Origin of the sequence: Pseudonocardia sp. UM4_GMWB1, assembly GCF_017312155.1 — a bacterium.
GTDB classification, from domain to species: Bacteria; Actinomycetota; Actinomycetes; order Mycobacteriales; family Pseudonocardiaceae; genus Pseudonocardia; species Pseudonocardia alni.
On sequence record NZ_QJPN01000001.1, the window covers coordinates 2489411 to 2717974 of the forward strand.

Here is a 228564-nt window from a genome sequence, read left to right on the forward strand (position 1 = left end):
CGCTGGCTGCGCGGATCCGGGCCGAGCAGCCGTCGCACGCCCTGTTCGGTCACGTGCACCAGCCGCTGCACCGTCGCGCGCGGATCGGCCGCACCGAGTGCGTCAACGCCGGACACTTCCGCGCGCACGGCACGCCCTACGTGCTCCGGTTCTGACCACCGGATAGCCTCCCGCCATGGCCGACGCGACCTCGTCCTCGATCCACATCGACGCCCCGCCGGAGCGGGTCATGGCGGTGGTCGCGGACTTCGCGTCCTACCCCGAGTGGACCGACCAGATCACCAGCGTCGAGATCCTCGACGCCGGTGCCGACGGTCGCGCCCGCCAGGTCCGCTTCGCGATGGACGCCGGGGCCATCAAGGACACCTACACCCTCGACTACGACTGGGCCGCCGACGACCGCTCGGTGTCCTGGACGCTGGTCAAGGGCGGCATCCAGCGCGCCCAGGACGGCGCGTACCGGCTGGTCGGCGACGCCGGCGGCACCACCGTCACCTACGAGCTCAGCGTCGAGGTCAACTTCCCGATGATCGGGATGCTCCGTCGCAAGGCGGAGAAAGTGATCATCGACGCCGCGTTGAAGGGCCTCAAGCGCCGCGTCGAGAAGGGCTGAGCCGGTCGGCGGCGACCCGGACGCGATCGTTAGGCTCCGCGCTGTGCGCGTCGTGCTCTTCACCGGCAAGGGCGGGGTCGGCAAGACGACCCTGGCCGCCGCGACGGCCGCGCACGTGGCCGGGACCGGCCGGTCCGCGCTGGTCGTGTCCACCGACCCGGCGCACTCCCTCGGCGACGCGCTGGACGCCGAGCTGGGCGCCGAGCCCGCCGAGGTCACCGAGAACCTGTGGGGCGCCCACATCGAGGCCCGGCACCTGCTCGAGGGCGCCTGGGGCGACCTGCAGGGGCACCTGCGCACGATGCTCGCCGGGGCCGGTGTGGACGAGCTCGTCGCCGACGAGCTGACCGTGCTGCCCGGCGTCGAGGACCTCCTCGCGCTGGTCGAGGTGCAGCGCTACGCCGACTCGGGCCGCTTCGACGTCGTCGTCGTCGACTGCGGGCCGACCGCGGAGACGCTGCGGCTGCTCACCCTGCCCGAGGCGCTGTCGGGCTACCTGGAGCGGCTGTTCCCCGCGCACCGCCGCGCCGTGCGCGGCCTGGTCGCCGGGCTCGCCGGGGCCAAGGCCGACGGCGCGGGCTGGGACCGCACGATCGACGCGCTCGGCGTGCTGGCCGAGCAGCTGCGCGGGCTGCGCGGCCTGCTCGCCGACCGCTCCCGCACCTCGATCCGGCTGGTGCTGACCCCGGAGCGGGTCGTCGCGGCCGAGACCCGCCGGACGCTGACCGCGCTCGCCCTGCACGAGCTGCGGGTCGACGGGCTGCTGGCGAACCGGGTGATGCCCGGCCCGCCGCCGTCGCTGCGCGGGCCCGCGGCGCGCTGGCTGCGCGAACGCGCCACCGAGCAGCAGTCCGTGCTCGCCGAGCTGGGCGAGCTCGGCGCGGACGTACCCGTGACCGCGGTCCGCTACACCGCCGCCGAGCCGACCGGCGTCGGTGCGCTGCGCGAGCTGGCCCTGTCGGTCTACGGCGACGACGACCCCGCGGGCACCGCCGACGGCGCCCCGCCACGGCCGCTGATGGAGCTGCGCCGCACCGCGGGCCACGGCGTCTCCGCCGACACCGAGTTCGAGCTCGACGTGGCGCTGCCCGGCGCCCAGGACGCCCCGCTGGACCTCGCCCGGGTCGGCGACGACATGGTCGTCGGTATCGGGTTCTCCCGGCGCGTGGTCTCGCTGCCGTCGGTCCTGCGCCGCTGCGAGGCCACCGGTGCCCGGCTGGAGGGCCGCGGCTCCGACGCCCGCCTGGTGATCTCCTTCGTGCCCGACCCGGGCACCTGGATGACCTCGTGAGCGGCCGTGACACGCGGTGCGGCACCCACTGCGGCGATCACAGCGGCATCCCGGAGGACCTCCGGGTCACCGCGATGGCGCTGCTCGACCGGCTGCGCGCGGCCACCGAGACGATGTCGGACTCGCTGCGGGCCGCCGGGAGCGACCCCGGCCCCGGCGACGCGGGCTCCTGCACCGCCTGCCCGGTGTGCGCGCTGATCGCCGTCGTGCGGGGGGAGCGGTCGGAGCTGGTCACCCGGCTCGCCGACCACGCCGGCGGGCTGCTCGCCGTGCTCGTCGCGGTGCTGGAGGAGGCCGCCCCGCCCGCGCGCCAGGAGCCCCGCCGCCCACACGGCGGCGGACGCTCCGTGCAGCGGATCGTGGTGCACCGGACATGAGCCCCCGGATGTCCGACGTCCGCACCATCGGGGTGGACGTCGGGGGCACCAGCGTGCGCGCGGGTGTCGTCGATGCCGAGGGCGGGATCCTCGACACCGCCTCCGCGCCGACCCCGCGCACCGACGACGCGTTGGAGGCAGCCATCGCCGGTGCGGTCGACGAGCTGCGACGCCGGCACACCGTCGCCGCCGTCGGGCTCGCGCTCGCCGGGTTCGTCGACGCCCCCCGCGGGCTGGTCCGCTACGCGCCGCACCTGTCCTGGCGCGACGCCCCGGTCGCCGAGCGGATCGGCGCCCGGCTCGGCGGGATCCCGGTCGTCGTGGAGCACGATGCGAACTCCGCCGCGCTCGCCGAGCGGCGCCACGGCGCCGCGGCCGGTGCCTCGGTGGCACTGGTGATCGCGCTGGGCACCGGGATCGGCGGTGCCCTGCTGCTCGACGGCGAGCTGTTCCGCGGCGCGCACGGCGTCGCACCCGAGCTGGGGCACCTGCGGGTCGTCCCGGACGGGCGGGCCTGCCCGTGCGGCAAGCGCGGCTGCTGGGAGCGCTACTGCAGCGGGACCGCACTCGGTGCCACCGCGCTGGAGATGCTCTCGGGCGGCGCCGTGCCGGGCCCGTCCGGGCTGGCCCGTGAGGCCGCCGTCGACCCGGGGCGGGTCACCGGCAAGCGGGTCGCCGCGGCCGCCCGTGAGGGGGACCCGGTCGCCCGCGCCGCCGTCGACGACATGGGGCGCTGGCTGGGGGAGGGGCTCTCGCTCGTCGCGGACGTCTTCGACCCGGACCTCGTGGTGATCGCGGGCGGGGTGTCGGCGTCGGCTCCGCTGTTCCTCGACGCCGCCCGCGAGCACTACGCCCGCATCCTCACCGGGGCGGGCAACCGGCCGCTGGCCCGGATCCGGACCGCGCAGCTCGGCGCGGCCGCCGCCGTCGTGGGCGCGGCGACGCTGGCCCGCGAGAGCCTGCGGACCGGCGCCCGGCGCTGAGCGCGCTACAGCCGCGAGCCGTCGTCCCAGGGGTCGGGGCCCTCGTCAGAGTCGGGGCTCCACAGGCGCAGCAGCAGCCAGCCCAGGCCGGCCGCGATGAGCACCAGTCCCAGCGGCAGCGGCCAGGTCCCGCCGACGCCGATCAGGCCCGGCGCGATGCACAGCAGCAGCCCCACCCCGATCAGCCCGCCACCCACGACGGCCGGTGGTCCCGGCCGTGGCAGCGGCGGCGGCTCCGGCGGGTGGTAGTGGTCGTCCGGGTCGGCACCCGTGCCGGTGCCCGGGTGCGGGGCGGCCGGGCCCGGCCGGTGCGCGGGCCGGTCGGCGCCGCCCGCCGCGCCCGCGACGTCACCGGCGTCGCCGCGGTCCGTACGGTCGGTGCGCTCCACGGGCTCGGCGGGCCAGTCCGGGACCGAGCCCTCGTCGCGCCAGGCGGCGACGATCGCGTCGAAGTCGTCGGGCCGGTCCTCGCGGTCGCGCGAGGGGTCTGCGGAGCTCATACCGGTCCGTCCCTCCCCGCTCGCGGCGGCTCCATCCTGTCACGGCCCGTGTCCCGGCCGACACCGCCCACGGGCCCGCGCGGGGACCGCCCGACCCCGGTGACCACCGCCCCGTTGTGAGGAGGTGTCGACGCTCCGTAGGCTGTCGCCGAAGTCGGTAGGGAGGCAGCGCAGGGTGCTGTACTGGTGGTCCAAGTTCGTGCTGCTCGGCCCGTTGATGAGGCTGTTCTGCCGGCCGGAGGTGCGTGGTGCCGAGAACGTGCCCGGTGGTGCCGGCGCGATCCTCGCCAGCAACCACCTCGCGGTGGCCGACTCCTTCTTCCTGCCGTTGATGCTGCCGCGCCGGGTGACCTTCCTCGCCAAGCGCGAGTACTTCACCGAGCCCGGGATCCGCGGCTGGTTCAAGAAGCAGTTCTTCACCGGCGTCGGGCAGGTCCCGGTGGACCGTTCCGGTGGGTCCGCGGCGCGCGCCGCGATGGACACCGCGGTCCGGCTGCTGAACGAGGGCAAGCTGCTCGGGATCTATCCGGAGGGCACCCGCTCGCCCGACGGGCGGCTCTACAAGGGCAAGACCGGCGTCGCCCGGATGGCCCTGGAGGCCGGGGTGCCGGTCATCCCGGTCGCCATGGTGGGCACCGACAAGGTCAACCCCATCGGCTCCAAGATGTGGCGCCCGCGCAAGGTGAAGATCGTGATCGGCGAGCCGCTGGACTTCTCCCGCTACGAGGGCATGGCCGGGGACCGGTTCATCGAGCGCTCCATGACCGACGAGATCATGTACTCGCTGATGGAGCTGTCCGGGCAGACCTACGTCGACCTCTACGCGGCGTCGGTCAAGGAGAAGGCCGCGGCCGGTGCGCCACCGCCCGCGCCGTCGCGTCCCGCCCCGCAGCGGCCGGACGCGAACGTGCCCGACTCCCGCGCCTCCTGACCGACACCGGAAGTGCATCTCGGCGATGTGACCCACCGATGTGGAGCTGGGCGAAGGCTCCTCTGCCGATGAGGGCGCGTGGTGGACCGACCTGTCGCCCGGCAGAATTCGGCGGTCGGTGACCTCCCGGGAGGCGAAGCAGGCGACCGGGCCGGCCGGAACCGGACGGCGGCCCGCTCACCTGTCCGGGCAGTGGAGTTTGCGGCTTGCGACAAGGGCGTCGAGCATGCTCGTTTCGATCCGGTAGGTGGACGACCTCCTCTACGATCGAAGGTCGTCGAGCCGTGGGGGAGCTGAGTGGCGGACGAGCATGCAGCGGACGTCGTGGAGTTCTGGCGTTCGGTGGAGTTGTTCACTTTCCAGCGTGCCCCGCGTGCGGCCCGGGTCGGCCCGGGGCAACCGCCGACCACCTTCGACATCGCGGGGTCCGGCCCCTTGCCGTGGCAGGAAGGCCACGAGGCTGCTCGGCGTGACGCCGGCCCGGACAGGGAGTGGCGTTACGTCGTCCATGCCGGTCTGTTCGATGCCGTCCGCGTCCAGCGTGAGATCGTCCGGGTGTTCGGAGCAGACCGGGCGGGGCCCGAACGACGCTCCGGGCAGGGCGCGCTGTTCGCCTTCGCGATCGGGGCGGACGGCTACCTCGTCGAGAACTCCGCTGCGCTGTCGTCGTGCGCGTGGGCCGTCGGGCGGCTCCGGGCACCAGGACCGCGCGCGAGGAATTGGCTCGACGGGTTCGAGCAGGAGGGCGAGGCGTTCGCAGCGGCGTTGAACAGGCTGTCTGCTCCGTCGACCGCCGCCTCCGATGCCACGAGTTCGCCCGGTCCGCATGGTTCAGAGGAGGCCTCGGGTGCCCGGCGGGTCGCCCGCGCGGTCGGACGACACGTCAGCGGTGCCGCGACTGACGCGCTCAACGAAGGGGCGAAGACGCTCGGCGGTCTCGTCACCGGTGCCGCCTCGGTGGCGATCACCGGGGTGGCCGGACCGCTGGTCGGCGGCTACGCGGGCTCCGCCGCCGGCACGTTCGCCGAGAAGCTGCTGACGATCACGCGACCCGACGGGAATGGAACGCACGCCGGGCCGACACCTCAGGAAAGCAGGCCACCCCGTCCACCGGCCACGACGATGACCGCCGGTTATCTGGCGACATTCGTGGCGGAGTTGGCGCGACTCCTGCATATCGACCGCAGCCTGGAGCCCACCGGTATCCGCGTCGTGCTCCAGTCGGTTCCGACATCGCGACGGTACGACGACGACACGTCACCGATGCTGAACAGTTTCATCGGAACCGACCTGTCCCGGATCGCTGCCGCGCTGCGCAGCGGTGACGCCGGAGATGCGCTCCGGCGCTACCTCGCCCCGGACCGCGGCATCGATCCGGGTCGGCGGATCGACACGTTCGCGGACGGTGCATCCGTCCTGCCACACGTCGAGCCGTCGATGCGTCCGCCTGGTCGCTGGCCGGTCGGCCGACAGAACCCGCTGGCGACCGGTCAGCAGCTGGCGGTCAACCGGATCGTGGGTGAGCTGGCAGACGGCACGGGAGTGACGACCGTCAACGGACCTCCCGGGACGGGTAAGACCACGTTGCTCCGTGACGTCGTCGCCGCAGTGGTGGTTCGTCGTGCCGAGATCCTCTCCGCCCTCCCGTCGCTGGACGCGGCCTTCGTCGGGGAGGTCTTCTACGTCGAGAACGGAGTACGCCGGCCCGTGCCGACCCTGCGTCCGGACCTGACCGGGTGGGAAGTCGTGTTGGCCACGAACTCCAATGCCGCGGCCGAGAACGTCACCCACGAGCTGCCGACCGCACCGGAGGACGAGATCGACCGGCTCCGGACCGTCGGGCACTTCCCGGACCTCGCGTCCCGGTTCCTGGCCAAGCCGGCCTGGGCACTCGTGGCTGCGGCCCTGGGCAATCGGAAGAACCGACGTCGCTTCGCCGACGTCGTCTGGTGGCCCGGGGACACCGAACGGGTGCCGGGTATGCGGGCTCGACTCCGCGCAGCAGCCGACGATCCGGCGTCCTGCCAGCGCGAATGGGCGGTGGCCGTCGAGGCGTACCAGCAGGTTCGCGACCGCGTCGAACGGCTGACGTCACACCGCCAGACTGCTGCCGACGCGCTGCGTCGACACACCGGCTACCCGGAGAGACGGAGGGCGCTGGCCGCCGACGCGCTGCAGGCGGAAGCGATCTCGGTCGCCGCGGAGCGACGGCAGGAGCAGGGCGTTCGGGAACAGAACGCCTGTGAGCTCCGTAATGCTCAGGTGGACAGCGAGATCGCGTCGCACCTGGTGGAGGAGCCCGGGTGGTGGGCGCGGGTATGGACTCTCGGGGCGGCTCACCGATCCTGGCGGCGCGGACACGCCGAGCTCCTCCGGCGACGCGTCGAGACCCTGACGTCGGCGAACGCCGCTGCGCTGCAGCTCGAGCACGTGAGAAGAGAGGCCGACCTCGCCCGCACCGAGCTGGACGCCGTACAGCAGGCGTTGCAGGCAGCGGACCAGGTTGCGGAGCAGGATGCCGAGATCGTTGCCGAGGCCCGTTCGCGCTGGCCGCAGCACGTTCCCGCCGGAGACCCGGATGACCCGGGGTTCCAGCGTCACGCCCCCTGGGCGGACGCGGAGATCGAAGCTGCGCGCGCCGACCTGTTCGAGTCGGCCCTACGGCTGCACCGTGCGTTCATCCTCGCCACTGCACGCCGCATCCGCCCTGCCCTGATCGCTGCCAACAAGATCATTGGTGGCGACCTCTCCCCGGATCGTCCGGTCGCTCGCGCCGCATGGCAGGCGTTCTTCCTGATGGTTCCGGTGGTGTCGACGACCTTCGCCTCGTTACCCCGCTTGTTCGAGCACCTCGGGCGGGAGGACCTCGGGTGGCTTCTGGTCGACGAGGCGGGCCAGGCCACGGCGCAATCGGTGGTCGGCGGGCTGTGGCGGGCGCAGCGGGCTGTGCTGGTCGGCGATCCGATGCAGCTCGAACCGATCGTCCCGCTCCCCGTGCCCGCCCAGACCGCGCTCGCGGACCACCATGGGGTCGACCACCAGTGGCTGCCGGAGCGGCGTTCGGCCCAGCTCGCGGCCGACCGGCTCAACCGGTTCGGAACGACCGTGGGGTCCCCTGACGGGGAGGAGATCTGGGTGGGTGCACCACTCCGGGTTCACCGGCGGTGTGATCGACCGATGTTCGACATCGCCAACACGGTCGCCTACGCGTCCTCGCCGATGGTCTTCGCGACTCCGGCGCGGGAGCCACGCCCGTGGCGGCCGAGCCAGTGGATCGATGTGCGGGGCCCGGTCACGGACAACGTCGTCCGCCCGGAGATCGAACGGTTGGCGACCCTCGTCGCTGAGCTGACGGCCGGTGGATGCACCCGTGAGGAGATACTGGTGATCGCACCGTTCCGCACCGTCGTCGTTGCTGTGAGGAAGCAGTTGTCGGGGCTACTGGAGGACGATCGGATGGGGACCGTTCATACAGTGCAGGGCAAGGAGTCGCCGGTCGTGATCCTGGTTCTCGGTGGATCTGCCGGCGCCCGTGCGTGGGTGGCTGAGAAGCCGAACCTGTTGAACGTCGCGGTGTCCCGGGCGCAGGAGAGGTTCTACGTCATCGGTGATCGCGCAGACTGGGGCCGTCGGCGGTTCTTCAGCTCGGCGGCGGAGTGGCTGCCGGTGTCGTCCGACGGATGAGCTCGATGCCCGGGCTCGGCCGGTCCCGATATCGCGCGAGCGCAGTACGATCGCCGCACCGTTTCGTATGGGAGGCGCGATGACTGCCGGAACCCACCAGGCCGTCACGCTGGCCGACGTGAGTGCACGTCGGGACTACATCGTGGACGTCGGGCGCCGTCATGGTGTCTACAACATCCGTGTCTTCGGTTCCGTCGCGCGTGGCGAATCAACCCCCACCAGCGATCTCGACCTGCTGGTCGACCTGGAACCCGGCCACGGTTATGTCGACCTGGTTTCCTTCGCGCTCGCGGTCGAGGACTCACTTGGGGTTCTCACACAGGTCGCCACGGTGAACGGTCTCAAACGACGTGTCCGTGATCAGGTTCTCGCCGAGGCGGTGGCAGTGTGACTGTCTTCTCGAAGATCGCTCGTGATGAAGGGATCCCTGTTGGTCCGACGTGACCGGGAGCGGATCGCGGACATGTTGGAAGCCGCTGAGAAGATCCGGGTCCGGGTTGCGCGCGGCCGCGCGCGGTTTGATGCCGACGAGGACCTGCAGATCGTCTTGACGCATCTGATCCAGGTGCTCGGTGAGGCTGCTGCACGCGTGAGCCCCGGGCTGACTGCTGCTCATCCGCACCTGCCGTGGCGGGCACTGGCGGGCATGCGTAATCGTGTCGTGCACGAGTACTTCGAGATCGATCTCGAGATCCTCTGGTCTGCTGCGTCCCAGGAAGTCCCGGCGCTGGCGATCCAGCTGCGTGCGGTTCAGGCAACGGAGGACACCTGATCCGGAGCGGTCCCGATCACGGCAGCAGAGGCACGTACGCTCGTCAGGCGGCACAGCTCCACGACCGAACCCGAGCCCAGGACGGCAATGCGCTTCTTCTACGACACCGAGTTCATCGAGGACGGCACGACGATCGACCTGGTGTCGATCGGGATCGTCGGCGAGGACGGCCGCGAGTTCTATGCCGTGTCCACCGAGTTCGACCCGGACCGGGCCGGCAAGTGGGTGCGGGCCAATGTGCTGCCCAAGCTGCCCTCGCCCAGCGACCGGGCCTGGATGTCGCGGGCCCGGATGCGCGAGGAGATCCTCGACTTCTGCACCGGCGCCCCCGGCGACGTCGAGCTGTGGGCCTGGATCGCCGCCTACGACCACGTGGCGCTGTGCCAGCTGTGGGGTGCGATGCCCGCGCTGCCGCGGCCGATCCCGCGCTTCACCCGCGAGCTGCGCCAGCGGTGGGAGGACGCGGGCCGCCCGGCGCTGCCCCCGCCGCCCGCCGAGGCGCACGACGCGCTCGCCGACGCCCGGCACAACCTGCGGCGCTGGGAAGTGATCGCCGAGACCCTCGCGACGGGGGCCGCGCCCCGGTAGGGATCGGCCCCGGCCTAGGCTGGGCCGCGTGAACTGGTCCGTCGACGCGCCGATCGACGTCCTCCCGGAGCTGCCGCCGCTGCCCGCGGACCTGCGCTCCGCCCTGGACGACGCGCTCTCCCGCCCTGCCGCCCAGCAGCCCGAGTGGCCCGACCCGTCGCAGGTGGGCGACGTGCGGAAGGTCCTCGAGTCCGTCCCGCCGGTGGTGCTGCCGCCGGAGGTCGACCGGCTGCAGTCGCGGCTCGCCGACGTCGCGAACGGTGAGGCGTTCCTGCTCCAGGGCGGCGACTGCGCCGAGACCTTCGTCGACAACACCGAGCCGCACATCCGGGCGACGATCCGCACGCTGCTGCAGATGGCCGTCGTCCTGACCTACGGCGCCTCGATGCCGGTGGTCAAGGTCGGCCGGATCGCCGGGCAGTACGCCAAGCCGCGCAGCTCGCCGACCGACGCGAGCGGGCTGCCGTCCTACCGCGGGGACATCGTCAACGGGCTCGCCCCGGACGCGCAGGGCCGGATCCCGGACCCGTCGCGGATGGTCCGCGCCTACGCGAACGCCTCGGCGGCGATGAACCTGGTCCGCGGCCTGACCGCGACCGGGCTGGCCGACCTGTCCAAGGTGCACGACTGGAACAAGGACTTCGTCCGCACCTCCGCCGCGGGCGTGCGCTACGAGGCCGTCGCCGCCGAGATCGACCGTGCGGTCCGCTTCATGGACGCCTGCGGGGTGCGCGACCACAACCTGCACCAGGTCGAGTTCTACGCCAGCCACGAGGCGCTGCTGCTCGACTACGAGCGCGCCATGCTGCGCCTGGACCTGGAGCGCGACCCCACCGGCGGGGAGTCGCCGAAGCTCTACGACCTGTCCACGCACTTCCTCTGGATCGGGGAGCGGACCCGTCAGCTCGACGGCGCGCACGTCGCGTTCGCGGAGCTGCTGGCCAACCCGATCGGCATGAAGATCGGCCCGACGACGACGCCCGACCAGGCCGTCGAGTACGTCGAGCGGCTCGACCCGCACAACCGCCCGGGCCGGCTGTCGCTGATCTCCCGGATGGGCAACGACAAGGTCCGCGACGTGCTCCCGGCGATCGTCGAGAAGGTGACCGCCTCCGGGCACAAGGTCATCTGGCAGTGCGACCCGATGCACGGCAACACCCACGAGGCCTCGACCGGCTACAAGACCCGGCACTTCGACCGGATCGTCGACGAGGTGCAGGGCTTCTTCGAGGTGCACCGCTCGCTCGGCACGCACCCCGGCGGCATCCACGTCGAGGTCACCGGCGAGGACGTCACCGAGTGCCTCGGCGGTGCGCAGCGGATCTCCGACACCGACCTCGCCGGCCGGTACGAGACCGCCTGCGACCCGCGGCTGAACACCCAGCAGAGCCTGGAGCTGGCGTTCCTCGTCGCGGAGATGCTGCGCGGCTGACCCGTCCGTCCCGGGGCGGCTCCACCCGGAGCCGCCCCGGTGGTGTGTCTCAGGCCCCGGTGCTGGCCCGGGCCGCCAGCCGTGAGGGCAGCAGGGGAGCGGCGGCGCCGTCGCCGTCCCCGGCGAGCACGGCGGCCAGCCGCTGGGCCGCGGCCCGGCCGAGCTCCTCCGCCGGCAGCGCCACACTCGTCAGCGACGGCGCCGTCACCTGTGAGTACGGCAGGTCGTCGAACCCGGCGACGGCGATGTCCCCCGGCACGGCCAGCCCCAGCCGGTGCGCCGCGGCCAGCACGCCGTAGGCCATCGTGTCCGCCGCCGCGACGACCGCGGTGGCCCCGGCCGCCCGCCAGCGCGGCAGCGCCTCGGTGCTGACGTCGGCGGCGGCGTCGAGGGTCAGCCCGGCCCGGGTGCCGTCGTCGAGGACCCGCAGGCCGTGCTCGGCGGCGACCCGGGCGAGCAGCTCACGGCGCACGGTGAAGGTGGCCGAGGGCGTCGAGCCCTCCAGGTAGGCGAGCACCGTGTGCCCGGCCTCGGCGAGGTGCGCGACCAGCGCGCGCACGCCCGGCTCCAGGTCGAAGGTCACCGTGGCCGCGCGGCCCTCGAAGCCGGGGGCGTCCATCAGCACCAGCGGCGGACCGCCCGGCTCGAGGTCGTCGAGGAACGTCGGCGACGGCGCGTGCACCAGCAGCCCGGCCGGGCGGAACGCCGCGACCCGGCGGACGTCGTCGGCGCCGGGCTGTTCGCCGCCCTCGATCACCGACAGCATCAGCTGGTGCCTGCTGCCCAGCGCCTCCCGGATCCCGGTGGTGACCCGCCCGAAGTAGGGGTTGGGGAGGTCGGGGGCGAGCAGCACGACGAGGTCGGTGGTCCCGCGGGCGAGCGAGCTCGCCGCGTGGTCGACCACGTAGCCCAGCTCCTCGACCGCGGCGCGAACCCGCTCGGTGATCACCGCGGACACCCGTCCGCGCGACTTGCCGTTCACCACCAGCGACACGGTGGACACGCTCGTCCCCGCCCGCCGGGCCACCATCGCCGCGGTCACCCGCCGGCCCACCGGTCCTGCCATCCGGCGAGCCTACCCGGACGCGCCAAACATCAAGCGCTTGACGTCATGCGCTTGACAGGTCACAGTCGACACGTCCGGAGCGCCCCGGACGACCACGACGACGAGGTGGGACACCGGAGATGACCGAGAAGATCGTCCTGGACTGCGATCCGGGCCACGACGACGCGATCGCGCTGCTGCTCGCCCACGGCGACCCGCGGATCGAGCTGCTCGCCGTCACCACGGTCGTCGGGAACCAGACGCTGGACAAGGTGACCCGCAACGCGCTCTCGGTCGCGACCCTGGCCGGGATCACCGGCGTGCCGTTCGCGGCCGGTGCCGACCGCCCGCTGCTGCGGGAGATCGCCGTCGCCGCCGACATCCACGGCGAGACCGGCCTGGACGGCCCGGAGCTGCCCGCGCCGGCGTTCGCCGCGGTGGACACCCACGCCGTGGACCTCATCGTGGAGACCGTGCTGGCCCACGAGCCGGGCACCATCACCCTCGTCCCCACCGGCGGGCTGACCAACATCGCGCTCGCCGCCCGGCGCGCCCCCGAGATCGTCGGCCGGGTCAAGCGGGTGGTGCTGATGGGCGGCGGCGTCGCCGTCGGCAACCGGACCCCGGTGGCCGAGTTCAACATCGCCATCGACCCCGAGGCCGCCGCGATCGTGTTCGAGGCGGGCTGGGAGGTGGTCATGGTCGGGCTCGACCTGACCCACCAGGCGCTGGCCGGTCCCGAGGTGCGCCGCGCGATCCGCGCCGTCGGGACCGGCCCGGCGCGCTTCGTCGACGAGCTGCTGGACTTCTTCGCCGCCACCTATCGCGACGTCCAGGGCTTCGACGCCCCGCCGGTGCACGACCCGTGCGCCGTCGCCCACGTCATCGACCCGACGATCGTGCGGGCGTTCCCGATGCCGATCGTCGTCGAGACCGCGGGCCGGCACACCACCGGGATGACGGTCGCCGACCGGCGCGGCCCGGCCCCGCAGGGATGCCGCACGCACGCCGCGCTGGAGCTCGACCACACCCGGTTCTGGGAGCTCGTCGTGGACGCGCTGCGCACCATCGGCGACCCCGCCACCCCGGCCGCGACCGTCCCCGCCGACGCCGCCGCCCTCGCTGCAACGGAGCAGATCGCATGACCACCCCCGACCGCCGCCCGGTCGTCACGCTCGTCGTGGCGGTGCTGGCCGCCTGCGTGGCGTTCCAGCTCAACGCCTCGATGCTCAGCCCCGCACTGGTCACCATGGCCCGCGAGCTGGGCACCGACGACGCCACCGTCGGCCTGTCCCAGACGATGTTCTTCACCCTCGCGGCGATGTTCTCGCTGTTCCTGCCGCGGCTGTCCGACATCGCGGGGCGCCGGCGGGTGCTGCTGGTGATGCTCGCGGTCATGCTGGTCGGCAGCGTCGTCGCCGCCCTCGCCGTCAGCGTGCCGATGCTGTTCGCCGGCCGGGCCCTGCAGGGCATCACCGGGCCGGTCGTCCCGGTCTGCCTGCTCATGCTGCGCAGCGAGATCGCCGACCCGCGCCGCTACGGGATCGTGCTCGGCCTGATCACCGCCGTGAACGGCGGCGTGGCCGGTCTCGACGCGCTGCTCGGCGGCTGGCTGGCCACCCACCACGGCTTCCGCTCGATCTTCTGGGTCATCGCCGCGGTCACCGTCGTCGCGCTGGTGCTCGTCGCCGTGTGGGGCGTGGAGTCCCGCCCCTCGCAGGGCGCCCGGATGGACTGGCGCGGGGTCGTCCCGCTCGTCGCCGCGGTCGGCGCGCTGCTGCTGGCCTTCGACGAGGCCGCCGCGCTGTCCGACGCGCGCTGGGGCCGGGTCGCCGGGTACGCGCTGCTCGCCGTCGTCGCCGCGGTGGTGTTCTGGCGGCTGCAGGGCCGCACCGCGCAGCCGCTCGTCGCGCCCGAGGACCTGCGCCGGCGCGCCACCTGGGCCACGCTCGGCACCACGCTGCTGACCATGACCGGCGTGTTCGCCGTGGTCAACGGTCTGGTCGCCTCGATCGCGCAGAACCCGGCGGCCGGGTTCGGGCTCGGTGCGGACCTCACCGCGCTCGCGCTGCTCGCCCCCTACGCGCTGATCGGCTGGCTGGTCGGGCCGTTCGCCGGTCGCCTGGCCCCGGTGCTCGGCTACCGCACCGTGCTGCGGGTCGGGCTGGCCGGCAGCGTCGTCGCCACCGCGCTGCTGGCGGTCGTGGGCGTGCACTCGTTCGCGGTGCTGGTCGTCGCGACGCTGTTGCTCGGCGTCACCTACGCCGGCATCGCCAACATCATGCTCAACGGCCTGGGCGTGCTGCTCTCGCCCGCCGACCGGCCCGGCATGCTGCCCGGACTCAACGCCGGCGCGTTCAACCTCGGCGCCGGGATCAGCTTCGTGGTGCTGCCCGCGGTGCAGGTCGCCGTCGGCGGGGCCGGGCAGACCGGGGTCGGCGGCTACACCGCGGGCATGCTGGTCGGGGCCGCGTGCACCGCGGGAGCGTTCGCGCTGTCGCTGCTCATCCCGCGCCCGGCCGCCGCCGAGACCGGCGCCGCGCACGACGTGGTGGACGCCCGATGAGCCGGGTGCTGGTCGTCGGCTCGCTCAACGCCGACCTGGTGGTGCGCACCGAGCGCCTCCCGGGGCCGGGGGAGACCGTGGCCGGGTCGGACCTGACCGTGGGCCCCGGCGGCAAGGGTGCCAACCAGGCCGTCGCCGCCGCCCGGCTCGGGGCCGCCGCGGGGGTCGGCGTGGGCATGGTCGGCGCGGTCGGCGACGACGACCACGGCCGGACCGTCCGCGACGCCGTCGCCGCCGCCGGTGCCGACGTCGACCGGGTCGTGGTGCGGACCGGCGCGGCCACCGGCACCGCGGTCATCACCGTCGACGCCGCGGGCGACAACACGATCGTCGTCTCGCCCGGTGCCAACGCCGCCCTGGAGCCGGGGGACCTGCCCGCCTTCGACGACGTCGCGGTGCTGACCCTGTGCCTGGAGATCGGTGTCCCGACGGTGCTGGCCGCCGCCCGGGCCGCCCGAGCCGCCGGGACCACGGTGGTGCTGAACCTCTCGCCCTACGCCCCGGTGCCCGCCGAGCTGCTCGCCGCCACCGACGTGCTCGTGGTCAACGAGCACGAGGCCGCGCTGCTGGGCGGGCACCCGGTGCCCCGGTCGGTCGTGACACGCGGGGCCGCGGGCTGCGAGGTGCACGACGCGGGAACGGCTACTGTGTCCACAGTGGATGCGATGCGGGCCGATGTGGTGGACACCACCGGGTCGGGCGACGCGTTCCTGGCGGCCGTCGCCGTGCGGCTCGCCGCGGGGGACGACCTGCCGGACGCCGCGCGTTACGCCGTGCGCGCCGGTGCCCTCGCGGTCACCGTCGCCGGGGCGCAGCTGCCCGCGATCGGCGACGCCGAGCGCACCCGTTTCGGGCTGTAGGCCCCTCGAACGCCGGTGTCCCGGCCGGACCGCCATCCGGCCGGGGCGCCGGCTCCGACCCGCGGCGCGGGCTCAGAGCACGGTCAGGGTGATCGTGTCGCCGGGCTCGGCGTCGCCGCCCGCCCCCGGGTCCTGACCGACGACGCGGCCGTCGCGGCGACCGAAGGGGAAGCTGCGCTCGATGTCGACCTCGAAGCCGTCCTGACGCAGCAGCGCCTCCGCCTCGTCGGCCCGCATGCCGATCACGAACGGCACGGAGGTGGGCGCCGCGGGCTCGGCGGTCGGTGCCGGGGGCGGCGGTGCCGGCTCGGCGCCCCGGCTGGTCACCAGGGTGACCGCGGCACCACCGGCGAGCCGGGTCCCGGCGGGCGGGTCGGTGCGGATCACCGCACCGGCGGGGACCTCGGTGCTGAACTCCTCGGCGCTCGTCGAGCGCACCGGGGTCAGCCCGGCGCGGCGCACGGCGTCCTCCGCGGTGTCCACGGCGCTGCCCGCGGGCACGTCGGGCACCGCGGGACGGCCGGTGGACACCACCAGGGTGACCGTGGTCCCGCGCAGCACCCGGGTCTCCGGGGCCGGGTCCACCTGCGCGACGAGGTCGGGCGCCACGTCGTCGTCGGCCCGTTCGGTGACCGTGGGCGTCAGGTCGGACTCGGCGACGAGTGCGGTCGCCCGCTCGCGGTCCAGGCCGGTGACCGCGGGCATCGTGGTCCAGCGGCCCGACCCGAGCCACCAGGCGCCCGTCCCGGCCAGCGCGGCCAGCAGCAGGAGCAGCACCATCCACAGCGCGAACACCCGGCGGCCGCGACGGCGGCGCCCGGCCAGCTCCTCGCGGGTCATCGGCTCCGGCTGCCCGGCGGGGGTGACGGCGGTGCCGTGCGCGCCGCGGGCCCGCGACTGCACCCGGGTGCCGCCGGGGCCCGGCGCGGCGGCGTCGAGCGGCCGGTGGCGCAGGGGGCCCGCGGGGAGGGTGGCGCCGTCGTCGGGCGGGGGCGGGCCGGGCGGGCGCGGCGTCGCGGTCCGGGGCAGGCCCAGCCGGTCGGCCGTGTCCAGCAGCTCGCGGCGGAAGTGCTCCGCGTCGACCGGGCGCTGCTCGGGGTCCCGCGAGGTTGCCCGGGCGACGAGGGCGTCCACGGCCGGCGGCAGCCCCGGGACCAGCGCCGACGGCGGCGGCACGTCCTCGTTCACGTGGCGGTAGGCCACCGACAGCGGGTTGTCGGCGGTGTAGGGCGGCTGCCCGGTCAGCATCTCGTAGAGCACGACCCCGGCGGCGTAGACGTCGCTGCGGCCGTCGGCGCGGCCGGACACGACCTGCTCGGGGGAGAGGTAGGCCATCGTCCCGAGGATCATCCCGGCGTGGCTGACCCCGGCCTCGGCGGCCGCGGTGAGCAGGCCGAAGTCGGCCACCTTCACCTCGCCGCCGGAGGAGATCAGTACGTTCTCCGGCTTCACGTCGCGGTGCACCATGCCGAGCCGGTGCGCGCGGGCCAGACCGGCGAGGACCGGTTCGAGCACCCGCACCGCGGCCGGGAGCCCGAGCGCCCCGCGGGCGCGCAGCACGTCGCGCAGGGTGCCGCCGTCGACCAGCTCCATGACGACGAACAGGCTGGCCTCGCCCAGCGGGCCCGCGGGGACGGTGCCCCGGTCGTAGACGGCGACGACGCACGGGTGGTCGATCCGGGCGGCCAGCCGCGCCTCCCGGTCGAACCGGGTACGGAAGGCGTGGTCCCCGGCCATCCGCGGGTCCATCACCTTGATCGCGACGGCGCGTTCGAGACGGGTGTCGGTGCCGTGGTGCACCGTCGACATTCCGCCGCGGGCCAGCACCGGGCCGACCCGGTAACGGCCGTCGAGCAGCACCTCGCCGGGGCCGTCGGCGGCGAGCCGCCCGGCCCCACCCGGGATGCCGGGGTCGGCCGGACCGGACGGTGAGCTCATCGCGGGTGAGGCTACCGGGGGCGATCCCGGCGGTCGCGCAGGTGGTCGGCGTCGGGGCCGCGGGCGGGCCGGTCCGGTGGGCGTCGGCGCCGTCCGGGACGGTGTGGGACAGTGTCCGGCTGTGAACGAGTCCCTCCCCGCCGCGGTCACCGAGGAGACGCTGAGCGTCGCCGAGGTGGCCGACCGCCTGTCGATCCCCGTCTCCCGGGTCCACCAGCTCGTCCGCGACGGTCAGCTCCTGTCGTTCAAGAACGGGCACGACGTCGTCGTCCCGACCGCGCTGCTCGACGACGACGGTGTCGTGCGCGGGTTGCCGGGCACGATCGTCGTCCTCCGCGACGGCGGCTACGACGACGACGCCATCCTGAGCTGGCTGTTCACCGAGGAGGAGTCGCTCTCCGGTGCTCCGATCACCGCGCTGCGCGCGGGCCGGCACAAGGAGATCAAGCGCCGCGCCCAGGCCATGGCCTTCTGAGGGTTCCGCCGGCTCACCCGCGGGACGGACGCCCGGCGCGTTCGCGCGCCAGCTCGGTCCCGCGGGCGGCCAGCGCCCGGCCGAGCCGGGGCAGCGCGACGGCGGCCCGGCGCCGGTTCGGCACCGCGACCCGGTGGGTCAGCACGTCGTAGCCGGCGTCGGCGATCTCGTCGAGGATCTCCGCGTACAGCACCCGGGCGGCGCCGACGCAGGCCCGCGACACCGGCTCCAGCATCGGGATCCCGGGGTCGGCCCGCCGGTAGGTGGCCCGGGTCCGGGCGACCAGGTGGGCCAGGGCGCGGCGGATCCGCGGGTCCGGGCGCCCGGTGCGCCGGCTCCAGGCCAGCAGCTCCCGGTCGACGCCGAACGCGGCGAGCTCGTCGGCGGGCAGGTACACCCGGCCGCGGTCGAGGTCCTCGCCGACGTCGCGCAGGAAGTTCGTGATCTGGAACGCCACGCCCAGCAGCGCGGCGTGCGGCTCGGCCTCCGCCCGCGGGACGACCGTCCCGAGCACCGGCAGCGTCTGCAGCCCGATCACGGCGGCCGAGCCGTGCACGTAGACGGCCAGCTCGTCGTCGGTGGCGTAGTCGGTGACGGTCAGGTCCATCCGCATCGAGACCATGAAGTCCCGGAACAGCGACGCGTCGAGGTCGTGGCGGCGCGCGGTCTCGGCGACGGCGAGCACCTCGGGCCTGCTGCCGGGCAGCGGGGCGCCCGCCAGTGCGGCCGCCAGCTCGGCGTCGAGCGCGTCGAGCCGGGTGTGCGGATCCCCGCCGCCCGCGCCGTCGGGGTCGTCGACGATCTCGTCGGCGAAGCGGGCGAAGCCGTAGAGGGCGTGGATGTCGACCCGTCGCGCCGGGGGCAGCAGCCGGGTCGCCAGGAAGTAGGTGCGCCCGTGCTCGGCGTGCAGCGCGCGGCAGGCCGCGTAGGCGGCCCGTAGCTGCGGGTCGGTCAGGCCGGCGGCGTCGAGCTCGACGCGCCCGGCCCGCTCAGCCGCGGACGCCCGCATCGGTGGTGGGCGCGGTCGACGGTGCCTCCGGGGCGCCCCGGCGCAGCCCCAGCGGGTCCGGGCGGAGCAGCGACACCGCAGCCAGGACACCGGCCAGGGCACCCGCCAGCAGGTAGTGCGGCACATAGAGGGCGGTCTCGCCGTCGGGGAAGTACACGATCATCAGCCAGATCGAGCCGGCGACCACCCACTGCAGTCCGCGCGCGCTCCACGGGGTCATCGCGAGCAGGCAGAACCCCCAGCTCAGGTACCACGGCAGGGTGGTGGGGGAGAGCACGGCGGCCAGCGCGAGGGCGATCGCGGCATTGCGCACCGCGGCCCGCGGGTCGTCGCGGCCGCGCCACCACAGCAGGGCGATCAGCAGGCCCATCACCAGCGCGCCGATGAACCGGAACGTGTCCACGAACGCCTGGGTGTTCACCTCGCCGGCGAACATCCCGGCCACGCTCGCCGTCGCCTGACCGACGGCGGTCGGCACCGACAGCCAGTTCACGATCATCGACGGGGCGCTGAGCGCGGGCAGCCAGCCCAGCCCGAGACCGGTGAGCCAGGTGGCCCCGCCGAACACGACGCCGAACACGGCCACCGACGGCACCCCGGCCCGGACCAGCCGCGACCAGAACCCGCCGGACAGCGTCGCGGCCCACACCAGCACCAGGAACGGCAGCACGATCCCGGCCGAGGCCTTCACCGCCATGGCCAGCGACGCGACGACGATCGCCCACACGAACCGCTGCCGCAGCGCCAGCAGCGCCGCGAGCGGCAGCAGGCCGACGACCAGCAGGTCGTTGTGCACCCCGCCGACCATGTGCACGACCATCACCGGGTTCGCCACGGCCAGCCACAGCGCGACCGCGGGACGCCCGCCGAGGTGCCGGGTCAGCGCGGGCAGCACCGCCACGAGCAGCAGCAGCCCGGTGACCAGGGTCAGCCGCATCAGCACGACGCCGAGCAGCACGTTCTGGCCGACCAGCAGGACCACGCCCTGCGCGAGCAGGATGAACAGCGGGCCGTAGGGGGCGGGGGTGTCCTGCCAGAAGAAGTGGACGTTGTCGGTGAAGATCCCGCCCATGGTGTCCGGCCCGACGACGTACGGGTCGTACCCGGCCAGGGGCAGCGCGCCCTGGGCGAGGTAGCTGTAGGGGTCGCGGGTGAACAACGGCGCCGTGACGAGCATCGGCAGCATCCACACCGCCGCCGTCGTCAGCACCGCGCGGCCACCGGCGCGCCGGGCGAGCACGGCGCGGCCCAGCCGCACCCACGCCCACACCATCAGCACCAGGCCGACGTAGATCACGATCGTCGCGAGCATCGCGCCGTGGCCGTAGCGCCAGAACGACAGCGCCGAGTTGCCGATCACCGGGTCCCGCATCGGGATCCCGCCGCCGCCGAACGAGCCGAGGAACATCAGCACGGTCCCGGCCAGCCCCAGCAGCAGGACACCCCGCGGCGGCGAGCCGAGCCGCTCGACCAGACCGGGGCCCGCGGGCTCCGGTGCGGCCGGCGGGGGCACGACCGCGCCCGCGCCGGGGTCCGGCGTCACCGTCTCGGGTGCCGCCGGGCGGGGGAGCGGGGGCGAGGGCTGAGCCGTCATCGTGTCCGTGTGTGCTGGTCGGGCATCGTCGGGAGCATGATTCCACGCCCCCCGGCACCCGCCCTCAGTGCCCCGTGTCAGTGCCCCGTGCGCGCGGCGGCCCCGCGCCCGGCGTGCTCGGCCGGGCGCGGACCGGTGATCCGCTCGGCCGCCAGCCGCCCGGAGATCAGGACCGGGGGGATCCCGACGCCCGGGGTCGTGCCGCACCCGGCGAGCACCGCGTTCGCCGTACCGCGGACCAGGTTGCGCGGCCGGAACGGGCCGGTCTGGGCCAGCGTGTGCGACGCCGAGAACGGCGTGCCCGCGGCCATCCCGGCGGCCGCCCAGTCCTGCGGGGTCCACATCCGGGTCCAGCTCGGCCGCGCGGAGGGGTCCACCAGCCCGCGGTCGGCGAGCACACCGAACAGCTCCTCGGCGTACGCCGGGCCGACCCGGTCCCAGTCGATGCCGGGCGCCACCGCGGTGTTCGGACACGGGGCGAGCACGCTCATGACCTCGCGCCCGCCGGGCTGCAGCGACGGGTCGGTCAGCCCGGGCCGGGTGACCAGCAGCGACGGGTCGGACATCAGCCGTCCCTCGTCGATGATCTCGCGGAAGGTGCCCGCCCAGGAGCCGCCGAAGGAGATCGTGTGGTGGTGCTGCGCGGTGCCGGGGGCGGGCGTGGGCATCCCGGCGTGCACGACGACGGCGCTGGGCGACCAGCGCAGCCCGATCGGACGCCGCGGTGCGCCGCCGAGCAGGGCGTAGGCCGCGGGCAGCTCCGGGGTGAGCACGACCGCGTCGCACGGGGTCAGCGACTCGTCGGCGCCGTCGGGACCGGTGTGCCGGACCGCGGTGACCCGGTCCCCGGAGCGGTCCAGGCCGGTGACGGTGCGGCCGTAGTGGATCTCGGCTCCCGCGTCGGCGGCGGCGCCGGCCAGTGCGGTGCCCATCATCCGCATGCCGCCGCGCGGGAAGTAGACGCCCGCGACGGTGTCCATGTAGGCGATCACGCCGTAGGCGCCGAGCGCGTCGCGCGGGGAGACACCGGCGTAGAGCGCCTGGAAGGAGAACACCCGGCGCAGCCGCTCGTCGGGCAGGAAGCGGTCGATCCGCTTCCCGAGCCGCCCGAAGCCGCCGAGGGCGGCGAGCCGGGCCAGGTCGGGGCCGAGCAGCGACAGCGGCGAGTCCATGTTCGCGCCGATGAAGTTGTCCATCTCGGCGCGGTAGAGGTCGGTGAGCCAGTGGCGCAGCCGCCGGTACCCGGCCGCGGAGTCCGGGCCGCACTGCTCGCGGATCTCGTGCTCCATCGCGGCGGCGTCGGTGTGTACCGCGATCGCCGAGCCGTCGGCGAACTCGGCCCGGTAGGCCGGGTCGAGGCGGACCAGGTCGAGCCGGTCCGCGGTCGTCTCGCCGACGGCGGCGAACGCGGAGTCCAGCAGCTCCGGCATGGTCAGCACGGTGGGGCCGGTGTCCAGGGCGTAGGTGCCGTGGTCGTCGGTCACGTCGAGCCGCCCGGCGCGCCCGCCGGGGAAGCTCTCCCGCTCGACGATCGTGACGCGGCGGCCCGCGCCGAGCAGGTGCAGTGCTGTCGACAGCCCGGCCAGCCCCGCCCCCACGACGACGACGTGGTCGGTGTGCCCCTCGATCCGCCGCACCCCGCTCACCAGGCCCGCCGGGTCGCGCGCTCGGCCAGCTCGAACAGGTGCGAGCGGCCCGGTTCGGCGACCGGTGCGGAGTCGAGCGCGTCGAGCGCGGCGCCGGTGAGCGCGGCGATCCGCTGCTCCACCGACTGGACCGCGCCCAGCTCCGACAGCGCGGAGCGGGCCCGTTCCAGGCTCGCGGCGTCCAGGTCGGGGTCGCCGAGCGCGGAGAGGACGACGTCGGCCGCGGCCCGGTCCCCGCGCTGCTCGGCGCGCTGCAGGGCCGCGGCGACCAGTAGGGTCCGCTTGCCCTCACGCAGGTCGTCCCCGGCGGGCTTGCCGGTGACCCGCGGGTCGCCGAACACGCCCAGCAGGTCGTCGCGCAGCTGGAAGGCGACGCCGATGTCGGCGCCGTAGCGCCGGTAGGCCGCGACGACCCGCGGGTCGGCCCCGGCGATCGCCGCGCCCAGGTGCAGCGGCCGCTCCACGGTGTAGGCGGCGGTCTTGAACCGGTCGATGGTCAGTGCGGTCGACTCGGCGGTGTCCCCGGAGGCCTGGGCCAGCACGTCGAGGTACTGGCCGGACAGCACCTCGGTGCGCATCGCCCGCCACGGCTCGGCGGCGCGGGTGTGGGCGCCCTCGGGGAGCGCGGCGGCGTGGAACATGTCGTCGGCCCACACCTGGGCCAGGTCCCCGACGAGGATCGCGACGGCGGCGCCGAACCGCGCCGGCGGTCCGGACCAGCCGTTCGCCGCGTGCATCCGGGCGAACTCCACGTGCACCGTGGGCCGGCCGCGGCGGGTGGAGGAGGCGTCCATCAGGTCGTCGTGGACCAGGGCGCATGCCTGGATCAGCTCCAGCGCGGCGATCGCGCTCAGCACGCCCTGGGCGTGCGGGTCGGCCGGGTCGCCGCCCGCGCCACGCCAGCCCCACCAGGCGAAGGTGGGCCGCAGCCGTTTGCCGCCGCGCAGCACGAACCCGGCCAGCGCGTCGGCGGCCGCCGCGACGACCGGGTCGATGCCCAGCACCTCGGTGCGGCGGCGGTCCAGGTACCCGGCCAGCACCCGTTCCACGTGCTGGGGCAGCGCGTCGTCGAGCGGAGCCGGACCTGCGGTGGACAGGCCCGGGGATCCGGACGGACCGGACGGTGCGGACACGGGGGAGACGGGGTCGGCCACGACGACCAGGCTATCGGTGCACCCGGGACCCGGCCCGCCGATGCCGTCGTGGTGCACGTCATGGCGGTGCGCAGACGGTGCACGCCGGTCGGTGGACGACCGAACGGCGGTGCGCACCGTAAGGTCGTCGGGGTGACGACGACCTTCGCATCCACGGTGACCGAACGGATCAACGTCGACCGCCCCTTCTTCGCGGTGGAGTTCTTTCCCCCCAAGGACGATCGGGGCGAGGCGGAACTGTGGCGCGCCATCCGCCGCCTGGAGGTGCTCGACCCGGCCTACGTGTCGGTGACCTACGGCGCGGGCGGCTCCAGCCGCGACCGCACCGTCCGCACGGTGGAGCGGATCGCCACCGACACGACGCTGTGCTCGATGGCGCACCTGACCGCCGTCTCGCACTCGACCGACGAGCTGCGCCACGTGATCGGGTCGCTGGCCGCCGCGGGCGTCCGCAACATCATGGCGCTGCGCGGGGACCCGCCCGGCGACCCGCTCGGCGAGTGGGTCGCCCACCCCGACGGGCTCGAGTACGCCGACCAGCTCGTCGCGCTGATCAAGCGGTCCGGCCCGTTCTGCGTGGGCGTCGCCGCGTTCCCCTACGGCCACCCGCGCTCGGCCGAGCTCGAGACCGACACCGAGCGGCTCGTCGGGAAGTTCCGGGCGGGCGCGGAGTTCGCCGTGACCCAGCTGTTCCTGGAGCCCGACGGTTTCCTGCGGCTGCGCGACCGGGTCGCCGCCGCCGGGTTCGACCAGCCGATCATCCCCGGCATCATGCCGCTGACCTCGGAGAAGACCTTCCACAAGGGGCCCGAGCTGTCGGGCTCGCCGCTGCCGGCGGCGCTCGTCGAGCGGCTCGCGCCCTACTCCGGTGACACGGCGGCGTTCCGCGCCGCGGGCATGGAGGTCACCGGCGAGCTGTGCGAGCGGCTGCTCGCCGAGGGTGTCCCCGGGATCCACTTCTACTGTCTCAACCGGTCGACGGCGACGACCGAGCTGGTCGAGCGTCTCGGGCTGGCGCCGCGCCACGAGGGCACCCGGCTCTCCACGCCGGCCTGACCGTCCGCGGCGGGGCCCGCATCGGCCCGTCGCGGTGAGCCCACCCCGGTGAACCGGGTCCGGCCACCCGGTCCCCGGCCGGGACCGCCCGCCCCGGCCCGGTGGCTCCGGCCCGCCGGACGGGCGGGTGGTCAGGAGGCCGGGCGCACCAGGTGCAGGTCCGGGGCCGGGCGGGCGCCGACCGGCCCGACGTCGGCCCAGGTCGTCTTGCCGCCGTGGTGCCGGCGCACCCCCCAGCGCTGCGAGAGCCGGCCGACGATCTGCAGCCCGCGTCCGCGGGTCGCGGTGGGGTCGTAGGGCTGCTCGCGTCCGCGCACGACCGAACCGTCGCGCACGCGCAGTCGTACCGCGCCGTCGCGCACCCGTGCGGTCACCAGCATCGGGGTGTGCGCGTGGTCGACACCGTTCGCCACCAGTTCGTGCAGCACCAGCGTCGCGTCGCCGACGGTCACGTCGTCCACCAACGGGGTCAGGAACCGCGTCAGCTCGTGCCGGGCCGTGCGGCACGCGGCCGCGTCGGGCTCCACCCTGAGGATCCAGGACTGTGCGGTCACGGGCCCGCCCCCTCCCCGTCCTGCCGGGCCGGCCCGCCCGACGCGACCCGGTTACCCGATGTGCCCGCCTCGCACACCCCCGCGGTCGCCCACCCGGGGGCGGACCGGAGCGGGTACGGTCACGGGTCCGACGCGTAGAGCCAACTGCGCGTGCCCGCAGCCGCGAGCACGACGTGGAGGCTCCGCTTGCGCATCGCCGTCATCCGTACCCCCGAGGTCCCGCGAACGTGCGGCGCGGGGATCACCGCCGCCTCGCTGGCCGCCGCCGGTCACACGGTCCGGGTGTTCACCGACGTCCCCGACGACCCCGACCTGACCGCCCCGGCCGACGGCGGCACGCTGCGCGTGCAGCCGTGGGAACCCGGGCAGGACACCGCACTGGCCGCGGCGTGGTCCGACGACCCGCCCCAGGTGGTGCACGCCATCGGACCGCGCGCCGGGGCCGCCGCCGTCGCGACCGGGGTGCCGGTCGTGCAGGTCTATCCGGCCGACTGCCAGGGCCCGGCCACGATCCCCGCGGCCCGTACCGGGTCGTCGCAGGGGGCCGCCCGCGTGCTGGCCTCCAGCGAGGAGCAGCACACCGCCCTGCTGCGCCGTGGGGTGCCGCGGGCGGTGCTGCGGACGGTGCCCGCCGCCGTCGACACCGACGCGTTCGCCCCCGACGGGCCGGCGCTGCGCCGGGACGACCGGCCGCGGCTGCTCGCGGTCGGCTCGCTGGCCGACGGCGCCGGGATGGACACGGTGATCCGGGCGATGTCCCGGATCCGCACCGCCGAGCTGCTCGTCGCCGGCGGCGCGGCGGACCCGGACCCCGACCGCGCGCGCCTGTTCGCCATCGCCCGCGAGGCCGGCGTCGCCGGGCGCGTCCGGTTCCTCGGGCCGGTCGAGGGCGGCCTGATGCCGCGGCTGCTGCGCTCGGCCGACGTCGTGGTCGCCGCACCGGAGCGCGACGTCGGGGTCGGGCCGGTCCTGCAGGCGATGGCCTGCGCGCGGGCGGTCGTGGCGACGAGCGTGGGCGGGCTGCGCGACGTCGTCGTCGAGGGGGTGACCGGGGTGCTGGTCCGCCCGGCCCGGCCCGCCGAGCTGGCGGTCGCGCTGCGCGGCGTGCTCGGCGACGACGCCCTGCGCGCCGGGTTCGGGATCGCGGGCCGGGACCGTGCGGTGTCGCGGTTCGACCGGGCGCGGATCGCCGAGGCCCTGACCGTCGTCTACGGCGAGCTGGTCGGTGCGCCGGCCGCCGAGCCCGCCGAGGAGGACGACCCCGAGGACCGCACGCCGGTCGGCGCCGCGGGCTGACCCGGTGGCCACGCCAGGTCGCGGAGGTCCCGGACCGCGCGCGGTGCGGCCTCGACGGCCGCATGCCGGTGCGGCCCGGGTACCCCGGGCCGGCGGATGACCGGGAAGTGCCCGGTGCGGCGGACCCGCCGGGACAGCGCGACGCGGTGCCGGGGCGGGGCGACCAGGCGGCGGTACACCCGCTGCAGCCCGGCCCCGCCCGCGAGCGCGACCGGCAGCGCCACGACCACGTGCCACCACGACGTCGCCCAGAAGTGCACGGTCGCGACGAACAGTGCGGTCCAGCCGAGCGCGGCGGTCCGGAGCAGCGTCAGCCGCAGGCGCAGTGGCCGGTCGCGGCAGCCGCGTCGCAGCACCGAGGCGGTGCGCGTGAGCACCCACAGCCAGTGCAGCGCGAGCAGGGTGTGCGCGAGGTAGCCGGTGACCCGGCGGAGGTCCATGTGGCCCCCCTCGCCGCCGATCCACGCGGTGTTACGGCTCACACACGCAGGGTCGGTATGGGACCCGGTGTCCGGTACCGCCTGCGCCGTGCGAGTGATCATCCGCGTGACTGATGAGCAACGCTAACCGTCTGCTCCTAGCGTGATCGTCATGCGCACAGCCGACGATCAGTGGGACATCACCAGCAGCGTGGGCGCCACCGCCCTGGCCGTCGCCGCGGGGCGGGCGCTGGAGACCCGCCGCGCCGACCGGCTGGTCGACGACCCGTACGCCCAGCGGTTCGTCGACGCGGCCGGGACGCTGTCGGCGGTGCCGCGGGACCCGGGCGACGCCGCCGACCCGTGGGTCGTGCAGGCCGGCTACCAGGGCGTGCGCTCCCGGTTCTTCGACGAGGCCCTGACCGGCGCAGGGACGACCCAGGTCGTGCTGCTCGCCGCGGGCCTCGACGCGCGGGCCCTGCGCCTGCCGTGGCCCGCCGGGACCACGGTGTTCGAGATCGACCAGCAGAAGGTGCTGGACTTCAAGGACGGGGTCGTCGCCGAAGCGGGGATCACGCCGACCGCGCGCCGGGTCACCGTGCCGGTCGACCTGCGCCACGACTGGCCCGCCGCGCTCACCGCAGCCGGCTTCGCCCCGGACCGGCCGACCGCCTGGCTGGCCGAAGGCCTGCTGCCCTACCTGCCCGCCGACGCCGAGCAACTCCTCTTCGAGCGGGTGCACGCGCTGTCGGTGCCGGGCAGCCGGATCGCCGTCGAGCACTTCGGCGACCAGGTGGAGCGGATCGCGGACGATCCGTCGTTCCGCGAGGCGGCCCAGGAGATGCTGCACACCACCGACGTCCGCGAGCTGTTCTTCGCCGAGCCCCGGGCCGAGTCCTGCGACGACTGGCTGCGCCGCCACGGCTGGACGGTCACCGCCCGCCCGGTCCGCGAGGTCGCCGCGGGCTACGGGCGGCCGCTGCACGACACGGTCACCGACACCCTCGGCTCGGCGACGCTGCTGTGGGCCGACCGGCCCTGAACGGCGGGCTCAGCGGGCGGCACGGGCGTCGACCAGCAGGGCCATGTGCAGCGCGGTCCGCACCTCGGGGTCGGTGAGGTCGAGGCCCAGCAGGCCGGAGAGGCGGCGCAGCCGGGCGTAGGCGGCGGGGCGGCCCACCCCGAGCCTGCGGGCGACGTCGGCGACGACCCCGCCCGCCCCGACCAGGGCCCACAGCGTGTCCCGGGCGTCGGCGCGTCCGGCGGCGGGCAGCGCCGTCACCGGGCCGAGCACGTCCGCCGCGAAGCCGAGCAGGGCCGGGTCGTCGCCGAGGCGGTGCACCAGCCCGCGCAGCGCGGGCACCCGGACGGGGCCGCGGCCGCCGGTCGCGGCGTGCGCGGCCGCGTCCTCGCGGGCCCGGCGCAGCAGGTCCGCCACGGCGGCGAACGGGCCGGGCCCGGCCGTCGCCGCGGCCACCGTGGCGGGCAGCGCGGCGAGCAGCGGGCGGCCGTCGCCGGGCACGAGCACGACCAGCTCCCCGGGTGCGGGCGAGACCACCGTCGCCCCCGGTGCGACGACGGCGAGCGCCGCGTCCACGGCCTGCTCCGGGTCGACGGCCCGCCCGGGGTCGTCGTCTCCGGCCGGGCGCAGCGCCACCACCGACAGCGGACCCGCGGTGTCCAGCCCGGCGGCGCGGGCCCGCACCGCCAGCCGTCCGGCGTCGGACGGCACCGCGACGGCCAGGTCGGCCACCAGCGCGTCGCGGGCGGACCGCAGCAGGCCCTCGGGCGACGGGTCGAGCAGCGACACCGCGTCCGCGGCGGCGTCGAGCAGTGCGCGCACCCGCTCGGCGGTGCCCGGCGTCGGCCGCGACGGCACCGTCAGCCGCCCCCACCGCGCGCCGGGCCGCCCGACCGGAGCGGTCGCCCAGCCCTCCGGCCCGGCGGGCCCGGCCAGCCGCGAGCGCGCCGCCCAGTCCCGCAGGTCCGGACCGCCCGCGGTGAGCAGCACCCGGTGCGCGAGGTCCTCGCACACCACGGGCGCGTCGATCCGGCGGGCCAGCTCGCCGACCACGCGCCCCGGCGGCACCCGGTGCAGGGCGAGCGTCCGGAACGCGGCCTCGACGCCCGGCGGCCCCGGGTCGTCGTCGCGGCGGGCGACCTGCCCCAGCACACCGGCGACGATCTCGGCGAAGCGCACCGTGCGCCGCAGCTCCACCAGCGGGAACCCGGCCGCCCGGGCGGCCTGCACCAGACCGGCGGGCAGCGACGGCAGCTGCCGGCCGATCTCCACGACCAGCCCGACCGCCCCGGCGGCCCGCAGCGCGTCGACGTAGCGGGCGGGGACGGTGGTGGGGTCGGCCACCGGCACCCCGACCGAGAGCACCAGCACCCCCGGCGGCAGCGTCCCGGCCGGGTCGGCGACCTCGCTGACGTGCACCCAGCGCACCGGGGTGCCCAGCGCCGCCCGCCCGGCCCGGACGGCGGGTGCCCCGGCCCGGACCTCCGGACGGGCCAGCACGTCGGCGATGGTCGGGTGCATAGGGATCCACTCCGTCCGCCGCGCGGTCGAGGACGATACGGATCGTATCCCTGACCGGGGCCGCCGCGGCGCCGACGATCGGAGGCGTACCGCGCCGCTACCGAGGGAGCCCCACGTGACCGCCGTCGAGAACACGACCCGGACCGAGGCCGGAGCCACCCCGGACGCGCCCGCCCTCTCGCCGCACGCCGACGCCGCCGGGCGGCATCTCTGGATGCACTTCGCCCGGATGCACGGCCGGGACGGCGCCGCCCCGATCCCCGTCATCACCCGCGGCGACGGCGTGCACCTGTGGGACGACCGCGGCCGCCGCATCCTCGACGGCCTCGCCGGCCTGTTCGTCGTGCAGGCCGGGCACGGGCGGCGCGAGCTGGCCGAGGTCGCCGCGAAGCAGGCGTCGGAGCTGGCGTTCTTCCCGGTCTGGGGCTACACGACCCCGCCCGCGGCCGAGCTCGCCGAGCGCCTGGCCCATCTCGCCCCCGGCGACCTGAACCGGGTCTTCTTCACCTCCGGCGGCGGCGAGGCCGTCGAGAGCGCCTGGAAGGTGGCCAAGCAGTACTTCAAGCTCCGCGGCCGCCCGCTCAAGCACAAGGTGATCTCCCGGGCGACGGCGTACCACGGCACCACCCACGGGGCGATGGCCGTGACCGGGCTGCCCGCGATGAAGAAGGACTTCGAGCCGCTGGCGCCCGGCGGGTTCCGCGTACCCAACACCAACCTCTACCGCCACCCCGAGTTCGACGGCGACGCCGAGGCCCTGGGCCGCTGGGCCGCCGACCGGATCGAGGAGGCCATCGCGTTCGAGGGCGCGGACACCGTCGCCGCGGTCGTGCTCGAGCCGGTGCAGAACTCCGGCGGCTGCCTGACCGCGCCGCCGTCGTACTTCGCCCGGGTCCGCGAGATCTGCGACCGGCACGACGTGCTGCTCGTCGCCGACGAGGTGATCACCGGCTTCGGCCGCCACGGCGTCCCGTTCGCCAGCGCGAAGTTCGGGTTCACCCCGGACATCATCACCTGCGCGAAGGGCATGACCTCGGGCTACGGGCCGCTGGGCGCGATGATCGCCTCGGAGAAGGTGATCGAGCCGTTCCTCGCCCCCGGCGTCACGTTCCCGCACGGCTACACCTGGGGCGGGCACCCGGTCTCGGCCGCCGTCGCGCTCGCGAACCTCGACCTCATGGAGCGCGAGGACCTCTACGGCAACGTCCTGTCCCACGCCGACGCGTTCGGCGCGACCCTCGACCGGCTCCGTGACCTGCCGATCGTCGGCGACGTCCGCGGCGACGGCTACTTCTGGGCGATCGAGCTCGTGCGGGACCGCGACACCAGGGAGACCTTCGGTCCGCAGGAGCGGGAGCGGCTGGTGCGCGGGTTCCTCCCCGGGGCGCTGTTCGAGGCGGGCCTGTACTGCCGCCCCGACGACCGCGGCGACGTCGTGATCCAGCTGGCGCCGCCGCTGATCGCGGGACAGCGCGAGTTCGACGAGATGGAGCAGATCCTGCGGGGGGTGCTCGCCGAGGCGGACAAGATCGTGTGAGTTGGCGGGCGACCGCCGCGTCGGGTTGTTGCCCAACCGGCGGGTAACTAGGTTGACCCCCGCAGGCGCCGCACCGCGGCGGGGCATGCCGACGGGGGGCTCCATGACGACCGACGACCTCACCGGCGGCGGACGCGAGGTCGTGGTGACCCAGGCCCGGTCGCACACCGAACGCGGCATCCTGCGGCGCTGGGCCGAGGAGCAGCACCCGGGCTCGGCGGTCGTCGGGATCGGGCCGAACGGCGAGGTCCCGTCCGCACTGGGGGAGGCCCTGCACGGCGACGACACGGTGATCGTCCCGGCCCGCGTGGCCTGGGTGACCCCCGAGCCCGAGGACGGCGGCCCGGTCCGCAAGCTCACCGGGCTCGCGACGTCGGCGGTGATGCGGATGGCGTGGTCGCCGCTGCACCCGTCGATGGCCCGGCACCGCCCGGATGCGGCGCGCGTCGTGGCGGGGGAGCCGGCGACCGTCGCCGACCTGGTGTCGCGGTTCGTCGCCCAGGAGAGCGGGCGGCCGGGCAGTAACGGCTTCACCCGGTTCGTCGCCCGCCAGGCCGTGCTGGCCTGCGACCGCGCGGAGCGGCGCATCCTCGGCGACCGCTACAAGGTGCCGCGCCGGATGGTCGAGCAGATCACCTCCTCGGCCCGGTTCCCGGCCCTGGTCGAGCGGCTCGCGCACCAGACCGGCAGCCCCGCCACCGAGGTCGAGCAGCGTCTGGAGTCCTGTCTGCACGAGATGGCCGCCGTGCAGAGCCCGCCCGCCATCGACCTCTTCCGGGCGATGATGGGGCCGATGCACGCCAAGGCCTGGGACGTGCAGGTCGACGAGTCCGGGCTGGAACGGCTGCGCGAGCTGAACAAGGAGCACGCGCTGGTGTTCCTGCCCAGCCACCGCTCCTACGCCGACCCCCTGCTGTTCGCCGAGGTGCTGCACGACCGCAACTTCCCGCGCAACCACGTCCTGGGCGGCAACAACCTGTCGTTCTGGCCGATGGGGTCGCTCGGACGCCGCGCCGGGATCGTGTTCATCCGCCGCACCTTCGGCGGGGACACCGTCTACAAGGCCGCGATCCAGGAGTACCTGGGGCATCTGCTCGCCAAGCGCTTCAACCTGGAGTGGTACATCGAGGGCGGCCGCAGCCGCACCGGCAAGCTGCGCAAGCCCCGCATCGGGCTGCTGCGCTACCTGGTGTCCGCGCTGGAGGAACGCCCCGAGCTCGACGCGGTGCTCGTCCCGGTGTCCATCGTCTACGACCAGCTGCACGAGGTCGGCGCGATGGCCGCCGAGCAGCGCGGCGGGCAGAAGAAGGCCGAGGGACTGGGCTGGCTCTACGGCTACTTCCGCGACCAGCGCCGCCACATCGGCACCGCCCGGGTGCGCTTCGCCGAGCCGTTCGCGCTGCGCCGTGCGCTCGACGACGCCGGCCCCGGCCGGGCCCAGCTGGAGAAGGTCGCCTTCCGGGTGTGTGCGGGCATCAACCGCGTCACCCCGGCGACGGCGACCTCGCTCGCGACGTTCGCGCTGCTCTGGGCGCAGGACCGGGCGCTGACCCTGCAGCAGGTCCGGGAGGTCGTCGCGCCGCTGGCGGACTACCTGGAGGCCCGCGGCATCCCGGTGCCGATCGCCGAGCTGCGGACCCGGCACGGCCTGCGGATGACCCTCGACCGGCTCGCCGAGGCCGGGGTCGTCACCGTCTACGACGGCGGCACCGAGCCGGTCTTCGCCGTCAGCACCGGCCGCCACCACGTCGCCGCGTTCTACCGCAACGGCGCGCTGCACCACCTGCTCAACCGGGCCATGCTGGAGATCGCGCTGCTGCGCGTCGGCGACGCCGCCCCCGACGAGGACATCGTCGAGGTCGCGTGGCGCGAGCTGGCCCGGCTGCGGGACCTGCTCAAGTTCGAGTTCTTCTTCTCCACCCGCCGTGAGTTCCGCGCCGAGATCATCGGCGAGCTGGACCTGGTCGACCCGGAGTGGCGGACCCGGGCGGCCGACCCGGCCGACGTGCGCGGTGTGCTCCGCCAGGCTCCGCTGCTGGTCGCGCCGGGCGTGCTGCGGTCGTTCCTCGACGCCCAGCTCGTCGTCGCCGACCGGCTGGTCGCGCTGGGCGAGGAGCCGATGGCCGAGGAGAAGGAGTTCCTGGAGGACTGCCTCGGCGTCGGCCGTCAGATGCTGCTGCAGCAGCGGCTCGACCGCGCCGACTCGGTGTCGCGCGAGCTGTACGCCACCGCCGTGCGCCAGGCCGGCAACCGCGACCTGCTCGGCGAGCCGGAGTCCGGCGCGGCCGGAGCGTCACTGGGGGAGCGGCGCGCCGCCTGGCTGACGGAGGTCACCGCGGTGATCCAGGATCTGGGACGGCTGGGCGAGTTGCAGCGCGCCCGCCTCGAGGTGGTCCTCGGCTCCGGCGGGACGACGGCGCCCGAGGCGGCCCCGGCGTCGCCGGTGGTCCCGCCCTCCGGGGCGAAACAGCGTGCGGAAGGGGATACGGGTGTCGCCAGCTGACGGGACGCCGGCCGGGGACACCCGGGACCGGCTCCGGGCCATCCGGGAGGCGGAGCCGGGACCGGGGACGGTCGCGTACTTCGACTACGACGGCACCGTCATCGACGGCTACTCCGCGGGGGCCTTCTACCGCAAACGGCTGCGCGAGTTCGACGTCGGGCCGGTCGAGATGGTGCGCACCGTGCTGTCGGGCATGCGCGGGATCCGCACCGACGACGACTTCAAGGAGTTCCTCTCCATCACGCTCGCGACCTGGAAGGGCCGCAGCGAGGACGAGCTCCACGCCCTCGGGCGGACGCTGTTCCGTGACGAGATCGCGGGCTCGCTGCACCCGGAGGTGTGGGAGCTGGTCGCCGCCCACCAGGAGCAGGGCCACCAGGTCGTGATGGCGTCCTCGGCGACGCGGTTCCAGGTGCAGCCGATGGCCGACGAGCTCGGCGCGGACCGGGTGCTGTGCACCGAGCTGGAGGTGCACGACGGCGTGCTCACCGGCCGGGTCGCGGGCACCTCGCTGTGGGGCACCGGCAAGGCCGAGGCGGTCCGCGCCGACGCCGCCGCGCACGGTGTCGACCTGGCGGGCTGCTTCGGCTACGCCAACGGCACCGAGGACGCGGAGTTCCTGTCCGCCGTCGGCCACGCGGTCGCGGTGTCACCGACCGACTCGCTGCGCGCGCTCGCCGGCGAGCGGGGATGGCCGGTGCTCGACTGCGCACCCCGCGGCGGGCTGTTCCCCAGCGTCACCGACGTCGCCCGCACGGCTGTCTTCTACGGCGGCATGGCCGGCGGGCTGGCCGCCGCGGCCGGGGCCGGGCTGCTGCACGGCTCGCGCCGCCGGTTCGTCGACATGGCCGGCTCGGTCGGCGCCGACGTCGCCTTCGGGCTCGCCGGGATCGACGTCGAGGTGACCGGCGCGGAGTACCTGCACTCCGCGCGGCCGTGCGTGTTCGTGTTCAACCACCAGTCCAAGTTCGACGTGCCGGTGCTGATGAAGCTGCTGCGCGAGAGCTTCACCGGCGTCGCGAAGAAGGAGGCCGCGCAGATCCCCGTGTGGGGGCAGCTGTTCTGGGCCGCCGACGTCGCGTTCATCGACCGCTCCAACTCCCGCGCCGCCCGCGCGGCGCTGCAGCCGGCCGTCGACAAGCTGCGCGACGAGGGGATCTCCCTCGCGATGGCGCCGGAGGGCACGCGCTCGCCGACGCCCCGGCTCGGCCCGTTCAAGAAGGGCGCGTTCCACATCGCGATGCAGGCCGGGGTGCCGATCGTGCCCGTGGTCATCCGCAACGCCGGGGAGATCATGTGGCGCGGCGCCCAGACGTTGCGCGGCGGGACCGTGCAGGTCGCCGTCCTGCCTCCGGTGGACACCTCGTCCTGGGTCCCCGAGGACGCCGGGAAGTACGCCGAGGAGGTCCGCGGCCGGTTCCTCGACACGCTCGCCGCGTGGCCGGAGCGCCGCATCGCCCAGCAGTACGACCGCAGCGACCACAGCCAGGAGGACCCGGCATGAGCGACTCCCCGGCGGGCTGGGGTTCGGCCCGCGAGATGTCGCCGTTCGAGGTCATGATGTGGCGGGCCGAGGGCGACGACCCCCGTTTCCGGTCCCCGGTCCTGGCCGTCGAGCTGCTCGACGCCAAGCCCGACTGGGACCGGCTCGTCGCCGCCGTGGACTGGGCGACGCGGATGGTCCCGCGCTTCCGCGAGCGCATCCGGGAGCCGCTGGGCGGGCTCGGTACGCCGTACTGGATCCACGACCTCGAGTTCGACCTCCACTACCACCTGCGCCGGGTGCGGATCCCCGGCGCCGGACCGGGCTTCTGGGCGGAGCTGTCCCCGATCGCCGAGCAGTTCATGATGACCCCGTTCGACCGGGAGCGTCCGCCGTGGGAGGCCATGCTCGTCGAGGGGCTGCCCGGCGGGCGTGCGGCGTTCCTGCTGAAGCTGCACCACGTGCTCACCGACGGCATGGGCGTGGTCCAGCTCCTGTCGCAGCTGCACAGCCGCAAGCGCGAGCACGACGACACCAAGCCGCAGCCCGTCGCGCCCGAGCCGACCTCGCCCGACCCGCTCGCCGAGGTCGACCGGCTGGTCCGCCGCGAGGCCGGGATCGTCCCGGCGGCCGCCCGTGCCGCCCGCGACGTCGTCGGCGCGCTCACCCACCCGCTGTCGGCGGCCCGCGACACCGCCCGCTACCTCGACTCGGCGCTGCGGGTGCTGTCCCCGCCGCCCGGCGGTGCCTCGGAGCTGCTGCGACCGCGGGGGATGTCCTGGCGGTTCGTGGCGCTCGACGTCGACTTCGCCGACCTGCGGGCGGCGGGCAAGTCGGTGGGCGGCTCGTTCAACGACGCCTTCGTCGCGTCCCTACTGGGCGCCTTCCGGCTCTACCACGAGGCGATGGGACACCCGGTCACCGGCGACGCGACCCTGCGCACCTCGGTGCCGGTGTCGGTGCGCAGGGAGGGCGACGCCGCAGGCGGCAACCGCTGGGCACCGGCCCGGCTCGCCGCGCCGATGGGCGTCGCCGACCCGGCCCGGCGGATCCGGGAGGTGTCCGAACAGATGCGTGCCGCCCGTTCCGAGCCCGCGCTGGAGAGCCCCGACGTCGTCGCGCCGCTGCTGGCCCGGCTGCCCGGCCCGCTGCTGACCCTGGTCGCGGGCGGCTCGACCCAGGGCAACGACCTGCAGGCGTCGAACGTGCCGGGACTGCGGTCCGAGGCGTTCCTGTGCGGCGCCCGGATCGACCGCGTCTACCCGTTCGCGCCGCTGCCCGGCTGCGCGGCGATGATCTCGGTGGTCACCCACGGGGACCTGTGCTGCGTCGGGGCGAACATCGACGCGGCCGCGATCACCGACCGCGAGGAGTTCGCCCGCTGCCTGGCCGGAGGGTTCGCGGAGGTCCTCGCGCTGCAGCCCGGGGCCGCCGAGCCCATGATCGTCGGATGAGCGCACACCACGTCGGCGGCTCGGGGGAGCCGCTGCTGCTGCTCCACGGGATGACCTCCTCCTGGCGGGCCTGGAAGCCGCTGCTGCCCATGCTGGAGGAGCACCACGAGGTCTGGGCGGTCACGATGCCCGGGCACCTCGACGGCCCGTCGATGCCCGAGGGCGAGTTCAGCATGGACCTGATGGTCGACGCCCTGGTCGAGGAGCTCGACGCGCTGGGTGTGCCGGAACGGCCGCACGTGGTCGGCAACTCCCTGGGCGGCTGGGCCGCGCTGGAGCTCGCCCGCCGCGGCCGGGCCCGCTCGGTCGTCGGGCTGTCCCCGGCCGGGGCCTGGTCGGTGCCCTCGGACCTGTACCGGCTGCTCGTGGTGTTCCGGCTCGGGGCACTGCTCGCCGGGTGGGCGCCGATGCGCACGCTGGCCTCGTGCGGGGCGATCCGCAGGCTGCTCCTGCTCACCGTGGCCGAGCACGCCGACCGCTACACCGCCGACGAGGTGGCCGAGCTGTTCGACGACCTCGCCGGCTGCACCATCCTGGAGCCGCTGCTGTCCGCGGCGCGGATGGACACCGCCATCACACCGTTCGAGCAGCTGCCCTGCCCGGTGCGGGTCGCCTGGGCCGGCTCCGACCGCACGATCCCCTACGGCCGCTACGGCCGCCCGCTGATGGACGCCGTCCCCGGCGCCGAGCTGGTCGTGCTCCCCGGCGTGGGCCACGTGCCGATGGTGGACAACCCGGCGCTGGTGGCCTGGACGATCCTGCAGCACACCCGCTACCAGGTCGCGTCGTGACCGGCCCCGGCAACGCCCCCGCCGACCTCTCCGCCGCCCTCGACGGCTGGGCCCCCGGACCGCTCGTCGGCACCGACACCGTCACCCCGTGGTCGGTCGCCGCGTTCTCCGGGCTGCTCGACCTCGACCCGGTCGCCGCCGACGGGGACCCGCTCCCGCCGCTGTGGCACTGGCTCGCCTTCCTCGACACCCCGCCGATGTCCGCGCTCGGCGACGACGGCCACCCCCGCGAGGGCCACTTCCTGCCGCCGGTCCCGGACCGGCGCCGCATGTTCGCCGGCGGACGCCTGACCTGGCACGCCCCGTGGCGGGTCGGCGAACCGGTGACCCGCCGCCAGGAGCTCGGCCCGGTCCGGGTCAAGCAGGGCCGCAGCGGCGAGATGGCGTTCGTGACGACGCGGGCGGAGTTCCGCCGCGGCGACACGCTGCTCTGCGTCGAGGAGCAGGACATCGTCTACCGCTCGCAGCCGGCCGGCACCGTCCGGGGCACGGTCGCGCCGGACCCGGCGCCGCGCCCGGAGCACGAGTGGGCCTTCACCGTGCCGACCGGCCCGGAGCTGCTGTTCCGGATGTCGGCGTTGACCTACAACACCCACCGCATCCACTACGACCTGCCCTACGTCACCGGCGTCGAGGGCTACCCCGGCCTGGTCGTGCACGGCCCGCTGTTCGCCCTGCTCGGCCTGGAGATCGCGCGCCGCCACCGCCCGACGGCGTTCGTGCGCGGCTTCGAGTACCGCCTCACCGCACCGGCTTTCGCCGGCGCCGACGTCTGGGTCGGCGGGACCCCGGACGGGGACCGCATCGACGTCGCGGCCGGGTCCGACGGGGCACCGGAGTCGGTGCGGGGGAGCATCGAGCTCGCGACCTGAGCCTGCCCGGCTCCTGCCCCGGTGCACCACGGCTCCGTCCTCAGCTCTCCCCGGCCCCGGTCGTTGCCCCGCCCCCGGTCATCGCGGCGATCGCCTCGGTGACGGCCTGCTCCACCCGCTCACCGTCGACGCCCGACCGGGTCAGGACACCGTCGCCGTCCTCCTGCTCCAGCAGGGCGAGCAGGACGTGCTCGGTCCCGACGTAGTTGTGCCCCATCCGCAGTGCGTGCCGGAAGGTCAGCTCCAGGGCCTTCCTCGCGGCCGGGTCGAACGGGATCAGGGCGGGCACCGTCGTCGCCCGTTCCGGGAGCGCGGCGACGGCGGTCTCGCGCAGTGCCGCGGTGTCGGTCCCCAGCCCGGTCAGCAGCGCGACGGCCAGCCCCTGCGGCTCGGCGAGCAGCCCGAGGACCAGGTGCGCCGGGGTGATCCGGTCGCTCTCGGCCGTACGGGCCTCGTTCTGCGCGGAGACCACGACGTTGCGGGCCCGCGGGGTGAACCGCTCGAAGCCCTGCGCCATGTTCTCCGGGGCGTCCGGACGGGTGACGAACCGCTTCTGCGCGGCCTGCTTGGAGACCCCCATGCTGCGGCCGATGTCGGTCCACGACGCCCCGGCCCGGCGGGCCCGGTCCACGAAGTGGCCGATCAGGTGGTCGGCGACCTCGCCGAGGTGGTCCCCGGCGAGCACGGCGTCGGAGAGCTGCTCCAGCGGGTCCTGGTGGACCGAGGTGATGGCGTGGATGAGGTCGTCGAGGCGGACGGTGCCCCCCAGGGGTGTCGGTGACGTCATGCGTCAACCGTAAGTTGACGACGGTTGTTCGTCAACCGCGGGTTGACGATCACTCGTGTTCGGGCAGCAGGGGCACCTGCAGTCCCTCGTCGTGGCCGAGGCGGCTGGCGCGGCCGACCGAGGCCGAGCCGAACCGGCTCCGGACGGCGTCGAGCGCGGTGTCCAGGGCCGGACCGGTGTGGGCGTCGAGGGGAAGCTCCAGCTGCAGGGCGTCGTCGCGGTCCAGGTTGGTCAGCGACAGGCCGAGCAGGGTGATGCCGCGGGCGTGGATCTCGGGAAGGGCGTCGCTCAGCAGCCGGCGGGCGGCGGAGAGGATCGTCGGCGTGTGCGCGGTCGCGACCGGCAGCGTGTGCGACCGCGTGATCCGTGCGTAGTCGCCGAACCGCACCCGCAGCACGACGGTGCGGCAGACCCGGCCGCCCGTCGCGGCCCCACCCGCGTCGCGCGGTACGGACGGGCCGTCGATGTCGACGGTCTCGTCCGGCTCGTCGCGGTCGGACCCGCGGGGGGCGCGCAGGCGCCGGGCCAGCCGGTCGACGGTCGAGGCCAGGATGCCGTCGAGCTCGGTGTCGGTGCGCGGGTGGCGACCCAGGGCCCGCTGCGACCCGATCGAGCGGCGTGTCCGGTGCGTGTCCACCGGGCGGGAGTCCCGCAGGTGCGCGAGCGCGTGCAGGTGCCGTCCCGCGGCCGGCCCCAGGTAGGACACGAGCGCGGCCTCGCCGAGCGCGGCGACGTCGGCGACGGTCCGCACGCCCACCTCGTGCAGTCGCCCCGCCGTCACCGCCCCGACGCCCCACAGGCTGCGCACCGGCAGCGGGTGCAGGAACTCCCGCTCCCGCGCCGGGTCGACGACGAGCAGCCCGTCCGGTTTCGACGCCCCACTGGCCACCTTGGCGAGGAACTTGGTGCGGGCCACGCCGACGCTGATCGGCAGCCCCGCCTCCCGGGCCACCCGCTCGCGCAGCCGCGCGGCGATCTCCCGGGGCGTGCCCGCGATCCTCGCCAGCCCGCCGACCTCCAGGAACGCCTCGTCGATCGACAGCCCCTCGACCTCCGGGGTCGTGTCGCGGAACAGCGCGAACACCCGGCGGCTCGCCTCGGAGTAGGCCGCCATCCGCGGCGGGACGACGATCGCCTGCGGGCACAGCGCCCGCGCCTGGGGGCCGTTCATGGCGGTCCGCACGCCGTGCGCCTTGGCCTCGTAGCTCGCGGCCAGCACGACACTGCCGCCCACGACCACCGGCCGCCCCCGCAGGCGCGGGTCGTCGCGCTGCTCGACCGACGCGTAGAACGAGTCCAGGTCGGCATGCAGGATGGTGGCCAGGCCGCGCACGAACACATGTTCGCATGCGGCGGGGTCCGCGGCGAGCGGCTGCGCCCGACGGCTCAGGCGCCCCCGGTCCGGCTGCGCCAGCGTTCCCGGGCCCGGCGTGCGGCCTTGGCCACCGCGGCGTCCGGGTGGTGCTCGCCGAGCGCGGCCAGCACCTCGCCGACCCGCGGGTGGTCCAGCTGCCACACGGCGTCGAACACCTCGAGGGTCTCGGGCGGGAACTCGGCGGCGAACGCGTCCGGCCAGTCCTCGGCGTCGACGGTGTCCAGCGCGACGGCCAGCACGTCGATCGAGGCGGTGAGAAGCAGCTCCGGCTCGACGGCGTCGACGTCGAGCTCTCCGCGCGCGACCAGCCGGCGCGCCACCATGCCGCGGTGCGGGCCGTCGAGGTGGTCGTGCAGCAGGGTGTCGACGGCCTCGGCGCCGAAGCGGTCCGCGGCCACGCCGGTCGCGGTGAGGGCGACGAGCAGGGGCTGGCCCGGCGCGAGCGCCGCCGCCACGAACTCGGCCACCGCCCGCGCCGGATCGGGCTGCGCGGCGTGCCAGGCGTCGATGTCGCGGCGCCATTCGTCGGGCGGGACCTCCCCGGCCAGCTCGACGATCTCCGCGGCCGAGGCGACCGCCGGGTCCGGCCGGGTCGGGTAGTGCAGGTCCTCCGCGGCGAGCAGCAGCAGCGCGCACGCGACCCCGCCCGGGGTGAGCTGCACGATGCCGCCGACCCGGACCTCCTCCGCCCCGTCGGGCTCGTGGCTCGACCCGGTCCAGGCGACCATCCCGAGCCGCTCCAGCTGCTCCAGCAGCGTCGCGGTCCGGAGCGAGGCGACGTCGGCGTCCCCGTCGGCGTCCTCGGTCCAGTCGAGCAGCACGTCCAGGGCGTGGCGCAGGTCGTCGTGGTCGACGCCGTCGTCGACGTGGCGCAGCAGGAACAGCAGGGCCGGGGTCGCGTCCTCCGACGGCGGACCCTCCTCGGCGCGCAGCAGCGCCTCGATCGCCTCGTCGTCGATCTCACCGGTGAACACCACGTCCGCGTCGGGTGCGGTGTCGTCGACCGGGGTCGGCGCGGCCTCCCGGACGGGCAGGTCCGGGTCCACGGTGTCCTCGGCGGCGACGTGCGGCCAGCCCGTCGACAGCGCGCCCACCTCGCGGGCGGCGAGCACCAGGTCCTCGTGGGCGGAGGTGTCGTCCAGCCCGGCGAAGCGCGGCACCGCCACCAGCCGCCCCGACTCCCGCCGGACCGCGCCGGCGCGCACGCTCGTCTCCAGCACCCAGGTCAGGGTCCGCAGCCGGGTCGAACGGTCGAGGCGGACGACACGGTCCGGCTCGTCGCCGGTGCCGAGCAGACCGACCAGCTCGCGGGCGTCGGCCAGGCGCAGGTTGCCCGTCGCGGTCAGGGACCGGCCGCGCGGGCCGCACCAGCCGGCCAGCGCCCGCGCGTCGTGCAGGATCCGGGCCTGCGCCGCGGACGCCGCCCGGTCGGCGGGCGAGGGGATCCGCACCGGGTCCGGGTCGTCACCCAGCTCGGTGAGCAGCGGCGACCCGGCCCCGGCCTCCAGCTCGTCGTACTCCTCGACGTACTCGCCGCACAGTCGCCGCACCTGCGACGGCCGCGGCGAGCCCGGGGCGAGCAGCCCGCGCTCGTCGAGGAACTCCACGAACGCGGCGACGCTGGCGGGCACCAGCCGCACCGGCAGCCGGTGCTCCAGCACGATGTGCGGGCACCAGCCGTCGAGGAAGGTCTCGACGTGCTCCAGCGGCCAGTCGGCGAGATCGCCGTCGCCGGCGAGCCACTTGTACTGCAGCAGCAGCTCCGCCGACATCGGTTCGGCGACCACCTCGTTCTCGGTCAGCCACGCCGCGAACCCGTCGAGGAGTTCCTGGGCGGCCGCGTGGAACTCGTCGTCGGAGTCCGGGCCGAACCGCATGCGCATGGGCCGAGTGTGCACGCCCGGCACCGGCCACACACCCACGGGCGCCGATCGGCGTGTCCGGAGCAGGTCGTGCCGCGGGCGGGCAGGATGGGCCCGGACATGACCACACTGTTCGCCCTGCTGATCGCCGCGACGGCGATGGTCGGCAACACCGTCGCCGCCCTCTGGGAGGCCCGCGGCAGCCGGCTGGCGAAGTACGGGCGCCCGGTGTGGCTCCAGCCGTGGTTCCTGGCCGGGCTGCTCGCCGACGTCGTGGCCTGGGTGCTCACCGTCGTCGCGCTGCGGTACCTGCCGGTCTTCGCGGTGCAGTCGATCCTGGCGGGCGCGATCGCGCTGACCACACTGGCCGACCACGACTGGAACCCGTGGAACCTGATCCGGCGCGACCGGTGGGCGGTCGTCGCGGTGCTGGCCGGGCTGGTCGTGGTGGCCGCGAGCGCCGCGCCGGACCGCCCGGACGCGCTGCCCCCCGTGGCCACCCCGGTCCTGCTGGTGTCGTTCGTGGTGATCCTGGCCGCCGCCCCGTTCGTGTGGCGGGCCGGACGGCCGATGCTGCTGGCGCTGCTGGCCGGGCTGGGCTTCGGCGGGACCGCGCTGGCCGTCCGCGCGATCCACCCCGGCCCGCTCCGATGGGAGACCGCGGGCAACCTGCTGCTCGACCCGCTGGTGTACGGCGTCGTCGCGATGGGGGTGCTCGGGGTGCTGGCCTTCGCCCGCGCCCTGCAGGACGGCGCCGTCGGCCCGGCGACGGCGGTGCTGTCGGTGACCGAGGTGGTCGTGCCCGGTCTCGTCGGGATCGCGCTGCTCGGCGACCGGATCCGGCCCGGCTGGGAGGGGGCGGCGCTGGCCGGGGTCCTCGTCGCGCTCGGCGGGGTGGTCGCGCTGACCCGCCCGGACCCGGAGTCGGTCCGCCGCCGCGTGCACTGAGCCGCGGCCCCGGGGGAACACCTCCGCCCGGCTGTGGTGTTGCCCCCACATGACGAGCACCCTCACCGCCCACGACGCGTGGCGCACCGCGCGCGAGCAGACCCTCCGCGAGCCGCACGGCTGGTTGTCCCTGACCGCGCTGCACTGGCTCGACGACGGTGACGGTGCCGTCCCCGGGCTGCCCGGGACCTGGCGCGCCGCGGGTCCCGACGAGGTCGCGGTCACCGCCGTCGCGGACGACGGGATCGTGCTGCCCGGCGCGACCGGCCCGCTCGACGGCACCGCGCACGTCCGGCCCGTCGACGGCGCCCCCGGCGTGATGGTCACCGTGGGGGAGCGGGTGGTCGAGATCGCGCGGCGCACCGACGCGTGGGCGCTGCGCGTGCGCGACCCGCAGGCCCGCACCCGGACCGCGTTCACCGGGGTACCCGCCTGGCCCTACGACCCGGCCGCCGTCGTCGACGCCGTGTTCACGCCCTACGACGCGCCGCGGACGGTGACGGTCGACGCCGTCGTCGCCGGGGTGCAGCACTTCCCGACCGCGGTCGGCGAGGTCGCGTTCACCTGGGCCGGTGCTCCGCAGCGGCTCGTGGCGCTGGCCGGGAAGGACGGCGGCCTGTCGCTGCACTTCCGCGACGCCACCTCCGGGGACACCACCTACGGCGGCGGCCGCATCCTGCGAACCGACGACCCGGCGCCGGACGGGACGCTGGAGGTGGACCTGAACCGGGTGGTGAACCTGCCGTGCGCGTTCACCGCCCACGCCACCTGCCCGCTGCCGCCCGCCGGAAACACCCTGGACGTGGCCGTCGAGGCGGGGGAGAAGAGCCCGCTGCGGCCCGACCTCGCCTGAGGCCCCCGGTCCTGCCGCGGTGAGGGGGAGTTGCAACCTCCCCGCAACCGGTGTCGTGGATCACGCGGGTGGTGTTCACTCACCTCCGTTGCCCCGACGACCGCGGCAGGACGGCGAGCGCCGCCCCGGTCGTGGCGAACCGCTCGCAGGAGGTGCCCGTGACCACGACGCAGGAGAAGTCCGCCGCACGCACGACCGCGGAGGGTTGGCTCACCGCCTTCGCCGACGCCCTGTCCGCCCGCGACATCGACCGCGCCGTCGCGCTGTTCGCCGACGAGAGCTACTGGCGCGACCTGGTCGCGTTCACCTGGAACCTGAAGACCGTCGAGCACCACGACGGCGTCCGCGACCTGCTCGAGAACACCCTCGACGGGACCGACCCGTCGCACTGGGAGATCTCTGCGGAGCCGACCGAGGCCGGCGGTGTCACCGACGTGTGGTTCACCTTCGAGACCGCCGTCGGGCGCGGCTCCGGGCACGCCCGCCTCGTCGACGGGAAGGCCTGGACGTTCCTCACCACCCTCGACGAGTTGAAGGGGCACGAGGAGCCCCGCGGCGAGAACCGGCCGTTCGGCACCGAACACGGCGCCAACCCGGACCGGGTCACCTGGAAGGAGCGCCGCGAGGCCGAGCTGGCCGAGCTGGGGCGCACCCGCGACCCCGAGGTCGTGATCATCGGCGGCGGCCAGGGCGGTATCGCGCTGGGCGCCCGGCTGCGCCAGCTCGGCGTCGACACGATCATCGTCGAGCGCAACGAGCGGCCCGGCGACTCGTGGCGCAAGCGCTACAAGAGCCTCGCCCTGCACGACCCGGTCTGGTACGACCACCTGCCGTACCTGAAGTTCCCGGACAACTGGCCGGTGTTCGCGCCGAAGGACAAGATCGGCGACTGGCTGGAGTTCTACACGCGGATCATGGAGCTGAACTACTGGGGCTCCACCACCGCGCGCAGCGCCGAGTTCGACGAGGCGTCCGGCCGATGGAGCGTCGTCGTCGACAAGGCGGGCGAGCAGATCACCCTGCGCCCGCGCCAGCTCGTGATCGCGCTCGGCGTCTCCGGCAAGCCGAACATCCCCGACTTCCCGGGCCGGGAGCAGTTCCGGGGCGAGGTGCAGCACTCGTCGCAGCACCCCGGCCCGGACGCCTACCGGGGCAAGAAGGTCGTGGTCATCGGGTCGAACAACTCCGCGTTCGACATCTGCGGTTCGCTGTGGGAGGTCGGCGCCGACGTCACCATGGTGCAGCGCTCGTCCACCCACATCATCAAGTCCGACACGCTGATGGAGTACGGCCTCGGGGACCTCTACTCCGAGCGCGCGGTCAAGGCGGGCGTCGACACCCACACCGCCGACATGATCTTCGCGTCGCTGCCGTACCGGATCATGCACACGTTCCAGAAGCCCGCCTACGACAAGGCCCGCGAGGTCGACGCGGACTACTACCGGCGGCTGGAGGAGGCCGGGTTCGAGCTGGACTTCGGCGACGACGACTCCGGCCTGTTCATGAAGTACCTGCGCCGTGGCTCGGGCTACTACATCGACGTCGGTGCCGCCGAGCTCGTCGCCGACGGCAAGGTGAAGCTGGTCCGCGGGCAGATGCAGGAGTTCACCGAGAAGGGGGTGCGGCTCGCCGACGGCACCGAGCTCGACGCCGACCTCGTCGTGTTCGCGACCGGCTACCGGTCGATGAACGGCCTCGCCGCCGACATCGTCGGCCAGGACGTCGCGGACAAGGTGGGCAAGGTGTGGGGCCTGGGCTCGGACACGACCAAGGACCCCGGTCCCTGGGAGGGCGAGCAGCGCAACATGTGGAAGCCCACCCAGCAGCAGAACCTGTGGTTCCACGGCGGCAACCTGCACCAGAGCCGGTTCTACTCGCTGTACCTGGCGTTGCAGCTCAAGGCGCGTGAGGCGGGCATCGACACCCCCGTCTACGCGCTGCAGGAGCGCCACCACCTCTCCTGACCGCCGAGCGGGAGAGACCTGTCGGGGACGGTCACCGCCGCACTACGGTGCGGTGGTGACCGTCCCCGACATCGCGGTGCAGGCCGCGCGGGCGCTGTGGGCCGAGCTCGAACCGGTCCACGACGTCGTGTACTTCGCCCCCGAGGCGCGGGCGGCCGCCGAGGCGGCCGGGTTCCGCGGGTTCTGGCGCGGCTACTTCGCGATGCGCGCCGCCCCGCTGGGGCCGGTGGGCGCGGCTCCGGTGACGGCCGCGTTCCACGGCTTCCACCCGTCGATGGTCGCCCGTGCGCTGCCCGGGGTCTGGTCGCCGGGGTCCCCCGACGGGGCGCTCGCGGCCCGGCTCGCCGGTTCCGCCGCCGCGCTGCGCCGGTCCGGGCTCGACGGCGCCGGCCCGGCCGCCGACCCGGCCGCGCTGCACCGGGCCGCGGAGCTCGCCTGGGCCGCCGCCGGGGAGGTCGACGTCGACGGCCGCGTCCTCGCCGCTGCGAACGCCGCGCTGCCCCGCCCCGACGGCGACCTCGAGACCCTCTGGCAGGCGACGACGACGCTGCGCGAGCACCGCGGGGACGGTCACGTCGCGGTCCTGGTCGCGCGGGGTGTCGGCCCGGTCGCCGCGCACCACCTCAAGATCGCCGCCGGGGAGACCGACGGCGAGTGGCTGCGCACCGCCCGCGGCGTCGACCCGGACGCCTGGGCGGCCGGCGCGGAGGACCTGCGGGCCCGCGGCTGGGTCGACGCCACCGGCGCGCTCACCGCCGCCGGCGCCGACGAGCACGACGAGATCGAACGGCTCACCGACCGGGCCGCCGCCCGCCCGTGGGGCGCACTCGGCCCGGAACGGACCGCCGAGCTCGCCGCGCTGCTGGCGCCGATGGCGACGGCGGTGCTAGCCGCCGGGGACGTGCCCGTACACGGCCCGGTCGGGCTCGTCCGGGACGGCCGGTGAGGACCGCCACGACGGTCGAGGCCTCCGGCGGTGACTGGCGCGAGACCGTCGAGTTCGTCGTCGAGGCCGAGAAGCTGGGCCTCGACGACTGCTGGGTCGCCGAGGCGTGGGGGTCCGACGCGCCGTCCGCGCTGGGCTACCTCGCCGCCCGCACCGGACGCATCCGGCTCGGTTCCGGGGTGATCCAGGTCGGCACCCGCTCGCCGGTCGCGATCGCCCAGGCCGCGCTGACCCTGCACGACATGTCGCAGGGACGGTTCCTGCTCGGGCTCGGCCCGTCCGGCCCCCAGGTCATCGAGGGCCTGCACGGGGTGCCGTTCGCCCGCCCGCTCACCCGGCTGCGCGAGACGATCGAGGTGGTCCGGGCCGCCTGCGCGGGGGAGCGCATCGCCTACGACGGCGAGACCGTCGCGATCCCGCTGCCCGGCGGACAGGGCCGCCCGATGCGGCTGTCGACCACGCCGGTGCCGGACCTGCCGGTGTTCGTCGCCGCGCTGTCCCCGCGGATGCTGGAGCTCACCGGGCGGGTCGCCGACGGCTGGCTGGGCACGAGCTTCGTCCCCGAGGGTGCCGACGCCTACCTCGCCCACCTCGACACCGGTCTGCGCGCCGCCGGGCGGGACCGGTCCGCGATCGAGGTCTGCCAGGGCGCCGAGGTCGCCTTCGCCACCGACGAGGCCGACCAGGCGGCGATGGTCGACGCCCGCCGCCCCGGCATCGCGTTCAGCCTCGGCGGGATGGGCACCGCGGAGCGGAACTTCTACTTCGACGCCTACCGCCGCCAGGGCTGGGGCGAGCGGGCCGACGCCGTCCGCGCCGCCTGGCAGGGCGGGGACCGGGCGGGCGCCGCGGCCCTGGTGACCGACGAGATGGTGCTGGGGACGACGCTGGTCGGCACCGAGGAACGGGTCGCCGCGCGGTTGCGGGACTGGGCCGCCGCCGGCGTCGGCACCGTCCGGCTCTACCCGGCGGGGGAGACCCTCGACGAGCGCCTCACCACCCTGGCGCGGGCCGTGGAGCTGGCCCGCGCCGCGGGGTGATCACACGTCGGCGGCGCGCTTCTCGGCGATTCGGCGCCACGCCGTCCAGACCAGGCCGGCCAGCAGCAGCAGGTACAGCACCACGGTGATCGGGCTCGACACCAGCACCGCCGGGTCGTTGTCGGAGTTGCCCATCGCGTCGCGCAGCGAGTACTCCGCCAGCGGCCCGAGGATCACCGCGATCAGCACCGGCGCGACGGGGATGTCGTAGAGCCGCATCGCCAGCCCGAGCACACCCACCACCAGCATGATCACCAGGTCGACCTGGCTCGCCCCGGAGGCGTACACGCCGAACGCGGCGAACACCGCGATGCCCGCGTACAGGTAGGACTTCGGGACCCGCAGCAGCTGCGCCCACAGCGGCGCGAACGGCAGGTTGAGGATCAGCAGCACGATCATCGCCAGGAAGAACCCGGCGAGCAGTGCCCACACGATGTCCCCGGAGCGCTCCAGCAGCAACGGGCCCGGCTGCAGGCCGTACTGCTGGAACGCGGCGAGCAGGATCGCCGCCGTCGCGGAGGTGGGCAGGCCGAGCGCGAGCAGCGCGCCCATCGCGGTGCCCGCGGTGGCGTTGCCCGCGGCCTCCGGCGCCGCGACGCCCTCGATGGCGCCCTTCCCGAAGGTCGGCTCGGCCTTGCGCCGGTCGAGCCTGCGCTCGGTCCCGTAGGCCAGGAACGTCGGCACCTCGGCGCCACCGGCCGGGATGACACCGAACGGGACGCCGATCGCGGTGCCGCGCAGCCACGCGGGCAGCGCCTGGCGGAACTCGGCCTTCGACAGCCACCATCGGCCGGTCGGCATGACGGCGCTGGTCTCCTCGGCCCGGCCGACCTTCGCGGCCTGGCTGAACACCTCGCCCAGCGCCAGCAGCGACACCGTGATCACGACGATCGAGACGCCGTCGAGCAGCGGGGAGAAGCCGAAGGAGAACCGGGGTGTGCCGGTCGGCTGGTCGATCCCGACCAGGGCGAGGGTCAGGCCGATCGCGAGCGCGGCGACGCCGCGGATCGCGGAGTCGGCGACGACGGCGGAGATCGCGACGAAGGCGAACACGGCGAGTGCGAGGAACTCGGCGGGGCCGAACCCGGTGGCGAGCCGGGCGAGGGTCGGGGCGAAGAACACCACCAGCGCCGAGGCGACCATGCCGCCGATGAACGCGCCGATCGCGCCGGTGGCCAGCGCCTGGGCGGCCCTGCCGCGCAGCGCCATCCGATGCCCCTCGAAGGTGCTTGCGATGGCGGTCGAGTTGCCGGGGGTGTTCATGAGGAACCCGGCGATGGAGTCACCGAACAGGCCACCGAAGTAGATGCCGGTGAACATGATCAGCGCACTGGTCGGCTCGAGGACGAAGGTGAGGGGGAGCAGCAGCGCCACGGCCATCGCCGAGCCCAGCCCCGGCAGGACCCCGACCGCGGTGCCCATCAGCGCACCGAGGAACACGAACAGCAGCGCGGAGGGGCTGAGGACGTCGGCGAAGCCGCCGAGCAGGTTGGTCAGTTGTTCCACGGGTCAGAACCCTCCGACGAAGCCGGCGGGCAGCGAGATCCCGAGCAGCATGCTGAACACGACCTGGACCGCCGAGGACACGGCGAGCCCGCCGAGCGCCATCGCGGGCCAGCGCCGGTTGCCCAGGGCGGCGGCGACGGTGACGAACAGCCCGGTCGCGGACAGGATCCACCCCAGGTAGGGCAGGACGACGATGAACGCGGCCACGCCGCCGACCGCGGTCAGCACGGCCGGGGCGTTCACCCCGGTGTCGGCCGGCGCGTCCCCGCCGGCGGCGCCCTCGACGTCGCCGTCACCGGTGGCCGCCGGGACCGGGGCCGGGGCGTCGAACTCCGGCCGTGGCCGCAGGATGTCGAACGCCAGCAGCGCCGCGACCACGTAGCACAGGATCGCGACGATCCACGGCATGGTGGTCGGACCGAACAGGCCGCCGTCGCCGACGACCCGCATGGTCAGCGTGCCGTAGGTCAGAAAGACCCCCAGCGCGGCGAGGATCGCGGGCACGACGAGCGCGCCCCGGGACAGGTGTGCAGGACGGCCGCTCATGCCAGCCCCAGCTCCTTCAGAAGGTCGTCGATGCGGGACTGCTCGGAGACCAGGTAGCGGTCGTAGTCCTCGCCGTAGGTCTCGCTGCGCACCCAGCGGTTGCGGGTCACGGCCTCGCCCCAGGACTCGGTCCCAACCATCTCGCGGGCGATCTGCTCCAGCTCCGCGCGGGCCTCGGGGGTGATCCCGGCGGGGGCGACGAGCCCGCGCCAGTTGACGAGGTCGACCTCGGGCATGCCCAGCTCGTCCATGGTCGGGGCGTCGACGCCCTGCAGGCGTTCGGGCGCGACGACGGCCAGCACCCGCAGCTGCCCGGACTCCACCAGGTCGCGGAAGTCGTTGTAGCCGGAGATCCCGACGCCGACGGTGCCGGCCGCGGTCGACAGCAGGCTCAGCGTGAGTTCGCCGCCGCCGGGGTGCGGGGTGTAGACCATCCGCTCGACGGGGATGTCGCGGGCCTGCGCGAGCTGGGCGGCGACCATGTGGTCGATACCGCCCGCCGAGCCGCCGCCGATCGGTAGCGCGGCCGGGTTCGCGGCCCAGGCGGTGAGCATGTCGTCGAGCGTGCGGAACGGTGACTCGGCCGGGACCGCGACGACCTCGAAGTCCTCCGCGAGCCGGGCGATCGGCGTCGTGTCCTGCAGGCTGAGCGCGCTGCCGGACTGGCTGATCCCGCCGAGCATGACGGTGCCGGTGACCATCATGGTGGTCTCCTCGCCGGCGAGACCGGCGAGCTGGTTGAGGCCGATGGTCCCGGCGGCACCGGGGATGTTGACCACCTGCACGGTGTTCACGATGTTCCCGGTGCGCATGGCCTGCTGCGCCTCGCGGGCGACCAGGTCCCAGCCGCCACCGGCGGCCGCGGGGGCGATGAGGGTGAGGTTGGAGCGCGCCGCCTGTCCCTCCCCGGACCGGGCGGCGTCGGCGAAGGCGGTCACCGCGAGTGCGGCGACGAGGACGATTCCCAGGGCTGCGATGACCTGCCGTCGTGGCATGGGGGCAGACGTTGGCACACGTCCGCTCCGTCCTCCATGGTCCGGATCGGAAACTCTACGATCTCTGTGACCACAACGAACTTTTCTCCGGTATGTCCGTTCGGCGTGGTTAGTCTCCGTCCCGTCCGCGAACGCCTGATGGGGAGCGACATGACGATCTGTGTGGCCTACGGCCCGACGCCCGAGGGCGACGCCGCCCTGGACCTGGCGGTCCGCGAGTCCCGGCTGCGGGGCGCCCCGCTGACGGTGCTGGCCACCGGCCGCCAGGAGCTGTTCGACGCCGACGGCACCGGGACCCACGACCACGCCTCGCTCGAGGTGACCATCGGGTCGCGGCTCGCCGGGCTGCGCGCCGAGGGCGACCCGACCACCGCGGTGCGCGTCGTCGACGACGGCGGCGACCCCGCCGAGGCGATCCTCGACCTGGCCGCGCAGGAGGACGCGCAGCTGCTCGTGGTCGGGGTGAGGCGGCGCAGCCCGGTCGGCAAGCTGCTCACCGGCAGCACCGCGCAGCGGATCATCCTGGACTCCCCGATCCCGGTCCTCGTGACCCACGCGGCGCGCTCGTAGGCTCGGCTTTCCCCAGGTCAGGCGCGCCTCACCGGGTGTCGGACGGATCACGAACGGGTGTGGGCGTCCCGAGGGCGGGGCACTCCCGGTACGTCCCGAACCGACATCGGAAGGAGCGGTGGGCACCATGGCCACCCCGATCACCAGCCCGCTCGACAGCGGCGCCACCGACATCACCGGCGGCGTGCTGCAGGAGACCCTCGTCGACCTCGTCGACCTGTCCCTGGTCGCGAAGCAGGCGCACTGGAACCTCGTCGGCAGGCAGTTCCGCGACATCCACCTGCACCTCGACGAGCTCGTCGACCTGGCCCGCGAGCACGGAGACTCGGTCGCCGAGCGGGCCGCCGCGATCGGCGTCGCCCCCGACGGTCGCGCGAAGACCGTCGGCCGCGACACCGGGCTGCCCGAGTACCCGGCGGGCTACGTGTCCGACTCCGACACCGTGCTCACCATCTCGGCGACCGTCGACGCCGCCGTCGACCGGCTGCGTCCGCGCATCGAGCAGGCCGGCAAGGCCGACCCGCTCACCGAGGACCTGCTCATCGAGCTGGGCCGCGCGCTGGAGGAGGCCCGCTGGATGTGGCAGGCGCAGGCCGCCGGCTACCGCGGCGAGGTCTGAGCAGCACCCGCACGACCACCGGCCCCGGGCGTCCCCACCACGACGTCCGGGGCCGTCGTGTGTCCGGGGGCGTGGTGTCCGGGGCCGGCTCAGCGCACCGCCGTCGCGGCCGCGGTGACCGTGGCCCGCCAGATCGCCATCGCCGCCCAGAGCACGAACACCCCGACCGGCAGGGGCAGGGCGTCGGGGAGGTCCGCACCGTAGGACGGCCGTAGCCCGCCGGTCCGCCACACCCGCCCGGCCTCGTTGACCGCGTCGGCCGTGGTGAGCAGGGCGAAGCGGCGCCCGATCCCCGAACCGGTGAGCCGGTAGGTCAGGTCGCCGAGCTCGACGGTCCACCGCGGGCGGGAGAGCGGCCCGTCCGGGTGGTCGACCGATCGCTGGATGTGCGCCCGGATGTCGCCCTCCAGCGCGAACCGGGCGATCCCCTCCGACCGCAGCGCGTAGGGGTGTCCGTCGATGACGAGGTCCCGGTGGGAGTGCCAGGCCCGCGCGCTCCACCCGGTGACGGCCCGGCCGTCGGCGGTGACCTCGTAGCGCACACGGAGCAGGCCCGCCGGGGTGGAGGTCGCACGCAGCTGCACCCGCCCAGCGTGCCACCGGCGCCGCCGCCGCGGGAGGACCACGCGGTGAACCGTGCGGTGGTCCCCGCATTGCTGGCCGCGTGCGCCGGGGTGGCGGACGTCTGGGCCGTGGTCGCACTGGGCGGCGCGTTCGCCGGTGTCGTCACCGGCAACCTCGTGACGGCCGGGCACGCCCTCGCCGTCGCCGAGCCGGCCCGGCTGCTGCCGCCTGCGGTCGCGGTGGCCGGGTTCGTCGTCGGCGTCGCGCTGTGGTCGCTGCTGCGCCGCCGGTGGCCGACGGCGGTGTCGGTCCCGCTCGTCGCCGAGCTGGTGGTGCTCGTCGTGCTCGCGGTGGCCTGGCCGCTCGCCCCGGGCGCGACGCTCCCGCTGCTCGCCGGTGCCGCACTGGCGATGGGCGGGCAGAGCAGCGTCGCGCAGCTGCTCGGACAGTCCACGACCTACATGACCGGCACGCTGACCGGCGCCGTGTCCGACCTGGCCACCGGCGACGGGCGGCGGTGGCCGGCGCTGCGCCAGCTCGCGGCGATCGTGCTCGGCGCCGTCGCCGGCGGGCTGGCGCTGGCGCACCTGCCGGCCGTCGTCCCGGCGCTGGCGGCACTGCTCGCCGCGGCCGCGGTCGTGGTCCGTGCCGTCGGGGACCGGCGGGTGCAGGATGATCCGGTGGGGCCCTCCGCCCCGCAGGACGACGACGTCGAAGGAGCACGACCGTGCCGCTGCACCCGCAGGTGGAAGCCCTCCTGAACCTCATGGCCGAACAGGGCGGGGCGCCGCCGGAGACCATGACCGTCGCGCAGAACCGCGCGATGATCCGGGAGATGGCCGCGGTGTCCGGTCCGCCCGAGCCGGTCGCGGCGGTCCGCGACGACCGCGCCGGCGACGTACCGGTGCGCATCTACACGCCCGAGGGCACCGGCCCGTTCCCGGTCCTGGTCTTCTACCACGGCGGCGGCTGGGTGATCGGCGACCTCGACAGCCACGACCCGGTCTGCCGGTCGCTGGCCAACCGGTCCGGCGCCGTCGTCGTCGCGGTCGACTACCGGCTCGCCCCCGAGCACCGGTTCCCGGCCGCCGTCGACGACGCCGTCGCCGCCCTGGAGTGGGTGCACGCCCACGCCGCGGAGTTCGACGGCGACCCGTCCCGCATCGCCGTCGGTGGCGACTCCGCGGGCGGGAACCTGTCGGCCGTCGTCGCCCAGCACGCCCGCGACCACGGCCCCGCCCTGCGGTTCCAGCTGCTGGTCTACCCGGCCGTCGACGCCGCCGACCAGAGCCCGTCGATGACCGAGAACGCCCAGGGCCCGCTCCTGACCGTCGCCTGGATGGAGTGGTTCATGGGCCACTACCTCACCGGCGAGCAGGACGCCCTGGACCCGCGCATGTCCCCGGCCCGCACCACCGACCTGTCCGGGCTGCCGCCCGCGCTGGTCGTCACCGCCGAGTTCGACCCGCTCCGTGACCAGGGCGCCGCCTACGCCGCGGCGCTGAACGCCGCGGGCGTGAAGACGGAGCTGCGCGAGTCGCCGGGCATGATCCACGGGTTCCTGCAGTTCGGTGCCGCGGTCGACGACAGCCGCGCCCTGCTCGACGAGGCGGGAGCAGCCCTGCGCGCCGCCCTGGCCTGACCCGGTGCGCCCTCACCCCGGGGTTGCCCCCAGGGGCACTTTCGTGGCTTAGAGGGCTACGAGGGTGACCCTGGGAGCAGCCCGGGCGGGGTGGGGGTGGCCGGCCACGCAGCGGCGTGGGAATGCGGGCCCCGGGCCGGTCGTTGCCGATGCTCAGTAGGCCGTCCGACCCGAGGAGCACCGTGCCCCGCCTGTCCCCGCCGGTGGCGTTCGCCGTCGTCGCAGCGACGTTCGTCTGGTTCCTCGCCGCGTCGTCCGCGCCGTCCCCGCTCTACGTCGTCTACCAGGAGCGGTTCGCGTTCACCGAGTTCACGCTGACCACGGTGTTCGCGGTCTACGTCCTCGCGCTGATCGCCGCCCTGCTCGTGGCCGGGTCGCTGTCCGACCACATCGGACGCAAGCCGGTGCTGCTCGGTGCGATCGCGCTGGAGGTCGTGTCCCTGGTGCTGTTCCTGCTGGCCGACGGCGTCGGCTGGCTGCTCGTCGCGCGCGTCGTCCAGGGCGTCGCGACCGGTGCGGCGACGGCGACGCTGCCCGCGACGCTGGTCGACCTCGCCGCCCGCGGTGACCGGCCGGACCGGGCGGGTGCGATCAACGGGACCGCTCCGCTCGCCGGGCTGGCGCTCGGTGCGCTCGGCTGCGGCCTGCTCGTCGAGTACGCGCCCGCCCCGACCCGCCTGGTCTGGGCGCTGCTGGTCGCCGGCCTGGTCCTGGCCGCCGTGCTGGTCGCGCTGATCCCGGAGACGATCGACCGTCGGCCCGGGGCGCTCGGGTCGCTGCGGCCGCGGGTCGGGGTGCCGCCACGGGTGCGGGCCGGCTTCGTCGCGATCGTGCCGATCCTGCTGGCCAGCTGGGCGCTCGGCGGGCTCTACCTGTCGCTCGGGGGCTCGGTCGTCGCGCAGGTGTTCGGGGTGCACGACCACCTGGTCGGCGGGCTCACCGTCGTCGCGCTCGTCGGGACCGGCGCGGTGACGGCGTTCGCGCTGCGCGGGCGGGTGCCGTCGGCGCTGCTCGTCCCGGCGGCCGGGCTGCTGGCCGCCGGCACCGTCGTCACCCTGGCCGGGGTGTCGACCGGGCTGCTCGCGCTCGCCGCCGTCGGTGCGGTCGTCGCCGGGCTCGGATTCGGTGCGGCCGCCTACGCCACGTTCGGGACGATGTCCACGCTCGCGGCCCCGCACGAGCGTGGCGAGCTGTTCGCCGCCCTCTACACACTGGCCTACCTGGCGTTCTCGGTGCCGGCGATGGTCGCGGGCGTCGCCGCGACGCTGGGGGAGCTGCGCCCCACGGCGCTGGTGTACGGCGGCGTCGTCGCGCTGCTGGCCGTCGTCGCGGCCGTGCTGGGCCGCCGTGTGCCGGTTCCCGCGACCGGAGAACCGGTCCCCGCGCCGACCTGCGGAGCCTGATCGGCGGACGGCGCGAGCGGTATGCGTTACCCCATCCGTCGGTGAACGCGGGCAGGCGACCACTCGTCGCGTACTCCGCGGTGGGCGGGTGTCACGGGTTGTGACCGATGGTCTCGGCGTGGTTACGGTGTCGGCCGCTCCGGGTCCTCCCCGCACTCCGGCCCGGGCGGTACCTGCTCCCCGAGGTAGAGGAACGACCATGGCTGGACGACACCGCAAACCCACCGAGACCGGCCGCCAGGTCGCCCGGATCAGCGCGTTCGCCGCGATGGCGGCCGCCCCGCTGGGCGTCGCCGGGACCGCCTCGGCGGCCGAGTCGACCTCGTCGGCCCCGTCCGTCGAGCGCTCGGCCACCTGGGAGAAGCTCGCGCACTGCGAGAGCACCGGCAACTGGGACGCCGACACCGGCAACGGCTTCAAGGGCGGCCTGCAGTTCACGCCGTCGACCTGGAAGGAGTTCGGCGGCCGCCAGTACGCGCCGAGCGCGGAGCAGGCCACCAAGGCCCAGCAGATCGAGATCGCGAAGAAGGTGCAGGACGAGCAGGGCTGGAAGGCCTGGCCGGCCTGCACCAAGAAGCTCGGCTGGCGCTGACCCGCCACACTGGCCGCATGGATCTGGACGCGGTACGGCGGATCGTCGCCGAGGACTCCGGGCTGTGCACCGTGGCGGTCGTACGCGCCGACGGCCGCCCGCACACCTCGCTGGTCAACGCCGGTGTGCTCGACCACCCCGTGACCGGCGCCCCGGTGGCCGCCTACGTCACCTACGGCCCCGTCAAGCTGACGGCGTTGCGTGCGCGACCCGCGACGTCGCTGCACTGGCGGGCCGGGTGGCGCTGGGTGGCCGTCGAGGGCAGCTCCGAGATCTTCGGGCCGGACGACCCGCGGGACGGCGTCGACGTACCGCAGCTCCTCCGGGACGTGTTCGTCGCGTGCGGTGGGACCCACGACGACTGGGCCGAGTACGACCGGGTGATGGCCGAGCAGCGGCGGGCCGCGGTGCTCGTCGTGCCGGAGCGGGTGGTCGGGAACCACTGACCGGACGGCCCACTGCCTGATTTCCACTTGCCTGTCCGGTACGTCACGCGGTGCGATGGTCCGCGTGAGGATGTCGTGACGGCCGGGCAACCTGGCCCGCAGCCGGTCGGCCCGCTCGGGACGGCGGAGCGCGCACCGGCGCCGGACCTCGCCCGCGGGGCGATGCTGTTACTCATCGCGCTCGCGAACACACCGTTCTACCTGTACGGACGGGCCCACTCCGAGGCCGGTTTCCACCCGGTCGACGGTTCGCCCGTCGACCGGGTCGTGCAGGCCGCGCTGATCATCGGCGTGGACATGCGGGTGTACCCGATGTTCGCGTTCCTGTTCGGGTACGGCCTCGCGGTGATCCGTCGGCGGCAGGCCGAGGCCGGGGTGCCGGACGCCCGGGCCTTCGCGGTGCTCCGCCGCCGCAACCTGTGGCTGATCGCGTTCGGTCTCGTGCACGCCCTGCTGCTGTGGGGTGGCGACGTCCTGGGCGCGTACGGCCTGTGCGGGCTGGTGCTGACCTGGCTGTTCCTGCGACGTTCCGACCGGACCCTGCTGGTGTGGTCGGCGCTGGGCACCGTCGTCCTCACGGCGTTCGCCGCGTTCTCGCTCTACGGTGCCTGGGCGGTCGTCGTCGAGGGAGTGCCGGTGCAGGGCGGAGGGCTCCCCGCCTTCGTGACCGCGAGCGCCTCGGCCACCGACCCGCTCACGGCGGCGCTGGACCGGATGCTGCTGTGGCCGTTCATCGTGCTCGGCCAGGGACTGTTCGGGATCGCGGTACCGGTTGCGATGCTCCTCGGGGTCTGGGCCGCCCGGCGCAGGGTGCTGGAACGGCCGGCCGAGCACCGGCGGCTGCTGTGGCCGGCGGCCGTCGTGGGGGTCGCGGTCGGCTGGCTCGGCGGGCTGCCGCACGCGCTCGCCCACGTCGGCGTGCTGCCGGAGCTCGGCACGGTCGTCTGGGCGTTCACCGCCGTACAGATGGTCACCGGGTTGGTGTGCGGGATCGGTTACGTCGCGGTGTTCGGTCTGCTCGCCGCCCGGCTCGAGGGGCGGCCACCGGGGCGGGTCGCGTCGGCGGTGACCGCGCTCGGCAGGCGGTCGATGACCGGCTATCTGGGACAGTCCGTGCTGTGCGCGCCGGTCCTCGCGGCCTGGGGGCTCGGGGTGGGTGGGCTGCTGGGTAGCGCCGGGATGGCCGTCTACGCGGTCGGGGTGTGGACGGTGACCGTCGCTGTCGCCGTCGCACTCGAACGGGCCGGTCGTACGGGCCCGGCCGAGCAACTGCTGCGACGGCTGGCGTACCGGCCGGGGCGGTGACCCGGCGGTCGGGCGCGGCCATCGGTACCCGGCCGCGGACCCGGCGGAACCGCCGCGGCCCGGGCCTCGTCCAAGCCGCATGACCACCTACGCCCACGACCCGGTCGCCTCGACGATCGTCGCCTGCTGGCCCACCGGCGACGGCGCCGTCGCCTGCCGGGCCGCCCGCGTCCCGAAGGCCCTCGACCACTCCCTGGCCCGCCGCACCGCGAAGGCGCTGAGCGCCCTGTCGACGCACCTGTGGGCCACCTACGCCGACCAGGCCGCCCACGAGCTCGACCCGGCGGCGCTCGCCGCGGCCGTGCGGCACCCGAACCAGCCGGTGGGGGACCTCCTGCGCGTCATGGAGGACGGCTGTGCCGAGACCGCGCACCTGCTGGGCCGGATCGTGGCGCGGGCACCGGGGCGGGCGTTCCGCGACGCCGTCGTCGCCGACGTCCGCGCCGAGACCGACGCCGTCCTCGTCGCCGACGACGGCGTCCTCACCGGACGCTCCGCCCAGGCCGTCGTCCACCCCCGGAGCGACGCCCCGGCCGAGCAGCTCCTCGTCGCGCACGCGCTGCTGCACGACGACCCGCTCGGCCCGCCCGCGATCGTGACGTCGGTCGAGCCGAACGCGGCCGCCGTCGCGACCCTGCGCTGGCTGCGGGCCTCGGCCGTGCTCGTCGCGGAGCGGGTCGGGCACACGGTGCCCGACGTCGTCGCGCTCGCCGAGGCGATCGGGCACGAGGACCTCCCGGTGGCCCGGCACGTGCTGTGCACCCTGGCCGGGGTCGGTGAAGAGGTGGTGGTCCTCGACCTGCTCCAGGAGGCCGTCCTGGCCCGCCAGGGCTGGTTCATCGTGTGCCCGGAGCAGCCACCGCATCCCGAGGAGGGCCACCGGGCGGTCTCGACCGTGCTGGACCCGCTCGACCCGGCGTCGTGCCTGCTCGATGGCCTGGTCCGCGGGCTGCACGGCTGTTTCCGGGTGTGGCTCGACGACGTCGTGGCCCGGGAGACCCCCGGCACCGACCCGCGGCTGGTCGGGACCGCCCGGACCGCGGCGCTGCGCCTGCGCTACACCGACGAGGTACGGCGCTCGGTCCGGGCGGGCCGCTGAGCGGCTCGGCCGGCGACGACCGGCCCGGCGACCACCGGCCGTCACCGGGGCGCGGCTGGAGGATCACGCCGTTCCGGACCGGCGCCCCGCGAGCATCTGTACCGCGGTCCCGGCGACGGGCAGCACCAGCAGCAGCGCGAGTGCCGCGCTCAGCCCGACGACGGCGGCGAACCCGCCGATCACCGCCGCCCCGATCCCGGCGCCGGTGAGGAAGCACAGCGTCGCCACCCCGATCGCGCCGCTGCGCCGGTCCTGCGGCACCGCCGTGCCGACGGCGGCGATCATCGCGGGCTGCCCGGTGCCGAACGCCAGCGTCACCAGCATCGGCGCGAGCGCCAGCACCCACGGCAGGTGGCTCGCCACCCCGGCCACGGCCACGACCAGCCCGACGACGGTCGTCGCGCAGGCGCACGTCAGGGTCTGCCGCGGCCCGATCCGGGCCTGCAGGAACGCCGACGCCGCCGGGCACGCCAACGCCACCACCGCCGACGGCACCAGCACCAGCCCGGTGGCCAGTGGGCTCCAGCCGCGCTCGGCGAGCTCCAGCGGGATGCCCAGCAGCAGGGCGAACCAGCTGGCCGGCACCGCCGAGGCGCACAGCGAGCTGCGCACCACCGTCGCGTTGCCGACCACCCCGCGCGGCAGGAACCCGTCGGGCCGGGCCCGCACCCACAGCGCCGTCACCGGGACGCCGACCGCGAGCAGCACCCCACCGGCGACGGCCGCGACCGCACCCGCGCTGGGCGACTGCACCAGCAGCACCAGTCCGGACACCGCCGTCGCGACGATCGCCGCACCCACCAGGTCCACCCGGGCGCCGTCGCCGCGGACCACCGAGTGCCGCCACAGGTAGGGGACCGCGAGCAGCGCCAGTACCGGCAGCGCGACCGCGGCCCGCCAGCCGCCCACCGTCGTCAGCGCCCCGCCGATCAGCGGGCCGAGCGCGGACAGCGCGGCCGAGATCCCGGCCAGCCGCCCGAGCACGCCGCCGCGTCGTTCCGGCGGGGTCCTGGCGGACAGCAGCGCCGAGGCGAGCACCGGGACCGAGGCCGCGCCCAGCCCCTGCACGATCCGGGCCGCCATCAGCAGGCCGAAGCTCGGCGCGGCCGCCGCGGCGAGCGCTCCCAGCCCGAGCAGGCCCACCCCGACACACAGCGGCACCCGGATGCCGACGGCGTCGGCGAGCCGTCCGTGCACCGGCGTCGCGACGGCCAGCGCGACCGCGTACCCGCTCACCATCCAGGTCGCGACCGCGGTGTCGACGCCGAGCCCGTCGGCGAGCAACGGCAACGCGACCGTCACCCCCGACGTCGAGGTGCCGGCGAGGCCGAAGAGGAGTCCGAGCACGATCGACAGGAGCACGCGATGATCCTCACCCGCCCGGGCGACCGGTGCACCGTGATTCGCTGTGAACCGTGCCGAACCGACCTGTCATCCGCCCGGCGACCGCCGAGGACGCCGACGCCTGCGCCGCCGTCTACGCCCCCTACGTCCGGGACACCGCGATCAGCTTCGAGGCCGAGCCGCCGGGCCCGGTGGAGATGGCCGAGCGGATCGCCGCCGCCCGCGAACGCCACGCCTGGCTGGTCGCCGTCGGCCCCGGCGGTGAGGTGCTCGGCTACGCCTACGGCGGGCCGTGGAAGTCCCGCGAGGCCTACGCGTGGACCTGCGAGGTCTCGGTCTACCTGGCCCCGTCGGCGCAGGGGCGGGGGCTGGGCCGGGCGCTGTACGAGGCGCTGTTCGCCGAACTCGTCGCGCGCGGCATGGTCGTCGCCGTGGCCGGGATGACCGTGCCGAACGAGGCGAGCGCCGCGCTGCACCGTGCCCTGGGGTTCAGCGAGGTCGGGACGTTCCGCGGTGTCGGCTGGAAGCACGGGGCGTGGCGCGACGTGACCTGGTTCCGGCGGGCGCTGGTCGGGGCGCCGCCGGACGGCCCCCGGGACTGACACCGCCGGGCGCGTGCGAGGATCACCGCCCGTTGCGCCCCGCACCGTTCCGGCCCACCGGCCGGGATCGGCGCCGGCGCGCCCCGCCCGTGACCCGGGCCGGGGGAGCGGTACCGCACGGGGAGCACCATGGACGGCCTGCGCCGTGAACTCGACGGACGCCAGATCGGCATGATCGCCGTGGGCGGCGCGATCGGCACCGGGCTGTTCCTCGGCTCCGGGCTCGCCATCTCCATCGCCGGGCCGGCGGTGATCGTCGCCTACGTCGTCGCCGCCGTCGTCGCGCTGGTCCTGGCCTACGCGTTGGCCGAGATGGTGGTGCGCCACCCCGAGGCCGGGGGATTCGGGCCCATCACCCAGCGCTACCTCGGGCACGGTGCCGGGTTCGTGCAGCGCTGGATGTACTGGGCGGCGCAGGTCGTGAACATCGGCAGCGAGGTCGTCGCGGCCGGGCTCTACCTGACGTTCTGGTATCCCGACCTGCCGCTGTGGATCCCGGTCGTCGGGTTCTCGGTGGTGATGCTCGCGGTCAACGCGGGCGCGGTCCGCTTCTTCGGCGAGACCGAGTACTGGTTCGCGATGATCAAGGTCGTGACGATCGTGGCGTTCATCGTCGTCGGCCTCGTCGCGATCGTGTTCGGTCTGCCCGGGCAGCAGCCCGTGGGCCTCGGCGCGCTCACCGCGCACGGCGGGTTCGCCCCGAACGGCCTCGGCGCGATCTGGCTCGCCCTGACCGTGGTGACGTTCTCGTTCCTCGGCACCGAGGCCGTCGCCGTCACCGCGGCCGAGTCCTCGGACCCGGTCCGCGACATCCCGCGCGCGGCCCGGCGCACCGTGGTGCGCCTCGCGGTCTTCTACGTCGGGGCGATGCTGGTGGTGGTGACCCTGCTGCCGTGGAACACCGTGACGACCGGCGACGACGTCACCGAGTCGCCGTTCGTCCGCCTGTTCGCCCTGGCCGGGGTGCCCGCGGCGGCCGCGGTGATGAACGTCGTGGTGCTGACCGCGGCGCTGTCGGCGATGAACACGAACCTCTACGTGACCGCGCGCATGACCTACTCGCTGGCCCGCGACGGCTACGCGCCCCGTTCGCTCGCCCGGGTCAACCGGCACGGCGCCCCGCAGCGGGCCCTGGCGCTGTCCGCGGTCGGGCTGGCGCTGGCCTGCCTGGTCTCGGTGTTCGCCGAGGCCACGGCGTTCCCGCTGCTCGTCGGGCTGGCCCTGTTCGGGGCGCTGGTGACCTGGCTGCTGATCTTCGCCGCGCACCTGGCGTTCCGCCGGTCCGGCGCGGGGCAGGAGTCCCCGGTACGGCTGTGGGGCGCCCCGTACACGACCGTCGCGGCGATGCTGTTCGTCGCCGCGGTGCTGGCGACGACGCCGTTCACCACCGAGTTCGCGACGGCGGCACAGGCGGGCGTGCCCTTCCTAGCCCTGCTCGTCGTGGTCTACCTGGTGGTGCGGCGCCGCCGCCGGCGGGTCACGCCTTCTTCAGTTCCGAGTGGAGCTTGAGGACGGTCTGGCCGTCCTCCTGCTCGAGCACGTAGGCCGGGTTGTCCTCGGTCCCGTTGCGGGACTGCTTCGACCCGTCGATGGTCTTCTCGATGCGGTCGGTGGAGTGGTCCACGACCTTGCCGGTCGGGGTGCCGTTGCCCCAGTTCCACGCGACCCACGTGCCCTTGGCGAACTTCTGCGTCATGGGACCGGATACCCCCGCACCGGCCGGTCAACCCGGCGCGGGGGAACGCCTCACCAGATCCGGACGCGCCGGTCCGGGTCGGTGTAGAGCCCGTCGTCCTCGGTCACCCCGAACGCCTCGTGGAACGTGTCGAGGTTCGTGACGACCGCGTTGCACCGCAGGTCCGGCGGCGAGTGCGGGTCGGTGGTGAGCCGACGGATCGCCTCGGCGTCGCGGGTCACCGCCCGCCACACCTGCGCCCAGCCGAACAGCACCCGCTGCTCGCCGGTCAGGCCGTCGATCACCGGCGGCTCGGAGCCCTCGTGCGCGATCCCGTAGGCCTTCAGCGAGATCGTCAGACCACCCAGGTCGCCGATGTTCTCGCCGACCGTCAGTGAGCCGTTGACCTTGTGGTCGGGCAGGCCGGCCGGGGACAGGCCGTCGTACTGGTCGATCAGCATCTTCGCGCGGGACTCGAACTCGGTCCGGTCGGCGGCCTCCCACCAGTCGGTGAGGTTGCCGTCGCCGTCGTAGCGGGAACCCTGGTCGTCGAAGCCGTGGCCGATCTCGTGGCCGATGACTGCGCCGATGCCGCCGTAGTTGGCGGCGTCGTCGGCGTCGGGGTCGAAGAACGGCGGCTGCAGGATCGCGGCCGGGAACACGATCTCGTTGAGCCGCGGGTGGTAGTAGGCGTTGACCGTCTGCGGGGTCATCAGCCACTCGTCGTGGTCGACGGGGCCGCCGAGCTTGGCGTACTCGAAGTCGTGGCGCCACTCCGCGGCCCGGCCCGCGTTTCCGAGCAGGTCGGCCGGGTCGATCTGCAGGTCGGAGTAGTCCTTCCACTTCTCCGGGTAGCCGACCTTCGGGGTGAACTTGCCGAGCTTGTCCTGCGCCCGCTCCCGGGTTGCCGGGCTCATCCAGTCCAGGGTGGAGATCGACCGGCGGTAGGCCTCGACGATGTTGTCGACCAGCTCGGTGATGCGCTCCTTGGCGTGCGGCGGGAAGTGCCGCTCGACGTAGATCTTCGCGACGGCCTCGCCGAGCGCGCCCTCCACCAGTGACACCCCGCGCTTCCACCGCTCGCGCAGCTCCGGGGTGCCGGACAGGGTGCGGCCGAAGAAGTCGAAGTCGGCCTCGACCAGGTCGGCGGACAGGAACTCCGCGCACGACCCGGCGACGGTCAGCGCCAGCCACGCCTGCCACTGCTCCAGCGGGCGCCCGGCCCACAGCTCACCGGCCGCGGTGACGAAGCTCGGCTGGCGGACGATGACCTCGTCGTAGGCGTGCGCGGGCACCCCCAGCGCGGACTCCCACTCGGTCCAGTCGAAGCCCGGGGCGGCGGCGCGGAGCTCGTCGCGGGTCATCAGGGTGTAGGTCTTCTCGGCGTCCCGGTTGAGGACCCGGTCCCACGACGCGTCGGCGAGCGCGGTCTCCAGGTCCATGACCTGCTCGGCGACGCGCTCCGGCTCGGCCAGCCCGACCAGCTCGGCGAGACGCTGGAGGTGTTCGACGTACTTCGTGCGGATCTCCGGGTCGCCCTCGTCGCCGTAGTACGACTCGTCGGGCAGTCCCAGCCCGGCCTGGTTGAGGTTCACCAGGTAGCGGGAGGAGTCCTTGAGGTCGGTCGCGATGAACTCGCCGAACAGCGCGGCACGGCCCTCGCGCTGGCGTCGGCCGAGCACGCCGGCCAGCGCCGCCCGGTCGGTCGCGGCGTAGATCTCGTCGAGCAGCGGGCGCAGTGGCGCGGTCCCGAGCTCCTCGGCCCGCTCGACGTCCATGAAGGAGCGGTACAGGTCGCCGACCTTGCGGGCCTCGGTGCCGGGCTCCGCCGAGGACGCGCACTCCTCGACGATCTCGTGGACCTGGTCCTCGGCCCGGTCGCGCAGGACGCGGAACGCGCCGTCCTGCGAGCGGTCATCGGGGATCTCGTGGGTCGCCAGCCACCGGCCGTTCACGTGGGCGAACAGGTCGTCCTGGGGGCGGACGTCCGGGTCGACCCAGTTGAGGTCGAGACCGGACGGTCGCGAGGTCGGGGCGGACTCGGTGGTCGTCATGGGGCCATCCTGCCTGTCGGAACCGACGGTTTCGAGCAGCCGACGCCGACACGCCCGCGCCGCCCGGTCCGCCGCGGAAGTGGGAGTGCTGCGCCGGTGGTACCCCGTGGCCGCCGGACCAACCGCGGCACGCGTGTAGAACCGGCGGTGATGACCGACATGTGGGACGACCTCTTCGAAGCCCCCGACGCCGCCGAGGTCCTCGGGGACCTCCACGAGCTCGCGACGAGCGTCTTCGACCTCTGCTACGACGGCTCCGAGCCGGAGTGGGCGGCCTGGGCCTGGTCGATCCTCACCCGCGCCGGCCTGGCCGCCGCCGGCACCGAGTACGAGCGTGGCGAGCTGGTCCTGCGGCTGCTCGCGCTGAACATGTTCCACCGCGAGTTCTGCGCCCGCGCCCTCGACCTGGGCGTGCCGGGGGAGTGGGACGTCGACCCCGACCGCGTGCTGGGCGACCACCCGCGCCTGCACCCGGTCCTGCTCGGGATCATCGCGGAGCGGCGAAGCCTGGACCTCGCCGACTCCACCGACCCGGGGGACCTGGACTTCGACGTGTCGGTCGCCGCGACCGCGCTCGACGCGCTGGTGCGTTCGGAGTACCGGCGGGTGGTGCCGCTGCTGGTGAAGATGGCCGGCCCGGCGGATCTGGCCGCGTCGGTGTGGGCGTCCACCCGGGAGGGGGCGCGGTTCCCGCTGTCCGACACCGCGGTACGGGAGCTGACCGTCGCCCTCACCCCGGCCGGGCACGCCGCGCTCGAGTGGGTCCGGGGCGGCGCACGCCGGAGTTGACCGGACAGGACTCCGCCGGGTGGACCCCGGCTTGTCGGCCACCGGAGCCGGCGCGCACCATCGCGGTGTGACGATCAACTTCGACGCGCCGGTCACCCGGCCCCGCACCACTCCCGCCATCGACCTGCTGGAGGGCGAGCGCCTGCTCGCCCGTCTGCCGGGCGACGGGCCGGACCGGAGCGGCGCGCGGTACGAGGCGTTCACCGTCACCCCGCTCGGGCGCACCCTGGGCGCCGAGATCACCGGGATCGACCTGCGGGAGCAGGTCGACGAGCAGCTGCGCGCCGAGCTGCACCGGGCACTGCTGGAATGGAAGGTGCTGTTCTTCCCCGGCCAGCACCTGACCAGCGAGCGGCAACGCGAGCTCGCCCTGCTCTGGGGCGACCTGGAGACCAACCCGATGCTCGACACCGGTGACTCCGCCGACGTCGTCCGCTTCGGCACCGGGAAGCGCACCTACGAGAACATCTGGCACGCCGACACCACGTTCCGCACCGCTCCGGCGATGGGCGCCATGCTGCGGATGGTGCAGACGCCGCCGTTCGGCGGGGACACGATGTGGGCCGACATGGCCGTCGCCTACGACAACCTCACCGACGAGGTGAAGGCCCGCATCGACGACGCCGTCGCCGTGCACGACATGGTGCCCGGCTTCGCCCGCTTCCTGGACCCGGACAGGCTGGCCCGGGTGCAGGACCTGTTCCCGCCGGTGACCCACCCCGTCGTCCGGACCCACCCCGAGACCGGGCGGCGGACGCTGTACGTGAACGCGTCGTTCACCACGGCGATCGTCGGGCTGCCCCGCGAGGAGTCCGACGCGCTGCTGCGGCACCTGTTCGCGCAGGCCCACGTGCCCGAGTTCCAGGTCCGTTACCGCTGGTCCGAGGGCACCCTCGCGTTCTGGGACAACCGGGCCACCCAGCACTACGCCGTCGGCGACTACCACCCGCACACGCGGGTCGCCGAGCGTGTCGCGATCGCGGGTGACCGACCCTTCTGAGGGCCGGCCACCCGAGTTCGAGTTGCCGAACACGGGGGCCCCTCGATACTGGGAGGAGGCGGTCCACCAGAGCGGCCGCCACCGCGAACCGGTCGGTCCCGGCGTGTCCACACGCAGCAGGATCGGCGCCTCCCACGAGCGTCCGTACGCGCATCCCGCCCCGCCGCCACCACCCGCGGCGGGGCGTGCGCCGGCATGCTCCGACCGCGAAGGAGCACCCCCGTGCCCGCGATCCTGTTCGGCTCCATCTCCACCCTCGTCGACACCTCCGAGCTGCAGCGCGAGGCGTTCAACGAGGCCTTCTCCCGGCACGGCCTCGACTGGCACTGGGACCGCGACGACTACCTCGCCATGCTGGAGTCCAACGGCGGCGCCCAGCGCATCGCCGAGCACGCCGCGTCCACCGGTGAGACCGTCGACGCCGACGCCGTGCACGCCACCAAGTCCGAGGTCTTCCGGGAGAAGCTGCGGGAGTCCGGCGGGACCCCGCGCCCCGGCGTCCGCGAGACCATCAAGGCCGCGCACGGCCGCGGGGTCACCGTCGGGCTGGTCACGACGACCTCCCGCGACAACGTCGACGCCGTCCTCGACGCGCTCGGACCGGACGTGACGCGCACGGACTTCGCGCTGCTCATCGACCGCGCGGTCGTGTCCGCGCCCAAGCCCGACCCCGCGGCGTACACGCACGCGATCGCCGCGCTCGGCGAGACCGCCGACAGCGTCGTCGCCATCGAGGACAACGTCGGTGGCGTCGCCTCGGCGAACGGTGCGGGTGTGCGCGTCGTCGCCTTCCCGAACGCCAACACCGCGGGTCACGACTTCTCCCAGGCCACCGAGCGCGTCGAGTCGCTCGACGACGGTGCGCTGCTGGCCGGCGTCACCCGCTGACGCCCGGCGGCGTCACCCCGCTCCACCCTCCGCACGGCCCGACGGGCCCGGTCGCACCGACCGGGCCCGGCACGGGCGTGCCCACGAGTCCCATGCCCCGCCCCGGATCGACCTGATCGGAGACCAGAGGACATGAGCAATCCCCAGGCAGCGCAGACCCTGCCGCCGAGCCCGACGCTGACCACGACCGACACCGCGTTCCGGGTCGAGAGCTGGGAGCGGATCGAGTTCACCCTCTCCTACGTCGACGGCGCCTTCGCGCCGGAGAACACGCATGTCGCGGACCTGTACCGGGACCGGGGCCGCTGCCTGATGGTCGTCGACGAGACGGTGCACGAGCTCTACGGCGACCGCATCCGCGCCTACTTCGACCACCACGGCATCGCGCTGACCACCGTCCCGCTGACGATCGCGGAGACCGCGAAGAGCCTGCGGACGCTGGAGAGGATCGTCGACGCGTTCGCCGAGTTCGGGCTGAACCGCACCGAGCCGCCGCTCGTCGTCGGGGGTGGGCTGACCACCGACGTCGCCGGGTTCGCCTGCGCGTCCTACAAGCGGGGCACCCCCTACATCCGCATCCCCACCACGCTGATCGGCCTGATCGACGCCAGCGTCGCGATGAAGGTCGCGGTCAACCACGGCAAGCACAAGAACCGGCTCGGCGCGTTCCACGCCTCGCACGACGTGCTGCTGGACTTCTCGTTCCTGGCGACGCTGCCCGAGGCGCAGGTCCGCAACGGCGTCGCCGAGATGATCAAGATCGCGACGGTGGCGAACGCCGACCTGTTCGACCTGTTGGAGAAGTACGGCGAGGACCTGCTGGCCACCGGGTTCGGGCACCGGGACGGCACGCCGGAGCTGCGCGAGATCTCCCACCGCGCCACCTACGACGCCGTCCGCACCATGCTCGAGCTGGAGCACCGCAACCTGCACGAGCTCGACCTCGACCGGGTCATCGCCTTCGGCCACACCTGGAGCCCCACCCTGGAGCTGGCGCCGGAGACGCCGATGCTGCACGGGCACGCGATCAGTGTCGACATGGCGTTCTCCGCGACCCTCGCCGAGCGGCGCGGCTACATCTCGACCGGCGAGCGGGACCGCGTCCACCGGCTGTTCAGTGGGCTCGGGCTCACCGTCGACAGCCCGTACCTCACCCCGGAGCTGCTGACCGAGGCCACCGAGTCGATCACCCAGACCCGGGCCGGGCTGCTGCGCGCGGCGGTGCCGAAGCCCATCGGCACCTGCCACTTCGTCAACGACGCCACCCCCGCGGAGCTGACCGCGGCCCTGGCCGCGCACAAGGAGGTCGTCGCCGACCTGCCGACGGCGGCGGGCGGGGTGGACATGTGGTCGCTGAAGTGACCGGCGCACCGACCCGGCCCGCCCGCCCGGTCACACCGACGACGATCCTCGCCGAGCTGCTCGACGACCTCGTCACCCGCGCCGGGCCGGGCGCCGACGCCGACCTCGTCCGGGCCCGGGACCTGGCCGCTGGCCTGGACCCCTACCTCGACGAGCACACCTCGCCGGCGTCGTCGGCACTGGTCGAGCTGGAGGCGCGCACCCGGTCCGCGGCGTGGACCGGGACCCTGGAGCAGGAGATGCTGTCCGGTCACGTCGAGGGCCGGTTCCTGGCGTTCCTCGTCGGGATGACCGGCGCCCGGCGGGTCCTCGAGGTCGGCATGTTCACCGGCTACTCGGCGCTCGCGATGGCCGAGGCCCTGCCCGAGGACGGCGAGCTGGTCGCCTGCGAGCTCGACGCCGACGTGGCGGCGTTCGCGCGGGACTGCTTCGCCGCGTCCCCGGCGGGACGCCGGATCCGGGTCGAGGTCGGCCCGGCCGCCGACGCCCTGGAACGGCTGCGGGGCACCGCGTTCGACCTGGTGTTCGTCGACGCCGACAAGGCCGGTTACGCCGGGTACCTCGACACCGTCCTCGACGGCGGTCTGCTCGCCCCGGGCGGGGTGGTCTGCGTCGACAACACCCTGATGCAGGGCCTGCCCTGGACCGGGGACCGGACGGCGAACGGCGACGCCATCGCCGCGTTCAACCGCCGGATCACCGACGACCCCCGCGTGGAACAGGTGCTGGTGCCGCTGCGCGACGGGCTGACCCTGATCCGACGGTCCGCATGAGCCGCACCACCGCCCTGAGGGGCCGGGCCCGTTCGTCGGGCCCGGCCCCGGCGCGGCTCGCCTCGGGCGTCGTCGCGCTCGCCGCCGCCGGGCTCGCCGGGCGTGCGCTGGGCACCGGCCGCGACGGCGCCCCGCGCGAGGGCACGGCGGCGACCCGGGTCCGTACCGCGGGCACCCTCGCCCTGCTCACCGCCGCCCTGCCCGCCGACCTGGCGATCACCGGCGTCGCTGCGCTGGCCGGGCTCCTGCGCCGACGTGAGCGGGCCCGGCCGCACCGGCCGCTGACCGTGCTGCTCAGCGGCGGGAAGATGACCAAGGCGCTGGAGCTGGCACGGGCCTTCCACCGTGCCGGCCACCGGGTCGTGCTCGTCGAGCAGGCCCGCTACCGCTTCACCGGGCACCGGTTCTCCCGGGCGGTCGACGCGTTCCACGTCGTCCCCGCCCCGGACGCACCGGGTTACGCCCACGCGCTCGCCGACATCGCCCGCCGGGAGGGGGCCGACGTGTACGTGCCGGTGTGCAGCCCCGTCGCGAGCTGGTACGACGCCGACGCCAAGCGGCTGCTCGAACCGTTCTGCGCGGTCGTGCACCCCGACGCCGACGTCGTCGCGATGCTCGACGACAAGCACCGGTTCACCGCGACCGCCGCCGGGTTCGGCCTGCCGGTGCCCGCGGCGCGGCGCATCACCGACCCGGCGCAGGTCGTCGACCACGACTTCGCCGCCACCCCGGGGCGCACCTGGATCCTCAAGTCGCTGCGCTACGACCCGGTGCGCCGCCGCGACCTGACCCGGCTGCCGCGCCCGACCCGCGCCGAGACCGCGGCGTTCGTGGCGACCCTGCCGATCTCACCGGACAACCCCTGGATCCTGCAGGAGTTCGTCGAGGGCACCGAGTACTGCACCCACGCCACCGTCCGCGACGGCGAGGTCCGCCTGTACTGCTGCTGTCCGTCGTCGAGCTTCCTCCTCAACTACGACCACGTCGACCACCCGGCGATCGAGGACTGGGTGCGGCGGTTCTGCGGCGAGCTGGGGGTGACCGGGCAGCTGTCGTTCGACTTCATCGAGGCACCCGACGGCCGGGTCCTGGCCATCGAGTGCAACCCGCGCACCCACTCCGCGATCACCCTGTTCCACGACCACCCGGGTGTCGCCGCGGCCTACCTCGACGCCGGTGCCGGCACACTCGTGCCGGCACCGGCGACCCGGCCGACCTACTGGCTGCACCACGAGCTGGGCCGGCTCCTCGGCGACCCCGGGTCGTGGCGGGAACGGTTGCGGATCGTGCGCGACGGACGGGAGGCGCTGCTCGACGTGCACGACCCGTTGCCGTTCCTGCTGGTCCCGCACCTGCAGATCGCCTCGCTGCTGCTGGGCAACCTGCTGCGCGGACGGCCGTGGGTGACCGTCGACGTGAACATCGGCAAGCTCGTCGAACCGGCGGGGGACTGAACCGTGCTGCGTGTCCTGCACCTCGTCGGCTCGGGCGTCGACGAGTTCTTCTGCGACCTGTCCCGGCTCTACGCCGCGGACTGCCTCGCCGCGACCGCCGACCCGGCGCGCTACGAGTTCGTCGTCGCGTACGTGACGCCGCAGGGCTGGCGGTTCCCGGCCGGGCTCGACCCGGAGCAGATCGCTGCCGCGCCACTGCGGACCCTCCCCGAGGCGGTCGCCGAGATCGCCCGGGCGGAGGTGGACGTGATGGTGCCGCAGATGTTCTGCCGGCCCGGGATGACCCACCACCGGGCGCTGTTCGAGCTCCTCGGGATCGGCTATGTCGGCAACACCCCGGAGGTCATGGCGCTGGGCGCGGACAAGGCCCTGGCCCGCGCGGTCGTCGCGGAGGGCGGGGTCGCCGTCCCGGCGGGGGAGACGGTGCGCGCCGGGCAGGCGCCGACGGTCCGGCCGCCCGCCGTCGTCAAGCCGGCGGACACCGACAACTCGGTCGGCGTCAGCCTCGTCCACGACCCGGACGGGTTCGAGGTGGCGGTGAAGGCCGCCCTGGTCCACGGCGACCGCGCCCTGGTCGAGGAGTTCGTGCCGCTGGGCCGCGAGGTCCGGTGCGCGGTGGTGGAGCGCGACGGCGACCTGGTCGGCCTGCCGCTGGAGGAGTACCGGATGGACGCGGTCGACAAGCCGGTCCGCCTCGCCGACGACAAGCTCGCCCGCACCGGCGACGGCGACCTGCGCCTGGTCGCGAAGGACGCCCGGTCCTGGATCGTCGACGCAGGCGACCCGGTCACCCGGCCGGTGCAGGACGCCGCCCGCGCGGCGTTCCGCGCCCTGGGCTGCCGCGACTACGGGCTGTTCGACTTCCGCATCGACCCCGACGGCCGGCCCTGGTTCCTGGAGGCCGGGCTGTACTGCTCGTTCGCCCGCACCTCGGTGGTCGTCACGATGGCCGAGGCCGCGGGGATCGGCGTCGCCGACCTGTTCGCCGACGCCGTCACCCGCGCCGCCGCCCGCACCACCGCCCCACCGGGCTCCGACCGCTGATCCGGCTCCCGCCGCCGGTGGGTCGCGCCGTCGCACCCCGCAGGTGGCCCGCGCACCCTCCGCGGCGGGTGCGGCGACCGCGTCCGGGGTGCGCGACGGGAACTCAGCGGGCGGCGCGGGGCCGGACGTGCTCGCGCACCATGCCGCGGTGCATGACCCGGTCCCCGACGACGCCCGCGTGATCGGCGCGGTGCAGCACGCAGGCGTTGTCCCAGATCACGACGTCGCCCGGTGCCCACCGGTGGTCCAGCACGTTGTCCGGCCGCGTCGAGTGCTCGATCAGCTCCCGCACGGTCGCCGCGGACTCCTCGGTGTCCATCCCGCCGACCTCGGCGCAGCGGGCCGCGGTCGACAGGTAGAGCGCGGTCCGGCCGGTGCGCGGGTGCGGGCGGAACACCGGGTGCCAGGCCTCGGTCTCGGTACCGGCGTCGTCGGGGGACAGCCCGGTGACGACGTGGCGGATGCTGCGGCCGTCGAGCCGGGTCCGCAGCGGCTCCGGGAGCGTCTCGTAGGCGCGGTACTGGTTGGAGAACTGCGTCGCGCCGCCCCGGGCGGGGACGGTCACCGCCCGCAGCGCGGTGTAGGCGGGCGGGGCCGCGACGTAGCTGGTGTCGACGTGGAACGAGCTGCGCGGCGGGGTGTCGCGGCCGACGTTGGAGATCACGTTGAGGTCCGGGTGGGTCTCCAGCGGCGTCTCACCGGTGGTGAACGCCAGCGGGCCGAGACCGCGGAGGAAGGCGAGGAAGCCGTCGTCGCCGACGTCGTCCTGACCGGGCAGGACGAGGACGCCGTGCTCGGCGAGCAGCGCCCCGAGCGCGTCCGGGTCGAGGTCGGGCAGGGACGTCCCGGTGACGCGGGCGCCGACCGGGTGCAGGGCCTCGATGTCCATCACCCGAGTGTGCGGGCGCCCGCGGTCACCCGCGCGCCGGGCGCGGGGCCTGCCCCGGGGGCGGACACGGGCCCGACGCCGGGGTCAGGACGCCGTGCGGCCCCACCGGCGGCGACGCGGGCGGTCGGCGGGCTCGTCCTCCATCGGGGCGGCGATCGCGAGCCGCCCGACCTGCTCGTTGAGGACCTTGAGGTGTACCCGGACGTCGTCGTGGGTCGGGTCCAGCACCGCCTGCTCGGCGATCTCCGCGGCCTGGTCGACCGACTGCTTCAGCGACGCCTTGGCCTTGTTCAACCGGGCGGCGATCCGCTTCGCCGGCGGCTCGGTGAGCCGGAACCGTGCCGGCTCGATCGAGTCGCCGACGGCGGCCAGGCGCTGCACCGCCTCCAGCTCGGAGTCCAGCCGCTTGCCGATCTCGGTGAGCCACGTCCGCACCTGCATAGCCGAGATCACCGTGGTGATCCGGTGGAAGCGCTGCACCTGCTCGGTGCACTCGGCCACGTAGGTCCGCCAGTACCGCGAGAGCGGTGCGGGTGACGGCTCGGATCCGGGTCGCAGGAGTGACACGTGCGCAGGCTACCGGTGATCACGACGAGGTCGCCGTGGGTCACGGGATGCGCCCGTCCGTCGCCAGCACCGGCGCGTCGGCGGTCACGGTGTCGGGGTAGATCAGGCCGCTGCCGGTGTTCAGCACGACGACCGTCTCCGACCCGTCGAGCCACCCCGACTCCCGCAGCCGGCCCGCCGCGGCGACGCAGGCCGCGCCCTCCGGGCAGATCCAGGTGCCCTCGTCGCGGGCGAGGGCGTGCTCGGCGGCGAGCAGCTCGTCGTCGGAGACGGCGACGGCGGTCCCGCCGGTGTCGTACACGGCGTCGAGGACGAGGAAGTCGCCCAGCGCCCTGGGCACGGTGATCCCGAACGCGACCGTGTGCGGGTCGGCCGGGGCGGTCGACTCGCGCAGCCCGGCCTCGAACGCGTCGACGATCGGCGCGCAGCCGGTGGCCTGCACCGCGACGAGCCGGGGCAGGGGGCCGGAGATCCAGCCGAGCTCCCGCATCTCCGCCAGGGCCTTGTGGATCGCGATGATCCCGACGCCGCCGCCGGTGGGGTAGAGGATGACGTCCGGGCAGCGCCAGCCGAGCTGCTCGACGATCTCGTAGCCCATCGTCTTCTTGCCCTCGATGCGGTAGGGCTCGCGCAGCGTCGAGGTGTCCTGGTACCCCGCCCCGGCGGAGTTGCGGCGGGCGACGGCGTCGGCGACGAGCTTCCCTGCGTCGCCGATCAGGCCGTCGACCAGGTACAGCTCCCCGCCGGAGACGACGACCTCGCGCCGGGTGATCTCCGGGGCGTCGACCGGCATCGCGATCAGCGCACCGAGCCCGGCGCGCGCGGCGTAACAGGCCCAGGCGGCACCGGCGTTGCCGTTGGTGGGCATCGCGACCGCCCGGACTCCGAGCTCGGCGGCCCGGGACACCCCGACGGCGGCGCCGCGCGCCTTGAACGCCCCGGTCGGGACCAGCCCCTCGTCCTTCATCCGCAGGCCGGGCACCCCGAGGCGGGCACCGGCACGGGGGAGCGGGAGCAGCGGGGTCATGCCCTCGCCCATCGTCACCACGTGCGCGGGGTCCCGCACGGGCAGTACCTCGTGGTAGCGCCACAGGTCCGGCGGGCGGGCGGCGATGTCGGCCGGGGTCACCAGCGTCCGGGCCCGGTCGAGGTCGTAGCGGGCGAGCAGCGGGGCACCGGAGGCCGAGGTGCCCTGCACCGTGTCGGCGTCGAGGACCTCGCCGGTACGGGAGCACTCCAGGTGGGACAGCGTCGAGAACTCGGGCACGGGTCCAGCTGATCTCCCGCCGTGCCGCGGCGCAACCGGAGGGGTGACGGCGGCGCGGGCAGGAGCAGGTCGCCACGACTACGCCGTTGCGACGATCCTGTTAGCCTCGGGAACGCAAGCGTGAAAGTTCAACAACTGAGAGGAACCCATGCGACCGCTCCCCGCGCCGCTCTCCGACACCGCACTCCTGCTCGTCCGGCTGCTCGTCGGCGTCGTCCTCGTCGCCCACGGCCTGCAGAAGCTCTCGGGTGGTGTCGGCGGGGTCGCGTCGAGCTTCGCCGGCATGGGCATCCCGCTGCCCACGGTCTCCGCGCTGTTCGTCATCGCGGCCGAGCTCGGGGGCGGTCTGCTGCTGATCGCCGGTGCCGCGACGACCGTGGCGGGGCTTGCCGTCGTCGTCGCGATGGCGGGGGCCTACCTCTTCGCGCACGTGGGCCTGAACCCGTTCGTCGACTCGGGCGGCTGGGAGCTGGTCGGCGTGATCGCCGCCGGTGGACTCGCGCTGGCCGCGACCGGACCGGGCCGGTTCTCCGTCGACGCGCTCGTCGCCGGACGCGGTCGCACGCCCGCCCGGCACGCGGTGGGTGTGTCCGCGGGGGAGTAGTACCCGCCCGCACGGGGGATCCCTCCGCATGCCCGAGGGACACACCGTGCACCGGCTCGCGCGGCTGCAGCGCCGCCGCTACGCCGGACGGCCGGTGGCCGTCTCCAGCCCGCAGCGCCGGTTCACCACCGGCGCCGAGATCGTCGACGGGCGGGTGCTGGTCGACGTGCAGGCCCACGGCAAGCACCTGTTCCAGCACTACGGGCCGGACACCACCGTGCACGTCCACCTCGGACTGTGGGGCCGGTTCCCGAACCGGACGCTCCCCCAGGAGCCGCCCCGCGGCCAGGTCAGGATGCGGATGGTCGGCGAGACGCACTACGCCGACCTGCGCGGCCCGGCCGCCTGCGAACTGCTGGACGACGTGGGCGTGAAGGAGCTGCGGGCCCGCCTCGGCGAGGACCCGTTGCGCGACGACGCGGACCCGGCGCGTGTCCGGGAGCGGTTCGCCCGCTCCCGTGTCCCGCTGGCCGCCCTGCTCATGGACCAGTCGGTGATCGCGGGCATCGGCAACGTCTTCCGCGCCGAGACGCTGTTCCGCACCGGACTGGATCCGATGACCCCGGCCCGCGACCTCGACGACCGGTCCTTCGCCCTGCTCTGGGACGACCTGACCGAGATGCTCCGCGACGGCGAGCGGCGCGGCCGGATCGAGACGCTGCGCCCCGAGCACGACCCGGCCCAGCTGGCGCCCCCCGACCGCGGCGCGGTCTGCGCCAGCGTCGTCTACGCCTACCGCCGCACCGGACAGCCCTGCCTGGTCTGCGGCGCCCCGATCGCGCACGCCGAGGTCCGCACGCGGAACCTGTTCTGGTGCCCCGGTTGCCAGGCCGGAGGCAGCGCCCGGCCGCTCACCGAACGGTGACGATGGATGTCCGATCTGTCCTGTACCGGGCGGTAGCGGTACCGTTGACGTCATGCTGTCGACCGGTCCCGCTCGTCCGGAAGCGGGGCGTCGGCCGATCATCCGCTGGGACGCCGCGCTGTCCGGGGCCGCGCTGGCCGCGACCGGGATGCTCGTCGCACTGGGCGTGTTCGGCGCCGTCTTCCTCGTCGCGTTCCTCGACTACTGCCCGCCGCGGACGTGCAGCTCCTCGGCGGTGCTCGTCTCGGTCGGCGGGTCGCTGGTGATCGCGGCCGCCGCCGGTGTCGCCGGGCTCGCCATGACCGTCCTGCGCATCGTCGAACGGCGCCCTGCCTGGCCCTTCGCGGTGGTCACCCTCGCCGTGACCGGTTCCGCCGTCGCCTTCGGCGCGGTCCACTACGCGAGCGCGATCGGATACTGAACCATTCAGGGTTCGATTCCCAGAATGCGTGCCCCGAGCCGGGTCTCGCGGCCGGAGCCGTTGCACGCACCGCAGTTCCGCCAGGACTTCGTGGCGAGTGCGCCGTAGTGTCGCGGGCTGCCCTTGCAGCGCCCGCACCGGGTGAGGGGATGCAGGTAGAGCGACCCGATATAGAGGACGAGGGCCACCGCGCCGAGGATCACCAGAATGGTCGTCCCACTCGCCCCGTCCTGTTCCTCGGCCGCAGACAGCAGGAATTGCGTCATTCTCGTCGCCCCCGATGAATGGAGCGCGCGACCCCCTGTCGCCGCCCCGGCCACCGAGACTACGTCGCCGTTTCCGGAATCCTTGACCGGTTCATCACTGTTGATGATCGCCGGCCCGGTCGGCTGCATCGGCCGCCGGAACCCGTTGCGCCGTCCGGCGGAAGCCGAGCACGATCGCGGCGGACATCAGCATCATCACCGCGACCACCCACATCCCGGCGCGGGAGTCGCCGGTCAGGTCCTTCAGCCACCCCGCGACGAACGGCCCGGCGAACCCGGACAGGTTGCCGAAGGAGTTGATCAACCCGATCCCGGCGGCCGCCCCGGCACCGGTGAGGAACGCGTTCGGCAGCGCCCAGAACGGCGGGATGGCGGCGAAGACCCCGATCGCGCAGACGGTCACGCACGCCATGACCAGCAGCGGTGAGTCCATGTACAGCGCGCCCGCGATCGCGACCGCCCCGACGACGGCCGGGACGGCCACGTGCAGCCCCCGCTCGCCGCTGCGGTCGGAGTGCCGGGCCCACAGCACCATCGTCACCGACGCGATCGCGTACGGCACCGCGGTGATCAGACCGACCTCGACCAGCGAGTAGTCGGCGCCGAACTGCTGCTCGAACCCGGCGACGATCTGGGGCAGGAAGAACGCCAGCACGTAGAGCCCGAACACGATCCCGAAGTAGACCACCGAGAGGGCCACCACCCGGCCGTCGCGCAGGGCGGCGGCGACGCCGCGGTCCTGCCCGGCCGCCGCCGCGTCCTCGGCGGCGATCCGCTCCTCCAGCGCGACCGCCTGGTCGGCGGGCAGCCACCGGGCCCGGGTCGGGCGGTCCGGCAGCAGCCACAGCACCGCGATCCCCAGCAGCACCGCCGGGATGCCCTCGACGAAGAACATGAAGCGCCAGCCGGCGTCGAAGCCCAGGGCACCGTCGCCGACCGAGATCAGCCACGTCGACAGCGGCCCGCCGACCACCGAGGACAGCGGCACGGCCAGGAAGAACAGCGCGACGATCCGTGCCCGCTCGACCCTCGGGAACCAGTAGGTCAGGTACAGGATGATGCCGGGGAAGAAGCCGGCCTCGGCGATGCCGAGCAGCACCCGCACGACGTAGAAGCCGATCTCGCCCTGGATGAACGCCGTCGACGACGCGACGATGCCCCAGGTCACCATGATCCGGGCGATCCAGATCCGGGCGCCGACCCGGTCCAGGATCACGTTGGACGGGACCTCGAAGAAGAAGTACCCGATGAAGAACAGCCCGGCGCCCAGGCCGTAGGCGGCCGCGGACAGGCCCAGGTCGGCGTTCATCGTCAGCGACGCGAACCCGACGTTGACCCGGTCGATGTAGTTCAGCAGATAGGCCAGGGCGAGCAGCGGGATGAGCCGCTTCGTCGCCGTCCGTACGGCCGTCGAGGCCAGCACGCCTTCCCCCTCCGTTGCGGTGCGCACGCCCGCGCAGTCTCTCCGCCGGAAGGTCAGTCCTTCAACCAGGCGTAGGCGGTGTGCCGGGAGACACCGAGCGCCGCCGCCATCGCGCTGACCTCGCAGCCGGCCTCGCGCCCGGCGCGCAGCAGCGCGCGGCGGCGTTCGCGCGGCGCGTCCGCCGCCGCCCGCAGCTCCTCCAGCACGGCCGCGGACTCGGCGGATCCCCGGCGGCGGCCCACCCCGGGCCGGGAGAACGCGCGGACGGCGTCGGCGTCCCAGACCTTGCGGCCGCCCGGGCCGGGGTCGGGCAGCGGGGCCGGCGCCTGGCCGCGGGAGACGTAGGAGTTCCAGGTGCCCACCTGCACGCCCCAGTGGGCGGCGCACTCGTCGCTGGTCCAGGTCGTCACGACAGGAGGGTGCCACGGCGCCGCCGGACGGGAGCGTCCAACGGCGCCGCATCGTGGATCAACAGGGCTTCCAGGTCTTTCCGCCCGGGGCATAGCACCGCGGGCCGGTGTATCCGGCGGGCCCGGAGCCACCTCCGGTCCCGCCACCCGCTTCGGGCTTCGGCTTGGGTTTCGGTGCAGGCTTCGGCTTCGGTGCGGGCGCCGAGTTCCTCGCCGGGCTCGGGGCCGCCCCACCTCCGCCCGAGGTCGGCCGCGGCGCCGGTCCGCCGGTGCCGCCACCGTCGGCCGGGGGAGTCGGCGGTGGCGGCGGTGTCCGCAGGACGCGGGCACGGTGCGTGGCCGCATCGACCTCCGTCCGGGCGCTCGATGCGATCGTCCTGACCGTGGCCGACCACTGCCGCCGGTCGGAGAGCAGACGAGCCGCCCGCCAGATCATCGCCTCGCCCGGGACGGCGCTGTCCAGCCGGGACTGCAGGGCGAGCGCGGTGGCGACGACAGCGGCCGCTCCGGCCGCTGCCGAGTCCGCTTCCGCGGGGGTGGCCGCGGTCGCTCCCGACGTGAGCGTTGCCGACGCGGTCTCGACGGCGTCGACCTGGCCGGGAACGGTACACGCGACGGCCGGGTCGAACAGGCCGCGCCGGGCTGCGACGGCCTCGGCGTGGGCCTGCTCGACCTGCGGCAGGAAACGGTCGTTGCCCCCGATCTGCATCGGTAGCGCGAGACCGGCGCGGGCGACCTCCGCGTTCGCGAGCCGGCCGTCGCCCAGCTGCACGCCGGCGAGTACGCGGCCCCAGCCGTCGACCTTCTCCTCGTCGGTCATGACCTCGATCTCGGTGCCGGGTGGGAGCAACGAGGCGAGGTAGGCCGACGCCTCCGGGCCCAGGCACTCGACATCGGCGTTCGGGTCCTTCGTCTCGGGAGTGTCGATGTTCAGCAGGCGAATCCGCTGCTCCCGCCCGTCGACCACGGCGTCGATCGTGTCCCCGTCGACCACCCGGGACACCGTCGCGCGGGCGCTGTCGCAGCCCGTGACCAGTCCCGTCATCACCGAGGCGGTCAGCACCATCGCCGCCGCCCGTGTCCCTCGTCGCACGTCGCCCCCCCCAGCAGGAGCCCTCGGCACCGTGCCGAGCCGCTCCGTCGGACGGCTTCTCGATCTTCGTCCGGTTCGTCGTTATCGACCGGGGATCAGGATCATCACAAGTGATGATCCTGTCGGCGCCGCAGCTCCACGTACGCGAGCAGACGCACGGGCAGGTCCCGGGCGAGAACGTGGAGCAACACCACGGCAACGGCGGCGAGCCGGCGCAGAACCTCCGCAGCGGCCAGGAACCGGTCCAGACCGGAGCGCACGATCCGCCGCGGTCTCACGGCCGCAGCGCGGCGACCACCCAGCGCAGCGACGTCCGGTCGGTACAGGTGGCGAGCAGCTCGGCCTGCTCGGTGCTCCCGGCGTCGCGGCGACGGGCGTCGAACAGGTCCTCGACCAGGCCGGGCACGTCGCGGTGCTCCCCGGGCAGCGGCTCGTCGCCACCGGGCAGTCCGAGGCGGGCGACGACCAGGCGCAGCGTGCGGTGCCCGATCAGTCGCATACCCGGGGACAGCAGCGCGGAGTTCCGCGGAGGAGTGGTGCCGGCGGCGGTCTCCTGCCCGGGCAGCGGCACCGCACCGGGCGGCGTGCCGGGCAGGCTCACCGCGGACACGGCGATCACACCGCCGTCGAGCATGGCCCAGGCGTCGATCGCGGGACGGTGCGTCTCGCGCCCCGACGCGGTGGCCAGCCCCTGGTCGGCCAGCCACCGGCGTAGTCGCGGCCGCAGGTCCCAGCGCACGTCGAACACGCCCTCGGCCAGGTCGGACGGGGTGAACACCTCGTCCCACCGCGGGCCGCCGGACGCCCCGTTCCCGACACCCGTCTCGGGCTGGATCGCCATCTTCGTCCCCCGACCCGGGGCACGCGCGTTCCCGGGAGATCAGGATAGGACGGTCCGGACGGGCGCACAGGCTGGTGCACGCGGCCGTACCCACAGGTGTGATGACACGACCGACGCGGCGGTGAACGGCGTCGCCGACACGCCGATCTGCACGCGATGTCACAGTGTGTGAGCGGATATGCCGGTGTCTGCGTGACAGATGACACGATCGAGCGAGCCCGCCGCAGGCGGTAACGAGGCAGGATGAGTCGAGCGATCCACAAGTGACGGCGACGTGGAGGCGACATGGACGGGCAGTTCGACAGGGTTCCGGCGGTGCACCCGGGGATGATCCCCGCGGCACGGCGCTCGGTGGAGAACCTGCCGTCCGGACGAGGTGTGGTCGACGGCGAGCGGGGCCGCGTGCTGGCCCGCTACGCGCGGCTGATGCGGTCCGGCCGGCCGGAGGTCTGCCTCCCCGGGCGGCGCGAGATCTCCGAGCGCGAGCGGTTCGGCGCCTCCGCGACCGGCAGCGACGGCAAGGTCATCTACCCGGACCGGGACGCGGCCGAGAGCGCCGCCCGTGAGCTGGAGGCCCTCGGCGGGCGCCCGCAGCGGGCCTACCTGTGCCGGCGGTCCCGCCGCGGGCACTACCACCTGACCACCGACGCCGTCGCCCAGCGCCGTCGCGGCCCGGCGGAGCTCATCCCGCAGCCGCGCCGCGGCGACTGACCCGACCCGACATCCGACGACCCCCGGTGCCGCGGCACCGGGGGTCGTCGCGCGTCCGAGGCCGGTTCCCCACGGATGTCACACCGATGTGATGCGCGGCACACGCTGATCGTCTAGCGTGGGATGTGTCGGCGGTCACGTCACGGTCGAGCCGACGTTCCCACCACCACGCATCGGAGGGCCCCGTGAACCCGCACCTGCTGGAGGAGCGCGTCGCCACCGTCAACGGCGGCCGCGATCTCGCCGACCCCGCCCGTGCCCGGCTGCGCGCCCACAAGGCCACCGCGGACGCCTGCCGTCGGCGCGCCGCCGAGCGCCGCGCCGAGCTGGAGCGCGTCCTCTCCGGAGGCACCACCGGTGACGCCCTGGACCTCATGTTGGAGCTCGACGCCCTCGAGCGGGTGCAGGACCGCATCGACAACCGGCTCTCCGAGCTGTGCGACGCGCTCACCGAGCCGCGCACCCCGCGCTACGGCGACGCCCAGCCCGTGTAGCCCGCGCCCCGCGGCCCGTGTGGATCACCCGCGCCCGTGGTTCGATGACCGGCGGACACCGCCGTCGGACCACGAGGGAGAGCACACGTGCGTGCAGTGCAGGTCAGCGAGCTGGACGGGCCGTCCGCGGTCCGTGTCGCGGAGGTCGAGCCGCCGGTCCGCGGTGACGGCGAGGTTCTGATCGACGTCGCCGCGGCCGGGGTGAACTTCCCGGACGTCCTGCTGACCAAGGGGATGTACCAGTACAAGCCGGAGCCGCCGTTCACCCTCGGCTCCGAGTGCGCCGGCACGGTGCGCGAGGCGGGCCCGGACAGCCGGTTCACCGCCGGGGACCGGGTCGTCGCGTTCACCATGTCCGGGGTGTTCGCCGAGACCGTCTCCGCTCCCGAGCAGCACGTCTTCCCGCTGCCCGACGAGGTGGAGTTCGCGGCGGGCGCCTGCCTGCCGATGAACTACCTGACCGCGCACTTCACCCTCGACACCCGCGGTGGCCTGCGGGCGGGGGAGACGGTGCTCGTCCAGGGCGCGGCCGGGGGCATCGGGACCGCGGTGATCCAGCTGGCCGCCGCGATGGGGGCCACCGTCATCGGCGTCACCTCCACCGAGGCCAAGGCCGAGGTCGCCCGGCGCGCGGGTGCTGCCCACACCGTCGGCGTCGACGGGTTCAAGGACGCGGTCAAGGGCCTGACCGGCGGTGCGGGAGTCGACATGGTCGTCGACCCGGTCGGCGGGGACCGCTTCACCGACTCGGTGCGCTGCCTCGGCCCGCTCGGCCGTCTCATGGTCGTCGGATTCACCGCGGGGGACATCCCGACGGTGAAGGTGAACCGGCTGCTGCTGAACAACGTCGACGTCCGCGGGGTCGGCTGGGGTGCCTACGCGCTGGGACGCCCGGACTTCATCCGCTCGGAGTGGGACGCCCTGCTCCCGCACCTGCGTTCCGGCGCGCTCGACCCGCTGATCAGCGAGCGCTTCGGTCTCGACGACGCCGCGACCGCCCTGTCGCGCATCGACGACCGCACCGTCACGGGCAAGGTCGTGCTCCTGACCTGAGCCGGGTCAGCCTGCCGGCTCGAGGTTGTGCCGGACCGCGGTGCGCGGCAGCGGCGCCGTGGTCTCGGTGGCCGCCGCCGCGGTCCGCGGCGCCGGGGTGGGGCCGACGTGGCGGTGCGGCGCCGGCACCACCACGGGCTCGGCGACGTGCAACCGGTGGCGGGCGGCGACCGCCCGCCCGGCCGGGCCGGTCGCGGTCAGCGCGTGCAGCGCGAGGGCCCGGTGCGCCGGGACCTCGCAGCGGCGCAGGAAGCGGTCCAGCTCGCGCACGGCGTCCCCGGGGTGGCGGGCGAGCGCCCACGCGGCGAGCTCGGCCTCGGCGACGTCGGCCCGCACCCCGCTCATCCGCACGCACACGTACTCGACGTCCTCGTCGGCCAGCTCCCCCGGCGCGGGCAGGTGCATGCCCTGCTCGGTCAGGTACTCGTGCACCGCCCACAGCCCCATCGGGGTCAGCGCGACGACCGTGGGGTCCGGGTCGTCGCGGTGCGCGACCCGGGACAGCTCGTCCAGCTCGTCGGCATCGAGGGTCTCGGTCAGCTCGATCGCCCCGAGCAGCTCGCAGGCGTCCAGCAGGGCCGTGACGTCGCGGCGCCACAGCCGCTGTTCGACGTCGCCTGCGAGGTCGTCGACCACGCAGCCGGCCTCGTCGTTGACGGCGTCGCGGACCTGGCGGTGGAAGTGCTCGAGCGGGACCTGCCCGCCGCCGGTGGCGTAGAGGCCGACCCACAGCATCGGGAACGCCTGGGACATCGACATCCCGAACAGCGACGGTGCGCCGAACACGTCGGTCCCGCCCAGGCTGTCGCCGAGACGTCCGACCGACTCGAACACCCGGCGCCACAGCTCGATCGGCCGGTTCAGCAGCGGGCCCGCGCTCTTGACCGGCAGCAGCCGCCCACGCACCACGCGGACCAGGCGCGCCGAGCGGGCCCAGCGCAGCAGCAGCGACACCTCGGGCAGGTCGTCGCTGGTACGGGCGGTCTCGCGGTAGATGTGGTCGAGCTGCAGGTGCGCGGCGAGGTCGAGCGCGTCGGTGCGGTCGAGGCGGCCGTCGGAGGTGAGCCGGCGCCCCGCCCGCACCCACAGGGTCAGCTTGCGGAGCAGCTCGAGGGCCTCGGAGCGCTCCGCGGCGTCGACGAGCGCCGCGGCGCCGGGCATCGGTACCGGCGGCAGCTCGGGGTTCCACTCGGCGCGGGTGGGACGCTGCGCCTCGCGCCGCATGATCTCGGCGAGCGCGTGCCGGTCGACGTCGGTCTGCCCGGCGCCGGCGCGGTCGAGGAACCGCTGCACCGCGGCCGGGTCCGCGGGGTCGACGCCGTGGCGGTGCAGCTGCACGCCCCAGAACTTGCCGAGGTCGTAGTTGCGCTCGTCGGCGAGACCGTCGTGCAGGGCGGGTGTGGAGTCGAGGACCTGACGGTGCAGCGCGTCCGCCGGGTGCGACTGCGGGTCGAACCAGTCGTGCTCGTCGACGAAGTCGATGAGTGCATGGAAGGCGGGGGCGACGTCGTCGGGCTCGAGCACGGTCACCTTGCGCGGGAACCACATGCCCAGCGCGTCGGCGATGTGCGAGCGCGTCCAGCGGCCCAGCCTGCGGTCGCGCGCGTACTTGTAGTCCAGCACGGCGGCGACGAGCGCGGTGTCCACCTCGACGCGACGGCGGCGGGCCCAGAGGGAGAACTGCTCCAGCAGGCGGCTGCGGGCCTCGGCGTACCCCTGGTCGTCCCCCGGGGTGAAGACGAGACGCATCCGGCCCACTGTGTCAGGTCCCTCCCATCCGCTCCGGCTGCGGCGCAGCACTTTCCGATGATCGTCGGTGCGCGCGGGGGCCGTGCACCGGGTGGTCGCAGGAGGTCCAACGAGCGCGGTCGGCCCGGGTCACTCCCGACCGCTCACCGTCGGTGGGCGGTCGCTCACGGGTCGTCCGATCGTCCGGCCGTCCCCGCGACCGTGAGCCCTCGACCCTGCCACGGACGACGGCGGCCGGACACCCCGGGGAGGGTGTCCGGCCGCCGTCGTGTGCGACGAGAGGTGGTCAGTCGCCGCCGACCGGGCTGTCGCGCCGTTCGGCGGTCGCCCGGGTCGACTCGTCGCCGGTCCGCCCCTCCGGCTCGTCGGCCCCGGCCGCGACGGGACCGTTGCCGGAGCTGTCGTTGCCGTCGGCGGGTGCGTTCCCGTCGGTCGTGTCGAACGCACCGACCTTGACGTAGAAGTTCTCGCCGTGGTTGTCGGTGGCCCAGTCGACCGCCTGCTCCAGCACCTGCGCGCCCTTCTCGTCCCGCAGCACGACCTTGTCGCGACGCAGGTCCTTGAACAGTGCGAAGCACAGCAGCACCATGATCACGACGAACGGCGCCGCGACCAGGATGGTCAGGTTCTGGATGCCGTCCAGGGCGTTCTCCCCGCCGGTGACGAGCATCAGCACGGCGACCGCACCCATGACCGAGCCCCAGAAGACCACGACCCACTTGCTGGGCTCGATGGTGCCGCGCTGGGACAGTGTGCCCATGACGATCGACGCGGCGTCCGCGCCGGACACGAAGAAGATCGCGACCAGGAGCATGACCAGCAGGCCGGTGAAGGTCGCCCACGGGTAGGCGCCGAGCATCTGGAAGAGCTGGACGTTGGAGTCGTCGGAGAACTGCGTGCCCTGCTGGGCCTGGGTGATGGCGGTGCCGCCGAAGATGCAGAACCAGACCAGCGAGACCAGGCTCGGCGCGAGGATGACGCCGCCGACGAACTCACGGATCGTGCGCCCGCGCGAGATCCGCGCCAGGAACATGCCGACGAACGGCGTCCACGAGATCCACCACGCCCAGTAGAAGACGGTCCAGCCGGACAGCCACTCGAGCATCGGGGCGCCGCCGACGGCCTCGGTGCGCCCGACCATCTCGAAGAACTGGGAGAAGTACGCGCCGATCGACGTCGGGATCAGGTCGAGGATGATCACCGTCGGTCCGACGACGAACACGAAGAACGCCAGCACCGCCGCCAGCACCATGTTGGTGTTGGACAGCCACTGGATGCCCTTCTCGACGCCGGAGACGGCGGAGAGGATGAACGCGGCGGTCAGCACGATGATGATCGCGGCGAGTACCCAGGGGCTCACCTGGCCGTCGACCCAGCCGACGGTCTGCATGCCGCCGCCGATCTGGAACGCGCCCAGGCCCAGCGAGGCCGCGGAGCCGAACAGCGTCGCGAAGATCGCGAGGATGTCGATGCCCCGGCCGATGGAGCCCTCGGCGGCCTTGCGGCCGATCAGCGGGACGAAGGCCTGGCTGATGAGCTGACGGCGGCCCTTGCGGAAGGTGGAGTAGGCGATGGCGAGGCCGACGACGGCGTAGATCGCCCACGGGTGCAGCGTCCAGTGGAACAGTGAGGTCGCCATCGAGGTCTGCAGCGCGTCGATGGTGCCGGGCTCGGCCGCGCCGGGCGGCGGCGACTGGAAGAAGGTCAGCGGCTCGTTCACGCCGAAGAACATCAGCCCGATGCCCATGCCGGCGGAGAACATCATCGCGATCCAGGAGACCGTGCGGAACTCGGGCTCCTCGTCGTCGGCGCCGAGCTTGATGCGCCCGAACCGGCTGAAGGCCAGGAACAGCGCGAAGGCCACGAAGGCGGTCGCGGCGAGGATGAAGCCCCAGCCGCCGCCGCGCATCAGCCCGCCGAGCATCGCCTCGGCGGTGGCGCCGAGGGTGTCGGCGCTGAGCAGCCCCCACAGCACGAACAGCAGCGCGAGCGCGGCGCCGACGCCGAACACGATCCAGTCGGTGCGGGGCCGGTCGTCCCCGGTCGTGTCCGGACGGCCGTCCGGTGGTGATTGGGCCTGTGTCATACGTGGTCACGCCCGCATGTCGGGCGCATCCCCCCTCCGCTCTCGTTCGTGCAGAAATTGTGCACAAGTCGTTTGTGTGCCGAAAGTGTAGGTACTGGACCGTCCCGTGTCGCTGTGCAGGCCGAACCGTGATGTCAGGAGGTGGTCCAGCCCTCGTCGGAGACGCCGCCGGGGACCGGTGCGGCCGGGTCGTAGGGGGTGCGGGTGAACACGAACGTGGCCAGCCACAGGTGGTCGCGGGCGATCCGCAGGGTCTCCCCGGCGAAGTAGCCGTCCAGGCCGATCCAGGTGCCGTCCGGGCCGGGCCGGAACCGCGACGCGCGTCCGGGGCGCCCGAGGCCGCCGAGGTGCAGCAGCCCGCCGCCGACCGAGCGCAGCGCGTAGGGGGAGGGACCCCAGAACCACGGTCCGAGCAGCTCGGGGTCGACCGGGCAGGGCTGCGGGTCCCACGGCGCGACGATGCGGGGCTCGGCGACCCGCAGGTCGTTCAGCAGCCCGGCGGTCAGCCCGCTGTCCATCCCGGAGGTGGTGTTGCCCATCGCCAGGGCGCCGGCGCCCTCCTCGCGGTCCACCCAGAGCCCGGCGAGGAAGCCGGGCATGGATCCGCCGTGCCCGACCAGCGTCGTCGTGCCGCCGCCCTCGGGCCGCTCGAACCGCAGGACCTGCACGCCCAGGCCGTAGCCGGCCCAGACCGGCGACGTCGGGTCGACGCCCGCGGGCAGCGTCATCTCCTCGACCGTCGCCGGGGAGAGCACGTCGCCGGTGTCGCCGAGCAGCAGGGCGCCGAGCCGGGCCAAGTCCGCCGCGGTGCACCACAGCTGCCCGGCGGCGGCCATCACCCCGGCGTCGTGTTCGGGCTCGGCCAGCACGAGGTCGGCCCACGGGTGCACGGCCCGTCCCGCCGCGGCGGGCTGCTGCGGGCGGGTGGAGGTACGGGTCATGCCCAGCGGGAGCAGCACCTCGTCGCGGGCGACGTCGGTCCAGGCGCGGCCGCGGAGGCGGGCGACGACCTCGCCGAGCAGCCCGAACCCGAGGTTGGAGTAGTGGAAGCGGCGCGCGGCGGGCAGCACCCGGTCGGCGTCGCCGAGGCCCAGCTCCTCCAGCGTGCCGCCGGGGGTGCGCTCCCACCACCGGCCGGGGCTCTCCGAGCCGGCCCCGGCCAGGTGGGACAGCAGCTGACCCAGGGTGCGGTCGCCGAGCGGGGTGCCGGGGAGGTGCCGGTCCAGCGGGTCGTCGAGGTCGAGCAGTCCCTCGTCGCGCAGCCGCAGGACGGTGACCGCGCAGACGGTCTTGGAGATGGAGCCGATCCGGTACTGGACGTCGTCCTCGGCGGCCGCGTCCGGGAGCGCTCCACGCCCGGCGTGCCAGACGAGGGCGCCGTCGCGGACCACCCCGGCGACGAGGGAGGGGACGCGGCCGTCGCGCTGGGCGCGGGCGACGCGGGCGAGCAGGGTGCGCTGGGTGCTGGGGAGCAGCTCGGTCACGGGGCGACCCTAGATCCCCGGCGCGCTCACAGTCCGCTGATGTCGGCGAACGAGCGCAGCCGCACGGCCCGCTCCGACAGTGCGGCGGGCACCGGCTCGGGTACCGGCATCCGGTCCGCCGCGGTCAGCGGGCCCAGGTCGAGCCCGGTCAGCTCGCCGATCCGGGCCACCGGTACCTGGAAGGTGCGGTACGGGCCCAGCGGCGGTGGGTCCCCGGCCGGCGGCTCGGCGAGGTCGCCGAGCTGAGGGGTCTGGTCCAGCAGGTAGGCGGTGGTGCCCAGCGCGCCGCCGACGACGAAGGCGCCGATCTTCCAGAACAGCCGCGGGATGCGCACGCCGCGGTACTCCGGGTCGTCGTCGGCCAGCACCGGGCCGGTGAACACCACGAGCCGCCGATCGTGGTCGCCCGCGTTGTCGAGCAGGTAGTCCTCCAACCCGCCCCAGGTCTGCTTGTCCTGGTTGAACGCGGCGGCCTGCGGGGCGGCGTTGGTGTAGAGGAACGTGTCGGACTCCGCCGTCGCAGCCTCGGCGGCCCCGCCCCACACCGGGTCCTGGCGGCGGACCAGGTGGCCGCGGTCGAGGTCGTTGTCGGCGTAGAGCTCGGCGCCGGCCTGCTGCCCGGCGGGCAGCCGGTCGTCGAGGCGCCAGTCGTCGGAACGTTCGAGCTGCCGCAGGGTCGCCCCGTCGATCGCGACGGCGGTGGCCGCGGCCAGGCGCCGGTCGGGCCGGTGCAGGGTCGCGAAGTGGGTGTAGGGGAGCAGCACGGTGTCGGTCCCGGGCAGCGTCGGCATCGGCGTCGCGACGCCGAGGAAGTCCGGGTCGAAACCGGGGGCGGCGGGGGCGCTCATCGGCGTGACGGTAGCGGTGCCGGGTGAACGGCGGGTGCGCCTGCGCCGCCGTCGGTCAGGCGGTGCAGCAGCGGGGCGGTGCGGAACCCGACCAGCGAGCGCATGACCAGCGACGTCGACGTGCGCTCCACCCCGCCGATCGCGAGGAGGTGCCCGGCGATCCGGTAGAGGTCGTCGGCGTCGCGGGCGACCAGGTGCACCAGGAGGTCCTCCGGTCCGGAGACGCCGTGCACCTCCAGCACCTCCGGTACCCGGTCCAGTGCGTCGGCGACGGCGGCGAGCTCGCGCTGCACCACCCGCACCGTCACGAACGCGGTCAGCGGGTAGCCGAGCGCCGCCGGGTCGACCCGACGCTCGAAGGTGTCCAGTGCGCCGAGCCGGTCCAGCTTGGCCAGCCGGGCCTGCACGGTGTTGCGGGACAGGCCGACCCGTTCGGCGAGGGCGAGCACCGTCGCGCGCGGGTCCTGCGCCAGGGCCAGCAGCAGCCGGGCGTCGTGGCCGTCGAGCGCGGCCCGCCCGTCACCGGTCGTTCCCGTCACCTGGTGCCCCCTCCTCGTGTCCGCAGGTGCGCATTATGCCGTCCCGGCGCGCGTCCCGCCCGGCCCGGCGCGTGCACTCTGCTCAGTCGTACGGGCTGTGGTTGTGCACTCGTCGATGTGGTGGTGGGCTGACTGGGCAGGCTGCATGGGCGACGAGGCTGGAGTGGTGGGCGATGGGCACGCAGACGGTGACGACGGACACGCTCGTCGAGATCGAGAAGCGGGTGCTCTGGCTGTCCACCGCGATCGTCGACGCGGCCAACCGGCGCGGTGACCCCAGCGGGCTGAAGGTGGGCGGGCACCAGGCGTCGTCGGCGTCGATGACGACGATCATGACCTCGTTGTGGTTCGAGCACCTGCGGGCCGGGGACCGGGTCTCGGTCAAGCCGCACGCCTCGCCGGTGCTGCACGCGATCAACTACCTGCTCGGCGAGCTCGACGAGCGCTACCTGAGCACGCTGCGCGCCTTCGGCGGGCTGCAGTCCTACCCGTCGCGGTCCAAGGACCCCGACCCGGTCGACTACTCGACCGGCTCGGTGGGCATCGGCGCGACCGCCCCGATCTGGGGTGCGCTGGCCCGCCGCTACGTCGACACCCACTTCGGGGGTGCCGGAGAGGGCAGGCAGTACTCCCTGGTCGGCGACGCCGAGCTCGACGAGGGCGCCGTCTGGGAGGCCATCCTCGACCCGATGGTCGGTGAGCTGGGCGAGGTCGTGTGGATCGTCGACCTGAACCGGCAGTCCCTGGACCGGGTCGTCCCCGCGATCGGCGCGCCGCGGATCGAGGGCATGTTCTCCGCGGCCGGCTGGCAGGTCCTCACCGTCAAGTACGGCAGGCTGCTGCACGAGCTGTTCGACCGCCCCGGCGGCGACGCGCTGCGCGCCCGGATCGACACCATGCAGAACGCGGAGTACCAGCGGCTGCTGCGCTGCGACGCCGACGAGGTCCGCACCCGGCTCCCCGACGGACACGCCGACCTGGCGGAGCTCGTCGCCGGCCTCGACGACGACACCCTGCTCGCCGCGGTGCGCAACCTCGGCGGGCACGACACCGCCGCGCTGCGCGACGCGTTCTCCGCGATCGACGACACCCGGCCCACGGTGATCCTCGCCTACACGGTCAAGGGCCACGGCCTCGCGACCGCGGGCCACCCGCAGAACCACGGCTCGATCCTGAGCGCCGACCAGGTCCGCGAGCTGGCCGACGCCGTCGGCGCCGACCCCGACGACCCCTGGCGGCGCTTCGACCCGGAGTCCCCGGCGGGCGAGGTGGTGGCCGGCGCGGCGCAGCGGCTGCACCGCGACCCGGTCGACGACCAGCCGGTCCCGCCGCTGCCGGCCGACATCGGACGCACCCCGACCGGGCGGGCCACCACCCAGGCCGCGCTCGGCCGGGCGCTGCTCGACCTCACCCGCGAGGCTCCCGAGGCGGCCGGCCGGGTGGTCACGCTCTGTCCGGACGTGTCGTCGTCGACGAACCTGGGCGGCTGGGTGAACAAGGTCGGCGTCTGGTCGACCGCGGAGCGCAAGGACTGGTTCGACGACGATCCCGAGACGATCCTGCACTGGCGCGAGCGGCCCACCGGCCAGCACCTGGAGCTGGGCATCGCCGAGGGGAACCTCGTCGGGGCGCTGGGGGAGCTGGGGGCGACCTGGTCGCGCTGGGGCCGTCCGGTGCTGCCGATCGGGGTGCTCTACGACCCGTTCGTCGAGCGCGCGCTGGAGCCGTGGTCGTTCGGCATCTACGCGGGTGGCCAGTCGATCCTCGTCGGCACGCCCTCCGGGGTGTCGCTGGCCCCCGAGGGCGGTGCCCACCAGTCGGTGACGACGCCGTCGGTCGGGCTGGAGCAGCCCGGCTGCGTCACCTACGAGCCGGCGTTCGCCATCGACACCGAGTGGACGCTGCTCGCCTCGCTGGCCCGGCTCGGCCGTCCGGACGGCACCAGCGCCTACCTGCGCCTGTCGACCCGGCCGGTGGACCAGACCCTCGCGGCGGTCCCGGCCGACCCGGCCGCGCGCGAGCGGCGCCGGCGTCAGGTGGTCGCCGGGGCCTACCCGCTCCGCCGCGCCGCGGGCACACCGGCGCTGACCATCGCGGTCGCCGGTGCGCCGACGACCGAGGCGCTCGCCGCGGCGGACCGGCTCGCCGAGCTCGGCCACGACGTCGACGTCGTCGTGGTGACCAGTCCGGGGCTGCTGTTCGACGCCCTGCAGGCCCGTGCCGGACGCCCCGCCCGTCCGCAGGCCGAGCCGTGGATCCTGGAGTCGGCGTTCCCCGCGCGCCGGGCCGCGCCGCTGGTCACCCTGCTCGACGGGCACCCGCACACCCTCGCGTTCCTCGCCGGGGTCAACCGGGTCCCCGCGACGCACCTGGGCGTGCATCGCTTCGGTCAGTCCGGCGACCTCGCCTCGGTCTACGCCCACCACGGGCTCGACGCGGACACGGTCGTGGCGGCCGGACTCGACCTGCTGTAGACGGAACCGGACATCGAGTGACGTACGTCGCTGGATCGCGCAAACGACAATGACTACGGTTACCGACCATGCTGCTTCTGGGGTTGGCGTCAGTCACCTTCCGTGAGAGGTCCGTTCCGGACGTCGTGCGCCTGGCGGTCGACGCCGGGTCCGAGGTCCTCGAGTGGGCCGGAGACCGGCACGTCCGTCCCGGTGACCGCGCGGCGGCGTCGGCGGCCCGCGGTGCCTGCGCGGGCGCAGGGCTGCGGATCGGCACCTACGGCAGCTACCACAAGGCCGGTGCGTCCGACCCCGGCGAGTTCGACGCCGTCGTCGCGACGGCGGCCGAGCTCGGCGCCCCGCGGGTACGGGTCTGGGCCGGGACGGCGGCTTCGGCCGACGTGTCGCCCGCCGGGCGCGCCGCCACCGTGGACGCGCTGCGGCGCTGCGCCGACGCCGTCGCCGAGCGGGGGATGGGGCTGCTCGTCGAGCACCACGTCGAGTCCCTCACCGACGGCCTCGACACCGCGCTGAGGCTGCGCGCCGAGGTCGGCCACCCCGCCCTGGTCGCCCACTGGCAGCCGCGCGAGCTGCCCGACACCGACGTCTGCCTGGCCGAGGTCCGCGCGCTGCGCCCGGCCACCGTGCACGCGTTCTCCTGGGGCGCCGACGGATACACCGAGCGGCTGCCGCTCGGCGACCGCGCCGACCTGTGGGCCCCGGTGCTCGCCGAGCTCACCGCGCAGTCCCGCGACGACGGCACCGACACCGAGGTGCTGCTGGAGTTCGTGCCGGGCGACACCGCCGCCTCGCTGCGCCGTGACGCCGCCGCGCTGCGCGACCTGCGGGCCGGGCGCGACCTGGCCGGTGCGCGATGAGCGCCCGTCGCCTGCCCGCCGATGCCGCCGCCGGCTCCGCCCCAGCCGCTCGCACCGTCGCTGCCGCCCGGTCCCGTGCCTCCCGGATCGCCGCCCTGCTGCCGGTCGCGGTGGTCGCCCTGCTGCTCGCCGGGTGCGGTGGGTCGGCCGCGCCCGCGCCGGAGGCGGCCGCCGAGCGGCCCGCCGTCAGCCGGGACGTCGCACCGCTGGAGCCGGCACTCACGGTCACCGACCCGCGCGGCGCCACCGTCACCGTGCCGGCCCCGCCGACGCGCATCGTCTGCCTGACCGGCCTGTGCGACGACATGGTCGTCGAGCTGGGGCTCACCCCGGTCGGCACCTCCACCCCGGCCCTGCTGAAGAACCCCGTCCTGCTCGGCGACCGCGCCGCGCAGGTCCCGACCGTCGCCGGCAGCTTCGGTAGCGAGGACGTCGAGTCCATCGCCGCGCTGCGTCCCGACCTGGTGATCGGGCTCGGCGGAGTGCACGAGCCGCTGCGTGCGGCGATCGAGCGCTTCGCCCCGCTGTGGCTGGTGCAGCCGACGACCTGGGAGGAGTCGGTCGGCTACCTGCGGGACCTGGGGTCGCTCACCGGACGCACCGCCGAGGCCACCGCGGGCGAACTGCGCTTCCGCACGACGCTGGCCGACGGCGTCGAGCAGGCGCGCGCCACCGGCAAGGCCGGCCGGAAGGTCCTGCTGATGTACGGCAGCGCCGACACGATCGGCGTCGACACCACCGACACGGTCAACGGGAACCTGCTCGCGACGCTCTACGACTACCCGTTCGTCCCGCGCGGCGCCGACGTCGAGACCGCGAGCACCTACAGCGTCGAGGAGATCCTCGCGCAGGCCCCGGACGTGGTGTTCGCGTTCTCACTGCTGTTCTCCTCCGCCGACCGCACCCTGACCGACCAGCTCGCCGCGAACCCGGTGTGGGCCCAGGTCCCCGCGGTGCAGCAGGGGAACGTGCACGAGATGGACCCGCGGCTGTGGGGCAGCGGGCGCGGCACCCGCAGCCTGGGCGCGATCGTCACCCAGTCGCTCGCGGCGGTCCCCGGCCGGTGAGACGGGCCCTGCTGCTGCTCGCCGTCGCGGCCGGGGCGGTGCTGCTCGCCGCGCTGGTCCTCGGGACCGGCACCCCGGCCGTCGCCCCGCACCGGCTGCCCGCCGTGCTGGTCGCGGCGGGCGGGATCGAGCACGTCGTCGTCACCGAGCTGCGGGTGCCGCGGCTGCTGCTCGGTGTGCTCACCGGCGCCGCGCTCGGGCTGGCCGGGTTGCTGCTGCAGGACGGTCTGCGCAACCCGCTCGCCGTCCCCGAGCTGCTCGGGGTGTCCTCCGGTGCCGCGGCCGCGGTGGCGGTCACGATCGTCACCGGGGCCGCGGTCCCGTTCGCGCCGCTGCTGCCCGCCGTGGTCGGCGCGGTGACCGGGGGCGCGCTCACCCTGCTCGCCGTCCGCGGCGCCGTCGGCCCGGCCGCGGTCCTGCTGATCGGAGCCGGGGTGGGGGCGGCGCTGCAGGCGCTGCTGCTCGCGGCGGTCGCCATGACCGGCTCCTCCGAGCAGGGCGTACTGGTGCGCTACCTGCTGGGTTCGCTGACCGGCACGACATGGGCGACGGTGACGCCGGTGCTGCCCGCGCTGGCGGTCGCGTTCGTCGCGGGGGTCGCGGTGCTGCCGCTGCTGGGGCCGCTGCGTCTCGGCGACGACGCCGCCTCCGCGCTGGGCCTGCGCACCGGTGCGGCCCGGGCGGCGGTGCTGGGCGTGGCCTGCCTGCTCGTCGCGGCCGTCGTCGGCCCGGCGGGGCCGGTCGCCTGGGTCGGGTTCCTCGCCCCACAGCTGGTGCGGGTGCTGCTCCCCGCGGCCCGGCCGCTTCCCCGCGCCGCGGCCTGCGCCGGGGCGGGTGCGGCCGTGGTCGTCGTGGCGGACCTGCTGGCCCGCACCGTGCTGTACCCGGTGGAGCTGCCGGTCGGCGGCTTCACCGCGGGGGTCGCGATCGTCGCGGGCGGGCTGCTGCTGGTGTGGCGACGCCCGCGGGCCGCCCGCACGGCCGTTCCCGTCCGCACCGACGGTCCCGCCGCGGCGGTGGAGCGGTGAACCGCTCGGTGGGCCGGGACGCGACGCTCGCGGCCCGGTTCGGGCTGCTCGGACTGTGCGTGGCGGTCGCGGCCCTGGCCGGGCTCCTGGTCGGCACCGCCGTCGGGCCCGGCACCGCGCTCGCGGCCCTCGCCGGGGTCGCGGACCCGCTGTCGACCGACCTCGTCCGGGAGCTGCGGGCACCGCGGGTCCTGGTCGGGCTCGCGGCCGGTGCCTGCCTCGGCGTCGCCGGAACGGTGCTGCAGGCGGTGCTGCGCAACCCGCTCGCCTCCCCTGAGGTGACCGGCGTCGGCTCCGGCGCGGTGCTCGGCGCGGTGCTGGGGACCGTGCTCGGCGGACCGGTCGGCACCCCGCTCGGCGTGCTGGCCGTGGCCCTGCTCGGCGGGACGCTCGGGGGCGGGGTGCTGTGGCTGCTCGCCGGCCGGGCCGCGGGGCCGGGCACCGCGGACCCGCTGCGGCTGGCCGTCGTCGGGGTGCTGGTGTCGGCGGTGCTCGGCGGGACGACGTTGCTGCTGCTCACCGCCCGCCCGCAGCTGGCCGGGTCGATGGTCCGGTGGCTGGTCGGCTCGCTCAACGGGCGTGGCTGGGAGCACTGGGACGCGCTCTGGCCGGTCGCGCTGACCGCGGTGGTCCTCGCGGTGCTGCTCGGCCCGGTGCTCGCCGTCCTCGGCGTCGACGACGACCACGCCCGCGGCGTCGGCCTCGCCGTGTCCGGGTGGCGCTCGGCCGCGGTGCTGCTGGCCGTGCTCGCCACCGGCGGGGCGGTCGCGGCGGTCGGGGCGCTCGCGTTCGTCGGGCTGCTCGCCCCGCACCTGGCCCGTGCGCTGCTCGGGGTGCGGGGCGCGGCCGACCCGCGGCTGCTCGTGCCCGCGGCGGCGACGGCCGGGGCGGGCACGGTCGTCACGGCCGACGTCGTCGCCCAGTTGCTGACGGCGTTCGCCCCGGCCGGGGACCGGCCGATCGGGGTGCCCGCGGGAGCGGTGACGGCGGTCGCCGGCGCGGTGGTGCTCATCGGGATCGTCCGCCGACGGTCCCGTACGACGGTGGGAGGTGCGCTGTGACGGTGCTCAGGGCCGAGGGGGTGACGGTGCGCTTCGACGGGCGCACCGTGCTCGACGGCGTCGACCTGGCGGTCGCCCGCGGGCAGTGGCTGTCGCTGGTGGGGCGCAACGGCTGCGGGAAGACCACGCTGCTGCGGGTGCTCGCCGGGCTGCACCGGCCCGACGCGGGCGCGGTGCACCTGGCCGACCGGCCGCTGGCCGGGACCCCGCGCCGGGAGGTCGCGAAGCGGGTCGCGGTGCTGCCGCAGGCCCTGCCGCCGCTGGGCGGGGTGACCGTGCGGGCGCTCGTCGCCCAGGGCCGCTACGCCGTCCGCGGGCCGCTGGGCATGCTCGGCGGCGGCGCCGACGCGGCGGTGTCCGACGCGCTGGCGGCCACCGGCACCCAGGCCTGGGCCGACACCCCGGTCGAGCTGCTGTCGGGCGGGGAACGCCAGCGGGTGCGGATCGCGCTCGCCCTGGCCCAGGACGCCCCGGTGCTGCTGCTCGACGAGCCCACCACCTACCTCGACGTCCGCCACCAGCTGGAGGTGCTCGACCTGGTCCGGGAGCTGCAGGAGCTGCGCGGCCTGACCGTCGTCGCGGTGCTGCACGACCTCGCCCAGGCCGCGCGGTGCGCGGACCGGATCGTGGCGCTGCGCGACGGGCGGGTGCACGCCGACGGGGCACCCGGCGACGTCGTCGACGACCGGCTGCTGGCCGAGGTGTTCGGGGTGCGCGGGGTCGTCTCGACCCACGAGGGGCGGCTGACCTGCAGCTACCTGGACTCCACCCCGGCCCGGCCCGTCAGCGCCTGACCGCGCACCCACCCCGCCGGGCGTGGCGCCGACGACCGGTCCGCCACCCCCGTCGGGTCGCCGGTACGGCGACGTGCACGTTTCCGCCCCCGCGAGGGCGGAAACGTGCGTCTCGCCGGCCGGGCGCACGCCGGGACCGGTGCTGCCGTGGACCGGGCCGGGGTGTGCCGGACGGGTCGGCCCGGTCAGCCGCGGGCGGCCCGGCGCAGCGGCGGGGTGAGCCACGCCAGCGCGACCCCGGCGGCCAGCACCGCGGCCCCGGCCGCCAGGCCGCCGCGCGGGCCCGCCGGTGTCGTCGCGACGACGCCGGCCAGCGCGGCACCGGCCGGGGTGCCGAGGCCCCAGGACAGCATCCGCGCGGTCGTCGAGACGCGGGCGCGGGCGTGCTCGGGGGTGACCTGCAGCCGGTAGGTGACGGCGTTGAGCACGACCGTCGAGTACGCCGCCCCGAACGCGGTCGCGGCGAGGAGTGCGGGGACCCAGTGCGTCGCCGACACCACCGCGACCGCGCAGGCCAGCGACACCGGCAGCCCGGCCAGCGCGAGCCGCGCCCCACCCCAGCGCTCCGACAGCCGCGGGACCAGCCGGGCCGCGGCGAGCCCGCCCACACCCCAGCAGGCGAACAGGAGGCCGAGCCGGGCGTCGCCGTCGGCGCGGATGCCGAGCACCCGGTCCGCCCACGGCACGGTCATCGCGAGCCAGGCGCCGCCCGCGACGGCCTGGGTGGTACCGACCAGCGTCAGCGTCCGGACCACCGGGTGGCCCACGAGCAGTGCCAGGCCTTCGCGCACGTCGGCGAGGATCCGGGTCGGCGCGCGGGTGCCGGGCCCGGGGGACAGGCTCCCGGCGACCGACCGGATCAGCAGCGCCGACGCGACCGCGGTGAGCGCGGTGACCGACAGCAGCCCGGCCGGGGCCAGGGTCGCGACGGCCAGCCCGGCGAGCGGCGGCACGACCAGTTCGACGACGGTCGTCGCGCCGTAGAGGGTGGAGAACGCCGCGGTGATCCGGTCGGGCCCGACCAGCGTGGGCAGGGCGCCGAAGTTCGCGGCGTCGAAGAAGACGAAACCGGTCTGCACCGCGACCGCCGTGCCGAGCACCTGCCACGGTGTGAGTACCCCGGCCCACCAGGCGAGCGGGATCCCCGCCAGCACCGCGCCGCACGCCAGGTCGACGCCGACCATGAGCCGCCTGCGGTCGACCCGGTCGGCCAGCGCTCCCGCGACCAGCCCGAACAGCAGGTAGGGGAGTGCCTCCGCGGTCGCGATCGCCGCCGTCCACGCGGGCGAGCCGGTCAGCCGGTAGACGAGCACGGGCAGGGCGACCGCGGCGACCAGGGAGCCGGCGACCGAGACGACCCGGGCGGCGAGGTAGCGGCGCAGGTCGGTGCGTTCGTGCTCGGGGGCGGTCGGGGCCGTCTCGCTCACGGGGTCCTTCCGTCGGCGGATGCGCGAACCATAGTGTGAAACGACAGTCATCACCAATAGTGGTGCCACGAGACACACCACTGTTGAAAACCGATGTCGTTTGTGGTCACGATGGGGTGGTCCGGAACCGGACGATGTCACCCACTGGAGGAGAAAACGATGAAGGACATCTTCACCGAGCTCGAGGCCGAGCGCGCCCTTCCGCACAACTCCGCGAGCCACTCCAACGCCCTCGTCGAGAACCCGTTCGCGACCGAGCAGGCCGCCGAGCAGGAGTGACACCCGCCGCGGGCCCGGCACCGGTGACGGTGCCGGGCCCGCGGTCTGCCGTGACCGACCGACGGACCAGGGAGTGCGAGTGGAACGACTGCGACCGGGCGTGAGCGTGTTCGAGGTCCCCGGCCGGGGCTCGGCGCTGCGGGAGGCCTCCGGCCGGTTGCGCGGGGTCGACCTGCCCCGCGGCACGGTCGAGGCACTGACCCGCTGGTTCGCCGGCGCCGACCCCACACCTCCGCCGGGACTCGACCCGGAGCGCGGCGCGTTCGCCGCGGCCGGGTACCTCGACGACACCCGCCCGGCCCGGACGGCCACCGTGACCGTCGCCGGTGACGGCCCGCTGGCCGACGCCGTCGCCACCGCGCTCGCCGGGCCCACCGTGCGGGTGCTGCGCGGGACGGTCGGAGAGCTCGCGGCCGTCCCGGCCCGCCCGGACCCCACGCGCCCGGCGACCGGCGTCGACGCCACGGGTGGTGCGGATGCGTCCGCGACGCCGACCGCGGTCTGCGTCGTCGCCGACGGGCCGGCACCCGCATCCTGGACCACCCTGGACCGGCTGCCCGACCGCGGGACGGCCGTGTTCCGGCTCGCCGTCGAGGGCCGGCACGGGATCCTGGAACCTCCCGCCGCACATCCCGGCGACGCCGGGCACGCCGACGTCCGCGCCCGCCGCCTCGCCGCGGCCGGATCCGGGCACCCGCACCTGCTCGCCTACTGGGCGGCCGCCCCGGCCGCCCCGACCGGGCCCGGTGACCACGCCCTGCTGGCCGCGCTGCTCGCCGCCGACGTGCGCGCCTGGGCCGGCGGCCACGACGTCCCGGCGGTCGGTGACCTCGTCCCGGCCGCCCTGCCGGCCCGGCGCCGTCTGCGGGTGGTCGATCTCGACACCGCCGCGATCGCCGACCACCCACTGCTGCCGGTCCCCGACAGCGCGCCGTGACCGACCCCGCCCGGCCCGGCCCGGCAGCCCAGGGCACCGACGACCTCGACCTGACCGCGCCCGACGGGGTCCGGCTCGCCGCCACCCTCGTCCGCCCCGCCGCCGCGACCTGGCCCGCGGTGCTCATCCGCACCCCCTACGGCCGCGGGCGGCTGCTGCCCGAGGCCCGCGGCTGGGCCGCGCACGGGTTCGGCTGCCTCGTCGTCGACGTCCGGGGGCGCGGCGGCTCGACGGGGGAGTTCCGGCCCTACGCCCACGAGACCGACGACGGCGCCGCCGCGCTCGCCGCGCTGCGGGCGACCCCCGGCTGCGACGGCCGGGTCGTGCTGGCGGGCGCCAGCTACGGGGCGCACTGCGCGGTCGCCGGTGCCCTCGCCGATCCCGGCGTGTGCGGGGTGCTCGCCGCGGTCCCGGCGCTCGGGCCCGGCGAGACCGCCCGCGAACCCGGCGGTGCCGCCCGGCTGGCCTGCCGGATCGGCTGGTGGTCCGAGCACGGTGCGGGCGCGCGTCCCGCCGCCCCGTCGGCGGCCGCGACCCTGCCGGTCTCCGGCGCACTGACACCCGCCCCGGACGGGTGGGCCGACCTGTGGGACGCACCCGAGGAGACCCCGTGGCTGTGGTCGGGGATCGCGCGGGCCGCGATGCCGCTGCTCGCGGTCGGGGGCACCGCGGACCCGTTCGCCGCCCGGACCCGGGAGCTCGCCCGGCGCTGGGGCGGGCCGTCAAGACTCGTCCTGGGGCCGTGGGGGCACGAGCTCGACGCCCCCGCACCCGGCGCGGTCCTGGCCGGACGGCGGATCGGCGCGGTCTACGCCGCCTGGGCCCGCGCCGCGGTGCAGGGCCGGCCGCGGGGGCGCGGGGCACTCGTGGCGGTGGGGGAGACGGGGCGCTGGGTGCGGGCCGGGGACGGGCCGGCAGTCACGGTCGCCGCGGCGCCGCCGGACGGGTTCCCCGCCGGCTTCGTCGCCGACCCCGAGCGGCCCGTCCGGTCCCGCGCGCCCGGCGCACCCACGCCGGCTCTCGCGCCGACCGACGGCGCCGCTCCCGCCGCTACGCCCCCTGCGGCGACCCCTGCGGCGACCCCTGCGGCGACCCCTGCGGCGACCCCTGCGGCGACCACCGCGGCGACCACCGCGGCGACCACTGCCACCAGCACCGGGACGACCGCCGCAACCACCAGCGCGACCACCGCGGCGACCACCGAGTCGGCCGCCGCGGGCCGCCCCGCCGACCGGGTCGTCGCCCACACCCCGCCCCTGCCGGCGGGGGTGCTCGCCGGGCCCCTGGTCGTCACCGTCACCGGCGACACCGACGCCCCGGACGCCGACTGGGTCGTCCGGGTCGGACTGCGCGGCCACGACCTCGTCACCGCCGTGCACCGGCACCGCGGCCCGGCGTCGCGGCAGGTCGTCGTCACCACCCCGCCGGTCGGCGCCGCCGTGGGCGAGGGCGACCGGCTGCGCGTCGAGATCGCCGGGCACCACTGGCCCGCACACGCCCGCAACCCGCACACCGGTCGGGACCCGGCGCACGCGACCGAGCTGCGCGCCGACCGCCGCACCGTGCACGCGCTGCGCCTGGACCTGCCGCACGTCCGACCCGGCCGCGACGAGGTCGCCGCGGCCGCCATCCCCGAGGAGGTCACCCTGTGACGGCACCGACCGTTCCCGTACTGCCGGTGGAGGTGCTGGTCGACCCGCTGGGCGGGATCGTCCGCCGGCTGGTCGACGTCGCCCCCGTGCCGGGGCTGCCCGCCGCCTACACCGCCGTCACCGCCGAGGTGTCCGACGCGCGCCGGCTCGGCGCCTGGCCCGCGGACCGGGTCAGCCTCGGCACCACCTTCGGCGACCGCGACGGCGCCCGCACCGCCGCACTCGGCGAGGCGGTCGAGCGCTACTGCGGCAACCGCGTCCCGCGCGACCTGCCGCTCACCACGGCCGCGGAGCTGCGCGCCGCGGGACACCGGTGCTGGGGGCCCGAGGAGCTGCCGCTGCTCGCGCACTGGCAGGACGGCCGTCCCTACCAGCGCTTCACCGAGGACCTGCCGATCCGCTGGATCGCCGGCGTCGAGGCCGACGAGGAGCCGACCTGGCTGCCCGCCTCCTGGGCGCTGCTCAACCACCACAGCGGGGCCCGTCGCGCCGAACCCCGCTTCCACCACCTCAACTACGCCGGCATCGCCACCGGCGACGGCGCCGTCGACGCCCACCGGCGCGGCCTGCTCGAGCTCGTCGAACGCGACGCGCTGGAACGCTGGTGGCACCTCGGGCTGCCCTCCCACGGCATCGACCGGGCCTCGGTCCCCGGGCTCGACGCCGCGCTGGCCGGGGCCGCGTTCGACGTCCACCTCGTCGAGCTGCCCACCGAGTACCCGGCGGCCGTGGTCGGTGCCGTCGTCGTCGACCCGGAGACCGGGATCGTCGCCGGGGGCGGCGCCGCCCGTTTCGACGCCGCCGAGGCCGCCACCAAGGCGGTGCTGGAGGCCGTCCACACCTGGGTCTTCACCCGCGGACTGCTCGACCCCGACGGCTGGGTGTACGCCTCGATCGACGCCGGTGTCCTCGCCCGCGGCCTCTACCTCGACCACCGCGCCGACCGCCGCTACCGCGACGACGCCGGCGGGCGCTACGCCGCCGTGCGCGACCTCGGCGCCCAGGTGCAGGTGTGGCTCGACCCGCGCGTGCAGGAGGAGCATCTGCCCCGGTTCACCGCGCCCGCGACCCGCGGCCCGCTGCGCACCGGGCCGGCCGGGGACCTCGCGTCGCTGACCGCCGCGCTGCTCGCCGACGGGCACCGCATCGCCCGCGTGGACCTCACCACTCCCGACGTCGCCGAGACCCCCTGGCGGGTGGTCCGCACCTGCGCCACCGGTCTCGTCCCCAACGCGCCCGCCGCGTTCCGGTACTGGGGGCTGCCCCGCTGGCGCGACACCGCCCGCGCCCACGGGCTCGGCCTCGACCCGGCCGCCGGTCCCGACGGGCTCGTGCACTGCCCGCCGCCGTTCCTGTGACGGTCCCGCCCCCGGGCGGGGCCGCACCGTGCCCGGGCCACGCCGCACCGGGGCCCGGACCGGACCCGCAGCGGGACCGGTCCGGCGGCGCCGAGGAGGCCCGGACCGCCGCGGCGTTCCGGCTCGCCTGGTCCGGCGCCGACCCGGGCCCCACCGACCACACCGCCCGCCCCGCCGAGGCGACCACGGCGGCCCGGCCGGTGCCCCTGACCCGCGACGGCACCGGGACCGGTGCACTGCTGGCGCTGTCGCTGGCCGCCGACCCGGACCGGGTGGTCGGCGGGGTGCGGCTGCGCCGGGTGCCGTCGGCGGGCGGCCGCTACCCGGTCGACGCCCGCGTCCACGACCCGACCACGGACGGCCGCGACGCCGGTCGCGTCTACGACCCGCTCGCCCACGCCCTCGACGGCGGGCCCGCCCGGGAACCCGCCCGGCCCGGCGCAACCGGACCCGGCAGCCACGCCCGGCCCGGCGCCGCCGTCCCGGCCCTGTCCGACCCGGACCACGACGACCACGACGACCACCCGGACGTCGTCCTCCACCTCGCCCCGGAGCGGACCGCCTGGCGCTACGGCCCCCGCTCGCTGCCGGTGCTGCTGCTCGACCTCGGCCACGCGGCCGCCGCCGTCCTCGCCGCCGCGGCGACGCTGAGACGACCCCGGACGGCCCACCTCGTCCCCGACGGCGACCGCTCCCGCGTCGTGCTCACGACCGGACCCGGTCCCGACGGCGCCGTCGCGCTCGGTGCGAGCGCGGATCCGCACCCGGCGGCCGTGCTCCGCGCACGCCGCTCGGCGCCGTTCGCGAGCCTGCGTCCCCCGGTCGCGGACCCCGGGCTCGACCGGATCGCCCGGACCCGGCTCGGCGCGGGACAGCACGCGGCCCTGCTCGACGCGGGCCACCCGCTCCTGGCCGCGCTGACCCGGCGGGCCTGCGGCCTGCCCGACCTCACCGGCGTCGGCGGGCTGCTCGTCGTCACCGGGGACGTCGACCCGGGCCCGGACACCGTCGCCCAGCACGTGCGGTCCGGCCTCGCCGTCCACGACGCCTGGCTGACGGCCACCGCGGCCGGGCTCAGGGCCCGGCCGGTCGGCTGCTGGGTCGAGGCGGTGCTGCACGGACCCGGCGGCCGGGGCCGGGTGCAGCACGCCCTCGCGCTCGGCGGCTGACCCGCCGGGGGAGTACCGGTCAGGTCGCGGGCGGCAGCGGGGGGGCGGGCGGCTCGTGCGGCGGCTCGTCGCCGGACTTCCCGCCCGGCTTGTCGTCCCCACCGCCGGCGAGGAAACGCTCGAACTCCGCGGCCAGCTCGTCGCCGCTGGGCAGCTCGCCGCCCTCCAGGCCGTCCCGCAGGTCACCGGACTCCCGGGCCGCGACGACCTGGTCGTACTGCTCCTCCAGCGCCGCGACGACCTGCCCGACCTCCTCCGACGCCGCCATCTGCTCGGCGATCTCGGACTCGGCCTGTTCGGCGGCGCGGGTCAGCGTCTCGGTCGGCAGGTAGAGCCCCGCCGACAGCCCCGCGTGGTCCAGCAGCACCCGTGCGGCCTGCGGGTACGCCGAGCGCGACAGGTAGTGCGGCACGTGCACGGCGTAGCCCACGACGTCCTGCCCGGCCTGCCCGAGGCGGTACTCCAGCAACGCCGCGGCACTGCCCGGGACGTCGGCGGTCGCGAACCACGGGGTGTGGCCCTCCACCAGCTCCGGGCGGGTGCCGTGCGCGGTCACTCCGATCGGACGCGTGTGCGGCACGGCCATCGGGATGCCCTGCAACGTGATCACCAGCCGGATCCCGAGCTGCTCGACCAGCAGCCCGACCGCGGCGACGAACCGCTCCCACTGCATGTCCGGCTCCGGACCGGCGAGCAGCAGGTACTGCGTGTCCCCGGTGTCGGTCAGCGCGACGACGTCGAGCTCCGGCGGGTCGTAGTCGGCCCAGCGGTCGGTCTCGAACCGCAGTGGCGGGCGTCGCGACCGGTAGTCCACGAGCTGGTCGACGTCGAACCGGGCCACCCGGACCGCCTCGCGTTCGTCGGTCAGCGCGCCGACCGCGAGCGCACCCGCGTTCCCGGCGTCGACGAAACCGTCCAGCACGACGATCAGGACCGGCTCGTCGAGCGCCGGCGCGGCCGGGTCGACCTGGTACAGCTGAGCGGGATCGAGCACCGGCGTCCTCCGAGTCGTGGCGTGCACCGCGACCCTATCCGGAGCCACCTACGGCCTGCCCGGTCGCGGTGTGACCATCGCCCCCCTGTGACGCGGCCCTGCCGGGACACCCCGCCCGTCCGGGATGGACCAGAATGGTCGTTCGTCATGCACACGTCACGTCGCGCTTACCTCGTCTGGTCCGCCGGTCTGTTCGCCTACGTCGTGGCGGTGCTGCAACGCAGCTCGTTCGGCGTCTCCGGGCTGGAGGCGGCGGACCGGTTCGGTGCGTCCCCGACCGTGCTCGCCGGGTTCCTCGTCCTGCAGCTGCTGGTCTACGCCGTCCTCCAGGTGCCGGTCGGGCTCCTGCTCGACCGGTTCGGCGCCCGCACCATGGTGCTCGCCGGCGCCGTGACCATGACCGCGGCGCAGGTGCTCGTCGCACTCGCCACCTCGCTGCCGCTGGCCATCGCCGCCCGCGTGCTCGTCGGCGTCGGCGACGCCCTGACCTTCATTTCGGTGCTGTCGGTGCTGTCCACCTGGTTCGCGCCGCGCAGGGTCCCGCTGATGACGCAGATCACGGCGCTGCTCGGCCAGTTCGGCCAGGTGCTCTCCGCGATCCCGCTCGCCACCGTCCTGCACGCCTACGGCTGGACGACCGCGTTCCTGTCCGCCGCCGGGATCGGCGTCGTCGCCGCGGTCGCGGTGCTCGCCGTGTTCCGCGACCGCCCGCCCGGCAGCCCGGCCCCGGCCCCGGCGAGCAGCCCCCGCGAGGTCGTCGACGGGCTCACGGGCGCCTGGGCGCACCCGGGCACCCGCCTCGGGCTCTGGTCGCACGCCGGCACCCAGTTCTCCGGCCTGGTGTTCGCGCTGCTGTGGGGCGTGCCCTACCTCGTCGCCGGGCAGGGGATGACGCCCACCGGCGCCTCGGTGATGCTGACCGTGCTCGTCCTCGCCGGCGCCGTCGTCGGCCCGATGTTCGGCGAGTTCACCGCCCGCCACCCGCTGCGCCGCTCCTGGCTCGTGCTGTCGGTCATCGGCGCGACCGCGCTCGTGTGGACGGTCGTGCTGCTCGTCCCGCCGCCCGCGCCGCTGTGGCTGCTCGTGCTGCTCGTGGTGGTGCTCGCCGCGAACGGTCCCTGCTCCGCCGTCGGCTTCGACTACGCCCGCACCTTCAACCCCGCGCACCGGCGCGGCACCGCCGTCGGGATCGTCAACGTCGGCGGGTTCACCGCCTCGCTCACCACCACACTCCTGGTCGGGCTCGTGCTCAGCGTGTCGGGCGGCTACACCCCCGAGGCGTTCCGGCTGGCCTGGCTCGTGCAGTTCCCGATCTGGGCGCTCACCGCCGTCGCGGTCGTCCTCGCGCGGCGCAAGGCCCGCCGGGTGATGGCCGCCGAGGGCACCGTCGTCCCGCCGCTGCGGGAGGCGCTGCGCCGCAACCGGCGCCGGCGACAGGCCCGGTAGACGACGACGGGGGCGGGACCATCGCGGTCCCGCCCCCGTCGCACACGGAGCGGTCTGCCCGTCCGGCGGGCCTCACCCGGTGTCGTCTGCTCGCTCGGCGAGCCTCACTCGGCCAGCAGCCGGTACAGCGCCTTGCGGGCCTCGGTCAGCGCCTCGGTCGCCGACGCCACCTGCGCCTCGGAGCCGGCCTCGGCGACCTGCCGCGCGGCGGCGGCGAGCCGGCCGAGCTCGGTGACCAGGCCGGTCGCCGGGTCCGACTCGGCGGCCTCGGCGTCCTCGGCGAAGGGCGCCCACACCGCGTCGAGCTCGGCGCGGTGCTCCTCGACGTGCCGGGTGCCCTCCTCGGTCAGGTGGACGACCCGACGGCCCTCGGTCTGCTCGGACCGGACCAGGCCCTCGTCCTCCAGCTGGGACAGCATCGGGTACACCGAGCCGGGGCTCGGCTTCCACTGCCCACCGGAGCGGCCGGTGATCTCCTGGATGATCTCGTAGCCGTGCCGCGGGCCGTCGGCGACGACCGCGAGCACCGCGGTGCGCACGTCGCCGCGGGCACGCTTGCCGCGCCGGCCGCGGGGCCCGCCGGGGCCGAACCCGCCCGGGCCGAACCCGCCGGGACCGAACCCGCCCGGGCCGAAGCCTCCGGGACCGAACGGGCCTCCGGGGCCGAACCCGCGGCCGGGACCGAAGGCCCGGCCGCCGGGCCCGCGTCCGCGGCGGTGGGCGCGACCGTGGCGGTGGCCGGGTCCGCCCTCGTCGCGGGGGTCGTCACGGTCGTCGCCGTGGACGTCGGGGGTGTCGTGCATGGCTGCCTCCTCCGGGCCGCAGGGGAACCCGGCGCCGCGGTGGCCCCGGGGGTGTCGGTGGATGCGGGGCCCGAAGGGGCTCCGGAACATGTCGCGCGTGGTCATGAGGTGTGGTCCTCTCGTCGTGAGCCTCCTTGTCGATCGGCTCGTGTGCCATCACGATATATCGCGACTGCTCTACGTTGCAACGGTGATGGTCTGAGAATGTCCTGAGGGTGCGCGGAGCGGCCCGTGGCGGGTTCACTGTCCCGGCGGGCCGGCGGGCGGTCCGCCGGATGTGAGGGGGAGTCGTGGGGCGTCACGACGCAGGGGCCGGCCGGGCCGGCGAGGTACCGGAGGACACGGCCGAGGAGGTCGACCTCAGCGATGTCTCCGCGGCGCAGCTGCGGGACCGGCTCTCCGCGCGGTCCGACGGCCGCGACGACCAGGTCGTCGACGCCGCGCGCGAGCTGCGGGCGAGCCTGGACCGGCTCGGCGCGGGTCTCGCGGCGCGGCGTGCGGCGCTCGTCGGACGGGCGGGGGAGATCGCCCGGGCCGCCGTGCCCTACGTCGGCGGCGCCGTCGCGACCGGGGTGGGGGCGGTGCTGGTGGCGCGCCGGGCCCGCCGTCCGCGCCGCTCCCGGTACCCCGGGGCGGTCTGACCCGGGCCGGTCGGGGTCAGTGGCTCCCGAGCCCGGCGCGCACCCGCATCAGGGCGAAGCCCAGCAGGTTCCGGCCGGGCCAGCGGTCCGGCGCGCCGAGGTCGGGGTCGTCGGCGGCCAGGCCGATGCCCCAGATCCGGTCGACGGGGGAGGCCTCGACGAGCACCGCGTCTCCGGTGCCCAGCAGGGCCGCGGTGAGCCGCTCGGCGGAGCGGAACTTCGCCCGGTTGCCCTCGACGACGACCTCGACCCGGCGCGCGGCCCACACCTGCGAGTCGAAGCCCCGGACCTCGCGCCCGGCCCGCTTGGCGGTGTCCGGGTCGTCGTCGGACAGGACGCGGTCCAGCGCGTCGTCGTCGCCGAAGGTACGGGCCTTGGCCGCCATCATCCAGTGCTCGGCGGTGGCGTAGCGGACCCCGTCGACGACGAACGGCGACGGATGCCACTGGCTCAGCACGTGCACGTCGCCCGGGGCGGGCTCGGAACCCCAGAACGGGACGAACCGCGGGCGCGCCCCCGCCGCGACGGCGGCCCGCAGGGATGCGACGTCGGTCGGGGCGTCCTCGCTCACGCCCTCCGATCCTAGGGCGTCGGCGGGGCGGCCGCGTCGGCCAGCGCGGACAGCAGGTCGGCCGCGCCCACTCGTCGCTCGGGCGGGACCCGGCCCAGCAGGTCGGCGACCGCGGCGCGACGGTGGGCGTCGACCTCGCGGATCAGCTCCCGTCCGGCCGGGGTGAGCTCGACGAGCAGGTGCCGCCGGTCGTCCGGGTCGGGGCGGCGTTCGACCAGGCCGGCCCGCCCGAGACGCACGAGCACCCGGGTGGCGTTCGACGGGTGGACGTCGAGTTCACGACCGACCGCGGTGACGTTGGTGCGCCCCGCGTCCGCGATCAGCATGAGGACCCGCAGCTGGGGCACGGTCACGGCGTCCCCGGCCGCCGCCACCGCGCGCACGCTGATGCCGGTGAACGCGCGCGCGAGCGCCAGGCCCGCCTCCACCGTCGCGCCGTCCGGGTGATCCCGATCTCGGCCGTGTGCGTCGGTCATCCCGTCCACCTCCCTCACCGGCGATCTTTACTCCGCGCTGACCGATGCGTCGATCAATCTTTGCCATTGCACAACTACTGCGCAAGCGCAACAATAGGGACGTCGAAGGGAGAGTTCCATGAAGGTGTCGGACATCCTGCGGATCAAGGGCGACACGGTGCACACCGCGTTGTCGTGGAACACCATCGCCGAGGCCGCGACCCGGCTCGCCGGTCCGCCGGCGATCGGCGCGCTCGTCGTCTCCGACGACGGCCGTCGCGAACGCGTCGACGGCATCGTCTCCGAACGCGACATCGTGCGCCGGCTCGCCACCGACGGCGCGGGCCTGCTGGATCTCACCGTCGCCGACGTCATGACCCGGCACGTCGTGACCTGTTCGCCGGAGGACTCGCTCACCGAGGCCATGGGTCTGATGAACCGCTGGCGTCACCGCCACCTGCCCGTCGTCGACGACGGACGGCTCGTCGGGATGATCAGCATCGGTGACGTCGTCAAGCAGCGGCTGGCCGAGATGAGCACCGAGGCCGGGGTGCTGCGCGACATCTACCTCGCCTCGCACTGACCCCGCCCCGGTCGTCCCCGGTGTGACGTGACCGTTTCGCCGGGAACGACCGGGGTGTGCCGTGCGTTGGACCGGACATGACTGCAGCGAGTGCCACCGCAGGCCGCCGCGCCGGCCGCACGGCCGCGTTCGCGACACTCTTCCGTGCCCTCACCCGTCGCGGCCGCCCCGGCGAGCCCGGACCCGTCGAACGGTTCCGGGCGCTGCCCGCCATGGCCGGCGACGCCTGGCGCGGCACCTACCCGCACCTCGGCAAGGGCCGGGTCGCGCTGTTCCTGATGGCCCTGGCCTACCTGGTGTCGCCGGTCGACCTGGTGCCCGAGGCGTTCCTGACCGTGTTCGGCCTCGGCGACGACGCGGTCGTCGCGATGTGGCTGGGCGGGGCCCTGCTGGTCGAGGCCGACCGCTACCTGGGGTGGCGGCGGACCGCACCGGTCGTCGTCGACGGTCAGGCGCAGGTCGACCGCACGTAGTCCCGGATCCGCTGCGACGCGGCCTGGTAGTCCGGGTCCGCCCGGTCCTGCGCGATCTCCGGGTCACGGGCGACGGCGAGGGTGTCCCCGCCGTTGGCCTCCAGCAGGTCGAGCTGACGCTCGACGAGCTGGTCCACCCGCTCGAAGTCCGCGCGGATCTCCTGCGGCGCGAGCGACGTGACCTGCTGGTTGGCCTGCCGGACGTTCGCGGTGACCTCGCCGACATCGGAGATCGAGCGGCCGATGCCCACCCCGCTGAACGGCTGGGTGGCGGTGCGGCTCGCCTCGACGGCGTCGCAGAAAGGGCTGGACGGGCGGTTCTGGGTCGTGACGACCGTGCGGGACGACGAACCCGGCTGGGTCGCCAGCGAGCTGCCGCAGCCCGCCACCAGGAGCAGGGCCAGTGCCGCCGGGACGAGCAGTCCTGGCCGCCGTACAGCCGTCATCCCCGATCCTCCACTCACCGGCCGGGAAGGTGCCCGCGCCGCGAGGGGAAGTCTAGGGCGCGTGGTGTGAGGTGGATGTCGGCGGTGGGTCGGCGGCGCGGACGCGGATCGCGTCAGCCTGCGAGGACCGTCCGCAGCACCGCGGGCCGGTCGGTGATGATCCGGTCCACCCCGGTGGCCGCGATCCGCCGCATGTCGTCGGGGTCGTCGACCGTGTACGTCCCGGTCTGCATCCCGCGCGCCGCGACCTCGGCGACCAGCGCGGCGTCGACGACCTCGAACGACGGGTTGATCTGGGTGACCCCGTGGGCGGCGGCGTCGTCGAGCTGCGCCGCGGTCGGGCGCCCGTCGAACAGCCATCCGGCCGGGACCTCCGGGGCGGCCTCGGCGAAGCTGCGCATCACGTCGTGGTCGAAGGACTGCACGACGACCCCGCGCCGGCCGTCGAGCTCGTAGGCGACCTCCTTCTCCATTCCCGGGTACCGCGCCGGGCCCTTCAGCTCGACCAGCAGGTCCGCGCGACCGCGGAGCCGGTCGGTGAACTCCCCGAGGGTGGGGATGCGCTCCCCGGCGGAGGCGGGGGAGAACCACGACCCGGCGTCGAGACGGCGCAGCTCGGCGAGGGTGAACGCGCCGACCGGTGCGATGGCGCGGGTGGGGAAGACCTGTGCGACGTCGGTGGTGCGGGCCAGCGTGGCGTCGTGGACGAGCACGAGGTGACCGTCCGCGGTGCGCTGGACGTCGACCTCGACGGCGTCGGCCCGCTGGGCCAGCGCCTCGTCGGCGGCGGCGAGGGTGTTCTCCGGGGCGTCGGCGGAGGCGCCGCGGTGCGCGACGACCTCCGGACCGGGCCGGGGACGGTCGGAGTCGGCGAGGGCGGACGTGGCCGTCGCGAGGAGGGCGGTGGGGACGAGGAGGGTTCCGGGCAGGCGTCGCACGAGGTGGGTCCTCAGGATCGGGGGCGGTGCCTGGGAACCATCGTGGCGTGGCCGGTCCGGCCGATGTCGAGCGGGTGTCCGCCGGGGGACGAGCGGGCGAGGACCTGGTGGTCAGGGGAGGGTGACGGCCGCCTCGAACGCGGGCAGGTAGCCGTCGCGGTAGCCCTGGGCGGTCGGGTGGTAGACCGCCGGGGCCGACGCGGGCGGGGGCGTGATCCACGGGTCGGCGGAGCAGATCCCGTGCCCGGCGAACGCGGCACGGACGTCGACGAACCGGCCCCGGAACCGCCCTGCCGCGTCGGCCAGGGCGGCGTCGAGGGTGTCGGCGGCCCGGTTCAACGCCTCCCGGCGGACGGCGTTCGGGACGCCGGGGACGTCGCAGTCGGCGCCCGGCTCGAACAGCCGCGGGTAGCCCAGGACCAGGATCGTCGCGCCGGGGGCCTGCAGCCGGACCCCGACGATGGTCGAGATCAGCCCGCCGGGCGCGACCCAGCGGGCGGCACGCTCCCCGCCCCGGACGGCGCGCAGGCAGGTCTCGTCGTCGCGGGCGGTGCTGCAGGCGGCCAGGACCGGACCGAACCCGGTGTCGTTGCCGCCGACGGTGATCGTCACCAGGGTGGTGTCGGCGGAGACGGTGCGCACCTGCCGGGCGATCACCTCGCCGCTGGTGGCGCCGCTGCACGCGACGCTGACGAACGACGCCGGGTCGTGCCGGGCCGCCCACAGTGCCGGGTAGGACGCGGTGCTGCGCCGGCAGTCGCCGGTGGCCGGGTCCGGCCGGGCCCCGACGCCCGCGGCGTAGGAGTCACCGAGCGCGACGTACCGGACGGGGGCGGCGGCCGCGGTGGCCGGTGCCGGGTCGGCGAGGGCCGCCGGCGCCAGGACGACCAGCAACGCGCACGTCAGCAGGGGGACCAGGAGGCGGCGCACCCGTCCAGACAACCCCCGCGGCACCGTGGCGGCAATCCGGGCACCGGGTGAGCGGGTGCACGCGCCGTCGACGACGAGGTGCGCCGAACGGGTCCCGGCCCGGCCGCGTCCGCGGAGCGCGCGTCGGGGAGCCGCCGCGCACACGCCCTCACTGTGGGTGAGGGGGTGGACCGCGACGCCCCCGGCCACGACCACTCGGCCGCGGCGCGCGGTCGACGGAAAGCCCAGCTCAGGGCCCTGTCCGAGGTGGATCGGCCGGACCGACGCCACGGTGAACGGCAGGTGGCCGGGGCGAGAGGCCGGCGTCGTCCGCTCACCGCCCGCAACGTCCCGTCGGTCTCGTGATCACCCGATCGGGTTTGTCCGTCCGGTGCGTCCGGCTAGCGTCGATGTCAGATCACGGAACGGTCACGAACCGGACGCGGCTCCTCCCCAGGGGGCCGCCCGCTCCCCACGGGTTGTCCGCCGTTCCGGGATCCGGAAGGAAGGGTCGTGGCACGGCATCGCTCCCCCCGGAGCCGGCAGGCGAGCCTCGCGCTCCTGGCCCCGCAGTTCGCGGTGGCCGGGATCGGGGTCCCGGTCGGCTCGTTCCCCGCAGGTCCGCACGTCCGGCGCGCCCGTGACGCCCGGGCCGAGGACGGCTCGCGCTGGGCGGCCTCGACCCGGATCACCGCCGCCGTCGTCGCGGTGGGCGGTATCGCCGCCACCGCCCACGCGGGTGTCGGCTCCGGCGACCTGTCCGCGACCGTGACGTCCTGGTTCGACACGGCGGGATCGTCGTCGGTGTCGAACCAGGACGCCGCGCTCCCCGCCGCCGTGCCCGCCCCGCGGGCCGCCGCGGACGACGCCGCCTCGCCGATCGCGGACCCGGCCACCATCGCCTCGCTGGCCGCCCCGGCCGCCGCCCCCTCGGCGGCCGCGCGCACCGTCGCCGTCGCCGACACCGGCCGCGCCAGGGCCGCCTCCGCGGTCCAGGCCGCCACCGCCTCGGTCGACCAGGTCCGCAAGGCCGCCGAGGAGCGCGCCCGGGCGGTCGAGGCCGCCCGCGCCGCGGGTGCCACCGGTGCGCTGCAGTCCGCCTCCGCGGGCGGTGCGGTGTCGATCGTGACCGGCCGGGTCACCTCGGGCTTCGGTTCCCGCTGGGGCACGAAGCACATGGGGCTCGACATCGCCGCCCCGATCGGCACCCCGATCCACGTACCGATCGCCGGCACCGTCATCAGCTCCGGCCCCGCCAGCGGGTTCGGGATGTGGGTCCGGGTCCGGCACGCCGACGGCACGGTCACCGTCTACGGCCACATCAACCGCTCGCTGGTCTCGGTCGGCCAGAAGGTGGCGGCGGGCCAGCAGATCGCCGAGGTCGGCAACCGCGGCCAGTCCACCGGCCCGCACCTGCACATCGAGGTCGTCGACCCGGGCGGCACCAAGATCAACCCGAAGCCGTGGCTCGACGCGAACGGGTTCCGCTACACCTGAGTCAGGAGTTCTGGACCGACTCCAGCGCACGGATCTTGTTCGTCGCGTCCAACGCGGCGACCTTGTACGCCTCCGACAGCGTCGGGTAGTTCAGGACGGTGTCGACGAGGTAGTCCACCGTCCCGCCACAGCAGGTCGTCGACGGTGATCTCGGACTTGACCCGGTAGCTGGCGCCGTACATCTCGCGCTGGCTGAACCCGGACAGGTACAGCACCGCCTCGCGCAGCGTCTTCGACGGGATGGTGCCGGTGTTGACGCAGACTCCGCCCATCATGTGGCCGCGGTCGGCGATCGCCACCCGCTTCCCGAGCTTCGCCGCGGCGATCGCGGCCTTCTGCCCACCGGGACCGGAGCCGATCACCAGCAGGTCGTAGTCGTGGGCGGGTGACTCGTCGGCACTCACCCGCACAGCGTGGTGGCCGCCGCGCCGCGCGGCAACCACACCGGTGTGAACAGCGTGTCACGCGCGGTAGGAGCGTCTCCGTTCGTCGGCGAGGAAGTGCGCGGTCTCCCGGGTGGCGGTGTAGAGCGAGCGGTAGTGCGGGTGGAAGCGGTCGTAGACCTCGCGGGCCGCCGGGTCCGGCTCGACCGTGCGGGCGACCGGGTTCCAGTCGCGCAGCCGCGGCTCGGCCCCGGTCGCGACGGCGGCCAGCCACGCGTCGCCGAGCGCGGCGCCGACGGTCTGCTCCGGCACGTCCTGCGGGACCCCGGTCACGTCGGTGACGATCCGGGTCCACAGCCCGCCCTGCACCCCGCCGCCGACGGCGACCAGGCGCTTCGTGCCGCCGCCCGCGGACCGCATGACCTCCAGGTTGTGCCGGACGCCGTGCGCGATGCCCTCCAGCGCGGCCCGGTAGACCTCGCCGCGGGTGTGCCCGGTGGTCAGCCCGGCGAGCACGCCGCGGGCGTCCGGGTCGAACAGCGGGGTCCGCTCCCCGGCGAAGTAGGGGAGCAGCAGCAGCCCGCCGCTGCCCGGCGGCACCTCCGCGGCCTCGGCGACGAGCCCGGTGAACCCCTCCCCGGTGAGGTCGCGCAGCCAGTTCGTGATCGCCCCGGAGGTCGCCATCCCCGCGGCCAGGGTGAACGACCCCGGTACGGCCCCGCGGGTCGTCCACATCGCCGGGTGCGGGTGCGGGCGGTCGATGACCTCGATGAGGAACATCGTCGTCCCGTACATCACCATGACCTCCCCGGCGCCGGTGACGCCGGCGCTGGTGGCCTCGGCCCAGGCGTCGACGGTGCCGGCGGTGACCGGCAGCCCCTCCGGCAGCCCGGTCGCGGCGGCCGCCGCCGCGCTCACCCGCCCGGCGACCTCGGTCGGCCACAGCAGCCGGGGCAGCGTGATGCCCGGGGCGGTGCGCTCGGCCCAGTCGGGCGCCCAGTCCGCGGCGGCCAGGTCGTACATCGGGTCGCACTGGCTGGCCGAGTGGTGGTCGAGCACGTACTCGCCGGTGAGCCGGTGCACCAGGTAGGACGAGCACATCAGGAACATCTCGGTGCGGGCGAACACCTCCGGCTCGTGCCGGGCCAGCCACCGCCACTTCGGCCCCACCGCCTGCGAGGACAGCGGTGTCCCGGCCCGGGCCAGGATCGCGTCCTCGCCCAGCTCCGCGTTCAGCTCGTCGATCTCGGTGCCGGCGCGGGTGTCGACGCCGTAGAGGATCGCCGGGCGCAGCGGGCGGCCGTCGCCGTCGGCGGGGAGCAGGGTCGGCCCGATCCCCGACACCCCCAGGCCGGCGAGCTCGGCGCCGTCGTCGAGGGCGGGCAGCAGTTCCCGCACGACCGCGACGAAGTCACCCCACCAGACGGCCTCGGCGTCGTGCTCCACGTGGCCGGGCAGCGGCTGTGCGGTCTCGTGCGCCCGGTCGGCCCGGGCCAGCACCCGGCCGCGGGCGTCGACGAGGACGCCCTTCGAACCCGACGTACCGATGTCGACGCCCAGATACACGTGCATGGGACGTTCCTACCGTCCCCCGCCCGCGGTGCACACAGAACGGGTGCAGAACATTCGTGCAGGTCGACGCGCGCGGTGGGCCGGGGCGCCGCAGACTTCTCCGGTGCAGCTGCCCACACCCCACCCGGACACCGCGACCGACTGGGTGCGCGAGCACCTCGGTGACCTCTGCCGCGACGAGCCCGTCGCCTCCGGAGCGTTCCGGGGCGGGCAGACCGCGGCCGACGCCGCCGTCGCGGCGCTGGACCTGACCGGCTATGCGAAGCGGCGCAACGAGGTGCTGCCGGTGTCGCGGCGCGGTGCGACGGCGCTGTCGCCGTGGATCCGGCACGGGCTGGTCGACCTGCCGACCGCCTGGGACGCCGCCGCCGACGCCCCGCCGCGCGACCGCGCCAAGTTCCGCGACGAGCTGTGCTGGCAGGAGTACGCCCGCCACCTCTACGCCCGGCTCGGCACCCGCACCCGCTCCGCGTTGCGCGCGGCCCCGGCCCGCGCCGAACAGGGATGGGACGAGCCGTGGCCCGCCGAGATGGCCTGCGTCGACGCCTGCCTCACCGAGCTGCACACCGACGGCTGGCTGGTGAACCAGACCCGCATGTGGCTGTCCTCGCAGTGGACCGTGCGCGCCGGGCACGAGTGGGCGGGCGGGGAGAGCGAGTTCTTCGCCCACCTGCTCGACGGCTCGCGCGCGGCGAACCGGCTCGGCTGGCAGTGGACCGTCGGCGCCGGCACCGGCAAGCCCTACGGCTTCTCCCGCTGGCAGGTCCGCAAGCGCGCCCCGCAGCTGTGCGGGAGCTGCGCGCTGTCCGACGCCTGCCCGATCGAGCACTGGCCCGCCGATCCGCCGTCGCGCCCGGCCCCCGAGCACGACCCGCGGCTGCGCTCGGACCCCGACCCGGAGACGACCGGGGGGCCGGCAGCCCCGGTCTCCACCGGCGCCGAGCCGGAGGCGGTGTGGCTGACGGCGGAGTCGCTCGGCGACGCCGACCCCGCCCTCGACGCCCACCCGGAACTGCCCGCGGTGTTCGTGTTCGACGAGCCGCTGCTGCGCCGGCTGCGGCTGTCCGGCAAACGGCTGGTCTTCCTCGCGCAGACCCTCGCCGACCTGGGCGAACGCCGTGCCGTGCTGGTGCGCCGCGGCGTCGTCGCCGCCGAGCTCGACGGCACGCCCGTCGCGGTCACCCACGCCCCGGTCCCCGGGTTCGTCACGCGCTCCGCCGCCGTCCGCCCGGTCGTGGTGCACCCCTGGCCGTGGCTGTACCGCCCGCACGCCGGTCCGGTCACCTCGTTCACCGCGTGGCGCAGGCGACTGCCCCGGCGCGGGGGGAAACCATCCACGACACCCCCTCGGCAAGGGGTGTGAGGCGGGACCGTCCACAGCCGGTCGGGTGACGGCGTTCCGCACGTCCCGGCCCGCGACGACCGTGGCAGCATGACCGCCTGCCCTCAGCCCGACCCCCTCCCCGGCCCCGGCCCCGGCCCGTCGTCGGGGGCGGAGGACCTGCCCGCCACCGGGTGGCCCCCCGACACCGAGTCCGGTCCCGGTCTGCGGCTCGACCGGCCCGCCGAGCTGATCGCCGCGGTGCCGGTGCTGCTCGGCTTCCACCCCCGGGAGTCACTGGTGCTCGTCTCGGTCACCGGGCCGCACCTCCACGACCGGCTCGGGCTCACGGTGCGGGTCGACCTGCCGCGCTCGTCGGGGTCGGCCCGCCGGGTGTGCCGGGAGGCGGTCGGGGTGCTCGCCGGGGAACAGCCCGCCCGGGCACTGGCGCTCGTCGTGCGCGACCCGGGCCCCGCCGGCCCGGGGCCCCGCCGGAGCCGCCGGGACGTGGGGGCCGCCGCGCGGCGGGCGCTGCTCGACGCCGGGATCGAGCCGATCGCGGCCCTCTGGGCGACCGGTACCCGGGCGGGGGACCGGTGGGGCTGCTTCGACCTGCCCTGCACCTGCGGCGGGCTGCTGCCCGATGCCGCGTCGACCACGCTCGGGGTCACGGCCGCGGTCCGCGACGGCCGGGCCGTCCTGCCCGACCGCGACGCGGTGCTCGCCCCGCTCGACTCCGACGCCGCCATCCGTCGCCGCCGGGCCCGGTTGCGCGACACCGGCGCCGCACCGGCCCGGGTGTGTGTCGCGACCGGCACCGCCCTGCTCGACGCCTGCCTGGACGAGGCCGCGGCGAGCCGGCTCGTCGTCGACGACCGGCTGGCGCTGGCCCTGTGCGGCGCCCTCGACGTCGGCGACGTGCGCGACGAGGCGCTGCGCCGCTGCCTGGGTCGCCGCGCGGCGGACGCCGAGCAGCTGTGGGCGGTGCTGGTCGCGGCCCTGCCGTCACCGCAGCGGGCGCACCCGCTGGCCCTGCTCGCGGTGTGCGCCCTGCTGCGCGGCGACGGTGCGCTCGCGACCGGGGCGACGGAGCGGGCGCTGGCCGAACGGCCCGACCACGTCCTCGCCGGGGTGGTGGCGGCGAGCCTGCACGGCACCCGCGACCCGCGCTCACCCGCCGCACGGTGGGCGGGCCCGGGCGGGCTGCGGCGGCTGCTCACCGCGATGCTCGACCCGGACGCTCCCGACGAGACGGCCGCCCGGTGAGCCGGCCCCGGGCCGCGCAGGTTCAGCGGGACCGGGCGAACTCCCAGGCGTCGCCGACGATCTCGGCGATCGCGGTCCGCGACGGCTTCCAGCCCAGCTGCTGCGCGGCCTGCTCGCTCGAGGCCACCAGCACCGCGGGGTCACCGGCGCGGCGCGGCGCGACGACGGCCGGGATCGGGTGCCCGGTCACCGTGCGGCAGGCCTCGACCACCTCGAGCACGGAGAACCCGTGACCGCTGCCGAGGTTGTAGATGTCGTGCCGCCCCGCGACGGCGTGGGTCAGCGCGAGCAGGTGGGCCTCGGCGAGGTCGTCGACGTGGATGTAGTCGCGCACGCAGGAGCCGTCGGGGGTGGGCCAGTCGTCGCCGTAGACCGAGATCGACTCGCGGGTGCCCGCGGCGACCTGCAGGACCAGCGGGATCAGGTGGGTCTCGACCGCGTGCCGCTCCCCGAGCGGGGTGTCACCGGACAGGTGCGCCCCGGCCACGTTGAAGTACCGCAGGCTCGTCGCGGCCAGGCCGTGCGCCGTCGCGTAGGAGGTGATCATGTGGTCGATCGCGAGCTTGCTCGCCCCGTAGGGGTTGGTCGGCCGGGTCGGCGCGGTCTCCGGGATCGGGACCTGCTCCGGCTCGCCGTAGGTGGCGGCGGTGGAGGAGAACACCAGCCGCGGTACCGCGTGCTCCCGGACCGCCTCGAGCAGCCGGAACGAGGCCACGACATTGCCGTCCCAGTACTTCTCGGGTTTCTCGACGGACTCCCCGACCAGCGAGCGGGCGGCGTAGTGCAGCACGCCGTCGAACCCGCCGCGGCCCAGGACCTCCCCGGCGCGGGTACCGAGCTCACCCTCGACGAACTCCGCGCCCGCGGGCACGGCGTCGCGGTGGCCGGTGGACAGGTCGTCGAGCACGACGACCTCGTGGCCGGCGTCGAGCAGGTGTGCGGCGCACACGCTGCCCACGTAGCCCGCGCCGCCGGTGACGAGCAGCTTCACGTGTGCGGATCCTCCTCAGACGGCGCGGACGAGCACGGCGTGCGCGACCGGCGGAGCGACGGTCGACTTCTCGTCGTCCGAGCTCACCGGCACCGGGTCGCCGAAGCGGGAGATCGGGCCGACGTCGATCACGTTGCCGGGCACGATCCCCGCGAGCTTCAGCTCGCCCATCAGGTCGGAGTCCAGCTGCACGTGCTCGGCGATCCGCCTGATCTCGACGCGACCGCCACCGCGGCGGGCCAGCTCGTCGAGCCGCTGCAGGCCGACCTCGAGCGTGGGCGGCACCGACGACGACGTCGACGCGTCGTCCCCGCGCTCCAGCTCCTCCAGACCCGGGATCGGGTTGCCGTAGGGCGACACGGTCGGCTTGTCGAGCAGGCGGAGCAGCTTGCGCTCGACGTCCTCGCTCATCACGTGCTCCCAGCGGCACGCCTCGGCGTGGACGAGCTCCCACTCGAGCCCGATCACGTCGATCAGCAGCCGCTCGGCGAGGCGGTGCTTGCGCATGACGGCGACGGCGCGGCCGCGGCCCTCGTCGGTCAGCTCGAGGTGGCGGTCCCCGGCCACGACGACGAGTCCGTCGCGTTCCATACGGGCCACCGTCTGGCTGACGGTCGGCCCGCTCTGTCCGAGGCGTTCGGCGATCCGCGCGCGCAGCGGGACGACGCCTTCCTCCTCGAGTTCGTAGATGGTGCGGAGGTACATCTCCGTGGTGTCGATGAGGTCGTTCACGTGGGGCCCCTTCGTTCGACGTCCAGTCTACCCAGCGCGGCTCCCGCGCACGGCGAGCCCGTCCGGGGCAGGATGGGCGCCGTGTCCGGATCCATGATCCCCCCTTCGGAACTCGCCGGCCTGCTGGGGCCCGCCCCGGCCGCCGGCACCGTGCGGCCCGTGGTGCTCGATGTCCGGTGGCGTCTGGCCGGCCCGCCCGGCCGCGCGGACCACGGGGCCCACCGGGTCCCCGGTGCGGTGTTCGTCGACCTCGACACCGAGCTGTCCGCGGGCCCCGCGCGCCCCGGCCCCGGCGGGCGCCACCCGTTGCCGGAACCCGCTGCGCTGCAGGAGGTCCTGCGCCGGGCCGGGATCCGGGACGAGGCCGGCGACCAGCTCGTCGTCGCCTACGACGACCTCGACGGCTCGGTCGCCGCGCGCGCCTGGTGGCTGCTGCGCTGGGCCGGCGTGGCGCCCGGCCGGGTCCGGGTGCTCGACGGCGGGTTCGCCGGCTGGCAGGCCGCGCGGCTGCCGGTGGCCGGCACCGGCCCGGGTGCCGGGACGCCGGAACCGGAGCCCCTGCCGCCCGGCGATCTGGTGGTCCGGCCCGGCGGGATGCCCGTCGTCGACGCCGACGGGGCCGCCGCGCTGGCCCGCGACGGCGTGCTCCTCGACGCCCGCGCCGCCGCCCGCTTCCGCGGTGAGACCGAGCCGGTCGACCCGCGCGCCGGGCACGTCCCCGGTGCCCGCAGCACCCCGGCCGCGGCGAACACCGGCCCGGGCGGGCGCTGGCAGCCCGCCGGCACGCTGGCGGAGCGCTTCCGCGCCGCCGGCGTCGCACCCGGTGTCGCGACCGGCGCCTACTGCGGGTCCGGCGTCAACGCCTGCGCCCTGGTGCTCGCGCTGGAGGAGTCCGGCCTCACCACGCCGGACGCCCCGGCCGCGCTGTACCCCGGGTCGTGGTCGGAGTGGAGCGCCGACCCGGACCGGCCGGCCGAGACCGGGGACCGGCCGTGGGCCGCGCGGGAGTGACCGCGCCCGCCGGCCTGGCATACGGTTCCGGCCCATGAGCGCTCGCACGTCGGTGGTGTGGACTCCGGAGTTCCTGACCTACCAGCTGTCCGACGACCACCCCCTCAACCCGGTGCGGCTGGAGCTGATGATGGAGCTGTCCCGCGGGCTGGGGGTGCTCGACGGCGTCGACCCGGTCGTCCCGGAGCCGGCGGGCGAGGTGGATCTGACCCGGGTGCACACCCCCGGCTTCCAGACCGCGGTGAAGTCCGCGCCGGAGGCGCCGTTCGGCGTCGGCCACGGGCTGGGCACCGCCGACAACCCGATCTTCTTCGGCATGCACGAGGCGTCCGCGCTGATCGCGGGCGGCTCGGTCGCCGCCGCCCGGGAGATCGCCGAAGGCCGCGCGGACCGCGCGGTGAACATGGCGGGCGGGCTGCACCACGCGATGCGTGACCGCGCCGCGGGCTTCTGCGTCTACAACGACTGTTCGGTCGCGATCGCCTGGCTGCTGGAGCAGGGCTACGAGCGCATCGCCTACGTCGACGTCGACGTCCACCACGGCGACGGCGTGCAGGACTGCTTCTACGACGACCCCCGGGTGCTGACGATCTCGCTGCACCAGCACCCGCTCACGCTGTGGCCGGGCACCGGCTGGGCGGGGGAGATCGGCCGCGGTGCCGGCGAGGGCTACGCCGTCAACGTCTCGCTGCCCCCCGGCACCGGCGACGCGGGCTGGCTGCGGGCCTTCCACGGCGTCGTCCCGTCGCTGCTGGAGTCGTTCCGTCCGCAGGTGCTGGTCACCGAGTGCGGCGCGGACACCCACTCCGAGGACCCGCTGGCGAACCTGGAGCTGTCTGTCGACGGCCACCGGGCCATCTACCACGCGTTGCGCGAGATGGCCGAGACCACCGCAGGCGGCAAGTGGCTGGTGCTCGGCGGCGGCGGGTACGCGCTCTACCGGGTGGTCCCGCGCTCGTGGACGCACCTGATGGCCGTCGCCCTGGACCGCGACCTGGACCGGGACACCTCCATCCCCGCGGACTGGACCGCGCTCGCGGCGACCCGGACCCGTTCGCCGCTGCCGGTCTCGATGTCCGACGGGGCCGACCCGGCGTTCGAGCGGTGGGGCGGCTCGTTCGGCGAGCGCGTCGACTCGGCGATCCTGGAGACCCGTCGTGCGGTGTTCCCGCTGCACGGCCTCGACCCCGACGACCCGCGGGACTGAGACCGACCATGACCGAGAAGACCGGCGAGACCCCGGCCGGCGCCCCCGGGCACCCCTACCCGCGGCACTGGGAGGCCGACGTCGTCGCCTCCGACGGCGGGATCGTGCACCTGCGCCCGATCCTGCCCGGCGACGCCGACGCGCTGCTCGCCTTCCACTCCAAGCTGTCCGACCGCACCCGCTACCTGCGTTACTTCGGCCCGTACCCGCGGATCTCGGCGCGGGACCTGGAGCGGTTCACCGTCGTCGACCACCGGACCCGGGTCGCGTTCCTGGCGCTGCTCGGCGACGAGATCATCGCGGTCGGCCGCTACGAGGGGCTGACCCCCGGCGGCGGGGCGGCCGCCCAGGAGGGAGCGGGCACCGACAAGCCGGTCACCTCCGCGGAGGTCGCGTTCGTCGTCCGCGACGACCACCAGTCCCGCGGCCTCGGCTCGATCCTGCTCGAGCACCTCGCCGCCGCGGCCCGGGAGAACGGGCTGTCCCGGTTCGAGGCCGAGGTGCTGGTGGAGAACCACGCCATGGTGCGGGTGTTCCGTGAGGCCGGCTACGGCGTCACACGAGCCTTCGCCGAGGGTGTCCTGCACCTCGAGTTCGACATCGACCCCACCGAGAAGTCGATCGCGGTCCGCTACTCGCGCGAGCAGGCCGCCGAGGCCCGCAGCGTCGCGAACCTGCTGCACCCGACCTCGGTGGCGGTGATCGGTGCGTCCGCGGACGAGACCAAGATCGGCCACGCCGTCCTGCTGAACCTGCTGCGCGCCGGGTTCACCGGCCCCGTCTACCCGGTCAACCCCGACGCCCGCTCGGTGCGGGGCGTGCGCGCCTACCCGTCGGTGATCGACATCCCGGACGAGGTGGACCTCGCGGTCGTCGCCGTCCCGGCCGCGAACATCGACGAGGTCATGGACTCCTGCCTGGCCAAGGGCGTGAAGGTGCTGGTCGTGATCAGCTCCGGCTTCGCCGACGCCGGCGACGACGGCGGCACCGTCGCCGAGCGCAGGCTGGTCGCCGAGGCGCGGGCGCACGGGATGCGGGTGGTCGGGCCGAACGCACTCGGCGTCGCCAACCCCGACCCGTCGGTGCGGCTCAACGCGACCCTCGCCCCGTGGATGCCCGGGTACGGGCGCACCGGGTTCTTCTGCCAGTCCGGCGCGCTCGGCAGCGCCATCCTCGCCAACGCCCGCACCCGCGGGCTGGGCCTGTCGTCGTTCGTGTCGGCGGGTAACCGCGCCGACGTGTCCGGCAACGACCTGATGCAGTACTGGCAGACCGACCCGAGCACCGAGCAGGTGCTGCTCTACCTGGAGACCTTCGGCAACCCGCGCAAGTTCGCCCGGGTCGCCCGCCGGCTGGCCCGCACCAAGCCGGTGATCGCGGTGAAGTCCGGCCGGCACACCGGGACGCTGCCGTCGCTGGCCTCGGTCGGGGCGCCGATCGACGAGTCCAGCGTGCAGGCGCTGTTCGAGCAGTCCGGCGTCATCCGCGTGCAGACGCTGCCGCAGATGTTCGACACCGCCCTGCTCATCGCCCACCAGCCGCTGCCGAAGGGCCGCCGGGTCGCGGTCGTCGGCAACTCCACCGCGGTCAACCTTCTGGTCCTCGACGGGCTGCTCGACGAGGGCCTGGAGCTGGCGGGGGACCCGGTCGACGTCGGCACCCAGGCCTCGCCGGAGGCGTTCGCCGGCGCGGTCCGCGCGACCCTGGACGGCGACGCCCGCCCGGACGCGCTCATCGCGGTGTTCGTCCCGCCGGTCGCGGTGGCCGGCCGGGACCACGCGCACGCCCTGCGCGGCGCCGCGGACGGTGCCGGGGTCCCGGTCATCGCGGTGTTCCTCGCCGCCGAGGGCATCCCGGCGGAGCTGTCGGTACCCGGCGCCGACGGCACGCCCGGCCGCGGGTCGGTGCCGAGCTTCGCCAGCCCCGAGCGGGCCACGTCGGCGCTGGGCAGGGTCAGCCGCTACGCGCAGTGGCGTGACACCCCGGTCGGGGAGTTCGTCGTGCCCGAGGGCATCGACGCCGACCGCGCGCGGGAGCTCATCGCGTCGTTCGGGCCGGACAGCCGGCACACCCTCACCGACGACGAGGCCGTCGACCTGCTCGCCTGCTACGGCCTGGAGGTGATCACCTTCCGGCGGGCCAAGGGCGCCGACGACGCCGTCGCCGCCGCCGAGCAGCTCGGCTACCCGGTGGTCATCAAGGCGACCGCGGACCAGTGGCGGCACCGCGGCGACTTCGTCGGGGTGCGCCTGGACCTGGTCTCGGAGGAGGCCCTGCGCGTCGCGCACGCGGAGCTGTCGCGGGTGACCGGGTCCGACGAGGTCTACGTGCAGCGGATGGCCCCGAAGGGCACGTCGTGCACGGTGGAGGTCGTCGACGACCCGTCGTTCGGGTCGCTGGTCGCGTTCGGGCTGTCCGGGATGGCGACCGAGCTGCTCGACGACCGCGCCTACCGGGTCCTGCCGGTCTCGACCGAGGACGCGGCCCGGCTGGTGCGGGCCCCGCGCGCGGCGCCGCTGCTCACCGGCTACCGCGGCACGGACCCGGTCGACCTCGCCGCGCTGGAGGACGTCGTGCTGCGGATCGGGCGGCTCGTCGAGGACCTGCCGCAGGTCCGCTCGCTCGCCCTCGACCCGGTGCTGGCCTCGCCGCAGGGCGCGTTCGTGGCCGGGGCCCGGGTGACGATCGGCCCGGTGCCCGACCGTCGCGACGCGGGCCCCCGCCGCCTGCGCTGACCCGCCCGCCCACCCCCGGGAGCCCCCGGTGCCGTCGCCGGGCACCCGCCGGGTGGCCCCCAGGGGAACCTTCGTGGCTTAGAGCGCTACGAGGGTTCCCCTGGGGGCACGGCGCGCCGTGCACGGGGGCCGCGGGCACAACCCCGGGGGGGGGCGTCGCAGCGGTCAGGTGCGGAAGGTGACCTGCAGGGTCGGGGCGCTGGTGTCGGCGAAAAAGTCGTTGCCCTTGTCGTCCATCACGACGAACGCCGGGAAGTCCTCGACCTCGATCTTCCAGACCGCCTCCATGCCGAGCTCGGGGTACTCGAGCACGTCGACCTTGCGGATGCAGTCCTGGGCCAGACGGGCGGCCGGGCCGCCGATGGAGCCCAGGTAGAAGCCGCCGTTCGCGGCGCAGGAGTCCACGACCTGCTTCGACCGGTTCCCCTTCGCCAGCATCACCAGGGACCCGCCGGCCTCCTGGAACTGCTGGACGTAGGAGTCCATCCGGCCGGCCGTCGTCGGACCGAAGGAGCCCGAGGCGTAGCCCTCGGGGGTCTTGGCCGGTCCGGCGTAGTAGACGGCGTGGTCCTTGAGGTACTGCGGCATCGGCTCGCCGGCGTCGAGCCGCTCGGCGATCTTGGCGTGCGCGATGTCGCGGGCGACGACCAGCGGCCCGGTCAGCGACAGCCGGGTCTTCACCGGCAGCTGCGACAGCTGGGCGCGGATCTCGTCCATCGGCCGGTTCAGGTCGACCCGCACGACCTCGTCGGACAGGTCGGCGTCGGTGGCCTCGGGCAGGTACTGGGCCGGGTCGCGCTCCAGCTGCTCCAGGTAGACCCCGGACGGGGTGATCTTCGCCTTGGCCTGGCGGTCCGCCGAGCAGGACACCGCGACGCCGACCGGCAGCGAGGCGCCGTGCCGGGGCAGCCGGATGACGCGCACGTCGTGGCAGAAGTACTTGCCGCCGAACTGGGCGCCGATCCCGAAGTTGCGGGTCAGCTCCAGGACCTGCTGCTCCAGGTCGGTGTCGCGGATGGCGTGCCCGAGCGGCGAGCCCTCGGTCGGCAGGTTGTCCAGGTAGCGGGCCGAGGCCAGCTTGGCGACCTTCAGGTTGAACTCCGCCGACATGCCGCCGACGACGATCGCCAGGTGGTACGGCGGGCAGGCCGCGGTACCGAGGCTGCGCAGCTTCTCGTCCAGGAACGCCGCGAGCCGCTTCGGGTTCAGCAGTGCCTTCGTCTCCTGGTAGAGGAAGGTCTTGTTGGCCGAGCCGCCGCCCTTGGCCATGACCAGGAACTCGTAGTACGGGTCCCGGCCCGGCTTGGCGTACAGCTCGACCTGCGCGGGCAGGTTGGTGCCGGTGTTCTTCTCGTCCCAGAAGCTGATCGGCGCCATCTGGCTGTAGCGCAGGTTCAGCTCCTGGTAGGCCTCGAAGACCCCGCGCGACACCGCGGCCTCGTCGTCGCCGCCGGTCAGCACGGTCTCGGTCTTCTTGCCGACGACGATCGCGGTGCCGGTGTCCTGACACATCGGCAGCACCCCGCCCGCGGACACGCAGGCGTTGCGCAGCAGGTCGGTGGCGACGAACCGGTCGTTGCCGGACGCCTCGGGGTCGTCGATGATGGCGCGCAGCTGCTTCAGGTGCGAGGGTCGCAGCAGGTGCTGGATATCGGTGACGGCCGCGCGGACCAGTCCGGTGATCGTCTCGGGCGGGACCTCGAGAAAGGTGCGGCCCGCGGCCTCGGTCACGGTTCCCGCGGGCAGGTCGAGCTCGCGGTACTCGGTGTCGTCCGGGCCGAGCGGGAGCACGTCGGTGTGGTGGAACTCGGGCATGGCGGGGACGCTACCGGCCGTCGCCGGGCGGGCACCGCAGGTGGAGACGCAGACGACGTGTGAGGCGCACTAACCGGACGACCCTCCGGTTAGTGTTGTAGTGTGGGCCACATGCCTGGCTCGATCCTGGGAACCTCCGTCCGCCGCGTCGAGGACGCCGACCTGATCACCGGTGCGAGCACCTTCGTCGGCAACCTGGTCCACGGTGCCGACGCACCGGCGGGCCTGGCCCACGTGGCGTTCGTCCGCTCGCCGGTGGCGCACGCGCTGCTCACCGGTATCGACACCACCGAGGCCGCGGCCGCGCCCGGCGTCCTCGCCGTGTACACCGCGGCCGACCTCGACCTGCCCGCCCACCACGGCCTGATGGTCCTCAACCCGGCGCTGCCGCGCCCGCCGCTGGCGACCGACCGGGTGCGGTTCGTCGGCGAGGCGGTGGCGCTGGTCGTCGCCGAGAGCCGCGCCGCCGCCGTCGACGCCACCGAGCTCGTCGAGGTCGGCTACGACCCGCTGCCCGCGGTCACCGACATCGAGGCCGCGCTCGCCGACGACGCTCCGCTGCAGTTCCCCGACCAGGGCAGCAACCTGGCCGCGGGCGAGCGGGGGACCGGCGACCCGCTCGACGGCGCCGAGGTCGTCGTTCGGGCGCGGATGGTGAACCAGCGCGTCGCGGCCGTCCCGATGGAGGGCAACGCGATCGTCGCCGACCCCACCACCACCGACTTCCCGCTCACCGTGCACGTCTCCACCCAGATGCCGCACGGCTTCCGCACCCAGCTCGCCGGACTGGCCGGGCTGGAGACCGACCAGGTCCGGGTGATCGCCCCGCACGTCGGCGGCGGGTTCGGCGCGAAGGCCGGTGTGCTCGCCGAGCACACCGCGACCGTCGCCGCCGCCCGGGCGCTGGGGCGGCCGCTGGCCTGGGTCGAGACCCGCTCGGAGAACCTCGTCTCGATGCCGCACGGCCGCGGCCAGGTCGGCTATTACGAGCTCGGCCTCACCCGCGACGGCCGGATGACCGGCCTGCGCGTGCGGGTCGTCGGGGACGCCGGGGCCTACGCCGGCTTCGGCGGCGCGCTCCCGCTGCGCACCACCTACCTCATGGCGACCGGCGTCTACGACATCACGAACCTGCGCTACGACGCCGTCTCCGCGCTGACCAACACCACCCCGATGGGCGCCTTCCGCGGCGCGGGACGCCCCGAGGCCGCCGCCCACCTGGAGCGCCTGGTCGACGTCGCCGCCGCCGAGCTGGGCATCGACCCGGTCGAGCTGCGCCGGCGCAACCTGCTCGCGCCCGACGTCTTCCCGTACACCACCCCGACCGGCGCCCGCTACGACGTCGGCGACTACGACCTGCCGCTGCGTGAGGCCCTGCGCATCGCCGGCTACGACGAGCTGCGCGCCGAACAGGCCCGCCGCCGCGCGGCGGGCGACCCGGTGCGTCTGGGCATCGGCATCGCGGTCTATGTCGAGGTCACCGCCGGGGGCGGGGGCGGCGAGTACGGCTCGGTGACCGTGCACGCCGACGGCACGGCGACCGTGTCGGCCGGCACCTCGGCGCACGGTCAGGGGCACGCGACCTCGTTCGCGATGCTGGTGTCGGACCGGCTCGGCATCCCGATGGACCGGATCCGCTACGTCCAGTCCGACACCGCGCTCGTCCCGCGCGGCGCCGGGACCGGCGGCTCGCGGTCGCTGCAGCTCGGCGGGACCGCGGTGTCCGAGGCCGCGCACGAGCTGTACGAGCGGGCCCGCAAGCTCGCCGCGCACCTGCTGGAGGCCGCCGCGGAGGACGTCGAGATCACCGACGAGGGCATCTTCGGCGTCGCCGGTGTGCCCGGCGGCCCGACCGCGACCTGGAGCGACGTGCACCGCCAGGCCGCCGCCACGGGGGAGGAGCTGCACGTCGGGCTCGACTCCGCGCAGGACGGGGCGACCTTCCCGTTCGGGGCGCACCTGTCGGTGGTCGAGGTCGACACCGACACCGGCCGGGTCACCCCGCGCCGGCACGTCGCCGTCGACGACTGCGGGCGGATCCTGAACCCGCTGCTCGTCGAGGGCCAGCAGCACGGCGGGCTCGCCCAGGGCGTCGCCCAGGCGCTGCACGAGGAGGTCCTGTTCGACGACGAGGGCCAGCCCCTGACCTCCAGCCTCGCCGCGTACACGATTCCGACCGCGGCCGACCTGTTCTCCTTCGAGACCGCGACGACCGAGACCCCGACCCCGCTGAACTCGCTCGGCGCCAAGGGCATCGGCGAGTCCGCGACGATCGGGTCGACCCCCGCGGTGCAGAACGCCGTGGTCGACGCACTGTCGGACCTGGGTGTGCGGCACATCGACCTGCCCTGCACCCCCGAGCGGGTGTGGCGGGCGGTCGCCGCGGCCCGCGCCGGGGCGCCGGAGCAGGCGTGGCGGGAGCCGCCCGCGGGCTTCGACGACCTGCCCGTGCGCGGCGGTGGCGCCGAGGACGACGCCGCGATCTGACCCGGGTGCCGGCCCGGGGCGGTCGCCGCCGGGCCGTGGGAGTGCCGTGGCGGAGCCACACCCGCTGTCCGGCATCCACACCTGCTGCAATGGCTGTGGTCACCGGACAGCGGGTGTGGCTGCGGACCGCCACGACGCCGGGTCGGCGAGGGCGGGCGGTCACCTGCGGGCGGGACGGGTGGCGCCGCACCGGCGGGGCGGATGCCCGGACGGGGCCGCCCCGTCGCCGTGGTGGCGGAACGCGTGTCGCGGTCCGTCGACGGTGTCAGCCGTACGGGTGAGTTCGGCCCGTCCACCGGCCGGGACGCGCGGTAACCCACCCCCTGACTGTCCCGCGGGCCCCCGGTGGCGCAGACTCTCCGCCGGACGGCAACCGATACCGGGAGGCACCCGCACGATGAGGCTCGCGACGATCCGGACCGCGACCGGGCACCGGGCGGTGCGCGTCGACGGCGACACCGCCGTCGAGACGGGGGAGACCGACGTGCGGGCGCTGCTGGAGCGCCCCGACTGGGCCGAGCACGCCGCGGGCGCGGCGGGCCCGGTGCACGAGACCGCGGGCCTGGACTACGCGCCGCTGGTGCCGTCACCCGAGAAGATCATCTGCATCGGGCTGAACTACCGCGACCACGTGCTCGAGATGGGCAACGAGCTGCCCGAGTACCCGACGGTCTTCGGCAAGTACGCGCCCGCCCTGATCGGCGCGTACGACGAGATCGAGCTGCCCGAGCAGTCCGACCGGGTCGACTACGAGGCCGAGCTCGTCGTCGTCATCGGTCGCTCGGTCCGGCGCGCCGACCGCGAGGCGGCCGCGGCCGCGATCGCCGGGTACACCGTGCTCAACGACGTGTCGATGCGCGACTACCAGCGGCGCACCAAGCAGTTCCTGCAGGGCAAGACCTGGGAGCACTCGACGCCGCTCGGGCCGGTGCTGGTCACCCCCGACGAGCTGCCCGCCGACCCGGCCGCCGGTGGCGCGCTGCGGATCTCCTCGGAGCTGTCCGGGGAGACCATGCAGGACTCCACGACCGACCAGCTCGTGTTCGGCGCGGTGGACCTGGTCGTCTACCTGTCGGAGATCCTCACGCTCAACCCGGGCGACGTCATCGCCACCGGCACCCCGGGCGGCGTCGGTGACGCGCGCACGCCCCCGCGCTACCTCACCGACGGCGCCGAGATCGTCACCGCGGTGGAGGGGATCGGCGAGTGCCGCAACGTGTGCCGGGCGGTGCGGTGACCCCCGCACGCACCCCCGGCGACGGCCACGCCGTCGTCCCGCCGCCGGTGGGCGACGCGCTGGCCTGGGCCGGCGACGGCCAGGCCCACCTGCGCGGGCTGATGACCCGGATGGCGGGCGAGGCGTTCCGCGCCCCGTCGGCGCTGCCGGGCTGGACCCGCGCGCACGTGCTCACCCACCTGGCCCGCAACGCCGACGCCATGGTGAACCTGCTGACCTGGGCGCGGACCGGCGTCGAGACCCCGGCCTACCCCGATCCCGCGTCCCGCGACGCCGACATCGAGGCCGGGGCCGGGCGCAGCTCCGACGAGATCCGCGCCGACGTCGTCGCCTCCTCCGACCGGCTCGCCGACGCGGTCCGGGCGATGCCCGAGAAGGCCTGGTCGGCGACCGTGCGCAACCCGCAGGGCATCGAGATGCCGGTGACGGCGGTGCCCTGGAACCGGGCGCGCGAGGTGTGGATCCACGCCGTCGACCTCGATGTCGGCGCCTCGTTCAAGGACCTGCCGATCCCGATGCGGGAGGTGCTGGTCGCCGACGTGGTCGCGCGGCTGGAGCGCAAGCCCGGCTGCCCGCACGTGCGCCTGGAGGAGGTCCGCACCGGCGCGACGCTGGAGTTCGGGCCGGGGCCCGCCGGGCCGGACGGCGCCGAGCCGCGCGACCTCGGCACGGTCCGCGGCAAGGCGCACGACATCATCGCCTGGCTGCTCGGCCGCCCGTTCGACAAGGGCCTGCGCGACGCCGACGGGAAGCTCCCGCCGCCGCTACCGGTCTGGCTCTGACCCCGGCTCCGCCGCGGGCAGGTCGCGGCCCTCGAGCGCGTCCAGGCGTGCGGTGGCCCGGCCGAGCTGGCGGGCCATCTCGTCGAGCCGGGCCTGCAGCAGCGCCATCTCCGCGGTGAGCACGGCGACCGCGCCCGCCGCGGCGACCGGGTCGCCGATCAGGTCGTCGGCCTCGGTGCCGTGCGGGTCGGGGTGCTCGGCGAACCCCGCCGCGTCGTCGGGCGTGGTCAGCGGGCCCGCCGCGACGTCGTCGGGCAGCAGGGTGAGCTCGGCCAGCTCGGCGAAGCGCTGCGCCGACAGCACCGGGCGCGCCCCGGCGCACCGCAGGCACACCGGTTCCAGCCGGCGCCAGCCGTGCTGCCCGGATCCGGTGTCGGCCAGCACCGCGACCCGCGCCCCGCAGCGGCAGGCCCGCATCCGGATCGTGCGCACCCGCTGCCGGGCGTAGCGCAGGCCCAGCTCGTAGCGACGGAACCGGCCGGAGACGGCCACCTCGAGCAGGATCGCGCCCTGGTGCTCGGGCGCGCACGCCAGCTCGCGGGCGTCGTCGGCGGTGTGGAAGCAGTAGAACCCGCAGTCGCACCACCGCGACGGGCAGGCGTGCCGGCAACCGTGCGCACACACCGCGTCGTCGACGGTGCGGTAGACGTGCGCCCGCCCGAGCGTCACACCGCTGAAGCCCGCCGTCGTGCCGTCCGCGGACAGCATCGGGAACGCCAGCTTGTGGCCCTCCAGCGGGCCGGTCGGGTACTCCAGCGGGGTCCGGCGGAACAGCCCGCGCACCCGGTCAGTCCTCGCGGGACCCCGAGTGCGCCGGCTGCGGGGCGGCCGGCGTCCACTCGGTGAACTCGGGCTCGACGGCGCGCGCCGGGCGCGGGCGCTCCTGGGCGTCGGCCACCCGGTCGGCCTCGTGGTCCACGGCGAATCCCTCGGAGATCTTGCGGCCCAGCCTCATGACGCCTCCCGTGTGCTCCGGGTCCCGGCCACCTGGTGGAGTGGCCGCCGTCACCAGGCTGACCGTTCGGCGCGGGGTTGTCCAGGGCGGAACGGGTGAGGAGGAGGCCGGGACGGATCACAGCCGGCGCCGGGCCCGACCTCGGTAACGTCCTGTGCCAGGACGGGGACCGGGGGTGGTCGATGCGGGGCGAGGCGCGCTACGGGCTCGAGCACGAGCTCGCGCTGCTGCGGGACGACGGGACGGTGGCCGACCACCGGTCGCTGACCCACGCTCAGGTCGCGGCGATCGTGGACGAGCTGCCGGAGCTGCCCGGGGACCAGCCGGACCTGCGGATCGGCGACGCCGGCATCCGCCGCAAGCGTTGGTACGCCGAGGGCTACGAGCGCCTCGACGAGAACGGCGGGCTGCTCCGGTTCGACCCCAAGGGCATCGAGATCCGGACCCGCGTGCACGACTCGGTCGAGGCCGCCGTCGACGCGCTGGCCGCCGACGCGGTCACCCTGGCCGCGGTGGCCGCCCGGCACGGACTGCGCCCCGTCGCGTTCGCCCACCACCCGCAGCTGTCGGCCTACCGGCTGGACCCGCCGCCGAACGCCCACGAGCGGGCGCTGATGGCGGCCTCGCCGGAGGAGCGGACCTCGCACCTGCACATGGTGACCTGGGGGCCGGACCTGAACCTGTCGTTCCCCGAGTCGGGCACCGACCCCGCCGTGCTGGCCGACGCGGCGGCGAAGCTGACCTTCTACAGCCCCTACCTGGTGCCGTGGTCGTTCTCCTCACCGTTCCGCGACGGCCGTGTCTGGGGCGGGCTGTCGGCACGCACCGCGCGTCGCACCGGGGCGCGCCCGGCGGCGCTGGCCTACCTGCCGCCCGACGCCCCGCTGATGGTGACCGACCCCAGCCTGGTGCGGCACGCGGGCATCCCCGGGGAGGTGGGGCGGATCGAGTTCAAGGCGTTCGACGCCGTCCCGGCGGTCGCGGGGGAGGAGCCCGCCGACGGCGTGGGCACCGACCTGCCCGCGGCGCTGCTGAGCCTGCTGACCGGTCTGCTGCGCGACGACACGCTGCCCGGCCGGCGTCGGACCCCGGACGCGACGGCGCACCGCCGCTCGGCGCTGCGGGGCTGGGCCGACCCGGCGGTGCGGGCGGGGTCGCAGGCCGTCCTCGACGCCGCGACCGCCGCGCTGGCCGGCGACGACGCCCACGGCGCGCGGCTGGCGTCGCTGGCCCGGCGGCTGGCGCGCCGTGAGACCCCCGCGGACCGGATGCTGGCCCGCCACCGCGCGGGCGGCGGCATCCCGGGGCTGGGGCACCCGACGACGTACGGCGCAGGCTGAACCGGTCCCACCCGGCCGACCGGGCCCCGGCGACGCGCGCCGGGGCCCGGCCCGGCTCACCGGTAGCTGTGCTCCTCGGCGGGGTACTCGCCGTGCGCCACGTCGGCGGCGAACGCGGCCGCCGCGTCGTGCAGGGCCGAGCCGAGCTCCGCGTACTTCTTGACGAAGCGCGGCACCTTCCCGCGGTTCATCCCGGCCATGTCCGACCAGACGAGGACCTGGGCGTCGCAGTCGGGCCCGGCCCCGATGCCGACGGTCGGGATGCGCAGCTCCCCGGTCACCCGCTTGGCGACGTCGGCGGGCACCATCTCCAGCACGACGGCGAACGCGCCCGCCTCCTGCACGGCCAGCGCGTCCTCGACGAGCCGGTCGGCGGCGTCGCCGCGGCCCTGGATGCGGAACCCGCCCAGCGCGTGCTCGCTCTGCGGGGTGAACCCGAGGTGGCCCATCACCGGCACGCCGGACGCGGTGAGCGCCTCGACCTGCGGCGCGAAGCGCGCACCGCCCTCGAGCTTGACCGCGTGCGCCCCACCCTCCTTCATGAACCGGAACGCCGTCTCCTGCGCCTGCGCGGGGGAGATCTGGTAGCTGCCGAACGGCAGGTCGGCGACGACGAGCGCGCTGCGGGAGCCGCGCACCACGGCCCGGGTCAGCGGGACCAGGTCGTCGACCGTGACCGGGATGGTGTTGTCGTGGCCGAACACGTTGTTGCCCGCGGAGTCGCCGACGAGCAGCACCGGGATACCGGCGTCGTCGAAGATCTCGGCGGAGTAGACGTCGTAGGCGGTCAGCATGGGCCAGCGCCGGCCCTCCTGCTTCCACTGCAGCAGGTGGTGGACGCGGGTCCGCTTCGGCGGGGTCGCGGGCGCCCGGTACGGGGCCGCCACCTCTCCGCTCTCCTGTGTGCTCACCGGTGAGCTCCTTCCGTCCTCGAGGCCCACGCTGGTCGGGGGTCCCCGGGTTCGCCGTCGATGGCGGACGCCAGGGTGGCAGCGCACGGGCCCGGACCGCCCCGTGGTGTGGGCACCCTCACCCGGGCCGTGACCCGCGACCGGTCACCGTCGGGGGTCGGTGGCATGCTCACGGTCATGCTCCCTCGGCTGTTGCGACGACGTGCCCACCGACGAGAGACACCGGCCCCGGCCCGCCGGCGGACGCGTCCGGCCGCGCTCGCCGCGCTCGGCGCGGCGACCCTCGTCCTGGTCGGCGCGTGTGCCGACGCGGGCACCGGTGACCAGCCGCAGGCCGCGCAGAACCTGCCGGAGCTGGCCCAGTTCTACGACCAGCAGCTGCAGTGGGGCCCCTGCAACGACTACGCCCCCACTGCGGACGACGCGCAGACCTACGCCGACCCGCAGTTCGACTGCACCCGGGTGACCGTCCCGCAGGACTACGCCCGGCCCGGCGACGGGAAGACGATGCAGATCGCGCTGCTGCGCAAGAAGGCGACCGGGGCGAAGATCGGCTCGCTGTTCGCCGACCCGGGCGGCCCCGGCGCCTCGGGCACCTCGTTCGTCGCGCGTCAGGCCGCCACCTGGGCCACCAACGGCCTGGGGGACCGGTTCGACCTGGTCGGGTTCGACCCGCGCGGCACCGGCGCCAGCCGGCCGCGGATCCAGTGCCTCACCGACGCCGAGAACGACGAGGAGCGCACCAAGGTCTTCGCCGACCCCTCGCCCGCCGGGGTCGCCGCCGCCGAGGCCGACAGCCGTCAGTTCGCCGAGCGCTGCACCCAGCGCACCGGGGCCGACGTGCTGGCGAACGTCGGCACCCGTGACGTCGCGAAGGACATGGACGTCATGCGGGCCGCCGTCGGCGACCAGAAGATGACCTACGCCGGCTTCTCCTACGGCACCGAGCTCGGCACCGCCTACGCCGAGGCGTTCCCGCAGAACGTCCGCGCGCTGCTGCTCGACGGCGCGATCGACCCGACGCAGTCGACCATCGACTCCACGGTCAAGCAGAACGCCGGGTTCCAGCTCGCGTTCGACAACTTCGCCGAGGACTGCACCAGCCGCCCCGGCTGTCCGCTGGGCACCGACCCGGCGACGGCGACCCAGGCGTTCCAGACGGTGATGCGGCCACTGATCGACACGCCCGCGAAGGTCAGCGACGGGCGCGTCCTGAGCTTCTCCGACGCCCAGACCGGCGTCAGCCAGGCCCTCTACGTCTCCCAGCTGTGGCCCGCGCTGCAGCAGGGGATCTCGCAGGTCGCGAACGGCAACGGCGACCTGCTGATGCGCCTGGCCGACCTCTACCACGAGCGCGACGACCAGGGCCGCTACTCGAACATGCTGCAGGCCTTCCAATCGATTAGCTGCGTGAACCAGCCGGCGCTGAAGGAGCCCTCGGAGGCCCTGGAGCTGGCGACGCGGGCCGACGAGGCCGCCCCGTTCCGCTCCACCGGCCGCGGCCCGGTCGGTGCCCGCGACGCGTGCGCGTTCTGGCCGGTCCCGCCCACCAGCGAGCCGCACACGCCGAAGGTCGACGGGCTCCCGCCGGTCGTCGTGGTGTCGGTCACCGGTGACCCGGCCACGCCGTACCAGGCCGGGGTCGACCTGGCCCAGCAGCTGAACGGCAGCCTGATCACGGTCAACGGCAACCAGCACACCGCGTCGCTGCAGGGTGACGCGTGCACCGACACGCTCGCGATCGACTATCTGGTGAACCTCACGCTCCCGCCGCAGGGCGCGGAGTGCACGCTCGCGCCGAGCTGAGGGCCGTCGTCGGGGGTGTGCGGGCGACCACGACCGGGTCGCCCGCACACCCCGGTAACGTCCGCGTAACACGGGGTTCCTAGGCTCCGCCGCATGGACCGCCAGCAGGAGTTCGTGCTCCGCACGCTCGAGGAACGCGACATCCGTTTCGTCCGTCTCTGGTTCACGGACGTGCTCGGATACCTCAAGTCGGTGGCGGTGGCCCCGGCCGAGCTGGAGGGCGCCTTCGCCGAGGGCATCGGCTTCGACGGCTCGGCCATCGAGGGCTTCGCCCGCGTCTACGAGTCCGACATGGTCGCCAAGCCCGACCCGTCGACGTTCCAGGTGCTGCCCTGGGAGACCGCCTCGGGCGAGCACTACTCGGCGCGGATGTTCTGCGACATCGCCATGCCCGACGGGTCGCCGTCCTGGGCCGACCCGCGGCACGTGCTGACCCGCGCGCTGAACAAGGCGGGCGAGGCCGGGTTCACCTGCTACGTGCACCCGGAGATCGAGTTCTACCTCCTGCGCGACCTGCCCGGCGACGGCACCCGGCCCGTCCCGGCGGACTCCGGCGGCTACTTCGACCAGGCGAGCCACGACGTCGCCCCGCACTTCCGGCGCAACACCATCGAGACGCTGGAGTCGATGGGGATCTCGGTGGAGTTCTCCCACCACGAGGGCGGCCCCGGCCAGCAGGAGATCGACCTGCGCTACGCCGACGCCCTGACCATGGCCGACAACCTCATGACGTTCCGCTACGTCGTGAAGGAGGTCGCGCTCACCCAGGGCGTGCGGGCCTCGTTCATGCCCAAGCCGTTCTCCGAGCACCCCGGCTCGGCCATGCACACGCACTTCTCGCTGTTCGAGGGCGACCACAACGCCTTCCACGACCCGGACGACCCCTACGAGCTGTCCGCGACCGGCAAGGCGTTCGTCGCCGGCGTGCTCAAGCACGCCCGGGAGATCACCGCGGTCACCAACCAGTGGGTCAACTCCTACAAGCGCCTCATCACCGGCGGCGAGGCCCCGACCGCGGTGTCCTGGGGCCACGCGAACCGCTCCGCGCTGGTCCGGGTCCCGATGTACTCGCCGGGCAAGTCGTCGTCGCGGCGGGTGGAGGTCCGCACGCTGGACTCCGCGTGCAACCCCTACCTCGCCTACGCGGTCATCCTGGGCGCCGGCCTCACCGGCATCCAGAAGGGCTACGAGCTGCCCCCGCCCACCGAGGACGACGTGTGGGCCCTGACCGACACCGAGCGCCGGGCGCTGGGCTACGAGCTGCTCCCGCAGAACCTCACCGAGGCCCTCGACGTCATGGAGAAGAGCGAGCTCGTCGCCGAGTACCTCGGCGAGCACGTGTTCGACTTCTTCCTGCGGAACAAGCGGGCCGAGTGGGACGCCTACCGCCGGAACGTGACGCCGCACGAGCTCGCGACGTATCTTCCCGTGCTGTGACCGACTTCTCGGACGAGATCATCCTGGGCCCGCTGCCGAAGGGCATCACGCGGGCCGGTGAGGGCCAGTACCAGCGGGTGTGGAACGTGCTGGGCCACACCTACTGGGCGAAGGCGGTCAGCGAGACCAGCTTCGCCTTCGAGACCCTCGACCCGCCCGGCACGGGCGTCCCGCCGCACGTGCACCTGACCCAGGACGAGCACATCCACGTCCTCGACGGCGTGTTCACGCTCTACCTGGACGGGCAGTGGGAGAAGGCCGGGCCGGGCGACACCGTCCTCATGCCCAAGGGCCTGCCGCACGCCTACTACAACAAGGAGCAGGGCAACGCCCGCGCGCTGTTCTGGGTCAGCCCGGCCGGCCGGCTGGCGTCGCTGTTCGACCGGCTGCACGATCTGACCGACCCGGCCGAGGTCGTGCGGCAGTCGGCGCTGCACGACGTCGACTTCCTGCCGCCGGGCAGCGTCCCCGGCGCCGACTAGCTGTACTGCCCGGACAGGTTGGTCAACCTGCTGATCGGTGGGAGACCACCGATGGCGGTGTGGGGCCTGTGGTGGTTGTACTCGTGCAGCCACCCGGGTAGCGCCTTTCGGCGTTGCGACTCGCCGGTGTAGAGCCGGGCGAAGGCCCAGCCGTCGGCGAGAGTGCGGTGGAACCGTTCGATCTTTCCGTTGGTCTGTGGGCGGTAGGGACGGGTGCGTTTCGGGGTGATCCGCAGCGCGTGGCAGGTGTCGCGCCAGGCGTGGGAGCGGTAGGCCGAGCCGTTGTCGGACAGGACTCGGCGGGTGGTGACCCCGCGGGCGGAGAACCAGGCCACCGCGCGGCGCAGCACAGCGATCGCGGTGGCGGCGGTCTCGTCGTCGTGGATCTCGGCGTAGGCCAGGCGGGAGTGGTCGTCGAGCACGGTGTGCACGAACGCCGTGCCCATCTTCGCCTGGTGGTGGGCGTTGCGAAGTTTCCCAGGGGTCGCGGCCCGGTTGCGGTCTCCCTGGGCGCGCCCGACATAGCGCCAGCCGCCGCCGTCGGGGATGTTGCCCAGCTTCTTCACATCCACGTGCAGCAGATCCCCGGGGGCGGGGTGTTCGTAGCGACGCACCGGTTCTCCGGTGGCGCGGTCGACATGGGCGAGGCGGTTGATCCGACACCGCACCAGCACCCGGTGCACGGTCGAGGCAGCGACACCGACCCGGTCGGCGATCTGGACCGGGCCCAGGCGCTTCTTCCAGCGCAGGTGCACGATCCGGCGCACCACCGGTGCCGGCGTCGCCCGCGGCGAGTGGTGCGGCCGGCTGGAGCGATCGGCCATGCCGGCCGGGCCGTCGAGGCGGTAGCGGTCGGCCCAGCGTTTCGCGGTCGGCCAGGCCACCTGGAACCGGGCAGCGGCCGCAGCGATCGGCACGTCGCCCTCGACGATCAGACGCGCCAGGCGCAGTCGGCCGCGTTCGGACAGTGGAGCGTTAGCGTGGACCACGAGGACCTCCTGTGGTTGTGGGTGCGGGTGCCTTCGACAGCTCCACACCCTCCGCAGGAGGTCCTCACCCTTCAAGATCAGCTAGATCGTGTCGTCACACGAGTTCGACCAACGTCTCCGGTCAGTACAACTAGCGGGTGTTGCCCGACGCGCGGTGGTAGCCGGCGAAGATCTCCTCGAGCTCCCCGCCGGTGATCACCGCGTCGAGGTCGTCGAAGCCGTCGGGCGCGCGGCGCTCGACCTCGTCGATGACCCGTTCCGGGCCGCCCACGCGGTTGCGGAGCACGACGTCGGCGGTCATCGGCAGCCGTTCGGCCTCGTAGGCGGCCAGCGCCGCCGCCGGGGCGCCGCCCGCGGCGAGGTGGCGGGCGAGCGACTCGGCGTCGAGGATCGCCTGCCCGGCGCCGTTGGAGCCCATCGGGACCATCGGGTGCGCGGCGTCGCCGAGCAGGGTGACCCGCCCGTGCGACCAGCGGGGCAGCGGGTCCCGGTCGCACATCGGGAACTCGAAGATCTCCGGTGTCGCGGCGACCAGCGCGAGGTGGTCGACGTCGTCGAGGTGGAAGCGGCGGGCGTGGGCGAGGGTCTCGTCGCGGTCGGCGGGCCGTGACCAGTCCTGGCGCTGCGGGGCGGGGTCGCCGTCGGCGCCGGTCGCGATGCACACCGCCCAGTTCGTGAGGACCGTCCCCGGCGCGCTGCCGGCGCCGACCGGATAGACCACCAGCTTGGCGGCGTTCCCGCCCGCGACGACCATCGAGCGGCCCCCGCGGAACGCCGGCCAGTCCGTCGCGCCGCGCCACATCGACACCCCGTTCCAGTGCGGCGGTCCCTCGCCCGGGAACAGGCCCGCCCGCACCGCGGAGTGGATCCCGTCCGCGCCGACCAGCACGTCGCCGGTCGCCTCCGGCAGGGCGTCGTCGTCGAAGCGGACCCGGACACCCCCGTCGGAGTGCTCGACGCCGGCGAACCGGTGCCGGGTGCGGATCGCGTCGGGCCCCAGCCGTGCGCGCACGGCCTCGGTGAGCATCCGGTGCACCCGTCCGCGGTGCCCGGCGACCTGCGGGAACGCGAAGCCGGCCGCCACCCCGCAGGGTCTGCGCAGGATCGGCTGCCCGAGCCGGTGGGCGTAGGTGAGGTCGGTGGTCGCGATGCCGACGTCGGCCAGCTCCGCGGACAGTCCGAGCCCGTCGAGCACCCGCACGGCGTGCGGCAGCAGGTTGAACCCGACACCGAGCTCGCCCGCGCCGGACCCCTGTTCCAGGACGGTGGACCCGATCCCGGCCCGCTCGAGGGCCAGTGCCGCGGTCAGTCCTCCGATACCCCCACCGACGATCACGACGTGCATGTCCCGAGCCTGACCGCTGGACGCCCCTGAGGGAAGGGCGGCCCGCGATGGGGCAGGATCACCGGTCATGGACCGTCGCACGGGGACCTCGCTCGCCCGGCTCGGCCTCACCGGTGAGGACGCGGCCACGACCCTGCGCGGTCTGGGCTGGTGGGCGACCGACGGGCCGGCGCCCGGCTGCGAGGAGATCATGTGGGCGCTGGCCCGCAGCCCCGATCAGTCCCTCGCCCTGCGGGCGGTCGAGCGGCTGGCGCAGACCGCCCCGTGGCCCGCGATCGACCGCGCGCTGCGCACCGACCGCGGGCTGCGGGGGCGGCTGTTGGCGACCCTGGGGTCGTCGACGGCGCTGGGCGACCACCTCGTCGGCCACCCGGACCGCTGGCCGCTGCTGGCCGACACCGCCGAGCGCGGGGACCCGCCACCGGACCTGGCCCGGCGCACCGCGAACCTGCTGCGCGCGGTGGGGGCCGACCCGGCCGCGCCGCCGCCGGGGACGGCCGGGGGAGCGCGGGCGTCGCTGACCGGCGCCGAGGCCGTCGCCGCGCTGCGCACGGCCTACCGCGACGAGCTGCTCGGCCTCGCCTCGGCCGACCTGGCCGCCGTCGGGGACCCGGGGCTGCCGGTGATGGAGGTCGACGACGTCGCCGCCCAGCTCGCCGACCTCGCCGAGGCCGCGCTGTCGGCGTCGCTGGCGGTGGCCGCGGCCGAGCTGGACCCGCCCGAGGAGCTGCGGCTCGCGATCATCGGGCTCGGCAAGTGCGGTGGCCGGGAGCTCAACTACGTCTCCGACGTCGACGTCGTGTTCGTCGCCGAACCCGGCGGGGAGCTCACCCAGGCAGCGACGAAGCTCGCGTCGCGGGTCATGCGCATCGCGGGGGAGGCCTGTTTCGAGGTCGACGCGAACCTGCGCCCCGAGGGCCGCCAGGGCGCACTGGTGCGGACCCTCGAGGGGCACGTGGCGTACTACAAGCGGTGGGCGAAGACCTGGGAGTTCCAGGCGCTGCTCAAGGCCCGCCCGATCGCCGGGGACCGCGAGCTCGGTGCCGCCTACGTCGAGGCGCTGTCGCCGATGGTGTGGCAGGCCTCCACCCGCGACGACTTCGTCACCGACGTGCAGGCCATGCGGGCCCGGGTCATCGAGAACATCCCCTCCGAGCAGCGCGAACGCGAGCTGAAGCTCGGCCGCGGCGGGCTGCGCGACGTCGAGTTCGCCGTCCAGCTGCTGCAGCTGGTGCACGGCCGGGGCGACGACTCGCTGCACTCGGGCAACACCCTGGTCGCGCTGGCCGCGCTGTCGGAGAGCGGCTACGTCGGCCGCGACGACGGCGCCAATCTCGCCGCGTCCTACCGGTTCCTGCGCCTGCTGGAGCACCGGCTGCAGCTGCAGAAGCTGCGCCGCACCCACCTGCTCCCGGCCGCCGACGACACCGACGGGCTGCGCTGGCTCGCCCGGGCCGCGCGGATCCGCCCGGACGGGCGCCGCGACGTCGTCGGGGTGCTCGTCGACGAGTGGCAGCGCAACGCGCGCCGCGTCACCCGGCTGCACGAGAAGCTGTTCTACCGGCCGCTGCTGTCGGCGGTGTCCCGGCTGGCCGCCGACGGCGCCGACGCCGTGCTGTCCCCGGAGGCGGCGAAGGCACGGATGAAGGCGCTGGGCTGGGCGTCGCCGGAGGGGGCGCTCGGGCACCTGCGGGCGCTCACCGGCGGGGTGTCGCGGGCCGCGTCGATCCAGCGGGCGCTGCTGCCGGTGCTGCTGGACTCGCTGTCGCGCAGCCCCGACCCCGACCGCGGCCTGCTCGCCTACCGGCGGGTGTCCGAGGCGCTCGCCGACACCCCCTGGTACCTGCGGCTGCTGCGCGACGAGGGCGCGGTCGCACAGCGACTGATGACGCTGCTCGGCACGTCGGCACTGGTCCCGGACCTGCTGGCCCGCGCGCCGGAGGTGCTGCGGATGCTGGCGACCTCCTCGGGGGTGCAGAGCCCGGAGCTGACCCGGGACCCGGCCGAGGTGTCGATGGCGCTGCGCACCACCGTCGCCCGGCAGAGCACGCCGGAGGCCGCGGTGGCGTCGGCGCGGTCCTACCGCCGCCACGAGATGCTGCGGATCGCCTGCGCCGACCTGCTCGGCCTGCTGCCCGTCGACGCGGTGTGCACGGCGCTGAACTCGGTCAACGAGGCGGTGCTGGCCGCGACCCTGGACGCGGTGCTACGCGCGGAGTCCGAGCGCCCGGCCGTCCTGTCGGTGATCGGGATGGGCCGCCTCGGCGGCGGCGAGTCCAGCTACGGCAGCGACGCCGACGTCATGTTCGTCTGCAGGCCCGCCGAGGGCGTCGACGACCACACCGCGGTGAGGTGGGCGACCCGGGTGGTGGAACGCGTGCGGCGGCTGCTCGGCTCACCCAGCCCGGACCCGGCGCTGCCGGTCGACGCGGACCTGCGCCCGGAGGGCCGGTCCGGGCCGATGGTGCGCACCCTGGCCTCCTACCGCGAGTACTACGCCCGCTGGGGTGAGGTGTGGGAGGCCCAGGCGCTGCTGCGGGCCCGCCCGATCGCGGGGGACCGGACGCTGGGCCGCGAGTTCACCGCGCTGGTCGACCCGATCCGCTACCCGGCCGACGGCGTGTCGGCGGCCTCGGTGTCGGAGATCCGCCGGATCAAGGCCCGGGTCGACGCCGAGCGGCTGCCCCGCGGCGCGGACCGCACCACCCACACCAAGCTCGGCCTGGGCGGGCTGGCCGACGTCGAGTGGACGGTGCAGCTGCTGCAGCTCCAGCACGCGGGCGACGTCCCCGAGCTGCGCACCCCGTCGACGCTGCACGGGCTGCACGAGGCCGCGGAGGCCGGGCTGATCAGCGCCGGGGACGCCGCCGAGCTGGAGGAGGGCTGGCGCACCGCGACCGCGGCCCGCAACGCGATCATGCTGGTCAAGGGCAAGCCCGGCGACCAGCTCCCGCGTTCGGGGCGGGAGCTGGCCGCCGTCGCCGTCGCGCTCGGGTACCCGGCGGGCGGCGACCCGGGGGAGTTCCTCGACGACTACAAGCGCGTCACGCGGCGGGCCCGCGCGGTCGTCGAGCGGGTGTTCTACGGCTGGTCCGAGGACTGACCGACCGGTGCCGAGCGCAGTGCCGCGGCGAACCACTCGAACGCCGGAACCGCGGGCTCGCGGGCCGGCCAGCCGTTGAGCACCCCGAGCAGCGTCCAGTAGCGCTCGACGCGGCGGTCGGCGAACAGCTCCACGCTGTTCGCGGTCCGGGCGCGGGCCGCCGCGTCCTGCCCCTCGACGCCGGGGATGCGGGCGAGGACGCGGGCCGCCTCCGCGCTCGCCGGGTCGACGCCCGCGGCGAGCGCGGCCCCGGCGTGCTCGGCCACCGCGGCGGGGTCGGCCCCCCGCTCGTGGTGCTCGGGGGCGGTGGCCCCGGTGACGGCCATCTCCCGGCACCGGGCCCGGAACCCCGGGTCGGCGACCAGCTCGGCCAGCTCCACCCAGGCCCCCACCTGCTCGGGGGTCGGGTCGTCGGGGAGTTCGGCGGGCATCGACCGCATGCCGGTGGCGATGCCCGCGCCGGGCGCGTCGTCGTCGATGCCGGCGAAGGTCTCGGTCACGAAGTCGTCGATCAGGTGCTGGCGCTGGGCCGCGGACAGCCGGGCGAGGTCGTTCATCAGGGTCACGCTCCGTTCGTCGGGTGGGGTGTCACCGGCTCCGGTGCGGGCGAGCAGGGCGCACACCGCGCGCTGCGCCCGCAGCTCCCGGATCCGGTCGTCCAGGGCCCGGACGTGTGCCGCCGCGATCTCGCCGACCCCCCGTCGGCGGGACAGCACGGCGCGCACGTCGTCCAGGCCCAGGCCGAGCTCGCGCAGGGTGCGCACGAGGTCGAGCCGTGCGACCGCGGCCGGTCCGTAGACCCGGTGGCCCGCGCCGTTGCGGTCGGCGGGGACGAGCCCCTCGTCCGACCAGAAACGGAGCGTGCGCACGGGGACCTCGCTGCGCCGGGCGAGCTGCCCGATCGTCAGCGTGACAGGGTGATCATCGGTAGGTGGTGCGGTCACGGGTACAGCGTCGGGTGTTCCAGCGGCTGGAGGTCAAGTGCGAATCGGTTTCGGGATCCCGCAGTTCGGTGCGGCCGCGGCCCACGTGGACGGGACGATGCGGTTCGCGGCGGGCGCCGAGGAGCGCGGCGCGGCGAGCCTGTGGACCGGCGACCGGCTGCTGGTGGCCGTCGACCCGACGGTCGGCTACGGCGGCGGGCCCGGCGACCCGGGCAGCGTGCCCGAGCAGTTCACCGCCGCGCACGACCCGCTGGCGCTGCTGACCGCGGCGGCCGCCGTCACCGCGCGGGTGCAGCTCGGCACCAGCACGCTCAACGCGCCCTGGTACCCGGCGGCGCTGCTGGCCCGGCAGGCGGCGACGATCGACAATCTGTCGGGCGGACGGCTGCTGTTGGGCCTCGGCATCGGCTGGTCGCCCGAGGAGTACGACGCGGTGGGTGTCCCGATGGGTGAGCGCGGCGCCCGGCTCGACGAGACCCTCGACCTGTTCGACGCCTGGTGGCACGACGACCCGGTGGAGTTCACCGGCCGGTTCGCGAGCGTCGCGCCGTCGTACGTGCACGCCCGGCCGCGGCACGTGCCGGTCTACCTGGGCGGCTTCAGCCCCCGGGCACGCCGGAGGATCGCGGAACGGGCCGACGGGTTCCTGCCGGTCGTCACCTCCGACGTCACCGACCTCGACGCCGCGGTCTCCGCGCCCTGGGCGGACCTGCGTGCCGCCGCGGCCGAGGCGGGCCGCCCCGCCGACGCGATCGGCGCGGTGCTGCGGGTGAACCCGAAGCCGGGGGAGACCGCCGCCGACGCCGCCGCGCTGGTGCGCCGGGCGGCCACCGACACCGACGTCGACCACACCTTCGTCGACCTCATGTATCTGGCGGACGACACCGGCTCGGCGCTGGAGGCGGTCGAGGAGATCCTCGGCGCGGTGTGACCGGGCCCCGCTGGTTGACTGGGGTGCGTGGCAGACCTCGACGTGATCACCCGCGGGTACGAGCTCGTCGCGGCCCGGCCGGCGTCGCTGCTGGCCGCGCTGCTGGCCCTGACGGTCGTCGCGTGGCGGCCGACCTGGCGGCTGACGCGCACCGCGGTCACGATCGCCCACGAGGGCGGGCACGCACTCGTCGCGGTCCTGGTCGGGCGGGGCCTGGCCGGGATCCGGCTGCACGCCGACTCCTCCGGCGTCACGCACTCCACCGGGGCCGGGCGGGGCCCCGGCGTGGTCGCGATGTTCTCCGCCGGCTACGTCTTCCCGCCGCTGCTCGGCCTCGGCGGTGCGGTGCTGGTCGCGGCGGACGAGGCGCAGGCGATGCTGTGGATCGCGGTGGTGCTGCTGGCCGCGACGCTGCTGCAGATCCGCAACCTCTACGGGGGACTGGCCGTCGTCGCGACCGGTGCGGTGCTCGTGCTCGTCGCGCTGCGTGCCCCGGCCGATCTGCGGACCGGGTTCGCCGCCGCGCTGACCTGGTTCCTGCTGTTCGGCGGGGTGAAGGCCTGTCTGGAGCTGCGCCGCGGCCGTCGCGGGGGCCGGCTGCGCCACTCCGACGCCGACCGGCTCGCCGAGCTCACCCCGCTCGGCGGCGGGGCGTGGGCAGCGGTGTTCGTCCTCGTCGCGTTCGCCGCGACGCTCGCCGCCTGCTGGGTCGTGTTCGCTCCCGGCGGGGCGCCGGCCTGACAGCATGGGGTCATGGCAGAGGACTTCAACACCAGGGTGATCCGCGAGTTCCGGGAGAACGACGGCCGGGTCGGCGAGCCGTTCACCGGCCTGCCGATGATCCTGGTCCACCACGTCGGCGCGAAGAGCGGTGCCGAGCGGATCGCCCCGCTGCGCTGGTTCGCCGACGGTGACCGCTGGGTCGTCGTCGCCTCCGCGGCCGGCGCGCCGCGCCACCCCGCGTGGTTCCACAACCTGATGGCGAACCCGGACGTCACCGCCGAGATCGCCGACGGCGAGGGCGGGGTCGAGACCGTGCCGGTGCATGCGGCCGAGCTCGACGAGGCCGACCGCGACCGCGTCTGGGCCTGGATCAAGGAGAACAACGGCGGGTTCGCCGACTACGAGCGCAGGACCGACCGGACGATCCCGTTGGTGGGCCTCACCCGGCGCTGACCGCCGCCCGCGCTGTGTGAGGCCGGGGTGGGCGTGCGCGGCGCGGTGATGGCAGGGTTCGCAGTATGACGATCTCCCTCGAGCAGGCCCAGACCATCGCCGCCGCTGCCCTGGCCCACGGCACCGAGCAGGGCTTCAACCCGCTCACGGTCGCGGTGCTCGACCCGGGCGGCGCGATCGTCGCCCTGGCCCGCCAGGACGGCTCGGGCTTCCTGCGGCCCGACCTCGCCGTCGCCAAGGCCAGCGGTGTGCTCGCCCTCGGCATGACCAACCGCGCGATCGCCGCCCGCGCCGCGGACTCCCCGGAGTTCTTCACCTCGGTGGCGAACCTCGCCGGCGGCAAGATCCTCTCCGTGCCCGGCGGGGTCTTCGTCAAGGACGCGGCCGGCGCGCTGCTCGGCGCCGTCGGGGTGACCGGCGACGCGTCGCTCAACGACGAGGCCGCCGCCCTCGCCGGGATCGAGGCCGCCGGTCTGGTGGCCGTCACCGGCGCCGAGTAGTCCCGCCGTCCCGGAATGTGCCGCACCCCCGGGCGACGAGGTCAGCCCGGGGGCGCGGAGGGGACACGATCCTGCCGCCGAGGAAGGACCGTGCACGTTCGTGGTCGCGCCGAGGGGCGCAGGGTGACGCAGAGGGTCGCGCGTGGCCGGTGCCGTTCCGTGGACACCCGGGCGGTGTCACCGATCGGAGTGGACGGGCCGGTGCAACCCTCACTCCGTGTGACCTGGAACACGGTAGCTCTGAGTCAAGCATCCGCGTCCCGCCCTTGTCAACGAATCCGCGGACGCGGGCGATGAGATGATCTCTGCACCGATTCCGCGTCCGGGATGCTCCGAGCGGACCTGACCCCGAGCGGGGGTCGCATCCGTCCGCGGTGACCGCCTCGTGACGCGCCCGCATCCGGGAAGACCCCGACCGTGCGAACTCCGGCACCTGATGGTGGGGCAGGGGTGTCCTGCGATGTTTCCGTGACCGGCAGTGGTTAGCGTCGGCGACGTCCTACACGACATCGGGAACCGCGTGGTGCCGACGGCCGTACACCGGTCGCCGGACGGGCGCCTCCACGGTGCCGTTCGGAGCAGCCGGAGCGGGCCGACGTTCTCCCGTCTCCTGATCGCATCCGAACGGTGACCACCGGGGACGTTTCGCCACGACCCCCACGGGTCACTCGATGCCGACCGGTCAGATTCGGTTCGTCACGAACGGACCGTAAGCGAGGGAGACAGACATGGGCATCATCGCGTGGATCGTGCTGGGGCTGATCGCGGGCGCCATCGCCAAGGCCATCATGCCGGGCAAGGACCCGGGCGGCATCATCGTCACCCTGATCCTCGGTGTCGTCGGAGCGCTGCTCGGCGGCTGGATCGGCAGCGCGGTGTTCGGCGTCGGCCTCGGCGGCTTCTTCAACATCTCCACCTGGCTGCTCGCCATCGTGGGGTCGCTGATCCTGCTGGGGATCTACCGCGTGATCGTGGGCCGCAAGGTCCGCGCCTGACACGCGCGTAACACCCTCGTCGGCGCCCGCCCGGAGACTCTCCGGGCGGGCGCCGACGTATGTCCGGACCCGTCCGCCGGATGCCGCGCGGACCGCCGGTCGGCGCCGTACCGCAGCCCCGCGGGCCCGGCCCGTCGGACCGCGAGGCCCGTCGGGGAGACTGGGGCCAGTACCCGACCACCGATCTGGAGTTCTCGATGCCGCACGGGACCGTCCGCTGGTTCGACGCCGAACGGGGTTTCGGCTTCCTCGCCCCCGAGGACGGTTCGCCGGACGTGTTCGTGCACGCCTCCGAGATCGTCGGGGGCGGTGGCGCACCCGTGCTCCGGGAGGGCCAGGTCGTCGAGTTCGAGGTCGGCGAGAACGACCGCGGACCCCAGGCGCTGCGGGTGCGCGTCACGGCCGAGGCGGCCGACAGCGCCGTGGGCCTGCTCGGCACCGTCACCTGGTACGAGCCGGGGAAGGGATACGGCTTCGCGACCCCGGACGGCGGCGGCGCCGACATCTTCGTGCACAGCTCCGCCATCGTGACCGGCGGCGTGGTCACCGAGGGCCAGCGGGTGGCCTTCCTGGTCGTGGAGGGCGAGCGCGGCCCGCAGGCCGGGAACCTGATCCCGCTCGGGGCGGAGGTCGGCCCGCCCGCCGTGGACGACACCGCGGACGACGCCGACGGCACGGTCGCCTGGTACGACGAGGACAAGGGCTTCGGCTTCGTCACCCCCGACTCCGGCGGCGACGACGTCTTCGTCCACGCCCGGGCCCTGGCCGAGGGGCTGACCTGGCTCGCGGAGGGCGACCGCATCGCCTTCGAGGTGGCCCAGGCGGAGAAGGGCCCCCAGGCCCGTGACGTGCATCTGGTCCGGAGCGGTGAGCCCTCGACGGCGCCGAAGCGGTCGGCGCCCCCCGCGGGGCCGTCGTCGCGCGAGGTTCCCGCACGGGGCGGCGAGGGCGTCGTCGTCCGCTACGACGAGGACCGCGGCTTCGGGTTCATCTCCCCGGATGCCGGCGGGGACGACCTGTTCGTCCACGTGTCCGTGATCCGGGACGCGGAGCCGCTGCAGAAGGGCGACCGTGTCCGCTACGCGGTGCGGCAGAGCGACCGGGGCCCGCAGGCCGACCGCGTCGAGCGCCTCTGACGGGGCGGCCGACGACCCACCGGACGCGCCGAGGCCCGGCTCCCTGACGGGGGCCGGGCCTCGGTGTGACGTGGGTCAGTTGTGGATCACACGTCGTAGTACAGGGCGAACTCGTACGGGTGCGGGCGCAGCCGCAGCGGGTCGATCTCGTTCTCCCGCTTGTAGGAGATCCAGGTCTCGATCAGGTCCGGGGTGAACACGCCACCCTCGAGCAGGTAGTCGTGGTCCTGCTCCAGCTTGTCGATGACCGCACCGAGCGAGGCCGGGACCTGCGCGATGTCCTTGGCCTCCTCCGGCGGAAGCTCGTAGAGGTCCTTGTCGATCGGCGCCGGCGGCTCGATCTTGTTCTTGATGCCGTCGAGGCCGGCCATCAGGATCGCCGAGAAGGCGAGGTAGGGGTTGCCGGACGAGTCCGGGCAGCGGAACTCGACGCGCTTGGCCTTCGGGCTGTCACCGGTCAGCGGGATGCGGATGCAGGCCGAGCGGTTGCGCGCGGAGTAGACCAGGTTGACCGGGGCCTCGAAGCCCGGAACCAGGCGGTGGTAGGAGTTCACCGTCGGGTTGGTGAACGCCAGCAGCGACGGCGCGTGGTGCAGCAGGCCGCCGATGTAGTAGCGCGCGGTGTCGGACAGCCCGCCGTAGCCGGACTCGTCGTGGAACAGCGGCTGCCCGTCCTTCCACAGCGACGAGTGCACGTGCATGCCCGAGCCGTTGTCGCCGAACAGCGGCTTCGGCATGAAGGTGGCGGTCTTGCCGTTCTGCCATGCGACGTTCTTCACCAGGTACTTGAAGAGCATGACGTCGTCGGCCGCACGCAGCAGCGTGTCGAACTTGTAGTTGATCTCGGCCTGGCCGGCGGTGCCGACCTCGTGGTGCTCGCGCTCCACCTCGAAACCCGACGCCTGCATCGCGGTGACGATGTCGGCGCGCAGGTCGGCGTAGTGGTCGACCGGCGGGACGGGGAAGTAGCCGCCCTTGTAGTTGACCTTGTAGCCCAGGTTGCCCCCGACCTCCTCGCGGCCGGTGTTCCACCAGCCCTCCGCGGAGTCGATGTGGTGGTAGGCCTGGTGCGGGTCGGTGCCGAACCGGATCGAGTCGAAGACGTAGAACTCGGCCTCGGGCGCCATGTACGCGGTGTCGGCGATGCCGGACGCGGCCAGGTACTCCTGGGCCTTGCGGGCGACGTTCCGCGGGTCACGGGAGTAGGGCTCGCCGGTGATCGGGTCGTGCACGAAGAAGTTGATGTTCAGCGTCTTGTGCTTGCGGAACGGGTCGAGACGGGCGGTCGTCGTGTCCGGGTGCAGTGCCATGTCGGACTCGTTGATCGCCTGGAAACCGCGGACGGAGGAGCCGTCGAAGGCGGCGCCGTTCTCCAGGAGGTCGCCGGCCGTCTTGGCGGGGACGGTGAGGTGCTGCATGACGCCGGGCAGGTCGCAGAACCTGATGTCGACGTACTCGACCTTCTCGTCCGAGATGTACTTGAGTACCTCTTCGGCGTTGCTGAACACTCTCTGGGCTCCTTCATTCGCTGGTGGAGATCGTGGGTGACGGTAGGAGTGGCGTGTTGCTCACCCATCACTCACCTGTTTCACCGACGTTAACTGACCCGACCGCGACATCGATCACGTTCGTCATCGGTGTCCGGTCCGGTCCCGCTCGGTGGTGCGGCTACGGCGCCTACGCTAGAGAGCATGGCCCGTTGGATCGAGTCCTGGCTCCCCGGTTCATCCGCCGGGGGCTCCGCCCCGGCCGGACACCCCGGCGAGCGTTTCGGGCTGCCGGCGACCGGTCACTACTCCGTCGCCGGGTTCGGCCGCCGGGTCGCCGGCGTCTGCCTCGACTGGTTCCTGTCCTACCTGCTGGTGCTACTGGTCGCAGGGGTCGACGCGCTCGGCACCCCGGAGTTCAGCTGGTGGGTCCTCGGGACCTGGTTCGTGATCACCGCGCTGTCCGTGTCGGTGCTCGGCACGGCACCGGGGCACCTCGCGCTGGGGATGCGGGTCGCGCGCACCGACATGGCGACCCACGTCGGTGTCCCGCGGGCGCTGCTGCGCACCGCGATGATCGCGGTGGTGCTGCCGCCGTTCCTGCGTGACACCGACGGCCGGGGCTGGCACGACCGCGCGAGCCGCACGGTCGTGGTGCGGGTGCTGCGGGGCTGAGGCCCGGCGGCTCAGGCGCTCGCCGGGGGCGCGCCCAGAACCGATGCCCGGGTGCCCGCCAGGTGCACCCGGAGCACGGCCACCGCGCCCTGGCGGTCCCGGGCGCGCAGCCCGGCGAGCAGCTGCCGGTGCTCGGCGACCAGGCGCTCGGCCCGGCCGGGGAAGCGGCCGCCCAGTGCGCCCATGTTCATCCGCAGCTGCCGGTCACGCAGCGTCCCGTAGACCTCCAGCAGGATGCTGCGGCACCCGGCCCGCACCAGCACGGTGTGGAACTGGCGGTCGGCCTCGACGAAGGCGAGCTCGTCGCGCGCGGCCACGGCGGCGAGCTGGTCCTCGATCGCGGCGTCCATCGCGGCGGCGATGTGCTCCAGGGTCTCGTCGTCGACCCCCACGACGGTGGCGATCGCGTGCGACTCGATCACGTCGCGGGCCTCGACGACGGCGTCCACCTCACCGGGGGAGACCGGCACCACGAGCGCGCCGCGCTTGGGGTAGAGCTTCAGCAGACCCTCGGCCTGCAGCTGCAGGAACGCCTCGCGGACCGGCGTGCGGCTCAGCGCGAGCGGCCGCGCGACCTGACCCTCGCTGATCAGCTCGCCCGCGGGCAGGGAGCCGTCGAGGATCCCGGCCTTGGCGAACCGGTACGCCCGTTCGGTGGCGCTACCGCTTGCCCGTGACCCGTCGTCCACATCCGAAATGATGCCTGAACACGTCCGGCCCGGGTTCGCGAGGCTTGCCCACCCCGGTCGACATCCCTACCGTTCCCCTCCAGGAATGCGGCATAGATGCAAGATGGATACCGGGAGGACCGGGTGATCCTCGCTCACGGTGCGGCGCAGGACCGGGGTGTGACGACGCTGCTCGACGACCTCGTCCGGCGCACGACCAGCAGGCTGGGCGGTGGTGGCGGCACCGTCGCGTTGCTGGGCGACCCGGCACCGGTCGTGCACCGCGATCCCCTGCCCCCGGTGGAGGACGTGCTGGCCCGCCTGGTCCGGGAGCCCCGCACCCTCCTTGTGGAGGGGGACGGCCCCGGCACACCGGACGTGCTCGGAACCCCCCTCTGGTGGGACGACGAGTTGCTCGGAGCCTGTGCTTTCGGTGGGGGTGGACGCTTCCGCGATTCCGACGTCGCCGCGGTCGAGGGGTTCGCCGAGCAGGCGGCCGTCGCGGTGATGGCGGCCCGGCTGCTCGCCGACGTCCCGGCGGTCGCGACCGCCCCCGCCGCGCCGCAGCTGCTGCCGGAGCTGCGGGCCGAGCTGGACCGCGCGCTGCGCGCGCTCGGTGCCCGCGGCGGCGTGGTCACCCTGGGTACCGAGCGGGTGCCGGCCCCGGTCGTCGCGACGGGGGTGCACGAGGTCGCGCGGCTGCTGCTCGACAACGCGGTGCTGCACTCCGGTGCGTGCACGCTGCGGGTGGGGCTGGCGTTCGAGACGGGAACGGTCCGTCTGCTCGTCGAGGACGACGGCCGCGGTTTCGACCCCGTCACCGCGTCCCGGTCCGGGCTGGACCGGGTCGAGTCCACCGTGCGCGCCGCCGGCGGCCGGCTGGAGATCGACAGCGTCCCCGGGTGGGGGACGCGCGTGCGGGCCTGCTGGCCCGACCCGCCCACCCCCTGCACAGCGGGTCCGCTCGTCGCGCCGCCCGCCGGCCTGCAGCCGGCCCGCGGCCAGCACACGCTGACCCTGCGGGAGCGGGAGGTCCGCGCACTCGTCGAACAGGGGCTGGCCGACAAGCAGATCGCCACCCGGCTGGCCATCTCGGTCAAGACGGTGGAGAAGCACGTCGGAGCGGTGCTGCGGAAGACCGGTGCCCGCAACCGGACCATGCTCGCGCGTTTCGGCGCGGGCAACTGAGCGAGGGCCGCACGCAGGACGGCGTGGCCGCCGTCGCTGCGGCCGGCCGGGCCACCTGGTCGACGCCGCTTCGGCGACCGGTCCGTCGACCCCTCCGCACCGGCGCCGACTGGGCCGTACGGCCCTCTCCGGAGGGTGTGGGGGTGGGGGTGAGGTAGGGAGAGTCCTCATATCTGCGTGGGTGACCGCGCTCATAGCGTCCTCGTCGTGGCCCGGTACGGACCCGGGCAGCTCGACTCGACGAGGAGTGAGGCCCGGATGCAGCGACTGACCCTCCAGGACGCAGAGAAGGCGCTGGCCGCCGGACTGGCGAAGGCGACCGAGATCGGCCAGCCGATGAACGTGGCGATCGTGGACGACGGCGGTCACCTGCTCGCCTTCGCCCGCCAGGACGGCGCGATCCGCGCGAGCATCGACATCGCCCAGCGCAAGGCGCGCACCTCGATCCTGATGAACCTGCCGACCGCGGCGCTGACCCCGCTGGTGCAGCCCGGTGCCGAGCTCTACGGCCTGGAGCACACCGCCGGTGGCATGGTCATCTTCGGCGGCGGCATCCCGATCCACCGCGACGGTGAGCTCGTCGGCGCGGTCGGGGTCAGCGCCGGCTCGGTGGAGCAGGACGTGACGGTGGCCGAGGCCGCCGTCGCGGCACTCGCGTGAGCCGCGGGGACGCCGGCGAGCTCGCAGCCGAGTTCGCCGGGACCTTCGTCCTGATCCTCATCGGCTGCGGCACCGTCGCCCAGGTCGTGACCTCCGAGGGCGCCAACGGCGACTGGGGCACCCTGGTCTGGGGCTGGGGCGTCGCGGTCACCATGGGCGTCTACATCGCCGGCCGCGTGAGCGGCGCCCACCTCAACCCGGCCGTCACCCTGGCGCTGGCCGTGTTCAAGGGCTTCTCCTGGCGCAAGGTCGTGCCCTACTGGCTGGCCCAGACGGTCGGCGCATTCCTCGCCGCCCTCGTCGTGCGGGCCGTCTACGCCGGCCCGATCGCGGCGGTCGACCCCGGCCACACCGTCGCCACGCAGACCATCTTCTCGACCCTGCCCGGCGAGCACGTCACGATCTTCGCCGCGTTCGGCGACCAGATCGTCGGCACCGCCCTGCTCGTCTTCGTGATCTTCGCGCTGACCAACGCGTTGAACAACCCGCCCGGCGCCAACATGGCGCCCTTCATGATCGGCTTCCTGGTCGTCGGCATCGGCATCGCGTTCGGTGCCAACGCCGGCTACGCGATCAACCCGGCCCGTGACCTGGGCCCCCGACTCGCCTCGTTCGTCACCGGCTACGACACCGCGTTCGTCACCGCCGCCGGTGTCCCGTACTGGTGGCTCCCGATCGTCGCCCCGCTGCTCGGTGGCCTGATCGGAGGCGGCGCCTTCGTCCTGCTGGTCGAGCGCTTCCTCACCCCGGCCGAGCTGGAGGCCGCCGCGACCGGCGAGACCCCCGTCGGCCGCGTCCCGCACCCGGAGGCCCCGGTCGAGCAGCCCGTGGCGTCCCGCCTGGAGGAGACCCGATGACCACCACCCTCGGCCCCACCGACTACCCGCTGTCCGTACAGCGGCCCGACCTGCTCCGCACCCCGACCGGCCGGCCGCTGGCGGAGGTCACCATGGCCGCCGTCGTGTCCGGGGAGATCCGCAACGAGGACCTCCGCATCTCGCCCGAGACCCTGAAGCTCCAGGGCGAGATCTCCGACTCGGTCGGCCGCCGCCAGCTCGCCGAGAACATGCGGCGTGCCGCCGAACTCACCGCCGTCCCCGACGAGGAGGTCCTCGCGATCTACAACGCGCTGCGGCCCCGCGCCTCGTCGGCCGCCCGGCTCGCGGAGATCGCCGACCGGCTGGAGAACGACTACGCCGCCGCCACCTGCGCCGCGCTCGTCCGCGAGGCCGCGCAGGTCTACGCCGCCCGCGACCTGCTCGCCCGCGAAGGAGACTGACCGATGACCAGCACCCTCCCCGAGGCGGGCACCCCGGCGACCGGGGCCCGGACCTCCAAGCGCACGGACATGCTCGAGTCCCGCCCGGTCAACCTCGACGGCTTCGTCGAGGAATGGCCGGAGAAGGGTCTCGTCGCCATGGAGAGCGACTTCGACCCGCAGCCGAGCGTCCGCGTCGAGAACGGCGTGATCGTCGAGATGGACGGGCGCGAGCGCGCCGAGTTCGACTTCATGGACACCTTCATCGCCGACCACGCGATCGACGTCGAGGTCGCCGAGCGGGCCACCGCGATCCCCTCGACCGACATCGCGCGGATGCTCGTCGACCCGGGCGTCACCCGGGCCGACCTGCTCGACATCACCCGCGGCCTCACCCCGGCCAAGCTGCTCGACGTCGTCAAGCTGCTCAACGTCGTCGAGATCATGATGTCGATGCAGAAGATGCGGGCCCGTCGCAGCCCCGCCAACCAGGCGCACTCCACCAGCGCCCGGGACAACCCCATCCAGGTCGCGGCCGACGCCGCCGAGGCCGCGCTGCGCGGCTTCGCCGAGATGGAGACGACCCTCGGCGTCCTGCGCTACGCCCCGCTCGTGGCCATCGGCCTGCAGGTCGGTGCCCAGTCCGGGCGCGGCGGTGTCATCACCCAGTGCGCGCTGGAGGAGGCCACCGAGCTCGACCTGGGCATGCGCGGCATCACCGGCTACGCCGAGACGATCTCGGTCTACGGCACCGAGTCGGTCTTCGTCGACGGCGACGACACCCCGTGGTCGAAGTCGTTCCTCGCCAGCGCCTACGCCTCCCGCGGCATCAAGATGCGCTTCACCTCGGGCACCGGGTCGGAGGTGCAGATGGGCAACGCCGAGGGCCGCTCCATGCTGTTCCTCGAGATCCGCTGCATCCTGATGGCCAAGGGCGCCGGCGTCCAGGGCCTGCAGAACGGCTCGATCAGCTGCATCGGCGTCCCGGGTGCGGTCCCCGGCGGCATCCGGGCCGTCGCCGCCGAGAACCTGGTCTGCAACATGGTCGACCTCGAGTGCGCGGCCGGCAACGACCAGTCGTTCTCGCACTCGGCGATGCGCCGCACCAGCCGGCTCATGCCGCAGCTGCTGTCCGGTCAGGACCTGGTGTGCTCCGGCTTCTCCGGCGTGCCGAACTCGGACAACATGTTCGCCGGGTCGAACCTCGACGTCGAGGACTACGACGACTGGAACACCATCCAGCGCGACCTGCAGATCGACGGCGGCCTGCGCCACGTCCGCGAGCCGGAGATCCTCGCGGTGCGCGAGAAGGCGGCCCGCGCGATGCAGGCCGTGTTCGCGGAGCTGGACCTGCCCCGGATCACCGACGAGGAGATCGAGGCGGCCACCTACGCCAACTCCAGCGCCGACTACCCGCTGCGCGAGGTCCTCGAGGACCTCAAGGGCGCCCAGTCGGTCATGGACCGCGGCATCACCGGTCTCGACCTGGTCAAGATCCTGGAGCGCACCGGCTTCCACGACGTCGCGGAGAACCTGCTGCAGGTCCTGCGCCAGCGCGTGTCCGGCGACCTGCTCCAGACCTCGGCGATCCTCGACGAGAACTTCGTCCCGCAGGCCGCCATCAACGACGCCAACGACTACGCCGGTCCCGGCACCGGCTACCGCCTGACCGGCGACCGGTGGAACGCCCTGAAGAAGCTGCGCCACGTCACCAGCGCCGAGAACCCCGAGGAGGAGGTCTCGTGAGCACCGCTACCGAGAACCCGTTGTCGCTCACCGAGATCGGGCCCGCCGAGCGCGGCACCCGGCCCGACGAGGTCGTCATCGCGGTGTCCCCGGCGTTCGCCGGGTTCTTCACCCGCACGATCGTCGACGTCCCGCACGCCGAGGTGCTGCGCCAGCTCATGGCGGGCATCGAGGAGCAGGGCGTGACGTCGCGGCTGATCCGGGTGTGGGACACCGCCGACCTGGCGGCCATCGCCCACACCGGCGCGAAGCTGTCCGGCTCCGGGATCTGCGTGGGCCTGCTGTCGCGGGGCACCACGATGATCCATCAGAAGGACCTGGCCCGGCTGTCGAACCTGGAGCTGTTCCCGCAGTCCCCGCTGCTCGACGCCGAGGTGTTCCGCGGCATCGGTTCCAACGCCGCGCAGTACGCCAAGGGCGAGTCGCCGCAGCCGGTGCCGACCCGCAACGACCAGATGGCCCGCCCCCGCTGGCAGGCCAAGGCGGCGCTGCTGCACCTCAAGGAGTTCGAGCAGATCCGCACCGGGGTGCGTCCGGTCGAGGTCGCCCTCGGCGCACCGGTCGCAGGCTGAAGGAGACACAGGTGCACGGGACGGACGGCTCGCGGCTGGTCGTGGGCGTGGACATCGGCAACTCGACGACCGAGGCCTGCGTGGCCTCGATCGACGCCGGCGGCCGGGTCACCTACCTCGGGACCGCCCTGACCCGCACCACCGGGGTCAAGGGAACCCCGGACAACACCGACGGCGCGGTGAAGGCGGTCCGCCGGGCCCTGGAAGGGGCCCGGCGCTCCGCCGACGAGCTGGACGAGGTGCTGCTCAACGAGGCGACACCGGTGATCAGCGGTCTCGCCATGGAGACGATCACCGAGACGATCATCACCGAGTCCACGATGATCGGGCACAACCCGGCGACGCCGGGCGGCAGCGGGATCGGGGTCGGCGTCACCGTCGCGATGGAGGACCTCACCGGCCCCGGCCCGGTCCCCGAGGGACCGGTGATCGCCGTCGTCGGGCGCGGGTGGGACTTCGACCGCGTCGCGCGGGTGCTGAACGATGCGCTCGGACGCGGCCTGGAGCTGGTGGCGGCGGTGCTGGCGCAGGACGATGCGGTGCTCGTCGCGAACCGGATCGACGTCTCGATCCCGATCGTCGACGAGGTCGGCGCCGTCGAGCGGGTGCCGCTCGGTATGTCCGCGGCGGTGGAGGTCGCCCTGCCGGGGCGCACCATCCGGACCCTGTCGGACTCCTACGGCCTGGCCACGGTGTTCGAGCTCGACCCCGACCAGACCCGGCAGGTCGCGCCGGTGGCGCGGGCGCTGACCGGGAACCGCTCGGCCGTCGTCGTCCGGACCCCGGCCGGGGACGTGACCGACCGCCGCGTCCCGGTGGGGGAGCTGGTCCTGACCGGGGCCGGCAAGACCCTGCGGGTCGACGTCGACGCCGGCGCCGACGAGATCATGGAGACCCTGGCCCGGGTGCAGCCCCTCGACGACGCGACCGGCCAGCCCGGCACGCACGTCGGCGGGATGCTCGCCCAGGTCCGGGACACGATGACCGACGTGACCGGGCAGCCGGCCGGGGAGATCCGGATCCGCGACGTGCTGGCCATCGACACGTTCGTCCCGCGCGAGGTGCGGGGCGGGCTGGCCGGTGAGGTGTCGCTGGAGAACGCCGTCGCACTCGCCGCGATGGTGCGCACCAGCCGCAGCCGGATGCAGGTCGTCGCCGACCGGGTCGCCGAGACGCTCGGCTGCTCGGCCCGGATCGGCGGCGTCGAGGGCGAGATGGCGGTCCGCGGGGCCCTGACCACCCCGGGCACCGACACACCGATCGCGATCCTCGACATGGGCGGCGGCTCCACCGACGCGGCGCTGCTGCTGCGGGACGGCACATGCTCCGCGGTGCACGTCGCCGGCGCGGGCGAGCTGGTCACCAAGCTGATCGACTCCGAGCTGGCGCTCGACGACCGTGAGACCGCCGAGCAGGTCAAGTGGTTCCCGCTGGCGAAGGTGGAGAGCTTCTTCCACGTCCGCCACGAGGACGGTTCGGTGCAGTTCTTCACCGAGCCGCTGCCCTCGCACGTGTTCGCCCGGGTCGTCGTCATGACCCCGGACGGGCCCGTCCCGGTGACGACGCGGCACTCCATCGACCACGTCGTGCGGGTGCGCCGGGAGGCGAAGCGCCGGGTGTTCGTGGTGAACGCGCTGCGGGCGCTGCGCCAGGTGGCCCCGAGCGGGTCGCTGCGCATGCTCGACTTCGTCGTGCTGCTCGGCGGGTCCGCGCTGGACTTCGAGATCCCGCAGATGATCGCCGACGCGCTCGCCGGGTCGGGCGTGGTCTGCGGTACCGGTAACGTGCACGGCACCGAGGGTCCGCGCAACGCCGTCGCCTCCGGTCTGGTCGACGCGCACGCGAGCTCGCTGGTCGGCAGCGGGGAGCCGGCGGCATGAGCCACCCGGGCCCGGCGTCGGCCCCGGAGCCGCCGTCGGTCGTCGTCGGGCACCACCCGGACATCCCGGACCCGGTGCTGCGCGAGGTGCTGGCCGGCGCCGAGGAGGAGGGCGTCCCGGTCACGACCTGGCCGGATCCGGGGGCCGTCGGGGGTCCCGACGGTGTCGTCGCGCTGGCCCACCGGGCGGCGCAGCGGTCCCGGCTCGACGTCGGCGTCGGGATCGACGCCGACGGCTCCGTGGTCGTGCACCACACCACGCTGCCCGCCGACCGGCCCGCCTTCACCGAAACCGGTCCGGGGCCGTCCATGCCGGCCGGCCCGGAGGGGGCCGGGGACCGGCCGCACGGGCGCCGGGCGGGCGCGGCGGCGGCCCGGATCGTGACCGGGCTGCCGCTGCCCGGGCCGGCCGGTGTCCGGCCCTGACGCGCCTCCCGGCCGTGGCGACGGCGACGGGACGGGCGACCGCGCGGGGCCTCCTCCGGCTGACGGTGCTCGCCGCACTGGTGGCGTCGTCGACGGCGACGCAGGCACTCGCCGTCGTGGCTGCTGCGGGGGTGGTGCTGTGGGTCGGACCGGTCGCCGGGACCCTCACGAACGGCTCGACCGGGACGATCCGGGATGCGAGGTTTCTCCGGTGACCACGGAGCGCATCGACATCGCGCGTACGGCCGCCACCCCGCCGGTGAGCGACGTGCTGGCCGGGCTCGCGGCGGTCGGGCCGTTCTTCGAGCTGCTCGACGCCACCGAGGAGCGGGCCGACGGACGGTCGGTCCGCCCGTTCGCCGCCGTGCTCGCTCCCGACGCGCTGCTGGACCGGGTCGAACGGACCCGGGTGGCGCTCGGGGCCGAGCCGCCGCTGGGCCGGCGGATCGCCGCGTCGATCGCGGTGCAGGGGCTCGCGGCGAAGCTGCTGTCCGGGCCGGTCGCGGCGCTGGCCCTGCACGGTGTCCTGGTCGACCTGCGGCCGGAGACGCTGTGGTGGTCGGCCACGCCGCTGGGCGACGTCGTCGCGCTCGACCCGCCCCGGGTGGCGCGCTGCCCGTTCCCGGCGCCGGACGCGCTGGCCCCGCTGGTCGACAACGTGCTCACCCCGCTCGTGGAGATCGCGGGCGAGCGCTTCGGGGTGTCCGGGACGGTGCTGTGGGGCAACGTCGCGTCGTCGGTCGCCGGGGCGAAGCGGGTGCTCGACATCCAGCGCCCCGACGCCGCGGACGCCGTCGCCGCCGTCGCCGCGGACCTGCTGGAGCACCCCCGGCTGACCGGTACGGGGGAGCGGCGGGCCCCGGTGGCGCCGGACCACGCCTGGACGTTCCGGCGGCGGTCCTGCTGCCTGTACTACCGGGTGCCCGGCGGCAGCACCTGCGCCGACTGCGTCCTGGCGGATCTGCGCGGCGAGCCGGCGTCCGGCGACCCCACCGACTGACCCGGCCGCCCGGTCGGCGGCGGGGTCAGCGGCGGCGGACGGTGCGCTGGATGCTGCGCATCTTGGCGCCCTGGGGCATCGGCCCCTTGGGCATCGCGGCCGAGCGGCTGCCGAGGGCGTTGAGCTTGCCCTCCAGGGAGTCCATCTCGGCGGCGGAGATGTTGCGGGGCAGCTTCATGAGGTGGCGCTGCAGGCCCTTGAGCGGGACCTGGCCCTCCTCGTTGCCCACGATCACGTCGTAGATCGGGGTGCTGCCGGCGACCCGCGCGGTGCGCTTCTTCTCCTGTGCGAGCAGGGTCTTCACCCGGTGCGGGGCCCCCTCGGCGACGAAGATGATCCCGGGCCGCCCGATGACCCGGTGCACCGCGTCGAGGTGGGTGGTGCCCGCGATGCCCTGGGTGATCCGCCACTGCCCACGCATGTTGTCCAGCGCCCAGCCCGCGGCGCCCGGCTGCCCGTCGGCCTTCACGTAGATCGACCTCTGGACGCGGCGACCGAAGATGCTGAACGCGGCCAGCGCGCCGATCAGGATGCCGAAGGGCACGAAGAACCAGACCAGGCCCAGCAGCCACCCGATGAGCGTGACGACCACGATCGACCCGACGAACACGCCGATCATGATCGGGAGGAGCTTGGAGTCCTCCTTGCGCTGCATCTGGAACGCCTGCCAGATCTGCTGGCGACGCTGCTTCGACGCGGCCTTCTTCTGGGCCTTGAGCGCCTTCTTCTCTTCGGGCGAGGGCTTACGGGGCTTGCCGGGCATGTGACCAGCCTACTTCCGACCGGTGATCGACGGTGCGAGGAGGTCTCAGCCGCGTGCCAACAGGGAGCTGGCCTCCTGCGCGGCCGGGCCGGAGTCGGCCAGGTGCGCCAGGGCGGGGGAGAGCTCCTCGCCGCGGTGGGCCACGGTCTGGGCGTAGAGCCGGCCGGCCCGGTAGGACGAGCGCACCAGCGGCCCGGCCATCACCCCGGCGAAACCGATCTGCTCGGCGGCCGTCGAGTGCTCGACGAACTCCTCGGGCTTGACCCAGCGCTCCACCGGGTGGTGGCGCTTGGTCGGGCGCAGGTACTGGGTGATCGTGATGATCTCGCAGCCTGCGTCGTGCAGGTCCTGCAGCGCGGAGGTGACCTCGTCGGGGGTCTCGCCCATGCCGAGGATCAGGTTCGACTTGGTGACCAGACCGAACTCGCGGGCCTTGGTGATGACCTCCAGCGACCGGTCGTAGCGGAACGCCGGGCGGATCCGCTTGAAGATCCGCGGGACGGTCTCGAGGTTGTGCGCGAACACCTCGGGGCGCGACTCGAAGACCGGGGTCAGCTGGTCGTCGATCGAGTTGAAGTCCGGGGCGAGCAGCTCGACGCCGGTGCCCGGGTTCAGCTCGTGGATCTTGCGGACGGTCTCGGCGTAGAGCCAGGAGCCGCCGTCGTCGAGGTCGTCGCGCGCGACGCCGGTGACGGTGGAGTAGCGCAGCCCCATCTGCTGCACCGACTCCGCCACCCGGCGCGGCTCGTCGGTGTCCAGGTCGGCCGGCTTGCCGGTGTCGATCTGGCAGAAGTCGCAGCGACGGGTGCACTGCTCCCCACCGATGAGGAACGTCGCCTCCCGGTCCTCCCAGCACTCGTAGATGTTGGGGCAACCGGCCTCCTCGCACACCGTGTGCAGGCCGCCCGACCGGACGAGACCCTTCAGTTCGGTGTACTGCGGACCGGTCTTGGCGCGGGTGCGGATCCAGGACGGCTTGCGCTCGATCGGGGTCTCGCTGTTGCGGACCTCGAGGCGGAGGAGCTTGCGGCCTTCGGGTGCGATGGTCACGCGTCCAGCCTACGCCCGGGGTCCGGTGTGATGCCGGTCGCGGCGGCCGTGACCTGCCACAACCTGCCCGCGAGCACCGGGTCCTGCGCGGCCGCCGAGCGCCGTGCCGGACCGGCAGGGCCGCGGGTCTCCCCGAGCCCGGTGGGGCCCAGGTAGTCGCCGCCGTGGACCGGCCCCGTCGCCGCGGCGAGCTGCGGCCCGACACCCTCGGACACCGGCGAGGTGAGCCAGCGCTCCCACGGGGCGAACAGCCGCGCCTGTAGCGTCGCGCCCCGCCGGAAGGAGTTCGCGAGCAGCGACGACTCGGTCATCCCCGGGTGCGCAGCCACCGAGAGCACCGGGTCCCCGGACAGCCGCAGCCGCCGGTCCAGCTCCGCGGCGAACAGCAGGTTCGCCAGTTTCGACGCGCCGTAGGCCGCGTTCGGGGACCAGCGCCGGCGCCGCCACCCCAGGTCGTCGGGGTCGAGCCGGCCGGTGCGGTGGCCGAGGCTGGACGTCGTGACGACCCGCGAGGGCCGCTCCGGGTCGCCGGCGGCCCGCAGCGCGGGCATCAGCAGCCAGGTCAGAGCGGCCGGCCCGAGGTGGTTGGTGCCGATCTGCAGCTCGAAACCGTCCGCGGTGTCCGCACGCGGGCCCATCGCGACGCCCGCGTTGTTGACGAGCACGTCCACCCGGTCCCCGGTGCGCTCCCGGATCTCCGCCGCCGCGGCCCGCACCGAGCCGAGGTCGGCGAGGTCCAGCAGCACCAGCTCACCACCGGCCCCGCGCACCGCGGCGCGGCCGCGGGTCACGTCGCGGGCGGTCATCAGCACCCGGGCCCCGGCCCGGGCCAACGCGGTGGACAGCGCGAGACCGAGCCCGGAGGTCGTGCCGGTGACGACGACGGTCCGGCCGGTCTGGTCGGGGAGCGGGTGCACGACGCGACCGTAGCGAGCGGTCCCCCGCGGCCGCCGCCGGTGGTCGGGCGGCGCGGGCGGGCCGGTGCGGCTAGCGTCGCGACCCGTGGACTTCCGGATCTTCACCGAGCCCCAGCAGGGCGCCCGCTACACCGACCTCCTGCGGGTCGCCCGCACCACGCAGGACGCCGGCTACGACGCGTTCTTCCGCTCCGACCACTTCCTCGTGATGGGCGACGGCAGCGGCGTCCCCGGCCCGACCGATGCGTGGGTGACCCTCGCCGCGCTCGGCCGCGAGACCGAGCGCATCCGGCTCGGCACCCTGGTCACCAGCGCGACGTTCCGGCTGCCCGGGCCGCTCGCCGTCGCCGTCGCGCAGGCCGACGACATGTCCGGCGGCCGCGTCGAGGTCGGGCTCGGCTCGGGCTGGTTCGAGGCCGAGCACCGGGCGCTCGGCATCCCGTTCCCGCCGCTGGCCGAGCGCTTCGAGATCCTCACCGAGCAGCTGGAGATCCTCACCGGGCTGTGGGCGACCCCGCTCGGCGGGCGCTTCACCCACCAGGGACGGCACTACACCGTCACCGACTCCCCGGCGCTGCCGCGCCCGGTGCAGGACGCGCCGCCGGTGATCGTCGGCGGGATGGGGAAAAGGAAGACCCCGGCGCTGGCCGCCCGGTTCGCCACCGAGTTCAACGTGCCGTTCCAGCAGCCCGAGGCCGTCGCCGCGCAGTTCGGCCGGGTTCGCGACGCGTGCACCGCCGCCGGGCGCGACCCGGGCTCGCTCACGTACTCGGTGGCGCAGATGCTGTGCCTGGGCAAGGACGACTCGGAGGTCGACCGCCGCGCGGCCGCGGTGGGCCGCGACGCCGCCGAGGTCCGCGCGAGCAGCCTCGCCGGCACCCCCGGCGAGATCGTCGACCGGCTCGGCCGATGGGCCGAGGTCACCGGCACGACCCGGGTCTACCTGCAGGTCCTCGACCTGTCCGACCTCGCCCACATCGAGGACTTCGCCGCGACGGTGGTGCCCCAGCTCGCCTGAGGCACCCGGGGCCGGGGGATCAGCCCAGGCCGGACATCAGGTCGACCTGACGGACGACCGGGTGCTCGGCCACCGGCAGCCGGCCGTCGAGCGCGTCCAGCACGGCGGCGGCCGCCGGGCCGGCGACCTCGTCGACGGTCACCTCCCGGTCCAGCTCCGCGGTCAGGGTGGTGACGCCGGCGTCGGCGATCCCGCACGGCACGATCTTCCCGAAGTCGCCCAGGTCGGCGTCGCAGTTGATCGCGAATCCGTGCTGGGTGACCCCGCCGGCGATCCGGACGCCGATCGCGGCGACCTTCCGCTCGGGGGTGAAGCCCTGCGCGGGCAGCCAGACGCCGGAGCGCCCCTCGACCCGGCCCGCGCTCGTCACGCCGAGATCGTGACAGACCCGGATGAGGGCCTCCTCCAGGCGGCGGACGTAGTCCACGACGTCCATCGGCTCACCGAGGGCGACGATCGGGTAGCCGACGAGCTGCCCCGGCCCGTGCCAGGTGATGCGCCCGCCGCGGTCGACGTCGACGACCGGGGTGCCGTCGGTGGGCCGGTCCTCCGGCCGGGTGCGCCGCCCCGCGGTGTAGACGGGCGGGTGCTCCAGCAGCATCAGCACGTCCGGCCCGCCGTCCTTGCGGGCCTCGGCGTGCGCCTTCTGGGTGTCCCACGCCGCCTGGTACTCCACGCGCCCGAGCCGGTCGACCCGGACGTCGTCGGTTCCGGCGCGGCAGGACAGATGCGGTGCGGGCATGGCGGCGAGCTTACGCCGCACCCAGCCGGGCGAGGACGGCCTGCGCGGCCCGGCGGCCGCTGACCAGCGCCCCCTGGGTGGACGGGGTGTCGCGGTGGTCGCCCGCGACGAACAGGTTCTCGCCGAGGTCGACGTCGCGGCGCACCGGGCGCCCCGCCTCGAACAGCGGCAGCGCCTCGTCGACCTGCGCGGTGTGCAGGTGCGCCCAGTCGTCGGTGCCGACACCCCAGATCCGGGCCAGCTCACGGCGCACCGCGGGCTCGTCGGCCCCGGTGGACCCCGGGGTCCCGACGATCGAGGACGCCACCAGCGGGCGCCCGTCGGCGGAGTAGCCGGGCGCGGCCGCGGTCATCACCATCGTGTTGACGACCGGCCCGCCGGTGCCGTCCAGGTGCAGCAGCGGGGAGGCCGTCGGGGCCTGCGGCGGGACGTGGAAGAACGTGGTCAGCGCGTTCATCCGCGGCTCGGCGACCCCGGGGAGCAGCGCGGCGGCCGTCCTCGGGTCCGCCGCGACGACGACCGCCCGTGCGGACAGGGTGCCGTCGTCGGTGTCCAGGGCGGGGGCGGGCCCGCCGCGCACGGCGTGCACCCGCGTCCCGAGCGTCACGGTGCCCTCGGGCAGGGCCGCGGCCAGCCGCCGGGGCAGCGCCTCCATGCCGTCGTCGGGCACGACGATCGTGCCGAGGGCGAAGCTGCGCCACACCAGCCGCACGAACGCGGCCGAGGTCTCCAGCGCGGTCTCGGCGAGCACGCCGGACAGGAAGGGGCGCAGGAACCGGTCGGTGACCGCGCCGCCGAGCCCGGCGGCGTCGAGGTCGCGGGCGGCGGAGGAGCCGACCAGCGTCGCGGTCCGCGACGGCGGCGAGGCCAGCACCTTCGCCGTCCACGCGACGAGCTTGGCCTTCTCGATCGGGCCGAACAGGTCGTCCAGCGCGGTGGCCGGGGCGGATGCGGGGCGGCGCAGCGGGTTGACGAAGCGGTGCAGTGCGCCGTCGCCGGCCCGGATGGCGGCACCGGGCTCGAAGGGCCGCGCGGCCAGGGTGTCGAGCCCGTGCGGGGCGAGCGCGGCGTGCAGCGCAGGGTAGGAGGTGTTGAGCACCTGGAACCCGCGGTCGCAGCGGAACCCGTCGACGACGTCGGTCGCCATCCGCCCGCCGACCCGGTCGGCGGACTCCAGCACGCGCACGGTCAGCCCGTGCCGGTGCAGCACGGTGGCCGCGCGCAGGCCGGACAGGCCCGCCCCGACCACCAGGACGTCGACGTCGGACGGGGTCATGACCCGACCGCGGCCGAGAGCGCGTCGCCGACGGTGTGGTGGCGGAACTGGAACCCGGCCTCGAGCAGCGCCGCAGGCACCGCCCGCTGGCCGCCGAGCAGCATCTCGCGGCCCATCTCGCCGAGCACGGTGGAGACCACCGGGCCGGGCACCGGGAACGGCGCGGGCCGCCCGACCGCCGCGGCCATCTCCTTGGTGAACTCGGCGTTGGTGACCGGCACCGGGCCGGTCACGTTCGCCGGTCCGGACAGCGCCTCGGTCTCGACGGCGAACCGGATCGCCGCGACCTGGTCGTCGAGGGAGACCCACGGCATGAACTGGGTGCCCCTGCCGATCCGCCCGCCGAGGAACCCCTTGAACAGCGGGCGCAGCATCGCGAGCAGCCCACCGGAGGGGGACAGGACCAGGCCGGTGCGGACGAGCACCACCCGGGCGCCGGCGTCCACGGCGGGAGCGGCGGCGGCCTCCCAGTCCCGGCACACGTCGGCGAGGAACCCCGAGCCCGACGGCGCGGACTCGTCGACGACGACCTGGCCGGTGTCGCCGTAGTAGCCGACGGCCGAGCCGCTGACCAGCACCGGGACCTTGTGCCGGGCCACGGCCTCGGCGAGGACGTCGGTCGGGACGTTGCGCGAGTCGCGGATCAGCTGCTTGCGGGCGCCGGTCCACGGCCGGTCGGCGATGCCGGCGCCGTTGAGGTTCACCACCGCGTCGACGCCGTCGAGGGTGCCGTCCTGGACGGTGCCGGCGGGCGGGTCCCAGCCGCGCTCGTCAGGGGCGGCGGGGGTGCGCCGCACCAGGCGCAGCACCTCGTGCCCCGCGCCCCGCAGATGGGCGACCAGGGCTGTTCCGATCAGTCCGGACGAACCGGCCACGACGACTCGCACGGCCGCGATCCTTCCCGGTCCCGGGCGGACGCGCGAGCCGGACATGCCGCGAGCATCGTCACCCGCCCACCCGGACCGGTGACGACGGCGGCCCGCCCCGGGGGAACCGGGACGGGCCGCCGTGTGTCGCGGGGAGTGCCTACAGGCCGAGCTCGGCCTCGAAGGCACCCTCCTCCAGCCGGGCCTTGACCGCGGACAGGAAGCGGCCGGCGTCGGCGCCGTCGACCAGGCGGTGGTCGTAGGTCATCGGCAGGAAGCAGACCGAGCGGACGGCGATGACGTCGTCACCCTCGGGGCCGGTGACGACCTTCGGCTCCTTCGCGATCGCGCCGGTGCCCAGGATGGCGACCTGGGGCTGGTTGATGATCGGCGTGTCGAACAGCGCGCCCGCGGACCCGATGTTCGTGATCGTGAAGGTGCCGCCCGACAGCTCGTCCGGACCGATCTTGGAGTCGCGGGTGCGGGCCGCGACGTCGGCGATCTTCTTGGCGATCCCGGACAGCGACAGGTCGTCGGCGTCCTTGATCACCGGCACGAGCAGGCCGCGCGGTGTGTCCACGGCGATGCCCATGTGGACCGAGCCGTGGTAGGTGACCTGCTTGTTGTCCTCGGAGATCGAGGCGTTCAGCGACGGGAACGCCTTGAGCGCCTCGATGGTCGCCTTGGCGATGAACGCCAGGAAGGTGAGGTTGGCGCCCTCGCGACGCTTGAAGTCCTCCTTGACCCGGTTCCGCAGCTTGACGATGCGGGTGAGGTCGACCTCCTGGACGGTGGTCAGCTGCGCCGAGGTCGCGAGCGACTCGTTCATCCGCTGCGCGATGACCTGGCGCAGGCGCGGGAGCTTGACCGTGGTGCCCGGCTCCGGTGCGTTGTCCGCGCGGGTCGGGACGGCCTTCGGCTCCTGGGGCGCGCCGCCGGGGGCGGGCTGCGCCGCCGGGGCGGACGGCTTCTCCTGCGCCGGGGCCTTCGCCTGCTCGGCGGCGGCGAGGACGTCCTGCTTGCGGATGCGGCCGCCGACGCCGGAGCCGGTGACCGAGTCGAGGTCGACGCCGTGCTCCTGGGCCAGCTTGCGCACCAGCGGGGTCACGTAGGGCTTCTCGCCCGAACCCGAGCCCGAGCCGTTCGAGGAGGGCTCGATCCTCCCGGCGGGGGAGTCCTCGGAGCCGGCCGGGGCCTTCTCCTGCTTCTCCTCGGCCTTGGGGTGCTCGGCCTTCGGCTCCGGCTTCGGCTCGGCCTTCGGAGCCTCCTTCTTCGGCTCCTCCTCCTTCTTCTCCGGAGCCTTCTCCTGCTTCGGCGCCTCGTCCTGCGCCGGGGCGGCGGAGCCGTCGCCGACCAGCGCGAGCTGCGCGCCGACCTCGACGGTCTCGTCCTCGGCGACGGTGTGCTCGAGCACGGTGCCCGCGACCGGCGAGGGGATCTCGGTGTCGACCTTGTCGGTGGAGACCTCGAGCAGCGGCTCGTCGACCTCGACGGCGTCGCCGACCTGCTTGAGCCAGCGGGTCACGGTGCCCTCGGTGACCGACTCGCCGAGCTCGGGCATCGTGACCGGCGTGCCGGAGCCCCCACCGGACGACGAGCCACCGGAGGACGGCTCCGGGGCCTCCTCCTCTGCCTGCTCCGGCTCCGGCTCGGGCTCCGCCTCGGACTCCGCGGGCTCCTCGGCCTTCCCGGAGGAGTCGGAGTCGGACGAACCGGCGTCGTCGGCCTCGTCGGCGTCGCCGATGACGGCGAGCTCGCCGCCGACCTCGACCGTGTCGTCCTCGCCCGCGATGATGCGCTTCAGGACGCCCGCGGCGGGCGACGGGATCTCCGTGTCGACCTTGTCGGTCGAGACCTCGAGCAACGGCTCGTCGACCTCGACGGTGTCGCCCTCGGCCTTGAGCCAGCGGGTGACGGTGCCCTCGGTGACACTCTCGCCCAGGGCGGGCATCTCAACGGTGACGGCCATGTCGGGTGGAGCTCCTCTTGTTCCGCGTGGGTGTTCGGGTTGTGGGGCCGGGATCAGCCGTGGGTGTGCAGCGGTCTCCCGGCCAGGGCGAGGTGGGCCTCTCCGAGGGCCTCGCTCTGTGTGGGGTGGGCGTGGATCAGGGCGGCGACGTCGGTGGGCAGAGCCTCCCAGTTGTAGACCAGTTGTGCCTCCCCGACGAGCTCCCCGATCCGGGAGCCCACCATGTGCACGCCGAGGACGCGTCCGCCCTGTCCGGCGGGCCCCTGGGCGACGAGCTTGACCGCGCCGGAGGTCTGCAGGATCTGCGACTTCCCGTTGCCGGCCAGGTCGTAGGTCAGGGTGTGCACCTCGCCGTGGAGGTCCCGCGCGGCCTGCTCGGTCAGCCCGACCGAGGCGACCTCGGGGTCGCAGTAGGTGACGCGCGGGATGCCGTCGTCGGTGACGGGGCGGGGTGCGAGCCCCGCGACGTCCTCGGCGACGAAGATCCCGTGGGCGAAGCCGCGGTGGGCGAGCTGCAGGCCGGGGGTGACGTCCCCGACGGCGTACACGCCGTCGAGATTCGTGCGCAGCCGCTCGTCGACGGTCACGACGCCGCCGTCCATCGCGACGCCGGCCTCGGCGAAGCCGTGACCGGTGGTGTTGGGGCCGCGGCCGACCGCGACCAGCAGCAGGTCGGCCTCGATCTCCTCACCGGACTCCAGCGACACGGTGACGGTGTCGCCGCTGCGGGTCGCCTTCGCGAACCGCACCCCGGTGCGGGTGGTGATCCGGCGCCGCCGGAACGCCCGGGCCAGCTGGGTGGAGCAGAACTCGTCCTCGTTCGGCACGAGCCGCGGCAGCGCCTCGACGATCGTGACCTCGGCCCCGAACGAGCGCCACACGCTGGCGAACTCGACGCCGATCACGCCGCCGCCGAGCACGACGACCCGGCGCGGGGCCTCGTCGAGGGAGATCGCGGCGTCGGAGGTGACGACGCGGTCGTCCAGCTCCAGGCCGGGCAGTGACCGGGCGTAGGAGCCGGTGGCGAGCACGACGTGGCGGCCGGTGATGCGCTCGTCGCCGACCCGGACGGTGCCGGGGCCCTCCAGGGTACCGGCACCGGGCACCACGGTGATCCCGCGCGAGGCGACCAGGCCCTGCAGGCCCTTGTACAGCCGGGAGACCACGCCGTCCTTGTAGGCGTTCACCCCGGCCATGTCGACGCCGTCGAACGTGGAACGGATACCGACCTGCGCGCCGTCGCGGGCGTGGTCGGCCACCTCGGCCGCGTGCAGCAGCGCCTTGGTGGGGATGCAGCCGCGATGCAGACAGGTGCCGCCGAGCTTGTCCTTCTCGACCAGGACCACCGACAGGCCCAGCTCCGCGGCCCGCAGCGCGCAGGCGTAGCCGCCGGAGCCGCCGCCCAGGATCACCAGGTCGGCGGAACGAGCGTCCGGGTCGGACACCGATCAGCTCCCTCCGGGGGTCACCGCCGGTGGACCGGCTCCGCCGGACGGGACCCCGCTACGCGGCGCCCATCTTGTCATCCGGCCGCGACTGCGCCAGTGGGGTGTCGGGAGCAAATCCGTGATCCCGTTCGTTGGGCACTCGGAGCTACCGTGTCCGGTTCGTAGGGGTGCGACCGGATCGACGAGAGGACGACGCGCATGGGTCTGCTCGACCTGTTCCGGTCACGTGGACCGTCGGGCCCCAGGTCCGGCCGGGGATCCGGCTCCGGCGGGAGGCGTGGCGCATACGCGGAGGGGGAGGCCCACCTGCGTGAGTGGTCGGCCGCCCGGATCGGGGTCGAGGCCTTCGTCGAACCGCGCACGACCGTGACGGAGACGACGGTGGTCTTCGTCGCCCACGACGGCGAGTGGACCCGCAGGCGGGTCGCGAACCCGAACGCGGCGAAGAAGCTGGCCCGCTCGCTGCAGATGCCGATCTACGACGTGCAGCTCGTCGGGTACCCGAACCGGATGCGCGAGCACGACGCCCGCGACCGCGCCCTGCGCAAGCGCGAGCGCCAGGAGCGGATGCTGCGCGAGCTGCGGGCCAAGGACCGCGACGCCTGACCCGTCCGGTCAGGGGCGCAGCGAGCGGGCGCGCCGCTCGCCGAGCGCCCGCATCGCGGGCTCCAGGCGCAGCGCGGGTCCGGGGGCCAGCGCGGTGAGGCGCAGCAGCGCACCCCGCCAGGCGGGAAGCGTCCGGTAGACCCGGCCGGTGCCGAACATCCCGACCAGCGCCGTCGCGACCTGTTCGGGGGTGACCAGCACCCCGGACCGCACGAGCGCCTGGCCCTGGCCGCCGGGCGTCATCGAGCGCAGCAGCTCGGTGTTCACCCCGTCCGGGCAGACCGCGTGCACCCCGATGCCCTCCCGGCGCACCTCCGAGGCCAGCGCGGACACCATCGACAGGGCGCCCGCCTTCGACGCCGCGTACACCGACAGGCCCGGAACCGGGCCGAGGCCGGACAGCGACACGGTCACACCGATCTCGCCGCCCCGGGCGGTCCCCGCCGCCGCCTGCTCGCGGAACGCGGCCACCGCGGCCCGGGCACCCCAGATCGGGCCCAGCAGGTTGACCTCGACCAGAGCGCGGGCGCGGGCCTCGGCGATGTCGGTGACGGTGCCGTCGAAGCCGACGCCGGCGTTGCTCACCCAGGCGCCCAGCGGCGCGAGCTCGCGGGCCCGGGCCACCGCCACCGCGGACGCGGCCGGGTCGGTGACGTCGCAGGCGGTGCCGGCGGCCGCCCCGATCCGGGTCGCGGTGGCCTGCGCCGCGGCCTCGTCGAGATCGGTGACCAGCACCCGGTAGCCGCGCCCGACGAGCTCGCGGGCGATCTGCTCGCCGATGCCGCGGGCCGCGCCGGTGACCACCGCGGAACGGGGGGCGTGCGCGGGGACCTCGTGTCGACGACGCTGCCGGCTCATGGGCGGCAGTATGCCCTACCCGTGGGTAACCCCCGGTCCGGTGTCGCCGCCCGGATCCGGTCCGGCCAGACTCGGGCCCCGTGACGGCCGCGATGCACCTGCCCCGCTTCCTCGTCCGCCAGCGGATCACCCTCGGCGTGAACCGCTACGACGTGCACGCCGCGAACCCCGACGGCAGCGCGGGCGCGCTCATGGCGTTCGCGCAGCAGAAGCGGTTCGCCTTCAAGGAGCAGGTGACCTTCTGGTCCGACGACAGCCGCTCCCGCGCGGTGTTCTCCTTCCGCGCCCGCCAGCGTCTCGACGTCCGCGCCGAGCACGACGTCCTCGACGAGCACGGCCGGGTGATCGGAACCTTCGGCAAGAGGTTCGGGGCGAGTCTGCTGCGCTCGACCTGGACGCTGACCGCGCCGGGCGTCGCCGCGACCGGGCGCGAGCGCAGCCTCGGCGTCGCCCTGCTGCGCCGGGTGGCCGAGAACCTGCCGCTGCCGTACCACTTCGACGTCACCGAGGACTCCGGCGGCTCGCTGCTGATGAGCAGCGACCGGCGGTGGTCGCTGCGCGACTCCTACGACGTCTCCGTCCCGGACCCGCGCATCGACTTCCGCCTGGCCGCCGCCTTCGCCGTCGCGCTGGACGCGTTGCAGGACCGCTGAACCGGGGTCAGCCGTTCGCCGCCACGTCCTCCAGGAACGCGAGCAGGGTGCGCACCGGCACCCCCGTGCCGCCCTTGGTGGTGTAGCCGCGCGGCCCGCCGGTGTTGAACGACGGCCCGGCGATGTCGATGTGCGCCCACGGCAGCCCGGCGGGTACGAACTCCTTGAGGAACGTGCCGGCCAGCAGCATCCCGGCGAACCGCTGCCCGCTGACGTTGCTGATGTCGGCCACCCGCGAGTCCAGCTCGCCGCGCAGGTACTCCGGCAGCGGCATCGCCCAGGCGTCCTCGCCGACGGCGGTGCCGTGCGCGGCGACCCGGTCGCGCAGCTCGTCCGACCCCATCACCCCGGCGGTGCGCATGCCGAGCGCGACGAGCTGGGCGCCGGTCAGCGTCGAGGTCTCCACCAGGTAGTCGGGGTCGTCCTGGGCGGCACGGACGATCGCGTCGGCGAGGATCAACCGTCCCTCGGCGTCGGTGTTGAGCACCTCGACGGTGGTCCCGCCGAACATGGTCAGCACGTCGCCGGGCTTGTACGCCGTCGACGACGGCATGTTCTCCGCCATCGGTACGGTCGCGGTCACCGTGACCGGCAGCTCCAGCTTCGCGGCGAGCACGACGGTCGCGACGACCGCGGCCGCCCCGCCCATGTCCGAGGTCATGTCGGCCATGCCGGCGTTGGGCTTGAGCGAGATGCCGCCGGTGTCGAAGGTGATGCCCTTGCCGACGAGCGCGACCCGCTTCGACGCGGCCGGGCCGCCGTTCCAGGTCAGGCGCACCAGCCGGGGCGGGTTCGCCGACCCCTTCCCGACGCCGGTGACGCCGCCGTAGCCGTTCTCCCGCAGCCCGGCGTCGTCGAGGACCTCGGTGACCAGCCCGGCGCGCTCGCCCAGCGCCACCGCGTGCGCCGCGAAGGTCTCCGGGACCAGCACGTTCGGCGCGGTGTTGACCAGGTCCCGGGCGGTGACGACGGCCTCGGCGACGAGCGTCGCCCGCCGCACGGCCGCGTCGTCGGCGCCGGTGAACGACCAGCTGCCGACCGGGGCGGCCGCGGCGTCGGTGGAGGTCCGGTGCCGGTCGAAGCGGTGGCCGCCGAGGACGGCGCCGACGACCGCGGCCTCGGCGTCGAGGGCGGACAGCGTGCTCAGCACCGAGCCGGTCCCGGCCAGCGTGCGGGCGGCGGCACCGGCGGCGCGGCGGACCGCCTCGGACGCCTTCGGTCCCTCGGCGGGGCGGCCCAGACCGACCGCGACCAGCCGCGGCGCGGACAGCGCGCCGCGGGTCGGCAGCGACACGACCTGCTCGGCCTTCCCGGTCGCGCCGACGGTGGTGAGCAGCTCCAGCAGCTCCCCGGAGAACGCCGTGTCGACGCCGGCGGCGCCCGCGGCCAGCGCCGGGCCGGTGCCGTCGGCGGCGTCGGCCGCGGGGGCGTGCAGACCGACCACGACGGCGTCGACGACCGCCTCCGGCTCGGCACCGCTGTGTGCGGCGGTCTGCGGGAGAGTCGGGACGTCGATCGGCACGGGTGGCACTCCTCGGGGTCGGACGGGAACGGTGGGTATCGGACGAGTGGCTCCAGATCGCCCGATCTCACCCTGCGTGGCCGGTGCACGCGTCCCGTCCGCCGGGTGGGTGGGGAGCCGGGTGGCGGGCAGGACGACGAGACCGGACCGAGATGGTAATGACACCCCCGCGGCGCCGCGCGGCACAGGGGTGGATGGGAAGGTGAACGGGTGCCCCGCCCCCCGTACCGGATCCCGACCGTGACCGCGGTCGTCGTCGCCCTCTCGGCGACGTTCGGTACCGGGCTGTACGCCGCGCTCGGCCCGGCGGCCGCGTCGGCGGGCACCTGGTTCCCGCTCGGGGTGCTCCTCGCCGCGCTGCTCGCGCTCGGCGTGGTCGGCTCGACCGCGCACCTGTCGCTCGCCCGCCCGGCCGGTCCGGAGCTGGCCCGCGGTGACCTGCCCGCCCCCGCACTACGGCTCGGGGCGGTCGCGCGGGTGACCTCGCGGGCCGCCGCCGGATCGGCCGCGGCGCTGGTGTTCGGCGCCTACGTGCTGCCCACCCAGCCGGTCACGATCGCGGTGGTGGCGGTGCTCGCCGTCGTCGCGGTGAACGCCTTCGGGGTGCGGATCTCGCCCGGTGCGGCGCGCGGGCTGGTGGTGGGCACGCTGCTCGCCCTGACCGTCGCGATCGTGGTGGGGCTGCGGTCGGACGGGCCGCACGCGGTGCTGTCCTCGGCGATGCCCGCCGCAGCCACCGGAGCCGGCATCGCCGGCGACGGCGCCGGGACGCCCGACGACCCGGCCGTCGCCACGCTGCAGGCCGCGATCGAGCCGGGCCCGCTCGGCGTGCTCGCCGCCGCCGGGTTCGTGTTCCTCGCCTTCACCGGGCTGTCCCGCGTCGCCGAGCTCGGGGGCAGCCTGCGGGACCCGGTGCGGGCGATCCGCCGGGCCCCCGCACTCGCCGTCGTGATCACGACGGTGCTGCTGCTCCTGCTGTCGGCGGCCCTGCTGCGCGGGCTCGGTGCGTCCGGGCTGGCGTCGGCGTCGGCCCCGCTGGCCGCGCTGATGGACACCAGCAGCAGCGCCCAGGTGGGGGTGCTGGTGCGGGTCGGTGCCGCCGCCGCGACGATCGCCGCACTGCTCGGGGCGCTGTCGCGGGCCGCGGCCGGCGCCGCCCGGCTGTCCCGCGAGGGGGAGCTGCCCGCGTTCCTGGGCCGGGGCGGGTCCCGCGGCACGCCGTGGGTGGCCGACCTGACGCTGGGGGTGCTCACCCTGGCGATGACCCTGCTGCTGTCCGCGACGACCGCGATCGTCGTCACGGTCGTCGCGGCCCTGGTCCACCACGCCGTGCTGCACGCCGCGGTGCTCCGCCTGCCGGGACGCCCGGTGCGGGCGGCGGTCGTCGCCGTCGCCGGTGGGGTGGGGTGCCTGGCCGTCGCCGCGTCGATGCCGCCGTGGCCGCTGGTCGCGACGGCCGGGGCGCTCGCCGCGGGCTGGGTGCTGTGCGCCGTCACCGCGCGGTCCCGCTCCCGCGCGGCGGCCGAGGAACCCGTGCGCCGCAGCGATCCCGAGGAACAGGCGGCCTGAGGCCGATAGGGTCGCGGGCGTGACCGACGAGCTCCTGCCCAGCCCGCTGCACGACCGGCACGTCGCCCTCGACGCCACCCTCGGCGAGTTCGGGGGGTGGTCGATGCCGATCTCCTACCCGGGCGGCACCGTCGCCGAGCACACGTCGGTCCGCGAGGCGGCGGGCCTGTTCGACGTCAGCCACCTCGGCACCGTCCCGATCTCCGGGCCGGGCGCGGCCGCGCACCTGAACGCCTGCCTGACCAACGATCTCGGCCGCATCGGCCCGGGTCGCGCCCAGTACACCCTGGCCTGCGACGACCGCGGCGGCGTCGAGGACGACATGATCGTCTACCTGGCTGCGGACGACGACCTGCTGCTCGTCCCGAACGCCGCGAACTCCACCCGGATCGTCTCCGCGCTCGCCGCCGACGCCCCGCCCGGGGTCACGATCACCGACCGGCACCGCGAACTCGCCGTGCTCGCCGTCCAGGGGCCCCGCTCCGCCGAGGCCCTGAGCGCGGCGCTCGGTGCCGTGGGGGAGGGCGTCGCGGACCTGGACTACATGGCGTTCACCGACCTCGAGGGCGGTCTGAACGACGGCGGTGTGCGGATCTGCCGCACCGGCTACACCGGCGAGCTCGGCTACGAGGTCGTCCTCGCCGCGGAGGCCGCACCGGCGATGTGGGACGCCCTGCTCGACGCCGTCCGCGCGGTCGGCGGCGGACCGTGCGGTCTCGCGGCGCGCGACACCCTGCGCACCGAGATGGGCTACCCGCTGCACGGCCACGAGCTGTCCACCGAGATCAGCCCGGTCCAGGCCGGGAGCAGCTGGGCGGTCGGCTGGGACAAGCCGGCGTTCTGGGGCCGCGACGCCCTGCTCGCCGAGCGCGCGGCGGGCCCGGCGCGGCGCCTGCGCGCGCTGCGGGCGACCGGGCGGGGTGTCCCGCGGGCGGGCATGACCGTCCTCGACGGCGAGGGCGGCAGCCCCGTCGGCGTCGTCACCTCGGGGACGTTCTCCCCGACGCTGCGCACCGGCATCGCGCTGGCTCTGGTCGACACCGCGGGTGGGGTGGCCGTCGGCGACCCACTGGTGATCGACGTCCGGGGCCGCGCGCTGCCGGTGGAGGTCGTGAAGCCGCCCCTGGTGCCCTCCCACGTGCGGTGACCCGTCCGACGGTCGGGAATCCGACTGTCTGCCGGGTGGACGCCGGAGATACCGTTCGTGTCATGAGCGCGCCGAAGTTCTCCGTGACCCGCAACCCCGCCCCGGCGTCCCCGCAGCGGCGCGCCGACGTACTGGCCGCCCCCGGCTTCGGGCGGTACATGACCGACCACATGGTGACGATCCGGTGGACCGCCGGGACCGGCTGGCACGACCCGGCGGTCGTGCCCTACGGCCCGATGACGCTGGACCCGTCCTCGATGGTCCTCCACTACGGGCAGGAGATCTTCGAGGGGCTCAAGGCCTACCGCCAGCCCGACGGTTCGATCGCGTCGTTCCGGCCCGACGCCAACGCCGCCCGGTTCGCCGGCTCCGCGCGCCGGCTCGCGATGGCCGAGCTGCCCGAGGACCTCTTCCTCGCCTCGCTGTCCGAGCTCCTCGCGGTCGACTCCGAGTGGGTGCCCGAGGCCGGCGGCGAGGACTCGCTCTACCTGCGGCCCTTCATGATCGCGACCGAGGTCGGGCTGGGGGTGCGGCCGTCGTCGGAGTACCTGTACTCGGTCATCGCCTCGCCGGCCGGTCCGTACTTCGCCGGTGGGGTCAAGCCCATGGACGTGTGGCTGGAGACCGAGTACACGCGCGCCGCGCTCGGCGGCACCGGCACCGCCAAGTGCGGCGGGAACTACGCGGCGTCGCTGCTGCCGCAGGCGGTCGGCGCCCAGCACGGCTGCGCCCAGGTCGCCTACCTCGACGCCGAGGAGCGCCAGTGGATCGACGAGATGGGCTCGAACAACCTGTTCTTCGTCTTCCGCTCCGGCGACGGCTCGGTCGAGGTCGCGACGCCGGACCTGCGCGGCTCGGTGCTCGCCGGCATCACCCGGGACTCGCTGATCACGGTGGCGAAGGATCTCGGGATCTCGGTGGTCGAGCGCCGCATCTCCGGCCAGGAGTGGCTCGGTGGCGCCGCGAGCGGCGTGCTGACCGAGGTGTTCGGCTGCGGCACCGCCGCGGTGATCACCCCGATCGGGACGGTCAAGCACAGCGGCGGCGAGGTGACCGTCGGCAACGGTGAGCCCGGCCCGGTCACCCTGCAGCTGCGCGAGGCGCTGACCGCGATCCAGCGCGGCGCGGCCCCCGACCCGCACGGCTGGATGCACACCCTGGTGCCGGCCTCCGCGTCGGTCTGAGCCGTCCCCACCGCATGATCACCGGTTGTGGAGTCCTGCGCCCGCCTCGCGGACGGAACGCTCCACAACCGGTGATCATGTGACCGCCTGCCGCGTGGACCGGCTCGATCAGGCGCCGGGTCACCCGGTGAGCGCGGCCGCCAGCACGACGAGGACGGCGGTCCCGCCCACCTCGCAGGCCGCTCCCAGCACGTCACCGCTCATCCCGCCGAACCGGCGCCGGGTGTGGCGGGCCAGCCCCACCACCAGCAGCGCCGCGAGCAGCACCGCCCCCAGCACGGCCGCCGTCGTCACGACGGGGCCCGCCGGTCCCGTCGCGGCGGCCAGCGCCACGGCGGCGGCCGCGGCCAGCCCGACCCACCACAGCGGCGCCACCCACACCGGCTGCGACCCGGCGACCGTCGCGCCCAGCCCGCCCGGGCGCGCAGCGGGCGTCCCGCGGCGCGCGACCCAGCAGAACCCGGCCCGCCCGGTCGCCGCGGCCAGCGCGCAGGCGACGAGCACGACCGCGGGCGGCGCGGACGCCAGCTGCGCGAGGGCGGCGGCGCGGGCGCCCAGCACTACCAGCAGCGTGACGACGGCGAACGGTCCGGCCCCGCCGTCGGCCATGATCCGCAGTGCCCGCTCCGGCGGGCCGTAGCTGCCCAGGCCGTCGGCGGTGTCGGCGATGCCGTCGACGTGCATCCCGCGCGTCGCGAGCGCACCCGCCCCGACCGTCAGCAGGCCCGCGACCAGCGGGGACACCCCGGCGGCGACCAATCCGGTGAGCAGCGCCCCGCCCGCTACTCCGAGCCCGGCGCCGACCAGCGGCGCCCAGCGCAGGGCGGCCGCGGCGACGCCGTCGGGCAGCGCGCCGTCGCCGGAGGTGCGGACCCGGGCGGGCACGACGGTCAGCCAGCTGACCGCCAGCGCGAGCCCTGCGAGGGGACCGGGCCGGGGTCCGCTCACCGGCCGGCGCCGGCCGGCGCCGTCACGTCACCCGGGACGACGCCGGTGTCGTGCGCGGTCCCGGTCTCGGCGAGCAGCCGCGCCGCGGCGACCAGCAGCGGCAGCGCCGTCACCGCGGCGGTGCCGTCCTCGGTGCGCACCGCCAGGTCCAGCAGCGGCACCAGCGACAGGTGCTCCAGGACGAGCGTCGCGGCCGGTTCGGTCGACGGCTGCGCGGCGACCCACCAGTCCTTCGCGCCGGGGGCCAGCTCGTCGGCGAGCAGGGCCGCCGCGCCGACGGCCAGACCGTCGAGCACCGCGGGCACCTTGCGCTCCGCGGCCCGGGCGAGGAACCCGGCGAGCACGATCAGGTCCGTGCCGCCGACGGTGCGCAGCAGCGCCAGCGGGTCGCGCAGGTGCGGACGGGCCCGGCGCAGCGCGTCACGGATCGCGACGGCCTTCCGCATCCAGGCGCGGTCGTCGATCCCCGAGGCCCGCCCCACGACCGCGACGGGCTCGGCCCCGGTCACGGCCGCGACGAGCGTCGCGGCGGGGGTCGTCACGCCGACGCCGAGCGTCGCCGGGATCAGCAGGTCCGCGCCGGCGTCGATCTCGGCGTCGGCCAGCCGCCGCCCGGTCAGCCACGCCGCGGTGGCGCGCTCACCGTCCAGGGCGTCCTCGCGGTCGATCCGGCCGGTGCCGTGCGCGACGAGCCAGCCCGGCTCGGCGCCCTCGGCCCCGGACACGAGCCCGACGTCGAGGACCCGCACGGTCGCCCCGGCGGCCCGCGCGGCGACGGTGACCGGCAGCCGTCCGGCCGCGGCGGCGGTGGCGCGCACCGCGGACACCTGCGGCGGGTAGGCCGAGACGCCGTTCCCGGCGATGCCGTGGTCGGCGGCGAGCAGCACCACCCGGGCGCGCACGGGCGCCTGCGGGGGACAGGTGCCCTGGCAGGACGCCAGCCACACGCCCAGCTCGCCGAGCCTGCCGAGCCCGCCGGTGGGCATGGCGAGCCCCTCGACCAGGGCGACGGCCGCACGGCGGCTGCGGGAGTCCGGCCGTCCGACGGTGACCGGGACGATCTCCACGTCGGACTCGGTGATCGAGGCGGGGGTCGTCGCGGCTCCGGCGACGGCGCCCGCGGCCGCCCCGGTCGCGGGGAGGACCGCACCCGGGACCCCGGCGGGGGTGCCCGCGACGTCGCCGTCGGGGTCGGCGACGTCGGTGCCGACGGGCCCGCCGGCTCCGGCAGCCGGGACACCGGTCCTCTCGGGAGTCGCGGACCCGGTGGCGGGGCCGGGTGCGCCTGCTCCCGCTGCGTCGAGCCCGGAGGCGGGGCCCGCCAGGACGGGACCGGCGTGTGTCCCCGCGGCCGACGCCGTGGGGCCGGGTGTCGGGGCGACACCGGCGCCCGGCTCGGTGACGGCGGGAGTCGGCAGGGTGAGCGCCCGCCCCGCCACCACCAGCACGACGTCGTCGCACACCCGCGCGACGGCGGCGTTCAGCTCACCCAGCCGGTCACGGAACAGCCGCCCGGCGCGGGTGTCCGGCACGACTCCCAGCCCCGTCTCGGCGGAGACCAGCACCAGCGGTCCCGGCGCGGCGGCCACCGCGGCGACCAGGCCGTCGACGGCGGCGTCGACCGTGGCGGGCACGACCGGGGCGTCCCAGGCGCCGGCATCGTCGAGGACCCCGGTCAGCCAGGTCGCCAGGTCGTCGACCAGCACCGGGCCGGGCCGGGCGAGTGCGGTCGCCAGCTCGGTGCCGCCGACCTCCTCGGTGGTCCAGTGGGCGGGACGCCGGGCGGCGTGCGCGGCGATGCGCGCGTCCCAGTCGGTGTCGCCGGGGATCCGCCGGCCGGTCGCGAGGTAGCGGACCGCCGCGTCGTCGCCGAGCAGTTCCTCGGCGTGCCGCGACTTGCCGGAGCGCGTGCCCCCGAGGACGAGCGTCCGCAGTTCGACGGGAGGAGTCACGCCGCACATCGTGTCCTACCGGTCCCCGGTAGCGTCGCGAAGGTGCTCGATCATCTGGTCCTGGCCACCCCCGACGTCGACGACACCGCCGCTGACCTGGCCGGACGTCATCTCCACACGCTCGAGGGCGGGCCGCACGTCGGTGTCGGCACCCGCAACCGGCTGGCCGGGATCGGGCCGGGCCGGTACCTGGAGGTCGTCGGCCCCGACCCCGCGCAGGACGAGCCGGGCGCACCGCGCCCGTTCCGGATCGACACCCTGACCGCACCCGCGCTGGTGACCTGGGCGGTGCGTGTCGACGACCTCGACGCCGCGCTCGACGCGGCCCGCGCCGCCGGGCACGACCCGGGACCCGCCCGGGACATGTCCCGTAGGCGCCCGGACGGCACGCTGCTCGCGTGGCGGCTCGCGTTCCCGCCCGACGACGCGGGTGGGGTGCTGCCGTTCCTCATCGACTGGGGCATCACCCGGCACCCGTCGTCCGACCTGCCGGTCCCGGCGAGCCTGCGCACGCTGCGCCTGACCCACCCCGAGCCGGAGCGGGTGACCGCACTGCTCGACGCGGTCGGTGCGGGTGGGGAGGCCGAGGTCGTCGCGGGGGAGACGCCGTCGCTGCAGGCCGTGCTGGACCTGCCCGGCGGGCCGCTCGTGCTCTGAGAGCAGGGGCCCGCCGGGACGGTGTCAGACCGTGTCGCCGCGCTTGACGCGCGGCTTGGGCACGCGCATGCGGCGCGGCTGGGTGGCGCGGGAGAACGCGTACCACCCGGTGCCGAGGCCCTTGATCTCCTCGTCGGGGAACTTCGCGCGGGCCTTCTTCAGGACCTGCATGCCCAGCAGCGTGCCCTCGACGACCATCACGATCAGCATCAGGAACGTGAACAGCGTGACGTACTGCTGGATCACCGGGTTCTGGATCAGCGCGGCGACCAGCACGAGCGCGGCCAGCGGCAGGAACAGCCCGATGACGTGCGGGCGCGAGTCGACGATGTCGCGCACGTACGCCCGCACCTTGCCGCGGTCGCGGGGGAGCAGCACGCGGTCGTCGCCGGCGTCCATCCGCTTGCGGCGCTCCAGTGCCTTCGCCCGGCGCTCGTCCTTCGACGGCCGGGTGGCGCGGGCCAGCTTCGCGGCCTCCCGCTGGGTGCGCGGCGGGGGCGGCGCGGGACCGCGCCGCCTGCCCTCGGCGTCACGGCGCTTCGGTGTCGCCCGGCCCTTGCCGGGGGTGGTGTGGGGACGCGAGCGGGTCGCGCCCTCGTCCTCCGTCTCCGCAGCGTCCGTGCCCGCCGGGGACTCGACGGCCGTCTGACCGGCCTGGTCGGAGCTCTCGGAGCGGCGCAGGAACCTCACAGGTGTCCACAATACGGGCCGCCGCTAGCCTGCCCCGCATGCGCATCGTGGTGGCTCCCGATTCCTTCGGCGGAACCCTCAGCGCACGGGAGGCGGCCGAGGCGATCGCCGCGGGCTGGCGGCGCGGCGTGCCGGGCGCCGACGTCGCGATCGTCCCCCTCGCCGACGGCGGCACCGGCTTCGCGGAGGTCCTGCACACCGCGCTCGGCGGGACCGTGCACGAGCTGGAGGTCACCGGTCCGCTCGGTGACCCGGTGACCGGGTCCTGGCTGCGCGTCGGCGACACGGCCTACCTGGAGTGCGCCTCGGCGTGCGGGCTGCACCACGTCCCGCGCGAGGACCGGGTCCCCGGGGTCGCCCGCACCGCGACGACGTCCGGGGTGGGGGAGCTGCTCGCCGCCGCCCGCGACGCCGGCGTCATGACCGCCGTCGTGGGGCTCGGCGGGTCCGCCACCACCGACGGCGGCGCCGGTCTGCTGGCCGCGCTCGGCGCCGTCCCCGTCGACGACGACGGCCTCCCGCTCCCGCCCGGCGGCGCGGCCCTGGACTGCTGTGCCCGTCTCGACGGGGCCCCCGACCTGGGTGGAATGACCCTGGTGGCGGCGAGCGACGTCGACAACCCCCTGCTCGGACCGCATGGCGCCGCCGCCGTGTTCGGTCCGCAGAAGGGCGCCGACGACGCCGCCGTCGCCGAGCTGGACGGCGCGCTGACCGTGTTCGCCGGGGTGCTCGCCGACCTGGCCGGGCGCGAGGTGCGCGACCGGCCCGCCGCGGGCGCCGCGGGTGGTCTCGGCGCCGCGCTGCTCGCCCTCGGCGCGCGCGTCGAGTCCGGAGCCGGACTGGTCCGCGATCTGGTCGGCCTCGACGCCGAGCTGGACGCCGCCGACCTGGCCGTCACGGGGGAGGGCAGCTTCGACTGGCAGTCGCTGCGCGGGAAGCTGATCACCGCCGTCGCGCGGGGTGCGGCCGACCGCGGGACGCCGTGCGTGGTGCTGGCCGGTCAGGTCAGTGTGGGCCGCCGGGAGGCCGCGGCGGCCGGGGTCGACGCGGCGTTCGGGGTGGCGGAGGAGTTCGGCCTGGAGGCCTCGATGGCGGACCCGGCCGGGACACTCGCCGACCTGGCGGAGCGTGTCGCACCGCGCTGGAGCCGGTGAGCCCCGTCACCCGTCCGTCGGCGATTCGCACGGTCTCCGCACGGATGCGGACCGGCCCGACGTCGTACTATGGATTCCGACGCCCGGTGGGAACAGGGCGGACCACGCACGTTGTTGGGAGAGTCATGACCGTTGACAACACCTTGGACGCGGGCGCGACCACGGAGCAGACGCACGGCGTGGAGCTGACCGACTCCGCTGCCGTCAAGGCGCGCACCCTGCTCGAGCAGGAGGGCCGCGACGACATGCACCTGCGCATCGCCGTGCAGCCCGGTGGCTGTGCCGGCTTGCGCTACCAGCTCTTCTTCGACGACCGGTCGCTCGACGGTGACCTCTTCCGTGACTTCCACGGTCTCAAGGTCGGCGTCGACCGGATGAGCGCCCCGTACCTGCAGGGCGCCACGATCGACTTCGTCGACACCATCGAGAAGCAGGGCTTCACGATCGACAACCCGAACGCGGGCGGCTCCTGCGCCTGTGGCGACAGCTTCAACTGACGTCGCACAGCAGCACCTCCGAAGGGCCCCGCCGGTGATCTCCGGCGGGGCCCTTCGCCGTGAGTGACGTAGGGTCCCCGGTGTGCCTATTGCCGTGACGGGTTCGATCGCCTCCGACAACCTCATGCATTTCCCGGGGAAGTTCTCCGAGCAGATCCTGGCCGACCAGCTGGACCGGATCTCGGTCAGCTTCCTGGTCGACGACCTGACGGTCCGCCGGGGCGGCGTGGCCGGCAACATCGCCTTCGCGCTCGGTGTGCTCGGCCAGAACCCGGTGCTGATCGGCGCCGTCGGTGCCGACTTCGCCGAGTACAAACAGGTCCTCGACGACCTGGGTGTCGACACCTCCGGGGTGCACACCCACGACGACGTCCACACCGCCCGCTTCGTCTGCACCACCGACGACGACATGCGCCAGATCGCGTCGTTCTACACCGGCGCCATGGCCAAGTCGAAGGAGATCGAGCTCGCCCCGATCGCCGAGCGCGTCGGCGGGTTCGACCTGGTGCTCATCGGTGCCAGCGACCCCGAGGCCATGCTGCGCCACACCGACGAGTGCCGCACCCAGGGCTACCCCTTCCTCGCCGACCCCTCCCAGCAGCTCGCCCGGATGGAGGGCCCCGAGGTCCGCCGCCTCATCGAGGGCGCGACGTACCTGGTCACCAACGACTACGAGTACGAGTTGCTGCTCAAGAAGACCGGCTGGAGCGCAGAGGAGGTCGACGCGAAGGTCGGCACCCGGATCACCACCTTCGGCGAGAAGGGCGCGGTGATCGTGGAGTCCGACGGCACCGAGACCCGCGTCGACGTCGTCGCGCCGACCGAGCAGGTCGACCCGACCGGTGTCGGCGACGCCTGGCGCGCCGGGTTCCTGACCGCCCTCGGCGGCGGCCTGTCGGTCGAGCGCTCGGCGCAGCTGGGAGCGCTCATCGCGACCTACGTGCTGGAGTCCGACGGCCCGCAGGAGTGGACCTGGGACCGCGACGCCGCGCTGACCCGCCTGGCCGACGCGTTCGGCGAGGCCGCGGCCGACGAGCTGCGCGCCGTCCTGCCCGCCTGACCCCCTCCGGACGCCGACGGGCCGGCACCCCTCAGGGGTGCCGGCCCGTCCGTCATGCGGGACCGCTCAGATCTTGACCGGGTAGGTCGGGGTCGGGACCTCCGGCACGATCCGCTTCTCGACGAAGATCCCGTGCCACAGTAGGAAGACCAGCACCGCCCAGATCCGGCGGGAGTGGTCGACCGGGCCCTCGCGGTGCGCGTCGAGCATGCGGTGCACGGCCTGCAGGTCGATCAGGTGCCCGGCACCGGAGTTCTGCAGGATGTCGCGCGCCCAGGCGTACATCTCGTCGCGCAGCCAGTGCCGGATCGGCACCGGGAAGCCGAGCTTCGGCCGGTTGAGCACGTGCGGCGGGATGATGCCCTCGCAGGCCCGGCGCAGCGCGTACTTCGTGGTGCCGTTCGAGCCGTGGGTGATCTTCTGCGACTGCGGGAGCGACGAAGCGATGTCGAAGACCTCGGGGTCGAGGAACGGCACCCGCAGCTCCAGCGAGTGCGCCATCGTCATCTTGTCGGCCTTGACCAGGATGTCGCCGCGCAGCCAGGTGAACAGGTCCACGTGCTGCATCCGGGCGACCGGGTCCCAGTCGTGGCTGGCGAAGTAGTGCGGTGCCGTCACGTCCTGGTGCGACACCCGCGGGTCGTAGCCGCGCAGGACCTCGTGCAGCTGGTCGTCGCGGAAGATGCGGGCGTTGCCGTAGTAGCGCTGCTCCATCGACAGCGACCCGCGGCGCAGCAGGTCCTTGCCCCGCATGCCCTCGGGCATCTTGCGCGACGCCCGGCGCATGAGCGGCTTGAGCGTGCCGGGGACCTTCTCGAACGGCGACAGCGACAGCGGCTCGCGGTAGATCGAGTAGCCGCCGAACAGCTCGTCGGCGCCCTCGCCGGACAGCACGACCTTGACGTGCTGGCGGGCCTCGCGGGCGATGAACCACAGCGGGACCAGCGCCGGGTCGGCGACCGGGTCGTCGAGGTACCAGATGATGAGCGGCAGGGCCTCCATCATCTCGTCCGGCTTGACGGTGCGGACCACGTGCCGCACGCCGATCGCGGCGGCGGACTCGGCGGCCACGTCGACCTCGGAGTAGCCCTCGCGCTCGAACCCGGTGGTGAAGGTGATCAGGTTCGGGTTGTGCTCCTTGGCGAGCGCCGCGATCGCGGTGGAGTCGATCCCGCCGGACAGGAACGCACCGACGGTGACGTCGGCCCGCATGTGCTTGGCGACCGAGTCGCGCAGCACGTCGGCGATCTCGCCGTGCACGATCGCCTCCGCCTCGGCGCTGGCCGGGGCATGGCTGGGCAGCGAGATGAACTTCGGCGCGAAGTAGCGCTGGTGCAGCGGCTCCTCGCCGGGGCGCACGGTGACGTGCGTGCCGGACTCGACGCGCGAGATCATCCGGTGCAGCGACATCGGCTCGGGCACGTACTGCAGGGTCAGGTAGTGCTGCAGCGCGGCCGGCTCCAGGTCCAGCCCGATCTCCAGCTCACCGGCCAGGGACAGCAGCGACTTCTTCTCGCTGGCGAACGCGGTGCCGACCGGGGTGGTGGCCAGGAACAGCGGCTTGATGCCGAACGGGTCGCGGGCCAGGAACAGCTCGCGCTCCACGACGTCCCAGATGGCGAAGGCGAACATGCCGCGCAGGCGCTGCACGGCGTCGGGGCCCCAGTAGTGGAACGCCGCAACGATGACCTCGCCGTCGCCGTCGGTGGCGAACGCCGCGTCGTAGGTCTCGATCAGCTCCTCGCGGAGCTCGAGGTAGTTGTAGATCTCGCCGTTGAAGACGATGGTGTAGCGGGTGTCCTCGCCCGGCACCGGCCCCCAGTGCAGGGGCTGGTGGGAATGGTCCACGTCGATGATCGACAACCGGTTGAACCCGAGGACGAGGTCGTGGTCGTTCCACGTCTCGCTCTCGTCGGGTCCCCGATGCCGCGCACAGCGCAGCCCGTCGGCGATCGGGTCGACCCGGGTCGCGGCGTCCGCCCCGGCGGTCAGCAATCCCAGCAGTCCGCACACACCGATCAGTATGCCGAGTCAGCCGGACGGGTCTCGCGCGCCCCGGTGCGAAACGGTCTTCCCGCTGCGAGACTGCCTGTTTCCCCTGCGGCGGTGACGACGTTCACGCCCTGTCCGGGAACCCCCGGGGGGCGCGGCCCGACCGGGGTTCGTCTAGGCTCTACGCGAGGTCGAAGACGGTGCTCCATACGGGTGGCACATGATCCCCTTCGACCGCGGTGTCGTGACGGCGGAGCAAGGAAGAACGTGCTGGCAGTGCGGCGTACGCAGGAGACGACAGGAAGGCGGCGTGCAGTGGCCCGAACCGAAGGCCGCTCCCGGATCGCCCGGGCGGCGAAGGTGGCCGTGGTCGGCCTGCTGGCGACTCCGGCTCTGGCCGGTTGCTCGGTCCAGGAGGTCATCCGGTTCGGGTGGCCCGAGGGGGTGACCCCCGAAGCCGAGTCGATGCGCAACCTGTGGACCTGGTCCGCGATCGCGGCGCTGGTCGTCGGTGTCATCACCTGGGGCGCCATGTTCTGGGCGATGATCCTGCACCGGAAGCGCAAGGACGACGACGGCTCGCTGCCGCGCCAGACGCAGTACAACCTGCCGGTCGAGCTCGTCTTCACGGCGATCCCCACCGTCATCGTGGCCGTGCTCTTCGGCTTCACGGTGAACGTGCAGAACTACATCGACAAGGAGAACCCGACCGCGGGTGGCCCGGCCGACCTGCGGGTCGACATCGTCGGGTTCCAGTGGAACTGGGAGTTCTCCTACCCCGACGAGGCCGGCCAGGGCGGACGCCCGGTGAGCACGCTGGGGACGAGCGACACGATCCCGATCATGGTCCTTCCGACCGACCGGTCGATCCAGTTCACGCAGCGCTCGCCCGACGTGATCCACTCGTTCTACGTGCCGGAGTTCCTCTTCAAGCGCGACGTCTTCCCGTTCCCGGAGCGGAACGAGCAGGACAACAGCTACATCATCGACCGGATCGACCGTGAGGGCGCGTTCGTCGGTCGTTGCGCCGAGCTGTGCGGCACGTACCACTCCCAGATGAACTTCGAGGTGCGTGCCCTGGAGCCCGCGCTGTTCGACCGGTACATCCAGCTCCGCAAGGAGACCAACCCGCAGACCGGGCAGGCCTACTCGACCGGCGAGGCGCTGCAGGCGCTGAACTGCGGCGAGTGGTGCGCGCCGGAGGCGATCAGCACGCAGCCGTTCTCGACCGACCGCGGCCAGCTGGCCGCGCAGGTCACGGGCTGAGGGAGGACGCGCACCCCATGAAGATCGAGTCCCGGCTCTTCGAGATCGTCACCGGCTTCTTCATCCTGGCCGCGCTGGCGTACATGTTCATCGCCGGTGAGGTCGTCGGCGTGACCGCGCTGTGGCTGACCGCGGGTCTGTCGCTGATCGTCGGCACGTACTTCCGGTTCGTCTCCCGCCGCCTCGAGGAGCGCCCCGAGGACAACCCCGAGGCCGAGGTGTCCGACGGTGCCGGCGAGGTGGGCTTCTTCTCCGCCGGCAGCTACTGGCCGCTGGGTCTGGCCGCCGCGGCCGCCTTCGCCGCCCTGGGTGTGGCCTTCTGGTACGCCTGGATGATCGTCATCGGCATGACGCTGGTGCTGATCGCCGTCGGCGGCCTGGTGTTCGAGTACCACCGGGGCCCCGCCGCCCACTGATCGACCGCAGCACACGACGGCCCCGCCCGGGATCCCCGGGCGGGGCCGTTTCGTCGTCCCGGCTGCTGCCTCTCACGTCCGCGGCCCTCCGGGCCTGCCCCCAGGGGAACTCTCGTGGCTTAGAGCGCTACGAGAGTTCCCCTGGGGGCACCTCCGGGGCCGCCCCGCGGCTCAGGCGGCGTCGTCGAGGTGGACGACGTCGGGACGGGGCTGGGCGAGAGCGCGGGCGTGACATCGACGTAGCTCGTCGACGATCTCGGCCGGTCGTCGTCGCAGGTCGGACGGCAGCGTCTGGACCACGACGACACCGTGCCTGCTGAGCGCGGCCCGCCTGCGCACGGTGCGGGCGTAGTCCTCCGGGGAGAGGTGGAACTCGATCGAGTCGATCTCCCAGGCGAGACCCGCCTCCGGCCACCAGAAGTCGACGACGGCGATCAGGACGCCACGCCGGTCGGTCAGCCGGACGTTGGACCGCGGCACCGGCAGACCGCTGCGGAGAACCAGCTTCCGCGCCCTGGCCTCGGCCACGGAGCGCACTCCCGCGGTCATCTCGCCGAGGACCGCCCGGGGCAGGGCGACTCCCCGGCTGCTGCAGACAGCCAGCTCCTCCCGGAGCTCGTCGATCGTGCCGTGCCCGTGTTGCAGGAGATCGGCGAACAGGTCCCGGACGAAGTCGCGATCGCGGGAGCACCGAGCCGCGTCGACCGCAGCGCGGACCACCGGTGCGACCGGGTGCCGGCGTGCCCCCGGGACCGGCAGACGCCGCGTCCGTTCCGTCCGCACCACCGACCACCTCCCTCGACGACGGTCGTGCGGGACGAGCACGTGCACCGGACCGTGGGGCGACGGCGCGGTGCGCACCCCGTGCAGGTGCAAGGCGTCGAGCCCGGTCAGCATCGCGTCCGGCCCAGCGACGATCAGCGCTGCCCGCTGCCGGTCGTCACGGACCACGGAGCCGTTGGACAGCTTGACGACCCCGGGACAGAGACTGCGCCACGGCCCGCCCGGCCGGCAGCGGCGGGCGATCGTCCGGCGGTCCAGGCCCAGCCTCTCGAGCTCACGGACCGGGACGACGGGCTCGCGGAGCTCGGACAGGACCTCAGCGGGTGAGGGAGCGCTGCGTCGGGGCACCCGACCAGCGTGCCCCCGTCCGGCCCCGCAACCGGGACGACTTCCTCCCCTGTGGACAACCATCCTCGCGCCGCTCCCGCCCGGAGCTGCCCCGAGTGTCACTTTCGTGGCTTAGAGCGCTACGAGAGTGACCCTGGGAGCTACCCGGAGGGCGGGGGCGGTGTGGTGCGGGGGCGGTGTGGGGCGCGGGGTGCGGTCAGCCCCGGGCGGCGCGGCCGAGCGCGTCGCGGGCGATGATGACCTGCTGGATCTGGCTGGCGCCCTCGTAGATCCGGAAGAGCCGGGCGTCGCGGTAGAACCGCTCGACGGCGACGCCGCGCATGTAGCCCGCCCCGCCGTGCACCTGCACCGCGCGGTCGGCGACCCGGCCCACCATCTCCGAGCAGAAGTACTTCGCGGCAGCGGGCCCGGAGACCATGTCGGTGCCGTCGTCGAAGCTGCGGGCGGCGTCGAGGACCAGGCCGCGGCCCGCGCGGGCGTCGGTCACCGAGTCCGCGACCAGGCCCTGGACCAGCTGGAACCGGGCGATCGGCTTGCCACCCTGCTCGCGGGTGCGGGCGAACTCGACGGTCTCGTGGACCAGCCGGTCGGCCATCCCGACGCAGACCGCGCCGATGTGCAGCCGGCCGTGGGCGAGGCACTTCGCGGCGACGAGGAAGCCCTTGTCGATGCCCTCCTCGCCGCCGACGACGTTCTCGAACGGGACGCGGACGTCGTCGAGGTACACGTCGGCGGTCCAGGCGCCGAACTGGCCCATCTTGTGGTCCTTCGGCCCGACCGAGAGGCCGGGGGTGCCCTTCGGGACGAGGAAGGTGGAGATGCCGCGGTTGCCGGGGGCGTCCGGGTCGGTCCGCGCGAACACCATGATCACGTCGGCGACGGGGGAGTTGGTGATGTAGCGCTTGGAGCCGTTGAGGACCCAGCCGTCGCCGTCGCGGACGGCCCGGGTGGTGAGCGAGGAGGGGTCGGAGCCCGCGTCGGCCTCCGTCAGCCCGAACGAGGCGGTGACCTCGCCGGAGGCGAGCCGGGGCAGCCACTGCTTCTTCTGCTCCTCGGTGCCGCCCTCCAGCAGCACGTGCCCGGCGATGCCGTTGTTGGTGCCGAACAGCGAGCGCAGCGCGGGGGTCGTCCAGCCGAGCTCGAACGCGAGGCGGACCTCCTGCGAGGCGGTCAGGCCGAGGCCGCCGTACTGCTCGGGGATGGTGAAGCCGTAGAGGCCCATCTCCTTGCACTGGGCGACGATGCGCTCGGGGACGGCGTCCTCGGCGTCGATCCGCTCCTCCTCCGGCACCACCTCGGTGCGGATGAAGTCACGGACGGAGTCCAGGACGTCGGTGAGGTCGGCGGGGTCCACGGGCACACCTTCTCGCGTCGTCGCGTCTGTTACCGAGGGGTAGCTCACCACGTCGCCCCCGTCCCACGCGACCCCGGCGGGGTGTTCGTCACCGCCTATCCTCGGGGTGCACCCGTGCCGCGCCGAGCAGGAGGACCGCATGTCCGAGGAGCCGGCCGACCGCGACCTCGCCACCCGCCCCCGCCCCGCCCCCGACGAGCCGGGCGGCAGCCACCTGGACCCGCACCTCGTCCGCGCGCTGGAGGGCTGGGGCAACGGCGCGTTGCGCGAGTACCTGCTGCGCGACGGCGGCCTGCACCTGCCGCACCCGCCGGGCTGGCCGTCGTCGTGGCCGGGGCGCACCCGGCTGGGCGCCCAGATGGCCTACCTGCTGACCGGGCTGCCGCTGGCGGTCGTCAGCGGGGTCGTGGTCCTGGTCGGGCTGGTGCTGGGCGCGGGGACGTTCGTGATCTGGATCGGGCTGCCGATCACCGTCGGGCTGCTGGCCGCGGCGCGCGGGTTCGCCGAGCTGGAGCGCCGGGCCACCGAGGCCGCGACCGGCGGCCCGCTCCCGCCGCACCACTACCGGCCCAACCGCGGGCGCTCGCTGATGGGGCGGCTGTTCCGGGCCCTGGCCGACCCGCAGAGCTGGCGCGACGTCGCGCACGCCGTCACCGCGCTGCCGGTGCGGACGGTGACCGCGGCGATCGCGCTGGTGTGGTCGGTCACCGGCCTGGGCGGGCTGTTCTACGTGTTCTGGCAGTGGTCGCTGCCGCGCGGGCCGAACAACTGGACCCTGTTCGGCTCGATCACGGGCATCGACTCCACCCTCGGCGACGTCGCGCTCAACACCGGGCTCGGCGTCCTGCTGCTGATGACCCTTCCGACCGTCGTGCGCTGGCTGACCGACGTGCGCGCCCTGCTCGCCCGCGGCCTGCTCACCAACCAGACCGCCGCGCTGCGGGCCCGCGCGCTGGCGCTGGCCGCCGGCCGCCGGGCGGCCGTCGCGGCCGAGGCGCAGACCCTGCGCCGGCTCGAACGCGACATCCACGACGGGCCGCAGCAGCGCCTGGTGCGGCTGGGCATGGACCTGGAGTCCGCCGTCCGGCGCCTCGACGACGACCCCGAGCGCGCCCGCCCGCTGTTGCACGAGGCCCTGGAACAGAGCCGCGAAGCGCTCTCGGAACTGCGTGCGCTGTCCCGGGGCATCGCGCCGCCGATCCTGGCCGACCGCGGGCTCGGCCCGGCGTTGCGGGCCGCCGCGGGGCGCTGCCCGGTCCCGGTCGACCTCGACGTCGGCCTCGACGACGGCACCCGGCTGCCCGCCCTGGTCGAGAACACCGCGTACTTCGTGGTGACCGAGGCGCTCACCAACATCGCCAAGCACGCCGGCGCGACCGCGGTGACGGTCACCGTGACCGTCGACGAGACCCTGCTGCGGGTCTGCGTCCGCGACGACGGCTGCGGCGGCGCCCACCCGGGCAAGGGCCACGGCCTGGCCGGGCTCGCCGACCGGCTGGAGATCGTCGAGGGACGCCTGGAGGTCGACAGCCCGCCGGGTGGCCCGACCGTCCTGACCGCGGAGGTCCCGGTCGCCGGCCTGGGGGACGCGTGACCCAGGATGGGGCCATGACGATGCGGGTGGTCCTCGCCGAGGACTCGGTGCTGCTGCGCGAGGGTCTGGTCCGGCTGCTGGAGGAGGCGGACGCGACGGTGCTCGCCGCCGTCGGGGACGGCACCGCGCTCGTCGCCGCGGTGGAGGAGCACCAGCCCGAGGTGGCCGTCGTCGACGTCCGGATGCCGCCCTCGTTCACCGACGAGGGGCTGCGGGCCGCGCTGGAGATCCGCAGGCGGTTCCCGTCGGTCGGCATCCTGGTGCTGTCGCAGTACGTCGAGGAGTCCTACGCCACCGACCTGCTGGAGGCCGGCGGCGGGGTCGGGTACCTGCTCAAGGACCGTGTGTCCAGGCTCGCCGACCTCTCCGACGCACTCGGCCGGGTCGCCGCGGGCGGCACCGTGCTGGACCCCGAGGTCGTCTCCGCGCTGCTCACCAAGCGCCGCCGGCGCGACCCCCTGGCCGAGCTGTCCCCGCGCGAGCGCGAGGTGCTGGAACTCATGGCCCAGGGCCGCACCAACATCGCCATCGGGCGGCTCATGGTGATCACCCAGGGCGCGGTGGAGAAGCACATCTCCTCGATCTTCACCAAGCTCGGGCTGCCGCCGTCGTCGGACGACCACCGCCGCGTGATGGCGGTGCTCGCCTGGCTGGAGGGCTGAGCGCCACCGTCACTCAATAGTGATCACCGTGGCGGCGTCCGGTCACCCTCTGCTCGCCCGCCACGGGTGCACTCGGGTGGTTGGTCCCACCACCACGGAGGCACTCGTGACCACGTCCGACCCCACCCCCGCCCTGTCGCGGCGCCGGCTGCTGCGCAACTCCGCCCTGGTCGGGCTGGGCATCGCAATCGGCGGGAGCACCGATGTCATCGCCGGGCACTCCGCCTCGGCCGCACCGCCGCCGTTGCGGGGGGCCGGGTACGGCCCGCTCGTCGCGGATCCGAGGGGCGTGCTCGCGCTGCCCCGCGGCTTCCGCTACACCGTCGTCGCCCAGGCCGGCGTGACCCGGTTGACCGACGGGGGCGAGCCCACCCCCAGCGACACCGACGGCACCGCCTGCTTCGACCGGCCCGACGGCTGGACGCTGGTCAACAACCACGAGATCGGCGGCGGGGAGGCGCACCGCGTACCGGCCCGCCCGGGGCTGACCTACGACCCGGGGGCCGGGGGCGGTACCACCAATGTCGAGGTCGACCGGGCCGGCCGCCGCACCGGTGAGTACGTGTCCGTCGCAGGGACGCACAACAACTGCGCCGGCGGCGTGACGCCGTGGGGCACCTGGCTGACCTGTGAGGAGACCGAGGCCCGGGCGGGGACGAACGGGCTCACGAAGGACCACGGCTTCGTGTTCGAGGTCAGTCCTGCCGGCCGGGAGAACGCGGGGAACAGCCCGACCCCGCTGCGTTTCCTGGGCCGCTTCTCGCACGAGGCGTGCGCGGTCGACCCGGCGACGCGCACGATCTACCTGACCGAGGACGCCGCCGGCCCCAACGGGCTGCTGTACCGCTGGGTGCCCCCGTCCGGGTTCGACGGCCGCCGATGGGAGCTCAAGGCGCTCGCCGAGGGGCCCGGCGGCGACACCGCGGGCCGTCTGCAGGCGATGCGCGCCCTCGACGGCGACCGCCCGGTGCCCGACCTGTCCGAGGCCACCCGGCCGGGAACGACCTACCGCGTCGAGTGGACCGACGTGCCGGACCGGCTCGCCCGGACGCTGTCCACCCGCGTGCAGCTGCCGCCGGACCGCGTCACCGCAGCCGCAAGTTCGAGGGCGCGTGGTGGGGCGAGGGCGGCGCGTTCGTCGTCGCCAGCTACGCCCGGCTCGAGGACGGCAGCCGCAACCCGCACGACGGACAGATCTGGTTCCACGACCCGCGTCGCGGGACCCTCGAGCTGCGCACGATCTTCGGGGTGAACGCCGACCCGGCCGCCGACGGGACGAACTTCGACGGGCCGGACAACATCACGGTCTCGCCCTACGGAGGCACGATCGTCGCGGAGGACGGCGAGGGCGTCCAGCACCTCGTCGGGGTCCCGCGCACCGGGGCGCCCTACGCACTGGCACGCAACGACCTGAACGACAGCGAGTTCGCCGGCCCCACGTTCACCGGGGACGGCCGCTTCCTGTTCGCCGGCATCCAGAACCCGGGGTATTTGCTGGCCGGCACCGGGCCCTGGCGCCGCTGAGGTTCACACCGACCGCAGGTCGAGGTCGAGCCCCGTGGAGGCGCCGGGCGAGACCTCGACCGGGATACCCCAGTCCTGCTGGTAGCGGTGGCAGGCGGCGAACCCGTCGGACGGGTCGTCGCAGGCCGCCGCGGTCACCGCGACCTGCAGCACCCCGGCGCCGACGGCCGGGTCCAGGCGCAGCTCGCGGGTCAGCCCGGTCGCGGTGCCCCCGCCGGACAGCAGCAGCGACGGCGGGTCGGCCGCCACGGTCAGCGACGTCGGGTCGCCGTACCGGTCGTCGAGGTGCTGCCCGGTGGGCGGGGCGAACCCGATCCGCAGCGCCACGCCCGGGGCGAGGGCCGTCGGGGTCCGCCGGACGACGTGGGCGTCGCCGGACACCTGCGACCCGGCCGGGACGGGCAGCCGCACCAGCCGGTGCGCCGCGGACTCGACGACGACCAGCGTATCGCCGTCGACGAGCAGGTCCGACGGCTCGGCGAGACCCTCGGCCAGGGTGGAGACCAGGTTCGTCGCCGGGTCGAACCGGCGCACCGCGCCGTTGTAGGTGTCGGCGACGGCGACCGAGCCGTCGGGCAGCACGGTCACCCCGAGCGGGTGCTGCAGCAGCGCCTGCGCGGCCGGGCCGTCGCGGTGCCCGAACTCGAACAGCCCCTGCCCGACGGCTGTCGCGACCGCGGCCCCGGGGCCGTCGCCGACCCGGCGCAGCGCGGAGATCTCGGAGTCGGCGACCCACAGCGTCCCGTCGGGGCCGGCGGCCAGCCCGGACGGCTGGGCGAAGAACGCCTCGTCGAACGCGCCGTCGCGCAGTCCCTCATTGGTGGTCCCGGCCAGGACCCGGGCCTCACCGGTGGCGGGGTCGAGGGTCCACAGCTGGTGCGGTCCCGCCATCGCGACGACGACCGTCCCACCCCACCACGCCAGGTCCCACGGCGAGGACAGCAGCGCCGACGCGCCACCGACGGCGACCCGTTCGCGCAGCTGCTCACCGGTCCCGACCAGGGTGGACACGGTGCCGTCGGCCAGGTCGACCCGCCGGACCGCGTGGTTGACGGTGTCGGCGACCAGCACGGCGTCGCCGGAGGGGAGGACCAGCAACCCCTGCGGCTCGGAGAACCGGGCCGCCGCCGTCGCGCCGTCGGCGAGCCCGCGCTCCCCGGACCCGATCCGCCGCACCTCGGTCCCCAGGTCGGGCTCCAGCTCGACGAGCTGGTGGTGGGCGGTGTCGGACACGAGGAACGTGCCGCCGGGCAGCGCGACGACCTTCCCGGGGAACCGCAGCGCGGTGTCCGGCGCGGGCGGCGGGACGTACGGGTCGTCCCCGCGGCGCAGCCGGTCGCCGTGTGTGCCGACCAGCTCCCGGACCAGCGCGGCCAGCCCGGGGCCGTGCCCCTCGCCCGCCATCCGGGCGACGACGAACCCGTCCGGGTCGATGACGGCCAGGGTCGGCCAGGCGCGGGCGGCGTAGGCGTCCCAGGTGGTGAGCTCCGGGTCGTCGAGGACGGGGTGGGTGACGTCGTAGCGCTCCACGGCGGCCTCGACGGCGGCCGGGTCCGCCTCGTGCAGGAACTTCGGCGAGTGCACCCCGATGATCGTCAGGACGTCACCGAACTCGGCTTCCAGGGGCCGCAGCTCGTCGAGCGCGTGCAGGCAGTTGACGCAGCAGAACGTCCAGAAGTCGAGCACCACGATCCGCCCGCGCAGCCCGGCGAGGGTCACGTCCTCGCCGCCGGTGTTGAGCCACCGCCGTCCGCGCAGTTCGGGCGCCCGCACCTTCATCCGTTCACCAGCAGTCACACCGGCCCCAACGACGGACCGGCGCGCGGGTGTTCCCCGGCCACGCCACACTGATCGTCATGCCCGAGCTGCCCGAGGTGGAGAACGCACGCACGGTCCTCGCCGAGGCCGTCGGCCGCACGATCACCGCCGTCGACGACCGCGACGACTGGGTCTGCCGCCCGCACCGTCCCGGTGACATCGCCTCGGCGCTGAAGGGCGGGCGGCTCACCCGGGCGAACCGGATCGGCAAGACCATGTGGTGCGACACCGAGACCGCCGACGGCGAGGCGGGGCCCGCGCTCGGCGTGCATCTCGGGATGGGCGGACGGATCGTCGTCACCGACTCCGACGGTGAGCGCATCGGCGGCGGCCCCGCCCGCCCCGACCGGCAGCCGCGCAAGGCCGAGTGGGACCGGTTCACCATGACCTTCGACGACGGCGGGCAGTTCCGGCTGTTCGACAAGCGCCGTCTCGGCCGGGTCCGGCTCGACCCCGACCTGTCCGGTCTCGGCCCCGACGCGGAGGGGATGAAGCCGGCCGAGTTCCGCGACCGGCTGCTGCGCGGCACGTCGGCGGTGAAGGCACGGCTGCTCGACCAGTCCGTGCTGGCAGGCGTCGGGAACCTGCTGGCCGACGAGACGCTGTGGCAGGCGCGGATCTCGCCGAAGGCCCCGGTGCGCGACCTGACCCGCACCGACCTGGACCGGCTGCACCGCAACCTCGACCGCGCGCTGGAGCGGGCCGTCGCGAACGGCGGCGTGCACACCGGTGAGGTCGTCGAGCACCGGCACCCGGGCGGGCACTGCCCCCGCTGCGGAACCGAGATGATGCACGGCACCGTCGGCGGGCGGTCGACCTGGTGGTGCCCGCAGGAGCAGGTCTGACCGGAGGCCGTGCACAATCAGCCCATGCCGGACACGTCCGACACCGCTCTGCTCTTCCTCGACCGCGGCCTCGTGCGCGCCGACGACGCCCCACCCGACCCCGCGGCCCAGCGCCGTGCCCACACCCTGGTGCGGACCGCCCGCGGTGCCCGATGGGTCGTCCCCGTGCTCCTGCTCGTCGTGCTGGTGCTCGCGTTCACCCCGGTGGCGGGCGCGGCGTTCTGGATGGCGGCCGTCGTCGTGCTGGTCGGGGTCGTGGCCGTGGTGCTGCTGCTGACCCGCGCGGCCGCCGTCGCGCACGCCACGGCGGGGCTCCCGGTGCCGATCGAGATCACCGGGAAGGTCGCGACCGCGATGCGTGCCGTGCTCGCGATGACCGGCGCACTGCGGACCCACCGGAGGGCCTGCGGTGCCGCCGAGGGGGTCGCGCTGCTGCGGCAGTGGACGACGGCGACCGAGGCCCTGCGCGCGGCGTGGCTGCGCGACGACATCGGCGCCTGGCACGACCACGCCCGTACCCTCTCCGCGGCGGGGGAGCGGGCCAGGCGCATCACCGGCGATCTGACCGGCGCCGGGACGCCGGACGGGGACCCCGCAGCCTGACCGGCGCCGGGGGTGGCGCCCGGCCGGGTCAGGCCGGGGCGGTGTCCCGTCGCCGGGTCCGGCGGTCGAGCACCAGCGACAGCACCGTCACCCCGGTGAACGCGAGCGCCGCCCCGGACGCCCATCCGGCGAGCACGTCGGAGAGCCAGTGCACACCCAGATAGACGCGGGTGATCCCGACGGCCCCCGCCCACAGCACCGCGAACGCGGTGAGCAGCACCCGGCCGCGTGACCGCAGCACCGGCCACAGCACGAGCACCAGCGTCGTCCAGGCGGCGGCGACCATGGTCGCGTGCCCGGACGGCAGCGACTCGTTCGCCACGGCCATCACCTGCAGGTCGGCGGGCGGACGGGCCCGGTCGAGGATCCGTTTGACCATCGTGAACACCACGCTCGCGACGAGCGGGACCGCGGCCAGGCACAGGCCCTCCGCGACCCGGCCGCGCACCGCGAGCACGGCCCCGCCGACGAGCGCGACCGCCGTGCTCCCGACGGTGTTGCCGAGCTCGGTGACGACCAGCGCGACCACGGTGACGCCGGGGATCCGGTCCGCGGCGAGCCCGACCGCGGTCTCGGTGTCACCGCCCTGCAGCACACCCGTCCACGCCAGGGCGATGAGCACCCCGGCGAGCACCAGCAGTACCGCAGCGACCGGACCGGTGACGCGGGCCCGCAGCGGGGCCGACGGTTGATCGTTCACCGGCCGATTCTCTCCCGGTCGATGCTCGTCCGCCGGAAGAGGTGCCTCAACGGCCGCGCCAGGCGCGGTAGCGGCCGATCAGCGCGGCGGTGGACGCGTCGAGACCGGCGTCCGGCGGGTTCGGGTCGTGGAGCGCGGGGCCGAACTGCTTGGCCATGACCTTGCCGAGCTCCACTCCCCACTGGTCGAAGGAGTCGATGCCCCAGACCGTGCCCTCGACGAAGGTGACGTGCTCGTAGAAGGCGATGATCTGCCCCAGCACCGACGGGGTCAGCTTCTCGGCCAGGATCGTCGACGACGGCCGGTTGCCCGGCATCACCTTGTGCGGCACGACGTCGGCCGGGGTGCCCTCGGCCTCGATCTCCGCGGCGGTCTTGCCGAACGCCAGCGCCGCGGACTGGGCGAACAGGTTCGCCATGAACAGGTCGTGGGAGTCGGCGGCGTCCTCGCCGGGCAGGTCGTGGTGCGGGCGGGCGAATCCGATGAAGTCGCACGGCACGAGCCGGGTGCCCTGGTGCAGCAGCTGGTAGAACGCGTGCTGGCCGTTGGTGCCCGGCTCGCCCCAGAAGATCTCGCCGGTGGTCGTGGTGACCGGGGTGCCGTCGCCGCGCACGGACTTGCCGTTGGACTCCATGGTCAGCTGCTGCAGGTAGGCGGGCAGCCGGTGCAGGTACTGGGAGTACGGCAGCACCGCGCGGGTGTCGGCGCCGAAGAAGTTCGCGTACCAGACGCCGAGCAGCCCGGAGATCACCGGCAGGTTCTGCTCGAGGGGGGTGTGCCGGAAGTGCTCGTCCATGGCGTGCATGCCGGCGAGGAACTCCGCGAAGTGCTCGCGGCCGATCGCGCACATCAGCGACAGCCCGATCGCGGAGTCCAGCGAATAGCGGCCGCCGACCCAGTCCCAGAACCCGAACATGTTGTCGGTGGAGATGCCGAACTCCGACACCTTCTCCGCGTTCGTGGAGACCGCGGCGAAGTGCTTCGCGACGGCCCCGGTGTCGTCCGTACCGAGCCCGGACAGCAGCCAGGACCGCGCGTTGCGGGCGTTGGTCAGCGTCTCCTGCGTGGTGAACGTCTTCGACGAGACGACGAACAGCGTGGTCGCCGGGTCGAGGTCGCGGGTCTTCTCGTACAGGTCGGTCGGGTCGATGTTGGACACGAACCGGCACTCGAGGTCGCGCTGCGCGTAGTCGCGCAGCGCCTCGTAGGCCATGACCGGGCCCAGGTCGGAGCCGCCGATGCCGATGTTGACCACCGTGCGGATCCGCCGGCCGGTGGATCCGGTCCACGCCCCGGAGCGCACCGCGTCGGTGAACTCGCCCATCCGGTCCAGGACGGCGTGCACGTCGGCGACGACGTCCTGGCCGTCGACGGTGAGCGACGCGTCACGCGGCAGCCGCAGCGCCGTGTGCAGCACGGCCCGGTCCTCGGAGGTGTTCACGTGCGCACCGGTGAACATCGCCTCGGTGCGGGCGGGCAGCCCGGCCGCCCGCGCCAGGTCCGTCAGCAACCCGACGGTGTCGCGGGTGATGCGGTGCTTGGAGTAGTCGAGCACCAGGTCGGCCCCGGTGGCGGTGAGCGCACCGGCGCGGTCGGGGTCGTCGTCGAACAGCGACCGCAGGTGCCGCGGCTCGACCTCCGCCGCGTGCTCGGTCAGCGCCGTCCATTCCGTGGTCGCCGTGATGTCGTGGCTGTTCGTGTCGGACACGACGGCCATCATGGCGCAGCGCCGGGGCCCGAGCGCGGCGGCGCGACGCGGCGGCGCGTCACTGGTCCGCTCGGGCGTACCGCCCGGCGCGCGCAGGGTCGTGCGGGACGAGCGGCATGTCCGGATCGCCGGACTGCACGTGGCCCCGACGGTCGGTGAACCCCGGGTGGGTGAGCCGCCGGCCACTGCGACGTCCGGGTGACGTCCGCTTCCTGCAGGGACACGCTGTGTGCTCGCTACCTGCGGCGACGCGGGATCGGGGTGACCGCTCGACCGGTCGTGCCGTGTGGGCCACCGGCCACAGTGCTCCCCGGTCGGGTGACACGCGGTGGCGTACATCTCGTCGCGTCCTGCGGCCGTCTCGTCGCGCAGGGTGGCTGAACCGGGCGACGTAGCGCGTTCGTGCCTCTAGGGTCTTGTGCAGTCCGTGGTGACGAGCTCACCCGCGGTGATCATCTCGTACCTGGAGGAACCGTGTACCGCTCCCTGACCGGAACCCCGCGCGATGTCGCGCTGCTCGTCGCCCGCCTGCTGCTGGCCTACATCATGGTCATGCACTCGTGGAAGAAGATCGACGCCGGTCTGTTCGACACCGCCGCGGTGTTCGCGAAGTTCGGCATCCCCCTGGCCATCGGCGCGGCCTCGTTCACGATCGTGGTCGAGCTCGTGTTCTCGCTCTCGGTCGCCCTCGGTGTCCGCATGGTCCTGCCCGGCGCGATGATGACCTTCGTGATGGCCGGCGCGATCTGGTTCGTCCACGGCAAGAACGGCCTGTTCATGGCCGACAACGGGTGGGCGCTCGTCGGCACGATCATCTGCGCCACGCTGATCCTCATGTCCACCGGCCCGGGCCGGTTCAGCGTCGACGAGCTCCTGTCGCGTCAGGCGGCCCGCCGGATGGAGCAGACCCAGGCGATCCCGCGCCAGACCGTCTCGGTCTGACCCGCACCTCCCGGTCCGCCCGCGCGTCCCGGAGCCGGGCGGGCCGGTGACCCTCCTCCCGGACCCCGCGAGCGTGACCACGGCCCGCACCCCGACGCCACGGGGTGCGGGCCGCATCCGTGCCCGGCGCTAATCTCCGCGGGTGAGCCACGAGCGGACGACCGAGGGGCGGGCGCTGCCCCGGCTGACCGCGATCCGGTACGTGACCCCGCTGCGCGAGGGCGGGTCGCTGCCCGGGCTGATGGAGGCCGACGACCTCGGTACCTACGCGGTCAAGTTCACCGGCGCCGGGCAGGGCCGCCCGGTGCTGGTCAACGAGATCGTCTCCGGGGAGCTCGCCCGCGCGCTGGGTCTGCCCGTCCCGCGGATCGCGACCATCGTCGTCGACGGGACGCTCGGGCGCACCGAGCCGGACGAGGAGGTCCAGGAGCTGCTCCGGAACTCCGACGGGCTCAACCTGGCCGTCGACTTCCTGCCCGGGGCGCTCGATCTGGACCCGGTCGCCTTCGACGTCGGGCCCGGGTTCGCCGGTCGGGTGCTCTGGTTCGACGCGCTCGTCGGCAACGTCGACCGCTCCTGGCGCAACTCGAACATGCTGCTCTGGCACCGCAGACCCTACCTGATCGACCACGGAGCGACGCTCACCTTCGCCCACGACTGGTCGGCCGCGCCGCGGTTCGCCCACCGCCCGTTCGACGCAGGCGACCACGTGCTGCTCGGCGCCCGTCCCGACCTCGACGCCGCGGACGGCGCACTGGCCCCGCTGGTCACCCCGGACCTGCTCGAGGGGGTGCTGGCGCTGGTGCCCGACGAGTGGATCGCCGACGTCGACGGCGTCGGGGGGCCCGACGCCGTACGCGCCGCCTACGTCCAGGCGCTCGCGGCCCGGGTCGCGGCGCGCGGCGACTGGCTGCCGGGCGTCGCCGCGACGGTGGCGGCGGGCAGGCCGCGGCCGGTCGACCGTGCCCCACGCCGTCCGCCGTGGCTCCGGATCGGCGGCGTCGGCGGCGGTGAGGGCCGGTGAGCGGCTTCGTCGCCTACGAGTACGCGCTGCTGCGGGTCGTGCCGCGGGTGGAGCGCGGCGAGTCGATGAACGCCGGGGTGCTGCTGCACTGCCGGGCCCGCGACGTCCTCGCGGTGCGGGTCCACCTCGACCGCGCCCGGCTGGCCGCGCTCGACCCGGCCGCCGACGCCGACGCCGTCGACGAGCTGCTGGCGACCGTGGCCGCGGTGGCCGCGGTGCCCGAGCCGCCGCGCTCGGACCGGCACGCCACCGGCGCGCTGGCCGCCCGCGGGCCCGGCGCGGGGGAGGACATCGGACGCCGCTTCCGGCGTCTCACCACCGCACGCAGCACCATCGTGTGCCCCGGCCCGGTCCACACAGGACTCACCGAGGACCCGGCCGCGGAGGCCGAGCGGCTGCTCGCCCGCCTCGTTCTGCCGCTGTCCTAGACGCGGCCCCGGCCGGGGCCCGGACACACGACGGCGCCGCCCGGTGACCGGTGCGGCGCCGTCGGGTGTGGACGGTCTCAGGAGGAGGCGGCCCGTCCGGCCTTCTCGATCGAGTCCGCGAGCTGGTCCTCGCTGAGCATGGGGAAGAAGCCGCGGAAGTCCGGGTCCTGCACACCGCTCCAGTCGTAGACCTGGGTGACCGTCGTGCCGTCGCCCTCGGGCGCGAGGTGCCAGGTGTAGGTGTGGCCCTCGGCGCGCAGGTCGCCGATAGTGTCCTTCTTCGCGTCGATCGGGTGCATCGACGGCGCCCAGCCGATCACGCGGTCCTGCTCGAAGGACGTGACGGTGTTCTTCATCTGGTAGTCGCCGAGGTCGCCGTTGTGCATGTTCATCACGAACTCGTCGCCGACGCCGCTGATCTCCGTCGAGCCCTCGACGCCCCGCAGCATGCCGGCGCCGTCGATCTCCTGGTGCCGGGTGGGGGTCGACAGCAGCGCGAACAGCTGCTTCGGGGTGGCGGACACGGTGCGGGTGACGGTGATCTGGTCGCTCACGGGTTCCTCTCCCACCGGTCCTCGTCGACGGCGCCGGGGTGCGCCGGACGCGACCGGTCATGATCAGGGGAGAGGTGCCCGCAATCGTCGTGACCGAAACGGGGGTGGTCGGCGCGGGGGCGATCATGTTGCATCGGGGGATGACCGACGCACACGACGGGGTGGACCCGGTCGCCCTGACCCGCTGGCTGGCCGCCGAGGTGCCGCGGGTCGAGCTCGGCGACGGCCCGGTGGCCGTGGAGCGCATCTCCGGCGGGCACTCCAACCTGACCTTCCGGGTCACCGACGCCCGTGGCACGCCGTACGCGCTGCGCCGCCCGCCGACCGGGGGCGTGCTCGCCACCGCGCACGACATGGGCCGGGAGTGGCGCTTCCTGACCGCACTGGCCGGTACCGCGGTCCCGGTGCCGGAGCCGGTCGCCCTGTGCTCGGACACCGCGGTGCTGGGCGCCGGCTTCTACCTGATGGGCTGGGTGGACGGCGTGGTCCCGGGGGACCGCGCCGCGGGGGAGGCCGTCCCGGAACCGGAGCGGCGGGCCTGCGGTCTGGACACCGCCGAGGTGCTCGCGGCGCTGCACGCCGTCGACCCGGCCGAGGTGGGGCTCGGCGACATGGCGCGGCCCGGCCGCTACCTGGAACGGCAGCTGCGCCGCTGGCACCGGCAGGCGCACGCGGGCGCGTTCACCGACCTCGCCGCGCTCGACGCCGCGCACGCCGCGCTGGTCGAGGCGATGCCGCCGGAGCCGGCCGGCGGGCCGCGGATCGCGCACGGCGACTTCCGGCCGGGAAACCTGTCGTTCCGCGGAGGCCGGATCACCGGCGTCTTCGACTGGGAGCTCGCGGCCCTGGGGGAGCCGCTGGCCGACCTGGGGTGGCTGCTGGCGTCCTGGGAGCGTCCGGGCGACACCCTGCCCGCGATCACGAGCGGCCCGACCGCGGCGCCCGGCTGGCCCGACCGCGACCTCGTCGCCGCCCGCTACGCCGAGCGCTCCGGGCACGCGCTGGACCAGCTGCCGTACTGGGTGGCGTTCGCGCACTGGCGTTGTGCCTGCATCGGGACCGGGGTCTGGACGCGCTACGCCCAGGGCAACATGGGCTCGGGCGCCGAGTCCGGGGAGGCCCTGGAGCGCCGTCGCGAGCGCGTGGTCGCCGACGCGGAGGCCGCACTCGCCGCATTGCGGCGCGGGCCGACGGGGCGTCGTCGCGGGGCGTAGTCTGCTGCCCACCACAGGTGATCACCCGGCGCGGGTGGTCACCGCCGCGCGGCGCCGCACCGACGCCGCGCACGGCCCGTCCGCGACCGGGGGAGTACGACGATGTCCGAGGCCGACGACCGCACCCGAGAGATGAGCCGGGAGACCGCCCGGCCGCGTCCCCGCAGCGGGGTGAACCCCGGTCGGCTGTGGGCCGGCGGTGTGGCGACGGCGGTGATCGCCGCGTTGATCGCCCTGGTGGGGCTGCTGATCCTGCAGGTCCTGCTGCAGATCCCGTACCTCGCCCCGGCCGTCTCCGAGCCGCTCGACGGCTGGGCCGCGGCGCAGAGCCTGGCGATCTGGGCCGCGGTCGCCGGGCTGGCGGCGACCGGGCTCGCGCACCTGCTGCTGGTCGCGGTGCCGAGCCCGATGTCCTACTTCGGCTGGATCGCCGGGCTGCTCACCGCGCTGGCCGCGGTGTCCCCGCTGATCCTCACCGAGCAGCCCTGGGCCGTCCGCATCGCCACCGCGGTGATCCACCTCGTGATCGGGATGTCGATCATCAGCCTGGTGACGACGACGGTCACCAGCGCCACCCACCGGGCCTGAGCTCAGGCGTCGACGGGGACCCGGGCGTCGCCCAGGCGGACCGGCAGCGTCCGGTAGCCGCGCAGCACCCGGGTCCCGCGCAGCTCGGCCGGGCCGTCGGCGCGCAGGTCGGGGTAGCGGTCGAACAGCGCCCGCAGCCCGACCTCGCCCTCCATCTTCGCCAGCGCCGCACCCAGGCAGTAGTGGATCCCCTGGCTGAACGCCACGTGCCGGTCCGCGCCCGCGCGCCCGACGTCGAACCGGGCGGGGTCGCGGAACACGTCCGGGTCGCGGTTCGCGCCCCCGAGGTGGGTGAGCACCAGCGCGCCCCGCTTGACCGGGAACCCGCACACCTCGGTGTCGCGTGCGGCGACGCGACCGGTCCGCTGGACGGGGGAGTCGTAGCGCAGGACCTCGTCGACGGCGTTCGGCCACAGCGCCGGGTCGGCCTGCAGCCGGGCGAGCTCGTCGGGGTGGGTCAGCAGCAGTCGGGTGCCGTTGCCGATGAGGTTGACCGTCGTCTCGAACCCGGCGGCGAGCAGCAGCATCGCCAGCGACAGCAGCTCGTCGTGGGTGAGCCGGCCCTCCTCCTCGTCGTAGGCGGCGACCAGCGAGGACAGGATGGAGTCGTTGGGCTCCCGGCGCAGCCGCTCGAAGTGCCCGGCCATCCAGTCGGTGAGCGCGTCGATGTCGCGCTCGGAGCGGTGGAACGTCGCGTAGTCCAGGCCCATGTCGAGGGAGTAGGCGCCGCCCTCGCCCCACTCCAGGAACTTCTCCCGCATCTCCACCGGGGCGCCGAGCATCTCGGTGATGACGGTGGCCGGCAGCAGTGAGGCGTAGCCGGAGATGACGTCGGTGCGCCGGTCGGCGCCGGCCCGGGTCTCCAGGTCCGCGAGCAGCTGCGCCGCGATCTGTTCGGTGCGCCCGCGCAGCGAGGAGATCGCCTTGGCGCTGAACGAGCGGGTGACCAGCTTGCGGATCCGGTTGTGGTCCGGCGGGTCGATCGACAGCAGCGACGGCGGCTCGGCCGGCCCCAGCGGCCAGGTCCCGCCTGCTGCGAGCAGCGCTCGCAGCAGGCCCGGCGCGTTCTCCGGCATACGCAGCCCGACGCAGAAGTCGGGGCTGCGCAGCACCTCGGTGGTGATCTCGTGGTCGACCGTGGTCCAGGTCAGCGCCGAACGCACCATCCGGCCCTGTCCACGGATCTGCTCGTAGGCCGGGTACGGGTCCCGGACCGCATCCGGGTTGATGATCATGTGCGCGCCCAGGTCACCCTTGGCCGCCTGGCGGGTCACCTCCCGCCGCATCGCCCCGTGCCGCAGCACCCACCGGATCCACCGTCGTACTCCCCGCGATGCCGCCATCCCGGCCTCCCCGCCTCGTCGTCGAGCTCGGTTCCGAAGCTACCAGGAGTAAGTTACCGCGGGTAGGTACGTTTCCGGCCCCGGCGGACGGTGGGCCGGACCCCACCGGGTACCAATGGCGGGTGACCGCCGTCGGGGAGCCGCGCCTGCTCGCGGTCAGTGACCTGCACGTGCGGCATGCGGAGAACGCCGACATCGCCGCGGGGCTGCACCCGGGACACCCGGGGGACTGGCTGATCGTCGCGGGTGACGTCGACGAGCGGATCGAGAGCGTCGTCGCGACGCTCGCCGTGCTGCGGGAGCGTTTCGCGCAGGTGCTGTGGACCCCGGGCAACCACGAGCTCTGGACCCGCGCCAAGAACGCCCGGGCCGACGCGGTCGAGCAGCTCGCCGGCGTCGCCCGCTACGACGAGCTGGTCCGCCGCTGCCGGGATGTCGGGGTGCTGACCCCGGAGGACGCGTGGCCGGTGTGGGACGGCCCGGGTGGCCCGGCCGTCATCGCGTCGCTGTTCGTGCCCTACGACTACTCGTTCCTGCCCGCCGGCACCACGACCTCGGAGGAGGGGCTGGCCGCGGCGTACGCCGCCGGTGTCGTCTGCACCGACGAGTACCTGCTCCATCCGGCTCCGTACGCCACGCGGGCCGAGTGGTCCGCGGCCCGGGTGGCGTCGACGGCGACCCGCCTGGACGCGCTCGATCCCGACCTGCCGACGGTGCTGGTCAACCACTGGCCGCTGGTCCGCGAGCCCTGCGATGTCCTCTGGTACCCGGAGTTCGCGCTCTGGTGCGGCACGACGGCGACGGCCGACTGGCACCGTCGCTACCGGGCGCGGGCGGTCGTGCACGGCCACCTGCACATCCCGCGGACGGTCACGGTCGACGGCGTCCCGTTCGTCGAGGTGTCGCTGGGTTACCCGCGGGAATGGCGACGCCACTCCGAGCGGGTCGGCGGCCACTTCCCGGACCTGTTGCCGCGCACGGTGTTGCCTGCGTCATAGTTAGGTAAGGCTTACCTTGCTATACCCTCGGGGTCTGTCGACATCCGAGGAGAACGATGACTGCGCTGCGCGTCGCCGTGATCGGCGCCGGTCCGGCTGCCGTCTACGCCGCCGACACCCTGCTGAAGTCCGATGCCGACGTCGCCGTGGACCTGTTCGAGAAGCTGCCCGCCCCGTTCGGGCTGGTCCGCTACGGCGTCGCCCCGGACCACCCGCGGATCAAGCAGATCGTGCACGCCCTGCACCGCGTGCTGGACCGCCCCGGCGTGCGGCTGTTCGGCAACGTCCACTTCGGGACCGACATCACCCTGTCCGACCTGCGCGACCACTACGACGCGGTCATCGCGGCCACCGGCTGCGAGCGGGACCGGGATCTCGACGTCCCCGGCGTCGACCTTCCGGGCAGCCACGGCGCCGCCCGCTTCGTGCAGTGGTACGACGGCCACCCCGACGTGCCCCGGGACTGGACGCTCGACGCGTCGTCGGTCGCGGTGATCGGCGCCGGGAACGTGGCCCTGGACGTCGCCCGGATCCTGGCGAGCACCGCCGAGGGGCTGTCGGGCACCGAGATCCCGGACTCGGTCCACGCCGGGCTCGCGGTCAATCCGGCCACGGACGTGCACGTGTTCGCCCGCCGCGGGATCGCGCACGCCCGGTTCAGTCCGATGGAGCTGCGCGAGCTGGACCACGTGCCGGGCGTCGAGGTGGTCGTCGACCCGGCCGACGTCGAGTTCGACGACGTCGCCGCGGCCGAGGTCCGCTCGGCCAAGCACGTCGAGATGGTGGTGCGGACCCTGCAGGGGTGGGCGCTGCGGGACCGGCGCGGCGCCCCGCGCCGGGTGCACCTGCACTTCCTCTCGCGCCCCGAGCGGATCCTCGGCACCGACCACGTCGAGGGCATCCGGATCGAGCGCACCGAGTACACCGGCCACGGCGACGTCCGCGACACCGGCGAGTTCACCGACTTCCCGGTCGGTGCGGTCTACCGGGCGATCGGCTACACCGGCTCGCACCTGGCCGGGTTGCCCTTCGACCACGAGCACGGCGTGCTGCCGCACCGCGAGGGACGGGTACACGACATCGACGGCCAGGAGATGCCCGGCGTCTACGCCGTCGGCTGGATCAAGCGCGGCCCGGTCGGGCTGATCGGGCACACCAAGGGCTGCGCCTCGGAGACCGTCGCGAGCCTGCTGGCCGACGCGCCGCAGCTGCCCCGGGCGCCCCGTCGCGACCCGGCCGAGGTCGACGCGCTGCTGGGGCGCCGGGGCGTGGCGTACACCACCTGGACCGGCTGGCTCGCGCTCGACAAGCACGAGCGCGGCCTCGGCGAGGCGCGCGGCCGCGAGCGGACGAAGGTCGTGCCGCGCGAGGACATGGTGGAGATCAGCAGGACGGGATGACCCTCCGGCCCACGACGCCGGATGCCGGGGTGGGTGGTCGCGGAACCCCGCGGCCGCCCACCCGATCACTCCCGCGGGTCCCGCGGCCCGGGCAGTGCCCGTGGGGGCCGGCGACCGACCGGCTCGCGCCGTCCCTGCTCCCGGGGCGGGACGAACAGCCACCACAGGATCCACAGCCCCGGGCCGCTGGTCAGCAGGATCGCGGTGGCCAGCCAGCCGTCGCGCCACAGGGCGCCGGCGACGATCCAGCCCGCGATCCACACCACCATCGCGACGAGCCGGATCCGGATGCGACGACCGTGCTCGACCGTCAGCGGCTCGGTCAGGTCGGTGACGACCCGGACCTGTTCGCGACGGCGGCGGCGCATGCCTCCCGACGCTACGCGGGCCCAGGGCGTGTCTCCCCATCCGGCGCGGGCCCGGTGATCCACGTCGCCGCCGGCAAGGCAGCCGGGCCGCCCTCATACCGGGCGTACTCGGGCGGTCCGGCGACGCCGTCGGCGGCGGCGTGGGCGCCGGGAGCGACGGTGGCGGATGGGGAGACACGCCCCTAGCCGCGCGTGCGCTCCCCGAAGCGTCGGCGGAACTTCTCGACCTGGCCCGCGGCGTCGAGCACCCGGGCGTTGCCCGTCCAGAACGGGTGTGACGCCGAGGTCGTGTCCACCTTGATCAGGGGATAGGTGTTCCCGTCCGACCACTCGACGGTCTCGCGCGAGGTCTCGGTCGACCGGGTCAGGAACTCGTCGCCGGTGGACGTGTCGCGGTAGACGACCGGGCCGTACGGGGGGTGGATGCCGGGCTTCACGGTGTTCCTCCTGCGTCGCGGGTGTTACCGTCGACTGTAATCGACAACGATTACTGTTTGCAGGAAGGGGTGCCGGTGGACGGGTTCACGGTGGTCCGGTGCGGGGCCTGCGCCCACGCGCCCTCGGGGTTCGACGAGGACGCGCACGGCACCGTCGCGGCCCTGCCTGGTGTCGACGAGGTGCTGGTCGAGGGTCTGCGGGCGGTGGTGCAGGACAGCGCCCAGGGGGTGCTCGTGACCGCGGGGTGCCGGCTCGGGCCGGGGGTCTGCGCGGTGCGGCGGCCCGGTCTGATGGTGCTGGTGCAGGCGTGCGACGCCGCCCGCACGCGTCCCGAATCGCCGGTGGTCGCGGTCGGCCCGGTCCGCAGCACCGACGACGTCCGTGCGGTGACCCGCTGGCTGCAGGACGGCGGCGCCCCCGACCCACAGGCACTGCCTGCGCGGCTGCGCTGCGCGATCTCCCCGGAGGCCGCCCGCGGCTGAGGCACGCGGAGCACCTCCTCGGACCGCCGGCCGGTGACGTCGGCGCGGGGCGACAACTCCGTCGCGCGGCGCGCCCCGGTCGGGCAGGGTCGGGGAGTGAGCACCCTGCGCCGGGACCCGATGCCGTTGCGCGGCCGGACCGCGCTCGTGACCGGAGGCGGCCGGCGTGGCGGGATCGGGCACGCGACCGCCTGCCGGCTCGCCGCCTACGGCGCGGCCGTCGTCGTGCACCACTTCGCCCCGCACGACGCGACGCAGGAGTGGGGCGCCGACGACGTCGACGCCGCTCTCGCGGAGGTCCGGGGGCACGCGACGGCGCCGGTCGCCGGGGTGCACGCCGACCTCGCCGACCCGGCCGCGCCGCAGCGCCTGCTCGACGCCGCCCGCGAGCTCACCGGGCCGGTCGACCTGCTCGTCGCCAACCAGGCCCTGTCGGGCTCCGACGGTCCGCTGGGGGAGCTGTCCGAGGAGCTGGACCGGCACTGGGCGGTCGACGCCCGCGCGTCGATCCTGCTGGTCCAGGCGTGGGCGAACGCGCACGACGACACCCGCCCCGGCGGCGCGGCCGTCCTGCTCACCTCGGGGCAGGCACGCGGGCCGATGCCCGGTGAGGTGGCCTACGCCGCGGCGAAGGCGGCCGTCGCGGGCGTCACCCCGACCCTGGCCGACCAGCTCGCGGACCGGCGGCTGCGGGTCAACACGGTGAACCCGGGGCCGGTCGACACCGGCTACCTCGGCGCGCACGCGTTCCGGGCGATGGCCCCGATGTTCCCGTTCGGCCGATTCGGCGAACCCGACGACCCGGCCCGGCTGATCGCGTGGCTGTGTACCGACGAGGCGGCCTGGATCACCGGACAGGTGATCGACTCGGAGGGTGGGTTCGCCCGGCACCGGAACGGGTGGTGACCGTGGTGATGTGGAGCGGACGACGGGATTCGAACCCGCGACCCTCACCTTGGCAAGGTGATGCGCTACCAGCTGCGCTACGTCCGCAGTCGCACCGTCTCCGGCGCGTGCTGAGGCACGATAACGCACCCGCTCCCGGGTGCTGCGCCGCACCCCCGTCGATGATCACTACGCCGCCGGGGGTGCGGGTACACCGCTGTCATGAGCGGACGGTTGGACGGGACGACGGTGATCGTGACGGGCGCGTCGAGCGGTATCGGTGAGGCGACCGCCCGGGCGCTGGCCGCCGAGGGGGCGACGGTGGCGCTGCTGGCCCGGCGCCGGGAGCGCCTCGAGGCGCTCGCGACGGAGCTGCCGAGGGCGTCGGTGCACCCGGTGGACGTCACCGACGACGACGCGCTGCACGCCGCCGTCGCGGCGGTGGTCGAGCAGCACGGCGGCCTGGACGTGCTCGTCAACAACGCCGGCTTGGGGTCCTGGGGTCCGGCGGCCGAGGCCGACGTCGCGGACTGGCGCACGATGATCGACGTCAACCTCACGGGCGTCCTGTCGACGACGCACGCGGCCCTGCCGCACCTGGCGACGGCGGCCGGTGGGCCGCGCGGCGTCGCCGACGTGGTGACGATCAGCTCGGTGGCCGGTCGGCGGGTCCCGTCGCCGGAGAGCAACGTCTACGCGGCCACCAAGCACGGGGTCGGCGCGTTCTGCGAGGCGCTGCGCCAGGAGTACGCCGAGCGCCACGTACGGGTCGGTCTCGTGGAGCCCGGCCTGGTCGCCTCGGAGATGACGACCTCGGGTGCGCAGTACGCACCGGACGCGACCTCGAAGGGCGAGCGCGGGGTGCTGAAGCCCGCCGACATCGCCGACGCCGTCGTCTACATCGTGACCCGGCCGCGGCACGCGGCGGTCAACGAGATGCTCGTGCGCCCGGTGGAACAGGTGCGCTGAGCCGCGGCAGGGGAGGCCCGGAAGCAGAATCCCCGGGGCCGGATTCCGGCCCCGGGGATCCGGGAAATGGTGCGCGATACTGGGATTGAACCAGTGACCCCTACCGTGTCAAGGTAGTGCTCTCCCGCTGAGCTAATCGCGCGAGGCGGCGGCGGGAATCGAACCCGCGTACAGGGCTTTGCAGGCCCTTGCCTAAGCCACTCGGCCACGCCGCCGGAAACCGGCCTGCTGTCGGGGCCCGGCAGAGCGGACGACGGGATTCGAACCCGCGACCCTCACCTTGGCAAGGTGATGCGCTACCAGCTGCGCTACGTCCGCATGCCGCACCGTTCCCGTAGCGTTTCCGCAAGTTCCCGGTGCGTTGGGAGAACAGTAGCGCACGGTCCGTGGCCGCTGTCGAGGGGGTACCCGGTGATCGTCCGTCCAGGTCAGCGGGGCCACGACCGCCGGACGAGCCCGGGGGAGGGCGCCGTGGGTGGTCGGCGGTGTGCGTCGCCGTACCCGGAAATGCGAAATCCCCGGGGCCGATGTGCGGCCCCGGGGATCCCGGAAATGGTGCGCGATACTGGGATTGAACCAGTGACCCCTACCGTGTCAAGGTAGTGCTCTCCCGCTGAGCTAATCGCGCGTGGGAAGAGAAGTCTCCGAGCGGACGACGGGACTCGAACCCGCGACCCTCACCTTGGCAAGGTGATGCGCTACCAGCTGCGCTACGTCCGCACCGTGCACCGCGTCCCGGGCCGTGAGGCCCGTCCGCGGTGCGGTGAGAGAACACTAGCACCCGCCCCGAGGGGGGTCCGACCGCCCCCTCTCTCCACCACCGGATGTCCTCTCACGTGCGGAGACGGTCTCCGCCCGGTGGTGGGGTACGTCGGGTCAGTCCCGGGCGGTGGTGTCGAGCAGGTCGGCGAGGGCGGCGTCGAAGTCGAGCCAGGAGTACTCGGCGGCGGCCGGCACGGCGTCGTAGGTCGCCTGCAGGAACTCCGACAGCGTCGCCGCGGAGGTGGTGAACAGGGCGTGGCCCGACGGGGAGGTGAGCTCGAGCTCGATCCGGGTCGGGTCGTCGCTCATCGGCTGCACCCGGACGTCGCCGGTGCCGGCGGAGTCGACCAGTCCGTCGCCGAGCAGGTCGCGGGCGAAGACCCAGTCGACCGTGGTGTCGTGACCGGTCTTGAACGAGGCCTGCACGGCGTAGGGGTCGCGGCTGCTGTAGGACAGCTCGACCTTCACGGGAACGACAGGCGCGTCCGGAGCGATGAGCTCGAACATGGCCGTCGCCCGGATCGTCTTGGACTCGTCGCGCATCGGTGATCCTCTTTCGTGGGGGCGTTGCGTGGGGCGTCAGTGTGGGAACGAGACAGAAGGCCTCGGGGTGACGGGTTCGATGCGCAAGAACGTGGATCACCGTGGGATGACCCCCGATCGAGTCACAACGGTGTAACTCGCTGCGTGTGGCGACAGGGCTGAACGGGCTCCGCGCCGTCCTGGCGTGTGAGCCGTGTGACCGGGAACGACTACTCTCGTCGGAGTTCGAACCGGAACGGGTACGGACACCGAACACAGCAATCGTGAGGACAACGCTGGTGGCAGGCATCGCCGATCCGCCGGACCGCCCCGAGCACGGGCGGGCCGCCGGGCCTGCCGCGCGCCGTGATCCGGCGCGTCGTGACGACGCGGGGGACGTGCGACTCGTGCAGCGGATCGTGTCGGGCGACTCGACCGCACTGGGTGAGCTGTACGACCGCTTCGGGCGTCAGGCCTACTCCCTCGCGCGGCGTATCTGTGCCGACGAGGGGTTGGCCGAGGACGTCGTGCAGGAGGTCTTCCTGGCCTTCTGGCGCGACCCGTCGCGCTTCGACCCGGCCAAGGGCCGCTTCGGTACCTGGCTGCTGACCCTGGTGCACCACAAGTCCGTCGACGCCGTCCGCCGGGAGAGCGCCATCCGGCGCCGCACCGTCCCGGCGTCGGACGACGGCGCGGAGTGGAACGCCCCGCCCGGCCCGGGTGCCGACGAGGGGGCCATCGGCGCACTCGTCGCCGGTCAGGTGCGCGACGCTCTCGGTCAACTGCCCGCGGACCAGCGGAAGGTCCTCGCGCTGGCGTACTACGGCGGCTACACCCAACGCGAAGTGGCTGCGATGACCGGGGTGCCGCTGGGCACCGTGAAATCCCGCATGTTCACCGGGGTGGCCAAGCTCCGGAACCTGCTGGGCCCGGCGCTCGGGGAGGCCGGGGGAGACCTGGCGGGAGGGCTGTCGTGAACGGCAACGAGGGGAGGCCCTGTCCGATGAACGAACAGACGGTCGGGTGGGCGCTGCACGCCCTCGAGCCCGACGAGGAGATCGAGGTGGTGCAGCACCTCGAGAGCTGCGACGAGTGCCGACGGCTCGCCGCGGACGTCGCCGGGACCACGACCGCCCTCGGTGGCGCGGTGCCGCAGGTCGAGCCGCCGCCGTCGCTGCGTGAGTCGATCATGGAACAGGCCCGGCAGACCCCGCAGCTCGGACGCGAGTCCGACCGCCCGGTGCCGCGGCACGCCCTCCGCGACGAGACGTCGTCCACCGGCGCCGCGCCCGACGGGGGGGCGCGCGCCCGCCCGTCGCGGTCCGAGCCGTCCACCGGGCCCGCGACACGCCCGTCGGGAGGTGCCGGACGCGGTCCGGCCCGGAACGGGTGGCTGCGCCGCCCCGGACGGGTACTGGTCGCGGCGGCCGTCGCACTCGCGGTGATCGTCGGCGGGGGAGCGGCGTTCGGGCAGATCCGGTCGCTGCAGGACGAGCGGGACGCGAGCCTCGCGCAGGCCCAGGAGCTGCGCGACGTGCTCTCCGCCATCGCGCAGCCCGGGACGCCGCACGCCTTCCTCTCCGCGGAGCCGGGGGCGCCGATGGTGGCCGCGGTCGTCGTGAAGGACGGACAGCGCCAGGTCATGCCGATGGGGCTGGGCCCCAACGAGACCGCGGACCAGACCTATGTCCTGTGGGGACTCGACGGTGACGGAACTCCGCGCGCGGTCGGCACGTTCGACGTACGAGCGGGGCAGCCGGGACCGGTGTCCGTAGAATCGCCCGACAGCGGGACCTACGGGACATACGCCGTCTCGCTCGAGCGCGGAAGGGAGGCTCCTCCCGCGCCGACCAAGGTAGTCGCGGCCGGGCAGGTGGAGACCTGAGTACGACGGAGAAGAACGACGTCGGTGTGCCGGCGTCCGGGAGGACCACCTCCGGGCGCCGGTACACCGGTATCCGCAAGAAGTACCGGCGGGCGAAGGTCCGCTACCGCGTGTTCCGGGCCCGCGTGGCCCGCAACCCGGTGCTGGACCTGACCTACCGCATCACCATGGGCGTCCTCGGCACCGCGATCGTGATCATCGGGATCATCGCGCTGCCCGCACCGGGTCCCGGCTGGGCAATCATCTTCCTCGGCCTGGGCGTGCTCGCCGCCGAGTTCGGCTGGGCGCAGCGGCTCCTGCACTGGGTCCGTGTCCGCTACGACGGCTGGGTGGCTTGGATGGGCCGCCAGAACCGCGTGGTGCAGCTGCTGGTGATGACGCTGATCCTCGGCACGGTCGCCGTGTGCGCGTGGCTGTTCGGGATCTTCGAGACGGCCGGCGGCTGGGTGGGGATCCACTGGGAGTGGCTGCGCTCGCCGCTGCTGCCGCTGGTCCAGCCGCCGCCCCCGCCGGTGCCCGTTCCGGGATCGGAGCTGGTCACGGGCCCGCGGTGATCCACGGGTGACCCCCGTGAACGGCGGTGGGACGGGCTGTGTAGAGTTAGTTTCACCGCTGAGGGCGATTAGCTCAGGGGGAGAGCGCTTCGTTCACACCGAAGAGGTCACTGGTTCGATCCCAGTATCGCCCACAGTCAAACCCCTGGTCACAGGCTCAGCGAGCCGGATGTGACCAGGGGTTTCGTCGTTCCCCGGGGTGTTCCCGGAGCATTTCCGGAGCATCGTTCATTCCGGAGCGACGGACGTTCCGCGATCGTCCTCGTCGTCGAGGGCCTGGAGAATGCGCTCGCTGTTGTCGGTCCGCCGGGGGTGGAGGTCAGCGTCGTCGAGGACCGCTCGTGGCCCAGGACCCGCTGCACCATGTTCGGCGGGACGCCGTCGTCGACGAGCCAGCGCTGCCTCTTGCGTGAGTTGTCTCTGCCGGTAGACATGCGGTACAGCCGACATCCGCAGGGCCCTCGATGGGAAACGGGTGGTTCGCGGCGTCTCGTCGCAGCTTCAGGTCACGGGGTGGCCGGTCCGCATTCGGCCGTACTCGGCCAGTGCCGAGAAGGCTGCTTTTGGCTCCCATGGCATCCCTGGGTAGGCGTTGCCGGTGCGCCCGTGGGTAAGGGTCTTGACGATCCCGAAGCTTCCCAGGTCGAAGTCCCGCTCTGGCTGATCGGAGGTCGGCAGGTGTCGAGAGGCGAAGGTGTACACGAACGCCGTGTCCACGCCTCCCGAGTCGTAGAGGTGGAGGAGTTCCAGGAGGTAGGCGGCTTGTTCGGCTTCGTTGCGCTCGACGGTCTCTGTGAGGTGCGTTGCGTGCCCGGTCCGGTCGTCGTAGCCGATGATGTCGCCCCGGCTACCCCGATCGGCGGCTCCGGAGAAGGCTGCACAGCCGAACTCGGTCACTGCGAACGGTTTTCCCTGCGAGGTCATGGCGGCGAGGTTCGCGGGAAGGGCGTCAGCGTTGCCGGCATCGCGGTAACCCGCGTCGGTCGCGATGAAGTCGAACGGCGTCCAGTCCACTCCCTCCAGGGGGAGTGACGCGTAGCCGATGAGGCCTCCGAATCGCTCGCGTGCCCCCTCGACTGCTCGGGCCAGTAGCGCGTTGGTCCTGTGCTGCACTCCCGGGAGGATCTCGCGAACACGCGCCGCGTCTGTGAGTACGGCGGATCGTTCGGCCAGCGTCTGCCCGGGCATCAGTCCGATCGTCATGATGCTGATCTCCGAGCCGGTGAGGAACCGGATGTCCGCACCTTCCTGTCGGATGCGCTCCGCGCGCTCGGCTGCGTCCAGCAGGAATGCCAACAGCTCGTCGGTGGTCAGGTCATGGGTGAACGGGCAGTACCAGACCTCCAGTCCGACGGCTGCCGCGTGCCGTGCGGCGGTCTCCAGGCGGTCGGCGACTCCGCCGGTGATCCGCACGGCGTCGGCGAGAAGCTCTTCACGGATGATCCGCATGTCCTCGGCGACGACCGTGGGGTCGAACGGTTCGTGTGTCGTGCTTCCGCAGTTGGTGAAGCCGGTGTCGTAGGTGACGCCCCATGCGCGCATCGCAACCTCCATAAGGTACGAGTAGTACCGTATCAGGTGCGAGGTACGCTCCGTACCGTGACAGGGGGGCGGCGGCGCGGTGCGGAACTGGAGCAGGCGATCCTGCGTGCGGCCGCCGATGAACTCGTTGCCTCCGGCTACGCCGGTATGACGATGGACAAGGTCGCTCGGCGCGCCGGCACGAACAAGAACGCGATCTACCGGCGCTGGCCCGGGCGCGCCGCGCTCGGCGTCGCCGCCTACGCCTACGTCGCGGACGCTCGCACTCTGACGCCGGACACGGGCGAACTCCGCGGTGATGCCGTCGAGCTGCTGCGGCAGGTCAACTCCACCTGGTCCTCCCCTCATGGGGAGATCCTGCGTGATCTCCTGGCCGCGGCCGCCGACGAGCCCGCGCTGCTGGAGCTGCTGCGCGAGCAGGCCGGAGGGGGCGCGCTGGACGCCGCCTGGGTGGCGATCGTGGACCAGGCAGTGGCACGCGGCGAAGCTCCGCCGGAGGCCGTTCATCCGCGGGTGGCGGCGCTCCCCATGACGGTGTTGCGTGGCGAGTACGCCCTGCGCGGTGTTCCAGCCGTACCGGACGAGGTCCTGATGGAGATCATCGACGAGCTCTTCATGCCGCTCATCCGTGGACGGGGTCTCTCCGAGTGCGGGCTGACGTAGCGGATCTCGTCTCCCCGGATCCAGGGAGCGGCACCGACGTGACCACGGTCTGCTCGACCAACTGCCTGACGGCGACTGATCACTACGGCAGCGTCCTGCGGACGCCCGGGGATGAGACGGGCACTACCGCCCGTCTGCTCGACGGTCCGGTTGCTTCACACGGAAGAGCTCGTGACCGGAGCTGCAGTGCTCGGAGCGTGCAATTGGCGTGCACCTACCGGCGGTCAACCAGGTCAGCCGCAGGGGTGTGTGGTCCGCTGTTCTTGCTGGTCGATGACGGAGAACGCCAGTCTTACGAGGCCTTCCAAACTGGCTACGGCTGCCCGTCGGACGGGCGCGGCCCGGCGCTGTCGTAGTGGCGGCGTCGCGCTGCCTTGACGACCTCGGTGGCGTGCCCCGGGGCGTGGTCGACGTTGATGGGCGGGTGGAAAGCCCGGATGACATCAGCTTCAACGTCCCGGGGGTCGAGTACAACTAGCCCGCGTATCCGGCCATCTGGCCAGGCAGCGGAGTGCGAATCCGCACGTGCCTCGTAGCGAGTCCCGAATCCCTTGCGCGATTCGAGTGAATCTTCCTCGTCTCGGTGACGGTGTTGTGCTTGCCTTCGATGAGGGGTGTGGCGCTCAGATCGGGCACTTCGGGGGAGGAAGTCGATGACGCACGAGCACGACCCGTTGACCAGGGATCGCGTGACACGGTTGATGGGCGTGCTACGGCAGATGGCCGCGGCCCGCTTCGCGCCTGTGCGAAGCGTCGACCGCTACCACCGGACCTTGTGGCTGCACTACGCCCAGCAGGCGACCACGATCCAGAGCCCGGACGGACCTGGGGCCGAGGTGCTCCGTGTCTCCCGGGTGCACCGCGATCCCGAACCGGCGGTGTCCCGCGAGCTCAAGCGGTGGCTGGACCGCTCCGTCACCGACGACCTCAGCGAGCCGCGGCTCAAGGAGCGCGTGGTCGTCCGAGGGCAGGGCGAGGTCCCGATCGACGAGCACCCCCACATCCGCGGGCAGTTCGACGCGTGGCTCGTCGACTGGCGGGCGTGGGCGGAGCAGGAGCGGCTGCGGAGGCCTCGTCGCCAGGTCTTCGAGGCGCTGTTCGACATGCACCGGCTCGCACAGGACCAGCCGGAGTCCGTCGAGCTCGTGCTCGCCTCCGGGCTGTTGCAGACCCCCGGCGTGCGGGTCCACATGATCAGCCAGGCCGTGCGGATCGACCAGGACCTCGAGTCCGGCGACATGATCTGCGTCCTCGCCGACGAGTCCGGCCTCCGCCTCGAGGACGACGAGCTCCTGGGCGGGCTGGACTCCTTCGACCTGTCCGGTAGCGCGATCCTGCGGGACAAGCTCCTCGAGCGGGCTGTGAGCCCGATCGAACCCGCTCTGCCCGAGTTCCTGAAGGAGTGGGCGGCCCGGGTTCTGCAGGTCGCGCACAAGGTGAGTGACGGTTGGGAGCCTGAGCGGACCGAGCACTCCTTGGTGTCGATGAGTCCGGCACTCGTCGCCCGGCCGCGCGGCGCCTACGCGATCAGGGCGTACTACGACGCGATCGCCACGTCCCTCGCGGATGAGTCCTCGCCCGTGCCGCTGGGGCTCGCGCAGCTTGTTGAGGCAATCGAGCCTGAGCAGCGCCTCGCCTGGCTGGAGCGCACCGGCTTTGGCACTGCCACGGCGGGGGAGGCCCCGCTCTTCCCTCTGGCCGCGAACGAGGAACAGTCTCAGATCATCCATCGGCTCGATGCGGACAGCGGCGTCGTGGTCGAGGGTCCGCCCGGCACCGGGAAGACCCACACCATCGCCAACCTGGTCAGCGCGCTGCTCGCCCAGGGCAAGCGGGTCCTGGTCACCGCGGAGAAGGCGCAGGCCCTCCGGGTGCTGCGGGACAAGCTGCCGCCCGAGATGCAGGAGCTGTGCGTGTCGCTCACCGACGCCTCCGCGAAGGGGAACTCCGACCTCTCGCGCAGCGTGGCGACCCTCGCCGGGCGCAAGACCGACTTCAACCCCTCCCGGGCCGACCGCGAGATCACGGACCTCACCGAGAAGCGCGAGGCCGTCCGTCGGGACCGCGCGCGGCTCCTGGAGCAGATTCGCGCCGTCCGCGAGGCGGAGACCTTCGAGCACCCCGAGGTGGCCGTCGGCTTCCGGGGCACGCTCGCCCGGATCGCGGCAGAGCTCGGTCGCACGCAGGAGCGGGACGGCTGGCTGGGGGAGGGCGTCGCGGGCGAGCTCCCGGTGTCGGCCGCCGAGCTCGGTGAGCTGGTGCGGCTGCTCGGCGAAGAGACCGACGAACGCCGTAGCCGTCGTGACCAGCGGATTCCTACCGGTCTGCTCGACCAGCGCCGCTTCGGTGAGCTAGCGGAGGCGGTCGCGCTGGGTGAGTCGGTCCGGCGGGGCGACACGTCGCTGTTGGTGGCCACGCTCGAGACTCTCGACGGTGAGCAGCTCGTCCGGCTGGGTCCCGCCTGCACCGAAGCCGACGAGAGCCTCCTGGCGTTGCGGGACCTGCCCGCGCACCGGGACTGGGCGCGGGACATGACGTCCGCACTGCTGGGCGGAACGGGGCCGCACGCCTGGCAGCGCGCAGTGGAGCGTCTGGGGCTGGTGGACGCCGCGGTGCAGCACGACCAGGCGGCCGGGTTCGCGGACGTCTCCGTCCACGCCCAGGTCGATCTGGACGCCGCCGCGCACGCCTTCGCTGCGCTCGGCGCCCACCTCGACGGTGGTGGCTCCCTCCGCAAGATGTTCAAGAGCCCCGAGCAGAAGGCCGTCGCACCGTTCGAGGCGGCCGTGCTCGTGGGCGGACGGCCGGTGGACTCCGCGGCCGCGGCGCACGCTGCAGCCCATCACCTGGCGGTCCTCGCGATCGGGCAGCAGATCAACGTGGCCTTCGGGCCCCTTCGCATCGGCGTCGGCCTCGGCGAGCCCCGCGTGGTGCTGATCGACCTCCTCCAGCAGCTCCGGACGGTGTGCGGGGTGATCGCGCGGGTCCTGGCCGCCACTGACGCCCTCCGCGCGGTGCTCGCCACGTTGCCGCCTGCCGCGAGGCCCGCGCTGTACGACATCGGGGCCGTAGAGCAGGTCACGGCTGTCGCGGTCCAGGTGACCCACGCCCGGTCGGCCGCGATCGCCCGTGCCGAGCTCGACGCCGCTCGCGACGACCTCGTGGCCGCGGTGCCGCTGGAGATGCGCCCGCACGAGCTGGCACATGCCCTGCGGGCGTTCGAGGCGGCGGACCAGGGCGCCTACGCAGAGGCCCTCGCCTCGCTGGCCCGTGCCGCGGACCAGCAGACGGCCCAGCTGCGCTGCGACGAGCTGCTCGACCGCGTCCACGTCGCGGCGCCGCACCTCGCCGCGGACCTCCGCGAGCACCCGCTCGACGGCTGGACGGACCGTCTCCGCCGCTGGCCGGAGGCTTGGGCGCGGGCGTGCGCGGCGACCTGGCTGCAGGTCCAGATCGATCCGGGCCGGGAGCAGCGCCTCGAGGCCGACCTGGCGATCGCGACCAAGGACCTGGCCCGGCTGACCGGCCGCCTGGCCGCCGCCCGGTCCTGGCGCGCCTGCCTGAGCCGGATGAACGCGACCCAGGTGCAGGCCCTGCAGTCGTACAAGAACAACATGGCGAACGTCGGTAAGGGCACCGGAAGGTACGCCGAGCGTTACCGGCAGGCCGCGCGGGACGCCATGCGCGTGGCGCAGGGCGCGGTCCCCGCCTGGGTCATGCCGATCCAGCAGGTCCTGGCCTCGGTCCCGCCGCGGGCGAACACCTTCGACGTCGTGATCGTCGACGAGGCGAGCCAGGCCGAACTGACGAGCGCGTTCCTGCTGTGGCTCGCGCCGCGGGTGATCGTCGTCGGCGACGACAAGCAGTGCACACCGTCCGAGGTCACGAGTGGCTCCTTGCAGCCCATCTTCGACCGCATCGACTCGGAGCTGCACGACATTCCCCAGTACCTGCGCACGAGCTTCACGCCACGCGACAGCATCTTCTCGCTGCTGCGCAGCCGGTTCGGCCAGGTCATCCGGCTGCGGGAGCACTTCCGGTGCATGCCGGAGATCATCAGCTGGTGCTCGAACTCGTTCTACCGGGACGCGCCGCTCGTCCCACTCCGGCAGTTCGGGGCCGACCGGCTCCCGCCGCTGCGCGCTACCTACGTCGAGGGCGGGTTCACCGAGGGCACGGGCAGCCGGGCGGCCAACGTCGCCGAGGCGGAGGAGATCGCGGCGGCACTGGCCGCATGCCTGGCGGACGAGGCGTACGACGGGCTGTCGTTCGGGGTCGTAGTCCTCCAGGGACAGGCGCAGGTAGAGATCATCGCCTCCGCGCTGAAGCGGGTGATCGATCCGGAGGAGTGGGACCGGCGGCGGATCCGAGTCGGCACCCCGCCCGAATTCCAGGGCGACGAGCGCAACGTCGTGTTTCTGTCCATGGTCGTGGCCCCGAAGGAGCGGGCCGCGTTCCCCTTCACCAAGCGGGACGCGGAGCAGCGTTTCAACGTGGCCGTCTCCCGTGCCCAGGACCAGCTATGGCTGTTCCACTCGGTGACCGCTGATCTGCTGCGCCCGACGGACCTGCGGCGGTCGCTGCTGGACCACATGACGCCCGGCGCCGGCGCGGAGCTCCCCCCGGTGCTCGCCGACGTGACCCGGACCCGCCGCCACGACGCCTTCGACTCGCTCTTCGAGCAGCGGGTCTTCCTTGACCTTCTCGGTCGCGGCTTCCACGTGACCCCGCAGGTGGAGGCCAACGGGCGCTTCATCGACCTGGTCGTCACCGGGGCGGCGGGCAAGCTCGCCGTGGAGTGCGACGGGGACGCGTTCCACACCACGCCGGAACAGCAGCTCGCGGACCTCCACCGTGAGCAGGAGCTCAAGCGGTGCGGGTGGACGTTCCAGCGGATCCGGCAGTCCGAGTACGTCCTGAACGAGGAGCGCGCCCTGGCCCCGGTGTGGGCCGAGCTCGACACCCTGGGGATCGGACCGTTGGTGGCGAGCGACGCACCGGCCGAGAGCCCTGAGATGCCCGAGTTCGCCGAGACGGCGGAGGTGACGGTAGCGCCGGAGCTTATGGAGGACGAGGCCCCCACACCCGTCCTCGGCGTCCCGGTGGTCCTACCACCCGTCGTTGAACAGCCGGACGAGGACCCCGACGCGGATCGCTCCGGCCTCGTCGTCATGTTGGCCGGCCGAGGCGCGCTGTCGACGAGCCAGGTCGCGGACCTCCTGGCCGTGAGCCTGCCGGAGGCACGCTTGATCCTCACCGCGCTCGTGGAAGACGGCCGTCTCGAGAAGGTGGGGCGGACGAAGGGCACCCGCTACGTCCTGCCCGGCACGGCGGATTGAGTCGCCGACACGATCGGGGTGTCCGATTGGGGCGAGGACGGCAACACGGTCACGTTCGGTACATCATCAACGGGCGCCCTGGGATCGGGAAGGCGCAGCACGGCGGCAATGGAGGGGCGGACATGGCGCGGCTCAGCACCATCCTGGATCAGATCGACTCGGGGTCGATGCTGCTCCCGGAGTTCCAGCGCGGCTACGTGTGGAACAAGGACCAGATCCGCGGCCTCATGCGGTCGCTCTACAAGGGCTTCCCCGTCGGCGCGCTGCTCGTCTGGGAGGCGGAGGGGCACCAGCAGGCAGTCCGTGGCGCGGAGGCCGGCAGCGGCACCAAGCAACTCCTCCTCGACGGTCAGCAGCGGATCACCACGCTCTACGGCATCATCCGCGGGCGCCCACCCGCGTTCTTCGAGGGTGACCCGGCGATTTTCACCCGGCTCTACTTCAACGTGGAGACCGAGGCCTTCCAGTTCCTCGCTCCGTCCACCGCGCGGGCCGACCTGCTGTGGGTGGACGTCACCGGCCTCTTCAACGCCGACCAGGCCAAGAAGTACGACCAGCTGATCGACGAGCAGTGGATGCGCCCGAACCTCGGCGTGTACCTGTCCCGGCTGCTGCAGCTCGAGAGCATCCTCGAGCGAGACTTCTTCGTCGACCGGATCACCGGTGCGGACAAGACGGTGGACGTCGTCGTCGACATCTTCAACCGGGTCAACTCGGGTGGCACGAGGCTGTCCAAGGGCGACCTGGCGCTCGCGCGGATCTGCGCGGAGTGGGGCGACGCCCGTCCGTCGATGCGCCGGGTGCTGGAGGGCTGGCGGGCGCGGCAGTTCACGTTCTCGCTGGACTGGCTGCTGCGCAACGTCAACGCGGTGGCCACGGGAAGGGCGCCCTTCGCCGCGTTGGAGGGGGTGTCCGCGGACGAGTTCCGTACGGCGCTCGACCACGCGTCGCAGAACATCGAGCACTTCCTCGGCCTCGTCGGTGGGCGGCTGGGCATCGACCACGACCGCGTGATCAGCAGTGGCCGCTACGCGTTCCCGATCGTCACCCGGCTGCTCCACAACGGACAGGGCCGGTTCGCGGACGGTGCGGAGGCGGACAAGGCTCTCTACTGGTTCGTCCATGCCGCCCTGCGCGGCCGGTTCGCGGGCTCCGCCGAGACCGCGCTGGCTAAGGACCTCGACATCGTCGACAGGTCCGGTGTGGATGGACTGATCACTGCGCTCGAACGCTCCCGTCGGGGCGGCCTGACCGTCGAGCCGCAGGATCTCGAGGGGGTCGGCCGCGGGGCGCGCGCCTACGCGTTGCTCTACATGCTCACCCGGGTCAGCGGTGGGCGGGACCTCGGAACCGGCGGCCTGCTCGACGGCGAGAGCGGCGAGCTGCGGGTGCACGAGATTTTCCCGAAGGACGCTCTTTACCGGCACGGCTACTCCCGGTCCGAGGCGAACGCCGTCGGGAACCTGGCCTTTGCGGTGCCCGGCACCGCGACCACCTTGAATCGCCGCAGCCCCCACGAGTACCTGATGTTCTGCTCGGCGGAGGCGTTGGCGAGCCAGTGGATCCCGGCCGACCCCGAGCTGTGGCGCGTCGAGAACTATCGCGCCTTCCTCGACGCCCGTCGCAAGCTGGTTGCGGCGGATGCGAACGCGTTCCTCGGGCGCCTCGTCGGCGCCGAGGTCGCGTGGACAGAGGGCTTGCCGCAGGTACGGGTCGCCGAGGACACCGACGAGCGGGACGCCCGCGCGGTGCAGATCCGCGACCTGCTCACCGAGCTGGGGGCGGCCGGGTACGCGAACCCGGCGTTGGATGCGGAGATCGCCGACCCCGAGACGAGCCGGGCGCTAGCCGTGGCGGAGGCGTACTGGCCCGAGGGACTGCAGGCCGGGCAGGGCTCGCCCGTGGTGCTGGAGCTGGACCCGGACGAGGCGGACCTGCCCCGCCTCGCCGAGCTGGGCTTCGAGGTCTTCACCTCGGTCGACGCTCTGCGCGGCTTCGTCCAGCGCCGCAACGAGATTGCGGCGGGGGATCGGGACGACGAGGGCACGGGCGCCCCCGGCGTCGCACTCGTGGAACCCGCACCCGAGGCCGAGCCCGTCGTAGGCCCGGCTCGGCAGTTGGAGCTCATCGAACCCGAGGTCGCGCAGCTCGAGCTCCCGGAGGTCGAGCAACAGGCTCCCGCGGAGACGCCCGCGGCTGCGGCCACGCCGGAGCCCGCTGCCCCGGTCCACGTTCCCGCGCCGAGCGTCGAGCCGGAGCCCGTCGTCGCGCCGGAGACGACGCAGGCCGAGGCTCTCTTGGAGGCCCGCCTCGTCGAGGTGCTCGATGTCTGCAAGGGCGAGCTGAAGCACAACCCGCGACTGTTCGTGGGGCTGCTCGTCGAATACGGCCCGGTCGACGCGGTGCGTCGGGCTCTCCGGAAGCCCGCCAACGACACGTTCTCGTTCCTCTGGGAGCGCAGGCGGCTCGATCTCAGCGTCGAGGCCGTCATGCTGGACGAGCGCTTCCACGACCTGTTCACCGACGAGGAGCGCGCCACGGCGCGCGCTCGGCTGGGGGAGTTCGACTACGAGGCCGCCCGGGCTTGACGACGGCGGGCCGCACGCAGCTCGGTTTCCAGCTTCCCGAGTGCCTTGCTCTGGATCTGTCGGATGCGCTCGCGGGTCACCCCGAGCTCGCCGCCGATGGTGTCCAACGTCGAGGCGTCGCCGACGAACCCGAAGCGACGATCGATGATCGTTCGCTCGCGCTCGGACAGGATCGAGAGGGCGGCTGCGATGTCCTCGGCGTCGAATCCCCGCAGGTCCGGGGCGGGTGGGTCGAGGTGGCGTTCTGCGACGCCCTGCAGGCTCTCCTCACCGAGGGCGTTCTGTGCACTCTCGTACGGCACCGTCGTCGGCAGCGTGGCGGCCAGCTCGGCCGTGGCGGGATCGTCGTCCGGGTGGGCGCGGCGAGCGAAGGTGTTCAGGCGCTCGACGATGTGTACCGGGTAACGGATGGTGCGCGACTGGTCGGCGATGGCGCGGGTGATGGCCTGCCGGATCCACCAGGTCGCATACGTCGAGAACTTCGTGCCCTGGGCGATGTCGAACTTCTGCACGGCCCTGATCAGGCCGAGAGCACCCTCCTGTACGAGGTCAAGGGCGTCCAGACCCGGAGCTCCGTACCCGCTCGCGATGGAGAGCACGAGTCGGAGGTTGGCCGTGACGAAACGCTGGTACGCGCCCTCGCCGGCCGCGATCAGCAACCGCAGCGGGAGAGCGGCCGGTGTCGTCTCATCGCTGTTCTCGAGGCGTTCGGCGGCGAGGAGACCGACCTCGATCGCCCGCGCCAGCGCGACCTCCTCGGCCGCGTCGAGCAGCCGTGCGCGGCCGGTCTCCAGCCGGTACCGCCAGAACGAGTCCGTGGCCTCCGCGTTCTCGTCGAGGTCGTCCCCGTCAAGGTCCAGGACGGACTCGTCCGGCTCCTCGGGGGCCTCGACCACCGGGGGCGCCGGCAGCCGCTCGACGGGCGGATCCCACACCGCCTCTCGGGGGAGGGGAACCCCGTCCCGTGTGGCAACCAGCCCGAGGTCGGCCAGTGAGATCGAGTCGAGATCGAGGGTCGTGTGCTCCGAGAACGCCTCAGCCAAAGCCGCCGGGACCGGGACCGAGGCGACCAACGGACGGAGCGGCCTCGGTACCCGGGCACCGTCGTCGACGAGCCGCCGGAGCAGGACGGCCAGGTCGGCCTCGCTCAGCTCGTGATCGCGCGCCATCGTCGAAATCGCCACGACCGTGAGTTCACGGGCTCGGAGCGCGCTGAGCGCGAGGTCGACCGCGCTCGGGACGAGGGTGGATCGGGCGTCGGGCATCCCTCAGACCTCGAAGACCGGGACGAACCTGCCCAGCAGGCTGAGGGCACCCGCTCGGCTGAGCTGCTCGTGATAGCGCTCGTTGCGGAAGGCGCGCAAACAGCCATAGCAGCTGGTCTCCGGCCCGCACTCGCACGAGGCCACCCGTCGGACGGCCGCCTCCAGCACGGTGGCCAGCTGCCGCGCGATCCGAGGGGTGTTCCCCGCCCCGCCCGGCGTCGTGTCGAAGAGGATCAACGACGGGAACCCGTCACCGCCGTGGTGCACGGTGCCGTCGATGTCGTCCCGGCTGATCTCGAGCTCGGCGGCGGCACCCTCCAGGAGGGCGTACACGGTGGACCGCAGCGCCGACTCGGGGACGACGGTCGCCGTGCCGGTCGGCAGCTCCAGCTCCACGAAGTCCGTCTGGTACTGGTGCGCCAGACTCTGCGACCGCATCGGGCCGGCGCACTCGGTCCCCTTGAGCAGGTGCTTGTGGCTCTTCGCCTTCTTGCGCCCGGCGACCATCGAGGTGCCGAACCCGCACCATTCGCACAGCTGGTAGCCGCCCCGGTTCGGGCCCTCGTTGACCACGACGAACTCACCGCGAGCACCGGAGCGCCAGCGCAGCTCCGCTCCGGTGGGAAACCGGACGACGTCTTCCTCGACGTCGGAGTGGGAGTCGATGATGTAGGTTGCCCCCGACCAGGAACGACGAGGTGCCTGCCCCGATCCTTGACGGACGCTCTCCGAGGCGACGAACCCGAACTCCGGCACCACGTACGCCTTTGCGGCCTTGGTCTGAATGGTCTCGCAGGCGGGACACTCGGCTGCGGGCGGTGAAGCGTCCTGCCGGTAGTGCCCGCAGGTCTCGCAGACGGTGTAGTACTGCCGGAAGAGGTCTTTCCCAGGGAGCCGGTAAACCCCGCCCGAGGTCCATCGGTACCCGCCCGCGATCACCTGGGCACCCGGGGCGTACTCGTTGATCGCCATGGTGAGGTCCCGGGTCAGCTCCAGCGGCTTGTCGATGCCACCCTGCAGCCG

General features: G+C 74.4%; 212 protein-coding genes, 7 tRNA genes and 2 pseudogenes (2 of these 221 only partly in view). 133 read left to right on the top strand and 88 right to left on the bottom strand.

All coding sequences use genetic code 11. The features are described 5' to 3' along the window. The 5 genes in view from DMP15_RS12105 to DMP15_RS12125 are tightly spaced (at most 43 nt apart) and all read left to right on the top strand, a layout consistent with a single transcriptional unit that may run on beyond the window. Positions 1–155, top strand: partial view of a metallophosphoesterase family protein gene (locus DMP15_RS12105; RefSeq protein ID WP_161151976.1) — the end only. Its footprint begins 640 nt before the window's first position; only the last 155 of its 795 coding nucleotides appear in the window; the start codon falls outside the window, past its left edge; the stop codon is at positions 153–155. Positions 156–175: 20 nt separating this feature from the next. After that, positions 176–613, top strand: coding sequence for an SRPBCC family protein (locus DMP15_RS12110; RefSeq protein ID WP_161151975.1), 438 nt, complete (start codon positions 176–178; stop codon positions 611–613). Positions 614–656: 43 nt separating this feature from the next. After that, positions 657–1904, top strand: coding sequence for an ArsA family ATPase (locus tag DMP15_RS12115; protein WP_073574268.1), 1248 nt, complete (start codon positions 657–659; stop codon positions 1902–1904). Next, positions 1901–2281 carry a hypothetical protein gene (locus tag DMP15_RS12120; RefSeq protein WP_100878141.1) on the top strand — a complete coding sequence of 127 codons (381 nt, stop codon included), beginning with the start codon at positions 1901–1903 and terminating at the stop codon, positions 2279–2281. The genes DMP15_RS12115 and DMP15_RS12120 overlap by 4 nt, the downstream gene beginning before the upstream one ends. Further along, a complete protein-coding gene (locus tag DMP15_RS12125) occupies positions 2278–3264 on the top strand; it encodes an ROK family protein (protein ID WP_337825906.1) in 987 nt (328 codons plus the stop codon). Before DMP15_RS12120 ends, DMP15_RS12125 begins: the two co-directional genes overlap by 4 nt. Positions 3265–3269: 5 nt before the next feature. Here the strand turns inward: DMP15_RS12125 and DMP15_RS12130 are convergent, their stop codons facing one another. After that, complete coding sequence (locus tag DMP15_RS12130; protein ID WP_337825907.1) at positions 3270–3764, bottom strand: hypothetical protein; 495 nt, start codon at positions 3762–3764, stop codon at positions 3270–3272. Between the two features lie 175 nt (positions 3765–3939). On the opposite strand from DMP15_RS12130, the gene DMP15_RS12135 reads away from it, so the two are divergent. The 6 genes from DMP15_RS12135 to DMP15_RS12160 all read left to right on the top strand — a co-directional run bounded on the left by DMP15_RS12135 (position 3940) and on the right by DMP15_RS12160 (position 11171). Next, entirely contained in the window at positions 3940–4695 is a 756-nt protein-coding gene (locus tag DMP15_RS12135) for a lysophospholipid acyltransferase family protein (protein WP_062396084.1), read from the top strand. Between the two features lie 297 nt (positions 4696–4992). Next, positions 4993–8379: a DEAD/DEAH box helicase gene (locus DMP15_RS12140; RefSeq protein WP_073574263.1), complete on the top strand. Its 3387-nt coding sequence runs from the start codon at positions 4993–4995 to the stop codon at positions 8377–8379. A 79-nt stretch (positions 8380–8458) separates the two neighbouring features. Further along, positions 8459–8770, top strand: a complete 312-nt coding sequence (locus tag DMP15_RS12145) for a nucleotidyltransferase family protein (protein ID WP_083658112.1) — start codon at positions 8459–8461, stop codon at positions 8768–8770. Positions 8771–8794: 24 nt separating this feature from the next. After that, the gene (locus tag DMP15_RS12150; protein ID WP_073574437.1) at positions 8795–9151 is read left to right on the top strand and encodes a HepT-like ribonuclease domain-containing protein; all 357 of its coding nucleotides are present in this window, start codon (positions 8795–8797) and stop codon (positions 9149–9151) included. An 87-nt stretch (positions 9152–9238) separates the two neighbouring features. Then, positions 9239–9739 (top strand): polyadenylate-specific 3'-exoribonuclease AS, encoded by a 501-nt coding sequence (locus DMP15_RS12155; RefSeq protein WP_062396083.1) that lies wholly within the window; start codon positions 9239–9241, stop codon positions 9737–9739. Between the two features lie 28 nt (positions 9740–9767). Next, positions 9768–11171 (top strand): class II 3-deoxy-7-phosphoheptulonate synthase, encoded by a 1404-nt coding sequence (locus tag DMP15_RS12160; RefSeq protein ID WP_073574261.1) that lies wholly within the window; start codon positions 9768–9770, stop codon positions 11169–11171. A gap of 49 nt (positions 11172–11220) precedes the next feature. Here the strand turns inward: DMP15_RS12160 and DMP15_RS12165 are convergent, their stop codons facing one another. Beyond that, the gene (locus DMP15_RS12165) at positions 11221–12237 is read right to left on the bottom strand and encodes a LacI family DNA-binding transcriptional regulator (RefSeq protein WP_218899376.1); all 1017 of its coding nucleotides are present in this window, start codon (positions 12235–12237) and stop codon (positions 11221–11223) included. 119 nt (positions 12238–12356) lie between these two features. Between DMP15_RS12165 and uriH the strand changes: the two genes are divergently transcribed. From uriH to DMP15_RS12180, 3 genes are read left to right on the top strand one after another with little or no spacing between them, the layout of a single operon-like run. Continuing rightward, positions 12357–13361, top strand: coding sequence for a uridine-preferring nucleoside hydrolase UriH (gene uriH, locus DMP15_RS12170; RefSeq protein WP_337825908.1), 1005 nt, complete (start codon positions 12357–12359; stop codon positions 13359–13361). Then, entirely contained in the window at positions 13358–14782 is a 1425-nt protein-coding gene (gene uriT / locus DMP15_RS12175; protein ID WP_073574259.1) for a uridine transporter UriT, read from the top strand. Before uriH ends, uriT begins: the two co-directional genes overlap by 4 nt. Then, positions 14779–15642: a PfkB family carbohydrate kinase gene (locus DMP15_RS12180; RefSeq protein ID WP_073574258.1), complete on the top strand. Its 864-nt coding sequence runs from the start codon at positions 14779–14781 to the stop codon at positions 15640–15642. Before uriT ends, DMP15_RS12180 begins: the two co-directional genes overlap by 4 nt. Positions 15643–15714: 72 nt before the next feature. On the opposite strand, the gene pknB is transcribed toward DMP15_RS12180, so the two are convergent. Continuing rightward, a complete protein-coding gene (gene pknB / locus DMP15_RS12185) occupies positions 15715–17580 on the bottom strand; it encodes a Stk1 family PASTA domain-containing Ser/Thr kinase (protein WP_337825909.1) in 1866 nt (621 codons plus the stop codon). 121 nt (positions 17581–17701) lie between these two features. Here pknB and DMP15_RS12190 point away from each other — a divergent pair, with 121 nt between their 5' ends. Beyond that, positions 17702–18055 carry an Rv2175c family DNA-binding protein gene (locus tag DMP15_RS12190; protein WP_062396076.1) on the top strand — a complete coding sequence of 118 codons (354 nt, stop codon included), beginning with the start codon at positions 17702–17704 and terminating at the stop codon, positions 18053–18055. 13 nt (positions 18056–18068) lie between these two features. Here the strand turns inward: DMP15_RS12190 and DMP15_RS12195 are convergent, their stop codons facing one another. The 4 genes from DMP15_RS12195 to DMP15_RS12210 form a co-directional block, all read right to left on the bottom strand. After that, the gene (locus DMP15_RS12195; RefSeq protein WP_073574257.1) at positions 18069–19064 is read right to left on the bottom strand and encodes a phytoene/squalene synthase family protein; all 996 of its coding nucleotides are present in this window, start codon (positions 19062–19064) and stop codon (positions 18069–18071) included. After that, positions 19045–20658 (bottom strand): polyprenol phosphomannose-dependent alpha 1,6 mannosyltransferase MptB, encoded by a 1614-nt coding sequence (mptB, locus tag DMP15_RS12200; RefSeq protein ID WP_337825910.1) that lies wholly within the window; start codon positions 20656–20658, stop codon positions 19045–19047. Before mptB ends, DMP15_RS12195 begins: the two co-directional genes overlap by 20 nt. Before the next feature lie 77 nt (positions 20659–20735). Beyond that, entirely contained in the window at positions 20736–22295 is a 1560-nt protein-coding gene (crtI, locus tag DMP15_RS12205) for a phytoene desaturase family protein (protein ID WP_337826693.1), read from the bottom strand. Positions 22296–22300: 5 nt separating this feature from the next. After that, positions 22301–23401, bottom strand: coding sequence for a polyprenyl synthetase family protein (locus DMP15_RS12210; protein ID WP_161152512.1), 1101 nt, complete (start codon positions 23399–23401; stop codon positions 22301–22303). 189 nt (positions 23402–23590) lie between these two features. On the opposite strand from DMP15_RS12210, the gene DMP15_RS12215 reads away from it, so the two are divergent. Beyond that, the gene (locus tag DMP15_RS12215; RefSeq protein ID WP_073574255.1) at positions 23591–24514 is read left to right on the top strand and encodes a methylenetetrahydrofolate reductase; all 924 of its coding nucleotides are present in this window, start codon (positions 23591–23593) and stop codon (positions 24512–24514) included. Between the two features lie 131 nt (positions 24515–24645). On the opposite strand, the gene DMP15_RS12220 is transcribed toward DMP15_RS12215, so the two are convergent. Beyond that, positions 24646–25068 (bottom strand): ATP-binding protein, encoded by a 423-nt coding sequence (locus tag DMP15_RS12220; RefSeq protein ID WP_073574254.1) that lies wholly within the window; start codon positions 25066–25068, stop codon positions 24646–24648. Between the two features lie 186 nt (positions 25069–25254). Here DMP15_RS12220 and DMP15_RS12225 point away from each other — a divergent pair, with 186 nt between their 5' ends. Beyond that, on the top strand, positions 25255–26364 hold the full coding sequence (locus DMP15_RS12225; RefSeq protein WP_337825911.1) for a glycosyltransferase family 4 protein: 1110 nt from the start codon (positions 25255–25257) through the stop codon (positions 26362–26364). Here the strand turns inward: DMP15_RS12225 and DMP15_RS12230 are convergent. Continuing rightward, positions 26277–26846: a hypothetical protein gene (locus DMP15_RS12230; RefSeq protein ID WP_337825912.1), complete on the bottom strand. Its 570-nt coding sequence runs from the start codon at positions 26844–26846 to the stop codon at positions 26277–26279. The genes DMP15_RS12225 and DMP15_RS12230 overlap by 88 nt on opposite strands. Before the next feature lie 109 nt (positions 26847–26955). Between DMP15_RS12230 and DMP15_RS12235 the strand changes: the two genes are divergently transcribed. Then, entirely contained in the window at positions 26956–27825 is an 870-nt protein-coding gene (locus tag DMP15_RS12235) for an SAM-dependent methyltransferase (protein WP_179762353.1), read from the top strand. A gap of 9 nt (positions 27826–27834) precedes the next feature. Here DMP15_RS12235 and DMP15_RS12240 read toward each other — a convergent pair whose 3' ends face one another. After that, positions 27835–29325 (bottom strand): PucR family transcriptional regulator, encoded by a 1491-nt coding sequence (locus tag DMP15_RS12240; protein ID WP_337825913.1) that lies wholly within the window; start codon positions 29323–29325, stop codon positions 27835–27837. A 115-nt stretch (positions 29326–29440) separates the two neighbouring features. Here DMP15_RS12240 and DMP15_RS12245 point away from each other — a divergent pair, with 115 nt between their 5' ends. The 6 genes from DMP15_RS12245 (at position 29441) to DMP15_RS12270 (ending at position 37965) form a co-directional block, all read left to right on the top strand. Further along, entirely contained in the window at positions 29441–30862 is a 1422-nt protein-coding gene (locus DMP15_RS12245) for an aspartate aminotransferase family protein (RefSeq protein ID WP_073574250.1), read from the top strand. Between the two features lie 103 nt (positions 30863–30965). Next, entirely contained in the window at positions 30966–33365 is a 2400-nt protein-coding gene (locus DMP15_RS12250; protein ID WP_073574249.1) for a glycerol-3-phosphate 1-O-acyltransferase, read from the top strand. Next, entirely contained in the window at positions 33352–34869 is a 1518-nt protein-coding gene (locus DMP15_RS12255) for an HAD-IB family hydrolase (protein WP_100878128.1), read from the top strand. The genes DMP15_RS12250 and DMP15_RS12255 overlap by 14 nt, the downstream gene beginning before the upstream one ends. Then, positions 34866–36302: a wax ester/triacylglycerol synthase domain-containing protein gene (locus tag DMP15_RS12260; RefSeq protein ID WP_337825914.1), complete on the top strand. Its 1437-nt coding sequence runs from the start codon at positions 34866–34868 to the stop codon at positions 36300–36302. Before DMP15_RS12255 ends, DMP15_RS12260 begins: the two co-directional genes overlap by 4 nt. Then, on the top strand, positions 36299–37093 hold the full coding sequence (locus DMP15_RS12265) for an alpha/beta fold hydrolase (protein ID WP_073574246.1): 795 nt from the start codon (positions 36299–36301) through the stop codon (positions 37091–37093). The genes DMP15_RS12260 and DMP15_RS12265 overlap by 4 nt, the downstream gene beginning before the upstream one ends. Next, positions 37090–37965 carry an FAS1-like dehydratase domain-containing protein gene (locus DMP15_RS12270; protein WP_073574245.1) on the top strand — a complete coding sequence of 292 codons (876 nt, stop codon included), beginning with the start codon at positions 37090–37092 and terminating at the stop codon, positions 37963–37965. The genes DMP15_RS12265 and DMP15_RS12270 overlap by 4 nt, the downstream gene beginning before the upstream one ends. 40 nt (positions 37966–38005) lie before the next feature. Here DMP15_RS12270 and DMP15_RS12275 read toward each other — a convergent pair whose 3' ends face one another. Genes DMP15_RS12275 through DMP15_RS12285 form a run of 3 tightly spaced genes read right to left on the bottom strand, consistent with a single transcriptional unit; the run spans position 38006 to position 42010 of the window. Beyond that, entirely contained in the window at positions 38006–38752 is a 747-nt protein-coding gene (locus tag DMP15_RS12275) for a Clp protease N-terminal domain-containing protein (RefSeq protein ID WP_161151300.1), read from the bottom strand. A gap of 49 nt (positions 38753–38801) precedes the next feature. Next, positions 38802–40091 (bottom strand): DNA polymerase IV, encoded by a 1290-nt coding sequence (gene dinB / locus DMP15_RS12280; protein ID WP_337825915.1) that lies wholly within the window; start codon positions 40089–40091, stop codon positions 38802–38804. Positions 40092–40138: 47 nt separating this feature from the next. Then, positions 40139–42010, bottom strand: a complete 1872-nt coding sequence (locus tag DMP15_RS12285; RefSeq protein WP_337825916.1) for a hypothetical protein — start codon at positions 42008–42010, stop codon at positions 40139–40141. A gap of 99 nt (positions 42011–42109) precedes the next feature. Between DMP15_RS12285 and DMP15_RS12290 the strand changes: the two genes are divergently transcribed. The 5 genes from DMP15_RS12290 to DMP15_RS12310 all read left to right on the top strand — a co-directional run bounded on the left by DMP15_RS12290 (position 42110) and on the right by DMP15_RS12310 (position 47740). Further along, positions 42110–42937 carry a hypothetical protein gene (locus DMP15_RS12290; RefSeq protein WP_253068726.1) on the top strand — a complete coding sequence of 276 codons (828 nt, stop codon included), beginning with the start codon at positions 42110–42112 and terminating at the stop codon, positions 42935–42937. A 49-nt stretch (positions 42938–42986) separates the two neighbouring features. Next, positions 42987–43790 (top strand): DUF1684 domain-containing protein, encoded by an 804-nt coding sequence (locus tag DMP15_RS12295; RefSeq protein WP_337825917.1) that lies wholly within the window; start codon positions 42987–42989, stop codon positions 43788–43790. Positions 43791–43948: 158 nt separating this feature from the next. Continuing rightward, positions 43949–45754 carry an NAD(P)-binding domain-containing protein gene (locus DMP15_RS12300; RefSeq protein WP_161151295.1) on the top strand — a complete coding sequence of 602 codons (1806 nt, stop codon included), beginning with the start codon at positions 43949–43951 and terminating at the stop codon, positions 45752–45754. 55 nt (positions 45755–45809) lie between these two features. Next, positions 45810–46700, top strand: a complete 891-nt coding sequence (locus DMP15_RS12305; protein ID WP_312888924.1) for an SCO6745 family protein — start codon at positions 45810–45812, stop codon at positions 46698–46700. Then, positions 46697–47740 (top strand): LLM class flavin-dependent oxidoreductase, encoded by a 1044-nt coding sequence (locus tag DMP15_RS12310; protein ID WP_100878122.1) that lies wholly within the window; start codon positions 46697–46699, stop codon positions 47738–47740. Before DMP15_RS12305 ends, DMP15_RS12310 begins: the two co-directional genes overlap by 4 nt. Here DMP15_RS12310 and DMP15_RS12315 read toward each other — a convergent pair whose 3' ends face one another. The 3 genes from DMP15_RS12315 to DMP15_RS12325 are packed head-to-tail and all read right to left on the bottom strand — an operon-like array spanning position 47741 to position 50787. Then, a complete protein-coding gene (locus DMP15_RS12315; protein WP_161152384.1) occupies positions 47741–49246 on the bottom strand; it encodes a tripartite tricarboxylate transporter permease in 1506 nt (501 codons plus the stop codon). Between the two features lie 3 nt (positions 49247–49249). Continuing rightward, positions 49250–49792, bottom strand: a complete 543-nt coding sequence (locus tag DMP15_RS12320) for a tripartite tricarboxylate transporter TctB family protein (RefSeq protein WP_161152385.1) — start codon at positions 49790–49792, stop codon at positions 49250–49252. Beyond that, positions 49789–50787 (bottom strand): Bug family tripartite tricarboxylate transporter substrate binding protein, encoded by a 999-nt coding sequence (locus tag DMP15_RS12325; RefSeq protein WP_161152386.1) that lies wholly within the window; start codon positions 50785–50787, stop codon positions 49789–49791. The genes DMP15_RS12320 and DMP15_RS12325 overlap by 4 nt, the downstream gene beginning before the upstream one ends. Positions 50788–50937: 150 nt before the next feature. Here DMP15_RS12325 and DMP15_RS12330 point away from each other — a divergent pair, with 150 nt between their 5' ends. Next, positions 50938–51357, top strand: a complete 420-nt coding sequence (locus DMP15_RS12330; RefSeq protein ID WP_073574428.1) for a universal stress protein — start codon at positions 50938–50940, stop codon at positions 51355–51357. Positions 51358–51484: 127 nt separating this feature from the next. Continuing rightward, positions 51485–51976: a Dps family protein gene (locus DMP15_RS12335; protein ID WP_161152388.1), complete on the top strand. Its 492-nt coding sequence runs from the start codon at positions 51485–51487 to the stop codon at positions 51974–51976. A gap of 89 nt (positions 51977–52065) precedes the next feature. On the opposite strand, the gene DMP15_RS12340 is transcribed toward DMP15_RS12335, so the two are convergent. Beyond that, complete coding sequence (locus tag DMP15_RS12340; protein WP_161152389.1) at positions 52066–52560, bottom strand: hypothetical protein; 495 nt, start codon at positions 52558–52560, stop codon at positions 52066–52068. Between the two features lie 45 nt (positions 52561–52605). On the opposite strand from DMP15_RS12340, the gene DMP15_RS12345 reads away from it, so the two are divergent. The 7 genes from DMP15_RS12345 to DMP15_RS12375 all read left to right on the top strand — a co-directional run bounded on the left by DMP15_RS12345 (position 52606) and on the right by DMP15_RS12375 (position 59027). Then, entirely contained in the window at positions 52606–53301 is a 696-nt protein-coding gene (locus DMP15_RS12345; protein WP_337825918.1) for a DUF1275 family protein, read from the top strand. A 5-nt stretch (positions 53302–53306) separates the two neighbouring features. After that, positions 53307–54182 carry an alpha/beta hydrolase gene (locus DMP15_RS12350; RefSeq protein ID WP_202417106.1) on the top strand — a complete coding sequence of 292 codons (876 nt, stop codon included), beginning with the start codon at positions 53307–53309 and terminating at the stop codon, positions 54180–54182. A 182-nt stretch (positions 54183–54364) separates the two neighbouring features. Then, complete coding sequence (locus DMP15_RS12355; RefSeq protein ID WP_304580032.1) at positions 54365–55585, top strand: MFS transporter; 1221 nt, start codon at positions 54365–54367, stop codon at positions 55583–55585. 199 nt (positions 55586–55784) lie between these two features. Next, positions 55785–56177, top strand: a complete 393-nt coding sequence (locus DMP15_RS12360; RefSeq protein ID WP_073574234.1) for a transglycosylase family protein — start codon at positions 55785–55787, stop codon at positions 56175–56177. A 17-nt stretch (positions 56178–56194) separates the two neighbouring features. Next, complete coding sequence (locus tag DMP15_RS12365; RefSeq protein WP_073574233.1) at positions 56195–56623, top strand: pyridoxamine 5'-phosphate oxidase family protein; 429 nt, start codon at positions 56195–56197, stop codon at positions 56621–56623. Positions 56624–56698: 75 nt separating this feature from the next. After that, positions 56699–57928 (top strand): DUF418 domain-containing protein, encoded by a 1230-nt coding sequence (locus DMP15_RS12370; RefSeq protein WP_073574232.1) that lies wholly within the window; start codon positions 56699–56701, stop codon positions 57926–57928. A gap of 79 nt (positions 57929–58007) precedes the next feature. Continuing rightward, entirely contained in the window at positions 58008–59027 is a 1020-nt protein-coding gene (locus DMP15_RS12375) for a hypothetical protein (RefSeq protein WP_073574231.1), read from the top strand. Between the two features lie 63 nt (positions 59028–59090). On the opposite strand, the gene DMP15_RS12380 is transcribed toward DMP15_RS12375, so the two are convergent. After that, the gene (locus tag DMP15_RS12380; RefSeq protein ID WP_073574230.1) at positions 59091–60389 is read right to left on the bottom strand and encodes an MFS transporter; all 1299 of its coding nucleotides are present in this window, start codon (positions 60387–60389) and stop codon (positions 59091–59093) included. A 53-nt stretch (positions 60390–60442) separates the two neighbouring features. On the opposite strand from DMP15_RS12380, the gene DMP15_RS12385 reads away from it, so the two are divergent. Together DMP15_RS12385 and DMP15_RS12390 are read left to right on the top strand one after the other, a co-directional pair. Continuing rightward, the gene (locus DMP15_RS12385) at positions 60443–60973 is read left to right on the top strand and encodes a GNAT family N-acetyltransferase (RefSeq protein ID WP_337825919.1); all 531 of its coding nucleotides are present in this window, start codon (positions 60443–60445) and stop codon (positions 60971–60973) included. A gap of 129 nt (positions 60974–61102) precedes the next feature. Beyond that, positions 61103–62482: an amino acid permease gene (locus DMP15_RS12390; RefSeq protein ID WP_073574228.1), complete on the top strand. Its 1380-nt coding sequence runs from the start codon at positions 61103–61105 to the stop codon at positions 62480–62482. Here DMP15_RS12390 and DMP15_RS12395 read toward each other — a convergent pair. Continuing rightward, complete coding sequence (locus tag DMP15_RS12395; RefSeq protein ID WP_062396049.1) at positions 62451–62669, bottom strand: DUF2945 domain-containing protein; 219 nt, start codon at positions 62667–62669, stop codon at positions 62451–62453. The two genes, DMP15_RS12390 and DMP15_RS12395, sit on opposite strands and share 32 nt — an antisense overlap. A gap of 50 nt (positions 62670–62719) precedes the next feature. Next, a complete protein-coding gene (locus tag DMP15_RS12400; RefSeq protein WP_337825920.1) occupies positions 62720–64702 on the bottom strand; it encodes a M13 family metallopeptidase in 1983 nt (660 codons plus the stop codon). 150 nt (positions 64703–64852) lie between these two features. Here DMP15_RS12400 and DMP15_RS12405 point away from each other — a divergent pair, with 150 nt between their 5' ends. From DMP15_RS12405 to DMP15_RS12435, 7 genes are all read left to right on the top strand, one after another. Beyond that, complete coding sequence (locus tag DMP15_RS12405) at positions 64853–65491, top strand: hypothetical protein (RefSeq protein WP_073574226.1); 639 nt, start codon at positions 64853–64855, stop codon at positions 65489–65491. A gap of 67 nt (positions 65492–65558) precedes the next feature. Then, entirely contained in the window at positions 65559–66491 is a 933-nt protein-coding gene (locus DMP15_RS12410; protein WP_073574425.1) for a TauD/TfdA family dioxygenase, read from the top strand. Positions 66492–66713: 222 nt separating this feature from the next. After that, positions 66714–67379 (top strand): HAD family hydrolase, encoded by a 666-nt coding sequence (locus DMP15_RS12415; RefSeq protein WP_100878098.1) that lies wholly within the window; start codon positions 66714–66716, stop codon positions 67377–67379. A 132-nt stretch (positions 67380–67511) separates the two neighbouring features. Next, positions 67512–68741 (top strand): sedoheptulose 7-phosphate cyclase, encoded by a 1230-nt coding sequence (locus DMP15_RS12420; RefSeq protein ID WP_073574224.1) that lies wholly within the window; start codon positions 67512–67514, stop codon positions 68739–68741. Further along, entirely contained in the window at positions 68738–69514 is a 777-nt protein-coding gene (locus tag DMP15_RS12425) for an O-methyltransferase (RefSeq protein WP_073574223.1), read from the top strand. Before DMP15_RS12420 ends, DMP15_RS12425 begins: the two co-directional genes overlap by 4 nt. Continuing rightward, positions 69511–70968 carry an ATP-grasp enzyme gene (locus DMP15_RS12430; RefSeq protein WP_304580031.1) on the top strand — a complete coding sequence of 486 codons (1458 nt, stop codon included), beginning with the start codon at positions 69511–69513 and terminating at the stop codon, positions 70966–70968. Before DMP15_RS12425 ends, DMP15_RS12430 begins: the two co-directional genes overlap by 4 nt. 3 nt (positions 70969–70971) lie before the next feature. Next, the gene (locus DMP15_RS12435; RefSeq protein WP_337825921.1) at positions 70972–72012 is read left to right on the top strand and encodes a D-alanine--D-alanine ligase family protein; all 1041 of its coding nucleotides are present in this window, start codon (positions 70972–70974) and stop codon (positions 72010–72012) included. A gap of 103 nt (positions 72013–72115) precedes the next feature. On the opposite strand, the gene DMP15_RS12440 is transcribed toward DMP15_RS12435, so the two are convergent. The 3 genes from DMP15_RS12440 to DMP15_RS12450 form a co-directional block, all read right to left on the bottom strand. Then, positions 72116–72901, bottom strand: a complete 786-nt coding sequence (locus tag DMP15_RS12440) for a TauD/TfdA dioxygenase family protein (protein WP_337825922.1) — start codon at positions 72899–72901, stop codon at positions 72116–72118. Positions 72902–72985: 84 nt separating this feature from the next. After that, entirely contained in the window at positions 72986–73468 is a 483-nt protein-coding gene (locus DMP15_RS12445; protein ID WP_062396040.1) for a hypothetical protein, read from the bottom strand. A gap of 40 nt (positions 73469–73508) precedes the next feature. After that, on the bottom strand, positions 73509–74735 hold the full coding sequence (locus tag DMP15_RS12450; protein ID WP_337825923.1) for a threonine synthase: 1227 nt from the start codon (positions 74733–74735) through the stop codon (positions 73509–73511). Positions 74736–74883: 148 nt separating this feature from the next. Here DMP15_RS12450 and DMP15_RS12455 point away from each other — a divergent pair, with 148 nt between their 5' ends. Genes DMP15_RS12455 through DMP15_RS12465 form a run of 3 tightly spaced genes read left to right on the top strand, consistent with a single transcriptional unit; the run spans position 74884 to position 76625 of the window. Next, positions 74884–75339 (top strand): DoxX family protein, encoded by a 456-nt coding sequence (locus DMP15_RS12455; RefSeq protein ID WP_073574218.1) that lies wholly within the window; start codon positions 74884–74886, stop codon positions 75337–75339. 28 nt (positions 75340–75367) lie between these two features. Then, positions 75368–76204 carry an Fpg/Nei family DNA glycosylase gene (locus DMP15_RS12460; protein ID WP_073574217.1) on the top strand — a complete coding sequence of 279 codons (837 nt, stop codon included), beginning with the start codon at positions 75368–75370 and terminating at the stop codon, positions 76202–76204. Positions 76205–76256: 52 nt separating this feature from the next. Continuing rightward, positions 76257–76625, top strand: a complete 369-nt coding sequence (locus DMP15_RS12465; RefSeq protein WP_073574216.1) for a hypothetical protein — start codon at positions 76257–76259, stop codon at positions 76623–76625. 5 nt (positions 76626–76630) lie between these two features. On the opposite strand, the gene DMP15_RS12470 is transcribed toward DMP15_RS12465, so the two are convergent. From DMP15_RS12470 to DMP15_RS12495, 6 genes are all read right to left on the bottom strand, one after another. Continuing rightward, the gene (locus DMP15_RS12470; RefSeq protein WP_161152731.1) at positions 76631–77020 is read right to left on the bottom strand and encodes a hypothetical protein; all 390 of its coding nucleotides are present in this window, start codon (positions 77018–77020) and stop codon (positions 76631–76633) included. Then, the gene (locus tag DMP15_RS12475) at positions 76986–78341 is read right to left on the bottom strand and encodes an MFS transporter (protein WP_337825924.1); all 1356 of its coding nucleotides are present in this window, start codon (positions 78339–78341) and stop codon (positions 76986–76988) included. Before DMP15_RS12475 ends, DMP15_RS12470 begins: the two co-directional genes overlap by 35 nt. A gap of 26 nt (positions 78342–78367) precedes the next feature. Further along, entirely contained in the window at positions 78368–78724 is a 357-nt protein-coding gene (locus DMP15_RS12480) for a hypothetical protein (RefSeq protein ID WP_073574423.1), read from the bottom strand. Between the two features lie 58 nt (positions 78725–78782). Next, positions 78783–79817 (bottom strand): thermonuclease family protein, encoded by a 1035-nt coding sequence (locus DMP15_RS12485; protein ID WP_337825925.1) that lies wholly within the window; start codon positions 79815–79817, stop codon positions 78783–78785. A 104-nt stretch (positions 79818–79921) separates the two neighbouring features. Then, positions 79922–80077 carry a hypothetical protein gene (locus tag DMP15_RS12490; RefSeq protein ID WP_337825926.1) on the bottom strand — a complete coding sequence of 52 codons (156 nt, stop codon included), beginning with the start codon at positions 80075–80077 and terminating at the stop codon, positions 79922–79924. Positions 80078–80091: 14 nt separating this feature from the next. After that, positions 80092–80658 carry a hypothetical protein gene (locus DMP15_RS12495; protein ID WP_337825927.1) on the bottom strand — a complete coding sequence of 189 codons (567 nt, stop codon included), beginning with the start codon at positions 80656–80658 and terminating at the stop codon, positions 80092–80094. A 285-nt stretch (positions 80659–80943) separates the two neighbouring features. On the opposite strand from DMP15_RS12495, the gene DMP15_RS12500 reads away from it, so the two are divergent. From DMP15_RS12500 to DMP15_RS12510, 3 genes are all read left to right on the top strand, one after another. Then, the gene (locus tag DMP15_RS12500; RefSeq protein ID WP_073574212.1) at positions 80944–81369 is read left to right on the top strand and encodes a hypothetical protein; all 426 of its coding nucleotides are present in this window, start codon (positions 80944–80946) and stop codon (positions 81367–81369) included. Between the two features lie 185 nt (positions 81370–81554). Next, complete coding sequence (locus tag DMP15_RS12505) at positions 81555–81863, top strand: hypothetical protein (RefSeq protein WP_073574211.1); 309 nt, start codon at positions 81555–81557, stop codon at positions 81861–81863. A gap of 87 nt (positions 81864–81950) precedes the next feature. After that, positions 81951–82916, top strand: coding sequence for an NADPH:quinone oxidoreductase family protein (locus DMP15_RS12510; protein WP_161151594.1), 966 nt, complete (start codon positions 81951–81953; stop codon positions 82914–82916). A 6-nt stretch (positions 82917–82922) separates the two neighbouring features. On the opposite strand, the gene DMP15_RS12515 is transcribed toward DMP15_RS12510, so the two are convergent. The 5 genes from DMP15_RS12515 to DMP15_RS12535 all read right to left on the bottom strand — a co-directional run bounded on the left by DMP15_RS12515 (position 82923) and on the right by DMP15_RS12535 (position 89622). Further along, complete coding sequence (locus tag DMP15_RS12515) at positions 82923–84665, bottom strand: hypothetical protein (protein ID WP_179762383.1); 1743 nt, start codon at positions 84663–84665, stop codon at positions 82923–82925. Between the two features lie 286 nt (positions 84666–84951). Then, positions 84952–86751 carry a BCCT family transporter gene (locus DMP15_RS12520; protein ID WP_083658072.1) on the bottom strand — a complete coding sequence of 600 codons (1800 nt, stop codon included), beginning with the start codon at positions 86749–86751 and terminating at the stop codon, positions 84952–84954. A 134-nt stretch (positions 86752–86885) separates the two neighbouring features. Next, a complete protein-coding gene (locus tag DMP15_RS12525; protein WP_161151275.1) occupies positions 86886–88235 on the bottom strand; it encodes a serine hydrolase in 1350 nt (449 codons plus the stop codon). A 26-nt stretch (positions 88236–88261) separates the two neighbouring features. Next, positions 88262–89083 carry a DNA/RNA non-specific endonuclease gene (locus DMP15_RS12530; protein ID WP_161151276.1) on the bottom strand — a complete coding sequence of 274 codons (822 nt, stop codon included), beginning with the start codon at positions 89081–89083 and terminating at the stop codon, positions 88262–88264. After that, positions 89080–89622, bottom strand: a complete 543-nt coding sequence (locus DMP15_RS12535; protein ID WP_073574206.1) for an Lrp/AsnC family transcriptional regulator — start codon at positions 89620–89622, stop codon at positions 89080–89082. The genes DMP15_RS12530 and DMP15_RS12535 overlap by 4 nt, the downstream gene beginning before the upstream one ends. Before the next feature lie 173 nt (positions 89623–89795). Between DMP15_RS12535 and DMP15_RS12540 the strand changes: the two genes are divergently transcribed. The 6 genes from DMP15_RS12540 to DMP15_RS12565 all read left to right on the top strand — a co-directional run bounded on the left by DMP15_RS12540 (position 89796) and on the right by DMP15_RS12565 (position 96903). Further along, positions 89796–92096, top strand: a complete 2301-nt coding sequence (locus DMP15_RS12540; RefSeq protein ID WP_073574205.1) for a transketolase-like TK C-terminal-containing protein — start codon at positions 89796–89798, stop codon at positions 92094–92096. Positions 92097–92164: 68 nt separating this feature from the next. Next, positions 92165–92953, top strand: a complete 789-nt coding sequence (locus DMP15_RS12545; RefSeq protein WP_073574204.1) for a sugar phosphate isomerase/epimerase family protein — start codon at positions 92165–92167, stop codon at positions 92951–92953. After that, the gene (locus tag DMP15_RS12550) at positions 92950–94020 is read left to right on the top strand and encodes an ABC transporter substrate-binding protein (RefSeq protein WP_100878081.1); all 1071 of its coding nucleotides are present in this window, start codon (positions 92950–92952) and stop codon (positions 94018–94020) included. The genes DMP15_RS12545 and DMP15_RS12550 overlap by 4 nt, the downstream gene beginning before the upstream one ends. Beyond that, a complete protein-coding gene (locus DMP15_RS12555; protein ID WP_253069466.1) occupies positions 94017–95048 on the top strand; it encodes an iron chelate uptake ABC transporter family permease subunit in 1032 nt (343 codons plus the stop codon). Before DMP15_RS12550 ends, DMP15_RS12555 begins: the two co-directional genes overlap by 4 nt. Beyond that, a complete protein-coding gene (locus DMP15_RS12560; protein ID WP_073574419.1) occupies positions 95045–96109 on the top strand; it encodes a FecCD family ABC transporter permease in 1065 nt (354 codons plus the stop codon). Before DMP15_RS12555 ends, DMP15_RS12560 begins: the two co-directional genes overlap by 4 nt. Continuing rightward, positions 96106–96903: an ABC transporter ATP-binding protein gene (locus DMP15_RS12565; protein ID WP_073574203.1), complete on the top strand. Its 798-nt coding sequence runs from the start codon at positions 96106–96108 to the stop codon at positions 96901–96903. Before DMP15_RS12560 ends, DMP15_RS12565 begins: the two co-directional genes overlap by 4 nt. Before the next feature lie 185 nt (positions 96904–97088). Here the strand turns inward: DMP15_RS12565 and DMP15_RS12570 are convergent, their stop codons facing one another. After that, positions 97089–98330: an MFS transporter gene (locus tag DMP15_RS12570; RefSeq protein ID WP_073574202.1), complete on the bottom strand. Its 1242-nt coding sequence runs from the start codon at positions 98328–98330 to the stop codon at positions 97089–97091. Positions 98331–98489: 159 nt separating this feature from the next. On the opposite strand from DMP15_RS12570, the gene amiA reads away from it, so the two are divergent. The 5 genes from amiA (at position 98490) to DMP15_RS12595 (ending at position 103725) form a co-directional block, all read left to right on the top strand. Then, positions 98490–98609 (top strand): streptamidine family RiPP, encoded by a 120-nt coding sequence (gene amiA / locus DMP15_RS12575; protein ID WP_020625778.1) that lies wholly within the window; start codon positions 98490–98492, stop codon positions 98607–98609. A gap of 100 nt (positions 98610–98709) precedes the next feature. Then, a complete protein-coding gene (locus DMP15_RS12580) occupies positions 98710–99546 on the top strand; it encodes a hypothetical protein (protein ID WP_301548926.1) in 837 nt (278 codons plus the stop codon). Then, positions 99543–101198, top strand: coding sequence for a CocE/NonD family hydrolase (locus DMP15_RS12585; protein ID WP_100878080.1), 1656 nt, complete (start codon positions 99543–99545; stop codon positions 101196–101198). Before DMP15_RS12580 ends, DMP15_RS12585 begins: the two co-directional genes overlap by 4 nt. Then, the gene (locus DMP15_RS12590) at positions 101195–102556 is read left to right on the top strand and encodes a YcaO-like family protein (RefSeq protein ID WP_301548925.1); all 1362 of its coding nucleotides are present in this window, start codon (positions 101195–101197) and stop codon (positions 102554–102556) included. The genes DMP15_RS12585 and DMP15_RS12590 overlap by 4 nt, the downstream gene beginning before the upstream one ends. Further along, entirely contained in the window at positions 102553–103725 is a 1173-nt protein-coding gene (locus DMP15_RS12595; RefSeq protein WP_100878079.1) for a hypothetical protein, read from the top strand. Before DMP15_RS12590 ends, DMP15_RS12595 begins: the two co-directional genes overlap by 4 nt. A 19-nt stretch (positions 103726–103744) precedes the next feature. Here the strand turns inward: DMP15_RS12595 and DMP15_RS12600 are convergent, their stop codons facing one another. Continuing rightward, positions 103745–104719 carry a proteasome assembly chaperone family protein gene (locus tag DMP15_RS12600; protein ID WP_100878078.1) on the bottom strand — a complete coding sequence of 325 codons (975 nt, stop codon included), beginning with the start codon at positions 104717–104719 and terminating at the stop codon, positions 103745–103747. A gap of 147 nt (positions 104720–104866) precedes the next feature. Here DMP15_RS12600 and DMP15_RS12605 point away from each other — a divergent pair, with 147 nt between their 5' ends. Then, positions 104867–106165: an MFS transporter gene (locus DMP15_RS12605; RefSeq protein WP_073574199.1), complete on the top strand. Its 1299-nt coding sequence runs from the start codon at positions 104867–104869 to the stop codon at positions 106163–106165. A gap of 104 nt (positions 106166–106269) precedes the next feature. On the opposite strand, the gene DMP15_RS12610 is transcribed toward DMP15_RS12605, so the two are convergent. Beyond that, positions 106270–106968: a PadR family transcriptional regulator gene (locus tag DMP15_RS12610; RefSeq protein WP_100880540.1), complete on the bottom strand. Its 699-nt coding sequence runs from the start codon at positions 106966–106968 to the stop codon at positions 106270–106272. Between the two features lie 290 nt (positions 106969–107258). Between DMP15_RS12610 and DMP15_RS12615 the strand changes: the two genes are divergently transcribed. Continuing rightward, positions 107259–107609 (top strand): hypothetical protein, encoded by a 351-nt coding sequence (locus DMP15_RS12615; RefSeq protein ID WP_073574198.1) that lies wholly within the window; start codon positions 107259–107261, stop codon positions 107607–107609. Positions 107610–107625: 16 nt separating this feature from the next. Here the strand turns inward: DMP15_RS12615 and DMP15_RS12620 are convergent, their stop codons facing one another. After that, positions 107626–108180, bottom strand: coding sequence for an NADAR family protein (locus DMP15_RS12620; RefSeq protein ID WP_073574197.1), 555 nt, complete (start codon positions 108178–108180; stop codon positions 107626–107628). 11 nt (positions 108181–108191) lie between these two features. Beyond that, positions 108192–108656, bottom strand: coding sequence for a MarR family transcriptional regulator (locus DMP15_RS12625; protein ID WP_157818257.1), 465 nt, complete (start codon positions 108654–108656; stop codon positions 108192–108194). 118 nt (positions 108657–108774) lie between these two features. On the opposite strand from DMP15_RS12625, the gene DMP15_RS12630 reads away from it, so the two are divergent. Further along, on the top strand, positions 108775–109218 hold the full coding sequence (locus tag DMP15_RS12630) for a CBS domain-containing protein (RefSeq protein ID WP_073574196.1): 444 nt from the start codon (positions 108775–108777) through the stop codon (positions 109216–109218). A 77-nt stretch (positions 109219–109295) separates the two neighbouring features. After that, positions 109296–109691: a YkvA family protein gene (locus tag DMP15_RS12635; protein ID WP_073574195.1), complete on the top strand. Its 396-nt coding sequence runs from the start codon at positions 109296–109298 to the stop codon at positions 109689–109691. On the opposite strand, the gene DMP15_RS12640 is transcribed toward DMP15_RS12635, so the two are convergent. From DMP15_RS12640 to DMP15_RS12650, 3 genes are all read right to left on the bottom strand, one after another. Further along, entirely contained in the window at positions 109667–110137 is a 471-nt protein-coding gene (locus DMP15_RS12640; RefSeq protein WP_100878075.1) for a hypothetical protein, read from the bottom strand. The genes DMP15_RS12635 and DMP15_RS12640 overlap by 25 nt on opposite strands. 113 nt (positions 110138–110250) lie before the next feature. Further along, positions 110251–111075, bottom strand: coding sequence for a glycerophosphodiester phosphodiesterase (locus tag DMP15_RS12645; protein WP_157818256.1), 825 nt, complete (start codon positions 111073–111075; stop codon positions 110251–110253). 111 nt (positions 111076–111186) lie between these two features. Then, entirely contained in the window at positions 111187–112005 is an 819-nt protein-coding gene (locus DMP15_RS12650; RefSeq protein ID WP_157818255.1) for an SGNH/GDSL hydrolase family protein, read from the bottom strand. 492 nt (positions 112006–112497) lie between these two features. Here DMP15_RS12650 and DMP15_RS12655 point away from each other — a divergent pair, with 492 nt between their 5' ends. Beyond that, positions 112498–113481 carry a M23 family metallopeptidase gene (locus DMP15_RS12655; RefSeq protein ID WP_301548924.1) on the top strand — a complete coding sequence of 328 codons (984 nt, stop codon included), beginning with the start codon at positions 112498–112500 and terminating at the stop codon, positions 113479–113481. 122 nt (positions 113482–113603) lie between these two features. Here DMP15_RS12655 and DMP15_RS12660 read toward each other — a convergent pair. Together DMP15_RS12660 and DMP15_RS12665 are read right to left on the bottom strand one after the other, a co-directional pair. Next, positions 113604–113885 (bottom strand): annotated as a pseudogene (locus DMP15_RS12660) (FAD-dependent oxidoreductase); the annotation flags it as partial. Positions 113886–113942: 57 nt separating this feature from the next. Next, positions 113943–115436 (bottom strand): FGGY-family carbohydrate kinase, encoded by a 1494-nt coding sequence (locus tag DMP15_RS12665; protein WP_073574191.1) that lies wholly within the window; start codon positions 115434–115436, stop codon positions 113943–113945. 103 nt (positions 115437–115539) lie between these two features. Here DMP15_RS12665 and DMP15_RS12670 point away from each other — a divergent pair, with 103 nt between their 5' ends. Together DMP15_RS12670 and DMP15_RS12675 are read left to right on the top strand one after the other, a co-directional pair. Continuing rightward, positions 115540–116799, top strand: coding sequence for an FAD-binding domain-containing protein (locus DMP15_RS12670; protein ID WP_073574190.1), 1260 nt, complete (start codon positions 115540–115542; stop codon positions 116797–116799). Between the two features lie 69 nt (positions 116800–116868). Next, complete coding sequence (locus DMP15_RS12675) at positions 116869–118023, top strand: DUF4192 domain-containing protein (RefSeq protein WP_100878072.1); 1155 nt, start codon at positions 116869–116871, stop codon at positions 118021–118023. Positions 118024–118045: 22 nt separating this feature from the next. Here the strand turns inward: DMP15_RS12675 and galE are convergent, their stop codons facing one another. Together galE and DMP15_RS12685 are read right to left on the bottom strand one after the other, a co-directional pair. Next, positions 118046–119014 carry a UDP-glucose 4-epimerase GalE gene (gene galE / locus DMP15_RS12680; protein ID WP_073574188.1) on the bottom strand — a complete coding sequence of 323 codons (969 nt, stop codon included), beginning with the start codon at positions 119012–119014 and terminating at the stop codon, positions 118046–118048. Between the two features lie 15 nt (positions 119015–119029). Continuing rightward, a complete protein-coding gene (locus DMP15_RS12685; RefSeq protein ID WP_073574187.1) occupies positions 119030–119746 on the bottom strand; it encodes a metal-dependent transcriptional regulator in 717 nt (238 codons plus the stop codon). 93 nt (positions 119747–119839) lie between these two features. Here DMP15_RS12685 and DMP15_RS12690 point away from each other — a divergent pair, with 93 nt between their 5' ends. From DMP15_RS12690 to DMP15_RS12700, 3 genes are read left to right on the top strand one after another with little or no spacing between them, the layout of a single operon-like run. Next, positions 119840–120757 (top strand): sulfurtransferase, encoded by a 918-nt coding sequence (locus DMP15_RS12690; protein ID WP_083658063.1) that lies wholly within the window; start codon positions 119840–119842, stop codon positions 120755–120757. Positions 120758–120791: 34 nt separating this feature from the next. After that, complete coding sequence (locus DMP15_RS12695; protein WP_100878071.1) at positions 120792–121964, top strand: acetoin utilization protein AcuC; 1173 nt, start codon at positions 120792–120794, stop codon at positions 121962–121964. An 8-nt stretch (positions 121965–121972) separates the two neighbouring features. Further along, entirely contained in the window at positions 121973–124699 is a 2727-nt protein-coding gene (locus tag DMP15_RS12700; protein ID WP_337825928.1) for a bifunctional acetate--CoA ligase family protein/GNAT family N-acetyltransferase, read from the top strand. Between the two features lie 165 nt (positions 124700–124864). Here DMP15_RS12700 and DMP15_RS12705 read toward each other — a convergent pair whose 3' ends face one another. Beyond that, a complete protein-coding gene (locus DMP15_RS12705) occupies positions 124865–126514 on the bottom strand; it encodes a fumarate hydratase (RefSeq protein ID WP_073574184.1) in 1650 nt (549 codons plus the stop codon). A gap of 111 nt (positions 126515–126625) precedes the next feature. On the opposite strand from DMP15_RS12705, the gene DMP15_RS12710 reads away from it, so the two are divergent. The 3 genes from DMP15_RS12710 to DMP15_RS12720 all read left to right on the top strand — a co-directional run bounded on the left by DMP15_RS12710 (position 126626) and on the right by DMP15_RS12720 (position 131020). After that, on the top strand, positions 126626–129001 hold the full coding sequence (locus tag DMP15_RS12710; RefSeq protein ID WP_337825929.1) for a xanthine dehydrogenase family protein molybdopterin-binding subunit: 2376 nt from the start codon (positions 126626–126628) through the stop codon (positions 128999–129001). 397 nt (positions 129002–129398) lie between these two features. After that, complete coding sequence (locus DMP15_RS12715) at positions 129399–130238, top strand: fumarylacetoacetate hydrolase family protein (RefSeq protein WP_073574182.1); 840 nt, start codon at positions 129399–129401, stop codon at positions 130236–130238. After that, complete coding sequence (locus DMP15_RS12720; RefSeq protein ID WP_073574413.1) at positions 130235–131020, top strand: maleylpyruvate isomerase family mycothiol-dependent enzyme; 786 nt, start codon at positions 130235–130237, stop codon at positions 131018–131020. Before DMP15_RS12715 ends, DMP15_RS12720 begins: the two co-directional genes overlap by 4 nt. Here the strand turns inward: DMP15_RS12720 and DMP15_RS12725 are convergent. Together DMP15_RS12725 and DMP15_RS12730 are read right to left on the bottom strand one after the other, a co-directional pair. Then, positions 131003–131803 carry a hypothetical protein gene (locus DMP15_RS12725; RefSeq protein ID WP_073574181.1) on the bottom strand — a complete coding sequence of 267 codons (801 nt, stop codon included), beginning with the start codon at positions 131801–131803 and terminating at the stop codon, positions 131003–131005. The two genes, DMP15_RS12720 and DMP15_RS12725, sit on opposite strands and share 18 nt — an antisense overlap. 4 nt (positions 131804–131807) lie before the next feature. After that, positions 131808–131975 carry a hypothetical protein gene (locus DMP15_RS12730; RefSeq protein WP_157818254.1) on the bottom strand — a complete coding sequence of 56 codons (168 nt, stop codon included), beginning with the start codon at positions 131973–131975 and terminating at the stop codon, positions 131808–131810. 182 nt (positions 131976–132157) lie between these two features. On the opposite strand from DMP15_RS12730, the gene DMP15_RS12735 reads away from it, so the two are divergent. Then, on the top strand, positions 132158–133315 hold the full coding sequence (locus tag DMP15_RS12735) for a glutamate-cysteine ligase family protein (RefSeq protein WP_100878068.1): 1158 nt from the start codon (positions 132158–132160) through the stop codon (positions 133313–133315). 56 nt (positions 133316–133371) lie between these two features. Here DMP15_RS12735 and panB read toward each other — a convergent pair whose 3' ends face one another. Then, positions 133372–134226 (bottom strand): 3-methyl-2-oxobutanoate hydroxymethyltransferase, encoded by an 855-nt coding sequence (panB, locus tag DMP15_RS12740; RefSeq protein ID WP_073574179.1) that lies wholly within the window; start codon positions 134224–134226, stop codon positions 133372–133374. A 177-nt stretch (positions 134227–134403) separates the two neighbouring features. Here panB and DMP15_RS12745 point away from each other — a divergent pair, with 177 nt between their 5' ends. The 3 genes from DMP15_RS12745 (at position 134404) to DMP15_RS12755 (ending at position 137951) form a co-directional block, all read left to right on the top strand. After that, positions 134404–136032, top strand: coding sequence for an alpha/beta hydrolase (locus DMP15_RS12745; RefSeq protein WP_100880537.1), 1629 nt, complete (start codon positions 134404–134406; stop codon positions 136030–136032). Between the two features lie 93 nt (positions 136033–136125). After that, the gene (gene glnA, locus DMP15_RS12750; RefSeq protein ID WP_073574178.1) at positions 136126–137469 is read left to right on the top strand and encodes a type I glutamate--ammonia ligase; all 1344 of its coding nucleotides are present in this window, start codon (positions 136126–136128) and stop codon (positions 137467–137469) included. Beyond that, on the top strand, positions 137466–137951 hold the full coding sequence (locus DMP15_RS12755) for a cupin domain-containing protein (protein ID WP_208622936.1): 486 nt from the start codon (positions 137466–137468) through the stop codon (positions 137949–137951). The genes glnA (DMP15_RS12750) and DMP15_RS12755 overlap by 4 nt, the downstream gene beginning before the upstream one ends. On the opposite strand, the gene DMP15_RS12760 is transcribed toward DMP15_RS12755, so the two are convergent. Next, entirely contained in the window at positions 137948–138940 is a 993-nt protein-coding gene (locus tag DMP15_RS12760) for an IS481 family transposase (RefSeq protein WP_337825752.1), read from the bottom strand. The genes DMP15_RS12755 and DMP15_RS12760 overlap by 4 nt on opposite strands. Before the next feature lie 130 nt (positions 138941–139070). Further along, positions 139071–140285, bottom strand: a complete 1215-nt coding sequence (locus DMP15_RS12765; protein WP_337825930.1) for an FAD-dependent monooxygenase — start codon at positions 140283–140285, stop codon at positions 139071–139073. 67 nt (positions 140286–140352) lie between these two features. Between DMP15_RS12765 and DMP15_RS12770 the strand changes: the two genes are divergently transcribed. Next, positions 140353–143388 (top strand): bifunctional [glutamine synthetase] adenylyltransferase/[glutamine synthetase]-adenylyl-L-tyrosine phosphorylase, encoded by a 3036-nt coding sequence (locus tag DMP15_RS12770; RefSeq protein ID WP_073574176.1) that lies wholly within the window; start codon positions 140353–140355, stop codon positions 143386–143388. On the opposite strand, the gene DMP15_RS12775 is transcribed toward DMP15_RS12770, so the two are convergent. Further along, positions 143367–144332: a MerR family transcriptional regulator gene (locus DMP15_RS12775; protein WP_253068063.1), complete on the bottom strand. Its 966-nt coding sequence runs from the start codon at positions 144330–144332 to the stop codon at positions 143367–143369. The genes DMP15_RS12770 and DMP15_RS12775 overlap by 22 nt on opposite strands. 37 nt (positions 144333–144369) lie before the next feature. Between DMP15_RS12775 and DMP15_RS12780 the strand changes: the two genes are divergently transcribed. The 6 genes from DMP15_RS12780 to DMP15_RS12810 all read left to right on the top strand — a co-directional run bounded on the left by DMP15_RS12780 (position 144370) and on the right by DMP15_RS12810 (position 149070). Then, positions 144370–145263, top strand: coding sequence for a TIGR03619 family F420-dependent LLM class oxidoreductase (locus tag DMP15_RS12780; RefSeq protein ID WP_073574175.1), 894 nt, complete (start codon positions 144370–144372; stop codon positions 145261–145263). Between the two features lie 27 nt (positions 145264–145290). Next, complete coding sequence (locus tag DMP15_RS12785) at positions 145291–146004, top strand: M50 family metallopeptidase (protein ID WP_073574174.1); 714 nt, start codon at positions 145291–145293, stop codon at positions 146002–146004. A 12-nt stretch (positions 146005–146016) separates the two neighbouring features. Beyond that, positions 146017–146439 carry a nitroreductase/quinone reductase family protein gene (locus tag DMP15_RS12790; protein ID WP_073574173.1) on the top strand — a complete coding sequence of 141 codons (423 nt, stop codon included), beginning with the start codon at positions 146017–146019 and terminating at the stop codon, positions 146437–146439. 65 nt (positions 146440–146504) lie between these two features. Next, a complete protein-coding gene (locus DMP15_RS12795; RefSeq protein WP_073574172.1) occupies positions 146505–146939 on the top strand; it encodes a GlcG/HbpS family heme-binding protein in 435 nt (144 codons plus the stop codon). A 728-nt stretch (positions 146940–147667) separates the two neighbouring features. Beyond that, entirely contained in the window at positions 147668–147934 is a 267-nt protein-coding gene (locus DMP15_RS12800; protein WP_073574171.1) for a GlsB/YeaQ/YmgE family stress response membrane protein, read from the top strand. A gap of 197 nt (positions 147935–148131) precedes the next feature. Further along, a complete protein-coding gene (locus DMP15_RS12810) occupies positions 148132–149070 on the top strand; it encodes a cold shock domain-containing protein (protein WP_073574409.1) in 939 nt (312 codons plus the stop codon). An 86-nt stretch (positions 149071–149156) separates the two neighbouring features. Here DMP15_RS12810 and glnA (DMP15_RS12815) read toward each other — a convergent pair whose 3' ends face one another. Further along, positions 149157–150578 (bottom strand): type I glutamate--ammonia ligase, encoded by a 1422-nt coding sequence (glnA, locus tag DMP15_RS12815; protein ID WP_062395988.1) that lies wholly within the window; start codon positions 150576–150578, stop codon positions 149157–149159. Positions 150579–150761: 183 nt separating this feature from the next. Here glnA (DMP15_RS12815) and DMP15_RS12820 point away from each other — a divergent pair, with 183 nt between their 5' ends. Next, a complete protein-coding gene (locus tag DMP15_RS12820; RefSeq protein WP_073574170.1) occupies positions 150762–151232 on the top strand; it encodes an RDD family protein in 471 nt (156 codons plus the stop codon). Positions 151233–151243: 11 nt separating this feature from the next. Here DMP15_RS12820 and DMP15_RS12825 read toward each other — a convergent pair whose 3' ends face one another. Beyond that, positions 151244–151921 carry a GntR family transcriptional regulator gene (locus DMP15_RS12825; RefSeq protein WP_073574169.1) on the bottom strand — a complete coding sequence of 226 codons (678 nt, stop codon included), beginning with the start codon at positions 151919–151921 and terminating at the stop codon, positions 151244–151246. A gap of 123 nt (positions 151922–152044) precedes the next feature. Here DMP15_RS12825 and DMP15_RS12830 point away from each other — a divergent pair, with 123 nt between their 5' ends. The 9 genes from DMP15_RS12830 (at position 152045) to DMP15_RS12870 (ending at position 160629) form a co-directional block, all read left to right on the top strand. Further along, positions 152045–153088: a LuxR C-terminal-related transcriptional regulator gene (locus DMP15_RS12830; RefSeq protein WP_073574168.1), complete on the top strand. Its 1044-nt coding sequence runs from the start codon at positions 152045–152047 to the stop codon at positions 153086–153088. Between the two features lie 207 nt (positions 153089–153295). Continuing rightward, on the top strand, positions 153296–153748 hold the full coding sequence (locus DMP15_RS12835; protein ID WP_224402122.1) for a GlcG/HbpS family heme-binding protein: 453 nt from the start codon (positions 153296–153298) through the stop codon (positions 153746–153748). Next, on the top strand, positions 153745–154605 hold the full coding sequence (locus DMP15_RS12840; protein WP_073574167.1) for an MIP/aquaporin family protein: 861 nt from the start codon (positions 153745–153747) through the stop codon (positions 154603–154605). The genes DMP15_RS12835 and DMP15_RS12840 overlap by 4 nt, the downstream gene beginning before the upstream one ends. Beyond that, positions 154602–155027 carry a diol dehydratase small subunit gene (locus tag DMP15_RS12845; protein ID WP_073574166.1) on the top strand — a complete coding sequence of 142 codons (426 nt, stop codon included), beginning with the start codon at positions 154602–154604 and terminating at the stop codon, positions 155025–155027. Before DMP15_RS12840 ends, DMP15_RS12845 begins: the two co-directional genes overlap by 4 nt. A 3-nt stretch (positions 155028–155030) precedes the next feature. Next, a complete protein-coding gene (locus tag DMP15_RS12850; protein WP_073574165.1) occupies positions 155031–156752 on the top strand; it encodes a propanediol/glycerol family dehydratase large subunit in 1722 nt (573 codons plus the stop codon). After that, entirely contained in the window at positions 156749–157324 is a 576-nt protein-coding gene (locus DMP15_RS12855) for a propanediol/glycerol family dehydratase medium subunit (protein WP_073574164.1), read from the top strand. The genes DMP15_RS12850 and DMP15_RS12855 overlap by 4 nt, the downstream gene beginning before the upstream one ends. Positions 157325–157335: 11 nt before the next feature. Beyond that, complete coding sequence (locus DMP15_RS12860) at positions 157336–159204, top strand: diol dehydratase reactivase subunit alpha (protein WP_157818253.1); 1869 nt, start codon at positions 157336–157338, stop codon at positions 159202–159204. Further along, positions 159201–159629: a glycerol dehydratase reactivase beta/small subunit family protein gene (locus DMP15_RS12865; protein ID WP_073574163.1), complete on the top strand. Its 429-nt coding sequence runs from the start codon at positions 159201–159203 to the stop codon at positions 159627–159629. Before DMP15_RS12860 ends, DMP15_RS12865 begins: the two co-directional genes overlap by 4 nt. A 211-nt stretch (positions 159630–159840) precedes the next feature. After that, the gene (locus tag DMP15_RS12870; RefSeq protein ID WP_083658061.1) at positions 159841–160629 is read left to right on the top strand and encodes a (2Fe-2S)-binding protein; all 789 of its coding nucleotides are present in this window, start codon (positions 159841–159843) and stop codon (positions 160627–160629) included. A gap of 25 nt (positions 160630–160654) precedes the next feature. Here DMP15_RS12870 and DMP15_RS12875 read toward each other — a convergent pair whose 3' ends face one another. From DMP15_RS12875 to DMP15_RS12885, 3 genes are read right to left on the bottom strand one after another with little or no spacing between them, the layout of a single operon-like run. Next, positions 160655–161392 carry a DUF4191 domain-containing protein gene (locus DMP15_RS12875; RefSeq protein ID WP_073574161.1) on the bottom strand — a complete coding sequence of 246 codons (738 nt, stop codon included), beginning with the start codon at positions 161390–161392 and terminating at the stop codon, positions 160655–160657. 45 nt (positions 161393–161437) lie between these two features. Next, on the bottom strand, positions 161438–162442 hold the full coding sequence (lipA, locus tag DMP15_RS12880; protein WP_062395976.1) for a lipoyl synthase: 1005 nt from the start codon (positions 162440–162442) through the stop codon (positions 161438–161440). Beyond that, entirely contained in the window at positions 162439–163359 is a 921-nt protein-coding gene (locus tag DMP15_RS12885) for an SDR family NAD(P)-dependent oxidoreductase (protein WP_179762420.1), read from the bottom strand. Before DMP15_RS12885 ends, lipA begins: the two co-directional genes overlap by 4 nt. An 85-nt stretch (positions 163360–163444) precedes the next feature. Here DMP15_RS12885 and DMP15_RS12890 point away from each other — a divergent pair, with 85 nt between their 5' ends. Next, positions 163445–164377, top strand: coding sequence for an LLM class F420-dependent oxidoreductase (locus DMP15_RS12890; RefSeq protein ID WP_161151949.1), 933 nt, complete (start codon positions 163445–163447; stop codon positions 164375–164377). A gap of 19 nt (positions 164378–164396) precedes the next feature. On the opposite strand, the gene lipB is transcribed toward DMP15_RS12890, so the two are convergent. The 5 genes from lipB to lpdA all read right to left on the bottom strand — a co-directional run bounded on the left by lipB (position 164397) and on the right by lpdA (position 170675). After that, complete coding sequence (gene lipB / locus DMP15_RS12895) at positions 164397–165119, bottom strand: lipoyl(octanoyl) transferase LipB (protein WP_100878055.1); 723 nt, start codon at positions 165117–165119, stop codon at positions 164397–164399. A gap of 10 nt (positions 165120–165129) precedes the next feature. Further along, entirely contained in the window at positions 165130–166395 is a 1266-nt protein-coding gene (locus DMP15_RS12900) for an NAD(P)/FAD-dependent oxidoreductase (protein ID WP_161151950.1), read from the bottom strand. Then, the gene (locus DMP15_RS12905) at positions 166392–167282 is read right to left on the bottom strand and encodes a TIGR01777 family oxidoreductase (RefSeq protein WP_073574156.1); all 891 of its coding nucleotides are present in this window, start codon (positions 167280–167282) and stop codon (positions 166392–166394) included. The genes DMP15_RS12900 and DMP15_RS12905 overlap by 4 nt, the downstream gene beginning before the upstream one ends. Positions 167283–167421: 139 nt before the next feature. After that, entirely contained in the window at positions 167422–169230 is a 1809-nt protein-coding gene (gene sucB / locus DMP15_RS12910; RefSeq protein ID WP_161151951.1) for a 2-oxoglutarate dehydrogenase, E2 component, dihydrolipoamide succinyltransferase, read from the bottom strand. Positions 169231–169283: 53 nt separating this feature from the next. Beyond that, positions 169284–170675, bottom strand: coding sequence for a dihydrolipoyl dehydrogenase (gene lpdA / locus DMP15_RS12915; RefSeq protein ID WP_073574154.1), 1392 nt, complete (start codon positions 170673–170675; stop codon positions 169284–169286). Between the two features lie 369 nt (positions 170676–171044). Here lpdA and DMP15_RS12920 point away from each other — a divergent pair, with 369 nt between their 5' ends. Then, on the top strand, positions 171045–171284 hold the full coding sequence (locus tag DMP15_RS12920) for a hypothetical protein (protein WP_237453788.1): 240 nt from the start codon (positions 171045–171047) through the stop codon (positions 171282–171284). 9 nt (positions 171285–171293) lie between these two features. On the opposite strand, the gene DMP15_RS12925 is transcribed toward DMP15_RS12920, so the two are convergent. Next, a complete protein-coding gene (locus DMP15_RS12925) occupies positions 171294–172142 on the bottom strand; it encodes an SDR family NAD(P)-dependent oxidoreductase (protein ID WP_337825931.1) in 849 nt (282 codons plus the stop codon). 80 nt (positions 172143–172222) lie between these two features. Here DMP15_RS12925 and DMP15_RS12930 point away from each other — a divergent pair, with 80 nt between their 5' ends. Next, positions 172223–172795, top strand: coding sequence for a hypothetical protein (locus DMP15_RS12930; protein WP_217266848.1), 573 nt, complete (start codon positions 172223–172225; stop codon positions 172793–172795). Between the two features lie 7 nt (positions 172796–172802). Here DMP15_RS12930 and DMP15_RS12935 read toward each other — a convergent pair whose 3' ends face one another. Continuing rightward, positions 172803–174311 (bottom strand): leucyl aminopeptidase, encoded by a 1509-nt coding sequence (locus DMP15_RS12935; RefSeq protein ID WP_435827780.1) that lies wholly within the window; start codon positions 174309–174311, stop codon positions 172803–172805. 216 nt (positions 174312–174527) lie between these two features. Here DMP15_RS12935 and DMP15_RS12940 point away from each other — a divergent pair, with 216 nt between their 5' ends. From DMP15_RS12940 to DMP15_RS12950, 3 genes are all read left to right on the top strand, one after another. Beyond that, positions 174528–175886, top strand: coding sequence for an amino acid permease (locus tag DMP15_RS12940; protein WP_179762424.1), 1359 nt, complete (start codon positions 174528–174530; stop codon positions 175884–175886). A 19-nt stretch (positions 175887–175905) separates the two neighbouring features. Further along, entirely contained in the window at positions 175906–177033 is a 1128-nt protein-coding gene (gene gcvT, locus DMP15_RS12945; protein WP_179762425.1) for a glycine cleavage system aminomethyltransferase GcvT, read from the top strand. Between the two features lie 62 nt (positions 177034–177095). Next, complete coding sequence (locus DMP15_RS12950) at positions 177096–178217, top strand: branched-chain amino acid aminotransferase (protein ID WP_073574149.1); 1122 nt, start codon at positions 177096–177098, stop codon at positions 178215–178217. A 120-nt stretch (positions 178218–178337) separates the two neighbouring features. On the opposite strand, the gene DMP15_RS12955 is transcribed toward DMP15_RS12950, so the two are convergent. After that, a complete protein-coding gene (locus tag DMP15_RS12955) occupies positions 178338–179165 on the bottom strand; it encodes an adenosylcobinamide-GDP ribazoletransferase (RefSeq protein ID WP_337825933.1) in 828 nt (275 codons plus the stop codon). After that, positions 179162–181117: a bifunctional adenosylcobinamide kinase/adenosylcobinamide-phosphate guanylyltransferase gene (locus DMP15_RS12960; protein WP_337825934.1), complete on the bottom strand. Its 1956-nt coding sequence runs from the start codon at positions 181115–181117 to the stop codon at positions 179162–179164. Before DMP15_RS12960 ends, DMP15_RS12955 begins: the two co-directional genes overlap by 4 nt. 42 nt (positions 181118–181159) lie before the next feature. Between DMP15_RS12960 and DMP15_RS12965 the strand changes: the two genes are divergently transcribed. Then, positions 181160–181774 (top strand): VOC family protein, encoded by a 615-nt coding sequence (locus tag DMP15_RS12965; RefSeq protein WP_073574147.1) that lies wholly within the window; start codon positions 181160–181162, stop codon positions 181772–181774. A gap of 24 nt (positions 181775–181798) precedes the next feature. Here the strand turns inward: DMP15_RS12965 and DMP15_RS12970 are convergent, their stop codons facing one another. Further along, positions 181799–182464, bottom strand: coding sequence for a DUF3043 domain-containing protein (locus tag DMP15_RS12970; protein WP_073574146.1), 666 nt, complete (start codon positions 182462–182464; stop codon positions 181799–181801). A 38-nt stretch (positions 182465–182502) separates the two neighbouring features. On the opposite strand from DMP15_RS12970, the gene DMP15_RS12975 reads away from it, so the two are divergent. From DMP15_RS12975 to DMP15_RS12985, 3 genes are all read left to right on the top strand, one after another. Next, positions 182503–183618 (top strand): glycerate kinase family protein, encoded by a 1116-nt coding sequence (locus tag DMP15_RS12975; RefSeq protein ID WP_337825935.1) that lies wholly within the window; start codon positions 182503–182505, stop codon positions 183616–183618. 125 nt (positions 183619–183743) lie between these two features. Continuing rightward, positions 183744–184115, top strand: coding sequence for a HesB/IscA family protein (locus DMP15_RS12980; protein WP_062395963.1), 372 nt, complete (start codon positions 183744–183746; stop codon positions 184113–184115). Between the two features lie 124 nt (positions 184116–184239). Beyond that, a complete protein-coding gene (locus DMP15_RS12985) occupies positions 184240–185175 on the top strand; it encodes a carbohydrate kinase family protein (protein WP_100880531.1) in 936 nt (311 codons plus the stop codon). Between the two features lie 66 nt (positions 185176–185241). On the opposite strand, the gene asnB is transcribed toward DMP15_RS12985, so the two are convergent. Beyond that, positions 185242–187188 (bottom strand): asparagine synthase (glutamine-hydrolyzing), encoded by a 1947-nt coding sequence (gene asnB, locus DMP15_RS12990; protein WP_043282739.1) that lies wholly within the window; start codon positions 187186–187188, stop codon positions 185242–185244. A 294-nt stretch (positions 187189–187482) separates the two neighbouring features. On the opposite strand from asnB, the gene ctaC reads away from it, so the two are divergent. Further along, positions 187483–188433 (top strand): aa3-type cytochrome oxidase subunit II, encoded by a 951-nt coding sequence (ctaC, locus tag DMP15_RS12995; protein ID WP_073574142.1) that lies wholly within the window; start codon positions 187483–187485, stop codon positions 188431–188433. A 17-nt stretch (positions 188434–188450) separates the two neighbouring features. Next, complete coding sequence (locus tag DMP15_RS13000) at positions 188451–188849, top strand: cytochrome c oxidase subunit 4 (protein ID WP_062395961.1); 399 nt, start codon at positions 188451–188453, stop codon at positions 188847–188849. Between the two features lie 171 nt (positions 188850–189020). Here the strand turns inward: DMP15_RS13000 and DMP15_RS13005 are convergent, their stop codons facing one another. Together DMP15_RS13005 and DMP15_RS13010 are read right to left on the bottom strand one after the other, a co-directional pair. Then, positions 189021–189980 carry a hypothetical protein gene (locus DMP15_RS13005; protein ID WP_073574141.1) on the bottom strand — a complete coding sequence of 320 codons (960 nt, stop codon included), beginning with the start codon at positions 189978–189980 and terminating at the stop codon, positions 189021–189023. A gap of 196 nt (positions 189981–190176) precedes the next feature. Beyond that, positions 190177–191334, bottom strand: a complete 1158-nt coding sequence (locus DMP15_RS13010) for an acyl-CoA dehydrogenase family protein (protein WP_337825936.1) — start codon at positions 191332–191334, stop codon at positions 190177–190179. Between the two features lie 139 nt (positions 191335–191473). Here DMP15_RS13010 and DMP15_RS13015 point away from each other — a divergent pair, with 139 nt between their 5' ends. From DMP15_RS13015 to DMP15_RS13030, 4 genes and pseudogenes are all read left to right on the top strand, one after another. Further along, positions 191474–192928 (top strand): sensor histidine kinase, encoded by a 1455-nt coding sequence (locus tag DMP15_RS13015; RefSeq protein WP_337825937.1) that lies wholly within the window; start codon positions 191474–191476, stop codon positions 192926–192928. A 20-nt stretch (positions 192929–192948) separates the two neighbouring features. Further along, positions 192949–193590, top strand: a complete 642-nt coding sequence (locus tag DMP15_RS13020) for a response regulator transcription factor (protein ID WP_073574403.1) — start codon at positions 192949–192951, stop codon at positions 193588–193590. A gap of 289 nt (positions 193591–193879) precedes the next feature. Continuing rightward, a pseudogene (locus tag DMP15_RS13025) lies at positions 193880–194575 on the top strand (alkaline phosphatase PhoX); the annotation flags it as partial. Next, positions 194470–195114, top strand: coding sequence for an alkaline phosphatase PhoX (locus DMP15_RS13030; protein WP_255497663.1), 645 nt, complete (start codon positions 194470–194472; stop codon positions 195112–195114). The pseudogene DMP15_RS13025 and the gene DMP15_RS13030, both read left to right, overlap by 106 nt. A 3-nt stretch (positions 195115–195117) precedes the next feature. On the opposite strand, the gene DMP15_RS13035 is transcribed toward DMP15_RS13030, so the two are convergent. Next, on the bottom strand, positions 195118–196893 hold the full coding sequence (locus tag DMP15_RS13035; protein ID WP_337825938.1) for an NHL domain-containing thioredoxin family protein: 1776 nt from the start codon (positions 196891–196893) through the stop codon (positions 195118–195120). A 77-nt stretch (positions 196894–196970) separates the two neighbouring features. Between DMP15_RS13035 and DMP15_RS13040 the strand changes: the two genes are divergently transcribed. Together DMP15_RS13040 and DMP15_RS13045 are read left to right on the top strand one after the other, a co-directional pair. Beyond that, positions 196971–197777 (top strand): Fpg/Nei family DNA glycosylase, encoded by an 807-nt coding sequence (locus DMP15_RS13040; RefSeq protein ID WP_073574402.1) that lies wholly within the window; start codon positions 196971–196973, stop codon positions 197775–197777. A gap of 24 nt (positions 197778–197801) precedes the next feature. Beyond that, on the top strand, positions 197802–198380 hold the full coding sequence (locus DMP15_RS13045) for a hypothetical protein (protein ID WP_073574138.1): 579 nt from the start codon (positions 197802–197804) through the stop codon (positions 198378–198380). A gap of 28 nt (positions 198381–198408) precedes the next feature. Here the strand turns inward: DMP15_RS13045 and DMP15_RS13050 are convergent, their stop codons facing one another. Beyond that, positions 198409–199080 (bottom strand): phosphatase PAP2 family protein, encoded by a 672-nt coding sequence (locus DMP15_RS13050; RefSeq protein WP_337825939.1) that lies wholly within the window; start codon positions 199078–199080, stop codon positions 198409–198411. A gap of 46 nt (positions 199081–199126) precedes the next feature. Beyond that, positions 199127–200788 (bottom strand): glucose-6-phosphate isomerase, encoded by a 1662-nt coding sequence (gene pgi / locus DMP15_RS13055; protein WP_337825940.1) that lies wholly within the window; start codon positions 200786–200788, stop codon positions 199127–199129. Between the two features lie 474 nt (positions 200789–201262). Here pgi and DMP15_RS13060 point away from each other — a divergent pair, with 474 nt between their 5' ends. From DMP15_RS13060 to DMP15_RS13070, 3 genes are all read left to right on the top strand, one after another. After that, a complete protein-coding gene (locus tag DMP15_RS13060; protein WP_073574136.1) occupies positions 201263–201730 on the top strand; it encodes a DoxX family protein in 468 nt (155 codons plus the stop codon). A gap of 142 nt (positions 201731–201872) precedes the next feature. Then, positions 201873–202754: a HipA family kinase gene (locus tag DMP15_RS13065; RefSeq protein WP_073574135.1), complete on the top strand. Its 882-nt coding sequence runs from the start codon at positions 201873–201875 to the stop codon at positions 202752–202754. Further along, complete coding sequence (locus tag DMP15_RS13070; protein WP_337825941.1) at positions 202751–203182, top strand: DUF3037 domain-containing protein; 432 nt, start codon at positions 202751–202753, stop codon at positions 203180–203182. The genes DMP15_RS13065 and DMP15_RS13070 overlap by 4 nt, the downstream gene beginning before the upstream one ends. A gap of 77 nt (positions 203183–203259) precedes the next feature. Here DMP15_RS13070 and DMP15_RS13075 read toward each other — a convergent pair whose 3' ends face one another. Continuing rightward, positions 203260–203736: an SRPBCC family protein gene (locus tag DMP15_RS13075; RefSeq protein WP_161152209.1), complete on the bottom strand. Its 477-nt coding sequence runs from the start codon at positions 203734–203736 to the stop codon at positions 203260–203262. 140 nt (positions 203737–203876) lie between these two features. Here DMP15_RS13075 and DMP15_RS13080 point away from each other — a divergent pair, with 140 nt between their 5' ends. Together DMP15_RS13080 and DMP15_RS13085 are read left to right on the top strand one after the other, a co-directional pair. Continuing rightward, positions 203877–204950, top strand: coding sequence for a phosphotransferase family protein (locus tag DMP15_RS13080; RefSeq protein WP_337825942.1), 1074 nt, complete (start codon positions 203877–203879; stop codon positions 204948–204950). A gap of 102 nt (positions 204951–205052) precedes the next feature. Next, entirely contained in the window at positions 205053–205538 is a 486-nt protein-coding gene (locus DMP15_RS13085; protein WP_083658059.1) for a DUF6069 family protein, read from the top strand. 2 nt (positions 205539–205540) lie between these two features. On the opposite strand, the gene DMP15_RS13090 is transcribed toward DMP15_RS13085, so the two are convergent. Next, positions 205541–206881 carry a cytochrome P450 gene (locus DMP15_RS13090; protein ID WP_337825943.1) on the bottom strand — a complete coding sequence of 447 codons (1341 nt, stop codon included), beginning with the start codon at positions 206879–206881 and terminating at the stop codon, positions 205541–205543. 122 nt (positions 206882–207003) lie between these two features. Here DMP15_RS13090 and DMP15_RS13095 point away from each other — a divergent pair, with 122 nt between their 5' ends. Both DMP15_RS13095 and DMP15_RS13100 read left to right on the top strand, forming a co-directional pair. After that, positions 207004–207879, top strand: coding sequence for a metallophosphoesterase family protein (locus DMP15_RS13095; RefSeq protein WP_073574131.1), 876 nt, complete (start codon positions 207004–207006; stop codon positions 207877–207879). Between the two features lie 56 nt (positions 207880–207935). Further along, the gene (locus DMP15_RS13100) at positions 207936–209279 is read left to right on the top strand and encodes an FAD-dependent oxidoreductase (RefSeq protein WP_337825944.1); all 1344 of its coding nucleotides are present in this window, start codon (positions 207936–207938) and stop codon (positions 209277–209279) included. 65 nt (positions 209280–209344) lie between these two features. Here DMP15_RS13100 and DMP15_RS13105 read toward each other — a convergent pair whose 3' ends face one another. Beyond that, positions 209345–209647, bottom strand: a complete 303-nt coding sequence (locus DMP15_RS13105) for a hypothetical protein (protein WP_100878031.1) — start codon at positions 209645–209647, stop codon at positions 209345–209347. 182 nt (positions 209648–209829) lie between these two features. After that, positions 209830–210084, bottom strand: a complete 255-nt coding sequence (locus tag DMP15_RS13110; protein WP_020624102.1) for a type B 50S ribosomal protein L31 — start codon at positions 210082–210084, stop codon at positions 209830–209832. Positions 210085–210159: 75 nt separating this feature from the next. Between DMP15_RS13110 and DMP15_RS13115 the strand changes: the two genes are divergently transcribed. After that, positions 210160–210567: a hypothetical protein gene (locus DMP15_RS13115; protein WP_073574129.1), complete on the top strand. Its 408-nt coding sequence runs from the start codon at positions 210160–210162 to the stop codon at positions 210565–210567. Positions 210568–210663: 96 nt separating this feature from the next. After that, entirely contained in the window at positions 210664–211473 is an 810-nt protein-coding gene (locus tag DMP15_RS13120; RefSeq protein ID WP_337825945.1) for an SDR family oxidoreductase, read from the top strand. A gap of 11 nt (positions 211474–211484) precedes the next feature. Here DMP15_RS13120 and DMP15_RS13125 read toward each other — a convergent pair. Further along, a tRNA-Gly gene (locus DMP15_RS13125) sits at positions 211485–211560 on the bottom strand. A 114-nt stretch (positions 211561–211674) separates the two neighbouring features. Here DMP15_RS13125 and DMP15_RS13130 point away from each other — a divergent pair. Continuing rightward, positions 211675–212421: an SDR family oxidoreductase gene (locus DMP15_RS13130; RefSeq protein ID WP_337825946.1), complete on the top strand. Its 747-nt coding sequence runs from the start codon at positions 211675–211677 to the stop codon at positions 212419–212421. Between the two features lie 67 nt (positions 212422–212488). Here the strand turns inward: DMP15_RS13130 and DMP15_RS13135 are convergent. The 6 genes from DMP15_RS13135 to DMP15_RS13160 all read right to left on the bottom strand — a co-directional run bounded on the left by DMP15_RS13135 (position 212489) and on the right by DMP15_RS13160 (position 213726). After that, positions 212489–212563, bottom strand: a tRNA-Val gene (locus DMP15_RS13135). A 1-nt stretch (position 212564) separates the two neighbouring features. Next, positions 212565–212636: transfer RNA gene (locus tag DMP15_RS13140), tRNA-Cys, on the bottom strand. A gap of 30 nt (positions 212637–212666) precedes the next feature. Continuing rightward, positions 212667–212739: transfer RNA gene (locus DMP15_RS13145), tRNA-Gly, on the bottom strand. 235 nt (positions 212740–212974) lie between these two features. Continuing rightward, positions 212975–213049 (bottom strand) — tRNA-Val (locus tag DMP15_RS13150). Positions 213050–213068: 19 nt separating this feature from the next. Continuing rightward, positions 213069–213141, bottom strand: a tRNA-Gly gene (locus DMP15_RS13155). Positions 213142–213297: 156 nt separating this feature from the next. Next, complete coding sequence (locus tag DMP15_RS13160; protein WP_073574127.1) at positions 213298–213726, bottom strand: SsgA family sporulation/cell division regulator; 429 nt, start codon at positions 213724–213726, stop codon at positions 213298–213300. 278 nt (positions 213727–214004) lie between these two features. Between DMP15_RS13160 and DMP15_RS13165 the strand changes: the two genes are divergently transcribed. The 4 genes from DMP15_RS13165 to DMP15_RS13180 all read left to right on the top strand — a co-directional run bounded on the left by DMP15_RS13165 (position 214005) and on the right by DMP15_RS13180 (position 216278). Next, positions 214005–214682 carry an RNA polymerase sigma factor gene (locus tag DMP15_RS13165; protein WP_337825947.1) on the top strand — a complete coding sequence of 226 codons (678 nt, stop codon included), beginning with the start codon at positions 214005–214007 and terminating at the stop codon, positions 214680–214682. Positions 214683–214708: 26 nt separating this feature from the next. Continuing rightward, entirely contained in the window at positions 214709–215590 is an 882-nt protein-coding gene (locus tag DMP15_RS13170) for an anti-sigma factor (RefSeq protein WP_337825948.1), read from the top strand. 26 nt (positions 215591–215616) lie between these two features. Further along, complete coding sequence (locus DMP15_RS13175) at positions 215617–216144, top strand: TIGR02611 family protein (protein WP_337825949.1); 528 nt, start codon at positions 215617–215619, stop codon at positions 216142–216144. A gap of 62 nt (positions 216145–216206) precedes the next feature. Beyond that, positions 216207–216278, top strand: a tRNA-Val gene (locus tag DMP15_RS13180). Positions 216279–216645: 367 nt separating this feature from the next. Here DMP15_RS13180 and DMP15_RS13185 read toward each other — a convergent pair. Continuing rightward, entirely contained in the window at positions 216646–217686 is a 1041-nt protein-coding gene (locus DMP15_RS13185) for a hypothetical protein (RefSeq protein WP_073574123.1), read from the bottom strand. A gap of 57 nt (positions 217687–217743) precedes the next feature. Here DMP15_RS13185 and DMP15_RS13190 point away from each other — a divergent pair, with 57 nt between their 5' ends. From DMP15_RS13190 to DMP15_RS13200, 3 genes are all read left to right on the top strand, one after another. After that, a complete protein-coding gene (locus DMP15_RS13190; RefSeq protein WP_304580025.1) occupies positions 217744–218349 on the top strand; it encodes a TetR/AcrR family transcriptional regulator in 606 nt (201 codons plus the stop codon). Between the two features lie 707 nt (positions 218350–219056). Then, the gene (locus tag DMP15_RS13195; protein WP_337825950.1) at positions 219057–223688 is read left to right on the top strand and encodes an AAA domain-containing protein; all 4632 of its coding nucleotides are present in this window, start codon (positions 219057–219059) and stop codon (positions 223686–223688) included. Between the two features lie 122 nt (positions 223689–223810). Then, the gene (locus DMP15_RS13200; protein WP_073574120.1) at positions 223811–226276 is read left to right on the top strand and encodes a GmrSD restriction endonuclease domain-containing protein; all 2466 of its coding nucleotides are present in this window, start codon (positions 223811–223813) and stop codon (positions 226274–226276) included. On the opposite strand, the gene DMP15_RS13205 is transcribed toward DMP15_RS13200, so the two are convergent. Continuing rightward, a complete protein-coding gene (locus DMP15_RS13205; RefSeq protein WP_337825951.1) occupies positions 226255–227541 on the bottom strand; it encodes a sigma-70 family RNA polymerase sigma factor in 1287 nt (428 codons plus the stop codon). The two genes, DMP15_RS13200 and DMP15_RS13205, sit on opposite strands and share 22 nt — an antisense overlap. Before the next feature lie 3 nt (positions 227542–227544). Continuing rightward, a protein-coding gene (locus DMP15_RS13210) for a DEAD/DEAH box helicase (RefSeq protein WP_337825952.1) crosses the window boundary here: on the bottom strand, positions 227545–228564 show its end. 3687 nt of this gene lie beyond the right edge of the window; the window shows 1020 of its 4707 coding nt (coding positions 3688–4707); the start codon falls outside the window, past its right edge — the gene reads right to left on this strand; the stop codon is at positions 227545–227547.

Excerpts from the sequence above, each read along its gene's own strand:
- DMP15_RS12130 (WP_337825907.1), bottom strand. The coding sequence starts at position 3,764 with ATGAGCTCCGCAGACCCCTCGCGCGACCGCGAGGACCGGCCCGACGAC.
- DMP15_RS12950 (WP_073574149.1), top strand. The coding sequence starts at position 177,096 with ATGAGCGCGCCGAAGTTCTCCGTGACCCGCAACCCCGCCCCGGCGTCC.
- DMP15_RS12500 (WP_073574212.1), top strand. The coding sequence starts at position 80,944 with ATGGACGGGCAGTTCGACAGGGTTCCGGCGGTGCACCCGGGGATGATC.
- DMP15_RS12145 (WP_083658112.1), top strand. The coding sequence starts at position 8,459 with ATGACTGCCGGAACCCACCAGGCCGTCACGCTGGCCGACGTGAGTGCA.
- DMP15_RS13160 (WP_073574127.1), bottom strand. The coding sequence starts at position 213,726 with ATGCGCGACGAGTCCAAGACGATCCGGGCGACGGCCATGTTCGAGCTC.
- DMP15_RS12110 (WP_161151975.1), top strand. The coding sequence starts at position 176 with ATGGCCGACGCGACCTCGTCCTCGATCCACATCGACGCCCCGCCGGAG.
- DMP15_RS12690 (WP_083658063.1), top strand. The coding sequence starts at position 119,840 with ATGATCCCCCCTTCGGAACTCGCCGGCCTGCTGGGGCCCGCCCCGGCC.
- DMP15_RS12395 (WP_062396049.1), bottom strand. The coding sequence starts at position 62,669 with ATGACGCAGAAGTTCGCCAAGGGCACGTGGGTCGCGTGGAACTGGGGC.
- DMP15_RS12795 (WP_073574172.1), top strand. The coding sequence starts at position 146,505 with ATGACGATCTCCCTCGAGCAGGCCCAGACCATCGCCGCCGCTGCCCTG.
- DMP15_RS12665 (WP_073574191.1), bottom strand. The coding sequence starts at position 115,436 with ATGCACGTGTATCTGGGCGTCGACATCGGTACGTCGGGTTCGAAGGGC.
- DMP15_RS12695 (WP_100878071.1), top strand. The coding sequence starts at position 120,792 with ATGAGCGCTCGCACGTCGGTGGTGTGGACTCCGGAGTTCCTGACCTAC.
- DMP15_RS12165 (WP_218899376.1), bottom strand. The coding sequence starts at position 12,237 with ATGGCAGGACCGGTGGGCCGGCGGGTGACCGCGGCGATGGTGGCCCGG.
- DMP15_RS12285 (WP_337825916.1), bottom strand. The coding sequence starts at position 42,010 with ATGCGCATGCGGTTCGGCCCGGACTCCGACGACGAGTTCCACGCGGCC.
- DMP15_RS12455 (WP_073574218.1), top strand. The coding sequence starts at position 74,884 with ATGCGACCGCTCCCCGCGCCGCTCTCCGACACCGCACTCCTGCTCGTC.
- DMP15_RS12460 (WP_073574217.1), top strand. The coding sequence starts at position 75,368 with ATGCCCGAGGGACACACCGTGCACCGGCTCGCGCGGCTGCAGCGCCGC.
- DMP15_RS12495 (WP_337825927.1), bottom strand. The coding sequence starts at position 80,658 with ATGGCGATCCAGCCCGAGACGGGTGTCGGGAACGGGGCGTCCGGCGGC.
- DMP15_RS13205 (WP_337825951.1), bottom strand. The coding sequence starts at position 227,541 with ATGCCCGACGCCCGATCCACCCTCGTCCCGAGCGCGGTCGACCTCGCG.
- DMP15_RS12235 (WP_179762353.1), top strand. The coding sequence starts at position 26,956 with ATGCGCACAGCCGACGATCAGTGGGACATCACCAGCAGCGTGGGCGCC.
- DMP15_RS12730 (WP_157818254.1), bottom strand. The coding sequence starts at position 131,975 with ATGAGGCTGGGCCGCAAGATCTCCGAGGGATTCGCCGTGGACCACGAG.
- DMP15_RS12325 (WP_161152386.1), bottom strand. The coding sequence starts at position 50,787 with ATGCCACGACGGCAGGTCATCGCAGCCCTGGGAATCGTCCTCGTCGCC.
- DMP15_RS12765 (WP_337825930.1), bottom strand. The coding sequence starts at position 140,285 with ATGCACGTCGTGATCGTCGGTGGGGGTATCGGAGGACTGACCGCGGCA.
- DMP15_RS12375 (WP_073574231.1), top strand. The coding sequence starts at position 58,008 with ATGACCACCTACGCCCACGACCCGGTCGCCTCGACGATCGTCGCCTGC.
- DMP15_RS13200 (WP_073574120.1), top strand. The coding sequence starts at position 223,811 with ATGGCGCGGCTCAGCACCATCCTGGATCAGATCGACTCGGGGTCGATG.
- DMP15_RS12770 (WP_073574176.1), top strand. The coding sequence starts at position 140,353 with ATGGACCGTCGCACGGGGACCTCGCTCGCCCGGCTCGGCCTCACCGGT.
- DMP15_RS12465 (WP_073574216.1), top strand. The coding sequence starts at position 76,257 with ATGCTGTCGACCGGTCCCGCTCGTCCGGAAGCGGGGCGTCGGCCGATC.
- DMP15_RS12800 (WP_073574171.1), top strand. The coding sequence starts at position 147,668 with ATGGGCATCATCGCGTGGATCGTGCTGGGGCTGATCGCGGGCGCCATC.
- DMP15_RS13105 (WP_100878031.1), bottom strand. The coding sequence starts at position 209,647 with ATGCGCCGCCGCCGTCGCGAACAGGTCCGGGTCGTCACCGACCTGACC.
- DMP15_RS12420 (WP_073574224.1), top strand. The coding sequence starts at position 67,512 with ATGAGCAATCCCCAGGCAGCGCAGACCCTGCCGCCGAGCCCGACGCTG.
- DMP15_RS13040 (WP_073574402.1), top strand. The coding sequence starts at position 196,971 with ATGCCCGAGCTGCCCGAGGTGGAGAACGCACGCACGGTCCTCGCCGAG.
- DMP15_RS12540 (WP_073574205.1), top strand. The coding sequence starts at position 89,796 with ATGGGCACGCAGACGGTGACGACGGACACGCTCGTCGAGATCGAGAAG.
- DMP15_RS12335 (WP_161152388.1), top strand. The coding sequence starts at position 51,485 with ATGGCCACCCCGATCACCAGCCCGCTCGACAGCGGCGCCACCGACATC.
- lipB (WP_100878055.1), bottom strand. The coding sequence starts at position 165,119 with ATGCCCGCACCGCATCTGTCCTGCCGCGCCGGAACCGACGACGTCCGG.
- DMP15_RS12530 (WP_161151276.1), bottom strand. The coding sequence starts at position 89,083 with ATGAGCGCCCCCGCCGCCCCCGGTTTCGACCCGGACTTCCTCGGCGTC.
- DMP15_RS12900 (WP_161151950.1), bottom strand. The coding sequence starts at position 166,395 with ATGACCCCGTCCGACGTCGACGTCCTGGTGGTCGGGGCGGGCCTGTCC.
- DMP15_RS12610 (WP_100880540.1), bottom strand. The coding sequence starts at position 106,968 with ATGCACGACACCCCCGACGTCCACGGCGACGACCGTGACGACCCCCGC.
- DMP15_RS12975 (WP_337825935.1), top strand. The coding sequence starts at position 182,503 with ATGCGCATCGTGGTGGCTCCCGATTCCTTCGGCGGAACCCTCAGCGCA.
- DMP15_RS12850 (WP_073574165.1), top strand. The coding sequence starts at position 155,031 with ATGACCAGCACCCTCCCCGAGGCGGGCACCCCGGCGACCGGGGCCCGG.
- DMP15_RS13100 (WP_337825944.1), top strand. The coding sequence starts at position 207,936 with ATGACTGCGCTGCGCGTCGCCGTGATCGGCGCCGGTCCGGCTGCCGTC.
- DMP15_RS12925 (WP_337825931.1), bottom strand. The coding sequence starts at position 172,142 with ATGAGCCGGCAGCGTCGTCGACACGAGGTCCCCGCGCACGCCCCCCGT.
- DMP15_RS12400 (WP_337825920.1), bottom strand. The coding sequence starts at position 64,702 with ATGACGACCACCGAGTCCGCCCCGACCTCGCGACCGTCCGGTCTCGAC.
- sucB (WP_161151951.1), bottom strand. The coding sequence starts at position 169,230 with ATGGCCGTCACCGTTGAGATGCCCGCCCTGGGCGAGAGTGTCACCGAG.
- DMP15_RS12715 (WP_073574182.1), top strand. The coding sequence starts at position 129,399 with ATGAGGCTCGCGACGATCCGGACCGCGACCGGGCACCGGGCGGTGCGC.
- amiA (WP_020625778.1), top strand. The coding sequence starts at position 98,490 with ATGAAGGACATCTTCACCGAGCTCGAGGCCGAGCGCGCCCTTCCGCAC.
- DMP15_RS12675 (WP_100878072.1), top strand. The coding sequence starts at position 116,869 with ATGACCGCCTGCCCTCAGCCCGACCCCCTCCCCGGCCCCGGCCCCGGC.
- DMP15_RS12625 (WP_157818257.1), bottom strand. The coding sequence starts at position 108,656 with ATGACCGACGCACACGGCCGAGATCGGGATCACCCGGACGGCGCGACG.
- DMP15_RS12430 (WP_304580031.1), top strand. The coding sequence starts at position 69,511 with ATGAGCCGCACCACCGCCCTGAGGGGCCGGGCCCGTTCGTCGGGCCCG.
- DMP15_RS13090 (WP_337825943.1), bottom strand. The coding sequence starts at position 206,881 with ATGGCGGCATCGCGGGGAGTACGACGGTGGATCCGGTGGGTGCTGCGG.
- DMP15_RS12640 (WP_100878075.1), bottom strand. The coding sequence starts at position 110,137 with ATGACGGCTGTACGGCGGCCAGGACTGCTCGTCCCGGCGGCACTGGCC.
- DMP15_RS12635 (WP_073574195.1), top strand. The coding sequence starts at position 109,296 with ATGACTGCAGCGAGTGCCACCGCAGGCCGCCGCGCCGGCCGCACGGCC.
- DMP15_RS12290 (WP_253068726.1), top strand. The coding sequence starts at position 42,110 with ATGACCACACTGTTCGCCCTGCTGATCGCCGCGACGGCGATGGTCGGC.
- DMP15_RS12320 (WP_161152385.1), bottom strand. The coding sequence starts at position 49,792 with ATGAGCGGCCGTCCTGCACACCTGTCCCGGGGCGCGCTCGTCGTGCCC.
- DMP15_RS12390 (WP_073574228.1), top strand. The coding sequence starts at position 61,103 with ATGGACGGCCTGCGCCGTGAACTCGACGGACGCCAGATCGGCATGATC.
- DMP15_RS12155 (WP_062396083.1), top strand. The coding sequence starts at position 9,239 with ATGCGCTTCTTCTACGACACCGAGTTCATCGAGGACGGCACGACGATC.
- DMP15_RS12240 (WP_337825913.1), bottom strand. The coding sequence starts at position 29,325 with ATGCACCCGACCATCGCCGACGTGCTGGCCCGTCCGGAGGTCCGGGCC.
- DMP15_RS12440 (WP_337825922.1), bottom strand. The coding sequence starts at position 72,901 with ATGGACATCGAGGCCCTGCACCCGGTCGGCGCCCGCGTCACCGGGACG.
- DMP15_RS12545 (WP_073574204.1), top strand. The coding sequence starts at position 92,165 with ATGCTGCTTCTGGGGTTGGCGTCAGTCACCTTCCGTGAGAGGTCCGTT.
- DMP15_RS12260 (WP_337825914.1), top strand. The coding sequence starts at position 34,866 with ATGAGCGACTCCCCGGCGGGCTGGGGTTCGGCCCGCGAGATGTCGCCG.
- DMP15_RS12265 (WP_073574246.1), top strand. The coding sequence starts at position 36,299 with ATGAGCGCACACCACGTCGGCGGCTCGGGGGAGCCGCTGCTGCTGCTC.
- pknB (WP_337825909.1), bottom strand. The coding sequence starts at position 17,580 with ATGAGCTCACCGTCCGGTCCGGCCGACCCCGGCATCCCGGGTGGGGCC.
- mptB (WP_337825910.1), bottom strand. The coding sequence starts at position 20,658 with ATGACGGCTCAGCCCTCGCCCCCGCTCCCCCGCCCGGCGGCACCCGAG.
- DMP15_RS13080 (WP_337825942.1), top strand. The coding sequence starts at position 203,877 with ATGACCGACGCACACGACGGGGTGGACCCGGTCGCCCTGACCCGCTGG.
- DMP15_RS12365 (WP_073574233.1), top strand. The coding sequence starts at position 56,195 with ATGGATCTGGACGCGGTACGGCGGATCGTCGCCGAGGACTCCGGGCTG.
- DMP15_RS12550 (WP_100878081.1), top strand. The coding sequence starts at position 92,950 with ATGAGCGCCCGTCGCCTGCCCGCCGATGCCGCCGCCGGCTCCGCCCCA.
- DMP15_RS12470 (WP_161152731.1), bottom strand. The coding sequence starts at position 77,020 with ATGCAGCCGACCGGGCCGGCGATCATCAACAGTGATGAACCGGTCAAG.
- DMP15_RS13030 (WP_255497663.1), top strand. The coding sequence starts at position 194,470 with ATGGGAGCTCAAGGCGCTCGCCGAGGGGCCCGGCGGCGACACCGCGGG.
- DMP15_RS12735 (WP_100878068.1), top strand. The coding sequence starts at position 132,158 with ATGCGGGGCGAGGCGCGCTACGGGCTCGAGCACGAGCTCGCGCTGCTG.
- DMP15_RS12360 (WP_073574234.1), top strand. The coding sequence starts at position 55,785 with ATGGCTGGACGACACCGCAAACCCACCGAGACCGGCCGCCAGGTCGCC.
- DMP15_RS12295 (WP_337825917.1), top strand. The coding sequence starts at position 42,987 with ATGACGAGCACCCTCACCGCCCACGACGCGTGGCGCACCGCGCGCGAG.
- DMP15_RS12405 (WP_073574226.1), top strand. The coding sequence starts at position 64,853 with ATGACCGACATGTGGGACGACCTCTTCGAAGCCCCCGACGCCGCCGAG.
- DMP15_RS12875 (WP_073574161.1), bottom strand. The coding sequence starts at position 161,392 with ATGCCCGGCAAGCCCCGTAAGCCCTCGCCCGAAGAGAAGAAGGCGCTC.
- DMP15_RS13045 (WP_073574138.1), top strand. The coding sequence starts at position 197,802 with ATGCCGGACACGTCCGACACCGCTCTGCTCTTCCTCGACCGCGGCCTC.
- DMP15_RS12700 (WP_337825928.1), top strand. The coding sequence starts at position 121,973 with ATGACCGAGAAGACCGGCGAGACCCCGGCCGGCGCCCCCGGGCACCCC.
- DMP15_RS12275 (WP_161151300.1), bottom strand. The coding sequence starts at position 38,752 with ATGACGTCACCGACACCCCTGGGGGGCACCGTCCGCCTCGACGACCTC.
- DMP15_RS12180 (WP_073574258.1), top strand. The coding sequence starts at position 14,779 with ATGAGCCGGGTGCTGGTCGTCGGCTCGCTCAACGCCGACCTGGTGGTG.
- uriH (WP_337825908.1), top strand. The coding sequence starts at position 12,357 with ATGACCGAGAAGATCGTCCTGGACTGCGATCCGGGCCACGACGACGCG.
- DMP15_RS12330 (WP_073574428.1), top strand. The coding sequence starts at position 50,938 with ATGACGATCTGTGTGGCCTACGGCCCGACGCCCGAGGGCGACGCCGCC.
- glnA (WP_073574178.1), top strand. The coding sequence starts at position 136,126 with ATGGACCGCCAGCAGGAGTTCGTGCTCCGCACGCTCGAGGAACGCGAC.
- uriT (WP_073574259.1), top strand. The coding sequence starts at position 13,358 with ATGACCACCCCCGACCGCCGCCCGGTCGTCACGCTCGTCGTGGCGGTG.
- DMP15_RS12520 (WP_083658072.1), bottom strand. The coding sequence starts at position 86,751 with ATGACACAGGCCCAATCACCACCGGACGGCCGTCCGGACACGACCGGG.
- DMP15_RS12810 (WP_073574409.1), top strand. The coding sequence starts at position 148,132 with ATGCCGCACGGGACCGTCCGCTGGTTCGACGCCGAACGGGGTTTCGGC.
- DMP15_RS12705 (WP_073574184.1), bottom strand. The coding sequence starts at position 126,514 with ATGCCCGAGTTCCACCACACCGACGTGCTCCCGCTCGGCCCGGACGAC.
- DMP15_RS12150 (WP_073574437.1), top strand. The coding sequence starts at position 8,795 with ATGAAGGGATCCCTGTTGGTCCGACGTGACCGGGAGCGGATCGCGGAC.
- DMP15_RS12710 (WP_337825929.1), top strand. The coding sequence starts at position 126,626 with ATGCCTGGCTCGATCCTGGGAACCTCCGTCCGCCGCGTCGAGGACGCC.
- DMP15_RS12845 (WP_073574166.1), top strand. The coding sequence starts at position 154,602 with ATGACCACCACCCTCGGCCCCACCGACTACCCGCTGTCCGTACAGCGG.
- DMP15_RS12605 (WP_073574199.1), top strand. The coding sequence starts at position 104,867 with ATGCACACGTCACGTCGCGCTTACCTCGTCTGGTCCGCCGGTCTGTTC.
- DMP15_RS12515 (WP_179762383.1), bottom strand. The coding sequence starts at position 84,665 with ATGCGTCTCGTCTTCACCCCGGGGGACGACCAGGGGTACGCCGAGGCC.
- DMP15_RS13015 (WP_337825937.1), top strand. The coding sequence starts at position 191,474 with ATGTCCGAGGAGCCGGCCGACCGCGACCTCGCCACCCGCCCCCGCCCC.
- DMP15_RS13035 (WP_337825938.1), bottom strand. The coding sequence starts at position 196,893 with ATGAAGGTGCGGGCGCCCGAACTGCGCGGACGGCGGTGGCTCAACACC.
- DMP15_RS12985 (WP_100880531.1), top strand. The coding sequence starts at position 184,240 with ATGCATTTCCCGGGGAAGTTCTCCGAGCAGATCCTGGCCGACCAGCTG.
- DMP15_RS13000 (WP_062395961.1), top strand. The coding sequence starts at position 188,451 with ATGAAGATCGAGTCCCGGCTCTTCGAGATCGTCACCGGCTTCTTCATC.
- DMP15_RS12125 (WP_337825906.1), top strand. The coding sequence starts at position 2,278 with ATGAGCCCCCGGATGTCCGACGTCCGCACCATCGGGGTGGACGTCGGG.
- DMP15_RS12865 (WP_073574163.1), top strand. The coding sequence starts at position 159,201 with ATGAGCCACCCGGGCCCGGCGTCGGCCCCGGAGCCGCCGTCGGTCGTC.
- DMP15_RS13185 (WP_073574123.1), bottom strand. The coding sequence starts at position 217,686 with ATGCGCGCATGGGGCGTCACCTACGACACCGGCTTCACCAACTGCGGA.
- DMP15_RS12630 (WP_073574196.1), top strand. The coding sequence starts at position 108,775 with ATGAAGGTGTCGGACATCCTGCGGATCAAGGGCGACACGGTGCACACC.
- DMP15_RS13130 (WP_337825946.1), top strand. The coding sequence starts at position 211,675 with ATGAGCGGACGGTTGGACGGGACGACGGTGATCGTGACGGGCGCGTCG.
- DMP15_RS13170 (WP_337825948.1), top strand. The coding sequence starts at position 214,709 with ATGAACGAACAGACGGTCGGGTGGGCGCTGCACGCCCTCGAGCCCGAC.
- DMP15_RS12980 (WP_062395963.1), top strand. The coding sequence starts at position 183,744 with ATGACCGTTGACAACACCTTGGACGCGGGCGCGACCACGGAGCAGACG.
- DMP15_RS12790 (WP_073574173.1), top strand. The coding sequence starts at position 146,017 with ATGGCAGAGGACTTCAACACCAGGGTGATCCGCGAGTTCCGGGAGAAC.
- DMP15_RS12350 (WP_202417106.1), top strand. The coding sequence starts at position 53,307 with ATGGCCGAACAGGGCGGGGCGCCGCCGGAGACCATGACCGTCGCGCAG.
- DMP15_RS12745 (WP_100880537.1), top strand. The coding sequence starts at position 134,404 with ATGCTCCCTCGGCTGTTGCGACGACGTGCCCACCGACGAGAGACACCG.
- DMP15_RS13085 (WP_083658059.1), top strand. The coding sequence starts at position 205,053 with ATGTCCGAGGCCGACGACCGCACCCGAGAGATGAGCCGGGAGACCGCC.
- DMP15_RS12195 (WP_073574257.1), bottom strand. The coding sequence starts at position 19,064 with ATGCGGGCGTCCGCGGCTGAGCGGGCCGGGCGCGTCGAGCTCGACGCC.
- DMP15_RS13020 (WP_073574403.1), top strand. The coding sequence starts at position 192,949 with ATGCGGGTGGTCCTCGCCGAGGACTCGGTGCTGCTGCGCGAGGGTCTG.
- DMP15_RS12820 (WP_073574170.1), top strand. The coding sequence starts at position 150,762 with ATGGCCCGTTGGATCGAGTCCTGGCTCCCCGGTTCATCCGCCGGGGGC.
- DMP15_RS12250 (WP_073574249.1), top strand. The coding sequence starts at position 30,966 with ATGACGACCGACGACCTCACCGGCGGCGGACGCGAGGTCGTGGTGACC.